The sequence below is a fragment of the Paenibacillus caseinilyticus genome, assembly GCF_027533645.1.
Classification (GTDB): domain Bacteria; phylum Bacillota; class Bacilli; order Paenibacillales; family NBRC-103111; genus Paenibacillus_G; species Paenibacillus_G caseinilyticus.
Genome location: NZ_JAQAGY010000001.1, coordinates 400,242 through 630,927 on the forward strand (window position 1 = coordinate 400,242; position 230,686 = coordinate 630,927).

Annotated in this window: 148 protein-coding genes, 1 tRNA gene and 1 pseudogene (2 of these 150 only partly in view); 30 read left to right on the plus strand and 120 right to left on the minus strand. The window is 55.3% G+C overall.

What is annotated here, in order from left to right:
- Window positions 1-1,006, plus strand: the 3' portion of a protein-coding gene (locus tag O9H32_RS01835; protein WP_319946915.1) for an NAD(P)-dependent alcohol dehydrogenase. Its footprint begins 20 nt before the window's first position; 1,006 of the gene's 1,026 nt are visible here — the last part of the coding sequence; its start codon lies beyond the left edge, outside the window; the stop codon is at window positions 1,004-1,006.
- Between the two features lie 101 nt (window positions 1,007-1,107).
- Entirely contained in the window at window positions 1,108-1,521 is a 414-nt protein-coding gene (locus tag O9H32_RS01840) for a nuclear transport factor 2 family protein (protein WP_269864019.1), read from the plus strand.
- Window positions 1,522-1,597: 76 nt separating this feature from the next.
- Here O9H32_RS01840 and O9H32_RS01845 read toward each other — a convergent pair whose 3' ends face one another.
- Window positions 1,598-2,026, minus strand: a complete 429-nt coding sequence (locus tag O9H32_RS01845; RefSeq protein ID WP_269864020.1) for an SRPBCC family protein — start codon at window positions 2,024-2,026, stop codon at window positions 1,598-1,600.
- A gap of 202 nt (window positions 2,027-2,228) precedes the next feature.
- Here O9H32_RS01845 and O9H32_RS01850 point away from each other — a divergent pair, with 202 nt between their 5' ends.
- Window positions 2,229-2,765: a GNAT family N-acetyltransferase gene (locus O9H32_RS01850; RefSeq protein WP_269864021.1), complete on the plus strand. Its 537-nt coding sequence runs from the start codon at window positions 2,229-2,231 to the stop codon at window positions 2,763-2,765.
- 97 nt (window positions 2,766-2,862) lie between these two features.
- Here O9H32_RS01850 and O9H32_RS01855 read toward each other — a convergent pair whose 3' ends face one another.
- Entirely contained in the window at window positions 2,863-4,860 is a 1,998-nt protein-coding gene (locus tag O9H32_RS01855; RefSeq protein ID WP_269864022.1) for a methyl-accepting chemotaxis protein, read from the minus strand.
- Between the two features lie 602 nt (window positions 4,861-5,462).
- Here O9H32_RS01855 and O9H32_RS01860 point away from each other — a divergent pair.
- A complete protein-coding gene (locus O9H32_RS01860) occupies window positions 5,463-5,915 on the plus strand; it encodes a helix-turn-helix domain-containing protein (protein WP_269864023.1) in 453 nt (150 codons plus the stop codon).
- Between the two features lie 13 nt (window positions 5,916-5,928).
- Here O9H32_RS01860 and O9H32_RS01865 read toward each other — a convergent pair whose 3' ends face one another.
- Complete coding sequence (locus O9H32_RS01865; RefSeq protein ID WP_269864024.1) at window positions 5,929-6,792, minus strand: formylglycine-generating enzyme family protein; 864 nt, start codon at window positions 6,790-6,792, stop codon at window positions 5,929-5,931.
- 120 nt (window positions 6,793-6,912) lie between these two features.
- Window positions 6,913-7,548 carry a glycoside hydrolase family 11 protein gene (locus tag O9H32_RS01870; RefSeq protein ID WP_269864025.1) on the minus strand — a complete coding sequence of 212 codons (636 nt, stop codon included), beginning with the start codon at window positions 7,546-7,548 and terminating at the stop codon, window positions 6,913-6,915.
- A 305-nt stretch (window positions 7,549-7,853) separates the two neighbouring features.
- On the opposite strand from O9H32_RS01870, the gene O9H32_RS01875 reads away from it, so the two are divergent.
- Window positions 7,854-8,162, plus strand: coding sequence for a hypothetical protein (locus O9H32_RS01875; protein ID WP_269864026.1), 309 nt, complete (start codon window positions 7,854-7,856; stop codon window positions 8,160-8,162).
- A 148-nt stretch (window positions 8,163-8,310) separates the two neighbouring features.
- Here the strand turns inward: O9H32_RS01875 and O9H32_RS01880 are convergent, their stop codons facing one another.
- From O9H32_RS01880 to O9H32_RS01970, 19 genes are all read right to left on the minus strand, one after another.
- Window positions 8,311-9,465, minus strand: a complete 1,155-nt coding sequence (locus O9H32_RS01880; RefSeq protein WP_269864027.1) for a response regulator transcription factor — start codon at window positions 9,463-9,465, stop codon at window positions 8,311-8,313.
- Entirely contained in the window at window positions 9,462-11,303 is a 1,842-nt protein-coding gene (locus tag O9H32_RS01885; protein WP_269864310.1) for a cache domain-containing sensor histidine kinase, read from the minus strand. Before O9H32_RS01885 ends, O9H32_RS01880 begins: the two co-directional genes overlap by 4 nt.
- A gap of 316 nt (window positions 11,304-11,619) precedes the next feature.
- Window positions 11,620-11,796 (minus strand): hypothetical protein, encoded by a 177-nt coding sequence (locus tag O9H32_RS01890; RefSeq protein WP_269864028.1) that lies wholly within the window; start codon window positions 11,794-11,796, stop codon window positions 11,620-11,622.
- A 167-nt stretch (window positions 11,797-11,963) separates the two neighbouring features.
- Window positions 11,964-12,239, minus strand: coding sequence for an NAD(P)-dependent oxidoreductase (locus O9H32_RS01895; RefSeq protein WP_269864029.1), 276 nt, complete (start codon window positions 12,237-12,239; stop codon window positions 11,964-11,966).
- Window positions 12,240-12,274: 35 nt separating this feature from the next.
- The gene (locus O9H32_RS01900; protein WP_269864030.1) at window positions 12,275-14,194 is read right to left on the minus strand and encodes a PAS domain S-box protein; all 1,920 of its coding nucleotides are present in this window, start codon (window positions 14,192-14,194) and stop codon (window positions 12,275-12,277) included.
- A 331-nt stretch (window positions 14,195-14,525) separates the two neighbouring features.
- Complete coding sequence (locus O9H32_RS01905; protein ID WP_269864031.1) at window positions 14,526-15,506, minus strand: cation diffusion facilitator family transporter; 981 nt, start codon at window positions 15,504-15,506, stop codon at window positions 14,526-14,528.
- Window positions 15,507-15,730: 224 nt separating this feature from the next.
- The gene (locus tag O9H32_RS01910) at window positions 15,731-17,827 is read right to left on the minus strand and encodes a fibronectin type III domain-containing protein (RefSeq protein ID WP_269864032.1); all 2,097 of its coding nucleotides are present in this window, start codon (window positions 17,825-17,827) and stop codon (window positions 15,731-15,733) included.
- Between the two features lie 101 nt (window positions 17,828-17,928).
- Window positions 17,929-20,400: a fibronectin type III domain-containing protein gene (locus O9H32_RS01915; RefSeq protein WP_269864033.1), complete on the minus strand. Its 2,472-nt coding sequence runs from the start codon at window positions 20,398-20,400 to the stop codon at window positions 17,929-17,931.
- 89 nt (window positions 20,401-20,489) lie between these two features.
- Window positions 20,490-21,365 carry a carbohydrate ABC transporter permease gene (locus tag O9H32_RS01920; RefSeq protein WP_269864034.1) on the minus strand — a complete coding sequence of 292 codons (876 nt, stop codon included), beginning with the start codon at window positions 21,363-21,365 and terminating at the stop codon, window positions 20,490-20,492.
- A 14-nt stretch (window positions 21,366-21,379) separates the two neighbouring features.
- On the minus strand, window positions 21,380-22,312 hold the full coding sequence (locus O9H32_RS01925) for an ABC transporter permease (RefSeq protein ID WP_319946916.1): 933 nt from the start codon (window positions 22,310-22,312) through the stop codon (window positions 21,380-21,382).
- Window position 22,313: 1 nt separating this feature from the next.
- Complete coding sequence (locus tag O9H32_RS01930; protein ID WP_269864036.1) at window positions 22,314-23,825, minus strand: ABC transporter substrate-binding protein; 1,512 nt, start codon at window positions 23,823-23,825, stop codon at window positions 22,314-22,316.
- A gap of 222 nt (window positions 23,826-24,047) precedes the next feature.
- The gene (locus tag O9H32_RS01935) at window positions 24,048-26,312 is read right to left on the minus strand and encodes an AraC family transcriptional regulator (protein ID WP_269864037.1); all 2,265 of its coding nucleotides are present in this window, start codon (window positions 26,310-26,312) and stop codon (window positions 24,048-24,050) included.
- A 340-nt stretch (window positions 26,313-26,652) separates the two neighbouring features.
- Window positions 26,653-28,227, minus strand: a complete 1,575-nt coding sequence (locus O9H32_RS01940) for a type 2 periplasmic-binding domain-containing protein (protein ID WP_269864038.1) — start codon at window positions 28,225-28,227, stop codon at window positions 26,653-26,655.
- Between the two features lie 69 nt (window positions 28,228-28,296).
- Window positions 28,297-29,133, minus strand: coding sequence for a carbohydrate ABC transporter permease (locus O9H32_RS01945; protein WP_269864039.1), 837 nt, complete (start codon window positions 29,131-29,133; stop codon window positions 28,297-28,299).
- Between the two features lie 49 nt (window positions 29,134-29,182).
- Window positions 29,183-30,079, minus strand: coding sequence for an ABC transporter permease (locus tag O9H32_RS01950; protein WP_269864040.1), 897 nt, complete (start codon window positions 30,077-30,079; stop codon window positions 29,183-29,185).
- Window positions 30,080-30,326: 247 nt separating this feature from the next.
- Complete coding sequence (locus O9H32_RS01955; protein WP_269864041.1) at window positions 30,327-32,597, minus strand: helix-turn-helix domain-containing protein; 2,271 nt, start codon at window positions 32,595-32,597, stop codon at window positions 30,327-30,329.
- Between the two features lie 181 nt (window positions 32,598-32,778).
- A complete protein-coding gene (locus O9H32_RS01960; RefSeq protein WP_269864042.1) occupies window positions 32,779-35,520 on the minus strand; it encodes a Calx-beta domain-containing protein in 2,742 nt (913 codons plus the stop codon).
- 167 nt (window positions 35,521-35,687) lie between these two features.
- Window positions 35,688-37,388, minus strand: coding sequence for a right-handed parallel beta-helix repeat-containing protein (locus O9H32_RS01965; RefSeq protein WP_269864043.1), 1,701 nt, complete (start codon window positions 37,386-37,388; stop codon window positions 35,688-35,690).
- A 169-nt stretch (window positions 37,389-37,557) separates the two neighbouring features.
- Window positions 37,558-40,320: a fibronectin type III domain-containing protein gene (locus O9H32_RS01970; protein ID WP_269864044.1), complete on the minus strand. Its 2,763-nt coding sequence runs from the start codon at window positions 40,318-40,320 to the stop codon at window positions 37,558-37,560.
- 303 nt (window positions 40,321-40,623) lie between these two features.
- On the opposite strand from O9H32_RS01970, the pseudogene O9H32_RS01975 reads away from it, so the two are divergent.
- A pseudogene (locus tag O9H32_RS01975) lies at window positions 40,624-43,780 on the plus strand (alpha-mannosidase).
- A gap of 316 nt (window positions 43,781-44,096) precedes the next feature.
- Here the strand turns inward: O9H32_RS01975 and O9H32_RS01980 are convergent.
- The 6 genes from O9H32_RS01980 to O9H32_RS02005 form a co-directional block, all read right to left on the minus strand.
- A complete protein-coding gene (locus tag O9H32_RS01980; RefSeq protein ID WP_269864045.1) occupies window positions 44,097-45,224 on the minus strand; it encodes an MBL fold metallo-hydrolase in 1,128 nt (375 codons plus the stop codon).
- A 73-nt stretch (window positions 45,225-45,297) separates the two neighbouring features.
- Window positions 45,298-45,873 (minus strand): sulfurtransferase TusA family protein, encoded by a 576-nt coding sequence (locus tag O9H32_RS01985; RefSeq protein ID WP_269864046.1) that lies wholly within the window; start codon window positions 45,871-45,873, stop codon window positions 45,298-45,300.
- Between the two features lie 29 nt (window positions 45,874-45,902).
- Window positions 45,903-46,382, minus strand: coding sequence for a DsrE/DsrF/DrsH-like family protein (locus O9H32_RS01990; RefSeq protein ID WP_269864047.1), 480 nt, complete (start codon window positions 46,380-46,382; stop codon window positions 45,903-45,905).
- Between the two features lie 28 nt (window positions 46,383-46,410).
- The gene (locus O9H32_RS01995; protein WP_269864313.1) at window positions 46,411-46,638 is read right to left on the minus strand and encodes a sulfurtransferase TusA family protein; all 228 of its coding nucleotides are present in this window, start codon (window positions 46,636-46,638) and stop codon (window positions 46,411-46,413) included.
- A 353-nt stretch (window positions 46,639-46,991) separates the two neighbouring features.
- Complete coding sequence (locus O9H32_RS02000) at window positions 46,992-47,255, minus strand: metal-sensitive transcriptional regulator (protein ID WP_269864048.1); 264 nt, start codon at window positions 47,253-47,255, stop codon at window positions 46,992-46,994.
- Between the two features lie 38 nt (window positions 47,256-47,293).
- The gene (locus O9H32_RS02005) at window positions 47,294-47,674 is read right to left on the minus strand and encodes a rhodanese-like domain-containing protein (protein ID WP_269864049.1); all 381 of its coding nucleotides are present in this window, start codon (window positions 47,672-47,674) and stop codon (window positions 47,294-47,296) included.
- 295 nt (window positions 47,675-47,969) lie between these two features.
- On the opposite strand from O9H32_RS02005, the gene O9H32_RS02010 reads away from it, so the two are divergent.
- Window positions 47,970-48,971, plus strand: coding sequence for a copper amine oxidase N-terminal domain-containing protein (locus O9H32_RS02010; protein ID WP_269864050.1), 1,002 nt, complete (start codon window positions 47,970-47,972; stop codon window positions 48,969-48,971).
- 45 nt (window positions 48,972-49,016) lie between these two features.
- On the opposite strand, the gene O9H32_RS02015 is transcribed toward O9H32_RS02010, so the two are convergent.
- From O9H32_RS02015 to O9H32_RS02045, 7 genes are read right to left on the minus strand one after another with little or no spacing between them, the layout of a single operon-like run.
- Complete coding sequence (locus O9H32_RS02015) at window positions 49,017-49,697, minus strand: DUF4956 domain-containing protein (protein ID WP_269864051.1); 681 nt, start codon at window positions 49,695-49,697, stop codon at window positions 49,017-49,019.
- 19 nt (window positions 49,698-49,716) lie between these two features.
- Complete coding sequence (locus O9H32_RS02020; RefSeq protein WP_269864052.1) at window positions 49,717-50,424, minus strand: polyphosphate polymerase domain-containing protein; 708 nt, start codon at window positions 50,422-50,424, stop codon at window positions 49,717-49,719.
- Between the two features lie 2 nt (window positions 50,425-50,426).
- The gene (gene pelG / locus O9H32_RS02025; protein ID WP_269864053.1) at window positions 50,427-53,534 is read right to left on the minus strand and encodes an exopolysaccharide Pel transporter PelG; all 3,108 of its coding nucleotides are present in this window, start codon (window positions 53,532-53,534) and stop codon (window positions 50,427-50,429) included.
- Window positions 53,510-54,970, minus strand: a complete 1,461-nt coding sequence (gene pelF / locus O9H32_RS02030; protein ID WP_269864054.1) for a GT4 family glycosyltransferase PelF — start codon at window positions 54,968-54,970, stop codon at window positions 53,510-53,512. Before pelF ends, pelG begins: the two co-directional genes overlap by 25 nt.
- Window positions 54,958-56,790 carry a DUF2194 domain-containing protein gene (locus O9H32_RS02035; protein ID WP_269864055.1) on the minus strand — a complete coding sequence of 611 codons (1,833 nt, stop codon included), beginning with the start codon at window positions 56,788-56,790 and terminating at the stop codon, window positions 54,958-54,960. Before O9H32_RS02035 ends, pelF begins: the two co-directional genes overlap by 13 nt.
- Complete coding sequence (locus O9H32_RS02040) at window positions 56,765-57,691, minus strand: hypothetical protein (RefSeq protein WP_269864056.1); 927 nt, start codon at window positions 57,689-57,691, stop codon at window positions 56,765-56,767. The genes O9H32_RS02035 and O9H32_RS02040 overlap by 26 nt, the downstream gene beginning before the upstream one ends.
- Entirely contained in the window at window positions 57,684-59,870 is a 2,187-nt protein-coding gene (locus tag O9H32_RS02045; protein ID WP_269864057.1) for an NAD-dependent epimerase/dehydratase family protein, read from the minus strand. Before O9H32_RS02045 ends, O9H32_RS02040 begins: the two co-directional genes overlap by 8 nt.
- A 206-nt stretch (window positions 59,871-60,076) precedes the next feature.
- Here O9H32_RS02045 and O9H32_RS02050 point away from each other — a divergent pair, with 206 nt between their 5' ends.
- A complete protein-coding gene (locus tag O9H32_RS02050) occupies window positions 60,077-61,450 on the plus strand; it encodes a DUF4832 domain-containing protein (protein WP_269864058.1) in 1,374 nt (457 codons plus the stop codon).
- Window positions 61,451-61,677: 227 nt separating this feature from the next.
- Window positions 61,678-63,015: a M20/M25/M40 family metallo-hydrolase gene (locus O9H32_RS02055; protein ID WP_269864059.1), complete on the plus strand. Its 1,338-nt coding sequence runs from the start codon at window positions 61,678-61,680 to the stop codon at window positions 63,013-63,015.
- A 205-nt stretch (window positions 63,016-63,220) separates the two neighbouring features.
- On the opposite strand, the gene O9H32_RS02060 is transcribed toward O9H32_RS02055, so the two are convergent.
- The 13 genes from O9H32_RS02060 to O9H32_RS02120 form a co-directional block, all read right to left on the minus strand.
- Window positions 63,221-69,661, minus strand: a complete 6,441-nt coding sequence (locus O9H32_RS02060; protein ID WP_269864060.1) for a non-ribosomal peptide synthetase — start codon at window positions 69,659-69,661, stop codon at window positions 63,221-63,223.
- An 85-nt stretch (window positions 69,662-69,746) separates the two neighbouring features.
- On the minus strand, window positions 69,747-89,057 hold the full coding sequence (locus O9H32_RS02065) for a non-ribosomal peptide synthase/polyketide synthase (protein WP_269864061.1): 19,311 nt from the start codon (window positions 89,055-89,057) through the stop codon (window positions 69,747-69,749).
- A complete protein-coding gene (locus O9H32_RS02070) occupies window positions 89,050-89,832 on the minus strand; it encodes a CPBP family intramembrane glutamic endopeptidase (protein ID WP_269864062.1) in 783 nt (260 codons plus the stop codon). Before O9H32_RS02070 ends, O9H32_RS02065 begins: the two co-directional genes overlap by 8 nt.
- Entirely contained in the window at window positions 89,829-90,659 is an 831-nt protein-coding gene (locus tag O9H32_RS02075) for a CPBP family glutamic-type intramembrane protease (RefSeq protein ID WP_269864063.1), read from the minus strand. Before O9H32_RS02075 ends, O9H32_RS02070 begins: the two co-directional genes overlap by 4 nt.
- Before the next feature lie 40 nt (window positions 90,660-90,699).
- Entirely contained in the window at window positions 90,700-91,533 is an 834-nt protein-coding gene (locus O9H32_RS02080; RefSeq protein WP_269864064.1) for a CPBP family intramembrane glutamic endopeptidase, read from the minus strand.
- A 17-nt stretch (window positions 91,534-91,550) separates the two neighbouring features.
- Window positions 91,551-103,634, minus strand: a complete 12,084-nt coding sequence (locus O9H32_RS02085) for a non-ribosomal peptide synthetase (protein ID WP_269864065.1) — start codon at window positions 103,632-103,634, stop codon at window positions 91,551-91,553.
- Window positions 103,635-105,587, minus strand: coding sequence for a cyclic peptide export ABC transporter (locus O9H32_RS02090; protein ID WP_269864066.1), 1,953 nt, complete (start codon window positions 105,585-105,587; stop codon window positions 103,635-103,637).
- Window positions 105,588-105,687: 100 nt separating this feature from the next.
- Entirely contained in the window at window positions 105,688-106,953 is a 1,266-nt protein-coding gene (gene fabD, locus O9H32_RS02095) for an ACP S-malonyltransferase (protein ID WP_319946917.1), read from the minus strand.
- Window positions 106,954-107,419: 466 nt separating this feature from the next.
- Window positions 107,420-110,107: a pyruvate, phosphate dikinase gene (ppdK, locus tag O9H32_RS02100; RefSeq protein ID WP_269864067.1), complete on the minus strand. Its 2,688-nt coding sequence runs from the start codon at window positions 110,105-110,107 to the stop codon at window positions 107,420-107,422.
- 361 nt (window positions 110,108-110,468) lie between these two features.
- On the minus strand, window positions 110,469-110,891 hold the full coding sequence (locus tag O9H32_RS02105) for a DUF3995 domain-containing protein (protein ID WP_269864068.1): 423 nt from the start codon (window positions 110,889-110,891) through the stop codon (window positions 110,469-110,471).
- A gap of 12 nt (window positions 110,892-110,903) precedes the next feature.
- The gene (locus O9H32_RS02110) at window positions 110,904-111,458 is read right to left on the minus strand and encodes a TetR/AcrR family transcriptional regulator (protein WP_269864069.1); all 555 of its coding nucleotides are present in this window, start codon (window positions 111,456-111,458) and stop codon (window positions 110,904-110,906) included.
- 157 nt (window positions 111,459-111,615) lie between these two features.
- Entirely contained in the window at window positions 111,616-112,635 is a 1,020-nt protein-coding gene (locus O9H32_RS02115) for a Gfo/Idh/MocA family protein (RefSeq protein ID WP_269864070.1), read from the minus strand.
- A gap of 3 nt (window positions 112,636-112,638) precedes the next feature.
- Window positions 112,639-113,481 carry a sugar phosphate isomerase/epimerase family protein gene (locus tag O9H32_RS02120; RefSeq protein WP_269864071.1) on the minus strand — a complete coding sequence of 281 codons (843 nt, stop codon included), beginning with the start codon at window positions 113,479-113,481 and terminating at the stop codon, window positions 112,639-112,641.
- A gap of 264 nt (window positions 113,482-113,745) precedes the next feature.
- Between O9H32_RS02120 and O9H32_RS32835 the strand changes: the two genes are divergently transcribed.
- From O9H32_RS32835 to O9H32_RS02130, 3 genes are all read left to right on the plus strand, one after another.
- The gene (locus O9H32_RS32835; protein ID WP_406627244.1) at window positions 113,746-113,889 is read left to right on the plus strand and encodes an AraC family ligand binding domain-containing protein; all 144 of its coding nucleotides are present in this window, start codon (window positions 113,746-113,748) and stop codon (window positions 113,887-113,889) included.
- Window positions 113,838-114,599: a helix-turn-helix transcriptional regulator gene (locus O9H32_RS02125; RefSeq protein ID WP_269864072.1), complete on the plus strand. Its 762-nt coding sequence runs from the start codon at window positions 113,838-113,840 to the stop codon at window positions 114,597-114,599. Before O9H32_RS32835 ends, O9H32_RS02125 begins: the two co-directional genes overlap by 52 nt.
- 816 nt (window positions 114,600-115,415) lie before the next feature.
- Window positions 115,416-116,405, plus strand: coding sequence for a hypothetical protein (locus tag O9H32_RS02130; RefSeq protein WP_269864073.1), 990 nt, complete (start codon window positions 115,416-115,418; stop codon window positions 116,403-116,405).
- Window positions 116,406-116,437: 32 nt separating this feature from the next.
- On the opposite strand, the gene O9H32_RS02135 is transcribed toward O9H32_RS02130, so the two are convergent.
- Window positions 116,438-117,220 (minus strand): DeoR/GlpR family DNA-binding transcription regulator, encoded by a 783-nt coding sequence (locus O9H32_RS02135; RefSeq protein WP_269864074.1) that lies wholly within the window; start codon window positions 117,218-117,220, stop codon window positions 116,438-116,440.
- 40 nt (window positions 117,221-117,260) lie between these two features.
- On the minus strand, window positions 117,261-118,259 hold the full coding sequence (locus O9H32_RS02140) for a PHP domain-containing protein (RefSeq protein ID WP_269864075.1): 999 nt from the start codon (window positions 118,257-118,259) through the stop codon (window positions 117,261-117,263).
- A gap of 215 nt (window positions 118,260-118,474) precedes the next feature.
- Between O9H32_RS02140 and O9H32_RS02145 the strand changes: the two genes are divergently transcribed.
- Together O9H32_RS02145 and O9H32_RS02150 are read left to right on the plus strand one after the other, a co-directional pair.
- Window positions 118,475-119,434, plus strand: coding sequence for a metallophosphoesterase family protein (locus O9H32_RS02145; RefSeq protein WP_269864076.1), 960 nt, complete (start codon window positions 118,475-118,477; stop codon window positions 119,432-119,434).
- 175 nt (window positions 119,435-119,609) lie between these two features.
- A complete protein-coding gene (locus O9H32_RS02150) occupies window positions 119,610-120,200 on the plus strand; it encodes a hypothetical protein (protein WP_269864077.1) in 591 nt (196 codons plus the stop codon).
- Window positions 120,201-120,358: 158 nt separating this feature from the next.
- On the opposite strand, the gene O9H32_RS02155 is transcribed toward O9H32_RS02150, so the two are convergent.
- From O9H32_RS02155 to O9H32_RS02200, 10 genes are all read right to left on the minus strand, one after another.
- On the minus strand, window positions 120,359-121,174 hold the full coding sequence (locus O9H32_RS02155; RefSeq protein WP_269864315.1) for an SPL family radical SAM protein: 816 nt from the start codon (window positions 121,172-121,174) through the stop codon (window positions 120,359-120,361).
- Window positions 121,175-121,179: 5 nt separating this feature from the next.
- Window positions 121,180-121,893 carry a 2OG-Fe(II) oxygenase gene (locus tag O9H32_RS02160; RefSeq protein ID WP_269864078.1) on the minus strand — a complete coding sequence of 238 codons (714 nt, stop codon included), beginning with the start codon at window positions 121,891-121,893 and terminating at the stop codon, window positions 121,180-121,182.
- Window positions 121,886-122,137: an MGMT family protein gene (locus O9H32_RS02165; protein ID WP_269864079.1), complete on the minus strand. Its 252-nt coding sequence runs from the start codon at window positions 122,135-122,137 to the stop codon at window positions 121,886-121,888. Before O9H32_RS02165 ends, O9H32_RS02160 begins: the two co-directional genes overlap by 8 nt.
- 493 nt (window positions 122,138-122,630) lie before the next feature.
- Window positions 122,631-125,528 (minus strand): alpha-L-rhamnosidase, encoded by a 2,898-nt coding sequence (locus O9H32_RS02170; RefSeq protein ID WP_269864080.1) that lies wholly within the window; start codon window positions 125,526-125,528, stop codon window positions 122,631-122,633.
- Between the two features lie 84 nt (window positions 125,529-125,612).
- Complete coding sequence (locus O9H32_RS02175) at window positions 125,613-126,443, minus strand: carbohydrate ABC transporter permease (RefSeq protein WP_269864081.1); 831 nt, start codon at window positions 126,441-126,443, stop codon at window positions 125,613-125,615.
- Window positions 126,440-127,306, minus strand: a complete 867-nt coding sequence (locus tag O9H32_RS02180; RefSeq protein WP_269864082.1) for a carbohydrate ABC transporter permease — start codon at window positions 127,304-127,306, stop codon at window positions 126,440-126,442. Before O9H32_RS02180 ends, O9H32_RS02175 begins: the two co-directional genes overlap by 4 nt.
- A 90-nt stretch (window positions 127,307-127,396) precedes the next feature.
- Window positions 127,397-128,731, minus strand: coding sequence for an ABC transporter substrate-binding protein (locus tag O9H32_RS02185; protein ID WP_269864084.1), 1,335 nt, complete (start codon window positions 128,729-128,731; stop codon window positions 127,397-127,399).
- A 189-nt stretch (window positions 128,732-128,920) separates the two neighbouring features.
- On the minus strand, window positions 128,921-130,429 hold the full coding sequence (locus tag O9H32_RS02190) for a response regulator transcription factor (protein WP_269864085.1): 1,509 nt from the start codon (window positions 130,427-130,429) through the stop codon (window positions 128,921-128,923).
- 58 nt (window positions 130,430-130,487) lie between these two features.
- Window positions 130,488-132,260 carry a sensor histidine kinase gene (locus tag O9H32_RS02195; protein ID WP_269864086.1) on the minus strand — a complete coding sequence of 591 codons (1,773 nt, stop codon included), beginning with the start codon at window positions 132,258-132,260 and terminating at the stop codon, window positions 130,488-130,490.
- Between the two features lie 275 nt (window positions 132,261-132,535).
- A complete protein-coding gene (locus tag O9H32_RS02200; protein ID WP_269864087.1) occupies window positions 132,536-132,946 on the minus strand; it encodes a VOC family protein in 411 nt (136 codons plus the stop codon).
- Between the two features lie 167 nt (window positions 132,947-133,113).
- On the opposite strand from O9H32_RS02200, the gene O9H32_RS02205 reads away from it, so the two are divergent.
- Both O9H32_RS02205 and O9H32_RS02210 read left to right on the plus strand, forming a co-directional pair.
- Window positions 133,114-133,404 carry an ArsR/SmtB family transcription factor gene (locus O9H32_RS02205; protein ID WP_269864088.1) on the plus strand — a complete coding sequence of 97 codons (291 nt, stop codon included), beginning with the start codon at window positions 133,114-133,116 and terminating at the stop codon, window positions 133,402-133,404.
- A 72-nt stretch (window positions 133,405-133,476) separates the two neighbouring features.
- The gene (locus tag O9H32_RS02210; RefSeq protein ID WP_269864089.1) at window positions 133,477-134,661 is read left to right on the plus strand and encodes an MFS transporter; all 1,185 of its coding nucleotides are present in this window, start codon (window positions 133,477-133,479) and stop codon (window positions 134,659-134,661) included.
- Between the two features lie 15 nt (window positions 134,662-134,676).
- Here the strand turns inward: O9H32_RS02210 and O9H32_RS02215 are convergent, their stop codons facing one another.
- The 6 genes from O9H32_RS02215 to O9H32_RS02240 all read right to left on the minus strand — a co-directional run bounded on the left by O9H32_RS02215 (window position 134,677) and on the right by O9H32_RS02240 (window position 142,410).
- Entirely contained in the window at window positions 134,677-135,375 is a 699-nt protein-coding gene (locus O9H32_RS02215; RefSeq protein WP_269864090.1) for a formylglycine-generating enzyme family protein, read from the minus strand.
- Window positions 135,376-135,744, minus strand: coding sequence for a DUF4180 domain-containing protein (locus O9H32_RS02220; protein WP_269864091.1), 369 nt, complete (start codon window positions 135,742-135,744; stop codon window positions 135,376-135,378).
- A 33-nt stretch (window positions 135,745-135,777) separates the two neighbouring features.
- Window positions 135,778-136,431, minus strand: a complete 654-nt coding sequence (locus O9H32_RS02225; RefSeq protein ID WP_269864093.1) for a TetR/AcrR family transcriptional regulator — start codon at window positions 136,429-136,431, stop codon at window positions 135,778-135,780.
- A 219-nt stretch (window positions 136,432-136,650) separates the two neighbouring features.
- The gene (locus tag O9H32_RS02230; RefSeq protein ID WP_269864316.1) at window positions 136,651-138,615 is read right to left on the minus strand and encodes an S-layer homology domain-containing protein; all 1,965 of its coding nucleotides are present in this window, start codon (window positions 138,613-138,615) and stop codon (window positions 136,651-136,653) included.
- 80 nt (window positions 138,616-138,695) lie between these two features.
- A complete protein-coding gene (locus tag O9H32_RS02235; protein WP_269864094.1) occupies window positions 138,696-141,077 on the minus strand; it encodes a lectin-like protein in 2,382 nt (793 codons plus the stop codon).
- A gap of 544 nt (window positions 141,078-141,621) precedes the next feature.
- Window positions 141,622-142,410 (minus strand): lytic polysaccharide monooxygenase, encoded by a 789-nt coding sequence (locus O9H32_RS02240; protein ID WP_269864095.1) that lies wholly within the window; start codon window positions 142,408-142,410, stop codon window positions 141,622-141,624.
- A gap of 396 nt (window positions 142,411-142,806) precedes the next feature.
- On the opposite strand from O9H32_RS02240, the gene O9H32_RS02245 reads away from it, so the two are divergent.
- Together O9H32_RS02245 and O9H32_RS02250 are read left to right on the plus strand one after the other, a co-directional pair.
- Window positions 142,807-143,796 carry a hypothetical protein gene (locus tag O9H32_RS02245; protein WP_269864097.1) on the plus strand — a complete coding sequence of 330 codons (990 nt, stop codon included), beginning with the start codon at window positions 142,807-142,809 and terminating at the stop codon, window positions 143,794-143,796.
- Between the two features lie 29 nt (window positions 143,797-143,825).
- Window positions 143,826-144,344: a DoxX family membrane protein gene (locus O9H32_RS02250; RefSeq protein WP_269864098.1), complete on the plus strand. Its 519-nt coding sequence runs from the start codon at window positions 143,826-143,828 to the stop codon at window positions 144,342-144,344.
- 108 nt (window positions 144,345-144,452) lie between these two features.
- On the opposite strand, the gene O9H32_RS02255 is transcribed toward O9H32_RS02250, so the two are convergent.
- The 15 genes from O9H32_RS02255 to O9H32_RS02325 form a co-directional block, all read right to left on the minus strand.
- Window positions 144,453-146,423, minus strand: coding sequence for a methyl-accepting chemotaxis protein (locus O9H32_RS02255; RefSeq protein ID WP_269864100.1), 1,971 nt, complete (start codon window positions 146,421-146,423; stop codon window positions 144,453-144,455).
- 81 nt (window positions 146,424-146,504) lie between these two features.
- On the minus strand, window positions 146,505-147,767 hold the full coding sequence (locus O9H32_RS02260; RefSeq protein ID WP_269864101.1) for an ABC transporter substrate-binding protein: 1,263 nt from the start codon (window positions 147,765-147,767) through the stop codon (window positions 146,505-146,507).
- Between the two features lie 248 nt (window positions 147,768-148,015).
- A complete protein-coding gene (locus O9H32_RS02265) occupies window positions 148,016-150,265 on the minus strand; it encodes a carbohydrate-binding protein (RefSeq protein ID WP_269864102.1) in 2,250 nt (749 codons plus the stop codon).
- A 346-nt stretch (window positions 150,266-150,611) separates the two neighbouring features.
- Complete coding sequence (locus tag O9H32_RS02270; RefSeq protein WP_269864104.1) at window positions 150,612-152,045, minus strand: ABC transporter substrate-binding protein; 1,434 nt, start codon at window positions 152,043-152,045, stop codon at window positions 150,612-150,614.
- 225 nt (window positions 152,046-152,270) lie between these two features.
- The gene (locus O9H32_RS02275) at window positions 152,271-153,143 is read right to left on the minus strand and encodes a carbohydrate ABC transporter permease (protein ID WP_269864106.1); all 873 of its coding nucleotides are present in this window, start codon (window positions 153,141-153,143) and stop codon (window positions 152,271-152,273) included.
- Window positions 153,144-153,153: 10 nt separating this feature from the next.
- The gene (locus tag O9H32_RS02280) at window positions 153,154-154,113 is read right to left on the minus strand and encodes an ABC transporter permease (protein ID WP_269864108.1); all 960 of its coding nucleotides are present in this window, start codon (window positions 154,111-154,113) and stop codon (window positions 153,154-153,156) included.
- Between the two features lie 211 nt (window positions 154,114-154,324).
- On the minus strand, window positions 154,325-155,950 hold the full coding sequence (locus tag O9H32_RS02285) for a helix-turn-helix domain-containing protein (RefSeq protein WP_269864110.1): 1,626 nt from the start codon (window positions 155,948-155,950) through the stop codon (window positions 154,325-154,327).
- Between the two features lie 6 nt (window positions 155,951-155,956).
- A complete protein-coding gene (locus O9H32_RS02290; protein WP_269864112.1) occupies window positions 155,957-157,720 on the minus strand; it encodes a sensor histidine kinase in 1,764 nt (587 codons plus the stop codon).
- 169 nt (window positions 157,721-157,889) lie between these two features.
- Window positions 157,890-160,688, minus strand: a complete 2,799-nt coding sequence (locus O9H32_RS02295) for a glycoside hydrolase family 66 protein (protein ID WP_269864114.1) — start codon at window positions 160,686-160,688, stop codon at window positions 157,890-157,892.
- Between the two features lie 264 nt (window positions 160,689-160,952).
- The gene (locus O9H32_RS02300) at window positions 160,953-161,870 is read right to left on the minus strand and encodes a helix-turn-helix transcriptional regulator (RefSeq protein ID WP_269864115.1); all 918 of its coding nucleotides are present in this window, start codon (window positions 161,868-161,870) and stop codon (window positions 160,953-160,955) included.
- Window positions 161,871-162,180: 310 nt separating this feature from the next.
- The gene (locus tag O9H32_RS02305; RefSeq protein ID WP_269864117.1) at window positions 162,181-168,879 is read right to left on the minus strand and encodes a glycoside hydrolase family 66 protein; all 6,699 of its coding nucleotides are present in this window, start codon (window positions 168,877-168,879) and stop codon (window positions 162,181-162,183) included.
- Window positions 168,880-169,055: 176 nt separating this feature from the next.
- Window positions 169,056-170,738 (minus strand): glycoside hydrolase family 13 protein, encoded by a 1,683-nt coding sequence (locus O9H32_RS02310; protein ID WP_269864118.1) that lies wholly within the window; start codon window positions 170,736-170,738, stop codon window positions 169,056-169,058.
- Window positions 170,739-170,758: 20 nt separating this feature from the next.
- Window positions 170,759-171,778, minus strand: a complete 1,020-nt coding sequence (locus O9H32_RS02315; protein ID WP_269864119.1) for a LacI family DNA-binding transcriptional regulator — start codon at window positions 171,776-171,778, stop codon at window positions 170,759-170,761.
- A 160-nt stretch (window positions 171,779-171,938) separates the two neighbouring features.
- Window positions 171,939-173,564: a response regulator gene (locus O9H32_RS02320; protein ID WP_269864121.1), complete on the minus strand. Its 1,626-nt coding sequence runs from the start codon at window positions 173,562-173,564 to the stop codon at window positions 171,939-171,941.
- 1 nt (window position 173,565) lies between these two features.
- Window positions 173,566-175,401: a sensor histidine kinase gene (locus O9H32_RS02325; protein ID WP_269864122.1), complete on the minus strand. Its 1,836-nt coding sequence runs from the start codon at window positions 175,399-175,401 to the stop codon at window positions 173,566-173,568.
- Between the two features lie 138 nt (window positions 175,402-175,539).
- Here O9H32_RS02325 and O9H32_RS02330 point away from each other — a divergent pair, with 138 nt between their 5' ends.
- The 5 genes from O9H32_RS02330 (at window position 175,540) to O9H32_RS02350 (ending at window position 183,290) form a co-directional block, all read left to right on the plus strand.
- Entirely contained in the window at window positions 175,540-176,430 is an 891-nt protein-coding gene (locus O9H32_RS02330; protein WP_269864124.1) for a carbohydrate ABC transporter permease, read from the plus strand.
- On the plus strand, window positions 176,430-177,269 hold the full coding sequence (locus O9H32_RS02335; RefSeq protein WP_269864126.1) for a carbohydrate ABC transporter permease: 840 nt from the start codon (window positions 176,430-176,432) through the stop codon (window positions 177,267-177,269). Before O9H32_RS02330 ends, O9H32_RS02335 begins: the two co-directional genes overlap by 1 nt.
- A gap of 123 nt (window positions 177,270-177,392) precedes the next feature.
- A complete protein-coding gene (locus O9H32_RS02340; RefSeq protein ID WP_269864128.1) occupies window positions 177,393-178,676 on the plus strand; it encodes an ABC transporter substrate-binding protein in 1,284 nt (427 codons plus the stop codon).
- A 34-nt stretch (window positions 178,677-178,710) separates the two neighbouring features.
- Complete coding sequence (locus O9H32_RS02345) at window positions 178,711-180,072, plus strand: PepSY-associated TM helix domain-containing protein (protein ID WP_269864130.1); 1,362 nt, start codon at window positions 178,711-178,713, stop codon at window positions 180,070-180,072.
- Window positions 180,073-180,317: 245 nt separating this feature from the next.
- Window positions 180,318-183,290 carry an EAL domain-containing protein gene (locus O9H32_RS02350; protein WP_269864132.1) on the plus strand — a complete coding sequence of 991 codons (2,973 nt, stop codon included), beginning with the start codon at window positions 180,318-180,320 and terminating at the stop codon, window positions 183,288-183,290.
- 439 nt (window positions 183,291-183,729) lie between these two features.
- On the opposite strand, the gene O9H32_RS02355 is transcribed toward O9H32_RS02350, so the two are convergent.
- The 6 genes from O9H32_RS02355 to nrdR form a co-directional block, all read right to left on the minus strand.
- A complete protein-coding gene (locus tag O9H32_RS02355; protein WP_269864134.1) occupies window positions 183,730-184,728 on the minus strand; it encodes an alpha/beta fold hydrolase in 999 nt (332 codons plus the stop codon).
- Window positions 184,725-185,288: a MarR family winged helix-turn-helix transcriptional regulator gene (locus O9H32_RS02360; RefSeq protein ID WP_269864135.1), complete on the minus strand. Its 564-nt coding sequence runs from the start codon at window positions 185,286-185,288 to the stop codon at window positions 184,725-184,727. Before O9H32_RS02360 ends, O9H32_RS02355 begins: the two co-directional genes overlap by 4 nt.
- An 86-nt stretch (window positions 185,289-185,374) precedes the next feature.
- Window positions 185,375-186,571 (minus strand): MFS transporter, encoded by a 1,197-nt coding sequence (locus O9H32_RS02365; RefSeq protein WP_269864136.1) that lies wholly within the window; start codon window positions 186,569-186,571, stop codon window positions 185,375-185,377.
- A gap of 71 nt (window positions 186,572-186,642) precedes the next feature.
- Entirely contained in the window at window positions 186,643-187,209 is a 567-nt protein-coding gene (locus O9H32_RS02370; RefSeq protein WP_269864138.1) for a MarR family winged helix-turn-helix transcriptional regulator, read from the minus strand.
- 251 nt (window positions 187,210-187,460) lie between these two features.
- Window positions 187,461-187,533, minus strand: a tRNA-Ala gene (locus tag O9H32_RS02375).
- A 108-nt stretch (window positions 187,534-187,641) separates the two neighbouring features.
- Window positions 187,642-188,124: a transcriptional regulator NrdR gene (gene nrdR / locus O9H32_RS02380; RefSeq protein ID WP_269864140.1), complete on the minus strand. Its 483-nt coding sequence runs from the start codon at window positions 188,122-188,124 to the stop codon at window positions 187,642-187,644.
- A gap of 99 nt (window positions 188,125-188,223) precedes the next feature.
- On the opposite strand from nrdR, the gene O9H32_RS02385 reads away from it, so the two are divergent.
- Window positions 188,224-188,448: an alpha/beta-type small acid-soluble spore protein gene (locus O9H32_RS02385; RefSeq protein ID WP_014369103.1), complete on the plus strand. Its 225-nt coding sequence runs from the start codon at window positions 188,224-188,226 to the stop codon at window positions 188,446-188,448.
- A 131-nt stretch (window positions 188,449-188,579) separates the two neighbouring features.
- Here the strand turns inward: O9H32_RS02385 and O9H32_RS02390 are convergent, their stop codons facing one another.
- The 5 genes from O9H32_RS02390 to polA all read right to left on the minus strand — a co-directional run bounded on the left by O9H32_RS02390 (window position 188,580) and on the right by polA (window position 194,188).
- Window positions 188,580-189,140, minus strand: coding sequence for a lytic transglycosylase domain-containing protein (locus tag O9H32_RS02390; protein WP_269864143.1), 561 nt, complete (start codon window positions 189,138-189,140; stop codon window positions 188,580-188,582).
- Window positions 189,137-189,733 (minus strand): dephospho-CoA kinase, encoded by a 597-nt coding sequence (gene coaE / locus O9H32_RS02395; RefSeq protein WP_269864145.1) that lies wholly within the window; start codon window positions 189,731-189,733, stop codon window positions 189,137-189,139. The genes O9H32_RS02390 and coaE overlap by 4 nt, the downstream gene beginning before the upstream one ends.
- Window positions 189,734-189,802: 69 nt before the next feature.
- Entirely contained in the window at window positions 189,803-190,483 is a 681-nt protein-coding gene (gene ytaF, locus O9H32_RS02400; protein ID WP_269864147.1) for a sporulation membrane protein YtaF, read from the minus strand.
- A 147-nt stretch (window positions 190,484-190,630) separates the two neighbouring features.
- Entirely contained in the window at window positions 190,631-191,473 is an 843-nt protein-coding gene (gene mutM, locus O9H32_RS02405) for a DNA-formamidopyrimidine glycosylase (RefSeq protein ID WP_269864149.1), read from the minus strand.
- 18 nt (window positions 191,474-191,491) lie between these two features.
- The gene (gene polA / locus O9H32_RS02410; protein ID WP_406627240.1) at window positions 191,492-194,188 is read right to left on the minus strand and encodes a DNA polymerase I; all 2,697 of its coding nucleotides are present in this window, start codon (window positions 194,186-194,188) and stop codon (window positions 191,492-191,494) included.
- 211 nt (window positions 194,189-194,399) lie between these two features.
- Between polA and O9H32_RS02415 the strand changes: the two genes are divergently transcribed.
- On the plus strand, window positions 194,400-195,164 hold the full coding sequence (locus O9H32_RS02415) for an HAD family hydrolase (protein WP_269864153.1): 765 nt from the start codon (window positions 194,400-194,402) through the stop codon (window positions 195,162-195,164).
- 71 nt (window positions 195,165-195,235) lie between these two features.
- Here O9H32_RS02415 and phoU read toward each other — a convergent pair whose 3' ends face one another.
- The 5 genes from phoU to O9H32_RS02440 all read right to left on the minus strand — a co-directional run bounded on the left by phoU (window position 195,236) and on the right by O9H32_RS02440 (window position 199,629).
- Complete coding sequence (gene phoU, locus O9H32_RS02420; protein ID WP_269864155.1) at window positions 195,236-195,895, minus strand: phosphate signaling complex protein PhoU; 660 nt, start codon at window positions 195,893-195,895, stop codon at window positions 195,236-195,238.
- Between the two features lie 37 nt (window positions 195,896-195,932).
- On the minus strand, window positions 195,933-196,706 hold the full coding sequence (pstB, locus tag O9H32_RS02425) for a phosphate ABC transporter ATP-binding protein PstB (RefSeq protein WP_269864157.1): 774 nt from the start codon (window positions 196,704-196,706) through the stop codon (window positions 195,933-195,935).
- 1 nt (window position 196,707) lies between these two features.
- Complete coding sequence (pstA, locus tag O9H32_RS02430) at window positions 196,708-197,565, minus strand: phosphate ABC transporter permease PstA (protein WP_269864159.1); 858 nt, start codon at window positions 197,563-197,565, stop codon at window positions 196,708-196,710.
- Window positions 197,562-198,500: a phosphate ABC transporter permease subunit PstC gene (gene pstC, locus O9H32_RS02435; RefSeq protein WP_269864161.1), complete on the minus strand. Its 939-nt coding sequence runs from the start codon at window positions 198,498-198,500 to the stop codon at window positions 197,562-197,564. Before pstC ends, pstA begins: the two co-directional genes overlap by 4 nt.
- 211 nt (window positions 198,501-198,711) lie before the next feature.
- Window positions 198,712-199,629, minus strand: a complete 918-nt coding sequence (locus O9H32_RS02440; RefSeq protein ID WP_269864163.1) for a phosphate ABC transporter substrate-binding protein — start codon at window positions 199,627-199,629, stop codon at window positions 198,712-198,714.
- 330 nt (window positions 199,630-199,959) lie between these two features.
- On the opposite strand from O9H32_RS02440, the gene O9H32_RS02445 reads away from it, so the two are divergent.
- Window positions 199,960-201,162, plus strand: a complete 1,203-nt coding sequence (locus O9H32_RS02445) for a pectate lyase family protein (protein WP_269864164.1) — start codon at window positions 199,960-199,962, stop codon at window positions 201,160-201,162.
- A gap of 110 nt (window positions 201,163-201,272) precedes the next feature.
- On the opposite strand, the gene O9H32_RS02450 is transcribed toward O9H32_RS02445, so the two are convergent.
- The 6 genes from O9H32_RS02450 to O9H32_RS02475 all read right to left on the minus strand — a co-directional run bounded on the left by O9H32_RS02450 (window position 201,273) and on the right by O9H32_RS02475 (window position 208,882).
- A complete protein-coding gene (locus O9H32_RS02450; RefSeq protein ID WP_269864166.1) occupies window positions 201,273-202,355 on the minus strand; it encodes a Gfo/Idh/MocA family protein in 1,083 nt (360 codons plus the stop codon).
- Between the two features lie 161 nt (window positions 202,356-202,516).
- Entirely contained in the window at window positions 202,517-203,506 is a 990-nt protein-coding gene (locus O9H32_RS02455) for a Gfo/Idh/MocA family protein (RefSeq protein WP_269864169.1), read from the minus strand.
- A gap of 118 nt (window positions 203,507-203,624) precedes the next feature.
- Window positions 203,625-204,347 (minus strand): response regulator transcription factor, encoded by a 723-nt coding sequence (locus O9H32_RS02460; RefSeq protein ID WP_269864170.1) that lies wholly within the window; start codon window positions 204,345-204,347, stop codon window positions 203,625-203,627.
- A gap of 103 nt (window positions 204,348-204,450) precedes the next feature.
- Window positions 204,451-206,253, minus strand: coding sequence for a two-component system histidine kinase PnpS (gene pnpS, locus O9H32_RS02465; RefSeq protein ID WP_269864172.1), 1,803 nt, complete (start codon window positions 206,251-206,253; stop codon window positions 204,451-204,453).
- Window positions 206,254-206,338: 85 nt separating this feature from the next.
- Window positions 206,339-207,331 (minus strand): bile acid:sodium symporter family protein, encoded by a 993-nt coding sequence (locus O9H32_RS02470; protein WP_269864174.1) that lies wholly within the window; start codon window positions 207,329-207,331, stop codon window positions 206,339-206,341.
- A gap of 12 nt (window positions 207,332-207,343) precedes the next feature.
- Window positions 207,344-208,882, minus strand: a complete 1,539-nt coding sequence (locus O9H32_RS02475; RefSeq protein ID WP_269864176.1) for a fumarate hydratase — start codon at window positions 208,880-208,882, stop codon at window positions 207,344-207,346.
- A gap of 232 nt (window positions 208,883-209,114) precedes the next feature.
- Here O9H32_RS02475 and yfbR point away from each other — a divergent pair, with 232 nt between their 5' ends.
- Complete coding sequence (yfbR, locus tag O9H32_RS02480; protein WP_269864178.1) at window positions 209,115-209,714, plus strand: 5'-deoxynucleotidase; 600 nt, start codon at window positions 209,115-209,117, stop codon at window positions 209,712-209,714.
- 208 nt (window positions 209,715-209,922) lie between these two features.
- Here yfbR and O9H32_RS02485 read toward each other — a convergent pair whose 3' ends face one another.
- From O9H32_RS02485 to citZ, 8 genes are all read right to left on the minus strand, one after another.
- Complete coding sequence (locus tag O9H32_RS02485; protein ID WP_269864180.1) at window positions 209,923-210,348, minus strand: hypothetical protein; 426 nt, start codon at window positions 210,346-210,348, stop codon at window positions 209,923-209,925.
- A gap of 195 nt (window positions 210,349-210,543) precedes the next feature.
- On the minus strand, window positions 210,544-210,726 hold the full coding sequence (locus O9H32_RS32840; RefSeq protein ID WP_406627245.1) for a copper amine oxidase N-terminal domain-containing protein: 183 nt from the start codon (window positions 210,724-210,726) through the stop codon (window positions 210,544-210,546).
- Between the two features lie 9 nt (window positions 210,727-210,735).
- The gene (locus O9H32_RS02490) at window positions 210,736-210,999 is read right to left on the minus strand and encodes an RCC1 domain-containing protein (RefSeq protein WP_269864182.1); all 264 of its coding nucleotides are present in this window, start codon (window positions 210,997-210,999) and stop codon (window positions 210,736-210,738) included.
- Between the two features lie 83 nt (window positions 211,000-211,082).
- Complete coding sequence (locus O9H32_RS02495) at window positions 211,083-211,820, minus strand: alpha/beta fold hydrolase (protein ID WP_269864183.1); 738 nt, start codon at window positions 211,818-211,820, stop codon at window positions 211,083-211,085.
- A gap of 148 nt (window positions 211,821-211,968) precedes the next feature.
- Window positions 211,969-212,910 carry a malate dehydrogenase gene (gene mdh / locus O9H32_RS02500; RefSeq protein WP_269864184.1) on the minus strand — a complete coding sequence of 314 codons (942 nt, stop codon included), beginning with the start codon at window positions 212,908-212,910 and terminating at the stop codon, window positions 211,969-211,971.
- Between the two features lie 61 nt (window positions 212,911-212,971).
- Window positions 212,972-213,364, minus strand: a complete 393-nt coding sequence (locus O9H32_RS02505) for a hypothetical protein (RefSeq protein ID WP_269864185.1) — start codon at window positions 213,362-213,364, stop codon at window positions 212,972-212,974.
- A gap of 134 nt (window positions 213,365-213,498) precedes the next feature.
- Window positions 213,499-214,794 (minus strand): NADP-dependent isocitrate dehydrogenase, encoded by a 1,296-nt coding sequence (gene icd / locus O9H32_RS02510; protein WP_269864186.1) that lies wholly within the window; start codon window positions 214,792-214,794, stop codon window positions 213,499-213,501.
- Between the two features lie 233 nt (window positions 214,795-215,027).
- The gene (citZ, locus tag O9H32_RS02515; protein ID WP_269864188.1) at window positions 215,028-216,140 is read right to left on the minus strand and encodes a citrate synthase; all 1,113 of its coding nucleotides are present in this window, start codon (window positions 216,138-216,140) and stop codon (window positions 215,028-215,030) included.
- 470 nt (window positions 216,141-216,610) lie between these two features.
- On the opposite strand from citZ, the gene O9H32_RS02520 reads away from it, so the two are divergent.
- The gene (locus tag O9H32_RS02520; protein WP_269864189.1) at window positions 216,611-218,152 is read left to right on the plus strand and encodes a Ppx/GppA phosphatase family protein; all 1,542 of its coding nucleotides are present in this window, start codon (window positions 216,611-216,613) and stop codon (window positions 218,150-218,152) included.
- On the opposite strand, the gene ppk1 is transcribed toward O9H32_RS02520, so the two are convergent.
- From ppk1 to O9H32_RS02560, 8 genes are all read right to left on the minus strand, one after another.
- Window positions 218,118-220,217 (minus strand): polyphosphate kinase 1, encoded by a 2,100-nt coding sequence (gene ppk1 / locus O9H32_RS02525; protein ID WP_269864191.1) that lies wholly within the window; start codon window positions 220,215-220,217, stop codon window positions 218,118-218,120. The two genes, O9H32_RS02520 and ppk1, sit on opposite strands and share 35 nt — an antisense overlap.
- Window positions 220,218-220,366: 149 nt before the next feature.
- A complete protein-coding gene (locus O9H32_RS02530; RefSeq protein ID WP_406627246.1) occupies window positions 220,367-220,729 on the minus strand; it encodes an acyl-CoA thioesterase in 363 nt (120 codons plus the stop codon).
- A gap of 356 nt (window positions 220,730-221,085) precedes the next feature.
- On the minus strand, window positions 221,086-222,843 hold the full coding sequence (gene pyk / locus O9H32_RS02535; RefSeq protein ID WP_269864195.1) for a pyruvate kinase: 1,758 nt from the start codon (window positions 222,841-222,843) through the stop codon (window positions 221,086-221,088).
- Window positions 222,836-223,816, minus strand: a complete 981-nt coding sequence (locus O9H32_RS02540; protein ID WP_269864197.1) for an acetyl-CoA carboxylase carboxyl transferase subunit alpha — start codon at window positions 223,814-223,816, stop codon at window positions 222,836-222,838. The genes pyk and O9H32_RS02540 overlap by 8 nt, the downstream gene beginning before the upstream one ends.
- Window positions 223,806-224,732: an acetyl-CoA carboxylase, carboxyltransferase subunit beta gene (gene accD, locus O9H32_RS02545; RefSeq protein ID WP_269864199.1), complete on the minus strand. Its 927-nt coding sequence runs from the start codon at window positions 224,730-224,732 to the stop codon at window positions 223,806-223,808. Before accD ends, O9H32_RS02540 begins: the two co-directional genes overlap by 11 nt.
- 53 nt (window positions 224,733-224,785) lie before the next feature.
- Window positions 224,786-224,977 carry a glutamate decarboxylase gene (locus O9H32_RS02550; RefSeq protein WP_269864201.1) on the minus strand — a complete coding sequence of 64 codons (192 nt, stop codon included), beginning with the start codon at window positions 224,975-224,977 and terminating at the stop codon, window positions 224,786-224,788.
- 231 nt (window positions 224,978-225,208) lie between these two features.
- Window positions 225,209-225,703, minus strand: coding sequence for a phosphatidylglycerophosphatase A family protein (locus O9H32_RS02555; RefSeq protein ID WP_269864203.1), 495 nt, complete (start codon window positions 225,701-225,703; stop codon window positions 225,209-225,211).
- 241 nt (window positions 225,704-225,944) lie between these two features.
- The gene (locus O9H32_RS02560; protein ID WP_269864205.1) at window positions 225,945-229,745 is read right to left on the minus strand and encodes a DNA polymerase III subunit alpha; all 3,801 of its coding nucleotides are present in this window, start codon (window positions 229,743-229,745) and stop codon (window positions 225,945-225,947) included.
- Between the two features lie 266 nt (window positions 229,746-230,011).
- On the opposite strand from O9H32_RS02560, the gene O9H32_RS02565 reads away from it, so the two are divergent.
- Together O9H32_RS02565 and O9H32_RS02570 are read left to right on the plus strand one after the other, a co-directional pair.
- Window positions 230,012-230,344: a YtrH family sporulation protein gene (locus tag O9H32_RS02565; RefSeq protein ID WP_269864207.1), complete on the plus strand. Its 333-nt coding sequence runs from the start codon at window positions 230,012-230,014 to the stop codon at window positions 230,342-230,344.
- A protein-coding gene (locus tag O9H32_RS02570) for a hypothetical protein (protein ID WP_269864209.1) crosses the window boundary here: on the plus strand, window positions 230,341-230,686 show its 5' portion. Its footprint extends 164 nt past the window's final position; only the first 346 of its 510 coding nucleotides appear in the window; it begins with the start codon at window positions 230,341-230,343; its stop codon lies off the right edge, out of view. Before O9H32_RS02565 ends, O9H32_RS02570 begins: the two co-directional genes overlap by 4 nt.

Consider the following 230,686-nt stretch of genomic DNA (forward strand, 5'->3'; position numbering starts at 1 on the left):
TGCTGGCTTCCCCAGCGAACGGGGCACGAACAAGATGATGGCGATGGTCTATGATACCTACGGAATGCCAGAAGTCCTCCGAATCGAAGAGGTGGAGATCCCTGCGCCGAGGGACCATGAAGTGTTGATTGAGGTACATGCGGCATCGGTTAATTCCTGGGATTGGGATCTCCTTCGCGGGAAGCCGTTCATAACCCGCCTTGGCGGGCTTCGTCAACCCCGCCATAGAATTCTTGGCGCGGACATCGCGGGGCGGGTCATCGCGGTAGGATTGACTGTCCAACGATTTCGACCAGGGGATGAGGTGTTCGGTGACCTGTCCGGTTGTGGCTGGGGCGGATTCGCGGAGTATGTATGTGCCGGCGAGGAGGCCTTGACTCCAAAGCCGGCCGGGCTGAGCTTCGCACAGGCGGCGGCAATCCCTCAAGCGGCCGTTCTAGCCTTGCAGGGCATGCGTATGAAAGGAGATCTCCAAAAAGGGCAGCGCGTTCTTATTAATGGAGCTGGCGGCGGAGTTGGGACGTTTGCAATCCAATATGCCAAATTGCACGGAGCGGAAGTGACCGGTGTAGATAGCGCCGGGAAACTGGATATGCTGCGCGCTATAGGGGCGGATTTTGTATTGGATTATACGCAAGAGGACTTCACCAGAAGGGGACATACCTACGATTTGATCCTCGATGTCGTCGGGAACCGCCCCGTTTTTGCGGTGAAGCGCGCACTAGCGCCAGAAGGTACGTATGTCATGGTCGGCGGCCCCACTCCCCGGATTCTCATGACGTTGTTGGCGGCACCGTTGTCTGCCCGGTTAGAAAGGAAGAAATTGGCGGTGCTCGTCCATAAACCAAGCCACGGGGATCAACTGGTCTGGAAGGAGCTTGTCGAGTCAGGCCAAGTTCTCCCTGTTATTGATCGTCAGTATCCGTTAAGCGACGCGGCTCAGGCGCTTCGTCATATGGGAGAAGGCCATACTAAAGGGAAGCTTGTCATCCTTATTAAGAATTAAGCAAGTTGTCTTTGCATTGAAGTAACAGGCAGAATGATGGTAAAATGTTACTATTGGATTGTATAAAGCATACGCCTATTCCGGGAGGAGATTAGTAGAACATGCAAAGTGCCCAACAGGTGCTAACAAGTTATTTTCAAGCACTAGGAAGCAAACAGATTGATAAAGTAATCGAATTGGTTCATGATGAAGCGAATTTTGTTATCCTTAAAAAAGAAACCTCTGATAAAATCCCTTTATATGGTACATACCATGGCAAAGAAGGTGTTAGAACATATTTAAAATTATTAGAAGAATCAGAACAAATAGAGCGGTTTGTCCTGCACAAACTCATCGGTAATCAGGAAGCGGCGTGTGCATGGGGGAATTTCCGCATCAAGGTCCACATAACGGGGAAAGTGTTCGAGAGTGATTGGGCCATCATTTGCGAAGTCGAACAAGAGAAGATAAAGTTTTTTCAAATCTTCGAAGATACGGCCGCGCTAGAAGAAGCCTTTGATGTAAGCAATCGTTGATATCATAAGGGACCACACAGCAATATGCTTAAAATACACAAGGCAGCCGACCCTACTGGTCGGCTGCCTTAACACATTAACGGGCTGTATTGAGATCGTCTTTTTGTACTTCAGCCTCGATTGTTTTTTTCATAACCTCTGCTCCGCGGTCTACACGCACTTGAATTTCTTTTGCCAATTGTTCGGGAAGGAAATCGGTTATCCAAACCAGCTTGCTACCGTTATTGTCATTGGGAAACACCTGGAAGGTAGCATGGTGATGAAGAAGAGGCATCCGCCCTTCTTTTACCGCGTATGCCATTCGACGCTCCTCTTCATCAATGGAAACGATAAACTCGCGAGCAAAGCCGCCCTGGAATAAAAGGGTTCTTTCGTGTCCATTCATCACCGTATTCTCGGTATAGCCTGGGACCAGACGATAATGGACTGCACCTACGTCTCTGACTGCATCCCACACTTGATCAGGCGAAGCATCGATCCATATTTCCTTCCTAATTGTTGGCAAAAGATCACTCTCCTTAAGCTCATTATATTGGGGATCCTGAACAGTAGCAACTGAATTCACCGCGTCGTTGAGCCGATGAATTACAGCCCGGAACACTCAGGTTCTGCTATTATTGAATAGTAGGGATACGAGCTCACTAGATACGCCGGTAGATCATGACGAAATGCTCGTCCCGCGAACTATAATTATTGGAGTGGGAGACATGGCAAAGCAGATGAACGCGCCGCATGTTAAGATCGCACCTTGGTCCGATGCCGATCTTCAATTACTGCGACTTCTGAATGCCCCTGAGATGGTGGACCACCTTGGAGGTCCGGAAACCGAGGAGCAGCTTCGAGTTCGTCATAAGCGGTATCTTGAAATCGCCGGGCGGGGAACCGGCCGCATGTTCAGCATTCTCTTGCTTCCCGAATGCGAAACTGCCGGAAGCGTCGGGTACTGGGATCGCATGTGGCAAGATGAGAATGTCTATGAGATTGGATGGAGCGTCCTGCCGCCATACCAGGGCAGAGGCATAGCGACAGCCGCTGTCGCTGAGGCGATCGCCAGTGCCGGCACGGAACAAAAGCATAGCTCTATTCATGCGTACCCGTCGATTAACAACCCGGCATCCAACGCGGTATGTCGAAAGCTGAACTTCTCGCTGAAGAGTCAGTGCGAATTCGAATACCCGCCCGGGAACATGATGCGGTGCAACGACTGGCGCCTAGAGATCGGCGCGAGGACGCAGCAGACCTAGGCCTCCACCGAGATAGAAATTTCGATCTGATGATCTGAACGGTACGGAGACATAACTAAGCGACCGCCCCCAGGCTAGGAAGCGGTCGCCGTTTAAATTATTTGATTTTAAAGACACTAATCATCTCGAGGAGCTCGGCTGCCATATCGCTGAGTGCTTGCGAGGAATCCGTTACCTCATCCATCGAGAACTTCTGCTCAGTGGAAGTCTGGGAAACCCCTTTTAATTGCTCCATGGCCGCTTGGGTAATTCGCAGCATGTCGGACATGGCCGCGGCTACTTCCTCCGTACCGACCGAAAGCTGTTTGGAAGCAGTGGATACGCCATGAATCTGATCGTTCACCGTCTGTACGGAGTGAGTTATCTCAGCGAACACGTCCCCGACTTTCGTCACTTGAACGACGCCTTCATCCATCTTGCGGACTCCATCGCCGACGGACACAGCTACCGTACGGGTTTTATCGGCGATGCTGTTGACAAGGACCGTGATCCGCTCCGTCTCCGTCTGGGTCTGCTCGGCCAGTTTTTTCACTTCACTTGCAACCACAGCGAATCCCTTGCCATGTTCTCCGGCCCGGGCTGCCTCGATGGAAGCATTCAATGACAACAGGTTCGTCTGTTCCGCAATACCGCGGATGACGTCAATGATCTCCCCAATGGCCATCGACTGCTCTTCCAGCGTATGGACCGCTTTTGCCGTATCCGCGACCGTGACACTAACCAGGTTCATCTGTTGAATAGCGGATTGAACTTCCCGGTGACCCCGCTCCACATCGCTTACTACTCTGCTCACGGAATCCGTCACACTAGCCGCCGACTCCACGATCTGCTCAATGCCGGACGCCATTTCATCCATGGTAGCTGTACTGGAGACAGCACTGCTGTACTGTTTCTCGGAACCGGATGCCAGCTGCTCCACGGAACGGGATACCTGGTCCGAAGAAGCGGCGGTCTGGAGGGCTGTCGCAGTCAATTCTTCCGATGAAGCAGCAACAATGCCGGAGGTCTCGGAGATTTTGCCAATCAAGGTACAGAAGGAATCCAACATACTGTTAATATTCAGTTTGAGACTCTCGATCTCATCCTTCCCGCGCACAGGCAGCCGGCCTGTCAAGCTTCCTGCAGTAACCTCTTTCATCAAGGTAGTGATGTTCAATAAGGGCTTAAGAACAACACGCGCGACCCCCAGGGATATGAGCGTAACCATGACACCTGCAGCGACGATCATGAGAATGACATGGCTGCGCACTTGGTTCACAGCGGCGAATATTTCATTCTCCGGAGCTACGATTACAAGCTTCCATCCTGTGCTGTCTATCGTATGGTAGACGGCGTCATAGCTCTCTTGATCGTTCTCCGTATACTTAAATTCTCCATCCGTCCCGTTTGCAAGCTGGCTGAACTGGGAAGCGGAATCAGCCGGCAGGAATTCGCTCGGCTCTTTGTTGATTTTGTCCGCATCTTTGTGGATGAGATACTTGCCGGCGGAAGAAAGCATATAGCCGTAGCCATGGCCTCCGACTTCAATTTTTTCGACCATCTTGATCAGATCCGAGGGATTCAAGATCGTCTGTATCATTCCTTTGTCTTCTCCCTGTGGATTCAAGACCGGCACGCTTATGATAATGACTTGTTCTCCGGATGCGGCTGAGATGAGGATATCAGATATCGTAGACTTCTTCGCAGACTTCATGCTTTGATACGAATCCAGCTTCGAGAGATCCGCACTTGCGTCCTGCGTGTCATAAAAAATCCCGTTGACATCTACATACGCATAGCTCTCCACGTCGGCATCTGCCGGAACCAGCGTCTTCAATACGGGTACGATCTGTGACGGATCGCCGGATGTAAATCCCGGATTCGCTTCGATCACCCGTTCGACCTTCGACACTTTCTCGGCTATCCAATCGTTCATATAATCCGCATTGGACTTGGCAAGGTTCTTCTGGCTCTCAATGGTTCCCGACTCCAATGCACCTGTAGCTATAGACATCATCAGAATGCTCGTTACCAGCAGGGGCAGCATCGAGACAAGCAGCAGCAGCGTAATAATTTTGCCGCGGATGGATGATCCGAATCTAATGTATTTTTTCATGGTGTTCTCCTTTAGTTATGGGTATAAGTATTTATTTCGGCAAAAGGAGAGCGGAGATATGCCAACAGATTCTGGAATCCGTGCAACATGATGCGAATAAGAAGGCGGGGGTTGGAAAAAATATAAAAAGCTCGGACTATGTCCGAGCTGCATGTTAGGAGTGTGACCTGTTCAATCGATTACCTGAAGAGTGTCCAGCATGCCTGCCGCCATTCGATATGCTCTCATCCATAGCCATTGGAAGATAAAAGAGAATTCGCACCTTGATTCTCTTGTCCACTTCAGATGTAATCTGTACTGGGCAGCTAAAAGGGATGTCTCACGGCATCCCTTTTTCCTTTTGGATAAGGAGGGGGTACCTTCCCGTCGCGCGGCGAACTGGTCCCTGCTTATTGCGCTAACGTTACCCGTTCGGCAGAGCTTGAGCGGCGCCCCCTTGCCGTCTCAACAGGGAGAGAGCCCGAGCCATTCAATGGTTAGGGCGATGTCTCGGAATTAGGCGCAACCCTAGGTTGCGGAGTGCTGCAACTGATCCGTTCTTTACTTTTACGCCGGGATCATCAAATAATGATGATATACAATTCAGAAAGGGTTGCTGCTGAATGTTCTTTGCGGAAAAGCTAAATACGGAGAGAAAAAAGATGGGCTGGTCACAAGAAGAATTAGCCGCCAAGCTTTTTGTTAGTCGACAGTCTATTTCGAAATGGGAAAATGGCCAGAACTATCCCAGTATTGAAATCATCATTAACTTAAGCGACCTCTTTGGCGTAACGATTGATGAATTATTAAGAAGTGACGAGGAGTTGACCAAGAAAGTGATTAAAGATAGCAAAAAACTGGCGTATCCCAAGTTGAAATTGTTATTTGATGTATTGTTTCTAGCCGGCGTTGCTTTGTTACTCCTGAAGCTGGGCGTTCTTCTCCTGAACAAAACAACTTCACTGGAGATTCCTCTTCTCGGCGGCTCGTTTATATGGAATTTCGGGTCACTCATCTTAATGGTGGGAGCCGGGTTGGGTTCCGGGATCCTCAAAGAAAAATATAAAAAAGACTAATCGGACGCTTGATTTACTCACTGCGGCTCACGCGAAAACCTTGATCAGGGCCAAACCCACTCGCCTCGAACTTGCCCCGAAAAGATATTTCGCTGTTGCTGACGTCGCCCATCCAACCGCCGCCCTTCACAACCCGCCAATTACCGCTATGACTATCCAGGTCTCCGTACCAGTTCCAGCACCATTCCCTTACATTACCAGACATATCGTAAATTCCTAACTCGTTAGGTTTCTGGAGACCGATAGATTTTGTCTTGTTTTTGTTGTTCTCAATGGCAGGCCAGCTCCAGTCTCCCGATAAATATGTATTCCCTGCGTTTTTCCAATACCATGATACTTCGTCTGCATTATTGCTTCCGCTGTATGTGTAACTTTTGCTCATCTGGCCTCCACCTGCAGCATATTCCCACTCCGCTTCAGTTGGCAGCCGGTATCCATTAGCTCCCGCATGGATCGTTACAGTCCATTTTATCGTATCAATATCCCCCTTATTATTCGGATCTTTTGTATGTTTGTCTGTATTGTAATATGGCTTTAAGCCCTCTTTAATACTCCTTTTATTGCAATACTCAACAACGTCATACCAACTTACCATTTCAACTGGCAGCCGGTCGCCTTTGAATGCGGAGGGATTACTTCCCATTACCTCGATCCATTCCTTTTGAGTTACCTCATATTTACCAATATAAAAGTCCGGTAGGGTTTCCGTTTTTCCATAGTAGTTGGACTTTGTGTTCATCGAAGTTCCGCCTTTGACGAATACCAGGTTATCATTCTTTGCGGCCTTTATACTCCTATCGGGCTTGGCTTGCGAACAGGCGGTGACAGGAACCAGAACCATCATAGCTATAACAAGTACATTGAATCGCTTTCTCATAGATATATCTCCTCTACAAGGAACGGAAATATAGTTGACGGATAGAACGAAGGCCGCCGGCTGTGAGACCGGCAGCTCTAAGCCATATCCTTATTTAAGAGACTTTCTCAAGTTGACCTGTTACCACACTGTTACGTTAGAACTCCCGCTGCTTTGATATCCCTCTGTCGCTAAGACCTGGTAAGACCAACTGCTCCCCAGGTTCATTCCTTTACTCTTCCATGCGTTAACGTGGTTGCCAAAAGTGATGGTGGCGTTGTTCCCGGTCGGTCTCTTCGACTGCCGGACACTCCAGAATTGTTGGAACGTTTGTGTGCCGTCGATGGAAGGTTGGTTGTACCGCATCGTCGTATAGATGTCATAGGTGCCCCCATCGCTGGTCACGGTGCCTTTATGCGTGCCAGTTGGCCTATAAGTACCCCAGCTATCTACGACGTAATATTCGATGAGTGAGTTTCTTGTCCACCCGTAGAGAGTCAAATACCCATTGCCGGACGGCGCGAAGACGCCCGCATTGTAGTTTACTACCCGATTGGGTGATCCGGTTGTCCAGCCCTTTCCGACAACAAAATTCCCTGTATCTTTCCAGGTAACGCTATAATTACCTCCCGATCCGTTGACAGCGTTCACCATACCACCGCCATCGGTCCAATTCTGCCAATAGTCTGTCGCCGCATGGGATGGTGCTGCGAACAAGCCAAAACTCATTGAAGCTGCAAGAACGGTCGTCAACAATTTAGAATTAAACTTAAACATAAAATACCTCCATCATGTTTTTTTGTCATGATTTACCTGCCGAGTACTTGCCAGTTGTTTCTTTTGCAGTACACGCCTGTTCCTATTTTTTTATTCCGTGTACTTTTGCCGCCTCCTTTCAAGGAAAATTATAGAATGAAAGCGCATCCACAACAACTTAACAAACTATAGATTAGTACCGGTATATTTAACTTACTTGCAACATCTCCGGTAGATATCCTTCCTTTGCTTCGCCCCCGGCAGCTTGTTATGATAAGAACAGCGTAGATGTAATAGACTTGAGTAAACACAACGGGAGGATCTTCATGAGCAGGCTTTATCGGATTTCAAGAGCTTTGCAGGAAAATAGCGGCTCGGCACAAGCGATATCTTTGGAGGAGTGCACTCAGTATTTTGCATCGAAACCTGATTTTTCTTATTCCTCCGTGTTTACAGTGACAGGATCTACCAGCATGTCCATTGAGGGGGATTTTTTCATGTGGAGCTGCGGCGATACGAAGATCCCGTTCCGGCATTTTCAGGGCGATATTTATGTATCCGGCACCAATGATGCCGTGATCCCCATCATGATGGAGGTCGCAGGCGAATTGGGAGCGGATGTGTTCGAAGGGTAGCCAGCCGATCATGAGCAGCCGGCCCAAGGGCCGGCTGTCTGACGCCAAAGAAGTCTGTGACGAGACAGCATAACCGATAAGGAGCTGTCGAGGCGCAAGACTTCTTTGGGTTATATGGGAATCCGATCCGAGCTGTCCATCGCGGCGGCTACGGTGCCGGCTGCCCCGATGCCCGGTACCCTTTCGGCGCTACGCCGAAATGCTTCTTGAACGCCTTGCTAAAATGGCTTTCGTCCGCATATCCGGTAGCCTCGGCAATCCGCCCGTTCTTCCAGTCCGTCTCCCCGAGGAGCTGTGCCGCCTTGCCGAGCCTCAGTCGGGTCACATAAGACCAGTAGTTCTCACCGAACTCCTGCTTGAACGTGCGGCTCAGCTGGAACTTGTCGATGCCGTAGAGATCCGCTACCGTCTGCAGACACAGGTCGCCGTCCAAGTGCCGTTCGATATGCAGGCGGATGTCCTGCAGCTTGTCCGCCGTCCGCGGGGCAGCGCCATCCCCGCAGGCCTTGCTCCCTTCCCGCGCGCGCAGGGCCGCCTCCCGGCTCTCCGCAAGGAGCTGCGCCAGCTCCCTCACGTCCCGGGCAGTCCGGCTGATCCCTGCGGCGGATGCACCGCGCCCCTCTCCCAGCGATGCTCGGAGGCCGGCGCACTGCTCATCTCCATCCATCTCCGCGGGCAGACCCACGAAGTAATGCCGCTCCCCATCGCTGTGCCCGGACGGGAGCGGCACAACCGTGACCCGCTCCGGCAGAGAAGGGTATCCGCTGGGGGAAGCGCTCTCATATTCAGCTTCGCCGATCACCGTCACGATCGCGAAGCACGCAATCTCCAGCGTCCGGAAGGCCCGGGCCACTCCATCCAGCCGCCACTCCGGCAGCCTGGCGGCGCAGCTCAGCTGCACCAGCTCCCGCTCCAGCAGGGCCCCCCTCTCCGAGCGGACCTCAGCGATGAGCTCCCGGAGGGCCGCCTCCAACAGCTGCGTATCCACCGGCTTCAGGAGATACTGCGATACGCTGAGCTTCAGTGCCTCCCTCGCATAGTCGAACTGGTCATATGCGCTCAGGATCACCGCCTTGGGCTTATGCACCTGGGACTGGATGCGGCGCAGCGCCTCGATCCCGTTCACTCCCGGCATCCGGATATCCATCAGGAGCAGGTCGGGCTCCGCCGACGCTGCAAGCCCTGCAGCCTGCTCCCCGTCGAAGGCGCTCTGTACTTCGGTAATGCCGAGCGCCCCCCAGTCGATCATCTTGTGCAAAAACTGGTGCAGCGACATCTGATCGTCCGCGATCAGCAGCTTCATGACACGCACTCTCCCTTCTCGTGCACTGGGCCGGCCCCTCCCGGCAGCAGGACATGAATGCGCGTTCCGCCGCCGGAGGTGCTCCGCACCCGCAGGCCGTACTCCGGCCCGCAGCTCAGCTTGATCCGCCGGTCCACATTGCGCATCCCGATGCTCCCGGATTCCATCTCCTCTTCGCTGAGCTGCTGTCCTACCCAGCGCCTTCTCTCCCAAGACATGCCGCAGCCGTTGTCCGTGATCGTGACGAGTATGCCCTTCTTCACTGCCGCCACACGGATGTGGATCTCGGCATCTACCGGATTCTCCCGGAAGCCGTGGAGGATCGCATTCTCCACAAGCGGCTGCAGGATCAGCTTGATCGTGCGGCCTTCGAGCAGCGCCGGATCCTCGATATGGCTGACGAACCGGATCCGGTTATCGTACTTTTTGGCAAGAATGAACAGGTAATCCCGGACATTCTCCAGCTCCTCCTGCAGCGTCACGGTACCGGGCGAACGCTGCATAGAATACCGGAGCAGAGAGCTCAGCGCGAGGATGATCCGGTTGGAATCGGCCGCACTGCCGCACACGATCTCCGTCTGCAGAAGCTGCAGCGTATTGAACAGGAAATGGGGCTGGATCTGAGACTGAAGCGTCTTCCACCGGGCTTCCTGAAGCGCGATCTGGGAGCTGTAATTCATCTTCACGAGCTGCTCGATCCGTCCGACAAGCTCCTTGAACTTCTGCCCGATGAGGTTGAGTTCGAGGTACTTGTAATTCTTGGGCACGACATACAGGCTGTCCTCCCCTAGGCTGTCGAGCGTATGCAGCAGCCGGCTGAACGGCCGGGAGAGACGGACCGTGAGGAGGATGGAGACCAGCGCGTTGAGCAGCAGGCATCCGTAGAGGATGCCGGTCAGCTTCGCCCGCAGGGGATCCGCCTGCCCCCGGATCTCCGACATCGGGACCGTGGACAGCAGCCGGAGACCGTCGACCCCCGTCGGCTGGTAGATGACGAGCTGCTCCTTCCCGTCGATCTCGCTGAAGAAGCTGCCCGACTCGCCCTGCTCGATGCGCCCGATCTCCGGGAAGTCCAGCGTGCGGCCTATTGCCCCGCTGTCCTTGTGGACAATCACCGTCCGGTTCGCGTCGACCATGAAGATCTGTTCGCCGTTCCCATACGAGCTCCGCTCGAACAGGCCGTTGATCTTCTTGAGGTCCAGGTTCGCGATGACCGCCCCGACCGGTTCCCTGCCTCCGTCGGCCAGCGGAAGCGCAATGGACAGCACGGACGTGTTGGCTCTCGACAGCGCGCTGCTGACGTAGTAGTTCTGCGTATGCAGTCCAAGCGTGACGAACCCGCTCCCCTGCGGGGCAGAGAGGGCGGCCTTGAACCAAGGCTGATCCCCGAATGGATAGTCCCAGCGCAGCGACTTGCGGCCGTCGAGGTTGTTGACGTACCCGTTCCTGCCCAGGATGAGGATATCGCTGACCAGCGATTGGAACGAGGACACGCCGAAAGCCAGATCGGAGATATTGCGCTCATGCAGAAGCTTCTCTTCCACCGGGAGCCGGTCACCCGCCCGGAGCATCTGCACGACCGAAGGATGACCCGCGAACCCGGCCAGTGTCCGCTTCGCTTCCTCGAGATTGAACCGGAACCCGAGCGCCGCCTGCTCCATGACCCGGTAGCTGGCCTTCGTGACCTCCTCCGTCAAGGTGGCGGACGAATCCCGGATCGATACGGCACCGAGCAGGAAAAGCAGCAGCAGGTTGAGGCCCAGGTAGGAGAAGAGTACATGGCGGATCATGGTCTTACGCAGCAGGGGCCGGAGCAGGGCTGCGATGCGGTCCTCCATGTGCACGGGTGATCCCCCCTTCGCTACAGAAACGGGCTTGAAGCTGCACCTTCAAGCCGGACCTGTTCTGTGTTTTACGACATTTTACAACATTAACAAAAACATTAATTTATTGTATATTTATTAATGAATGTACTTCTTTTTTGCCTTACGGTCAACACCACACCGCCCCCTGCGGTTCGCTGTTGGCCCCGCGAGAAATCCCGGCTTCCCCAAAAGAAAAACCGCCTCTTGGAAGAGACGGCTGACGGACAATTGTCCCATGAGGATATGACAAGGAAGGCATGACGGAGACCTGCTCGGGGCGTTCCTCTCCCTAGTGCCCTGCCATATGCTCCTCTCCACTTCCCACGAGAAGCATGAATCCGGCAAGAACGAGCACCATGAGCAGCAGGGCATAGCCTACCCACCGCAGACTCCTCCCGTTCCCTGTACGCCGGAGGAATATTACTCCAGCTGCCGTCACGAATGCAAGTACGACCCCAGCTCCCATGGCTTTGTCTCCTTTCTGCCGCCGTCTGCCGTACAATGGAGTCAACCCGACGGGTCAGACTTTGGCGGGTGCCGGATCGCGGCAGTTCCCGCGGCGGCGCTAGGTGATGCTGTTGATGTCCAGGCTCTCGAGGACAGGGCTCGGGTATCCCGTTGCCGCTACCTTGATCATCGCGCGTAAGTTACGGACGTGTAGCCCTCCTCGCTCATGCCCGCAGAGGAGACACCGAGACAGAACAGGCAGGCATCCCAGCCTGCCAGCTGCGCCTCGATGGCCGTCAGATCGAAGAGATCCGGGTGCACCAGCTCCTGCAGCTTCGGGTGTACCGTGCCCGCGGCGCTGCGGCCTACGGCAAGCACGGCCGATACGCCGGGGTCAAGCAGGCATTCCCTCAGTACGCTTTGGCCGACCATCCCGGTCGCCCCGAATAACAATACCTTCACTGTGCCCGCCTCCGTGTGCGTATCCATGTGTAACGTTAAGCTTGGTTCCTGGAAGCCAGGAACTTATCCAGGATGCCGGAGACCGAGTCCATGCTGATCGGTTTGCTGATATATTCATCCATCCCCGCCGCCAGATACTTCTCGCGGTCGCCCTTGATCGCATGCGCCGTGACCGCCACAATATGGGGAGGCGTCTTCACCGAGATCATGTCTTTGATGGCCTTCGTGGCCTCCAATCCGTTCATGAGAGGCATCTGAACATCCATGAAAATAACATCATACGGATGACGGATCACCGCATCCACGGCTTCCGCTCCGTTGCTGACGACCGTAGCGTTATAGCCGAGCTTCTCGAGCATCTTGTGCAGGACAATCCGGTTCACATCATTATCTTCCGCAATCAGAATCTTCAGCATATTCTCGTGCGACCTGCCCTCGGGATTTGCCGTCTCATAAGACACGGTTTCCGGATGAGTCCGGAAGCCCGCTTGGAATACGAACACGGAGCCCGGGTGGTCGGTACAGGGTTCATACCAGATTTCACCGCCCATAAGCTGGATCAGCTTCCTGCAGATCGACAGCCCAAGCCCCGTGCCTTCAGCATTGCGCGTCATAAAATGATCCACCTGATAGAACGGTTCAAACAGATGGGCCACCTTCTCCTGCGGTACGCCGAGCCCCGTGTCACGGATCTCGAATTGAAGACAGACCTTCTCGGAGGCGGACGATACCCGTTCCACCGAGATCGCAACGGCTCCATTAGGGGTGTACTTAATCGCGTTGCTTAGCAGGTTCATCAGCACCTGCTTCAGCTTCATAACATCGCCGAGAACCATATAAGGGACTTTAGGAGAAATGGACGTTGAGATCTCCAAATTTTTCTGCAGCGCCTTGGGCAGAATAAGGCTGATCGTCTCGGACAGGATCGCCCGGATGTTGCAAGGCTCCTCGATTAATTCGGACTTGCCGGACTCGAGCTTGGAGAAGTCCAGAATATCATTGATAATGGTCAGCAGCGTATTGCCGCTGTTCTTGATGATCTGAACGTAATCGCTCTGCTCCGCATCCAGGCTTGTCTCCAGGAGCAGATCCGTCATGCCGATCACACCGTTCATCGGCGTACGGATCTCATGGCTCATCATCGCGAGGAATTCGCTCTTCGCTTTATTCGTCTTCTCCGCAGCCTCCTTCTCGATCAGCAGCCGCTTCTGTTCCGTCATATCCTTCGCAATCAGATAGAAGCCCACATTGTTGTTATGTATAATGATGGGCGCCAGCGTGGCCAGCACTTCGATTCCATGACCGTCCTTATGCTGCAGGAATTTGATCGATTGCTCTACAGCGCTGTAATCCATGGACTCCGTCAGGAGTTCCGTCAGATCCGCATTGCCGATCAAGTCGGAGATACGGGTCCCGATGAGCTCTTCGATCGCGAATCCGGTCAGCTGCTTCGCCATCAGATTGCCGTTAATGATTTTCCCGTCGAGTCCGAACGAGATAATGGCATCATGATTATATTTTTTTAATGAGGTATACCGCTCGATGCTCTCCTGCAGCTTGATCTCTGCCAGTTTGCTTTGCGTAATGTCGATCATTTGCTGCATGAAGAACAGGGGGCTGCCGCTGCTTTCATCTCGTATTACCGACACATGCAGAGAAGTCCATACGGTATACCCCTCTTTGTGTACATACTTTTTATCCACCTGAAAAGAAGACGTGCGGCCTTCCAGCAGGTCGCTTATCCCCTGTACGATATGGCCGTCATCCGGTTCAAGCTCCACGTCGGCTGTAGTAAGCGTCCTCAATTCTTCTGCCGTATAACCAAGTATCCGGCAGACCGCAGGATTCACGCTCACCCACCTCTGGTCCAATGTCACCAGAGCGATCCCCATCGGGGCATTTTTATATACGTGCTCGAATAAGAACTGTTGGTCCATTGACTCGATACCGTTCATCCTCTGCACCTCCCATTCACCTGTACCAGCCAGGAGCCATTCATGTTGTATGTCAGATCAATTCCCAAGTAGAAGCCCTGCGGGCGCTTGTAATGAAGACGCTTCGCCTCTCTGTCCTATCCGAGGCTTACTTCCTGTTTATTATAAAAGAAGGCTCCCGATAGGACAACTTCGAATCGGAGTGAAAACGGCCGTTATAACCAAATCCAGAGGGATTTTCCTGTATTGACCACAAAAAAAACAAAGAGACTGCGGCCGGCAGTCCCTTTGCGCTCCATCTGTTCTACCCTTTGGCCTTGAGCTCGCAGGACGTCTCCTCCTGCTTGGGGGATCACACGGGAACCCAGTCCCGTACCCCGTTGTCTTCCAAAATCCCGAGCGTCACGTCCGCGATGTCCGGGTCCTGCAGCAGTTTGTCCCGTACTTTGAACTTGATATCGTCCGCATCGGCAAGCGATAGGCCGGGCTTCAGTTCAATGAGCCCTTCCACGTGGTAATAACGCCCCTCTTGCAGAATGCGCATCTGGTAGATGTCCGTAACGAGCCGTTCGGACAAAATGAGGGCGGCCACCTTATCTTCGACTTCCTTCGGTGCCGCGACACCGATCAACCCCACCATATTGTCATAACCGACGCGGAAGGCTACACCAACCATCAGAAACCCGATGAGAATCGTGACCACGCCGTCCAGCGCATAGAAAGCGGTCAGCGAAACGGCGATCACGGCCATCATGGCGAGCAGTGCGCCGGTAACAGCTACCAGGTCTTCATAAAATACCAGCCGGGTAGGCGGTGCCGCCCGTCCGACGTGCCGGAAGGCGGCGGAGACCACCCCGAAGCCTTGGGCTTCGACCCGGGCTTCATGGGTAATTTCTTTCATCGCTTTGACGAGAATGGCGCCGTCGATCACCAGATTGATGAACAATACGGCAACGTTGAGCCAGATTCCGCCGCTGGTTTCCACGGGGTGCTGGATCAGATGCCAACCCTCGCGGATGGTCTCGTATGCCATGACGGTCACCACGATGACGGCAATCATGCAGAAGATGTGGATGACGCGGCCAAAGCCGGTCGGAAATTGGCGGGTAGGCTTCTTCTCGGATAATACGCTTCCCACAAAAACAAATCCTTGGTTAATCGCATCCGCCAAGGAGTGCATCGCCGAAGCAAACATGGCGCCGCTGCCGCTCATCGATGCAGCCACCGCTTTGATGCCTGCAATCACGGCATTGCCGGTCATGGCCACAGCCGATGACTTGTTTCCTTTCTTGACGAGCTCGAGCCAGCTTTGCTTTCCGGGTGCGGATTCCATCGGTTCCTCCAATAAGTATGTATAGTTATTCCCTACTTTGCCACTCCTGCCCATTGTTTATTCGGACGACCGGACAGTTAACCATGTTGTACGGGAATGCCTGTACTTAGGTTTCAATACCATTGGAGCTGTTCCGCTTCTCAAGCCGAGCCCTGCAAGACAAAAAGACTGCCAAAGTGTTACTCGGCAGCCTTCTTGCAGATCGTTCCGTTCCTGATTCACGCTTATTTCACACCCGACGATACCTGGTTCGCCACCTGCTGCACATCCTTGCCGTCCACCTGCCCGTTGTGATCCAGGTCGAACCTCGGATCATAGCCCGGCTGGCCCTGCTTCGTGCCATGGTGCTGCGAGATCAGCACGAGGTCGCTCAGCCCGATCTGGCCGTCGCCGTCAAAATCGGCTTGGTTCACCGATACCCTCAGCACGACCGGAGCCGTTGTGGCGGCCGTCCTGCCCTGGCTGTCCGCCGTGCGCGAGCCGGACTCCAGCACAATCTCCCCGCTGCCTTGCTTGAGCACGGTGAACTTCAGCGTCACGAGGCCGGTGCTGCCGCTCTTGCCCGGCACTTCTCCCAGCAGAGCGCCCGAGATCCGCGCGGCGTTCGCAGAGATTACCTTGCCAAGGACCGCCCCCGTGCCTTCCTTGCCGAACTCCTGGTTCAGGTAGACGCCATTCAACTTCAGCAGGCTGCCATCGTACTTCAGGCTCAGCAGGAAGCCGTACAGGTCGGCAGCCTGGTCGGCGCGGATCTGCACTTCCGCTACCGAGCCCACGTTCAGCACGCCGGGTTTGAGCTGCATCGCCAGGGCGGAGGAGACAGACACCGCAGCCGTTGTAGTCACCGTCGCCTGCGGGTTGTTCGTGCTGAGGTTGCCGGCCGCATCCTCGGCGGCTACCGAGAACTGGTAAGCTGTCTCCGGCGTGAGCCCGGATGCGGTATAGCTGTACGTTCCGCCAGCCAAGGTATCGATAAGCTCGCTGCCCCGGTAGATGCGGTACCCGGTTACGCCCGTCTCATCATGGGCCGGCTGCCACGAGAAGGAGACACTGTCGTACGTGACCCCGCCCACGGAGAGCGCCGTCCCCTCGTTCCAGACCGGAGCGGCCGTATCGACGCCGTCCTGCTCGACGTATTGGTACAGCTTGCCGCCCATTGCTTTATACAGCTGCCCGTCGCGGAAGAAGAACTGGGCCCCCGAGATATCGGAGTCAATCGCTGCCGGCTCGGAGTTCACGGTATAGTGATATAACGCGGTCTCATTATGGTAGTACACCTCTCCATCGGAAGCCAGATGTACAAGATCCCCCCAAGGGCCGGGAATCACATATTCCGTACCCGCCGGATCTTGGACACGGCCTGTCCGGTCTCCCTCATCATCCAGCTTGCCCCAGGCAATCCAGCCGTTGTTCACCTGGTAATCGAGATATTTCTCCGTAATTGCGCCTTTGGACTCCTCGCTGTCCGTGTAAGCCCGGCTGAGTTCGGTGATTGCAGCGCCGTCGAATTTATTGATTCCGCCGCTTTCTTCCTGATAGAGGGTCACCGTACCGTCGCTTAACGCCGCCAGCATCTCTCCCCTCCCTGGCTCCCATCCGATGATCTTGCTCGGTTCGCCGGTCAATGGATCTACCTTGTCGATCCCGCCCCCCCAAGCGATGACAGCCTTGCCGTCCGGTGTCATATCTGCCGAGATCGGCGAATCATAAGGGAGCGAATGCGCTGCACCGGTTACCGTATTCAGATATTGGGCAAGGCCATAGGAACCGTCAGCATTATTGTAAGTATAAATTGCATGAGGACCTTTGACAGCTACCCAGTAACCTTGGGTACCCGGAGCATTCAGCTGAGTAAGTCCCCCATCCTTCCATAGATAGATGTTCAGGATGATCTTCGAGTTCTCATACTTGCGTGTGCTGAAGACCGCTCCATTCGGTGTCAAGCGCATATCGCTAAGGCTGAAGCTCGCATCCTTGAAAATCTGCGTATCCGCCCCGGTTGATCTCGAGCGGATCTGCAGCGTGCTGTCCTCCGCCAAGTACAACACGCGCTCCGCGTCCGCATCCTGAATCTTCCCCGGCACCTCGGCAACCGGCTTGATGAGGGGAACTGCCGCGGGCCCATACACGCTCGCGCTCACCACTCCCGCGCCATAGACACTCTCGTTTACCGACTGCGAGCCATAGACACTGTCCAGCACCGCCATGCTCTTCGTTCCGAAAGCCACGGGGGGCTCATATGTACCTGTTACGGCCGCCTGGGCGCTCACTGGGATCAGCAGTGTCATACCGCATACCCATCCGATGATTCTCTTTTTCATATGGTTTCTCCACCTGTCCTTATCCGTGATACAGATTTGTAATAATCATACAGCACTGTCCTTCCTACCATTCGACACAAATCCAGGTTCACCTTCCATTATTAGGTGACTATTTTGTAAAAAATGCTCGAATGGAGGGTTGTACATAGACTTAGCCTGGCCTTCACCACCGGAACGACCGCCTCAGCCGCTCCAGCGATAAGCCCGCTCTGCTCATCAGCGCAGCTTAAGTTCCTGCTTCTGCTATGCAGGAGGGAGAATCTTGATCTGCAGCTGGCCCGGGAGCTGATGCCCTTGCCCGGATCCAGCAGCCGGCCCTGCAAATTCAGCAGGCCCGGTGCGGGAATGTCCCGGCGCAGCACGGCGGTGACATTCTCCTTGCCGAAGCTGGAGGAGAGGTTGGCATAGACGAGCTTCAGACGGGCCGGATCATACTTCAGCTGGAGCAGGAACCGGTTCAGCTCCTTCAGGCGATCGGCTTGAACCAGAAGGTCGACGGACGAGCCGACACCGGTATAAGCCGACTTATGGATAAGCTGCACCGCGGGAGCCACGCTCCTGGCTGTTGTGGTCACGGTAAGGGCGAGCCGCTTGGCGGAGGAATGGCCCGCCGCATCCTCTGCAGCCACTTCGAAGGTATACGTGGTTCCAGGCGCTAAACCTTCCACCGTATAGGTGGTCGGTTGGCCATGGAGGACTGTGCCCAGCGGCTGTCCGTCCCGGTAGAGGGAGTACGCCGTCACGCCGACATTGTCCGCGGCTTCGGGCCACTTCAATGTGACGGTGTCGTAGGTCATTCCCGTAACGGTCAGCCCGCTGCCCTCGGGCCAGGCAGGCGGATCCACATCCTCCGTCCCGGACGCAGTAGGTACCTCCGCCAGGTTGGAAGGGGTCCGGTTGCCGGCCGCATCCTCGGCCTCGACGAAGTACATGTAGTATCTGTCCGGCTGGAGTCCATCGACCTGGAAGGTATGCCGGCTGGAGTCAAGGCTGGTCACAAGACTCATCTCTCCCGTGTCCAAGTCCACCGAATAGAGATGGTAGCGGGTGACCCCGACATTATCCGTGGCCGGGATCCAGTGCAGCACGGCGCTGCTCCCAGTGATGTCGGTTGCGGTCACCGCATCCTCGGCCCAGGCGGGCTTCTCATCGTCGATCTCTACAGAGGAGGCCTGCATAAGGGCTGTCTCCCAGCCTTTATACCAGGTCCCCCCCAGCTGCCTGACGAGGCCCTGCGAGTTCGAGAGCCGCAGGGCAGCCGCATCCCCCGGCTGGTAGACGAACAGGTCATTCCCCCGTTCGATGGCCGCCGCTCCATTCGGCTGAAGACCATGCAGCCTTGCGGCACCGCCGTAGGAGCCCGTGATCTTCTTCTCGCTCCCTTCCGGTGAGCGCAGGAACATCTGGCGTACGCCGTCCGCGTCCTTGTTGTAGGCCGCCCAGCCGCCGGCCACGCCGTAATCCTTGCCTGCTTGCATCACATACGCCGCATCTGTATCAGGCGCCTTCACCTCGGTGGTTATGCCGTCCCGGACCATCAGCAGGCGGCTCCCGCCTTCGCGGAACAGCACGGTGTCCCCATCCGAGACCGGCTCGCCGTAAGGGGCAGCAGCCTCAGCCAGCGTCTCGGTGGAACCGTCCAAGAGATAACGGTAGATGCCGTGGTTTGTACCGGAGCCTGCGGCGTACACGAAGGACCCCCCGGGCTCGGCTGCGGCCGAAGTGACGCCATAGGTCACCGCGGCAACCGTGGCGCCGGTGAGGGTGTCAATTCGGTACGTTGTGTTCTCGCGAAGGGAAGGGAATACAGCATAGTGATCACTCAGGGACAGCAGACTGTCTCCTGTGGAATCTTCGTAAGTGACACCTGTAGAGACCAAGCCTTGAGGAGTCCACACGCCGATCTTCCGCTCGTTCACATCCGTTCGTTTGGTTTGATAAGCGAATAGGACGCCGGAAGGTGTGAGATGTGCGGCATAGGATGGGAGATCTCCCCCGTCATCATGCACAAGGGTGTCTTCGCCGGTTAGGCGGTCCTTCAACCGAAGGTTCCCCAGGGCATCCTGGTATACGATACGGTGCTCGTCAAAATCAAGGATCGAGCCTTCTACCTTCTCCACGGAATGGAGCCGTTTGCTCGCTTCGACATAGAAGCGGCGCAGGGCAGAGCCGCGGTCATTATCCGACCAGTCCTTCAGATACACCAATGCATACAGCATTCGACCGTCGAATCTCGATACATTGACGTCCTCTTGAATGGAATTGCCTACCTTACCCGCGTGGACCACATCCTCCCCCCGCTCATCCTGGGAGATGACAACCTTGTCCGCTTCCCCGTCCTGCACCTCAAGGCGGAAAGGCAGCACGCCTCCCGTGATAACCTCCCCTGGAGAAGGGGTCATTCGGGTGATGATGGGAGGATTAGGAACAGAATCACGCTGCTGCCCGGCCCAGTCCACCGTGCGGACCGGGCTGGAGACGGCAGCAGGGAGGTGATCCGCAGCTTGGGCACTGAGCGGCAGCATCGAACACAGCAGGAAGCTGCAGGTCCATTTTCTGAATCCCTTTTTCATCTTCTCACACATCCTCGACTCGGTATGATACATCAGTAAGTGTGCATAGCTCCCCGCATTCTTCGGCAAGCCCCCTTTCCCAGATCTCCCTACCCTTTGACCGCGCCAACCGTCATGCCTTTGATGAAGTAGCGCTGCAGGAACGGATACAAGAAAATGATCGGTCCAATCGTTATACATACCGTCGATAGCTGCACGCCCGCCGCCGTCACGGGAATGTTGACACTCGAGTTCAGGTACTCCAGATTCTGCGAACTCGATACGATTCTTCTCAGCATCATCTGCAGCGGGTGATTCTGCGGATTATCGATAAACATCAGCGCGTTGAACCAGTCGTTCCAGTAGGCTAGCGCATAGAACAACGTGATCGTGGCAATGACAGGCATGGAGATCGGCCATACGATCCGGAAGAAGATATACAGCTCATGGGCTCCGTCCATGGTCGCCGCTTCATTCAGCTCGAAGGGAAGCGTACGAAAGTAGGAGGTCATCAAGAAGGCATTGAATGCGGAGAACAAGTGCGGCAGGATCAGGGCGAGCAGCGAATCCCTCAGGCCCAGCCAATTGGAGACGAGCAGGTAATAACCCACCAGTCCGGGGGCGAACAGCATCGTGAAATAAATGTAGAAGGAAAGAACATTCCTGTACTTCACCTTGGGATGAGCGGCCACATAAGAGAACATGGAGGTCAAGAGCACGGCACCGGCAGTACCCGCCCCGGTTACAAAGATAGACACAAAGGCGCTTCGGTACACCTGGCTGCTCTGGAACAGGAAGCGGTAGGAATCCAGCGTAAATTCCGTGGGGAACATCTGAAAACCTCTGACAATCAGATGCTCCGCTGTGAACGATCCGATATACACAAGCCAGAAGGGAATAAAGCACAACAGGGCAAACAGTCCGATGAAGGCATAAGCGGCGGCGGACAGGGCCCACTCCGATGCAGCCCGGTGTTTCACAACCATGCTGGTGCACCTCGCTAGAATAATTTGGAGTCGTGGTCCATCCGGCGGACCATCCCATTGAAGAGCAGAATGGTGATGAACCCCATGACCGACTGGAATAAGGCGACCGCCGCCGCGTTGCTGTAGCTGTTCATGTTGGAGACATCCCTCAATGACCGGTACGTGTACGTATCGATGACATCCGTAGCCTTGAAGAGCAGCGAATTGTCTCCAATAATGCCATAGATCAGTCCAAAATCACCGTAGAATATGCGTCCCAGCGCCAGGAGGGTCAGTACGATCAGGGTCGGCCTGAGCAGCGGCAGGGTAATATGCCAGATCTGCTGCCATCGCTTGGCGCCGTCGATCCGTGCGCTTTCGTAATATTCTTCAGAGAACCCCGTGATGGCCGCCAAATAAATAATGGACCCCCAGCCCGCTCCCTTCCATACGAAGATGACCGTTAACAGCCATGGCCACACCGAAGGGGTCTGAAACCAATCGACCGCCTCCAAGCCCGCATCTCTCAGCACTCCATTGATCATGCCGTCCTGGCCGTTAAAGAAATGCAGGACCATCAGGTTGATGACGATGATGGAAATAAAATGCGGCAAAATCACCAGGGATTGAGCTATCTTCTTAAAAAACGCCTGTCTGATTTCATTCAGGAGCAGGGCAATCAGTAAAGAGCACACCGTGCCTGCCGTGATGAACAAGAGATTCAGATACACCGTGTTCAATGTAACCGCCAGCCAGTCTGGACCCGTGAAAAAAAACTTGATATTGTCAAGGCCCACCCACCGGCTTCCCCAGAGTCCCTTCACGGGCATAAACTGCTTAAACGCGAGCAGATGGGCGGACATCGGGACATACGAGAAAATAAATACGTACACGATGACCGGAAGCGCCATGGCATACAGCCACTTGTTCTTCCGAAGCTCCAGGATCATCCTCATGTTCGCGCTCACCTTATTTCTTTTTGCCTGCCAGATAGGCGTCCAGCTGCTTTTGATACTCGGTCTGGATTTTCTTCATGTTGTCGTACGCTTTATCCTTGAACCTCGCGAGCCCCTCTGTCGGCTCCTGCACCCCCATAAGGACCGGCTCAAATAACTCTTTGCTCGTATTGCTCAGCTGCGCGATCTCATTGGATACCGGGCTTGGATCGAAGGTGAATCCGGCGAGAATATCGGTGGTAAAGTTATTGGGATCCCGCTCCCACTTATTCAGCTTGATGACGTCTTCGGCCATGCTCGCGTCAATCCGGTCCAGCTTGGAGTTCCATCCCCATGCGAATGGAATGCCGGCATACGGATTTTCTTTGAGGGGTTTATACAGCCCCTCTCCTGCCTCTTCCCAGTTCTTCCCTTTGATCCCGTAGGCCAGCAGGTCATAATTGTCCTTCTGATTCAGCCAATTCACGAGCTGAACGGCCTGTTCCTTATTCTTGCTGACCACAGGGACCGCGATATAGTTGCCTGCTTTGAACGTCGAGCTCAGCTTCATGCTGGGATCGTACAGACTGAACGCCTCCGCACTGGCTCCGGGGACGGACTTTTCCAGGGCGGTACGGGTGGTTAGATTGACGCCAAAATCAAAAAAGGTCGTGACCGCGGCCTTCCCTTTGGCAAACTCGCCATTTTTAAGCAGGAGGGCATCCTTCGCAAAAATCCCATCTTGGTAGAGCTTGTGATTCTGCTCCAGGTTCTTCATGATCATCGGGTCCATATCATCAAAAATGTTATAAACCTTGCCGTCATTCCCTTTGGTGTACAGTCCCGCATAATTGAGTACAGGAGCCAGATTAGCCAACGGATCCAGCATGCTTGCCAGCCGCATACCGACATGCTCCGAACCGTTAGGAATGAACGGCGTAATCTCGGGGGCCTTCTCCTTCACGGTGTACATGAACTGGATCAGCTCGTCATAACTCTTGATCGGCGGAACACCCAATTTCTCCCGAATGTCCTTGCGGATCACGAAGGTCCAGGGGCGAATGAAATTCACTTCCAGCGGAACGGCATACAATTTTCCGTTCACCTTGTTGGCTTCGATCAGCTGCGGCGAGCGGGTACTCAAGATGTCGGAGCCGTATGTCTCGATAAGCTCATCGAGCGGCTCGTAGAGGCCGGCAGCGATATTCTGCACCGGGTTATTGTCCCAGATCAAGTCGTAGTCTTCCGCAGAAGACAAGGCGACCTGCCGTTTCTGGAGAATATCCGCCCATGGAATAAACACCACATTTAGCTTGACGTGCAGGGAATCCGCCAGACGTTTCTCCAGCTCTCCCTTCACTTCACTCCAGTTCGCAGGCGGATCTCCGGGGAACATGATTTTGAGGGTAACCCCATTCGCCTTCGCGGAGGCTTCCGGTTTGCCTGGTTCGGATGGCTCTGTCCCTTTGGAATTACATCCAGCGAGTGATCCTGCGAGTGTAAGCGACATCGCCAGCCATAAGGTACCGTAACTTCTGAATCTCATCCTTGTCACTCCTCCCGATTTCACGGCAAGCGGAGCAGAACGCTTAGCGCTTTGCTTTCCGGTCTGATACGTCAACTGTGCCGCTTGCCCTGCTTCGTGTTTGTATCATAAGCGGATGGCTCAGCTCCCGTATAGTCCGGTTTCTACCGATCGGTACGATTTGCAACGAATGCAGACCATACACCATGGGCTGCGGCAGAATACGTATAGTACCCTGTATGCTTATGGTGTTTTTTCCATACGGTATTGGTTGGGCGTCATCCCGGTTGCCCGTTTGAAGGTCGAGAAGAAGGTGCTTTTCGTTTGAAATCCGGACTGTTCCGTAATTTCCGCTACCGTCCAATCCGTTGTCGTCAGCAGCTTGATGGCATGCTCGATCCGCTGGCTGGCAATAAAATCGGACAACGAGTAGTGAAAATGTTCTTTGAATATTTGTCTCGCATAGTTCACTGACATGGATACGTGGCCGGCAATATCATCCACCGAGAGCAACGGATCGTGAAGATGGTTGCGCACATATTCGATCATCTCGGCTGCGACCTCTTCCTTCCGGGTGGAGGTATTCTTGCTGCGGTGACGCTCTAAGATCCCCATCATCTCCCGGTACAGCCAGGCTTTCACTTCGGCCAGGGTGGCAAATTGCTCTAAGAACGAATGGATGCTCTTCATCCCATGAAAGGAGGTATGATTCTTGAAATTTTTCATGATCGAATAGATGATGTGCGTAAGCTGCAGCTTGCACTCCTCATAGCTTAGAGCCTGCATATGCAGGGTGAGCTGGTCAAAGTATCCCTCGAGCGCCTTCTCATTCTTGAGCTGAATGGATTGAATCACCTGCTTCAGCAAGGCTTCGTCGAGATCATGGTCTTGGCCCCGCTCATACCGCTCCAGATCCTCCGGGGTGAACACCCGGTCTTCATCATGAATGAATCTCATTAGCGTTAACTCGTACAATCGGTTATAAATAATCGGCAAGTTTTCCTCCACATCGAGTACTGAGCTCAGGGCAGCCTGCACGTCCAGCTGAAGCCATCTCCGGATATGAACCCGCACGTCCTCCACTGCCGCGATAGCTTGTGCCATGCCGCCCTCCGAAGCCGGCGAGGATAGGAGCGCCACAATGTGATCCGAGCCGAAGTCAACCGTTTCCGCTGCATACCCATGATTGGCCAAGACCTCGGCCATAATGTTCCCCATGGAGTAGCGCAATAACTTTCGCGAAGCGAAGTCATGCTGCTCATCGAAGCGGCCGTACGATTCCAGACGGATGATCGCCATGCGGAACCATCCCGTGCTGAGGATGGGGGTCTTCCTTCGAATAAACTCCCCGATCGGCTTGGAGGACTTCGAGCTCAGAATCCACTGGCGCAAGAAATCCGCTTTGACCAGGGCTTTGCTGCTCTTGATCGATAGATCCAACTGTTCGATCCTCTCCACAAGCGAATGGAACCCGGAATGAATCAACGCCATCTCATTGCCGGCATGCCTAGTCTCTGTCATCGAATGCTCCGGGCCGAGCTTGTTTTGGATCTGATTAGCCAAGTCGCTGAGCGGCTTCCAGCTCCGGTAGGACTGCCAGAACAAATACAATAGCAGCGTAAGCAGGAGGATGACGGAAGAACCGATAATCTCGATGCGGATCTTCGTTACCTTGGCTTGCCATACGGAGATCGGCGATAGATGGTACACCTTCCACCCTTCTATAGGCAGCTGCTCCGTCTGAATGGACCAGATCTCCCGGCCGGATTTCCACTCTCCGTTCTGCTGCGCCGCGTCTTTATTCGCCTCCCTGAGTTCTTTCGTTAACTCCGGATCCGTATTTCCCAAGATGAACTCCCGGTTCTTGCCTTCGATATAAATTTTGTTCTGGTCTTCCTCCGAGATCTGCAGCATGTTCTCATTCAACAATGATTTACTGAACAAGATCGCGACAAATCCCTGAAAGTTATGATGTGGACCCGCTGCCGGTACGACAAGGGCCAGGAACGATTCGCCCTGCACCTCATGGTTAACATACTGCAGATACGGCGTTTTTTGATCCTTAATGAAGTTCAGCATCGGCTGGTCATAGAAGTCCCGCGTCGAATAAATGCTTGATTCCGAGGTGTAAATTTGGTCCAGTTGGAGGTTGATTAAATAAATGCGTTGAATGAACGGCTCGCTGCTCATGAACTCCCTTACGCTTCCAGCCGCTTTATTCAACGCCAGTGGAGAACGATCTTTCTGCCCCATGTTCAACCAGGGCGAGATACTCTCATCCGAATAGACTCTCAATGCAAACTGGCGTAATTTCTGCAAAGTAAATTCCGAGGTTTGAATGACTTGTCTCATCTTCTCTTGATTCGCCTTATCGGTCTCGTCCATAGCGGTTCGAACGAACTGCCGGGTGAGGAACACAGTGAACACCAGGGTAAGCAGGCTCACGGCGATGCAGGAATACAAAAAGATGTTTAAATACATCCTCTTCGGCTTGATTCGGCTCCACATGGCACGCCCTTCTTTCTAGAGGTTTGCAAGAAGAACATTAGGCCAGGATGCCGGCATTGTCCAGTATGAATCTTACCGTAAAGGTATGAATTTTACTTCTCGAATTTTACTTCTTTTTCCCGGGCGGTTCTCCCTGGACCATAAAAAAAGAAAGCCGAATTTATGGCTTTCAAACAAAATTTGAAGCCACCATGGGAGACGCTTAGGCAGCCGCAGACATTATGCCCACCCCATGTACCGCGTATATCTATCCTTATCGACGGGGCATCGTCTGCAGCGCGCCTCCCTTTTTGAGGGCGATGCCTTGATCCTACCCCCAGTAGTGATTTCATTTCAATGATCACTTTTTGATTTGCTTATACAGATCGTTAGCTTCCTGTTCTAAGACCTCTCCACCCGCCTCGTTCCATTTCTTCACGAAATCCTCAAAGGAGGACAAGGGCTTCTCTCCCATAATGATGCGGGCATAGGTTTCGACCTTCAGCTTCTGCAGATCCGCCCAATATTTCCCGGCCGAAGGGAGTACGTCCGGTTTGCCGAATAGATCGAACACAGGGAAGTTATACATCTGATAATTCGCAAGCTGCTGCTTATTGACAAATTTCCTGTATAAGTCCGGTACGGGTTGGGCTCCCCAGAGAGTAGTGGCGTAATACTCCGACAATCCCTCGGCATGCTTCTTGGCCTTATCCTCGTATGGAGACAGCGTCCTCATACCGCCCTCGAACTTCAGTGAAGCATCCTCATATTCCCAGTGCTTGCCCTGCGCGCCGAACGCCAGATCCACAAAGGTCTGCTCGTCATTTTGCAGCGTCTCTATCATCGCAAGAATTTTGGATAACTTTTCCGGGTCCTTCTCCAGTTGCTTCCCAAAAGCCCAGATGTTCCCTCCGCCGCCCCAAGCCCATGCCCCCTGCTGCCCCCTTGGTCCTGTGGGGGGAGGTCCGAAGATTACCTTTCCGTCCGGATGGCTTTGCTTAATGGAAGAGACGGGGCTGCTTGGATTGGCTTCATCAACCCAAGCTATACTTGCGGAGTCATTCAGCGCATATTTGCCGGCGATGAACTTCGGCAATAGATCCGCTCCTGTAATGAAGTCCGGGTCGATATACCCCGCCTTATACCACTCGGCAAGCTGGGCCAGCGCCTCCTTCGCTTCCGGCTGCGTTGCGCCGTTGACCACCCTGCCGTCCTTCACCATCCACTGCATCGGCATCACGCCATAAGCGCCGAACACGGAATGGAACGTGTTGTACCACGAATTGCCGCCCGTGCTCATCCCGTAGACTCCGATCTTCTTCAGTGCAGCGAAGGTTTGGGTGAATTCGCCGATCGTCTCCGGAACCTTCGTCACACCCGCCTTCTCCAACAGATCCTGGCGCCAGAGCTGTTTTGCCGTGAATTGACCCGTCCAATAAAACGTGGGCAGACCATAGTTTTTCCCCTGAAAACGGGTATAGGCCCAGGCTTGCGGGGCAAAGCTGTCCATGGCGGCCTTGGTCTTAGGCATGTTCTTTTGGATGTCCGGCAGTGTCACTTCCGCGAGCAATCCTTGCGATGCGAATTTAAACAGCGTGCTCGGGTCCTTAATGAAGATGACATCCGGAATATCGCCGCCGGCAATGGACAATTGCTGTTTCTGGACGGATTCCTCCCATGTCTGCGGATAGCCCGTCAGTTTCACTTGAAACTTATCCTCCATGTACTTTTGCCCATAGCTGCCCTCCTCCACCATAGCAGGGTACTGCATCCATTTGATTTCTGCCGGATGGTTCGCCATTCCCGTTGTAGACGGAGAGGCCTTATCGCCTGGATTGTTATCTTGCGAGCACCCTGTCAGTACGGTGGACAAAGCAAGTATCGCTGCAAGCGTTGGCGTCTTCCATGCCGATGCGCCTTCATAGTTCTTCCACATGTTGATTCCCCCTGACCATCGTTGTGCTTTTTGAAGTTTACTAGAGCCGTATGACTCCAGAAGTTGGAGCTAACCTTTCACCGAGCCAAGCAGAATGCCTTGGGCAAAATAGTTTTGAACAAAGGGATACGCAAGCAGAATCGGCATGGATACGGCCATGATCATCGCCGCCTCCAGATTTTTCGGTGTGACCAGCAGCGGATCAAGCATCGTCATGTCGCTGGCCGTTGTCGCCGATTCATCCAAGATATTCCGCCGAAGAAACAACGATAGAACCTGCTTTTTTACATCGCTGATATAGATCATGGCATCGAACCAAGCGTTCCAGTGATGGACGGCGGCCCACAGGCAGACCACCGCTAGAATGGGAGCGGACAGCGGCAGAACAATACGGACATAAATACCGTATTCCCCGGCACCGTCGATACGGGCAGATTCAGCAATCTCGCCCGGAATCGCTTCAAAAAAGTTCCGAACGACAATCACTTGAAATCCGGATATGGCACAGGGCAGCACGAGTGCCCATACCGAATCCATCAACCCGAGCTGCTTGACCAGCAGGTAGCTTGGGATCACCCCTCCATTGAACAACATGCTGAACACCATAAGCTTCATAAAGAATGACCGGTGCGGAAACGTCCTTCTAGCTAGAGGGTAGGCGGTCAGCGTCGTTACCAAAACCGTAATGGCAACCCCAAGTACGGTTCGGAGAGCGGTAAAAACATAAGAATCCAACAGATGCGGCAAAGAGAGCACTTTTTCGTAAATTCTGAAGGTCGGATGAAACGGAAATAGCTGCAGCCCGATCAGATGGACCTCTTGAGGAGGGCTTATGGACAATCCGAACACGTAGAGAAACGGATATAGCGTAAGGCAGCCGAGCAGGGAAAGCAGCAGCTTATTCACCCAATCGAAACCAACTTCAGCAGCAGACCTCTTCATTCGCATCCCCCGCCTACCAGAGTCCTTGTTCTTTATCGTACAGCTTCACGGTCCAGTTCCCGATGAGTACCAGCGTTAATCCGACCAGCGAGGAGAATATGCCGGCTGCCGCCCCCAGTTCGTAGTCCATGGCAAGCAAACGCCGCAGAACGTAAGTATCCAAGATGTCTGCAATGTCGGAGGTAGTCGGTGTAGTCAGGTTATAGATCTGATCGAAGCCCACCAAGAGAAACTGGCCGATATAGAGCAGCAGCATAATCACAATAGTCGGCATAAGGCCCGGCACGCTAATGTGCCAGATCCGCCGCCACCTGCTTGCGCCGTCCGCTTTGGCAGCTTCATACAGTGTGGGGTCGATCGACCCCAGAGCAGCAATATAGATGATGGAGCCCCAGCCGACGGTCTGCCATATGGCGGAACCGACAAAGAGGAGATAAAAAGAATCCTCTTCCATCAGCCAATTGCGGGCAGGACCGCCAAACAAGGCAAGCACTTGGTTGAACGCGCCGTCGTGACTGAAGAGCGTAAACATGATCCCGCTAAGAATAACCCAGGAGAAGAAATGGGGCAGGTACGACACGGTTTGAACGAGCCGACGAAACAAACCTTCCTTGACCTCGTTAAGCATAAGCGCCAGCAGAATCGGAGCGGGAAATACAAATACAAGCCGGAGCACGGCTAGGGTCAGTGTATTGCGCAGCGCATTCATGAAGCCTTCACCTGAGAAGAGACGAACAAAATGGTCTAATCCGGCCCAAGGGCTCTCCCAGATCCCATCCATCATACGGTAGTGTTTGAACGCAATCAGTATGCCGTACATCGGTACATAATGAAACAGCAGGAATAAGAGAAAACCGGGAAGGAAGAGGACAATCAATGACTTATGCTCCACATAACTGCGGCAGGCCATCTTCCACCTCTGGTGCGCGTTTATCTTGGGAAGTCTCTGTAACTGGGATCCGTTGGCTTGGTTCATGGGATCACCTCGAATAGGATATGATCTGTTGCTTCCTCATCCTACCGCTTACAGCCATTCCGTTCCTATAATCGGTTTTTGCAGGCCTACCTTCTTGACTTCTATGATCATAATCCGTTTTTACATCAACGCAGCCCGAAAAAAACCACCCGTCGTCCTGAACGGACGCGGGCAGTTGATGTCACTGATTTTGTTTCTGGCGGTACTCTCCGGGCGTCATTCCCTCCAGCTTCTTGAACACCCGGATCAACTGCTGTGAGTTGCTATATCCTACAGACTCCGCAATCTGGGCGATGGTGAGTTCCGTCTGCACCAAATGCTCCTTGACCCGGTTGACCCGGTACTGCGTAACGTATTGAATGAAATTCTCCCCCATGTGCGACTTAAACAGCTTGCTCAGCTGATAGGAGTTCACCTGCAGCAAATCCGCGGTCAACTGAAGGGACAGGTCCTCGGCGTATCTCTCCTCGATAATCGCAAGTGCCCGTTTGATCATCTCCTGTGAACGCCTGTTCTTAACCGAATGCATGGCCTCTATGGCCGGCAGCAGCAGGTTATGTTCGAACCATTCCCGCACACGGGGGCCGTTGTCGATGAAGTGCAGTTCCTCGTATAGGTTCCGCTCCCGAAACACAACATCGGCTATATGATATTCCTGAAGCAGCCGCATAACCGAGACAAGAAGCTGCAGATGAAACGTCTTCTGAAGTCCCTGAGGCATGCTGCCCCTATGGATCGCTTGGAAGAAATCGTGCAGCTCCCGGCTCGCTTGCTCCGCCTGTCCTTCACGAACCGCCTCCAGCAGCTGCTGTTCAATCTCGGCAGGATAAGAGACCGATGCCGCGGGCAGCGTCTCGGATGCGGCGGAAAGCACCGTATTCCCAGCACGATACCACTGTGCACGCAAGGACTGTTGGGCCTCATGATACGAGATGGACAAAGCCTCGAACGTGTCAGCCCTCTTGCTGACCATAATCGTGACGGTTTTTTTCGAGAACCTATGAACCGCTTCCCGTATCGCATCGGCCGCCTGGGTCAAAGCTTCAGGCTTCCAGTCTTCCGGATAATTCAATATGATGGCCACCTGTTTATTGGTCATTACGGTCTCGGCGATGCAGCGGTCCTTTAGAATTTCATCGGCCATATGGGATACGGCGGATAGGAACAGCTCCCTCTCGTTCTCGGCAAACCCGGCGCTCTCCGGCCACTCATCCATCTCTACAAGCAATAGATGATAGCAAGAATGCCGGAATACGCTCATTTCCTGCCGCGTCCTGTGGGATAATCGCTCCAGCGATTTGGAGTGGCCGAGCAGCGTGGACAGAAGATAATGGCTGCGGAGCAAGGGCAGGTGCTCCTGCCACTGCTCACGGATTTCTTCAACTTCATCCAACAGATGCGTGATTTGACTCTCGATATGCATCAACGGATCTCTCTGAGACCGGTGAGCCTTCTGTCCCGCGCTGCGGTCCGGCCCTGCCGACCGAAAGAGCAAATCACCTATTCGTTGTATTCCCTTCTGCCAGCGCGACACGCTAAAGAAGGCGGTAATCAGCGCCAATACCGAGAGTACAAGCGTCGTCGTGACTACGATGGTTCTCAGCACATTCACATTTTTGGCAGGCACGTCCGCCGGGACCAGCATAACATAGGTCCATCCGTGTTTGACTGACTGGTCTGTCGTAACAAATACGTCGCGGCCGCTGCTGAGGCGCCATGTTCTTGTCCTGTTGACGGGAGCTTCCGGCTGCCCCGTTGTCCACGAAAGCAATCGATCCGAGTCGTCCTCCGTGAGGTTCTCCATCGAGCCGGTTCGAGTGATAAGTCCGCCGTCTTTGGAGAACACATAAAGAGCCCCTTCCGTTCCGAGGGGAAACGACCGGATCAGATCGGCGATAAAATTTGCTTTGACATTGACGACGAGTGCCGCTTTCGGTTCGTTATAGAACAGAGGCAGCAGCCTCACGTAGGTTAGCACGTTCCGCTCCCCACTCCCGCCACTGGGCAGACGTCTAGGGCCGATCCAATAATGCTGCTTGCGCATCTCGGCCGCTTCCGTCAGACCGGGTATCCAGCCCGTATCGGTAAAGGCCCCTAGCCAATGGACCCTGTCCTCTTCACGCAGTGACGTGACCACCTCCGGAGTGAGTACCACCTGCTGCTTCAGATGATAGAGATAGGCCGAGTCGACCACATGCTGCGAATTCACGAACTGGGATAAATCGTCCCGCAGGGTATTCGTCAGGCTGAGGGAGAGAAGCGAAGGGCTTTCTTGAATATTCATATACTCCATGGAATTCGATTGGAGAGAGAACTGGCCGGAGAACTGCTCCACCTGCTGCAGGATGAGGTCCACTTGATCTTTCAATTGGCTGATGGAAGAGCGGGAGGCCCGGTCGATCTCTTCATTTACAATCTTTGTTCCCATCACATACATCAACGTGCCGAACACAAGGACGGGAACCGTGGAAAACAAGAGAGCGTACACCAGCCACTTTTGCTTGTAGAAACGGTTGCGAAGCTGTAAACGGCGAATGATATGCGATCCCCCTTACTCTGGTATCGCTCTCTATCTTCCACTTTTTCCCCTGTCCTGTAAATCATTAATTTTGCGGAAGCGGTCTGCCGCCCATTCAACGAATGGTATACGTATGAGTCGTCTTATAGCCCATAATCGCATTGACCGGTCTACTCAATGTAACGATTATGGTTTCCCCCGGGTCTGCCATGGTGTCCGCAAGTACAGTGAGCGGAATATTTTGGGGGCTGCCATCCCGAAGAGTCAAGGTCCCCGCCGCCAGTTGGTAATCCGTTCCCCTCGTCGCCGTGCCGCCGCATACCTCATAGTCAACTGTAACCGGCTGGGAGCTTGGGGAGCTTAAGTATACGGCAAGACTCACGGTACCGCTGCTTTCGTCCCCGCTGGACTCCGTCTGATAGAACTCGACGGTTGGGCTGTTGGCGTTAACCTTCGTGTCTACCGAGTTCAGCGCATTATCCGCTGCGATAAGTCCCCTTGTATAATTATCGTAAGTAAGCCCGGCGGGACTGTTCTGCACGGCATTACGCTCGATATGAACCGCTTCCCCGACAGTATTCCGTTCAAATGCTTTGCCGCCATAACGGAATGCATACAGGCCGCTGACGTTCGGAGCTTCGGAATAATCCTTGGCAGGCGTCTCGCAGGCTTTTGGCTTCACCCCATAGATTTTATTGTCCTTAATATCCGTCCCGTATGCTAAATTACCGTTAATGCTGCTTTGACTGTATCCATTTCTGTCATACCGCAGACCAATACTGCCTACTTTCGAATAAGGCGATACGCCAGTTACCGTATTCCATTCCAGCCTGTCAAAGAAGGACAAGTCGAAGCGGGGCTCTTTATCTGTAGGAGCATAGACCGTGTTCACCATGATCCCTTCCGAATCAGTGGTGCTGTTTTTTTGCATGATCCCCCGGTAAGTATCGCCGTAGAACCAGAAGCCCTTCGCCGTATGGTTCGCCGTATTCCCGACGAAAGTCAAATACTTGAGCGGAAGGATCACGACAAATCGGCTCGTATGGTCCGGCAGCACCTTCCAATCATCCTTGACGGTGAGAATGCCGGTGACATGCCCGGGAATGGAGGAATGCGGCGCCCCCTTCTGGATGCTTTTCACCTCGTTTAACTGCCCCATGCCTTTGCCGTCGACAATCGCTACATGCCATTGATCCCATACATGGTTATCCAAGTCCCAGTCTTCGACAGAATCGGTTTTATCTGCGACCGCTACATTCAGCGTTTTTCCGTCCGCACTTTCAACGCTTCCCTGCATTTTGGTCCCGCCGCGGAACACTTCGCCGAGGATGGCTTCCCCATCATTCCACGCAAGCGGGGAGCCCATATTCTGGATGGTGTTTTTCTCCGCCAAAGCATACGTCTTGACGTACAGGCCGTGATTAACATGCGTTGGATGCCCAGTCAGTGTATTATTACGAATAACACTGTACTTGGCATAGGCTGTTGTAGAATCATTGGAATACTCGAACGTATTGTCTGACATATCCAGATACTCGCTGATATAGGAGGATTGGACCGTGCCATTGTTTCCCTTCAAGCTGTTGTTCTGGATGGCCACGTTCTCCTTTGCTCCAATGATGACCCCAATGCCGCGGTTTCCGGGAGTTTTCAAATCCTGATCATCGATGCTCGCATTCAATACAACTTCTTTAACAAAAATATCTCTTGCCACACGCTCATTAGAGTAAGTGGTTCGCGTTTTTGTCGAGTTAAGAACCTGATTATGATCACCGAATTGGATAAAGATGTCCGGGTTTTTCGTATTGGGAAGTACGCTGATCGAAATACGGGCTATCCCGATTCGGCCTGCCGTCGTCCCGTCCGGTTTCTTATGGTTCGAGATCATCACGCCTCCCCCGCTGCCGCCATATACCAGCTTAGTGCTCTCCGTTTCGTTCGGGGTTTGCCCGATCAGGGTTACGCCGGAGGGGATATTCAGCGTACTGTTCAGACGATATGTACCGTAAGGCAAATAAAGCTGGCCTCCACCATCCAACGCTATCTTGCACATTCTTTGCTGAAGAGCCGACACCACATCCGTATTCCCATTATTATCGATCTGGGTCATCCCGCTAAAGTCGGTCAGCGCATTGTACTTCTGGCTCCAATTGAACTCTTGGGCCCACCAAAGCCCCAGATTTAACGGGTCATTAGCCTCATTCGTACCCTCGATCACTTCCAGCGTCTGGTCCGGCAGCCGGCTCCATTGTTCCCCATCGTGGCTGACCTCAACTTGGTATACGGCCGGCGGTGTGTTGACCGGCACCGTGAAGACAATCTGGTAGTTGCCGAAAGAGAGGATGGAAGGCTTAATGAAGGTTGTTCCGTTAACCAGCCGTACTTTGGTAAGACCGCTTCCGCCGAACTCGCTTGTGACGAAGTTACGGCCGATCAGCCGGATGGGCTGCCCGGCCCATAATTTGTTCTGGCTGATCCAGAGGGGGGCGGGCGCGTTGATATTCACGGGGCTGCTCCAGCTTACCGTATTGAAGCTGTTGCTTGCTTTAACGGACCAGACGCCTGGAGAGAGCGTACTTGGCACCTTGCATGTAACATAATGGCCCTGCGGGTCCACATATTCTATCGGACATACAGTGCTTTCGTTCATTCGAACCTGTGTCGTGCTGTCGAAGTATTCGCCATAGAGCGTAAGCGTGTAGCCAGGCTTCACGGCTTCCGACGCATGAATAATGATGGGCGCTCCGGTTGGCGCCGCAGCAGCGGAGTTCAACATCAACCCATTACCGGACAGGAATAGAAGCAGAACAATCAAGAACCGGGGGACCGCAGCATGGATTGTATTCTTTTTATTCATAAGACACCCTCCGTAACATACAGAATTGGTTAACCGTGACGAATGACTTTTTCCTCATGGCACATCTCATCCCTCTCCTTTGAATGCAATGATCCCATCCTAACCCGGGGGACATTTCATTTCCATGATCACTTTTTGTCGGAACTTAAGCCAAGATAGCGGCCAAGTTACACGATGGTGGAGTTGGACAAGGTATAGTTTTTCATAGGGACGGAAGCCCCGAGAGCCAGATTCATATTAGAGACGACATAGCTACTGTTATGAAGAGACATGGAGTAAGTTTGGGTAGGGGTTGTCTGGTCGTCGTTAAACAGATTGCCGGTAAGGATACAGCCGGTAACCACCGTAACTTGTACCCCGGCTTGGGTTTCGGGGGTGGAAGCCTTCTGCCCGTTATTGGTCAGCATATTATTGTTGATCATGACAGAATTGACTTTCCACACCAGGATCCCATTGAGACCGGCACTTTCAATGATATTCTGGTTAATGACAGCATTCTTACCGGTCTGAGCTCCCCCGGACAGGTGGATTCCATTTTTACCGGCACGCATAATCTTATTATGAATCGCTTTTATGCTCTCCGCTTTGAAACCTTCGACATAGATGCCTGACAGCTGTGCGTCCAGTACGGTATTCTCTGAGACGGTAATATGATTAACCAGTCTTTGTTTATCGGGAAAATCAGGAGTTGCCGTTTCAAAGACAGAAGCGACCACATAAATGCCATGTCCTCTGGCTTTTTCTACCGTGTTATTTTTCACCTCCACATATTCCATACCTTCGATGATGATCGCACTGGCCCCCAGATTGGGATCGGTCTGGGAATTGAACACCGTTTGGATAACATAATTGTTCAAAACAGAAACATGCCTGCAAAATTTCTGTACCCCATCCACAAGAATACCCGGCTGATAGTATCCCGCCCTGGGTTGTAAGGAATAACCGACAACCACATTCCCATCAATGATTCCATGATTCGCAAGACGCAAGGCGATACCGGCATTCGGAGCATTTTCCACATAATTATTCCGAATAATCGGATATTCATGAACAGGATGTTCGTAGGTTTGGAAAGCGCCAACTTCAATGCCGAAATCGGCAGCATGTAAACAAGCGTTGCCTTCAATCAGAACAAATTTACTTGCTTCGGTTACGTCCTTTGCCATTTGCGTTGCAAAAAATATGCAATTTTGATTTTCGGTCTTGTCGATATAATTATCCCTGATGGTAATATAAGAACAGTTTTGAAGGCCCAGAATTCCATTAGACGCCGAATCTAAAATAATGCAGTTGGATATCACTCCATGGCTTGACCTGAATACAACAATGCCCGAGTGAGTGGCATTGATGCTTTTTACCTGGTTCACTTCAAAATGCGTCGTTGTATTAAAAGAAATGTTATGTACACCCAGATCCCCTTTATTCTTTACGCTCGCTCTGGCCTCTTTTTGTCCATCTACGGTAAGTGAGGATATGCCTACGTGCGAAGATAAATAGGCTGATGTAATGACTACCTTCGTATTGATTGTGTTTGCGTCAATCATGGCGATGGCCCGAATAATGGTTCTATCGATCCCGGCCCCTATCAGATGGATCCCTGTCTTCAACACCAAATTCCGAACCAGATAAACTCCTTCGGGGACATATAAGCAGCCGGAAGGAGATTGATCGATTGCCTTTTGGATGGCTATCGTATCGTCCGTCAGCCCGTCCCCCACGGCTCCGTAAGACTTTACGTTCGCCCAAGTGCCGACTGGTTCACTAACTGCAGCGGCCCTGCCCTCCGAAGGACGAATGGCATTCCCCATGAGTAGAGCAGCAGTGAACGAACCTAAGATTTTCAGTGCCTTTCTGCGATCCGTTTTCATGTCTAAGCCTCCAAGTGTATTGATTTCATTATCACCTATGGATCCTAACCCCTATGTCCATTACGTTTCCATGATCACTTTTTGACCGGGCGGTTCGCCTTGGACCATAAAAAAAGAAAGCCGGAGATCCGGCTTTCAAAAAAGATGTGCAGCCTCCCATTGGAGGCATTTAGGCTCCCGCAGCCACTTTGCCCGCAATATACTGTACATCGGTCACATCGACGCGCGCATCGTTGTTCAGATCATACTGCGGGAGATAGCCGGGCTGGCCCTTGACCGTTCCGTGTGCCAGGGAGATGAGGACAAGATCGCTCAGCCCGATCACCCCGTCGTTATCGAGGTCCCCTCTGCCGATGTATACGGTCAAGGCCGCCGGCGGGGTGACCTGCCGTACGTTCCCCTTGCTGTCGGACAGCGAGGAGGAGGCCACCGTCACCTGGGCAGCGCCATTCTGCAGGGCAGTGAACTTCAGGGTAAGAAGCCCGCTGCTGCCGCTCTTACCCGGCACGTTCCCAAGTAAGGAACCGGTCAAGCCGACTGTCTCGGCCTGCAGGCCGGTGGAAGCCAGCACCGCTTCCGTCTTTTCCTTGCCGAACTCCTTGTGCAGCTGGACACTGTTCAGCTTCAACAGAGTGCGGTCATACTGCAGCTTGAGCAGGAAGGCGTACAGATCCTCCGCCTTCTCGGCTTTCACGCTAACCTCCACCGGGGATCCTTTGGCAGGGAAACCCGGCCCGAGGTGCAGCGATAAGACGCCCGCTTCCGGGTGTAGGCCATAGGCTGCGGTTGTGACCGACACGGCTGCGCCGGCGCTTGCATTCCCCGCTCCGTCCACGGCCCGGACTGCGAATTCATACCGCGTGTCAGGCGCCAATCCCGTTACGGCGTAGCTGTAGACATCCCCGCTGACCGTATCCAATAGTTCGCTGCTGCCGTAGATCCGGTAAGCCGTGACGCCCTCCTGGTCGAAGGCCGGCTGCCATACGAGGTTCAGCCGGTTGTACGTAACGTCCTGCACGGTGAGGACGCTGCCGCCGGAAGGCCATTCGGGCGCGGTCGTATCGCCCGCCGGATGCCCGGCCGTGGTTACCTGAACTTCAGGATTCTGCAGCGACCGGTTACCCGCCGCATCTTCCGCTTCGATGCGGAAGGCGTAGGCCGTTGCCGCTTCCAGCCCCGTCACCCGGTAACGGTTCACCGTTCCTTCGACGCTGCCGAGGAGCGCTGCGCCCTGGTACACATGGTACTCCTTCACCCCTGCCTGATCCACTGCCGGCTGCCACTGCAGTACGGCCGAATCATAAGTGACTTCCGAGACGGTCAGCGCATCGGCAGACGGCCAGAGGGGAGGTTCTTTATCCTCTGCACCTGTGCGGATCTCGAACACTGTACGCCCGAGCCCTCTATACCATTTGCCGTTCAGGTTGCGAATCTGCTGGGGATAGATTGACGAATCGATCACCTGCGGCTCCTCTCCGAAGCCGCGCACCAACGTCGCACCGTTATGAAATACGAGAAGCTCACCATTCGGCTGCAGATGGCCATTAAGATACTCGTCTTCGCGTTCGTAAGACTGGATCTGCTTCACTTCGTCCTGCGGAGAACGGAGGAATAGATGATAGCGGCCTTCTTCATATTGGGTGTAGGCGGTCCAGCCCCCGGCTGCCTTGTAATCCCCTACCGACGAATCCGTGAGACGCTTCAGCGCTCCCGCCTCATATGCGTACAGCAAGCCGTCTTTCTTGAATAATACCCGGCTGCCATCAGCCGATAGTTTCTCGGCCCTGTCCTGTCCGGCCAATACGACTTCTTCCGAGCCGTCCTGCTTGAATCTCTTGATAACGTCATTCTGGACCATCAGGAGATCGCCGTTGTCCTCCAGACCCGCGCTGCTGAACGTGCTCAGGCTGTAACGGCGGGTCTGACCGTTCTGCAGATTCATCCACACCCATTGATTACCGTACTCTCCGCTGCTGTACAGTACATAATTCCCTTTGGTGTAGACATCGCTTTCGATGGGGTCTGGAAGCACTTGAAGCCCGGTTCCATTCCAGAAGTAAGTTCTGTCGCCGTCATAGGGATCGACATTATGAAACAGCAGTCCTGCCGGCGTGAGGTAGAAGCCTCCCCCGTACCTGCTGTCGATCGGGGCATTCGGAATCTCCGTCTTCTGGCCGGTTGCCCTCGAGAATTGATACACTTTCCCACCCGAGCGGGCAATCGCTCTCGTCTCATCGTAAGCGACGATATCATAAGCCCCGGGATCTGTTATGGAGAATACCGGCTGCAGCCGGGGATTGTTATTCACGTACAGCTTAGACTGATACCATGCTGTTCTTTGACCCGTACTGTCCCACAGGTCGGCGTCCAGTTGAAGCTCGAGGAGACCGGTCCCCGGAATATCCACCCACTGGTCGATCGGGTCGCTTCCTTCCACACTCGCGATTTGGTTGCCGCGTGCATTCGTAATCATGGCCCGGATCCGCGAATCCTGCGTGCCGCCGAGAGAGGATATCCGCAGATGCAGCTTGCCGTCCGTAATGACGGACCGGTCTTGGGGTTCCATGACGTTCAACCGGTCATGCCAGAACGTGGCGGATGCCGTGGCGGTCCGGCCCTCCGAGTCTTCCGCTGTGACGGTCACGGTCTTCTCCCCGTAAGAAATGTTATCCAGCGGGATCTGCCCGCAGTACGGACCCTGATATTCGCAGACCTTCAGTTCGATCTCTACCGAATCCAGGCTGGCTTTGACAGACCGGATCGGCGAGGAAGATTGCACATAAGCCGTTACCGGAACATAGTTACCCGTCACATCAGACTGGTAGGAAGTGAGGCTGACATTCAGTTGAATCCCGTCGGCAGCATGCGCAGCCGCTGACAGCTGCAGGAACAGCAGTAAGGCGAGAAAGGGGAAAAACAGTCGTTTGGCCATCGATCAGGTCTCCTTTTCTTATGGATACATTATGTATCATCATAGACATGCAGGAACATCGGAATCTTCTGGCGAGTGAACCTTTTCCTCCTTCCCCATATGTTTACAACATTCTCCATTATTTCGTAATGATTATACGGTTGGCATCCCACCATCGTAAAGTCCGAATTCCAACGATCTACAGAATCCGTACTCTACTAGGATACCGGCACGAAAAAGCACGGGGCCGTCTACTCTATCACGAATCTTCTTATATAATGGAGGAGGTAAGAAACAGAAAGCTTGGAAAGGGGACGTTCACCTATGTTCTGGACCGTCGAAAAGCTGGAAGCCCGTATACGGGAGCTCGAGCCTTACCGTTACCGTGACATCACCCCGCTGTCCGGACTGCGCACGAAATCCGATGAGAATGGCGCCATTGGCGCTTACCCCAGCCCGGAGGGCAGCTGGCAGCCCGCTTCCCTAGGCGACCGCTGGTCGGGGCGCGGCGTGTACCGCTGGCTTGCCGCAGAAGCGGAAGTGCCGGCGGAGTGGGCGAGCGGAGGCGCCCTGCTCCGCTTCGACCTCGGCACCTCCGGCGGAGGCAATAACAGCGGCTTCGAGGCGCTGTTGTTCGTGGACGGCAGGCCGTATCAGGGCGTGGATACGAACCACGCCGAAGTATTCCTGCCTCCGGATGCGGCTGGCTCCTCCTTGCCGCTGCAGCTGCGGCTCTGGTCCGGGCTCGGCGGCTATCTGCCGAAGCAGGTGCAGGAGCACCGGCTGAACCGTGCCGAGCTGGCGCGGCTCGATGAGGCGGCGGACGACCTCTATTACACGGCGCTGGCGGCGCTGGAGACCGTGAAGGTGCTCGGTTCCGGGCAGCCGGAGCGCCACGATCTGCTGCAGGCGCTCGACCGCGCGTTCCTGCTCGTCGACTGGTCGAGTCCCGGCTCGGACGCCTTCTATGCGTCGCTCGGTGGGGCCCGGCTGTCGCTGCGGGAAGGCCTCGCCTCCGTACCGAAGCACCATCCCGTCACGGTCCGGTGCATCGGCCACACGCACATCGACGTCGCGTGGCTGTGGCAGCTGAAGCACACGCGGGAGAAGGCGGCCCGCTCGTTCTCCACCGTCCTGCGGCTCATGGAGCTCTACCCCGACTATGTCTTCCTGCAGACGATGCCGCAGCTCTATGCCTATATCCGGGAGGACTATCCCGAGATCTACTCGCAGATCAAGGAGCGTGTTGCCGAAGGCCGGTGGGAGGCCGGCGGCGCCATGTGGCTGGAGGCCGACTGCAACCTGACCTCAGGCGAGTCGCTCGTGCGCCAGCTTTTGTACGGCACGCGTTTTTTCAGGGAGGAATTCGGCGTGGAGTGCAGATACCTCTGGCTGCCCGACGTGTTCGGCTACAGCTGGGCGCTGCCGCAGATTCTGAAGAAATCCGGCATCGAGGCGTTCATGACGACGAAGATCTCGTGGAACCAGTATAACCGCATGCCGCACGATACGTTCTATTGGAGGGGCATCGACGGGACGGAGATCTTGACCCACTTCATCACGACGCCCGATCCCGGCAGTTCTGAAGGCGCTTTCTATTATACCTATAACGGCGGGATCACGCCCCAGTCGGTGACGGGGATCTGGGAGGCGTACCGGGACAAGTCCCTGAACCGGTCGCTGCTGCTCTCCTATGGATACGGGGACGGGGGCGGCGGAGTGAACCGCACGATGCTGGAGATGCGGCGCCGGTTGGCGGAGATGCCAGGGCTGCCCCAGGTCACTACAGGCCGGGCGGACGAGTATTTCGACGAGCTCCGGAAGACCGTAGACGATTCGGATCAATATGTTGCATACCTGGGATGGGGAGTTGTATCTGGAGCTGCACCGGGGTACGTACACGAGCCAGGCGTATAATAAAAAGATGAACCGCAAGCTCGAGCTGCGCCTGCGGGAAGCGGAGTGGCTGGGCGTGCTCGCCAGCGTCCGGGGCGGCTCCTGGTCGCACTATCCGGGGGCCGACATTCATGAGAGCTGGATCATCGTGCTCCGCAACCAGTTCCACGACATCATTCCGGGGTCGTCGATCCGCGAGGTATACGAGGACAGCACCGCCGAGTACGCGCATGCCGCGCGGCTGGCAGACGGGGCATGGTCCGCAGCCGCGGAGGCTGTGACCGCAGCGGATGCCGAAGGCCGCCGCTTCACGGTCTTCAACAGCGCCTCGTGGGAGCGCACCGAAGCCGTGGCGATGCCGTGTACGCCCGGCACGGCCGGTCCCGGTACGTGGCGGGACGCCGGCGGCACCGTGCTCAGCGCCCAGCCTGCCGCAGACGGCGGCTGGCTCGTGGAAGCGGCGGCGCTCCCTCCGCTCGGCTGCGCGGAGCTGCGGTTCGAGCCCGGTCCTGCCGCTGCGGCCGCCGCGGAGGAGGCCGCTTTCGTCTGGGGCGGCTCCTCCCTGCTCACGCCGCACTACGAGCTGCAGTGGAACGAAGCCGGCCAGCTCACGCGGCTGTACGACCGCGCCGCCGGACGCGAAGTGCTGGCTGCCGGAGCGCGCGGCAACGTGCTGCAGGCCTTCGAGGACAAGCCGAAGGGCCGGCACGAGGCGTGGGACATCGACATTTTCTATGGCGAGAAAATGGAGGAGATCACGGACTTCCGCGGGGCCGAGCTCCTCGAATGCGGAGCGCTGCGCGCCGTCGTCCGCTTCCGCTGGGCGTACAAGGATTCCACGGTCCTTCAGGACCTGACGGTGTACCGCGGCAGCCGGCGTATCGACTTCGTCACGCGGGCCGACTGGCATGAGCGGCGCCGCCTGCTCAAGGCCGCCTTCCCGGTAGCGGTCCGCTCCGTGGAAGCGACCTACGACATCCAGTTCGGCAATGTGAAGCGTCCGACGCATTGGAACACAAGCTGGGACTATGCCCGCTTCGAGACGGTCGGCCACCAGTGGGCCGACCTCTCGGAACGCGGCTTCGGAGTCTCCCTGCTTAACGACTGCAAGTACGGGTATGACATCAAGGACCATGTCATGCGGCTGACCCTGATCAAGTCCTCCCAGATTCCTGACGCCGAAGCCGATCAGGGAGAGCATCTTTTCACCTATGCCCTGCTGCCCCACGCCGGCGATTGGGTGGAAGGCGGCACCGTCCGGGAGGCCTGGGCGCTGAACAGCCCGCTGACCGTACAGCTGGGTGGGACTGGCAGCCTGGCCACGGCCGGGGCCTTCCTCGGCCTATCGGCCCCGAACGTCCTGGTGGACGCGGTGAAGAAAGCCGAGGACGGCGAAGCCGTCGTTCTGCGCCTGCACGAGTTCACCGGCGCCCGCAGTACCGTGGAACTGCTCCCCGGGTTCCCCGTGAAGGCTTGGCAGGAGTGCGACCTGCTCGAGCTCCCTGCCGAAGAGCGGAAGCCTGCAGGCAAGCTGGAGTTCCGCATCCAGCCCTACGAGATCAAGACGTTCCTGCTGTATGTGTAGCATCGGCAGCATGCCGGTACGGTAGAACGCGGCTGCACGCTGGGTGTCTAGGAACGTTACGTTCCATGCTGTAGGTCTAGGATTGGTTACCCGCTGTGGTTTCACGCTGTACGCCTAGGATCGGTTACCCGCTGTGGTTTCACCGCGTAAGCCAAGGAACATTACGTTCCATGCTGTAGGTCTACACCTATTTCCGCTGCAATACGGACAGGCTGCCTCGATCACCGCGGCAGCCTGTCCGTGCTTATCATTCAGCTGGTGAGGGAGGGCAAGCCTCGGCAAGGTGAACATCCCCCCACCTCTCCCCCAGCCGCCATCATCGTACCGCACACCGGTTAGGCCCGATCTCCATCTCCCGCTGCTCTGCCGCATCCGGCCTGAGCTTCCCCCTGTTCGTCTCGCGGATATCCAGGTAAGCATTCGGCTGCGGCGGCAGGTTCTCCGTGACCATTCGCCGGAATTCCGCCTCATCCTCGATGTTCAGCCCGTGGTTGCGTTCGAACAGCTCTCCGAGCCTTGCCGATACGCTTCCGTCCTCATGGAGCTCGTCCACGATCATGAAGTGGGCCGGCAGCACCATCAGCTCCGCAGACAGTTCCTTATACCGCTTGTACAAGGACTCTCTCAGATCGCCCGCCCAGTCCTCCGCCACCCCGGCGAGGTCCGGTCTTCCGATCGAATCGATGAAGAGGATGTCACCGGAGAGCAGGAACCTCCCGTCCACAATGAACGAGGTCGATCCGATCGTATGTCCCGGCGTATGCAGCGCATGAATCGCGATCGATGTCTCCCCGATGGCCAGGTTCTGCCCGTCATCCAGCGGACGATAGGCGAACTCGGCTTCCTCCGCATCCTTTGGGGGCAGCCAATAGGAAGCGCCGGCCTGTTCCGCGATCGTCCGGCCGCCGGAGATATGGTCGGCATGCAGGTGCGTATCGAATACATGCGTAATCTTGGCACCGTGGGCTTGGGCAAAGTCCGTATACACCTCGGTCATCCGTGCAGCATCAATTACTGCCGCTTCCCCGCCGGAGACGATCATGTAGGACAAGCAGCCCTTGCCTATCCGCACGAATTGATACAACTCGCCCCCGCCGCTGAGCTCCCCTATCTTGACCGGCCTCAGATGCTCGCTCCAGGCTTTCATGCCGCCTTTCAGGTAGGCTGCAGCGAAGCCCGCATCCGACAGCATCTCGGCTACCATCACCGACGAGCCTTCCTTGGCGCACACCACCAGAATTTCTTCGCCTGCCGGAAGCTGGGGTACAATCCCCTCGACCCCATCCAGCAGATCGAAGTACGGGACATGGAGGTAACGGAAGTGCTTCCCTTCGATCTTCCAATCGGCGAAGTCGGTGGCATTGCGGACATCCAGTACGAACAGCTCTTCCCGGCCGATCACTTTGGCTGCGGCTTCTTGCGTTGTCATGGCTCTTACTGCCATTCTATATACCCCCAGGAGTATTATTTTGGTCAAAAAAATAGGCTGTACCGTACGCTGCACCCTATGCTGCATCTCAGGACTGCGCTGCGTTAACCTGCTCCCCGGGCCACTCGCTCATGCCTGGCACCACATTGATCACCTGCGTGAACCCGGCTGCAGTCAATTGCTGCGCGGCCAGATCGCTCCGGCTGCCTGTACGGCAGACCACGTAGAGGGGATGCTCCCGGTTCAGTTCCCCGAGACGGGCTTCCAGCTCGCCGAGCGGGATCGACAGGGCACCTGGGATATGGCCGAAGCAGTATTCCGCCGACTCGCGGACATCGAGCACGGCCAGCGGTTCGCCAGCCCCCAGCATCGAGACGAGCTGTTCATTCGAAGCCACATGAGGGTGCCTCTTCTCCGGGAGACCTGCACCGCGGGATTTGCGAAGATAGTGCTTCAGTGTACCTCCCTCTTCCACGGTGCCCAGATACTGGTGTCCCGCACTTTCCGACCAAGCCCTGATATCCGCCGTCGATCCCTTGTCCGTCGCCTGCACTTCCATTACGCTGCCTGGGTGCAGGTCATTCATCGCCTTCTTAGTCCGGACAATCGGCATCGGGCAGGCGAGTCCCTTGGCATCCACCACGGCATTTGCTTTGATTATCATGTTGTTGCACTCCCTTCCTGAACCTTTCATTAGATGAACAAGTTCACGTTCCCGTTCTCGGCATCACCCAGATACGCGGCCACTCCCGCATACTCCAGCCCGTCCAGGAGTTCTTCCTCCTGAAGGCCGAGCAGGTCCATGGTCATCGTGCAGGCCACCAGCTTCACCCCCTGCTCCTGCGCCAGTCCGATCAGGTCCGGCAGCGGCATCGCGTTATGCTTTTGGATGACATGCTTGATCATCTGGTGGCCCATACCGGCGAAGTTCATCCGGGACAGTCCCATCCGGTCTGCGCCGCGCGGCATCATCCTGGCGAACATCCGCTCCAGGAATCCCTTCTTTACGGGTACGGGATGTTCCTTGCGGAAAGCATTGAGACCCCAGAAGGTGGAGAAGATCGTCACCTCGTGGTCGTAAGCGGCAGCGCCGTTAGCAATAATGAAAGCGGCCATCGCTTTATCGTAATCTCCGCTGAACAGGATAATCGTTGTTTTTTTCTTGTCGGTCATGATGTTCTCTCCTTGAAGTTCGAATGATTCAACCTTTTTGAATCCAAAATTTCAGGATGCCGTCTTCCTCCCGGTCTTGCAGCAGTTCATGTCCTCCGGACTTGGCCCAGGCGGCCAGATCGTTTTTGGCTCCTTTATCCGTGGCATGAATCTCCAGCACCTGTCCCGGGACCAGCTCTCCCATCGCTTTTTTGGTTCTGACGATCGGCATCGGACATGCTAAGCCTTTGGCGTCTACGAGTTTATCCGCATTCATCATTTGTGTATTCCTCCGTTTGTTGTTTGACAATGTATATTCAAGGCATTAGTTACCCATACCCCTATGGGTATACTAAAGGCAGACGCAGGGCTTGTCAATCCCCCGCGGCGGGGCATCCCTCAACTTGGAGACCCGGCCGCTCCCTGTGCCCAAGCCCTCCCCCCGCTGAAGGGCGGCCGGCAACAGATCCTGCTGCTGAATCCCTTTGACTGCGCGTTTGCTTCTCATCGGCGTTGCCGCCATACCTCACCGTCATATAGCAGAACAAGAGCCTGCATCATGACCGCCATCTTCCCAGATGCTTCCACGACGAGACTCCTTATTTTTACATAGTTGACGGGGGTGGTCTCTTATCTGCTCTTGATGAGCAGTTCAACGGCGTCGTGCACCATTTTCCCTGTGTCGTTCCCTTTTTCTTTCTCCTCGAGAATGCATTGCTCCAGATTAACCGCCACAATATAGGCCATGGCCTTGTCAGCCGCGCTGCGTACGGCCGAGAGCTGGGCTACGACATCCTTGCAGTCTTTGCCTTCTTCCATCATTTTGAGGACTCCCCGGATCTGTCCTTCCATCCTTTTGAGACGCTGGCGTACTTTATCGTCATAGGTGTGCATAGGCTGTGAACTTCCTCTCTTATACTCCTGCAGGTATATTATGTCCGATAACAAGGAGAAGGACAAGGACAAGCTCTGCTTCGCAGCGCATACAGTTCGCCGAATCCGTGCTTCTTCAGCACGCGGGCTGCCTTGATGCTCTTGCGCCGGCTGTCCGACAGGATCAGAACCGGCTCGCTGGACTTCAGCTCCTTATGCCAGACATACGGCAGACGGCCTAAGGAAATGTTCACCGCTCCGGATACGGGATTCTCCCGGTAATCCGATGCATCCCGGATATCGACCATCTTCAGGGTGGCGGCATAGGAAGGCATTCGGCGCATGGCCTCTTCATCCACGAATGCCAGCCCTCTCACCGGCATCCAGCTTCTCACCGCCCCCCAGATACAGATTACGAGCAGTGCGATCAGGATTGACATGATTCATCCTCCTAAGGCATCCCAGACAAGACCTGAGGATCTTGTTTGCGAGAGGCAAGTAGTATGGTAGGCGGCATCGTCCCTCGGTTACGCATACCCCTACAGGTATACTAAACCGCGAAGCCTTCATTGTCAACGCTTCACGCTTCTCATCTCCCCTTTACGTTTACATCCGTTCCAGTTTTTAGGCAGGGGCGCTCATTTTTTCGGGGATGTGGTATAATGGACGAACGTTTTACTCTCATAATAACCGATCCATAATACAACCAGACCTGCTGCCTAAAGGATGATACTCTTGCATTTACGCCAACTCACGATCCCGGTGCTCGCCGCCAGCCTGCTGCTGCTTGGGCTGCCTGCTTCCACCTATTCCGAAACCGGCTCCCTCACGGAGACCGTCCAATTCCCTCCAGCCGCGGCAGGGCTAGACGAACCACTCACGGTCTATCTCCGCGGAGCGGAATCGTTCCGAATCGCCTGGAGGCTGGGCGTCACGGACGCGTCCGGTCTGTATACAGCGGCGGACAGCACCGCCTATTATACCAGCGGCGGACAGCGCACCGCGGTCCTGCCGTCGGGGGCCCAGGTGCCAGTTCCCGCCAACCCGCCAGCCGCTGCTCCTGCCGTACCTTCCGATTCCGGCATGACGTTCAGCTTTCCTTCCGGATATCTGGCCTATAGGGACCATACCGGCTTGTCCTGGAGCTATGCGCTTCCCTCCGGCCGGACCGTCCGGCAGGAGAGCGTACAGGCGGACGGGGCCGGCCATGTATATTTCCAGGATGACGCCGGGGGCTGGTACTCTCTGGACCGCCTCGGACAGGAGAGGTATGTGCTGCTGGGCGGAGCAAGTCTGCGCGATACCAAGTGCCGTGTCGCCCCGTCCGGCGATGCCTTCTGCGCGTCTGCCCGTCTCGGGCTCTTCGGCATCCGCCCCCTAACACAAAATCCCCGCCTTCTCATCGATGGCAGGGAACAGTTCTATGCGGTAGCTCCGGAAGTGCGCAGCGGCGTGACGCTCGTTCCCCTGCGCGCGGTCTTCGAAGCGCTGCAGGCGAACGTTACGTGGCATGGGGAGAGCCGCACCATAGAGGCGGTTAAGGGGAACCGCCGGGTGATCTTGACGATCGGCAGTCCGCAGGCTTCCGTCAACGGGAAGGCCGCCGGGCTGGAGCAGCCGCCGGTGATCGAGAACGGTACGACGCTTGTTCCGCTCCGGTTCGTCAGCGAAGCGCTCGGCTCCCAGGTCATCTGGGAAGCGGCGACACGGACCATTCAGATTGTGAGTCTGCGATGATCATATCCACCTTATGTTAACCCGGTGATTCGTTACCGGGTTATTTTATTGCGCGTAATCGCCGGTATAATTGATCAGGGCAACGTCCTGTACGCCATCCAGACCGGCCAGCTCGCCTACGAACGCCGTGTTGTCGTCCTTCAGCCGCAGTTCCAGCGTCAATTCCGTGAAGTCTTTGCGCACGGTCTTGCTCTTCACCTGGTAAGCGATTTTGCGCAGAGCGGTTTTCACCTCTACAGCCGCTTGGTCGTTGTGGCGGATGATGAGGAGGTAAGGCTGCTCCCTGACTTTGCGGGAGGACAACCAGATGAGCACCAAGCCTACGCCAATCGAACCTAGCAGCGCGATGGGATACATCTTCGCGCCGGTCGCGATCCCCGCCGCTACAGCCCAGAACATATAGATAATGTCGAGCGGGTCTTTCACCGCGGTCCGGAAGCGCACGATGCTCAGAGCGCCGACCATCCCCAGCGAGAGAACGATGTTCGAGGAGATCGTCATGATCACAATCGTCGTCACCATCGTCATCAGCACGAAGGACACATTGTAATTGTAGCTGTATACCACCCCGCGGAACGTCCTGCGGTAGATATAGAAGATGAAGAAGCCGATGCCGAAGGAGATCAGCAGGCCGAGCAGGATATCGATATAAGATACGCTCCGGAACGCATCCACATGCAGCAGGCTTTTTTTGATGACATCTTGGAAATTGAGCGTATCGCCCATCTTCAGTTCCCCTTTGTACTTATAATTTGAAGTGACGCATGCCCGTCTCCCGGCAGATCACGTATTTCGATATCGCGGACCGCTGGTGCGCTTGAGGCTGCACGAGCACGCGGACCAGCTCCGGCAGGAACGCATTGAATTTGATCTCCATGATCGTCCTCGCCGCATCCAGCCCCTCGAGCAGGACCAGCCCTTCATCGAACATATCGTACGTGTTAATCCCGGCAGACAGCTTCTTGTCGAAGGTAATCCGCACATCGCTGGGTCCGTAGACATAAGCTTCCCGCTCATAATCCACGATGGCTGCCGGACGGAAGCCCCGTCCGAGCGCTTGATAGAAATCCTGCAGCAGCGCATCTTCCGCGTCCCGCAAGCAGGAAGCATCGCCCGCCAGGATGCGGTCGTACTGCGCTCTCTCCAGTCCGGCTGCTTCCTTGCAGACGTAGTCCCCGTACTTGCTCTTGCGCTCCAGCTTGATCGTCTTGTCGCTGCCGTCGTAGATCCGTATCCGGTACTTCTCGCGGCCGAAGACGCCGTTCACTTTGTCGTAGAGGGAATGGTCCTGCGGCCCGTCGAAGTACAGGCTGCGGATTCCATAGCCGTCCGGACTCCCGGAGTGGCCGTCGAGGCTTAGTACCCCCGACAGCCGGGTCCGCAGGGCGCTGTACTCGTGCGGGTGGATGTAGTATTTAAATTCATGCCGCAGGTGCTTTCCTTGAAAGTTCATCGCTACTCCACCTTCGCTTCTTTAACCCCGTTATAAGCCGTACCCTCTGTATCAAAATAAATATCAAACGGAATCTGCTCATGGCCGTGGCCGTCATGAATGACGACTTTCCAGTAGTAGGTTCCCGGTTCGATCCCGCCCACCGAGATCCGGCTTTCCTTCAAGCCCTTTTGTTCCTTCACGACTTGGGTGAAGGCGGGGTCGGCCGCCAGCGTCCAGTCATAGGTAAGGTCATCGCCCTGCAGATCAAATGACGGTTCCCATACAAAGACCCGCTGTCCCTTCTCGCTCGCAACCTCTCCCAAGAAGACCGGCTTCGGCTTCTCCAGGTCCGCCTTGAACCGTTCCATGGAGCGCAGCGGCACATCCGCGATCCGAGTGATCTCTTCTTCCGCCTGCTCGAGACGGATCGGCAGGAAGTTCTTGTCCGGCCCCTTTTGCATGAACGGCAGGGTGATCTTCCGGTAGTCTTCGATCTTCTTGCCGACCGTCTCCTTATTGAAGAGACCGTACAGCTCGTCCATCTTGTCCTTCAAGAGACGCACGTGCTCCTCGCTGCGGAAGTACCGGTTATGCAGCACGCTGCTCCAATAGTTGCTGATCCCGCTCCCGTACATTGCCGTACGGTCGACATTCCGGTAATGCTCCCACTCCCAGGCTCCGTCGTAATCCCAAGGAATGAAATACCACTTCTGCGAATTCAGCGGCGAATAGAGCAGGAAGTTGTGCGCTTCCGTATCCATGTTGTCCATGAGCAGGTTCGCGGCAAGCCAGGTAAGATAGTTCTCCCGGTCAAAATGCTTCTCGATGACTTCATCGATAGGAATCGCCATGTTGTTGACGTCATCGAGCATCGCAAGCAGCTTCGAATGGTCGTCGCTGCCCTTGATTTCAAGCTGCTGCTCAAAGAGCTGCTTGTTGTAAGCCGGATCGGTGGCAAGCTTCAGCGTCTCCGGGCTGCGCCGGAACTCGAACATGCTCGCTTTGTACAGCTGCCCGCCCGGATCAAGCCAGTGATTCTTCAGGAACAATTCGCCCGGCTGCTCGACGTGGGTGTATAACCCATAATCCTGGAAGCCCTTGGACGCTGCGCCTGAGGACAAATCCTTAACGTAGACGTGGGTGAACTGGGTCCGCAGGCTTGCCATATTCGGCAGCGTTTCGAGCAGGTCGAAACTCAGCTTGTTGCGGAACCTCACCGTATCGTACGGATGCTTGTTGAGATTCAGAATGCGCTGGTCATGCCACAGCCCCGCCTGGTCGTCCAAGCGGATTTTGTAGGAGCGCTGGGACTCGTAGCGGCTCGTATTGCCCCGCAGACTGATCTTCGCATTCGCTTCTGTCGTGCCGTAGCCGAACATCCCCGTCTGCGGCCCCTTCCCGTCCGGTCCGCCCTCCTGCAGCAGGACGCGCAAGGTGCCCTCCTCCATGGAGCTCTGGATCCGGTTCAGGGAGTACCAATTCAGCGAACGGTCTGCCGGCTTCGAGGAGCCAGGCATCACGGTCACATACAGATTGGCCACGGACAGATCGTCATCCCGTTCATACAGGTGCTTGTCTTCGCTGAGCGGCTCCGTCCCCGAAGCCGGCGCCGGCGCGGCGGCCGGCGATGACGCTGACGGTTCGGCCTCCGAGCTGCAGGCCGTCGTGCCCAGCAGCAAGACGAGCAGCAGCAGCGAAGCCATCACGGCCTTGAGCTTCCAAGCCTTGCGCGGCGCGGCTGACATGCCGGATACCAAGGGTTGTGCGCTGAACGTATGATAATCAATGTTCCGCACGTAATTCATTAACCGGGCCAGCGCCGCGGCCAGCGTAACGAACGAGGCGAGGAACATGCCGAAGCCGTGATTGCCGGCGCTCATGGTCCAGTAGGTGAGCGTTGCATTCAATCCAATGAATAAGCTGCTGATAACAAGGACTCCTTTGCGGTCATCATAGTAAAGCATGATCAGCATCACGATGAAGGCGATAATGAAGGCGTAATAACCCAGCACGAGAAGCAGGAATATATCGAGCTGCGCCATGGAGAAACCGATCAGCGGCAGCAGCTTGAAGCCCAGGGCCACCGACACGACGGTAAAGAGCAGTTGGACCTCCATCATGAAGCCGATCTCGCGCACCAGCGTCCGCTGCATGCTGATCTTGGCATTCTTGATCTCCTGCAGGGTACCGCCGTGAAGAACGCTCATATAATACTCACGGTATTTCTCGTAGAACGACGTTTCTACCGAGACCACGAAGGTGACCAGCGTAGGAACGACGGTCAGATAGGCATAGAACACCGGCAGGTCGTACAAGGGGGAGATCAGGAACTTCTCCGCCACCCGTGCCTGGTAGGGACCCAGCCAATAGACCATGCTGTGAATGTACACCCCGGCATAGAAGAAGGTACCGATCAGGAACAAGGACGGGTATTTGCGGAAATAGGACAGGAACTCGAACGACAGCCGGCTGCCTCCCCGGGGAAAGATCTGTTGAAAATGGACTGCGGACAGCAGCACCATCACCAAGAATCCGGCGTCGGCCATCAGGAGGGCCGCTGTGGCTCCCTTAAACGGGGTAAATCCAAGCACCAGCCAAGCCCCGGCCAGCGCCGCCGCGGTGCCGAACAGGAAGCTGCGTACAATGCGGCGGTAATCCTTAAGGGCGGTCAAGTAGACGGATTGCACCCAGATGACGCTGAGCAGGGAGAACAGCAGATAGGCCGCAAGCTTATACCCGTCGCCCACCGGCAGATCCCGAAGAAACAGCAAGGCGGCCAAGGATCCGGCAGGCAGTGCGACAGCTGCCGCGCCATAGGAGGAAGACAGCAGCGCATCGTATCGTTTGGCGAAGATGAGATCCGCTATATACCGGTTCAGGAGCATGGTCAATCCGCCCGTGAGCAGCACCGAGAAGACGAAGCCATACACCATCGTCGTCATGAACAGTTCCTTCTCGAGGAAGGATGCGCCGTTCCAGGACATCAGCTTCTGCATGGCTACCAGCAAGAACATGCAGAGCATCATGGGACCGATGGTCGTCAGCGTCGAGAAGACATAGGCTTTGGAGCTGTGAGCCAGCCCTTGTTCGCGAAACAGTTTCTTTAGTTCAAAGCCGACGCCGGCCATGCCCGCACCTCCTCATATGAAGCATACAGATCCCGGTAGCCATGAATGAATTGCTCCCGGGTATACAGGGTGCCCGCGCGGTTCAGCGCATTGCGTCCCATGGTCTCCCGCAGACTGCGGCTGCGGCCCAGACGCACCATCGCCGAAGCGAGCAGATCATAGTGCATGACCGGCACGACCGCACCCGCCGGTCCGAATCCGTCATCGGCCAGCAGCAGTTCGCGGCAGCTGCCGACGTCGGTCGTGATGCACGCTCTGGCCGAAGCCATGCCTTCGAGCACCGCCAGAGGCATGCCTTCGCTGATTGAGGAGAGGAGCAGCAGATCCATCCGGCCCAAGTACGTCTTGATCTGGACCTCTCCTGTGAAGATCACATCGGTTACTCCCAGGCTGTCCACCAGCTGAAGGCACTCGTGGTAATATTCTTCGTCCTCTTCCTGAGGCCCCATGATGTACAGCTCCGCTTGAGACAGCTCCCGTTTGACCAGAGCAAACGCCTGGATCATCGTCTTGATATCCTTGATCGGCACCACGCGCACGATAGCTCCGATCCGCAGCCTTCCATCCTCTGCCGGCTCCGTACGGGCGATCTCCGCATAGTCCTCAATACTGACGCCATTCGGGATGATCCGGATCTTCTCCGGGTCGCAGCCGAGCTCGATCTCGATCTCCTTGTTCCGCGTGAAGAGCGTAATCACCTCATCGGCATGCGCATACGTACAGCCGGAGAGCTGGTAGAAGTACTCGATCCACAGATCCTTGAAATACCCTTTGACCCAATCTGACTTGATGATCTCCTCCTCCCGTTCCCGGGAGTAGATCCCATGCTCGGTCAAGAGAAACGGCCGGCCGTACAGATGCTTCGCCAGAGACCCGATCATTCCGGCATACCCTGTGGATACGCTGTGGTATACATCCGCTTCCGGAATGTCATGCCGCAGCGCCAGGAACAAGGGGAGAATCATCGAGCGGACGGTCCAGAACAATTCGGTGAACGGAATCTGGGCATACTTGTCTTGAGCCAGCTCCACCAGCACATCGAAGTAATCCTTGCTCATCAGAAAGTCGGCGGCCGAGCGGAACTTCGAGGAGCGGAGCAGATCGAAGATCCCCGGCCAATCGGTCCGCAGATCTCCGCTGAGCAGCGAGAGAAGCGCCGCTTTCTGCTCCGCGTTCATCCGGTACCGGTGGCCGGACTCGCCGGTTTCCTCCAGATAAGCGTCAAGGAAGATCTCTTGGACCTGCACGACATTGGGCGGCAGCGTATATTTGAACTGACCCTGCTGCCTGCTCTGGGCGCCGATGCAGAAGATGACGAACTCGTGCTCCGGCATGTTGGTGATCAGCGAGTGAATCCAGCTGGATACCCCGCCGGTCACATAGGGGTACGAGCCCTCGGCGATTATACATATGCGCATCTCGTTCAGTTCCCCCATTCGATATGAAAGTCGGCAGCCTGCGCGTTGACCAGATATGTGTCTTCATCGATTCTGCGTACTTCGCATCCGCTCAGCTTTCCGATGGTCCGCTCTGTCCTGAGAATGAAGTAGGCTTCTTGGCGGAAAGGGGCGATCGTCCCGCTGAGCCCTTCTGCCCCGCGTGTCCATCCGACACGGCTGGTCAGCACGTTCTTCATATCTACGGCAGCTTCCGATGCCGTCATGGAGCGCAGCCACGGATGGGTCATCTTCACCCGGGCGAGCATCTCCGTGAACCGTTCGTAGAGCTGATCCCATGTCAGGTTATCGCTCCGCTCGGCATCCAGCAGGTCGTCGGGGTGAATGAAGTGGGAGAAGATGCCAAGCGAGGTCACCGCATTGGCCTCCGCCCAGCGGTCGAAAGCTCTCGGGAAGTAACCCGATGTAACCCGCGGCATCTCCAGAACGCCGTCCTCGGCGATCTCATATTCCTGGACATACGCTTTCCCGGAAGCATCCTCGCCGTACAAACTTGCGATGACGGCTAAGTCCGGCCATGCGCTCTTCAACGCTGCCCTTCCTTCCGGGCTGAGCACGTTGGACGGCGGCACATACGTGTGCATCGTATATTTGGGGAATGCGGTACCCGCGAACCGGAGGGCTTCTTCGATGGAAGCGCTCATGTCCCCTGTCGTATTCCATGGCTTATAGCCGTACTCCGCTGCAATCTCGGGACTGCGCTGCAGGGACTGATGATTGAAGCCGTGAAGGCCGAGTTCCCCGCCGCTCTTGATCACCTCGCGGCCGAAGGAGATCAGCCCCTTGCCGTCTTCGTCCACCGGGGAGCGGAAAGGCGCCGTAACCCGGTCGTTATAAGATTGGATCAGGACGGCGGTCAGCTTCGTGTCGTACATCCGGGCAGCCTTCAGAATATCCGGCCACCAGATCTCCTTCATGAACGACGGGATGTCCCGCCGGTACTTCTCATAGATTCCCGGGTTGGTGCCCTTCGGGATCGGTGCCGGAAAATCATCCAGGTACATCACCTTCGAGTTGAATACCGGATAGATGAAATCCGGCTGGAGCAGACTCAGGGAGCCCGTCAGCAGGCCGCGGTTGATTTTCTCCTGCAGCATGAGCCCGTTGAACACCATGAACTTGCCCTTGCCGTAAGGGTGCTCCCATAACAGCGGCACGCCTTCCGCGCTCTCCGCCAGAATCCGGCTCTTCCCGTCAAGCTCCAAGGCGCGGGCCGGATTACGCATGAATTCGTCGTCGATGGAGAGTCCTTGTTCGCCGATCAGGACATTCGAAGTGAGCACGATCCCCTGCACTTCCGCCGTTTCTCCGGTATTCACAATGCCGAGCTTGCGGTACAGCCGGAAGAAGACGTCGCTTTCTTCGGGCATGGAGGTGAAGAAGACCGATCCTCCCCCCTCCACATAGCTGGCCAGTGTATCCACGTCAGCCAAGAGCGTCAAATCGCTGGTCGTCACGAGAGCAGCCGAACAGCCTTGAGGCTGGAATTGGGCGGCATGGGCATCCTGGGACTTCCAGGGCTTCTTCATGCTTTGGAGCACATGCTCCAACTGGGCCCTGACTTTGGTGCTCTGTCCATCCTCGCTGTCAAAAGCAATACAGTAAGGAAGCTCGGGGGTACCCAGCGGCCCCGTCTCCGGGAGTGCTGCGGGCTGCATAATCTGCGCGGATACTTTCCCGTTCTGGGTGAATTGAAGCATATACGGAGACTGGGCCACCTGGAGAGCGAGCGCCAGCAGAAGAATAAAGGCAAGAATGAGATAGACGCTGCGCTTAAGTCGCACTTTTGAATCCGGCATCGGAACCTCCTTCCGCCCAAAAACGAACTACTCCGAGCGCCCTGCTCGTCAAACGGACAGGCGAACGCTTCAGTTCTTCCAGAGCTGACTTTAGTTGATCCATGGAACGCATCGTAAAATACACTTTAATCAAAGCAAGATAGGCTTCTTCATCGCGCGGAAAGCTCGTTATGAACAACCGTGCGGTATGCTCGGCCGTCTCGTATTGGCGGAGCTCCAAATCGGTGTTCACCTTCTCGCCGTAGGCTTCATACGCATCGGACGACAGCTCGAGCAGTTCTCCCAGCACCCGGGTATACGTATGCTTGTATTTGAGCAGGGTCCGCTCGTCGAGGAGGCCGCTCCGCATATAGTTCCTGAGAACATCGGCGTACGAGCGGAGCAGATGGGCATCCCCCTTATTCCGCTCATACTGTACCGACAGCTTCTGCAGGGACAGGGTCAGCTTCCGTTTGATTTCCATGATGGCACTGACCGCGTAGTGGGAGGTCTCCGTATCTTCATTGCCTACGGCCATGCGAAGCACTTCCAAATATTCCAGGGAATCCTGCTTGAGAAGATCGATGACGATTCTCCTCCGGGTCGTCGTGTCATTAACCAGCAGCGCTTCCTCGAGCGGGATCACGTTGATCTCCTTGACGGCCTCCGGCTTGTAAATGACTGTAGGGGAAGGGGCCTCCGAGTGAATCCGGTCCAGAGTGGCCATGAATTCAGCCGATTGTTCTTCCCGTGCCCGCAGCTGACGACCGGCTGGCCAGAACAACGGCAGGAGAAAGCCCGCAATGGGCAAGCCAACCGCGAGCGCCAGCCGGATCAAGAATTCATTGCGGTCATGACGGTGGCGGATGGCCAGCACTAGGGTGCACATAAGGAGGTAGAGCAGCAGGCCCCACTCAAACATAGACAGGCTCCTCCCCCTCCGCGATGCGGATATTGGGGCGGCTGATCTCCAGCCGCTGCCGAACCAGAGCGGCATCCTGCGGGTTGGTATTGCTGAGCAGCACGAGCAGCTCCCCTGTCTCCCCAAGACCGAGATAGTCCGTCTCCCGCAGGGAGCGGGCGATCCCCTCCACCGCTTCGTCGGCGACCTCTTTCGCGGCGCCTACGTTCAGCAGTACATAGTGGATGCCGTGCTTTTCCTGGGCCAGCTTCTTGGCAGCGAGGATCTCGGCGAAGACCGCAGGACTCAGCACCGGGGTTCCATCCACGTAACGTTGACTGCTCGTAGCCTCCACATAAGTCAGGGCACGGGAGAGGGCTGACGAGACCATGTTCGTTACAATCTGGAACAAATTCTGGTGGTACAGGGTGAATTCCTCAAAATCCAAGCCGTACAAGCCCACGATAGCGGCTACTTCTCCGTTAATGAGAACAGGCGCGGCCATGAGGGGCAGCCCCTCGCGGAGCTCCTTGTTGATGAAGAGAGAGCGGTGCGTGAAGATCATCTGCACCAGATCGGAATCTTCCGCTTTCACGGACCTTGGCACCTCATCCCCGCCCAGCGACCGAGCGGCCAGACGCAGGTAGGTGCGCTGCGGATTGACGGTATAGATCGCCACCGTCCGGGTCTTCAGCAGCGATTCCATCACACTGATCGTCGAGGTGAAGATCGCTTCGGGTTCGAGACTCTCCAGATCCTTGATGATGGAATAGATTTTGCCGAAGGAGTCGCTGTTGCTGCGGATCTGGTGCTGCAGCTCGTCCTTGATCTCCCGGGTTTCGTTGTACACTTCCGATAGAAACTCGAGCTTCTCCTCGGCACGCCGGAGCTGCCGCTTCTTCTCATCCATAGCATCGCTCTTGCGTTCGGTCGAGTAGCCGACGACCAGTCCCACGAACACATAGACGGCCACTTGGAAGAAGAAATCCGTATCATAGAGGAGGGATACCACTTCTCTGCCGCTGCCGAGCTGCCCGTACATATACAGCACAACCGACAGGGCGACGGACACCATCGATTGGCGTGTGCCATAGATAATGCCGAACACGATAATATAGACCATTCCAAAATCGATTACGCTGTAAAGCTCCGCTACCGGCGATAAGACCAGCCATGCAGTCAAGGCAAAGGCAGCCAGATTCTCGGCATAGGGCAGAAGCTTCCGGAGCAGCGGCGCCGTGCTCGACGGTTCGACCGATCCCACGGCTGACGGCCCCTGGGAGGCCGGCTTGTGATGCAGGAACCAGTCATACGTCTGCTGCAGCCCCTCCTCCAGCGTGTATTTGGGTACCCAGTCCAGAGCGCGGGCCAACCGGGTATTGTCAAGCGCTGAGCGCTGTACATCGCCGGTCCGGGGTTCACGGTAGACCGCCTCCGCACTCCCGTGCAGGCTGCGGATAGAGCCGATCAGGTCGTTGACACTGCTCTGCTTCCCGGTGGACAGGTTGTATACTCCCTGCAGGTCCGTAAGAGAGGCCCGGTAGATGGCACTCGCCACATCCTCCACATAGATGAAATCCCGGGTCTGGCTCCCGCTGCCGTTCACCGTGAGCTCCTTGCCCTCCAAAGCGGCGTTCATGAAGATGGAGACGACTCCCCCCTCTCCCGCGCTGCCCTGCCGGGGCCCGTATACATTGGAGATCCGGAGACTAAGCGTCTGAAGTCCGTACATGTCAGTCCATTTGTCACAATAGGTTTCGCCGACCCACTTGTTGAGGCCATAAGGCGTGATCGGGTCGCAAAGCTCCGACTCGGACAAGGGCAGCCGGCCGTTCATCCCGTATACCGCCGCTGTGGAAGCAAACATAAACTTGCCTGCGCCGTACTTGCGGGATAACGCCAGCATATTGGACAGCCCGAGCACGTTGGATTGGGTGTCCAGCCTGGGATTATCCAAGGATACGGCGGCGTCCGCCTGCGCGGCCAAGTGCACCACAAGATCAAACCGGTTGTTCCTGAATATCTCTTCGCACTTGCCGTCTTCCACCGACATGAGATAGGACTTGTGCTTGAACTCCACATTCCGCTTATCCCCGCTGGACAAATTGTCAATAATGGATACTTCGCAACCTTCTTGGAAAAACCGTTCTGCGACGAAGGAACCAATAAATCCATAGCCGCCTGTAATTAATACTCTCATAATGACCTCGCAGCCTGTAATTTTAATATGACATATTCTTCTTTTTTTCGAGAAAGTACGTAGTCAATCTTGCCTATAAGCACTAAGGATTGTACCGCACTATTAGGTATTTTGCACTAACTATTTGTGATTAGCAAGGCCTTTTGATATAGTATGTGAAAGATTTAACAGAAGGAGGCTCTACTTTTCGTATGAAAAAGGGGCTTATGGCAATAGGGATAGCGTTCCTGCTGGCGGCCGGCCTGCTGGGCTTGCGGGAGCTGCGGGCCCAAGAGTCCGTGAACCGGGTATCCTATGTTCCGCTGGAGACCCGCGGCGTACTCGACAACCCCTATACCGGCTTCGTCGCCGACGCCAAAGATGCGGAGATCAAGCTGCCGGCACGGCTGGCGCACGCCAATATGACATGGCGGCAGCTCGAGCCGGAGAAAGGGAAGTACGCCTGGGATGCAATTGAGCAGAGTATTCATCTCGATGTGTGGAAACAGAGGAATACGAAGATCATCCTGCGGGTTGTGCTTGACGTGCCCGGGGAAGACAGCCATAAAGACATCCCGGATTGGTTGTATGAAGAGACCGGGCGAAGCGGGGAAGCCTACGATACGCCGCTGGGACAAGGCTTCAGTCCCGACTATGCGAACCCGGTACTGATCGCCAACCACGAACGATTGATCCGCGCCCTAGGCGAACGGTATAATCACGACCCGGCCATTGCCGCTGTCCAACTGGGAAGCATTGGACATTGGGGGGAGTGGCATACTTGGAATGAAGAGGAAGGTCGCCTGCCCTACCCCGTCCATGAGATTACGGATCAATATGCGGAGCACTACCTCCGCTATTTTGATAACAAAACTCTGTTGATGCGCCGTCCTCACGAGATCGCGCGCGGGAGCGGGATGGGCTTGTTCAACGATGCTTTCGGCAAAGCAGATTCCACCGTAGGGGGCTTCCTGCGCTGGTATACCGAAGGCTATACTTCCTGGCTGACGGGAGAGCAGGAGCCGGCCATGCCCGACTTCTGGGTGAAGGCTCCAAGTGCCGGAGAGTTCGCCCAGGACGCCAAGTACCTGGATGATGCGCACATCGAAGCCACATTGAAGCAGGCCCAGCTGACCCATGTCAGCTGGATGGGGCCCAGCGTACCGCTGACCCTTGCCAAGGGCAGCTCACTGCCCGCCAATGCTCAGCGCTTCCTGACAACCATCGGGTACCGGTTCGTCATTACGCAGGAATCGCATGAAGCCAAGGTGCAAGCAGGCAGTCCGCTTCATGTCTCCTTGAACCTCAACAACCGGGGAGCCGCGCCGTTCTACTACCCGTGGCCGCTGGAGCTGTCGCTTGTCGATGCCGGCGGCAGGGTGATCACGGCCCAGAAGGGAACAGCCGACATTCGGGAGTGGCTCCCCGGCGATACGGCGGTGTCGGAGACGTTGAACGTTCCGGCCGGTACGGCTCCCGGAGTCTATACGGTGCATGTCGCCATCCTCGACCCGGATACCGTGCAGCCCGGCATCCGATTCGCTGTCGATGGCGCACGAGCCGACCTGCGCTATCCGCTGGGGCGGGTTACCGTGAAGTGACTTCTTCGAAATAACAACCCCAAAGAGCCCGGCTGCGGCATGCGCCGCACGGGCTCTTTGGGTTATCGTCTAAGTCATGTTTCATACGGAACCGGCGCGGTCCTCATCGTACTCTCCCCCCTATGCGGTGATGTTCTGCCAGCAGAAGACTCGGGGAACGATTGACCGGCTAGCTGGCCCCCACCTATTTATGATATAATTTGTGTAAACAAAGGAGTTATTTCCCTATGACTGAAAGGGTTTACATACCACATGAAGATCGCATATATGAACGGCCGGTCGACATCCTTCGTCAACTCATCCGTTTCGATACAACCAATCCTCCAGGAAATGAATACGCTTGCATCATGTATATCCGTCAGCTCTTAGAGCAGCAGCACATAGATTCCCAGATTTTTGCGCTTCATCCTGATCGCCCGAACCTGGTGGCCCGTCTCAAGGGCAGAGGGCAAGCGCCGCCGCTTCTTTTGTACGGCCATGTCGATGTAGTCGGGACAGCATCGCAGCAGTGGACGCATCCGCCGTTCGAGGGCCGGATTGTCGATGGTCAGGTTTGGGGACGCGGAGCGCTGGATATGAAAGGCGGCGTTGCCCAAATGCTCAGCGCGTTCATGCGGGCTAAAGCGGAACAAACGGACCTGCCGGGGGACGTTGTGCTGGCTATCGTTAGCGATGAAGAGGCCGGAGCGGAATACGGGGCTCAATTTTTGATCGACAAGCATGCCGGGCTGTTCCAAGACGTGCGCTATGCCATCGGGGAATTTGGCGGCTTTTCGATGCAGATGGGCAAGCAGCGCTTTTATCCGATCATGGTCGCCGAAAAGCAGCTATGCTGGTTTCGAACCGTATTTCATGGGGACGGGGGTCATGGCTCGCTGCCTGCTTACGGCGGAAGCATGACCAAGCTGGGCGTATTCTTGAATAAACTGTCCGGCAGCCGTCTGCCTGTTCATATCACGCCCGCGGCCAGGGAAATGATTCATGCCATGGGCAGCGCAATGCCATTTCCTGCGGGTCATCTGTTCAAGCAGGTGCTGAATCCCCGGCTGACGAATATGGTTCTGCATCAATTAGGCTCACGAAGGCATTCGATTGAGCCGCTGCTGCGACATACGGTCAATCCAACCATCGTCCATGGCGGGGAAAAGATCAATGTGACGCCCAGCGAAATCACTTTAGAGCTGGACGGCCGGCTGCTGCCGGGCTATCAGCCTGAGGACTTGTTCACCGAGCTGAACAGGTTAATGGGACAAACCTTGGAATATGAAATCATCCGCTACACTCCCGGCCCGCCCAAGCCAGACATGGGGTTGTTTCCGACGCTCCAGAACATACTGGTCGAAGAGGACCCTGAAGGAATTCCCGTACCTATGCTGCTTCCAGGGGGAACGGATGCCATGCATTTTTCCAAACTGGGCATTCAAACTTACGGTTTCTTGCCCATGCGGCTGCCTGAGGATATGAAGTTTACGGAATTGATCCATTCAGCAAACGAACGAATTCCGGTCGATGCGGTTCACTTTGGCGCCCGCGCGATTCATAAAGTACTGCAGCGTTTTAGTTGAGACAGGATGCGGCTGGGCAGCTATGCGGCTGGGCCATGAGCCCGCTAAGCGGCCGGCCAGCGTCAGAATTTGCTGCAGCACGTATACAAAAAGACTAAGGGCGGCCGCCCTTAGTCTTTTTGTTCAAATCCTAGAAATTTTTGTTCAAATACTAGAATGTATATCTCACCAGGCCTGGTTCTGTCTTCTTGTAAAATGGTCCGGCTTACAACATCATCTGTGGAGCTTTATACGTCTGGTCGACAATCTGATGAACGATCATTTTCAACACGCCAGCGTTCTCCCCGGCATGCTTGCGGCTGAACACGCTGTAGTGGTCACCGGTAAGGGGGTATGTCCAAAAGTTCTGTTCAGTGGATTCATTCCACGTAAGGACTTGATCGTTATGCGTGCCCGAGCCATCGGACTTCTCTGCGCTTAGTGCGTGAATGTTGGCCTGAACGGTTCCTGTATTCATGATCGTTGACACGTAGGTCCGATAAGAACGCATTATATTTTCGACATGCTCGCGGATGTAGTCATTATGGAGCAATTCCTTCTCCGGACCCTCTGCCGCTTCAAGCAGTATAGGCGCAGCCTCGCTTTCCGAAGCATACAACGGCGTTAAGGTCTGCCTGCGTATGGAATCCACGATGATGATATCCGATACATGACAGCCTCTTCTCTCCATCGCTTTGGCCACTTCGAACATCAAGTTCCCACCCAAAGAGTATCCTAGAAGCACATAAGGCGACTGGCCCTGGATTTGGATGATCGCATCCACATAGCCATCTATGAGCGCATCGCTGTCTTCGGAACCCGAATCACCAATAAAATCAGCCGCATACAGTATACAGTAGGATTCCAGTTCTTGTGCCAGCCCCATATAAGTTAACCCATAACCAAATACGGATGGAAAACAAAACACATTGAAATGTCCGTTTTCATTCAGTTTGATGAAGGGGTTGTCCTTCTTCCCGGAGAGGTCCTTTTCCCAAATGGCATAGGCCATCGCTTCAACAGTAGGATGTTGGAACACTTTCTGCAAAGAAATTTCAATGTGCAGCTCCCTGTACATTGTATGGACCAATCGCATAAGGCTTAACGAATGTCCGCCGATTTCGAAGAAGTTGTCCTTCACGCCGACGCGCGCAAGCCCCAGTACCTCCTGCCAAATGCGGACAAGCTGCGCTTCCATTGACGTGCGCGGAGCTTCATATTCAGTCTCCGCCCGCATGCTGCTGTCCGGATCAGGCAGCGCCCTGCGGTCGAGCTTTCCGTTCGACGTTAACGGCATTTTTTCCAGTTGAACAAAGAAAGTGGGAATCATATGCGCGGGAAGCGTGTGGGATAATGCTTCGCGCAGCGCTCTGGTCGTCAATGCTGTATCGGCAACAAAATAGGCGCACAAGGATAAAGTCGTCTCCCCGCCTCTATCCGCTCTCGCGATAACGGCCGCTTCGCGCACGGCGGGCACTTGCTCCAACCGCGCCTGCACTTCCCCAAGCTCGATCCGGTACCCCCGGATCTTCACCTGCTGGTCGATCCGCCCCAGGTATTCGATGTTCCCGTCCGGCTGCCATCTCGCCAGGTCACCGGTCCGGTACATCCGCTCGCCCGGCTTATACGGATTCGGCACGAACTTCTCACAGGTCAGCTCCGGGCGGTTCAAGTAGCCCCGGCCCACGTTCTCCCCGCCGATGTATAATTCGCCCCCGACTCCGATCGGCACCAGCCTCTGTTCCCGGTCCAGAATGTACACCGCCTGGTTCGCCAGCGGCTTTCCTATCGGGATAATTATTGCTGTGCCGGCATCCTCTTCGGCGCCAACCGTATAGGCTGTCGTATCCACGCAGCATTCGGTCGGACCGTATATATTCGTGATGGCCGGCCGGCAGCCGCCCGTCCAGCTGCCCCGCAGCGCATTCACGAGCTCCCCATGCAGCGCTTCTCCTCCAATGATGAACCGCTCTACGTTGATCGCCCCAAACCGATGCGCCGACTCCAGCAAGATGCGCAGATGCGCCGGCGTGCCGTCCGATACCTGAATCCGGTGCGCATTGTAGTACGCGGCCAGCCGCTCTCCGCTCATGCTGATCTCCCGGGGCACCACATACAGCGTATGGCCGAGCAGCAGGCTGGCGAACAGCTGCTTCACAGAGGCGTCGAACACATGCGGCGACAGCCAGGCGATCCGCTGCGGACCGTCGTGCCTGCTGTAGATCCGCTCAGCCAAGCCTGCCACCAAGTTGCCTACATTCCGGTGCTCGATCAGCACGCCTTTGGGCTGTCCCGTTGTCCCCGATGTATAGATGACATAGGCCAGATGATGGGAACCGGTCGTGCTGTCCGCATTGCTGCCGTCGCCTTCGCCGAGCAGTTCGGGGGTCAGTACGATACGCTGCACGCCGGCCGCTCCTGCCGGCAGGTCATGCTCCTTCGTCGTCAGCACCCACTCTGCGCCGCTATCCGCCAGCATATACAGCAGGCGTTCCTCCGGATACTCCGGATCCAGAGGGACATAGGCGCCGCCTGCTTTCAAGATCGCCATCATGCCGATGACCATCTCCAGCGAGCGCTCCATCAGGAGACCGACCCGGCAATCCGCCTGCACGCCGGCCTTCCGCAGCGTGCGCGCCACCCGGTTCGCCCGTTCGTTCAGCTCGCGGTACGTGAGCTGCCGGTCTTCATAGACGACCGCCGCCGCCTCCGGACTCCGCTCCGCCTGCTCCTCGAACAGCCGGTGGAGCGTCTTCTCCCGCGGATACTCCGCTTGCACGGCATGGAAGCCGTATAGAAGCTGCTCTTTCTCTTCAGCCGTTACGATCTCCAGCGACGCAATAGGGGCCCCGCGGTCTCCAATCACCGCATCGATCAGCCGTTCAAAATGCTTCGCCAGCCGCTCCACGGTCGCCGGCTTATACAGATCGCTCGCGTATCGGAGGCTGCAGGCGATGCCTCCCTCTTGCTCTGCCGCTTGGAACGTCAGGTCAAACTTCGCCGTCGCCTGCTCATGCGGATACGGTTTGAGCTGCAAGCCATCCACGTTCAGCTCGGCCTGCTCCGCATTCTGCACGATGAACATCGTATCGAACACGGCATTGCGGCTCATATCCCGCGCTGCCTGCACCTGTTCCACGAGTTCTTCGAACGGATACTCCTGGTGCTCATAAGCCCCCAGCATCGTTTCCTTGATTTCCTCCAGGTACGCCTCGAACGTCTTGGCTCCCGCCGGATAGCTGCGGATCGCAAGCGTCCCCACGAACATCCCGATCAGCGGCTGCAGGTCGGCATGCGTTCTTCCGGCGACCGGCGTACCGACAATGATATCCTCTTGTCCGGTATATTTATGCAGCAGCGCGGTGTAGAGTGCCAGCAGCACCATGTGCAGCGTCGTCCCGGTTTCGCTTGCAAGCTGCCGCAGGCGTTCGCTTCGCACCCCATCAATCGTGAACGGCAGGGCCTTCCCTTGGAAGCTTCGCACCGCAGGCCGCGCGTAATCGGTCGGCATGTCCAGCACGGGCAGTTCCCCGCTCATCTCCTTCAGCCAGTAGGCCTCCTGCCGGCGCCTCTGCTCGCTCTGCGCCCCGGACTGCTGCCATGCGGCGTAGTCCTTGTACTGAATGCGCAGCGGCGAGAGCTCTTCCCCGCCGTACAAGCGGGCGAATTCATCCACCAGGATGCCCATCGACACGCCATCGGAGATGATGTGGTGCATGTCGAACAGGAAGAGGTGCCTCTCCGGCGCCAGCTCGATCAGCCCGACGCGCAGCAGCGGCGGCTTCTCCAGATCAAACGCGCGGACGAACCGCCGCACGGCATCTTCCGCTTCCGCTACATCCGCTTGAAGATACTCCACCGCGAAATCCACTTCGCGGTGAACCCGCTGTACCGGTTCCCCATCCACCATCGGGAAGCCCGTTCGCAGCACCTCGTGACGCCGGATCAGCTTGCCGAACGCTCCCTCGAACCGTTCGCGGTCCAGCTCTCCCTCCAGCTGCAGCACTGCGGGCATATTGTAGCTCAGCTCCGCTCCTTCGAGCTGGTGCAGAATGTACAATCGCTTCTGGGCCGAAGAGACCAGGTAGTGCTCCTGCTCCGCGATAGGCGCAATCGCGCTGAACCTCTCCTGCTCCATCCCTGCGATCACCTCGGCAAGCTGCTCCACGGTAGGAAAGCGGAACACTTCGCGAAGCGGCACATTAACGTGCAGTTCCTTATGCAGCCGGCTTATCAAGGTTGTAGCGCGCAGCGAATGGCCGCCGATCTCGAAGAAGTGGTCCTTCACGCCGACGCGCGCAAGCCCCAACACTTCCTCCCAGATGCGGACCAGCTGCGCTTCCAGCGGCGTGCTTGGCGCAGCGTACTCGGCGCTTGTCCGCATGCTTCCTTCAGGCGCCGGCAGCGCTTTGCGGTCCACTTTGCCGTTCGGCGTCAGCGGCAGCCGCTCCAGCTGCACGAAGTACGACGGGATCATGTAGCCCGGCAGCTCCTTCAGCAGCGTACTCCTCAGCCCGCTGACGCTGAGCTCGTGATCGGCCGAGTAGTAGGCGCACAGCTGCTTCTGACCGCTTTGGTCCTCTCTGGCGATGACGACCGCCTCGCGCACAGCCGCTATTCCCGCGAGCCGGGATTGAATCTCGCCAAGCTCTATCCGGTAGCCTCTTACCTTAACCTGCTGGTCCATCCTGCCCAGATACATGACATTTCCGTCGGGCAGCCACTTGGCCAGATCGCCGGTACGATACATGATCCGGCTATCATCAAACGGATGCGCCGCGAACTTGCTGCGCGTAAGCTCGGGCTGATTGACGTACCCTCGGGCCAAGCCCCTGCCGGCAATGCATAATTCACCGGCGACGCCGGCAGGAACCGGCTGGTCGTCGCTCCCCAAAATATAAACCTCCGTATGATGCATCGGCTTGCCGATCGGTACAAAGCTGCCGCTTGGAGAGCCAGGCTTGTACGTATACATATTGGAGCAAATGGTCGCTTCGGTCGGACCGTAGCCGTTCACGATGACAATGGCCGGATTCAGGTCGACAAAACGCTCTAATGTACCATTTGTTATCGGCTCCACCCCAACCAGCATTTTGTCTAAACGCAGGCCGTCTTTGTTATGTTCAAGAAATTGCGCGACTTCATTGAGCAGGGTAGGCGGAATATAGGCAAAGGTTATTGCATCCTCCAGGATCACATCGGCAAGCAGCCGGGGGTCCAGTCCGTCCGGGTGCGGGAACAGCACTAAGGAGGCTCCGAACAGAAGCGGCGTGAACAGCTCGGCGACGCTAACATCGAAGGAGATGCTGGTTACGCTCAAGCAGCGGTCCCGTTCATCGAACGGCTGCGCGAAATGCATGCTCAGCGAGTAAGCAAACTGATGGAAGGCGCGATGAGGAATCATGACCCCCTTCGGTTTGCCGGTGGAGCCTGAGGTGTAGATGACATACATGAGGTCTTCCGGAGCTTCCGGGCACGCCAAATTGGCAGTATCCTCGGCATAGCTGGATACATCGTCCACATCCAGAATCGCTCCGGCAAACATCCAATCCGTCATATGCCCAGCCGTTGTAAGCAAAAGCCGGGCTCCGCTATCATCCAGCATATATTCGATCCGCTCCCGCGGAAGCGCCGGATCGATAGGCAGATAGGCTCCCCCTGCCTTGAGAACAGCCAGCAGCCCGATCATCATGGAGACGGTGCGCTCCGTCATCACGCCGACAATCACATCCCGGGTTACGCCTCTGCGCTTCAGTTCATGCGCCATCCGGTTTGCCTGTTCGTTAAGCTCCTTGTACGTCAAGGAATGGCTTCCGCATTGTACGGCGAGCTGATGGGGCACACGCTCGGCCTGCTGTTCAAAGCATCGATGGATCACCCTGGCTTCTTCTTGCAGATTGGGACGTCTGTCGTTCCATTCCACCAGCAATTGATGCTTCTCGGATGCGGATAGCATGTCCGCTTCACCGATCTCCAGATCAGGCTGATTGAGGACAACCGAGAGCAGCCGGACGTAATGATCGATCATTTTCGAGATATACTCATGGTCATATTTATGATCGTCGAAGCGGACACAAAGTTGAATTTCGTTATTCTCCGAAGCAAATCGAAAGACCGTATCGGTCAGCGCACTCTCTTCCGCATGCAGCGCATGAATGTTCTTGTAGGAGACGATCGTGTTGACAACCGGCAAACCGTTCGGATCGTATTCCATGCCCATGCGCTCAACCATTTGGCCAAACGGGAGACGCCGATGTTCGATCGCTTCTAATACGGAGGTTTTCACTGCTCCCACTAAAGACTTGAACGTGCTGTGGCGGCTCAGTTTATTTTTGATAACCAAAAGATCCAGAAGCGCCTCTCGCCCGTCGTCAAGCTCCGTGCTTGCCGGCATGCCCAACAGCGCATGCTCCTGCTGCGTATACTTGTAGAACAAACAATGGACCCCGGTCAATAACAGGATATACACCGCCATATCCATTCCATTGGCCATGGAGAAAATCCGATTTGAGACTTCCAGGGGAAGCTTCCATTGCAGTTCGCTTTTGCCGCCGCTCTGGCTCGAATCTGTCATGGAGGCCTTGCAATACGGCAGAACACTCATGCGGTCTTCGGCATCCAGCCTCTCGCTCCAATAGCTCTCTTCTTTGGCAAACACCGACTTCATGCCTGAACCTCCTCATCATTACCCTTACAAGCCCGGGATGTCGGAGGTGAACCTGTCAAACGCCCCGGGCTTATAAGCAAGTCAGTTAAAATGTAAATTCAATGGATGCTTGCAAGTGTTTGCTTTCTGCCGAATGGCTATCGAGCTTCATTTGGGTTAACAGGGCCTGCGGCTCCTCACTGATCTGGCGCAGCACAAGCAGGTAATCCTGCGCCATTTGGCTGATGATCCCCGCCTTGAACAATTGCGTGCAGTAGATCAGCGCCCCCCTTAGTCCGCCGCTTTCCTGAGATATAAAGCACGTGATGTCAAATTTGGCATCGAGCTCGAGATCTTGCATGTACGGCTCCAGGCTCAAATCGCCCGCATGCATCCCTCTGGTGCGATCTTCATTCTGCAGCGTAAACATCGTATCGAATAAGGGGTTGCGGCTTGCATCGCGCTTTACATCCAATCTTTCAACAAGCTCTTCAAACGGATAGTCCTGGTGCTCGAAAGCCCCCAGCGCCGTTTCCTTGATCTCATGCAGGAAGTCCAGGAACGATTTGCTGCCCGCAGGATAGCTGCGAATCGCGAGCGTGTTCACAAACATCCCGATGAGCGGTTCCAAATCGGCATGCGTTCTGCCGGATACCGGCGTTCCCACAATAATATCCTCTTGCCCGCTGTACTTGGCGAGCAATACCGCATAAGCCGAGAGCAGAACCATGTACAGCGTGCATTCTTGACTGGCCGCGAGCTGATTCAGCCGCTGCGCAAGCGTTGCGTCCATCTCGAATTCGATAGTCGCGCTCTCGAAATGGCGGACCGATGGTCTGGCAGAGTTGATCGGCAGCTGCAATACCGGCAATTCGCCTTTAAACACTTCCATCCAGTAGGCTTCCTGCCACTGCATTTGATCGCGATGCAGTTCAGACTGCTGCCACACGGCATAATCCTTGTACTGAATCCGAAGTGCGGGCAGCTCCTCGCCGCCGTACAATGCGATCCATTCATCGAACAAAATGCTTCTTGACAGGCCATCGGAGATCATGTGATGCATATCGAACACGCAAATATGACGTTCTGCCGCAAGCTCGATCAAGCCCACGCGCATAAGCGGCGGCTGGTGCAGTTCAAACTTACGGACGAAGCGCTGCACCGCTTCGGTCTCATCTTCGCCGGCCTGCCTATATTCCACAGCAAATGCCACTTCGCTGTGGATTCGCTGGATCATCTCGCCATCCGCCATCTCGAAGCCCGTTCGCAGCGTCTCATGACGTGCGATCAGCTTGCGGAACGCGTCTTCGAAGCGGTCGCGGTCCAGCTGCCCTTCAATGAGCATAGCTCCCGGCATGTTGTAGCTCGTTTCGAAGCCTTCAAGCTGCTGCAATATATACAGCCGCTTCTGTGCGGATGACAACGGGTAGTACGCCCTTTCTTCGGCCTTGGAAATGGAACGGAACGTCTGCTGCTCCAGCCTGCCGATCATTCGAGCCATTGCTTGGACCGTAGGGAATTGGAACACCTCACGAAGCGGCACATGGACCTGCAGCTCCTTATGCAGCCGGCTGACCAAGGTTGTCGCGCGCAAGGAATGGCCTCCGATCTCGAAGAAATTGTCCTTCACGCCGACGCGCGCAAGTCCCAGCACCTCCTGCCAGATGCGGACAAGCTGTGCTTCCAGCGGCGTGCTTGGCGCAGCGTACTCGGTGCCCGTCTGCATGGCTCCCTCTGGAGCCGGCAGCGCTTTGCGGTCCACTTTGCCGTTCGGCGTCAGCGGCAGCCGCTCCAGCTGCACAAAGTACGACGGGATCATGTAGCCCGGCAGCTCCTTCGCCAAGGCTTCGCGCAGGTCGCCTGCCGTCAGCAGCCGGTCCCCTGCGACATACGCGCACAGCTGCTTCTGACCGCTTCCGTCCTCTCTGGCAATGACGGCCGCTTCGCGTACGGCAGGGATCTGCTCCAGCCGCGTCGCCACTTCCCCAAGCTCGATCCGGTACCCCCGGATCTTCACCTGCTCGTCGATCCGCCCCAGGTATTCGATGTTCCCGTCCGGCTGCCATCTCGCCAGGTCGCCGGTCCGGTACATCCGCTCGCCCGGCTTATACGGATTCGGCACGAACTTCTCCGCGGTCAGCTCCGGCTGGTTCAAGTAGCCCCGGCCCACGTTCTCCCCGCCGATGTATAATTCGCCTCCGACTCCGATCGGCACCATGTTCTGCTCCCGGTCCAGAATGTACACCGCCTGGTTCGCCAGCGGTGTTCCTATCGGGATGATACCCGCTGTGCAGGCATCCTCGTCCCCGCCAACCGTATAGGCCGTCGTGTCCACGCAGCATTCGGTCGGACCGTATATATTCGTGATGGCCGGCCGGCAGCCGCCCGTCCAGCTGCTCCGCAGCGCATTCACCAGCTCCCCATGCAGCGCTTCTCCTCCAATGATGAACCGCTCTACGTTGATCGCCGCAAACCGATGCGCCGACTCCAGCAAGATGCGCAGGTGCGCCGGCGTGCCGTCCGATACCTGAATCCGGTGCGCGTTGTAGTACGCGGCCAACCGCTCTCCGCTCATGCTGATCTCCCGGGGCACCACGTACAGCGTATGGCCGAGCAGCAGGCTGGCGAACAGCTGCTTCACGGAGGCGTCGAACACATGCGGCGACAGCCAGGCGATCCGCTGCGGACCGTCGTGCCTGCTGTAGATCCGCTCAGCCAAGCCTGCCACCAAGTTGCCTACATTCCGGTGCTCGATCAGCACGCCTTTGGGCTGTCCCGTTGTTCCCGATGTATAGATGACATAGGCCAGATGATGGGAACCGGTCGTGCTGTCTGCATTGCTGCCGTCGCCGTCGCCGAGCAGTTCGGGGGTCAGTACGATACGCTGCACGCCGGCCGCTCCTGCCGGCAGATCATGCTCCTTCGTCGTCAGCACCCACTCTGCGCCGCTATCCGCCAGCATATACAGCAGGCGTTCCTCCGGATACTCCGGATCCAGAGGCACATAGGCGCCGCCTGCTTTCAAGATCGCCATGATGCCGACGACCATCTCCAGCGAGCGCTCCATCAGGAGGCCGACCCGGCAATCCGCCTGCACGCCGGCCTTCCGCAGCGTGCGCGCCACCCGGTTCGCCCGTTCGTTCAGCTCGCGGTACGTGAGCTGCCGGTCTTCATAGACGGCCGCCACCGCGTCCGGACTCTGTTCCGCCTGCTCCTCGAACAGCCGGTGGAGCGTCTTCTCCCGCGGATACTCCGCTTGCACGGCATGGAAGCCGTACAGAAGCTGCTCTTTCTCTTCCGCCGTTACGATCTCCAGCGACGCTATAGAGGCCCCGCGGTCTTCAATCACCGCATCGATCAGCCGTTCCAAATGCTTCGCCAGCCGCTGGATGCTCGCTTCGGTGAACAAGGAGGCGGCATACGCCATGCTGCATGCCAACCCTTCAGGCTCTTCCGACACGTTCAGGCTGAGGTCAAATTTGGCCGTCGTATGCTCGTTAGCATAGGGCTTCATCTGCAGCCCTTCCAGATCAATATGTCTGCTTTCCATGTTTTGCAGCGTCAGCATCGCGTCAAAGAGCGCACTGCGGCTTAAATCTCTACTCACCTGCACCTTCTCCACGAGTTCTTCGAACGGATACTCCTGGTGCTCATAAGCCCCCAGCATCGTTTCCTTGATTTCCTCCAGATACGCCTCGAACGTCTTGGCTCCCGCCGGATAGCTGCGGATCGCAAGCGTCCCCACGAACATCCCGATCAGCGGCTGCAGGTCGGCATGCGTTCTTCCGGCGACCGGCGTACCGACAATGATATCCTCTTGTCCGGTATATTTATGCAGCAGCGCCGTGTAGAGTGCCAGCAGCACCATATGCAGCGTCGTCCCGGTCTCGCTTGCAAGCTGCCGCAAGCGTTCGCTTCGCACCCCATCGATCGTAAACGGCAGCGCCTTCCCTTGGAAGCTTCGCACCGCAGGCCGCGCGTAATCGGTCGGCATGTCCAGCACGGGCAGTTCCCCGCTCATCTCCTTCAGCCAGTAGGCCTCCTGCCGGCGCCTCTGCTCGCTCTGCGTCCCGGACTGCTGCCATGCGGCGTAGTCCTTGTATTGAATGCGCAGCGGCGAGAGCTCTTCCCCGCCGTACAAGCGGGCGAATTCGTCCACCAGGATGCCCATCGACACGCCATCGGAGACGATATGGTGCATGTCGAACAGGAAGAGGTGCCGCTCCGGCGCCAGCTCGATCAACCCGACGCGCAGCAGCGGCGGCTTCTCCAGATCAAACGCGCGGACGAACCGCCGCACGGCGGCTTCCGCTTCCGTGTCATCCGCTTGAAGATACTCCACCGTGAAATCCACTTCGCGGTGAACCCGCTGCACCGGTTCCCCATCCACCATCGGGAAGCCCGTACGCAGCACCTCGTGACGCCGGATCAGCTTGCCGAACGCGCCCTCGAACCGTTCGCGGTCCAGCTCGCCCTCCAGCAGCAGCACCGCCGGCATGTTGTAGCTGAGCTCCGCTCCTTCGAGCTGGTGCAGAATGTACAATCGTTTCTGGGCCGAAGAGACCAGGTAGTGCTCCTGTTCCGCGACCTGGGCAATCGCGCTGAACCTCTCCTGCTCCATCCCTGCGATGACCCCGGCAAGCTGCTCCACGGTAGGGTAGCGGAACACCTCGCGAAGCGGCACATTGACCTGCAGCTCCTTATGCAGACGGCTTGTCATCGTCGTAGCGCGCAGCGAATGGCCGCCGATCTCGAAGAAGTGGTCCTTCACGCCGACGCGCGCAAGCCCCAGCACTTCCTGCCAGATGCGGACCAGCTGCTCTTCCAGCGGCGTGCTTGGCGCGGCGTATTCGGCGCTTGTCCCCATGCTTCCTTCAGGGGCCGGCAGCGCTTTGCGGTCGACTTTGCCGCTCGACGTCAGCGGCAGCCGCTCCAGCTGCACGAAGTACGACGGGATCATGTAGCCCGGCAGCTTCGGCAGCAGCGCTTCCCTCAGCCCGCTTGCGGTGAGAGGCTCGTCTGCGACCACATACGCGCACAGGCTGCTCTCCTCCGCTGCGTCCGTCCATATCGTGACGACCGCTTCCTTCACCTTCGCTGCGCTCAGCAGCTGCGTCTCCACCTCACCTAGCTCAATCCGATAGCCGCGGACTTTCACCTGATGGTCGATCCGTCCCAGGTATTCAATATTGCCGTCCGGCAGCCACCTGGCCAGATCCCCCGTCCGGTACATCCGCCCGCCCGGCAGGAACGGGTTCGGTACGAATTTCTCCTTTGTCAGCTCCGGCCGGTTCAAGTAGCCTCTGGCTACCCCGTCGCCGGATAGGCACAGCTCCCCGGCCACTCCGATCGGATTCAGGCGGTCGGCTCCGTCTACAATCCACGCGCCGACATTGCCCAGCGGCTTCCCGATCGGGATATTCGCCATGCCGCGCTCGTCCCGGCGGATGGAATACTTCGTCGCATAGATCGTCGCTTCCGTAGGCCCGTAGATATTCTCCAGCCTAGCGTTCAGACCGAGCTCGTTGTAGGCTTCCACCCATTTCGGCGGGAGCGCTTCCCCGGCGACCGCGATATATTTCAAGGTCTGCAGCCGGGCGACATCCAGCTCGTTCTCCACCAGGCGGCGGACGATGGCACTGAACATCGCAGGCACCAGGTTCAAATGAGTGATCGACTGTTCCTCGACGGCCTTCAGCAGACAAGCCGGATCTTTTTCTTGCCCGTGCGGCAAAATCACGAGCCTGCCTTCACCGAAAATCCAGCCGAACAACTCCGGCACGGAGACATCGAACGTGAAGGCGGTCTTCAGCAAATACGCATCGCCGGCCCCCATCGGGTACTCGCGCTCCAGTTGACTTAGGGTGTGCACGACGGATTGATGCTCCACCATGACCCCTTTTGGCCTGCCCGTCGATCCGGAGGTGTAGATGACATAGGCCAAGTGGCGGGCGTCTGCCGCCGGCTCCAGATTGGAGCCATCCTCGCAGTAGACTGCCTCATCGTCCAGCTCGACGATCAGGCCCGCGAACGCTGCGGCCCGGTCCCGCAATCGGCGCTGCAGCAGCACGATCCCTGCTCCCGAATCCTCCAGCATGTAGCCGATCCGCTCCTGCGGAAGATCCGGGTCGATCGGCACATAGGCGCCGCCCGCCTTCAAGATCGCCATGATGCCGACCACCATCTCCAGCGACCGTTCCGCCATAATGCCCACTGCCTGATCCGGCTGCACGCCGGCCTTCCGCAGCGTGCGCGCCAGCCGGTTCGCCCGTTCGTTCAGCTCGCGGTACGTCAGCTGCCGCCCTTCGCAGACGACTGCCGCCGCTTCCCCTCTCCGCTCCGCCTGCTCCTCGAACAGCCCGTGGAGCGTCATCTCCCGCGGATACTCCGCTGCCGTCGCATTAAACCCATGCACGATCTGCGCCGTCTCCTCAGCGGTCACCATCTGAAGCGACGCCAAGCTTGCCTGCGGATCTTCGATCACGGCGTCGATCAGCCGTTCAAAGTGTCCGGCCATCCGCTCCACGGTCGCCGGCTTATAGAGATCGCTCGCGTATCCGATACTGCATGCGATGCCTTCCTCCTGCTCCGCCGCCTCGAACGTCAGGTCAAATTTCGCCGGCTCCTGCTCATGCGGATACGATTTGAGCTGCAAGCCGTCCACGTTCAGCTCGGCCTGCTCCGCATTCTGCACGATGAACATCGTATCGAACACGGCATTGCGGCTCATATCCCGTGTAGGCTGCACCTGTTCCACGAGTTCTTCGAACGGATACTCCTGGTGCTCATACGCCCCCAGCATCGTTTCCTTGATTTCCTCCAGATACGCCTGGAAAGGCTTGGCTCCCGCCGGATAACTGCGGATCGCAAGCGTGCCCACGAACATCCCGATCAGCGGCTGCACGTCGGCATGCGTTCTTCCCGCGACCGGCGTACCGACAATGATATCCTCTTGTCTGGTATATTTATGCAGCAGCGCCGTGTAGAGCGCCAGCAGCACCATGTGCAGCGTCGTGCCGGTGTCGCTTGCAAGCTGCCGCAAGCCCTCGCTTCTCACCCCATCGATCGTGAACGGCAGCGCCTTCCCTTGGAAGCTTCGCACCGCCGGCCGCGCGTAATCGGTCGGCATGTCCAGAACGGGCAGTTCCCCGCTCATCTCCTTCAGCCAGTAGGCCTCCTGCCGGCGCCTCCGCTCGCTCTGCGCCCCGGACTGCTGCCATGCGGCATAGTCCTTGTACTGAATGCGCAGCGGCGCGGGCTCTTCCCCGCCGTACAAGCGGGCGAATTCGTCCACCAGGATGCCCATCGACACGCCATCGGAGATGATGTGGTGCATGTCGAACAGGAAGAGGTGCCGCTCTGGCGCCAGCTCGATCAGCCCGACGCGCAGCAGCGGCGGCTTCTCCAGATCAAACGCGCGGACGAACCGCCGCACGGCGGCTTCCGCTTCCGTTTCATCCGCTTGAAGATACTCCACCGCGAACGCTACTTCACGGTGAACCCTCTGCACCGGTTCCCCGTTCACCATCGGGAAGCCCGTACGCAGCACCTCGTGACGCCGGATCAGCTTGCCGAACGCGCCCTCGAACCGTTCGCGGTCCAGCTCTCCCTCCAACAGCAGCACCGACGGCATGTTGTAGCTCAGCTCCGCTCCTTCGAGCTGATGCAGAATGTACATTCGCTTCTGTGCCGAAGATACCAGGTAGTGCTCCTGCTCCGCGATCTGCACAATCGCGCTGAACCTCTCCTGCTCCATCCCTGCGATCACCTCGGCAAGCTGTTCCACGGTAGGGAAGCGGAACACCTCGCGCAGCGGCACATTCACTTGCAGATCTTTATGCAGCCGGTTCACCAAGGTTGTAGCGCGCAGCGAGTGGCCGCCGATTTCGAAGAAGTTGTCCTTCACCCCGACGCGTTCCAGCCCCAGCACCTCCTGCCAGATACGGACAAGCTGCGCTTCCAGCGGCGTGCTTGGCGGAGCGTACTCGGTGCCCGTCTGCATGCTTCCTTCAGGCGCCGGCAGCGCTTTGCGGTCCACCTTGCCGTTCGACGTCAGCGGCAGCCGCTCCAGCTGCACGAAGTACGACGGGATCATGTAGCCCGGCAGCTCCTTCAGCAGCGTTCTCCTCAGCTCGCTGACGCTGAGCTCGTGATCGGCCGAGTAGTAGGCGCACAGGTTGTTCTGACCGTTCGCATCTTCCCGCGCTATAACGGCCGCTTCCTGTACGGCTGCCGCTTTCAATAGCTGGGCTTCGACTTCTCCAAGCTCGATCCGGTAGCCGCGGATCTTCACCTGCTGATCGATCCGCCCCAAGTATTCCAGGTTCCCGTCCGGCAGCCACCGGGCCAAATCTCCGGTGCGGTACAGCTTTCCGCCGGATACGAGCGGATGGGTTACGAACTTCTCATCGGTCCATTCAGGACGGTTCCAGTAGCCTCCGGCAATGCCTTCTCCGGCAATGCCTATTTCTCCCGGCACCCCGACAGGCTGCAGTTGAAGGTCTTGATTCAATATATACACTTGTTTATTTGCCGTCGGTTTGCCGATCGGGACGACGGATGTCTCCTCATGCGTACAGCGGTAATAGGTTGAACATACGGTTCCTTCCGTAGGACCATAGGTGTTATACACCACAGCAGGGCGTAAATTAGAATAATATTCTCTTCTCAGCACATCCCCGCCGGAAATAAACACCCGTACCCGATGGTCGCTTGCCAGCACACTGTTCAGTTCATTGAGCAGCAGGGGGGAACAAGATACAACCGTCACCTGCTTCGCTGTTATGGCATCGGCCAATGCGCTGACGTTGATAACATCATCCTTGCTTACGATCACGATGCAGGCTCCAGCCAACAGTGCAGGGTACAGCTCCTCCACCGAAGTATCGAAAGAGATGGATGCTTGCTGCAATATGCGGTCCTTCGCCTCAATATGGAACTCTCTCATGAAGCTGTGCACATAGCTCCATACATTGTGGTTCGTAATCATGACGCCTTTGGGGGTTCCCGTGGTTCCCGACGTATACATGACATACATCAGGCTCGCAGGGTCATGAACGATCTCCAGATTCGAGCCGTTATCGCTGTATGCCTCCTCGTCGTCCATAAGCACCCATTGGCCCGCAAATGACAATCGCGCTTGCAAACTGCGCTTCGTCAGCAGCACCCGGGCTCCCGCATCCTCAAGCATGAATTGGATGCGTTCCTCTGGATAATCCGGATCGATTGGAACATACGCCGCACCTGATTTCAAAATAGCCAGCATTCCCGTGATCAACTCAGGCGACCGCTCGAGCATAATGCCTACAGGCTGGTTGGCCTGCACGCCTTGCGCACGCAATGTCCGCGCCAAACGGTTCGCCCGCTCGTTCAATTCCCCGTACGTCAGCTGCTGTTCATCGAATATGATAGCTGTAGCCCCGGGGGTGCGCTCCGCCTGTTCCTCGAACATCTCCTGAATGGTCCGCTCACGCGGGTAGTCCGCCGCTTCGGCATTGAAGGCATACCGGATCTGCGCCTTCTCCTCCGCCGTCAGCATATCCAGCGAAGAGATCGCAGACGAGGGATCGTCCGTAATCGCGCCGATCAATTGCTGATAATGGCCGGCCATACGCTCGATCGTCTCCTGCTTGTACAAGGAAGACGCATACTCGAAAATGCATTCCAAGCCCTGCTCCCCTTCGATGACGAACAGGCTGAGATCAAATTTGGAAACCGTATGCTGATTCGGATAAGTGGACAGATGAAGCCCATCGATCTGAATCTCCTTGTTCTCCGTATTCTGCAGAACAAGCAGCGTATCGAACAGCGGATTCCGGCTTACATCCCGGGCCAGCTTCAGGTTTTCCATCAAATCCTCAAACAGGTAGTCCTGATGCTCGTAAGCGCCCAGGGAGATCCCCTTGACTTCCTTCAGATAGGAGCTGAACGTCTTCTTCCTGACCGGATGGGTGCGGAGAGCCAGCGTATTGACGAACATCCCGATCAGCGGATGCACATCGCCGTGCGTTCTTCCCGCAATGGACGTCCCTACGATGATATCCTCCTGGCCGGAATACTTATGCAGCAGGATGGAATAAGAAGCCAGCAGCACCATATACAGTGTCGCCGCATGCTCAGCCGCAATGCGCTTCAGTTCCCTGCTCCTCTTCCCATCAATGGTGAACCGCACGACATTCCCCTCGTGCCTGCGGACCGCAGGACGCGCGTAATCCGTCGGCATTTCGAGGACAGGCAGCTCGCCGCTGAACATATCCAGCCAGTAGGCTTCCTGCTTTTTAATTTGAGCCTGATGCATGTCGGACTGCTGCCATGCGGCGTAGTCCTTGTACTGGATGCGAAGCGGTTCTAATGTATCGCCTCCGTACAAGCGCATAAACTCATCAATGAGAATCGCGAGTGAGGTTCCATCCGAAATAATATGGTGCATGTCAAACATCAGGATGTGGCGTTCCTCGGCAATTTCAATTAATCCTATGCGCAGGAGCGGCGGCTGTTCCAAATCAAACGGCCGGACGAAAGCATGCATCACCCCGTCAATCTCTTCCTCCGTGGCTTGGAAATACGCAACCGCAAAGTCCGCTGCACGGTGTACGCGCTGCAGCGCTTCACCGTTCACCATTTCAAACCCCGTGCGCAAGGTCTCATGACGCGCAATCAGCTTGCGGAACGTTTCCTCCATCCGCTCCCGGTCCACTGCTCCTTCGAGCTTCATCATGTAAGGCATATTGTAGCTTTGCTCGGCGCCTTCCATTTGCTGCAGAATGTACAATCTCTTCTGGACAGAGGACATCGGGTAAACATCTTTGACTTCGATTTGCGGAATGGCGCTGAAAGCTTCACCATCCAGGCCGCCCATCATTTCGGCCAGCTGTTCAATCGTCGGGAATTGGAACACGTCCCGCAGCGGCAGGCTGACATTCATTTCCTTGTATACCTTGCTTGTCATCGTCGTAGCGCGCAGCGAATGGCCGCCGATCTCGAAGAAGTTGTCCTTCACGCCGACGCGCGCAAGCCCCAGCACTTCCTGCCAGATGCGGACCAGCTGCTCTTCCAGCGGCGTGCTTGGCGCGGCGTATTCGGCGCTTGTCCCCATGCTTCCTTCAGGAGCCGGCAGCGCTTTGCGGTCGACTTTGCCGCTCGACGTCAGCGGCAGCCGCTCCAGCTGCACGAAGTACGACGGGATCATGTAGCCCGGCAGCTTCGACAGCAGCGCTTCCCTCAGCTCGCTTGCGGTCAGAGGCTCGTCTGCGACCACATACGCGCACAGGCTGCTCTCCTCCGCTGCGTCCGTCCATATCGTGACGACCGCTTCCTTCACCTTCGCTGCGCTCAGCAGCTGCGTCTCCACCTCGCCTAGCTCAATCCGATAGCCGCGGACTTTCACCTGATGGTCGATCCGTCCCAGGTATTCAATATTGCCATCCGGCAGCCACCTGGCCAGATCCCCCGTCCGGTACATCCGCCCGCCCGGCAGGAACGGGTTCGGTACGAATTTCTCCTTTGTCAGCTCCGGCCGGTTCAAGTAGCCTCTGGCTACCCCTTCGCCGGACAGGCACAGCTCCCCGGCCACCCCGATCGGATTCAGGCGGTCGGCTCCGTCTACAATCCACGCGCCGACATTGCCCAGCGGCTTCCCGATCGGGACATTCGCCATGCCGTTCTCTTCCCGGCGGATGGAATACTTCGTCGCATAGATCGTCGCTTCCGTTGGCCCGTAGATATTCTCCAGCCTCGCGTTCAGACCGAGCCGGTTGTAGGCGTCCACCCATTTCGGCGGGAGTGCTTCCCCGGCGACCGCGATATATTTCAGGGTCTGCAGCCGGGCGGCATCCAGCTCGTTCTCCACCAGGCGGCGGACGATGGCGCTGAACATCGCAGGCACCAGGTTCAAATGAGTGATCGACTGTTCCTCGACGGCCTTCAGCAGACAAGCCGGATCTTTTTCCTGTCCGTGCGGCAAAATCACGAGCCTGCCTTCACCGAAAAACCAGCCGAACAGCTCGGGCACGGATACATCGAACGTGAAGGCGGTCTTCAGCAAATACGCATCGCCGGTCCCCAGCGGGTACTCGCGTTCCAGTTGACTTAAGGTGTGCACGACGGATTGATGCTCCACCATGACCCCTTTTGGCTTGCCCGTCGATCCGGAAGTGTAGATGACATAGGCCAAGTGGCGGGCGCCTGCCGCCGGCTCCAGATTGGAGCCATCCGCGCAGTAGGCTGCCTCATCGTCGAGATCGACGATCAGGCCCGCGAACGCTGCGGCCCGGTCCCGCAAATGGCGCTGCAGCAGCACGATCCCCGCTCCCGAATCCTCCAGCATGTAGCCGATCCGCTCCTGCGGGAAATCCGGGTCCATCGGCACATAGGCGCCGCCCGCCTTCAAGATCGCCATGATGCCGACCACCATCTCCAGCGACCGTTCCGCCATAATGCCCACTGCCTGATCCGGCTGCACGCCGGCCTTCCGCAGCGTGCGCGCCAGCCGGTTCGCCCGTTCATTCAGCTCGCGGTACGTCAGCTGCCGCCCTTCGCAGACGACTGCCGCCGCTTCCCCTCTCCGCTCCGCCTGCTCCTCGAACAGCCCGTGGAGCGTCTTCTCCCGCGGATACTCCGCTGCCGTCGCATTAAACCCATGCACGATCTGCGCCGTCTCCTCAGCGGTCACCATCTGAAGCGACATAAGACTTGCCTGCGGATCTTCGATCACGGCGTCGATCAGCCGTTCAAAGTGTCCGGCCATCCGCTCCACGGTGCCGCGCTTGAACAGCCCCGATTTAAAGGCAATGCGGCATGCGATGCCTTCTTCAACCTGTGCAGCCTGGACGGAAATATCGAATTTCGCCGCCGTCTGCCCGTTCTTATAAGGTTTGACATCCAGTCCGTTGATGCTTGTGCCGCCCTGCTCCGCGTCCTGCCATATAAACATCGTGTCAAACACCGGATTGCGGCTCATATCGCGTGTCACCTGCAATTGCTCCACGAGCAGCTCAAACGGATAGCTGCGGTGCCGATCGGCACGTTCGACCGCTTCCTTCATTTCTCCCAAGAAGGCTGAGAATGTCTTGGCTCCAGCCGGGTAGCTGCGAATTGCCAGCGCGCCTTCGAACGGCCCGACCACGGACTGCAGAGCTTCGTTCTCCCGGCCCGCCGTAGGCGTTCCTACGATGATCTCTTCCTGCCCGGTGTATTTATGCAGCAGTGTGGTATAGACCGCGAGCAGCATCACAGCTGCCGATGTTCCATGCTCCGCAGCTATGCGGCTCAATTCCCCGCCCTTTTGAGCAGCAATCGTAAACGGCAGTGCCTCTCCCTCGAAGCTTTGCACCAACGGACGCGCATAATCGGTCGGCAGTTCGAGAACCGGAAGCTGCCCGCCAAGGGTGTCCAGCCAGAAGGCTTCCTGCTGCAGCATCTGCTCCTTCCGCTCGGCCGATTGCTCCGATACCGCATAATCTTTGTATTGAACCGATAGAGGCGACAGTTCCTCTCCACCGTACAGACGAATCAAGTCCCCCCATACCATATCCATGGAGGCTTCATCCGCGACGATAGGATGCAAATCAACGACGAGAATATGACGCTCCTTCGCAAGCTCGATCCATCCGGCCTGCAGTAATGGAGGTTTCTCCAAATCAAACGGCCGGGCAAAGCTGCGCACCATGTCGCCGGCTTCCTCTTCACTGGCCTGCATATACATGACCGCAAAATCGGCATCCCAGCGTACACGCTGCATCGGTTCCCCGTCAACCAGCTCAAAGCTGGTGCGAAGCGTCTCATGGCGTTCAATCAGCCGGCGGAATGCTTGTTCGAGCCGCTCACGGTCGAGCACGCCTTCTATAGTGACGGCTTTGCGTACGTTTGCCATTTGGGACAACATGCCCATTTGATGCAGGACATACATCCTTCTCTGAGCTTGAGATACCGGATAGTAGGCGTCCGCCAAAGAGATCGCATCGTAATTCATCTGCTCCATGCCGCTTATGGCTTGGGCAAGCTCTTCGACCGTAGGATACCGGAACACGTCCCACAGCGACAGCTTGACGTTCAGCTCCCGGGTCAGCTTGCCGACCAGCGTGGTGGCTCTGAGCGAATGTCCGCCGATTTCAAAGAAATTATCCTTGACGCTAACGTCCGGCGCGCCAAGCACCTCTTGCCAAATGCGGACCAATTGCGCTTCCAATGGATTGCGGGGAGCGACAAATTCCAGCCCCTTCCGCATACTCTCCTCCGGAGCCGGCAGCGCCTTGCGATTCACCTTTCCGTTCTGGGTAAGCGGCATCGACTCCAAGGGCACGAAGTAGGAAGGGATCATATAATCAGGCAGCCGCTGTGATAATGCCATTCTCAGCTCACCGGTCGAAGGCGAACCGTCGCAAACAAAGTATGCGCACAGCTGCTTCAGACCGTCCGCATCCTCCCGCGCAACCGCCGTCACCTCGCGCATTCCTTCCACCTTCAGCAGCTGCGCTTCGACTTCCCCAAGCTCAATGCGGTACCCGCGTATTTTGACCTGATGGTCAATCCGCCCGCCGTACTCGATATGCCCATCCGGCAGCCATCGCGCCAGGTCGCCTGTGCGGTACATCCGCTCGCCCGGCAGGAATGGATGATCAACGAACTTCTCCGCGGTCAGCTCCGGACGGTTGAAATAGCCGCGGGCCACCCCGGCTCCCGAGATGCACAGCTCCCCTACGACGCCAATGGGCTGCAGCTGGAAGGTGCTGTCCATAATCCAGGTTTGCATGTTGCCGAGCGGTTTGCCGATCGGCACGCTTGCTGCTCTCCCTATTCCTTCGCCAGTGGCGTAACGGGTCGCATAGACGGTCGTTTCGGTCGGCCCATAGATATTTTCGAGCCGGACATCCCATTGCAGCTTGTGATGTTCTTCCACCAGCTTGGCAGGCAGAGCCTCCCCGCAGGCAAAAACATATTTCAAACGACCGAATTGAGAGCAATCCATCTCTTGCAGCGCATTCAACACCGGACTATACATGGAAGGAACAAAATTCACATGGGTAATCTGCTCTTCCGCGATGACTTGAAGCAAAGCGGCGGGATCTTTCTCCAGACCCGGCTGTAAAATAACGAGCTTCCCTTGGCCGAAAAACCAGCCGAACAGCTCGGCTACGGAAACGTCGAAGGTATAGGTCGTCTTTAGGAGGAAGGCGTCCTCGGCCAAAAGCGGATATTCCCGCTCCAGCTGCGTGAGCAAGTTCACAACCGACCCGTGCTCCACCATAACGCCCTTAGGCATACCCGTCGACCCCGACGTATAAATCACATAAGCCAAATGTCCGGGTTCCGTGATCGGCTCCAGATTCGAATCGTCTTTGCTGTAGCTTTGTTCGTCGTCCAGCAGGAAAATATCCCCGGTAAAAGGCAACTCGGCACGTTCCAGCAGATGAGATTGGGCCAGGATCATCCGTGTCCCCGAATCCTCCAGCAGATAACGGATTCTGTCCGCCGGGTACTCCGGGTCGATGGGCACATACGCGCCGCCTGCTTTTAGAATCGCCATGATGCCGACCATCATATCCAGCGAACGCTCCGTCAGCATGCCGATCAATTGATCCGCCTGCACCCCGGCTTCCCGCAGCGTCCGAGCCAACCGGTTCGACCTCTCGTTCAGCTCCCTATACGTAAGCCTCCGATCCCCGAACACCAGTGCCACGGCATCGGGATGCCGCTCCGCCGACTCCTCGAACAGCCGATGTATCGTCTTATCCTCCGGATACTCCGCATGAATGGCGTTCCCGTTCCATTCCGCCCGTATGAGGTGCCGCTCTTCCTCGCCCAGTAAGGACATGTCGGCCAGCAGACCATTCGGCTGCCTGGTCAATTCAGCAAGCAATTGTACATAGTGCCCCATCATTCTCAGCACGGTGTCACGTTGATACAGATCGCTGCAATATTCCGCCACCAAGCGGATTTGCCCGTCTCGTTCCACTGCTTGAAGCAGCAAATCGAACTTGGCTGTCCGATGGTCGAAACGTCGGTGCGCACACTGGGCTTCGCCAAACGAAAGTGCCGGCATGTCCATATTCTGCATAATAAACATCGTATCGAATAAGGGATTGCGGCTGAAATCGTAGCGGCCGATCTCCTGCGCGATGTTCTCGAACGGATACTCCTGATGCCGGAACGCCTGCAGCGCATGGGCCTGCACCTCTTGGAGAAACTGGATAAACGTTTTATCGGGCTTCGGATAGTTACGCAGGGCCAGCGTGTTTACGAACATCCCCACGACGTGCTCGATCTGTTTGTGCGTTCTCCCTGCTGCCGGGGTTCCCACGATCACGTCTTCCCCGCCCGTATATTTGGCGAGCAGTATATTATAGGCAGCAAACAGAATCATGAATAACGTCGTTCCTTCAGATTGCGCCAGCTCGCGGAGCTTGCCCGCCAGCTCCCGCTCCACATAAACCTCCAGTGCTTCCCCTTTGGCGCTTTTTATTGCAGGGCGCGGATAATCCGACGGCAGTTCCAGAACAGGCAGCTCGCCTGAGAATTGCTCCAGCCAGTATTGCCGATGCTCGGCTGCTTTGGCCGGGAGGCTCATCTGCTGCCAAATCGCATAATCCTTGTATTGAATGCCCACAGGCTGTAAAGTCTCTCCCCGGTAGAGGCTCATCAGTTCACGGAACAAAATGCCTCCCGATGTTCCATCGGAGATGATATGGTGCATATCGAGAAACAGTACGTGCCTTTCCGCATGCACCGAGACGAGCGCTGCACGGAATAACGGGGCTTTTTTGAGATCAAAGGCCACGAACAGGCTTTCCAGCACACGCTCCACGTCATGCTCTTGACATTGAATCGTCTGCAGCTCGAAGGCGATGCTTTCATGAATCTGCTGCACGATTTCATCCCCGGACATCGCGAAGCTGGTCCGGAGCGACTCGTGACGGGCGATCAATTGCAGCAGCGCTTCCTTCAGCTTGCCGGTATCCACCGGACCATCCAGCCAGAGCGTTTCCGGCAGGTTATAGCTTTTATCCGCTGGAAGAGCCTCCTGTACGAGGTACATTCTCCGCTGTGCCGACGTTACAGGATAATACTCCTGCTCAGGCGCTTGCACAATGAACATTCGTTCATCGGTCGCTTCGAGGCCTCCTTCTTTATCTGCAATCAAGCGTGCAAAATCCGCCAGCCGCGCATGTTTGAAGAGGTCGGCCGCTTCCAGCTGCAAGCCCCGTGACTCATTGAGCTGATTGACCAGCTTCATGGCGAAGATGGAGTCTCCCCCCATTTCAAAGAAATGGGCGTTTACGTGCAGCTCGCGGTAGCCCAGCAGCCTTCCCCAAGCCTCGGCGAGCTCCTCCTCCTGATCCGTGAACGAACGGCCCTCATCCCCCGTAAGAACCACGCGGGAAGCTCCTTCTTCTTTGGGCAGCGCCAAGCCCTGTAAGCGCTGGCGCCAGCCGGCAACGGCAAGCTCCATTTCGGCCAACAAGTCGGCAGGCAGATCCTTATGCGCTTTAAGCTCCTCCATGGAGAGAAAATCAAACGATGCCTGCGGCTGCGCCTGCTCCTCCACCCAGCAATGGCGCTGTTCAAAAGGATAGCCGGGTATGGAAAGACGTCTGCAGCCTTCCGATGCGTAGAGCCTCGACCATTCCACATCGGCCCCCTGGACGTACAGCTCGGCAAGCTTGCCGAGTGAGGCGGCCGTATGCTCCTTGCCCTGCAGCTCATCGAGCAAAAGACTGCTCCCGCTGCCCGCCTTGGAAGCCTGATCGTCCGAAACATCCCGGGCGGTACCGACACCGTAATAGATCCCCTTAACGGCTTCCGTGCGCCACCTTCCCTCTTGAAGCCATGCCAGTTTGTCCATCAAGTCCTCTTGGCTCCCGGTCACAATGGCAAGCCGGCAGGCATAATGTCCCCGGCCCGTACTGGCCGTATAGCACAAATCGGATAAACTCCACGGGTCCTGCTCCTCCGCCCACTGCCGGTATGCGGCAATCGAACGCTCCAGCGCCGGCTCGCTCTCGGCCGAGAGGCATAATAGATGACTGCCCGCTGTGCTCTCATACGAGAGAGCCTCCGGGCCGGGCGCTTCCTCCAACACCAGATGGCAATTCGTTCCGCTCATGCCAAACGAACTGACGCCGCAGCGCCTTGGTCCCCCCTCGGTTTCCCAAGGACGAAGCGTGTCATTCACATAGACAGGCGATTGCACGAATGGAATTTTGCGGTTCGGCTCCTGAAAATGAAGCGAAGGCGGGATTTGCTTATGCCGCAAAGCGAGGATCGCCTTGAGCAGTCCCGTAATGCCGGCGGCATGATCCAAATGGCCGACATTCCCCTTCACCGAGCCGATGGCGCAAAATTGATTTTTGTTCGTAAACCGGCGGAACGCCCGCGTGATGCCGTCTACCTCGATCGGATCCCCCAGCGAAGTCCCCGTGCCGTGCGCTTCGATATACGTAACCGTCTCAGGGTCAATATCCGCATCCTGCCATGCGCGGGCGATGACCTCCGCTTGCGCCAGCGCATTGGGCGCTGTGAGCCCGACCGAGCTTCCATCTTGATTGATCGCGCTGCCCTTAATGACCCCATAGATCGAATCGCGGTCCTGCAGCGCCTTATGAAGCGGCTTCAACAGGATGGCTACCACGCCATCGCCGATTCCCGTGCCGTCCGCGGCATCATCGAACGGCCTGGCTCGGCCGCTGCTCGATTCAATCCCGATTTTTATGCCTTGGTCGAGCGGCAGCAGATTGATTTTGACACTGCCGGCAATCGCCGCATCGCACTCCCCGCTCCGAATCGATTGGCACGCCAGATGAATGGCGACCAGAGAGGAGGAGCAGGCCGTATCCACATTGATGCTCGGACCGCGCAGATCCAGCAAATAGGAGATGCGGCTGGCAATGATCGAGCTTAAATTGCCGGGGGCGGCCAGGGACAGCATGTCCGGATTGACCTGCTCAATCACACGCTTGTAATCGTGCAGCGCGTCCGCATTATACCCGATAAAGACGCCCGTCCTCGAACCGCTCAAGCTGCTGCCGCCATAGCCGGCGTCTTCCAAGGCGTGCCATGCCGTTTGGAGGAACAAGCGCTGGCTCGGATTCATCAGCTTGGCCTCGCTCGGAGACAAGCGGAAGAACGAATAATCGAACGAAGCGATATCGTCCAGATAAGCACCCTCATAGAAGGATACGGGCATGCGGTTCAGGCGCATGCTCCGCAAATAAGCTTCCATGTTCTTCCGGCGCTGCTCGGGGAACGGCGAGACCATATCTTTTCCTTGCCGGAGGTTTTCCCAAAACTGATGCAGAGAGCTTGATTTGGGCATTTGGGCAGAAACACCGACAATCGCAATTTCCCGGTTGGAAATATCCGAAATGTCCAGCTGTTCAGCTTCGGCGTGATCGTCTTCTTCCAACAAGTGAAGCTCAAACATGCATAACACTCCTTTTGCCTCTGGTTATCCGATACAGGCTTACTGTCAGTACTCCGGCAGCAAGGACAAGCAAGCTGCCTGCAGCTTGCAAATCCAGTTGTCCGATGCCAATCATGGTATAGAAGTATAATGTGCCGGTGCTGCATATATGCACGATCAGCGAGGGCCATGTGGAGCCGCTCCAATAGCGGACAAGTCCATATATGACAGCGCCGATCCCCGCAAAAATGCCGACGGACACATTCATGAAAACCGCACCGAACAGTACGGCTTGCAATAGAACCGAAAGCACGCCGCTCAGCCGCTCATGAAAAGCCTGGAACAGCAGGCCGCGAAACAGCCATTCCTCCATCAGCGAACCTACAACTACACTGCCGAGGATGACAGGGAACACCCCGCCGCCCTTGGTGACGTAACGAACGGTTCGGACGATTTGCGGAAAATACTGCTTGACCCACGGCATTTGTGCAAATACGGCAATAAACAAACCTAGCGAAATGCCAATGGCAACAAACAAGAGGAGATTCGACCGGTTCCAGGGTTTGCAGCCTACCGCTTCTAAAAAGGGCTGCTTCTGCAGACGCACCATAACCATATACACCAGCACGACCAGCACATTGGCGACGACTGAGATCATGACAGGGTTACGATCAAAATAAGCTTGCAGTCCGGGTGACGGCGCATGCGAGGACAGCGCCTCGTTCGTCGACATGAAGATCAGGACATAGATGATCAAATACAGCAGCGCCCTGACGAAAGGAGCGGCGGTTCTCATACAACCAGCTCCATGCTGCCTTCTTGGTCCGCGCCCAGTCCGGCGCCCCTCGAAGCCGCGCTCCGGCTGTGTCTCCACGCAGCATACAAGCCCGCTCCTATGACAAGCGTGAAAGCGGCCATAGATCCTCCGAGGAGGTAACCGTTAGTAATGGGAAGATGCAAATTCCAGATGATATACTGGCTGAGCTGACAAGCGATTTGCGCCAAAACTGCCGCCCATATGGAATCAAACCACACATACAGCAAGGCGAATATGACGGCTCCAAGGAAGCCGTACAGCGTATAGCTGACTTTCCCGTAAAAAAACAGACATCCATAAGCAATACCCTGTAAAGTGACGGCCACCGCCAGCGGCGTTACTCTGCGGAATTGATTCAGAAGCAAGCCTCTGAACAGGGTTTCTTTAAATATGTTTCCTAAAATAAGGAAGACTAGGAACACATACCAATCCGCGCGGTTCAGGTAATTGAATAACTTCCCGAATTGAGGATAATTCGTGATGATAAATGGCAGTTTGGAAAACGCCGCTGTAAATAATCCGGCTGCAAGACCGACCATAAGCGAAATAAGGACCGGCTTCTTGGCAATTTTCCGGTATCTCGCTTCCTGGAACAGATTTTTTTTGAACACATATCTCATCAGCAGATAAAACAAGGGAAGACCGATAATGTCGTTCACGTTGATAAACATCAGTGTATTCCGTTTGAACCAGGCATTATCTACGTAAACATATTCCATATAAAAGTAGTAGGCGGTAAAGATCCACCCAAAATAAATACCTACAATCAACAGCACGTGCGCTGCAACAGATCCTATTTTTTTCATACTTCCTCCTTGAAATGGGGTTTGTGGAACAGCTTTGTTATTATGCAGCTTTCGTGCTTATTGGGGCTGTCAGGTCGTCCTCACGTTTCCAAACCACCCATGCCCCGGCCATAAGGCCGATCAGACTTGCAATGGTAATCGCATATAAGGCCGGCTGCCCGATGGAGCTTATCATTTCGTAAAGTCCCCAGTACTTGGCCGCATAAATCAAGCTCATCGCTGTCACCTGCATGATGATCGGCGCCCAGAGCGAATTCATTCGCACGTAAAGCAATGCATAGATAATACCTGAGCCCACAGAGATGACGGAAATGATCAAGCTGGGCTGAAAGTAGGCATATATCGCGGCTTGAAGCAGCAATGCGGCCCACAGCGGCATTGCGCTGCGCAGTTGATTGAACACTAATCCGCGGAATAACACTTCTTCAAACACGGGCGCCATAATCCCGGCGCCGATCAGAACAAAAAGGAATGAATCGGTCTCCATCATGTCGGTTACCATCTGGGGGATGGAAGGGAACGTCTTCGCCAGAAACGTGATATCAATGAGTCCGATGCTGAACAGACATCCCAGAATCCCCATGCCCACTAGAAAGATTACCTGGCGGGGCGCAAGCTTATGAAACCGGCAGACGGCAGCGAGCGAGAGCTGCTTGTCCTTCCGTACAGCGGCTTTTGCGCGCAGCAGGACCGTGTACACAATCAGTATAAAGGTACATATGATGCCTAGATGCATGCCCGGGTTATGGGACAGGAAGCTCTTGTAGCCATGCAGCGCAGGCAGCTTGTATACAAAAGCGTGTACCTTCGCCGCCGCTTGAATCAAACCGAGAAACACAGCGATATTCACGAGCATCCAACCTATTTTTTTCATCAACCTGTCTCCCCGTTTCAGGACTGTTTGCTTGCCGCCGACTCCTTATGCGCCGCCGCTGCGGCTCTGCTGTATTGTTCAATCACGTTATGCAGCAGCTTTACATAGCCTTGCACCCAACCCTTGAGCTTTTCTTTATTCACCTTTCTCGCATGGAATGCCATTCGTCCATAGCAATTGTCGCTGCGCGGTTCAAAAGCGAGCACCATATCGAACACGTCAAGCAGTTCCTGATTGACCTTCAGCTCCGAAAGCGGGCCCCAGTACAGCAAAGGGAACAGCGTTGTGGCCGTGGATTGGCTTTGCGCCCTGCTCACCTGGCGAACAAGAAACGTAGGCGCGTTCATGTCTTCCGATTGTCGGATCGTTTGAAGCAGGTCGCTGAATTGAAGCACGCTTGTAAAATCAACCTCAAGCGGTCTGATGTGCCCCCCCGCATTCATGAATGGCAGCTCCAGCTTGTTCTGCCGGGACGTTTGCCGCCAGTGCAAAAAGAATGCGGCTAGGGCAAGCTCCCCTGGATTCACCTGCTCCTGCCGGCCAACCTCCTGCAGTTGACGCCAAAGCATGCCATCGAGCCTGAATTCAAATGACCCTTCCCAGTTCATCGTGTATTGGGCGGCTGCATAATCGGACGGGACGGGAACGCCTCCCCACACCCAGCTGTGACCGGACTGTCCGGCGGCATCCAGATGCTCGGCCAGCTTGGCTATCGTCGGATAGCTGAATAAATCCGTAATGGGAACATTGCTGCCGAGAAGCTGCTCCAGCTTCTGATGGACGCGAATCAGCAGTAAAGAGTCGCCTCCGATATCAAAGAAGTTGTCGTGCACACTAATTTGCGCTCGCCCTAACAGCTCCTTCCACACTTCGCTGATCATGAGCTCATTGCGGTTGCGCGCTTCCACGTATGGAGATCCCGTCGCCATCGCATAATCAGGTTCGGGCAGCCGCTTCCGGTCGGTTTTGCCGCTCGCGGTCAGAGGCAGCTCCGGCAATCGTACGAACGCCGACGGAATCATATACTCCGGCAGGCGCTTGGCCAAATGCCGCCTTATGTCCGCAACCGCAAGCTCCTCCGAGCTGATGATATAGGCGCATAAGTAAGGGGAGCCTTGGCGGTCTTCCCGTTTGATGACGACAGCTTCCTTCAAGGCGGGATGAAGAAGCAGCTCGCTCTCAATCTCCCCGCATTCCACACGATACCCTCTAATTTTCACCTGATGGTCCATGCGGCCCAAATATTCAATATTGCCGTCAGGCAGCCATTTCACCAAATCCCCGGTGCGGTACATGACCGTCCCCGGATGAAATGGATTGGGCACGAACCGCTGCGCCGTTAAGTCGGCGCGGTTCAAATAGCCTCTGGCAACGCCTGCCCCGGCAATGCAGAGCTCTCCCGGCACCCCGTACGGCTGGCACTGCATCGCCTCGTTTACGACGAACAATTGAATGTTATCGATCGGTTTGCCGATAGGAACGCTCCCTGTGGATTCAAACGCGTCGCAGTCGTAATAGCTTACATCCACCGTCGCTTCGGTCGGCCCGTACAGATTAATGAGCTTCGTCCGCCCGGACCTGCTGAAGATCCCGCGGAACCGGCTGACCATATCCGGCGTTAACGCTTCCCCGCTGGCAAACACATGCGTCAAGAGGTGCTCCGGCTCTCCGGCATTTTTATTTGCCACATAATCCAGGAACACATGCAGCATGGACGGGACAAAATGCATGGTCGTTATTTTCTTTTCTGCCAGGGTGTCCAGAATCAATTGCGGATTCTTCTCGCCTTCCGGCTCCAGGAGGCATACGCCCGCTCCGGCAAAGCTCCACCAGAACAGCTCCCATACGGACACGTCAAACGTAAACGGCGTCTTCTGCAAAATGATGTCGTGCGGCTGCAACGGATACTGCTTTTGCATCCAGCCGATTCGATTGATGACGGAGTGATGCTCCACCATCACCCCTTTCGGTTGTCCTGTCGAACCGGAAGTGTAGATCACATAGGCGATATTCTTCGAATGATGCAGCTTAGGCAGGTCGTCCGCCGGCTGCGAAGACCAATCCAATTGGTCGATATCGATGGTCGGAATGTCAAATGTCAGCGTCTCCTCATCGGCCGGCGACTGAACGAGCAGCAGCTTCGCAAGCGAATCCTTCAGCACGAACTCCACTCTCTCGGCCGGCATCTGCACAGCGATCGGGACATACCCTGCCCCGGCTTTAAGAACCGCATACAGGCTGACCAGCATCTCCAAGGAACGGTCCATGCGGACGGCAATGAGGTCCTCGCTCCCGATGCCTGCGCTCCGCAGAACATGCGCCAGCTGATTGGCCTTCGCATTCAACTCCTCATAGGACAGGGCCTGATCTCGGAACACAGCCGCAATACGCTTCGGTTCCTGCCGTGCTCTCTCTTCGAGGTAGGATTCAATCGTCATCCGGTCTGCATAGGCAACCGGCTGAGGATTGAGCGTCATCAGCATCGCCTGCTCCTCCTGCTGCGACTGCAATCTTAGCCCCGAAAGCGTTACTTCCGGATCGGCCGCAACCGATTCAAGCAAATACCGGTATTGATTCATCATCCGCTTGATCGACTCGGGAGCATATAAGCGCGTTGCATACTCCACGCGGACATGGATCCCATCCTCATGCGGAACAAGCTCGAAGGTCATATCCAGCTTGGAGACGGGGTGTTCGACCGCATAGGGAGTAAAGCTGAGCGCTTCTGCGTCCACCTGCGGAATCCCCATATTCTGCATGACAAACAGCACGTCAAAGATCGGATTCCGGCTTGTATCTCTGGGCACATCAAGCAGGGTGACGCATTGTTCGAACGGAAGCTGGTCATGCGCAAATGCCTGCAGCATGCGCTGCTTCATGTCTTCCATAAAACGGCGGAACTGCCAATTGCCATCCGGGTTGCTGCGGATCGGAAGCGTATTGACGAACATGCCGACTAACGGCTCCGTGTCCGGATGAAACCTTCCGCTTACCGGCGTGCCAACGATAAGGTCGTTCTGTCCCGTCAATTTGTACAGAAGAACATGAAACACGGAGAATAGCAGCATATAAGGCGTTACTTCACATGCCTGGGCCAATTGATTCACCCGCTCCGCCAATTCCCGTGGGAACATCTCCCGGATCGAATCGCCCTCAAAGCTCTGCCATGCGGGACGGGGCATGTCGGCAGGCAAGTTCAGCAGCGGCAGCTCTCCGGCGAGCGTTTCCCGCCAGAACTGTTCCTGCTTCTCCCGCTCCCCGCTTTCCAACCAGCCCTGCTGCCATACTGCCGCATCCTTATATTGGGCGGCCAGAGGCGTAAGCGATTCGCCTTGATACAGCTTCACGAATTCCTGCGCGAGAACTACCGTCGATACGCCGTCGGAGACGATATGATGCATATCCAGCAGCAGAACATGCTTATGCTCCCCGGTCTGAACCAACGCTGCGCGAAGAAGCGGGGCCGCCGTCAAGTCAAACGGGCGGATGAACGCTTGAACCAGGGCAGGCAGCTCGTCTTCGTCCGCTTGCCGGCGCTCCAGATTCAGCGGGACCTCATCGCGAATCCGCTGGGCAGGCACGCCATCATGCCACTCAAAGCTCGTTCGCAGGGGCTCGTGCCTGTCCACAAGCGATTGCAGCGCAGCATGCAATCTTTGGACATCCAATGCGCCTTCGATGCGCATGGCAAAGGGCAGATTGTACACCGTCTGGCCGGCGTCCACATGATGCAGGATAAATAAGCGGTTTTGCGCCAAAGAGAGCGGGTACACTTCTTGCTGTCCGGCACGGGGCAGCGGCTGCCACAATTGGCTTGCGGCTCCTTCCACCAGCTTGGCCATCTGCTCCAAGACCGGTGCTTGGAACACGTCCTGCAGCGTGAATTGCACATGGAAATGCTGTTCGATTCTGCCGCTGAGCTGCGCCGCCCTTAACGAGTGGCCGCCCATAACGAAGAAGTTACTGTCAATGGCAAGCTGCTGATCGCCGAGCACCTCCTGCCACAAACCGGCAAGACGCTTCTCCGTTTCGGTCCGGGGGGCCGTACCGTTCTCCCGCTTGTCCAGCTGCGGTTTCGGCAGGCTTCTTCGATCCACTTTCCCATTGCTGCTAAGCGGTATTCGGGCCAGGGTCACGATGACAGCCGGCACCATATACTGCGGCAGCGACCGGTGCAAGCTCAGTTTGACTTCTTCTTCGTCAATAGGGGAATCCACCGCGACATAAGCGCATAACACCTGCTCGCCGAGACCGTCCGGGACGGCGGCGACCACCGCCTCGCGGATCGCCTCGTGCTTCAATAAGGCTTGCTCGACCTCGCCGCATTCGATTCGAATGCCTCTGATCTTCACTTGGGTATCCATTCTGCCCCAATAGACGAGATTGCCGTCAGGCAGCCACGATGCCCGGTCGCCGGTCAGATACATCTTCTCCCCCGGCACAAAGGGGTTCGGCACGAATTTCTCGTTCGTCAGCTCCTCGCGCTGCCAATAGCCTCTGGCCAGACCTGCGCCCGAGATGCATAATTCGCCATGAACGCCAATCGGCTGCAGCTGATGCATCGAATTGACAACGTACAATTGAAGATTGTCAATGGGCCTGCCGATCGGAACCGCAGCGCCCGCATCCGGCCCGCAATCATAGTAGCTGACGTCGACGGCAGCTTCCGTCGGGCCATATAGATTGACCAGCTTGGCCGAAGAATGGCCGGCGCACAATGCGGCGAACTGCTGCACTTGATGGGGCTTCAGCGCCTCTCCGCTGGTGAACACATAGTGGAGTCCGGATAAATCGGCTGTCTGCTGCGGCTGTCTGGCGTATTCCATGAAGACATGCAGCATGGAAGGGACGAAGTGCATGACCGATATACGGTGCTCCCTGATCGCCCTCAGCATACGTTGCGGCTCTTTCTCTCCGCCCGGTTCAAGCAGGTAGACCGACGCCCCGACCATGCCCCACCAGAACAACTCCCACACCGAGACATCAAAAGAAATAGGCGTTTTCTGCAGGATGACATCCTCGCCGGTCAGCGGGTACTTGCGCTGCATCCATAACAGCCGGTTGACAATGGCCCGGTGCTCGACCATGACGCCTTTGGGGTTGCCTGTGGAGCCCGAGGTATAAATCACGTAGGCCAGATCATCGGGCCCGCTGCCTGCAGGCAGATTGTCCGGCCCCATATGACTGTAGGCCGATTCATCGTCCAGGTCGATAAGCGTGTACGCTTGACCAAGCAGCGCTTTCCACTTGCTCTGCACCGCTATAACCGCAGCCCGGCTATCCGCCAATAGATACGATATCCGCTCCTCAGGCAGTGTAGGGTCAATGGGCAAATAAGCGCCGCCCGCCTTTAGGATAGCCATGATGCCTACCATCATCGATAGCGACCGTTCGGCAACAATCGGAACAACCGTATCACGCTGCACGCCGCTTTCCCGTAATATCCGCGCCAGCCGGTTCGCTTTCTCATTAAGCTGCCTGTAAGTAAGGCTGCCTTCGGACGAAGCAACCGCTTGACGGTCCGGCGTCATCGCCGCCTGCTTTTCAAAGTATACATGCAGCGTTAGGCTTGTCGGATGCGGATAGCGGGTATCGTTAAATGTGTGCAGAATCAGCTCCGTCTCGTCCTCCGAAATCAAGGAGAAAGCGGCGCAGTCCGACTGCGGATGCTCCGTTATTTGCTCCAGCACGTGCAGGAAATGTCCGGCCAGCCGCTCCATGCTTTCCGAACGGAACAGCTTCGTATTATATTCCAGAGCGGCGTTTAATTGCCCGGAACCACTCTGGTAGATGTCCAGCTTGAAATCCAGCTTGGCCGTCTTGGTATGCAGAACTTCCGGGGTCAAGCTGCAGTCCTCGCCGTGCAGGCGGACGTCGGCATCCATCTGATTATGCAGGATGAGCATCGTGTCGAATAACGGATTGCGCGAGCCGTCAACCGGCAGCGCCGTGTCCATCCATGCCGTGGAGGAAGTATCCTGATGCTCATAAGCCTGCAGCAGCCTATGCTGCACGAGACGGACATGCTCGGTGAACGCAAGCTCCTCGTCGACCTTGATAAAGACGGGCAAGAATTGGTTGAACATCCCTCCCATGCGTTCCACATCGGGATGAGTTCTTCCGGCAGACAGCGATCCGATGACCATCTCCTGTTGGTCCGTATATAGATAAAGCAGCAGCGAGTAAGCGGCGAACAGAACGCTGTTCAGGGTCAACCCCCGCTGCTCAGCAAAGCCATGCAGCCGCCCGGATAAGTCCGCAGGGATGGCAAAGGAAAGGGTCTCGCCTGCAAAGGTCCTTCGATCTCCCCGTGGATAATCCGCAGGCATGTCCAGTACGGGGATCGCGCCTGCAAGCTGTTCCTGCCAATAGGCATCGTTGGCGCGCATCCAGTCTGAGCTCTCCTGCCCCCGGAGCCACACCGCATAGTCTTTATATTGAAGCGGAAGCGGCTCTAGCTCTTTGCCCTGCATGAGCATCATGAACTCTTCCAGCAGCTCTTTGATCGAGATGCCATCGGATACAATATGGTGCACACTGACAAACAAATAGGAAGGTCCCCGCCGTTCCGTCGCATATTGGACACGGATCAGCGGCGCCTGCGTTACATCGAAGGGCTGCGTGAATGCCGCAAAAGCCGCCTCAAGCTCCCCCTCGTTAAAGGTAGTTTCCGCCACATGGAACGGTACTTGCGTCCATACGTTCTGCCATACCTCGCTGCCGGAACGGTGGAAGGACGTACGAAGGGGCTCATGCCTGGCGATGAGCTGCCGGAATGCCCCCTCAACCGACTCCCGTTCCAGCTTCCCTTCAATCCGCAGAGCAAGCGGGATTTGATAGGCAACTCCCACCTCGGCGAATTGCTCCAGAATAAACATTTTGTGCTGGGCGGGAGTGAGCGGATACTGCTCCTGGTAAGGAGCAGGCTGAATCGCCTCGAACGTGCGGCCGGTCGTCGACTGTTCAATCCATTCCGCTTGCCTGTACAGCTCGGGCTGCTCAAACACGAGCGCAATCGGCATCTTCACATGAAACTGTTTGCCCACCTGCGACACGATGGCGGCGGCTTTCAGGGAGTGGCCGCCAGCTTCGAAGAAATTGTCGTACCTCCCTACGTCACCGACCTGCAGCACCTGCTTCCAGATCTCGCCCAGGCGCAGCTCCGTTTCAGTCGCCAAAGGTTCGCGATCGCCGGCATGAATTCGCTGCGGCTCAGGCAGCGCGGACTTGTCGATTTTACCGTTCGGGGTAAGCGGCAGCTTGTCCAGCTGGATAATGGACGCAGGCACCATGAACGCAGGCAGCTGCCGCTTGAGCTCATACCGTAGTTCCTCGGTTGAGATGGGATGGGCCGCCACCACATAAGCGCAAAGAATCTGCTCCCCCCCTCTGGCCACAGCCGCAACCACAGCCTCCTCAATCCCCGGGCAGGCAGCGAGCTTATGCTCGATCTCGCCAAGCTCGATGCGGAAGCCCCTGATTTTCACTTGGGTATCGATTCGATCCATGAACTCCAGATTGCCATCCCCAAGCCAGCGGACCAAATCGCCCGTCTTATAAAGCCTTCGCTCCTCTTGGAAAGGATGCGCGATAAACGCCGCTTCCGATTGCTCCGGCAGGTTCAAATACCCGCGCGCGAGACCATCTCCGGAGATGTACAGCTCACCCGGGACTCCCCGCGGTACAAGCCTGGCATCCGCATCAAGCACATACACTTCGGTATTGCTGATCGGCTTGCCGATCGGAATGGTTGCCTGACCGTCGCTCAGCGCATCGATCGGATAGAAAGTGGCAAACACGGTGGACTCGGTCGGGCCGTAGACATGGATCAGGCGATTGGGCCCCAAAGCTTGCAACGCTTTTCGGATATGAGTAACCGAAGCCCTCTCTCCGCCGAACAACATATGCCGAACCCCGGCCAACCCCTCCACATTCTCATCGACCATTGCATTAAAGAGCGCCGTGGTCGCAAAAAACAGGCTGATCTTGTTTTCTTGAATGACTTCCAGCAAGCGGGCCGTATGGATCACATCGTCAGCGGAAAGCAGAACCAGTCTCGCGCCATTTAGCAGCGCCCCGTAAATATCGAAGGTCGATCCGTCAAAGGCATAATTCGATAACTGCAGCAGTGTATCGTCCGGTGTGATATGGATGTAGTTGACGTTCTTTACAACCCTCGCCACATTATAATGGGTGGTCTGAATGCCCTTCGGCCTTCCCGTCGATCCTGAGGTATACATGATGTAGGCCATATCCGATGAGACGGCAGCAGCCTGCGGAGCATACTCGGGCAGATCGGCTTCCCGCGCCCGCAGTTCCTGCACCTGTACGAGCCGGATGTCAGCCGCAAGATACTGAAGAATATCGCTGCAGCTTTCAAAGTAGGCGCTCTGCGTCAGAACCGTGCTTGCTCCCGCGTCTTCTAAAATATACTGAATTCGTTCCGACGGATAATTCGGATCAATAGGCACATACGCGCAGCCGGCTTTGAGTACGGCCAATAGGGCGGTAATCATCTCAAAGGAACGATCCAGCACGATCGCTACCGGAGCCTTGGAAGCTGCGCCATGATCGATGAGCCAATGGGCCCATTGGTTAGCCTGTTTATTCAGCTCCCCGTAGGTAAGGCTGTGTCCGTCCTTAACAAGGGCGACAGCCTGCGGATTCGCAGCCGCTTGAAGCTCGAAGAGCTCGTGCAAAGTCAGATGTTTGGGATAGGAGGATGCCGTCTCGTTGTAGGTGTGAAGCAATTGATGAACTTCGTGCCGTTCCATTAGCTCAAGGCCGGTCAGGACTTGATGGGAATGGGCAGCCGCTTGTTGAAGCAAGTGCACATAATGTCTTGCCAGCTGCTTCGCCGTTTCCGGTGTAAACAGATCCAGCGCATACTCCAGTGAAACTTCAATACCGCCATCCGTGCTGTAGCACTCCCACGTAAGATCGACCTTTGAAGTTCCTGTGGTGATCGGCACGGGAGTAAAAAGAAGCTCTGCCGTTTGGAGCTGAGGCAGCTCCATGTTCTGCAGCGTGAACATCGTATCGAATAACGGGCTGCGTCCGGGATCCCAGGCGGCGCTTGCAAGCTCCAAAATTTCCTCATATGGAACTTCCTGATGGTCAACAGCCTCAAGCACCTGGGTATGAACGCTGCGCAGCGCCGCCAAGAACGCCGCCTCTGTATCCAAACTGAGTCGGAGCGGCAATGTATTGACGAACATTCCCGCCACCGGAGCCATCTCGACGCGCGTTCTGCCCGAAACCGCTGTGCCGATCACGAATTCCCGCTGACCGCTGTACCTGCCAAGCAGCGTACAGTAGCCCGTGAGCAGCAGGGCATATAAGGTAACGCCGGTTTGCTGAGCCAAGCGCTGCAGCTCTGCCGTCAACTCCCGGTCGATTGTAAACCGATGCAGGCCTCCGCGATAGCTTGGGTGCAGCGGACGCGCAAAGTCTGCTGTGAGTTCAAGCTTGGGGATGCCCTGCTTGAATACGTCCCGCCAGTAGTCTCGCTGCTTTTGCATAGAGGCATCGTGTTTGCGGTTTTCTTGCCATACGACAATATCCTTGAACTGTACGGGAAGGGCCCGCAGCTCCTTGTTCTCGTAAAGGGCTATGAATTCTTTCATCAAGATGCCCATCGAGGTTCCATCGGTAATGAGGTGGTGCATATCGAACAGCATCCTATGACGGAATTCCCCGGTGCGCAGCAATTCGATGCGGAATAAGGGGGCCTCCAAATGCGGAAAAGGCCGTATAAATGCTGCCATATGGCTGTCCAGCGTTTCTTCCGCCCAGCCGGCGGCATCTAGATAACTGATGGGCAGCGGCACCTCGGGCAGGATGCGCTGCATCCATTGTCCATCGATCATCTCGAACTTGGTGCGCAGCGCTTCATGGCGCTCCATCAGCGTGTGCCAGACGCGCGCGAACAAACCGAAGTCCAACGCGCCCTGGATGTCCATGGCTTGCGGCAAGTGATAGTTCAACAGTTCAGGATTCATTTGCTGTAGAATATAGAGCCGTTTCTGTGCAGAAGATGCCGGGTAATACTCACTTTCAGGAACCGGCTTAATAGCCTCCGCACCTACGGCAGCGGATGCCTGCTCCTGCAGCTGCCGCAAGCGCACGGCAAGCTCTCTTGCCGTCGGGTACCGGAAAAGCTCGCTGGGTGTAAGCGTGAGGCCGAATGAGGTTTGAATCTCAGCCGCTGCATAGGCTGCCTTTAACGAGTCCCCCCCTTTCTCCAGGAAGTGATCGTCCACGCCGAGCTTTTCGCTTCCGAGCGTTTTACGCCAAATGTCCAGTATACGCTGCTCATCGGCTGTCAGCGGCTCCATCGCTGCTGCGGCTTGATCCCTGTCCCCGCTTTCCGCCGAGTCCCGTTCCAGCCGTTCCAGCAGCGCTATCGTTTCGGCATACTCGCCGTTGTTCATCCGCTCAGCAAAAGCATAACGCTGAATTTTGCCGGAGGTCGTTTTGAAGATATGCTTGACCGGCACGATCAGATTCACATTCAAGCCGGTGTGACGGTTTAACAGCTGCTGCAATTCGCGCTTCATGGGCAAAAACAGCTCGAGCTTCTTGCTCCGGAACTGGACGAACAGAGCAATCTCATCCTGCTTTCGCACAGGATCCTGCACAGCGCATACCGCAGCCTTGCCGAGCTCCGCTCCCTTTACCCGGCTTGCGATGTACTCCAAATCATGCGGATACACATTCTGCCCGTTCACGAAAATGATATCCTTCATCCGGCCTGTAACAAACAACCGCCCGTTCCGCACAAACCCCAAATCGCCGGTATTCAGCCACCCCTCCCCGGAGATCAAGGAGGCGTTCGCTTCAGGCTGCTGATAATAGCCCCGCGTTACATTGCCGCCCCTGATATGAATGAGTCCAATGTGCTCGCTTTGCACTTCTTCGCCGTTGGGATCGCATAATTTAATCTCACAGTCTTCGACAGGATACCCCAAATCCACGACAGATATGGCTTCATCGCTGCTTCCGGTACCGGTATCCTGCGCCATCTTGATCTTATGCCCCAGCTTCAGATGATTGCGGTCCAGACGCAATGCCTGCAGCGGTTCATCCGCCGGGCTGAACGTAACGGCCAGGCTCGCTTCCGCTAAGCCGTACACGGGGAATATACTTTTCTCCTGCAAACCGTATGGTTCTAACAGCTCTGTGAACGCTCTGCTGATTTGCTCCGAGATCGGCTCCGCACCGTTAAAAATCAGGCGGACGCACGATAAATCCAGCCCCTCGGCCTGTTCAGGCTTAAAGTGCTTCAAGACATGCGCATAGCCGAAATTCGGCGAAGACAAGCAAGTAATCTTGTGCCGGGAAGCCAGCTGCAGCCACATCATCGGATTCATGACAAACATCGATGAGGGCATCTGCCATTGATGAAAACCGGCATACATCGGCGTCAAATGGAATCCGATCAGTCCCATATCGTGCGTAAGGGGCAGCCAGCTTAACGAAGAATCCAATTCGGTCGCATGGGAACCGCTTACAATGGCACGCATATTGCAAATCAGGTTATCATGCGTTAATACGACGCCTTTCGGATCGCCCGTCGAACCGGAAGAGAACTGAATAAACGCCGTATCACAGCCCTGCGCCTCATGCAGCTGTCCTAAGCCGGCTTTATGATCGCTGCTCCTAAGCTGCTCGATCGGCAGCACCCTGCCCTGCATTTTCTCCATCGTATCGACATCGCCCTGGTCCCGGCAATACGTTAAGTACGCTTGCCCGAATTCTTCCGTACAGAGCAAATAAGGACTCTCCAGAATAGCGCAGATTTGGGTCACCTTGAGACGAATTTCTTCCGTATGACCTGCCATGACAGGGACAGGGATGATTCCGCCCAGCAAGCAGGCCCAGAAGGAAACGATAAACGACTCGTTATCCTCCAGTTGAAAAACAACGTGATCCTTGGCGCCGACGCCTATTTCCTGCATGGCCCCTAATCGTTCTTGGGCTTGCATAAACAGCTCGTCATAGGAAAGATACCGCTCCCGCTTCGGCTCTGCAAATGTGATTCCAGCCGCCAGATGCCGGCGTTCCGCCAGCAGTTGAGGCAAAGTGCTTACGCTCTTCAATCAAGACCCCACCTTATTGTAATTGGAATATTTCTCTATTCTCCCAAGCTCCATATGAATGAACGTATCGGCTGTTTGAAAGTAACGGTCATCGTGCGTAATGCAAATGATGCAAGTCCCCTTTCTCCTCATATCCGGCAGCAGCACTTCATAGAAGAATTGGCGGTACTGCGGATCCTGATCTGCCGCCCATTCGTCCAGCAAACAAAAAGGGCGCTCCTCCAGCATGCACTGCATCAGGGCTAATCTCTTGCGCTGTCCTGTCGATAGCTGTGTGGTCGTGAACCGCCCAGCCTGCAATTCGACTTTATTTTTCAACCCGAACAGCGTTAAATAGTTTTCGATTTCATGGTGTTTTTCCTCCGAGTCAATCCCGTACAGGCGATCAAACAAATGATACTCGCCAAACACCGCAGAGAAATGCTGACTCAGCTCTTCCGCACCTACACTTCGCCCGTTCAGCACAATCTCACCTGAAACCGGCACATACAAGCCCGTTATTAACTTGGCTAAGGTGGACTTTCCGCTGCCATTCCCGCCAGTAATAAAGACGATTTCCCCCGATTCAAACCGGCAGTTGATCGGACCGACCGTGAAGCTCTCTCCATCCGCATTTTGATAAGAAAAGATGACATCCATCAGTTCGAGCGTGTGTGCAGACCATGCGCTTTCTTCACCCGCAGCCGTTTGCGATTCATAGATTTCCATCGCTCCCATTTGTTTCTCCATCTGCTTGAGACGGTTCCAGCTTATGCGAAAACGCATAAACTCCGGAACACTATTCAGAATAAAAGAAACGTGGCCTGTTAAATAAAGGAATATAAATACATACTCCCTCAGCATCGTATTCGGGCTGTCCGGAAGAAAGAAGGGAAACAAAAATACAACAGCGCCGATTACCATCACAAATAACAGCTCGCCGACGAGGATGACATGCGAATACATGAGACTGCTTTTCACCCTTTTCGTCATGTAAGCGTACGTGTAACTTTTCAAGTCCTCCGCAAATTGCTGCTTTTTCAGCCAATGAAGCGTCAGCTCGCGGAAGCCTTTAACGAGATCATGAATGAACTTAAAGAAAATATGCTGGACGCTCCGCGTTTCTTCCGTAAGCTGGTTCCCCTTCCGCGCGACAACAAAATAAAGCGCAGAGCTTGCGAGTATGATCGCAAACGAAAACAAGAAACCGTATATATTAATCCAGCCCAAATACACAAAACCGAAAAAGACAATGACGATACTCGTAAACGCACTCACAAATAAATTCACAAAATTGCTGATCGTCTCCACATCATTATTGATGCACGTCAGGATCTTATCGCCGCCGATAGCTTCCACATTCTGATACCGGGAGTGAAGCAGCTTGTGAATCATATCCATCCGTTTCTCATAAACAATTAAATTCGAGAGCCGGACCATCTGGGAACGGATATACCGTTGACTGACAAAGTAGATGCCGATCGTTACCGCAAAGCAAACAAAAAACTCGTACCTGGCATCACGGTCAACAGCCAGGGCCTGATTAATAACGAAGATCATGAACGTATACGCCAGTCCGCTTCCCAGGCTTAGCAGAACAAGAGGCGCATAGGTTACCTTAGGTTCAAGCGGAAACAGGTAATGAACCAACCAATTCAATAAAAATAAGAAGATGGCGAAAGCGCTTACGACCATGGCCGTTATGACCTGATCGGACAGCGTCATGACATAAGTTTGCCATACATCATGCTGCGCTAAAAAAGTGAAGCCAAACAAACCTAAGCCAAGGAGTACAACAGCCATAATAAGCAAATTCCGAATTTGATTACTTGCTATTTTTGTCAAGCCTCTCCTTGTTTCATAGATTTGCAGGAATGTCTTCGATACGATATATAATCCTGTCCCCCCCATTAAAAAAGCTAAACCTAGAATCACAATTCCCGTCTGCGCAAATCCGACTTCCGCCCCCGTCATATGGTCACTGTACACCCTCTTCATACATAGTAAATGCTCCTGCAAATCCGAATGGTTTACGGGCGCCGACTCAGCTTTGCTGCCAAAATGTGCAGCAAGTTTATATTCCCGCTTCCATGAGCATTACCGTATCGTTGGTCTCCTGATGTAACTGACGAAATCTCTCCTGCTGCTCGCCCTCGGGCGTTTGTTTTGTCAAAAAGACCGAACGCAGCATGTCCAAGGCATACCGTTTCTGCTCCAAGGTCGGACTTTCGCCCCGTTCATTAATTTCTTGCAGCATCGTCTGGACACGTCGATAAGGGATAATAACGCCTTCTTCATACTTTTCTTCATTCCTATTATGGTTCTTGGTGCAGACGGCAATGGCTAGACAGCGCGATACGAAACAAGGGCGCGGAACCACCCGAAACAGCGCTTCAATGGACCTGGCATCCTCTTCCTTGTCATAAGAGTAGCTGTGCACTTCGGGAAATGTATGTCTCATCATATTGCGCAGCACATGAGAAGGTCCGAATTCTACAGCGGTGTCCACACCTCGCCCGATCAAAAAGCTCATGGTGTCACTCCACTGAACCGGACTCACCATCTGTGCCGTTAAATGGTGGACGATATCTTCCGAACCGGAATAGGGTAAGCCATTAAGATTAGAAATAACGGGGAATTTTAACTCGAGGAATGATAGACTGCGTAATTCTGCCTCAAGCTCTTGTGCCGCCTCGTTCATAAGCGGGCAGTGAAAAGGCGCGCTTACGTTCAGCCTGAATGCGCTTGCACCCAATTGCCTGAGCTTAGACTCCGCGTTCTCTACTGCTCTTATTGTCCCTGAAATTACAGTTTGATTCGGCGTGTTATAATTCGATACGGTAACATCTTGGGCCTCTGGAGCAATCTCTTCACAGACGGCTTTCACCTTTAACGGGTCCACGTTAGAAATAACCGACATAGCCCCCGATCCTTGAACAACCGCCTTCTGCATGAACGTTCCCCGTTTATGCACAAGACTTACGGCGTCTGACAAAGCGATAGCCCCTGCACACGTCAAGGCAGTGATTTCGCCAAGACTGTGTCCGGCCATGTAATGAGGGCGGGCCCCTACTTCCTGCATAAACACCCGGTATGCGGCAACACTGTGGGTTAGAATGGCAGGCTGCGTATAAGCCGTTTTTTGAATTTCCTCAGCCGGCCCCTCGAAGCACAAAGAAGCCAAATCGAAGCCAAGTACTTCATTCGCTTCCTCAAAGGTTTGTTTTGCTATTGGGAATTGATCGAATAACCCTCTACCCATCCCAACGTACTGCGACCCCTGTCCCGGGAAAAGAAAGGCAATTTTCTCCAGATAAACCAGTCCCCCTGTTCTTACCAGCCTGCCGGGCGATCATGACCTGCGACCGACCCCTATCTAGTGCTTGGTACAATTTTTACCAAAGTCATTATAGCACATAAATTGTCTTGTAAGCGTATTTACAGTAAAAAAACATAGAAAGATGTCAAATAGTTTATATTATTGTTTTTTGTATGAAATTATCATATATTCATATTTTGACCGTACCTAAGAGATGGAGAAACAGACTGCTTAGACGATACAGACTTCTTTTATCAGTATTGATGAGCTGTCCTGCTCTTTGCATACCATCTAATATAGCGCCATTGCATGAAAAAATAAACATATTTGTAAATTTAGATTCTCCCCCGCTAGAGGGACTTTTCTTACCGGGTTCTGCAGTTGGGATTCTTAGTGTAGAATTTCACGCCAAAAACCGGCTGCTCTCTGCAGCCGGTTCACTTGGTACGTTGATTTGTAATGGCCTGCCTGATTCTGACAGATTCCCCTAAGCCGTCTGCACTCTCTCCCGCTCATCCGCCTGGGACGCCTGCCGCTCTGCGGAGGCGATCTGCGCCTGCGCGGCGGCAATGCGGGCCAGCGGCACCCGGTACGGGGAGCAGCTGACATAGTCCAGCCCCGCTTCGTGGCAGAAGAAGATCGAGTCCTTATCCCCGCCGTGCTCTCCGCAGACGCCGGTCTTGAGGTCCGGCTTCACGGAGCGCCCCTTGTCCACGGCCCAGAGGATCAGCTCGCCGACTCCCTCTTCGTCCAGCACCTGGAACGGATTCTCCGGCAGCAGCTTGTGGTCGACATAGTGGGTCAGGAACTTGCCCTCGGCGTCGTCGCGGCTGTAGCCGAACGTCATCTGGGTCAGGTCGTTCGTCCCGAAGGAGAAGAAGTCCGCGTGCTTTGCGATCTGTGCCGCCGTGATGGCGGCCCGCGGCACCTCGATCATCGTGCCGACGCGGTAGTCCACCTGCGGCAGCCGCTCGCCGAGCACCCGGGCGGCCGTCCGGTCGACGAGCTCGCGCATGCGCTTCAGCTCATTCGCGTGACCGACGAGCGGAATCATGACCTCGGGAAGCACTTCGACTCCTTCCGCAAGGCAGGTCAGCACCGCCAGGAACAAGGCCTCGACCTGCATCTCGTAGATCTCCTCGAAGAGAATGCCGAGACGGCAGCCCCGCGTGCCAAGCATCGGATTCATCTCGTGGAGATTCCGCACCTTGCGCAGCAGCTTGTCGACCTTATCCTTCTCCGCTTTGTCGGAGGAAGGATCGAAGGTGAGGCGGGCCTGCTGGAGGATCAGCTGCTCGAGTCCCGGCAGGAACTCGTGCAGCGGCGGATCCAGCAGCCGGACCGTGACCGGAAGGCCGGCCATCGAGCGGAAGATCCCCTCGAAGTCCTCCTGCTGCATCGGCAGCAACCTGCCGAGGGCCGCACGGCGGGCCTCTCCGTCCTCGGCCAGGATCATCTCCTGGACGACAGGCACCCGCTCTGCGGACATGAACATATGCTCTGTCCGGCAGAGGCCGATGCCTTCGGCGCCGAGCTCTCTAGCCTTCGCCGCATCCTCCGGCGTATCGGCGTTCGTGAGCACCTTCAGGCGGCGGATCTCGTCGGCCCATGCGAGCAGCGTGGACAGCTCCGCCGAGATCTCGGGCTCCTGAAGAAGCAGCTGCCCGAGAATGACCCGGCCGGTCGCGCCGTCGATGGAGACCCAGTCTCCCTCGTTCACCCGCGTCTGGCCGATCGTGAAGCCCCCGTCTCCGATGCGAAGCGCTTCGCAGCCGCAGACGCACGGCTTGCCCATGCCGCGGGCGACCACTGCCGCATGGCTGGTCATGCCGCCCCGCGTGGTGAGTATGCCGGCAGCGGCCAGCACGCCGTGTATGTCCTCCGGTGTCGTCTCCGCCCGGACGAGCAGCACCTGACGGCCGGCTCTCGCCCACTCCTCTGCCGTGTCGGCATCGAAGACGACTTGGCCCGTAGCGGCACCCGGCGAAGCCGGCAGTCCGGTCGCCAGCACGTTCAGCTCCTGGCCCTCGTCTATGGATCGATGCAGCAGCTGGTCCAGGTGGCTCACTTCGATACGCCCGATCGCCTCTGCCTTGGAGATCACGCCCTCCTCCACGAGATCCGCCGCAATCTTCACGGCCGCCTGGGCCGTCCTTTTGCCGCTGCGCGTCTGCAGAATGTAGAGCTTGCCGTTCTCGATCGTGAATTCAATATCCTGCATATCCCGGTAATGCCCTTCGAGCCTGCTCGCCACTTCCCCGATCTGTCTGTGCAGCTCCGCCTGCTCCTCCCCGAGACCCGCGATCGGCTGCGGCGTCCGGATGCCCGCTACGACGTCCTCCCCCTGCGCGTTCATCAGATACTCGCCGTACAGTACCTTCTCGCCTGTAGAAGGATTGCGGGTGAACAGCACGCCCGTCCCGCTCGCAGGCCCCAGATTGCCGAATACCATCGACTGGATATTGACGGCCGTGCCCTGATGATCCGGAATGCGGTTCAGCTTCCGGTATACGATCGCCCTGGGGTTGTTCCAGGAGCGGAAGACCGCTTCGATCGCCATCTGCAGCTGGTCGTACACCCCTTGCGGGAACGCCACGCCCGCCTTCTTCTTGATGATCCGCTGGTACGCCGCGCACAGCTCTGCCAGACTCTCCGCACTAAGCTCGCTGTCTTCGCGGCAGCCCTGCTCGCTCTTGCAGAGCCGCAGCTCCCGCTCGAAGTGGTAGAGTTCGATCTCGAACACGACACTGCCGAACATCTGCAGCAGCCGCCGGTAGCAATCATACGCGAATCTGGGATTGCCCGCAGCGGCCGCTAGGCCCTTCACCGTCTCATCATTGAGCCCGAGATTGAGAATCGTGTCCATCATGCCCGGCATGGAATGGACCGCCCCCGAGCGGACCGATACCAGCAGCGGCGCCTCCGCCCGGCCGAAGCCTTGCCCCTTAAGGCCCTCGATGGCCGCCATGGCGGAAGCGACTTCATCCATGAGCCCTTCGGGCAGCTGATTCCCCGCGGCAAAATAGTCCCGGCAAGCTTCCGTTGTCACCGTGAAGCCCGGGGGCACCGGAAGCCCCGCCCTTGTCATCTCCGCCAGATTGGCTCCCTTTCCCCCAAGCAGGGTTTTCATGCCCGCATGGCCTTCCGTGAAGAACAGCAGTCTCTGTTTTCTCATCCGTCCGTCTCCTCCGCTCTTTCGCGTCTTCTATTATGACGCAATTATTATATTTAGTATGTACTATATGAGTCATAATATCTAATATTGGTTTTATTTTCAATAAATTATAATGAAATAAAGCGATTATTTTAGATTTTATGTTCATTATTCCGTCATATTTATTGAATAAGAGTGCGCGAAGGCAGAGCCCGCGAGCGAAGCGTCCCGGAAGACCCAGAGATGCAAATCAGCAAGAAGACTTTCGTATCATCCTCCGCAGCCGGATAATGGCAAATATGCACTGAACCAGGTATACGTAAACTAGTATAGAACAAGGGTAGGCCGCTAACCGGCCTACCCTTTCTTGCTGCATCCTTATCTATCTCATCCGCATCAGGGCGAACAGAGCGCCTCCGAGCAGCAAACAAAGCGGCGAATAGACCATACTGTCCCACTTGGCAAAGGGGGTCCCTTTCTTCCGCTTGAACACGCCGACCCACTTCCAATCCCCAAGGCCCCTTAAGATAAAAACGACCGATAGAAGCCAGCCGCCCCAAGTCAAAAGAGGATCGGAATAAAGGAGCCGGATGCTTCCGCCCAGTTCAAGAGCCAACCAGGCGGCGAAAGCAAGAAGGGCCGCGACAACCGCCACAGAGAGAGGCCTGGGACGAAACAGAGGTCCCTGCTCCGTGCTCGGGATGACAGCCCCATGTCCCATCCTGCCGCCGAATAACCAGTACAGATGCACACCGCTCAGAAGAAACAATACCCCGCTTACCGCCCCTGCCAGCACCTCAGACATAACCCCTCCTCCTCAGGACACTACGAATTCTTCCCAGATCATCTTCACGTGATATAGCAGATCTTCTTCGGATATCGTTTCATTCTTGTGCCGCTCATACCACCCCAAATAATAATGATAGAGCAGCCGTGACCTGCGGGCGGCTTTCTCTGCCGGCAGCCCCTTTTGCCTGAGCAGCCCGCTCATGTGATCCAGCCTCAACGTTTCGACCTCATCCAGGAATCGCCGGCAGGCCTCGTCGGTTAGGGACAGCTGGCGCAGGTAGAATAGAAAATCACCGTGTCCGGTGGAGGAGAACATATGCTTCAGCAGCGAAACGATGCGTTCGTCTGGAAGCGAATCCGGGGAAGTAGAGTCGATCACTTGGTTCGTCGCCCTCTCCTTCCATTCTTCAACGACCCGCTTCAGCAGCGTAGTCCGATCTTTAAAATACCAATAAAAGCTGCTTTTGCTGCAGCCCAAGGCCCCCGCCATTTTTTCGATGACAAGCGCCCCCTCTCCCCCCTGGGCAAACCGTTCCACGCCTGCCTGAATCCACTGCGCTTCGGTTGCAATCACTTTAGGCATTCGTGTCCACCCCCTATTGTACGGTATCGTCTAGAAAGGTTCAGATTCAGGGTACCACAAGACGAAGCTGTTGTAAATGTATCCCACCCAAAAGAAAAATGCGTCCCGGGGGCTAACCCAAGACGCCATCCGATCCTATAGTCGATGTCCTCATGCGCTACTCCACCTCAACCCACGCGCCGCCCCGGTCTGCGGAAGCCAGCTCCGCTTCGACGATCTCGATGGTCCCTTTGACCTCCGAGCCCGCAGCTCTCGCCACAGGTTCTCCGCGCAGCAGCGTCTCCACGAAGTATTGAAGCTCCAGGTAGTACCCCATCTCGGGCGACAGCTCCGCCGTGAAACCCTTGGCGCCTTGGGGGTTCACCTGTACGGCATCGTTCCGGAATACGAGATTGCCCCCCTCCAAGTTCACCCGGTAGCTCATCTCGAAGCCAAAATCCCCTCCCAGGGTCCAGTCAGCCCCCGCATGGATCACTTTGCCATCATCGTACGCATAGTTCGTGGATACGGTGTCGTATCCGCTGCCCGGCACGACATTCTTGCCGAGACACGAGACAGCCCGGGGCTTGCCGAACAGCCAATGGATCGCATCGGTATCATGCACATGCATATCCATCAGCGCCCCGCCGCTCTTCTCCTTCTGCATCAGCCAGGGGCCCCAGGTCGGCGTAGCGCCTCCGCGGAAGAAAGACCCGCTGATGACCTCCCCGTAGACCCGGCTGTCGATCACTTCCTTCAGATAGACGTATGCCGGCCAGAAGCGCAGGCACTGCCCGACGAGAAGCTGCCTGCCGCAGTGTTCCGCCGCGCGGACCATCTCCTCGCACTCGCCGGCATGCATCGCCATAGGCTTCTCGCAGAGCACATGCAGCCCTTTCTCCAGGCACTGGACGGAGACCTCGGCATGCAGATATGTCGGAAGCGTAATGTCCACGGCATCCAATTCCTCCAGCTCCAGCATGTCCGTGATGCTGGAATACCGCGCGAAGCGCCCCAAGTCAATCTCTTCCCCTGCCGTTCCGATATTGCCGGCGGTCCCTTGGCCCTGCAGCTTCTCCGGGTCCGCGTCGCAGACGGCAGCCACCCGAATATCGAGTCCCTCCGCCTCTAGCCGCAGGTAATTCTCCAAGTGGGTTCTTCCCATGAAGCCGAGTCCGATCAGTCCGATCTTCAGCATGACTTAGTTCCTCCCCAAGATGGCGTTCATGGAAGCCGAAGTGTTGTATAGGATCTGGGCCGGGTGGTGCGTGTAAGGAGGAATCATCTCTGCTATGACGTAGTCCGTATAGCCGACCTCCCCCAGCGCGGCGACGACGGCCGGATAGTCCACATCGCCGGCGAGCAGGTCGACGAAGCCGTGCAGTCCCCCGGCAGCCCGGCGGTAATCCTTGAAGTGCACCTTCTTGATGCGCCGGTTCAAGATGGAGATCCAATGCTCCGGGTACCCGGAAGCAAGCACGTTCCCCACATCGAGATAGGAGCCGACATAGCCGGAGCCGATCTTATCGATGAAGTCCCGCAGCTCCAGCGGCGACAGCAGGAACTTGTTCCACACATTCTCGATGCCGATGGAGATCCTGTGGGCCTCCGCTTCCTTCGCCAGCCGGGAGAACGCCTCCAGGGCGTAGTCATAAGCCCGGTCGTAAGGTACGACTTCGGCGCCTGGTATAAAGTCCACCCCCACAGCGCCGGGAACGACGAGGATGGTGTCCACGCCGATCACCGCCGCCGCCTCCAGCTGCTTGCGGACGATATCCCTGGCTTTGCCGAGCACTTCGGCCCGTGAGCTCGTCAGCGGGTAATCCCAGTACAGCCCGCTGGCCAGGCTCGTCAGTTCGATGCCTTCGTCATCCGCCCGCCGGCGCAGCTCCCGGATCTCCTGCTCCGGGCTCTCCAGGCTAAGCTCGCCCTTCTCGGCAAGTGCCAGTTCGATGCCCTCGAACCCGGCGTCCTTCGCGGTACGCATCGACTCCCTGAGGGACATGCCGCCGGGGAATGACCAGATATTGATTCCCTTTTTCATGAGACTCGCCTCCCTTGGTAGTCTAATTATAAGGAAGGAAGCACGCGGTGCCTTTATCCAAAAAGCCGTTTCTTTTGTATTTTAGACTCGCTTTTAGATCAACTCAACTTCACTTCCAACATCACTTTCACCTTCCCATGGATTCACCCAAGCTTAGCTTCCGTATGCTACAATCAATACCAAGGATACGCTTACCGGAAAGGGATGACGGCGATGTAGTTTCCCCGGACGCGGCTCAGCGAGGCCGTCCGCATAGAACACCTGATCTCGTTCCATTACTTCGAATACGCCCAAGGCTTCGTCTTCTCCGGAGAGCAGCATGACTTCTGGGAGCTGCTCTATGTGACAAGGGGACGGTGGAGGTTCAGGCCGACGACCGGACGCTGGAACTGCGGCAGGGGCAGATGATCTTCCACAAGCCGGATGAATTCCATTCGGTCCGCGTGCAGAAGCACCACAAACCGCCCAATCTTATCGTCATCGCGTTCGAATGCGCCTCCCCGGCTATGGCTTACTTCAGGGACCGGACGATGTCTGTCACGGACCGCGAACGCGATCTGTTCTCCCTGCTGCTCACGGAGGGGACCCGCGCCTTCCTGCCGCCGTGGGGTGATCCCGCAGTGCATACGCTAGTGCTCCGGCCCGAAGCTCCGTTCGGCAGCGAACAGGCGATGAAGGCCTACCTCGAGCTGCTGCTCATCTCGCTGATCCGGCTTGGCAGCCGCAGTGACGGAACAACGCGGGCGCCCGCCAAGCTCTCCTCTCTCCAGAAGGAGAACGCGGAGAAGCAGCTCATCTCGTCTATCATGGACTACATGGGGCGCCGGATCGCGGAGCCCTTGTCGCTCGACCAGCTCTGCCGGGAGTTCCACCTTGGCAAGAGCCGGCTCAAGGAGCTGTTCCAGTCGCAGCTGGGCGTGAGCGTGCTCGAGCACTTCAAGCGCATGAAGGCGGAAGAAGCCAAATCCCTGATCCGCGAGGAGCGCTATAACTTCACCCAAATCGCCGAGAAGCTGGGGTATGCTAGCATCCATTACTTCTCGCGGGATTTCAAGAAGATGACCGGCATGCCGCCCTCCGAGTATGCCCGCACCGTCAAGGCGCGGTCGCCGGGTTGAAGCGCCTGCTTAGCCGACAGACGACGTGCGGCGAACAGCGCCCGCCGGGAGTGGAGCTCTGCGCAGCAGCGGACACGTATAAGAGCCGGACGCCATCCAAGACGGCAGTCCGGCTCTTGGCTATCGCTCCTGGCCGGCGCCCCCCGGTCTATTTCAGGTTGTCCTCGTCCATACACCCCCGGTCTACTTCAGGTTGCCCTCGTCCATACACCCCCGGTCTACTTCAGGTTGCCCTCGTCCATACCCCCCGCTCTCCCTGTCCATGTTAATCCCCGAAGATAGCCCTCCTCTCTATCTCCTGCTCCCCGGTATTTTGGCAGGATGCCGAGAAGCCTGACCCCTGATCCCTCTCAATCGTATGTTTCAATTTATTTTCATGCGAGAAAATAATTTTCGTTTTGAGTTGCATTATTTTCATTCAGGAAGCATTCCTTCGGGCAAGCAACAGAATATTCCGCTGAATTATTACGAAATACACCAAAAATCAACAAATTTTTATTATTCTTAGTGGAGTAATCGATTTTATTTCCATTATTTGTATTGATTAATAACAATTCATTAGATATGATTTTATATATAACAATAAGAAATTCATGTAAAAACACGAAAATGTTATATGAAAATGAAAGCGCCCTATTGTTCATATTCGTTCATTTTGTTTCATTTGCTCATGTCGTTGATTGCCCCAATTTCCGGCCCTGACTCGCCCGCCCTGCTGCCTTGCTCCCAACTACATGCGCTCAATGACCGGACTGCTAACTTCTGGGGCAGAAGGCAGCGCCCTGCCATCCTGTGACAAAAGAGGTGCTTACCCATATGACTCCGTTGCTTCAGACCTGGAACATCCTGTATACCCATGTCAAATGGTTCACGGCGGACACCAACTGGCAGCCGCAGCCGCTCGCCAAAGTGATTACGCCCGCGTTCTGGCTCTGGCTGGTCGTCACGTTGGCCGCTTTGCTCCTCTCCGCCATCCTGAACGATTCCATCGCCCGCCTCGGCGCAGTCCGCCGGGTTCACCGCCTGCTGAACCGGCTCCGGCCTTATCTTATGCTCATCCTGCGTGTGGGTCTCGGCATCGCACTGCTCCTCCAACTCGCCACCGGCACATTCTTGGCCCCTTCGTTTGCCGTTCACACTTGGTGGGTTTATGCCCTGCTGATCGTTGCATTCCTTGGACTCTTGCACCTTAGGGGGCTTGCAGTCAGTGGAACCGCCTTAGCTCTGCTGTATATGTATGCGCTTTCAAAATTCGGCGTGTTTCATCTGCTCGACTACCTGTTCTACATCGGCATCATCTACTACCTGTTCACGGCCAACAGCCGCTGGAGCGCTACAGGGCTGCCCGTACTCTATGCCTGTACAGGCTTGTCTCTCGCTTGGCTGGCAATGGAGAAGATGACGCTGGCGAAGCTCGCTTGTTCTCTAATGCATGAGTACGGTCTTCCTACCCTGGGATTCACGGTCGAGGACTTCGTGCTGATCTCCGCCTTCATTGAGCTCGGCTTGGCCTGGGCCTTCATCGTAGGCCTGATGAACCGGTTCACGGCGCTGCTGCTCACCGGCCTCTTCCTTACCACTACCACCGTGTTCGGATTCACCGAGATTGTCGGACATACGGCCGTGCACACGCTGCTGCTCATGTTCCTGATCGATGGCAGCGAGGGGAGCCGCACCCTATACCGGCTTCATGACTCCCCCGTCCTGCGCTGTATGTTCGTGGTCGTGAACTTCTGTATCCTGCTCTTCGGCCTGATGTCCCTCTACATCTGGATGGGCCAGCCCGGTGCCGCACTGGCTGCCTGAGGGCCATGCCAGGACCGGACCGCTCCCCCGGCTCAGCCGGCGGCGGACCCGGCCACGAGCACTTCCACTCCCCGCTCCGCGAACAGGGAGCGCCACTCGGGAGAGAGGGCCCCATCCGTGACGAAGATCGAAGCGGCGTCCAGGGGACAGACATGGGCCAGCATCGATTTGCCGAGCTTCGAATGATCCGCCAGAATGATCCGCTCCTGGGACCGCTCCATCATTTTGCGCGAGATGCTCGCCTCGTGGAGATCGTAGTCCGTAATGCCATCCACGCTCGACACGCCGCCGGCCGAGATGAAGGTTTTGTTGACTTTGAGCTGCCCCAGCATGTTCTCCGCAAGCGGCCCGTTCGCCGTCTGCTGGCCCCGGTTCACTTCCCCGCCGATGAACAGGATCCGCCCCGGGAACACCTCCAGCGCCAGAGTAAGCACCGGTACCGAGTGGGTCACCAGCGTAACGCCCGTCCGGGCGGAGAGGTGCCTGACCATCTCAAGCGGCGTTGTCCCGTTGCCGAGCATGATGTTGTCCCCGTCTTCAACTAGCGATGCGGCGAGTCTACCGATCGCCTGCTTCTCGTTCAGATGCAGCAGCTTCTTCTGTTCGAAGGGCGGTTCCGGCGCATTCGACCGTGCCAATACGGCGCCCCCGTAGACCTTCTTCAATACCCCTTCTTGATCGAGGCGCTCCAGATCCCGGCGGATCGTCTCCATCGAGACGCCAAGCTCCTCCGCAAGCAGGGGCACTTTGACCTGCTCGTGCTTCGTCAAGTCCTCTACAATTTTCCTGCGCCGCTCTTCATATGAAAGAGACACGTCTATCCACCGCCAGTCGAGTTAGTAAAAAGCAGCATGGCTATCTAAGCGGTACGGCGATGCGCTGCCGCTCCTTGAAGTACACGATCTCCCTGTATCCCGTCCGCTCCAGCAGGTCGCCCGCTTCATCCAGCATGGTGCCGATATCGTCGGGATAATGGGAATCCGAACTGAGGGTAACCGGCACGCCGTGACGATGCAGCACATCCAAGAACGCCGGACTCGGGCAGGCCTCCTTCACCGGATACCGGTAAGCGAGCCCCGTGTTGATCTCCGTCGCCACGTCCGCCGCCTTCAGTGCTCGTGCCGTCTCTTCGTACATGGGCATCAGCAGTTCCTCGGCCAGCCGGTAGCCGAACACCTTCAGGTTGTCCAGATGGGCGATGATATCGAACAAACCGGAGGCCGCTGCGGATTGAACGCACCCGAAGAGCTGCCGGTATAACGCGAGCAGATCCTTCTCCCGGAAGAGCTCCTGCGTATCCGGATTATCGAAGCCCCAGCCGTCCAAAAAGTGCACGGAGCCTATGACGTAATCCAGCTCGTAGGCCGCCAGCAGCTCTTGGAGCTCGTCTTCCCCTCCGGGAAAATAATCCGCCTCCAGCCCCAAGGAGACCGGATGCCCGTCGCGCTGCGCTTTCTTCACGGCTTCAATGAAGGGCTCGATCGACCCGATGCCTACGCGGTCCAGCCACTCCCTCTGCCGCCGGCCAAGCGGCGTGTCATCCACGATCATATGCTTCTCGTAATACGGCCGGAATTCGGCGAACCGGTATCCGTGATCCAGCATGCCAAACCGCTCGATGCCTCGTTGCCGCCCCAGCTCAAAGTAATGCCCGAGCCAGCTCTCATGGAAGCAGCCCTTCGCGAGTCTCTCCTGCAGCAGCCGGGCCATGTGCTCCGCCCAAGCCAGCGTATGGGGCTCCGCCTTCCCTCCGTCCCGCCCGCCGTATACATTCTCCAGCGCCCGTACGGTCCGGTGCAGCCATCCGGCCGAATAAGGCCCCTCTTCCAGGTGCAAATGAAAATCCACTTTCATAATCAACGCTCCCTCCCTTTAGGTGCCCTTGTTGGATCTTGTGGTTTTATGTGACTTCGTTACTTTTATCCTATAGGGAATCCCTTCTGCTTGTCAATAAATCATGGATAATCCGTGTTGACAACCCCTTATCGGCATTATACTATTAGCACAAAACCACAATGAACAGTCAAAAAACCACATCATTCAACCTAGCTGCCTGGGGAGGCTATGTAATGAAAAGGAAACTCTCCTTTCGGGAAGACGGTACCTTCACCGTTACCCAGTTCACGGATGTTCACTGGAAAGACGGCGGCGAACCGGATCAGCGCTCCTTCGCTTTGATGGAATCCGTATTGGATGCGGAGCATCCGGATCTCGTCGTCTTCACGGGAGACATCATCTACACCGGAACCGTCGCTCCCGGAGAGACCGAGTGCAGGGATCCCGCACAGGCCTTCCGGGATGCGGTAAGTGCTGTCGAAGCCCGGGGCATCCCCTGGGCAGCCGTCTTCGGCAACCACGATACCGAGAACCGGATCTCGAGGGATGAGCTTATGGACGTCATCCTGGAGCACAGGCATACGGTCACCGAACGGGGACGGAGCGGCCTTCCCGGTACCGGCAATTACCGGCTGACCGTACTGGACCAGGAAGGCACCCCGGCGGCCAGCCTGTATTTCTTCGACACAGGGGAGATGTGCCCTTTCCCCGGCGTGAAAGGATACGACTGGCTGAAGCACGACCAAGTCGCCTGGTACATGGAAGATTCGCGGACATTGTCCCAGGCATTCCATGGCCGCCCCGTGCCTTCTCTGGCCTTCTTTCATATTCCGCTGCCTGAATATAAGGAGGTCTGGAACCTCGGGGGCTGCAGCGGCAGCAAGAACGAAGAGGTCTGCTGCTCCACGGTCAATGCCGGGATGTTCGGCGCCATGCTCGAGCGGGGCACGATGCTTGGCACGTTCGCCGGCCACGACCATATCAACGATTACTGCGGGGATCTGCACGGAATCAAGCTTTGTTACGGCCGGGCCACGGGCTACAATACCTACGGCCAAGAGGGATTCCCCCGCGGTGCCCGGATGATCCGCCTGCATGCGGGTGCCCTCTCCTTCGATACCTGGGTCCGGCTGGACGACGGCCGGGTGATCTCGTATATGGATGAAGGAGCAGCAGATTCCATACTGTCTTGATGGGATCTCTGGTACAGCCCAAAGAACCTGTCACTTCTGTGACGGGTTCTTTGGGCTGTATAGATAAGTAGCTAATGGAACATCTCCCCCCAATAGGCCACCTTTAATCGATTCAAGGATACTGCAACATCTTACTATTTTTATTACGTCCAATGTTGCAGGGAGGCGATAAAAATTGAGGAAATATTTCATTGGATTCCTGTTCGGTGTAACCGTTTCATTCTCAGCTGCTGCGTATGCTTCTGAAACTCTGCAAGTTCTAAAATCCAATGTAACACTAATGTATAAAGACAAGGATATTGATCTCAAACAAGAAGGATTCGAAGTATTCAATTACAATGGAAATAATTATGTTTCCCTAAGAGTTATTGCTGAAACATTAAAACTACCCATTTGGTTTGATGAATTTAGAAATGAGATCGTGCTGGGCAGCTTTCGATTGGATGACACGCTCGAATTGACTGAATTATTGAACAATAATTTTGAAGGTATTCAGTCCATTGCAGTACAGTACGGAGATGGCTCAAAAATTGAAGTGAAAGATCAAAATGAAATTCATACAATTGCTGAGAAGCTTAAACAGGTTAAATTAAAGATTTCGGAAAATCAAGAACCGACGTTTGGGTATCTGTATAGCTTAACCATAAAAACAAAAGACGCAGAGATCGTATATCCAAGCAATTTACATATTAATGGAGACCTATTTCGAGCTAACTCCCAGACGAAGGAACTGGATTCACTGGTGATGTCGCTGAAGCTCCAATGAGTTGTCAGCGCTCGCAGCCTGAACTTTGATTTACTTCGACCGTTCCTTAGCGCCCAGATTCTCAAGCTTCCAGAAGGGGATCCCGTCTTGGTTATAAACCAATCAGACCTGTCTCCCCTCCTGGAAGGCTTCCTACGCTATCCTGGCATCTTCCCCCACTACGGGGCGAACCCCTCCTGGCTCACATACAGCTGATCCTCGCGAAACACCTGCCGGAGCCGGTCGTACACCATCTGGTGCGCAGAAGGTTCCATCCACGCCTCCAATCCCAATTCCTCGTAGATGGCCCGGACTCCTAACTTGGCCGTTCGCCTGCCTCCACTGCCGTCTCCCATATAATAATCGTCTATGCACACCCGGTCGACCAAGTCGGCCAATATCCCGGCGAACCTCTCGCTGCTCGGCAGGAGGGGTGCCAGCGCAGCTTGTGCCGGCACACCCGCGTCAGCGAGCAGCTGCAGCGTCTTGAGCCTGGCCGGAATCGGCGGGGCCTTGGGCGTGAACCGTCTGCGGATCTCCTCCAGGTCGGTCTCCACGGTCAGGCTGACGCGCACCCTGTCCTTCAGGAGCACCAAGAGATCGATATCCCTTCGGACCAGCGGACTGCGGGTCTGTACGAGGAGAAAATCCGGCGGTTCCTCCGCCATCACCTCCAGCAGGCACCTCGTTACCTTCTCCTTCACCTCGGCCGGCTGGTAAGGATCGGTAGAAGAGGACATGAAGATCGTTACCTTCCCCTTGGCTTTGGCCCTTCGAAGCTCTTTGCGGAGCAGCTCCGCAGCCCCCTGCTTGACGTCCACCCAGGAACCCCAAGCCCCCTCACGGAACAGGGCGACCGGCATCCGCCGCACATAACAGTAGGAACAGGCGAAGGAACAGCCGGTATAAGGATTCAGGGAATGCGTGTAGTCCGCAAGAAAGCCGGTTCCTTTGTTCAACAGCGACTTCGGGGATTTGTATAATAGCTCGCTCATCGTCGTCACTTGGCGTCATGGAATATGATTCCGAGACTGTACCTCCTTCCCGAGTTGATCGTGCTGACCCCATGCCGGAGCGTCGTCTTGTAATAGCCCCGGGTGCCGGATACAGGCCTGTGATTCGTGGGAAAAATGAGGGCGTCGCCCTGCGCCAAGGAGATCACCTGTCCCCTGCTTTGTGCTCTCGGACGCTGCTCCACGAGCAGAAATTCTCCTCCGGTATAGTCTTCCTCCTTCGAATTCAAGGCGACCACCACCTGAAAAGGAAAGTACACTTCCCCGTATAAATCCTGGTGCAGGCAGTTGTATCCTCCTGCTTCGTACTTTAGGATCAAGGGGGTGGGGCGCTGCTGTCCCTGCCTATGGCATTCTTCCAGGAATTCGTCCAAGGCCGCCGGATACCGGGGCTCCTGACCGAGCTGCGCCAGCCACCGGTTCGCCGCCTCCGCCAGCCCGGGATAGAGCCCGTGGCGCAGCTGCCCCAGCACATCCGGCAGGGGGTGCGCATAATATTTGTACTCGCCGGCGCCGAAGCGGTATCTGGCCATATCGATGGTGCTGCGGAAGCGGCCCTCCTCATCATAGGTGCCAATAAGGTCTCTGCATTGGTCCGTATCCAGCAGAGCAGGCAGCACCGCGTACCCCTGCCCATCCAGCATGTCATGCAGCGAAGGCCAGTCCAATCCGCTCAGGCGTTCAGCTGCAGCGTTAGGCATGGGGCACAACCTCTCCGCCGCTTACCTCTTTCTGTCCAAGCACCAGCAGCTGTGCCTTCATGGCGGGCCCGCCCCGGTAGCCGGCGAATGCCCCGTTCTCACGCATCACGCGCCTACAGTTCCCGGTGATCCTTATCGGATCGGCTCCGATTACCGCCCCCACCGCGCACACGCACGCAGACTTTGGGTGAAAGTTCCCCGTCCATAAGATGGTTTTGACGGTCTTGTTGGCTGTTCTTTCCACTCGATAACACCTCCGCAGGTGGATATTGTCTTGCCGGAATTCCGTCACCGTCAGCCCGGTCACCTCTCCCCCAAGTATACCCTCTCTTGACGCCTCGTGTACCCACCGGCGAATAGAATAGCAAGATACCGACAACGGTCCTGCGCACTTTCCGAACCTGTTCGAGGCGCACAGCCGGGATATCCCGCGCCCGCCGGCCAACCCTGCTCGCAGCCCCATGCTGAAGCGGCGGTTCTGGAACATCTCGAATACAAGGGGCTGGTAGGAGACCTGAAACCGGCCCGCTGTCTTATGTATGATAGTCGTGCTGATTATCGAGGCAATAGTGAACGATATCGACCTCTCATCCCACGTTGTAGAGCGATTCTTGGTCATAGCTGTATGGGGAGCTTATCAGATCCCGTCTGCTTCTTCCTATTCACGCATGGGGGGCTGCTGCCGGAAACCCTGCATGTCTTGGCTGTTACAGCCGCCCCACCTCCCGCTTGAGACCTTACTTGCCTAGCTCGGCCAAGACCGCTTCAACCTGCCCCCGCGACACGCTCGCCATCGCATTCTCGGTGAGCTGCTTCAGGCTGTAATTCTTGACGAAGTTCAGCGCCGGGCTGCCGAACAACTGAGGCATGTGCTTCTTCATCACTTCAGCGGCCGTAACATCGTCCAGCAGCTCCTGAAGCTTGCTCTCTGCGGTATAGGTCACTTGGAACAATCCCGCAGCCGGGTAGCGGAACCGGTACGTCCCCGAGCCTACAGTCAGACGAACCCCCTGCCCCGTCTCGGCAGCCGATTCCACTCCCTCCGCAGATGCGGCATCGCTCTGGCCTTCCTTCAGGCCGGAGAGGGCAGCGCACTTCAGGACGACTTCCGCCGTCGTGTTCGCCGGAACCTCCAGGAACACCTCGATTTCCTCCCCGTTCACGCGCCAGCCCGATTCGATCCGCCCGTACATCGACTTGTGCGCTGCTCTGGCATGCGTGAGATTCCGGCCGCCGAACAGCGGCTCGATACGAATCCGCTTGTAAGCCGGAACGGAAGTATCCATATCGAGGCCGGCTACCTTCCGGTACATCCACTCCCCGATCGCACCGTAGGCATAGTGGTTGAAGGAGTTCATGTCATCGCTCCAGAACGAGCCGTCCGGCTTAATGCTGTCCCAGTGCTCCCAGATCGTCGTCGCGCCCTTGGAGACGGAATACAGCCAGCCCGGATAGCTTTCCTGCAGGAGCAGCTTCACGGCGGTATCGTGGCAGCCGCTGTTCGAGAGGGCGAAGCACAGGTAAGGCGTGCCCACGAAGCCCGTCGACAGGTGGTATCCGTTCTCCGCGATGAGGTCGTTCAGATCCTTCGCCACCCGCGCCTTCACGCGGTCGTCTACGAGCTCGAACATCAACGCCAGCACATGTGCCGTCTGCGTCGGCGAAGCGATCCGGCCCGTGGCCGTGACGAACTCCTCGCGGAACGCGCGGACGATGCCTTCGTGCAGCTCCCCGTACCGGCGAGCATCTTCCTCATGCCCAAGTACGGCAGCCGAATCCCGGAGCAGACGCGTCGAATGCGCGTAATAAGCCGTGGCCACCAGTGCCGTCGGGGTTGACCCGATGTAGCTGTTCTCCTTGGCATCGAGTGCAAGCCAGTCGCCGAAGTGGAAGCCGGTGTTCCATAGGTATTCGCTCTCGCCCTGGGCCCGGATATACTCGACCCAGGCCTTCATGCTGTCATACTGCTCAGCCAGCAGGCGGCGGTCGTCGTAGTGCCGGTACACGGTCCACGGGCAGATCACCGCGGCATCGCCCCAGGCGGCCGAGCTGGCGCCGCCGACCACATCGGGGACGACGAACGGCACGCCGCCGTCCGGCAGCTGCTCCGCCTTCAGGTCACGCAGCCACTTCGTGAAGAAAGGACCGCCCTGGTAGTTGAACAGCGCCGTGCCGATGAACACCTGGGCATCGCCGGTCCAACCGAGCCGCTCGTCGCGCTGCGGGCAGTCGGTCGGCACATCGAGGAAGTTGCCCCGCTGGCCCCACTGGATGTTCCGCTGGAGCTGGTTCACGAGCTCATTCGAGCATTCGAACTCGCCCGCCGGCTCCATATCGGAGTGCATCACCTCGCCGGTGAACGCCTCCAGCGGCAGCCCGTTCTCCTGTCCGGGGAAGCCTTCCACCTGGACATAGCGGAATCCCATGAACGAGAAATGCGGCGCGTAGCTCTCCGTCCCTCCGCCGCCCTGGCATAAGTATTCTACCGTCTGCTTCGCCGGGCGCAGATTGCCGAAGTAGATGTTACCGTCCTTATCGAGCACCTCAGCATGGCGCAGCACAATCCGCGTGCCTGCCGGTGCCGTGACCTCGAAGCGCATGCGGCCGACCATGTTCTGGCCCATGTCGAGCACATGGTCGCCGGCCGGCGTGACGAAGGCGGATACGGGACGCAGACGCTCCGTCACCCGCACAGGCGTATTCTCCTGCGCGACCAGGGTGTGAAGCGGCAGGTCCAGCTCCTCCACCGGCCTCCAGTCGCCGCTGTCTGCAGCAGGCTCCGCCGCGCTCCATCCCGCAGGCTCCAGCCGGGCGTCATACGTCTCGCCATGATAGATCGTCGAGTACCGAATGCCGCCTAGCGCGGCCTGCCACGCCTTATCGGTCGCGATCACCTCTTCCCTGCCGTCTTTGTACCGCACATACAGCTGCAGCAGCGCCGCCCGGCGGTCGCCGTACTTGAAGTTCTTGCCCTCGAAACCCATCCCGCTCTTATACCAGCCGTCCCCGAGCCGGATGCCCGCCGCGTTGCTCCCCGGCTGCAGCAGCTCCGTGACGTCATACGTCTGGTACTGGAGCCGGTTCAGGTAGCTGGTCCAGCCCGGCGCGAGCTCCTCATCCGAGACCCGCTCGCCGTTCACATAGAGCTCATACACGCCCGCCGCCGTCGCATAGATCCAGGCGGAAGCGATCTCCCCGCCAAGCTCGAAGCCCCGGCGCAGCAGGAACGCCGCTTCCTCCTGCGGGTCGATGCCGCCCGCTTCCGGCGTGATCCACTTCGCGGTCCACTCCTCCTCCCGGAGCAGCCCCATCTCCCACCATGCCGCGGCACTCCACTCCGACTCGCGGCCGTGGTTGTCCCATACCTTCACACGGTAATAGTACCTGGTGCGGCTCTGCAGTTCAGGGCCGGCATACGCCACCTGAATGGACTGGTCCGACTCCGTACGGCCCGAGTCCCAGAGCGGTTCATCGAAGCGGTCCTCGCCGGCGGCCACCACGATCCGGCAGGCGCGCTGGAGCGTCCCCCGGCGGTCCGAGCTCAGCTCCCAGCTGAGCCGCGGCTGTGCGGCAGAGAGGCCGAGCGGATTCGTACGATACTCGCATGTTACACGTTCAACGGTTAAGGCTCCCATGGGTTTGCACACTCCATTATGATTGGATTGGTATACATTCTCCGGTCCCGATTACAGATAATCCGATGCCATCACACGCTGTCCCTATCCTTTGACGGACCCGGCGGTCATTCCTGCGACGATCTTTTTGTTGAAGAAGATAAAGAGCAGCAGCGGCGGCAGCGTAATCAACAGAATATTCGTGAAGAGCAGGTTCCACTGCGTGACGTACTGACTCGAGAAATTATAGAGCGTAAGCTGTACGGTTGCATTCTTGGAGCCCGGGAAAAAGTATAGCGGGTTCGTGAAGTCGTTGAAGATCCCTACGGAAGAAGTCACGATGATCGTTGCGGTAACCGGCTGCAGCAGCGGGAGAATGATCCGGAAGAACAGCGATGCTCCGCTGCATCCATCCACAATCGCCGCCTCATCGATCTCCCGCGGGATGGCGGACATGAAGCCTTTGTAGAGCAGCACGCAGAACGGGAATCCCAGCGCCACCTCGACCAGGACAAGCCCGGTCATCGTCTTGAACAAGCCGACGCTGTCCAGCACCCAGATCGTAGGCACGATCGCCGGGGGAATGATAAGCCCCGACAGAACGAGGAAGTTGATCCACGGCGTGGCCTTGTCGGTCCGGCGCTGCATGACATAGCCGGACATCGCGCAGACGATCACGAGCACAAGGATCGACAGCACGGTCAGGACCGCAGAGTTGTAGAACGCCCGCAGCAGCATATAATCCCGCGCCTCGACGACCTGCTTGATGTTGTCCCACAGATGAATCGAAGATGGCCAGGCCAGATTCAGCAGGGACGACTCCTTCGTATTCTTCATGGCGTTGACGATGATGAAGTAGAACGGAATCCAGAACAGGACGACGGTCATGCCGACGGCTGCGAACTCCCCGCCCCACCTCCTTATCCCTCTGTTCATAGCTCGGCCTCCTTCCGGTTCAGGTACATGTAGAGCGGGAAGGCAAACATCGTGACGAAGAGGAACAGGATCACGTTGCCGGCCGTAGCCAGTCCGTAGAAGCCTCCCTGGTACTGCTTGTAGATGATCGAAGCGATGAGGTCCGTCGAGAAGCCCGGGCCGCCCTTGGTCATCGCCCACACGAGATCGAACGAACGCAGGCCCCCGATGAAGGAGAGGATAATGACGGAGTTGGTGGCCGGCCGGCTCAGTGGCACGATGATGCTCCAGAACTTATGCCATGCGCCGCCGCCGTCGATTTGCAGCGCTTCATAATACTCCTCAGGGATCGAGAGAATCCCGGCGATATAGATCACGGTGGCGAAGCCTACGCCCTTCCACACATCCACGAGCGCTACCGAGATCAGCGCCAGATCCGGATTGCCGAGCCAATCGGGCCCGGCGATACCGAGCTTCGCCAGCGTCGTGTTGATGAGCCCCTGCGTCGGGTGCATCATCATGCTGAACGCCAGACCGACCGCAATCGTACTGACCAACGTTGGGAAGAAGATGACCGACCGCAGGTAGCCCTTGGTTCTGATTTTGGATGTCAGGAAGACGCCGAGCAGCAGACCGAGCACTACCTTGAGCACGCAGGTGACCACGGCGTAGAGCAGGGTGTTCTTGAATCCGATCCGCAGCGAAGGCTCTTCGAAGAAGGTGATGAAGTTCTCGAGCCCGATGAACTTCCACTCGATCAGCGACCAGCGGGTGAGGCTGAAGAAGAACGACATGAGGGTCGGCACCAGAAAGATGGCGATATAGACCAGGGCTGCAGGCAGCAGAAAATAGTAGGAATACGTGCGTTTGAATATCGTGGTCATTCGTCTCTCCACTCCAATCCTTCAGGAGGCGGACCGGCCCGTACAGCGGGTACCCCCGGGCCGGCTCTCCCGGTCATCATCGGCAGCGGCTTACCAGCCCTGCAGGCCGAGCTGCTTCGCCTGCTTCTCCACATCCTTGTCGTAGAGCTGCGCACCTTCCTTAGCGGGCTTGAAGCCCGCTCCTACCTCGGTTGTTATCTGCGGGAGGCTCGGTCCCTTGACCGGGGAGACGAACTCCAGCGCCGGCGCCGTCTTACCCGTGTCAAAGTAAGGCATCATATCCTTGACTACCTGGGGTACATTGTCCGGAAGCTTCGCGCCCTTGACCAGCAGCGGGCCCGTCGGCTTCGACACCTTCATCAGCGCTTCGAGGCCTTCGACGGACGAGGTGAATTCGACGAACTTCTTCGCTTCCTCGATATGCTTGCCCTCCTTGTAGATGTACGCCCCGTTCGATACCCATACCGTCAGGCCGTTGACATCTGCGCTGTCCCCAGGCTGGGCGAAGATGCCGATATCGCCGATATACTCCGGGTAGTTCTGTTCAATCACCGGAATCGCAAAGGTGAGCATCGGGTAGTGAGCCCCCTTGCCTTCGGCGAGCAGCTTCACGCCGGCATCATAGGTCGTGGCGAGGAAATCCTTGTTGAAGTATCCCTTCTTCCCAATCTCCTCGAGCTTCTCGAAGCTTCTCAGTACCGCCGGCGTATCCGCGAACTTCGCTTTGTTCGCCGTATAGTCGTCCGCGAACTTCGGAGCCTGCGCCTGGACGTTATAATAATCCGCCAGGACGACGATCTGGGTCGTCCAGTCATCCTTGAAGGAGCCGATGACCGGCGTGATGCCCGCCCCCTTGATTTTCTCATTGTTCGCCATGAGCTCCGCCCACGTCTTCGGCACGGTCAGCCCCAGTTGTGCATATACCTTCTTGTTGTACAACCAGCCCCCGCCCATCGTGGAGCCAATCGGCCCCGCAAACATTTTGTTATTGAACGTAACCGTTGGCTTGAAGGATTCCACCACATGGTTCATGAACGGTTCATTCGTCAAATCCAAGAGGTTCTGCTCCGGATTAAGCGCTTGCATGAGTGAGCCGGCATTATACCAGAACACGTCCGTCATATCGCCGGTTGCCAGACGCGTCTTCACGAGATTGTCGCCTTCGCCGCCGCCAGGACGCGTCTCATGCTCGACTTTGATGTTCGGATATTTAGCCTGGAATGCTTCGATGACCCCTTTGGCCTGGTTGACGGAATCCTGAGAGTTGTCGGTCAGCAGGGAGATCGTTACTTTTTTACCCTCCCCCGGAGAGGGTGCACCGCCGGCCGCTTCCTCGTTGTCCACGGCGCCGCCGCAGCCTGCAAGTACCCCTGCAGCCAATGCCGCCGCCGACAGCACCGATATCATCTTCTTCTTTTGTCTCATCCGCTTCATCCCCCTCGATCCTATTTGAGTTTCGTTCCCATGCTGGAGCGTTTTCCCCTGTGCTTCTTATTGTAGCCCGTTGTCTTGCTATCCGGCAGTGGGTCATAATTTGGTTTAGCGTCCGTTTTTTTTGGGAGCGTTATCATACAAAAGGGCATCTCTACAGAACGGGAAAATAAAAGAAGCCTCCTACGCAGGAGGCGCAGGAAGCCCGGAAGCATCCTTATACTGGCCCGGCGTCACACCGGTATATCTTTTGAACACCTCCGAAAAATGGCGGTAGGTGTGATAGCCGACCTTCCGGCTGACCTCCTGGACCTTCAGGCCCTGCAGCAGCAAGGACTTCGCCAGCTCCATGCGGTACCGGGTCAGGAACTTGATGTATGACTCTCCCATCTCTTCCTTGAAGAGCACGCTGAAGTAGGTCGGGTTCATGCCGACGTGCTCCGCCACTTCCTGCAGCGTCACATCCCGGGTCCCGTTGCGCTCGATGTACTCCCGCGCACGGGATACGGATGCATGCTTCGTGTCCTCACGGGCATGCATGCTCCCATCGGCGATTCGCTCCATCTGGCTGCGGAACCAGGCGGCCATCTCCCACTTCCCCGCCATCTCGCGGAACTCGGAGTGCGGCCTGAAGCCCCCCCACAGACCGGACGAAGCCTCGCCTGCGTTCTTCTTGGATTCCTCTGCAGCCAGGTAGATCAGCTTCAGCATCTCGTGTTCGGCCACATCCAGATCCAGCTTGCCGGCCTGGATCCAGCGCAGGAAGCTCTCGGCCTGCTCCATGAAGCCCGCCCGGTTGCCGGAACGCAGACTGAGGATGACCGCCTCCTCCCGCTCGGACAGACCCTCGGGCGCCGTGATCCGATCGCCGAGATCCTCGAAGCGGATCATCCCGTTCTCCCCCAGGAAGCGGGCCGACTGCAGCGCACGGGAGGCTTCCTGGTAGCTCTCCGCGGCTTCCGCTGGCCGCGTGTAAGTCCGGCCGCAGCCGACCGCCGTGCCTGCCTGCTCCGACTCGCTTAAGAGCCGGTCCCACAGCTCCTGCCCGGGAGGGAGAAAATGGAAGAGCGCAAGAAGGCGCTCCTGCCCGTGCCGGATAGAGACGCACCGGTAGGCCGGATGGTCCGGGCAGGCGAACGCATCCGATGCCGCGGCCAGAACGGTGACGGCGGCCACTTCACGAGCATGCGGGCCGAAGCATTCCCTCCACCGGCCTTCCGCCTCTTCCCCGGTCAGGAGCAGCTCCAGCACCGCCTTCTCCAGCAGTTCCCTGGAGCTCTCCTCGACGATCCGCTTCATCGCATCCCGTTCTTTCTGCTCGCTGACGCGGCCAAGGACTTTGTGAATCGCCCTCTCGATGCTCTGGATCGTAATCGGCTTCTCCAGATAGTCCACAACCCCCAGGTCGATCGCACGCTTCACGTATTCGAATTCGTTGAAGCCGCTGAATACGATGCAGTACGTCTCAGGCGCTTCCCGCATGACGGCCTCGATCAGCTGCAGACCGTCCATCCCCGGCATGCGGATATCCGTGAAGATCAGATGGGGCCGTTGTTCCCTGAAGAGAGACAGCGCGGCCAGCCCGTCGCTTGCGGTACCGGCCAGCTCGATGCCGAGGCCCGTCCAATCGATCATCGCCTGAAGGCCTTGAAGTACGATATATTCATCATCAAATACGGCCGCTTTCAACACGGAAGCTCCCCCTATCTGGTCTGCGACAGTTCTAGTCCCAATCTATGGCTCAATCTGACTAATGGCCTGGTTTAAAACGAGTCTGACTTGGTCTAAAACGAATCTCGATACGGGTCCCTTCATTCACCTTACTGAGGACGGTTAACGAGCTGCTCGGGCCGTACGACAGCTGCAGCCGCTCCCTGACATTGCGCAGGCCGTAGCCCTGCTCGGTCACTCCGATATCCGCCATGCCCACCCCGTCATCCTCTACGGTGAACAGCAGATAGTCCCCGTCTTGGATACCCGTCAGCCGGATGCCTCCCTCTCCCAGCTTGGGCTCCAGCCCGTGATAGATCGCATTCTCCACCAGCGGCTGAAGAAGCAGCTTCATGACCTCCATCCCCATCACCGAACGATCCACTTCTACCGTATAATGAAAGCGGTTAGCATATCTCAGGTTCTGAATCGTCATATAATGTTCGATATGCTTCAGTTCTTTGTATACCGGAATCATCTCCTGGCCCTTGTTCAAGCTGAGCTTGAAGCTCTCGGACAGAGACACCGCCATCTGGGCGATGTCGTGATTCTTCTGGAGGACGGCCATCCAATAGATGGAGTCGAGCGTGTTATAAAGAAAATGGGGCTTGATCTGTGCCTGGAGCGCTCTCAGCTCGGCTTCCCTCTCTTTCAGTTCGGACTGCACGATGCGTTCGGCGAGCTCCTTGTTCTCCGAGGCCACCCGCTTGAACGTCTCCCCGATCGCCCCCACCTCGTCATTGTCAAAAGTCTCCGCCAAGCAGCTGCGTGTGCCGATAGTCCACTCCAGCATCATCTTCTTGATCTGAAGCAGCGGCCGGGTAATGCTGCCGGAGATCAGGATCGACATGATAATGGCAATGAGAGCCATACAACTGGCGATCAGCGTCGTATACAGGCCGATCCGGTCGGACTTCCGGAGAAGCTCCTCCGTCCGGATGAGGTGAAGGAAGGTCCAGCTCGTCGTCTGGTTCTCATACCGGGAAACGAGATATCCATTCTCCTTCAGAACGCCCAGCGCCGCGTTCATATCCGGTAAAGGGGGGAACTCGCCCGGAGGAAGCGCATTATTGAAGACCGCATGGACTTGATCCTGCGCGGGAGCCAGCGCCATGAACCCGCCGAATTCGTTGGTCGCATTGAAGACCTTGCCGAAGATGGAATTCGACACGTTCACGATCAGATAGCCGATCGGCTCGCCGCTCGGACTCTGGGCATCACGGAAGAGCTTCACGGTGGAGAACGTATTCTTCGCTTCCCCGAACACATCGTATCCGAGGAAGACGACTCCCCCCTGCGCGCGCTCCGCACTCCGGAACCAAGGGGATTGCCGGATCAACTCGGGCTTGCCCCCCTGCTCATAGATTCCGGCATCATCCGAACGTCCCGAACAGAAGATCTTAAAGTCCATATTCATGAGACAGATCGAGCTGACGAACCTCGTGTCGAACAGATTGTGGCTGATCACCTTCTGCAGACGGTTGGCGCTGGATTCCTTCATATCCGTCTGCTCATAGTTCGGCCGCGTCCCGCTTTCGATCAGCTCCTGGCGGATCTCGTCGTTCACAACAATGGCGCGGTTCAAGTTCACAATATTGCGGAACAGCAGATCGGCCACCTCGCTGGAGGTTTCCAGGTGCTCCACGATCGTCTGTGTATTCGTTTCCATCAGCGCATCCTTTGCACTGTTGAAGGAAAGATAGCCGAGAATGAACAAGGGAGGCAGCGAGACCAGCAGCATAGCGGCAAGGAACCTTCTTCGGAGCTTCCGGAAGCGGATGTGGTCAATGAGGGAACGAAGCCCTGATTTCATGATGTACCTCCAAGCGGATCGGCACGGGGCTGGACCGGTTGTTTATTATTCATTATAGCGCTTTCTTCTCCGGCGGCAATCCAATCCTTCTGCGGGGGCCCGGATCCATGTGGCCATCCAGTGCCATAAGGGAGAATAAGATAACAGCCCCTGGGACATGACCGCACGCTTAGTCATATCCCAGGGGCTGTTATGGTCTCCGATGCGAGGTGCTCAGGTAGGGGGGCTCTCGGCTGCCCCCAAGCTTCACGCGGCCTCCATGGATCCTGTGTCACTCACTGGGCATCCAGGTCCGGCTGCATATACAGCACATTCCACCGATGACCATCCACATCAGCGAAACAGGCGCCGTACATTCCTCCTTGGCCTTGAGGCATGCTGTACACCGTTCCGCCTGCCTGCACTGCCTTATTTACGATCTCCTCTACCTGCGCTTTACTGCTTGCGTCAATCGAGAACAAGACCTCTGCCGCTTGAGAGGGATCTGCTACTTCACTTTTCGTGAATGCTTTGAACGTGGACTCGGGGAACAGCATCACCAGAACGCCTTTGTCGCCTACGACTAACCCCGCCATGTGTTCACTATCGAGGTGCCGCGGATGAAATGCAAATCCAAGCGCACTGAAGAATGCCTTCGACTTCGCCAAATCTTTTACCGGCAGATTAATCCAAAATTCTTTGGCCATAAGGGCAGGTCTCCTTCACGATAAGATAGATGTTACCAATCCTGCCTCCATCGTAGCACAACAAGGGAGCCGCCGTTTCTTCCGGATTGCTTTGCTTCTACATCGGGGAATCGGGTGGGTTTTTGCCAAAGACTTGATTTGTGGCGAAATCTTAGTACAATAGTTGTATGACTACTCAAAAAACAACCCCTGATGAACTGCGAGTCAAAATATTTAAGGCATTAGCGGATGAAACCAGATTAGACATCATACGAGGTCTGTACACCAGCAAGAAGGAGATGAATTGTGGAGAAATAGGGGACATTCGCGATACGACGAAATCGAATACTTCGTATCACTTGCGTGCTTTAAAGGAGGCGAAATTAATCAAGGTACGAAAAGAAGCCCAAGCGAAGTATACCTGTATCGATGTAGAGACTTTTCAAACTTACTTACCTGGATTTCTGGATACGCTGTAGAAGGAAATCTCTTTTTTTGTTCATTAGTTCAATTGTTTTTGAACTTCAAAACTAATTGAAAGGGTGAATTCCATGTTTCGATTAACGTCCTTATTCTTCCTCGTCATGTTTGTGATCGGCACGGATACGTTTTTGATTTCTCCGCTCCTCCCCACGCTTCAATCTTTGTTTCAGATCCCGACCGAACATGCCGGTTGGATGGTTGGAGCCTATGCTTTAGGTTATGCCCTGTTTGCGCTGATTGCCGGACCGCTTTCCGATGGTTGGGACCGCAAAAAGGTCATGCTTTCCGGCATGGTCTGCTTCTCCCTCTCCACGATGCTATGCGGCTTTGCCACAGGTTTCTGGTCGATGTTCCTCTTCCGTTTTTTAGCAGGAGTCAGCGCGGCCTTCACGGCGCCTCAAGTCTGGGCATCGATCCCCGCACTGTTTCCAGCGCCCAGAATCGCCAAAGTATCAGGAATCGTCATGGCAGGCTTGGCTGCTTCCCAAGCGTTCGGCATCCCAATAGGAAGTTATCTTGCCTCAACCCATTGGTCTTATCCATTTTTTACAATCGGAACCTTCGCATTGTTGGTAGCGGTGTTCATCTTCTATGCTTTACCCGAAATGAAAGCGAATCAAGAAGGCCCGCAACCCAAGACTCCGATTTTCAGCAGATACCTCCCGCTTTTGAAGAGTCGAGTGGCGAGAAGGGCCTTCCTCGCTCATTTCTTATTTCAATGTGGATTCTTTGCGGCTTTTTCTTTCATCGGAAAATGGGTGACGGATCGCTTTCACCTCTCCATTGATGAAGCGGGGTACGTGATGTTTTTTCTTGGTCTCGGGAATATCGTGGGGAGCTTCGGCGGTGCCTATGTGATCAACACCATAAACCGTTTCAATACGCTGGTTGCGGGCTTTCTTGTCTCTATCGCCTGTTTTATGGTTGTGCCTCACATGCCATCCCTTGCGGCTTTCGAAAGTGTTTACTTTTTCATCTTCGTTAACATGGGAATCGCTTTTCCACTCCTATTGGGGCTGCTGAATTCATTGGATCCGACCATCCGAGGCACGATCTCCAGCTTGGCCAATTCGATGATGTACGCTGCTACAACGCTTGGCTCTTGGATCGCAGGACTGATGTACGCGACCTTTAACGGTTTTTCCGCCGTGGGCATATTTGCGGCCATTTGCTTTGCCGGTTCGTTGTTATCTTTTATATTTAGCGGTATTTTGACCGGTCACACAAAAACTCCCCTGCCCCCCCAAAAATAACCGACGCGATCCGCCTTACAACGACCTGGCGAGACGAAAGCCGAGATCATCGATGCGAAATGTTGGATGACTGCGGCGGCGGCACGTCGCCCCGCAGCCCCTGGCTTCTTCGGCCCAGCTGCCGCCGCGGAAAACCCGGTAAGAGCCGTACACTTGCACATCGTACAGATCCCAGCACCACTCCCAGACATTGCCCAGCATATCGTAGAGCCCCCACGCATTCGGCCGCTTGAGGCCTACCTCATGTGCCCTGCCCCCAGCGTTCTCCTGATACCATGCGATCTCATCGAGCTCGCCATACCGGTATCCGCCCGTTCCGGCTTTACAGGCATACTGCCATTCCGCTTCCGTAGGTAGACGGTAGCCATCCGCGTCCCGGTTCCAAGCAACGCTCTCGCCATCCTGACTTACCAAATAGCATTCCTGCAGACCCGAACGCTGAGACAGCCTATTGCAGAAGGAGACCGCCTCATGCCATGAGACTTCCGTGACCGGAACCTGAGGCTCGCCGGGAGTTCCGGCGGTCATGGACATGACCGAGCAGTATAACTCCCTTGTTACAGGAACGGGTGCAAGCCAAAAGGAGTTCACCGGGACCGTCCATGTCCTCTGGATCCGGTCGTCCCTTAATGGAACCTCACCTGCCGGAATGTTCACCATGGCATAGGGCCCATCACTGCGCTGTGCCTTGGACACTGCCTTCCCATGTCCCATCTACTTCAACCTGCTTAACTTTTCAATCGCCTGCTCTTCGGTCGGCAGGAAGAAGATATCGCTGCCGCGGTTGCATTCATAGATGAAATCCTTCAAACTTCCGCTGGAATATACAGAAAAATCCCCAACAATCGCAATCTTCACGTGATAATTAATGTATTTCTGAAGAATGTCGCCTGCCAGGCGTGTTTTCAGATCGAAGAAGCTTTCGCTCAACAGGGATTTGTGAATCACGATCCGATCGGAGTCCGCTTCATATCGTACGGTCGCCATAAGATCCAAGGCCGACTGCACATCCTCTATAACCACCCCGCTGGCGCTCACGACTGCGATATTTACTCCACCCGCTTCAACCTTCGCTATATTCATACCGATCCTCCTAAGTAAGCATTTTGTATAAACTTAACTACTCATGTACTTGCTGACATAATCCTCACCAATGTACCGGTTATCTTTATCCTTCGCCGGCGGAATGTTCGCAACCCGGAAGAAGCCCAGGCCTACCACCATCGCCAGCAGCCCATATGCCGCGCTATGGGCATCCTCTACAGACAGTTGTCCCATCCTGTTCCCGTAATCAAAAATCTTGGCTATGCCTTGAAGATCGGCCCGATAGCTCTCCGATATGACCTCCTGCAGATTGCGGTCCAGCGCGGCCCTAGAGAAAAACTGCAGGAAGAGCCTGCCTTGATCTTCATAGGGGATGAACATGTTCTGAACGCCATCCAGCGGCGAAACATTGATCTTCTTCCCCGAGTCATCACGGGATGGCGGCAGGATATGCCTTAGCGTGACGTCCAGCATCTCCGGTGCTGTCATGGTGGCATCCAATTCAGATTCTATCCTCTGGCCATAATAAGCCATGAACGACTTCAAGGCTTCGACCGTCAGATGATCCTTGTTCTTGTAATAATAAGTGACGACTCCCTTGGAGCAGCCTGCATACTCGGCAACCTTATCCAGCGTCATGCCATCTATCCCATGAAGGCTGATGCACGTTAACGCGGCATTGATGACTTCGGCTCGCCGCCTCGGTTCCATTCCTACTTTGGGCACGATTGATTTCACCTGACTCATTTTTATTTATACCGAACAGTCGGAATAAATAAATTTTATACCATGGTTTCCCATATTGTCAATTGGAGGAGTCTCTGTATTCGAAGGCATCTGGCAGTTTACTGGTCCACCTGTCCATGATGATACATCGAAAGGCCACCCCATATGGAATGGGATGGCCTGGTTTGTTATATTCTCTTTCCACATTGCGGGGGTAAATCACCGGATAAATTCAACAAACTCCAGAAAACGCTGGATAATTACCACCGATTCTGCGCGTGTTGCATTACCTTTCGGTTTAAAAGAATGGTCTGGGTATCCTTCAATTAAGCCGATGTTGGCCATCATCCGAGCTTGCTCCCTAAAGAAAGCACTGATCTCAACATAATCAGTAAATTTATAGAGGGATTGCTCATCCTGCGCAGAAGGAAGTGATCCGAGGTCCAGGTATGGGAACTCCCGGTTGAGGAGCCGAACCATCATGGCCGTCATCTCTTCCCGATTAATAGGCTTCCCTGGAGCAAACGTGTGATCATCATAGCCTTCGATGATGCCATGAAGCTTAGCGCTTTGCACCACCTCATAATACCAATGCGAGGAATTCACATCCTGGAAATAAGGCGGTTCCTCTGCATCCAGCGGCAGGTCCAACGTCCGCAGCAGCAGCGCGGCAAATTCAGCCCGGGTGACCTGATCATCAGGAATAAAGTCCTTATCGTTTCTACCGAAGACAATCATTTTGGACGCCAAACGTTCCACCGACTGCTGCCCCCAGTGTCCCTTACTGTCCAGAAATCCTTTGACATACTCCGCTACCCCATAGATTCCTCCATTCCTCAGCAGGAGCAGTTCCATCTCATTCTCTTTCAGGCTGCGTCTGTAGGGGGCGTAGTTTACACTTCCATCGGACTTGTAGACCAGACCTGTAACCTTTTCTATGTCCCGGGATGCCGGATAGAGCTTGCGAGTAATAAACTGCCCTTTTTGAATGGAAGGTATGATCTTTTTCCCGCCGCTCATGGTATAGACCGTGAATTGATAGAAGTTATCGCGAATATGAAATCCTTGGGCCGATTCCAGCGCGGACAACTCTCGCTCCGATGGGCCCGTCAAACTGTTGACCTGGTAGGTTACAGATGCTTCACTAGAAGCTGTGGATACCGAGACCTGTTCAAATGGAGTGCTTCCAGAGGGCATCTCATAGGTCTGATCCACATACTCGAAAATGAACTGAATGTTCCTGGCCTGATAGTTGCGGACCAAGGATTGTGGGATGTGGATAAGATATATCCTGGCTGGCAAAACTACATCAAAAATGATTTCTTTATCACCGCTGTTCAGCAGTTCATCCAGGGAACTGTCCAATATCGATGGACCAAGACGGGCCTCGATGGTTTGATTCGCCTCATCCAGGCATCCGTCGATTACGATGCGATTGAGAACCCGTGTGATCTTGCATGCATTTCCTATGATGCCGCCTGCACTAGTCCCCATGCCGCCGCTACCACCGCCGCCACCCGTACTTCGAATGTTCGTCACTTGGTAGCTGGCGATTCCCGACATATTGCCCGCGGTATCCATGCTCCGGGCATCCAGCGTACCATTCGCAGCGAAAACCACCGGGCCGGTGTATGCTGCCCATGCTCCGCCGTTAACCCGGATCTCCCGGATGGCCCCATCCGCTGGGTAGTTCACCGTTACCGTGACACTACTGCTCGTTGGTGCTGTATTGTCCGCCGTAAACGTGGCGTCTGCCGGAGGCGTCTGATCGATGTTCGACACCGTATAGGACTCAGTGGGGGACTGATTGCCTAGCGCGTCCGTCCCTCTCGCCTCCAGTGTTCCGTTCCCGCTGAGTTCCACCGGACCTGTGTAAGGAATCCAGGGGCCGTCGTCTATGCGGTATTCCTGTACCACAGCATCAGCTGGAAAGCTGATAGTCACAGTAACAGGACCATTCGTCGGTTCGTCAGTGTCGGCTGAAATGGTAATTCCGGTTGGAGCATCCCCGTCAATATTCGTAACTTGGTAGCTAGTAATGTCCGATATATTGCCGGCAGTATCCGTGCTTCTGGCCTCCAATGTTCCATTCTCTCCGAAGACCACCGGTCCGTTGTACGGTTCCCAGGGGCCACCATTAATACGTATTTCCTGGACAGCTGCATCTACGGGGTAGCTCACCATCACCGTAACACTGCCGCTCGTTGGATCGGTCGTGTCGGCCGTAATAGTGGCGTCTGCCGGAGAGGTTTTGTCAATGTTCGTTACCGCGTAGGACTGATGGTAGACTCGTTGCCCAAAGCGTCTTCCCCTCTCGCCTCGAGCGTCCCGTTACTGGTGAACTCCACCTCATTCGTGTAAGGCGTCCAAGGGCCTCCGTTTACGCGATATTCTTGTACTACGGCATCGGCTGGGAAGTTAATGGCAACTGTGACATTCTCGTTCGTCGGGAGTGTGGTATTCGCCGAGAAAATAATTCCCGCTGGAGCATCCACATCGATATTGGTCACCTGGTAGCTCGTGACTTCTGACATATTACCCGCGGCCTCCGCACTCCGGGCTTCCAGAGTCCCGTTAGCCGTAAAAACGACCGGACCGGTATACGGTTCCCATAGCCCGCCATTGATACGTATCTCCTTAACATCTGCATCTAACGGGTAGCTCACTGTCACAGAGACGCTGCTGCTTGTGGGAGCCGTAATGTCGGCCATAAATCCGGCGTCTCCAGGGGCTGTACGGTCAATGTTCGTAACAGCATAAGAAACGGGTGCGGATTGGTTGCCCAAAGCATCAGCCCCTCTAGCCTCCAGTGTTCCATTGGTGTTAAATATGATCGGCCCTGTATAGAGCGTCCAAGCACCGCCATCTATGCGGTACTCCTGTACAGCAGCATCAACCGGGTAATTGATCGTAACCGTGACATCACCATTGGTTGGATCTATTGTATCGGCCGAGATGGCGATGCCGACAGGAGCAGTTTTGTCGATATTGGTCACTTCATAATTTGAAACTCCAGACATATTGCCAGCGGTATCCGTACTCCGGGCATCCAGCGTACCATTGTCGTTAAGTATGACTGGGCCGGTATAGGCACTCCAAGGGCCTCCATTTACACTAATTTCCCGGATGATTCCATTGGCCGGATAATTGACCGTAACCGTGACACTCGTGTTCGTGGGTGCTGCTTTACTCGCCGTAAATCCTGCGTCTGCAGGTGCCGTCTTGTCAATGTTCGTCACCGCATAGGACTCGATGGCAGACTGGTTGTTCAAGGCGTCGGCACCTCTGGCCTCCAGCATCCCGTTGCTGCCAAAGACCACCGGCCCGGAGTATGGCAGCCAGGCGCCGCCATTCATGCGATATTCCTGGACTACGGCGTCTGCCGGAAAGCTCACTGTCACCGTCACATTGCCGTTCGTTGGTGCCGTTACATCAGCCGAGATACTGATTCCGGCTGGGGCGTCTCCGTCAATATTCGTCACCGCAAAACTCGTGACTCCCGACATATTGCCGGCTGCATCCGTACTCCGGGCATCCAGCGTTCCGTTCGCTGCAAACACGACGGGACCGGCATAGGCTTCCCATGCTCCACCATTGATACTGATTTCACGAACCACACCGTCCCCCGGGTAATTCACGGTCACTGTGACACTGCTGCTCGTAGGAGCTGTTATATTCGCTGTAAAACTGGCGTTCGCTGGGGGATTCTTATCAATGTTCGTCACCGCGTAGGAGACAATGTTGGACTGGTTGCCCAGGGCATCCGACCCTCTTGCATCCAAGGTTCCATTATTGGTAAATTCCACCGGATTCGTATAGACTGTCCAAGGCCCCCCGTCTACGCGGTATTCCCGAACAACCGCGTCTACCGGGAAGCTAACGGTTACCGTTACATTACCTTTCGTTGGAGCTGTCGTATCCGCAGATATGGCAATTCCTGCAGGTGGCGTATTATCCAGTACGAGTGTTACCCCATCGGAAATCGACAGCACTGGATCACCCGACATGCCGCCGTACTCTACAATGTATTCATTTTTCGTCAAAGAAGCAGAATAGTCGTTCCAGTAAGCCGCGAAACTATTGTTCCCATACAAATACGCAAAATGCTCCGCATTTCCATAGGTGTCATTATTGCTGGGTTCATTGGTATACCAGTTTTCATAGCCGCCATTGACGGTGGTTCCATTCGCCCCGCCCTGCCAAAACTGTATTCCCGTTTCCGGCCCCGCTGCCCAGATCCAATTCCCTTCGCTCAAAGCGTCGGTTGCGCCGATCCAGCCGCCGCTGGTCACTTTGGCAGAGATAAAGTCATTCTCTGCCTGCGAAGTAATGGCGGTCAAATACCCGGTCATGCCAAAATAGGTGCGTGCAGCGGCATCCAATCTGGATTGATTCCACGTTTTCGGAGCACCTTGAACCAATTCGTAATAATGATAGACTCCGTTGCTGTCCTTGAGCCGCCGGGCATCACCGAGCGTATAGGTAAGGACCCGGTTCTCCGAACTCGGAGAGGAAGAAGTATTGTTATACTTAACAGATCTCAATGCCTCCTGGTATTGAGAGATGGTGGCACTTCCTGTCAGTTTAAGCACACCCTGTGTGCTGTCAAATACCCCCGTAATCCCATGAATCGTCGAGTAGATCAACTGATCTTCCCCGTTATGATATCCTTGATCAATGACTACATTGGCCCCCGTAAGATTAGCGCTTCCACTCAAGATAAGATCGGGTGCAGGGGCAAGAGGCGTCTGATTTTTGTAACTTCGGCTATCCTCATCTATGCTTAGAGTCGGCGGCGGGTCAACAGCATGGACTACGGAAGTGGCTGGGGATAGAACTGACTGGCAGATGACCGAAAGGATGAGCAGCGGCCGTAATAGGCTCTTCATCCGTCCCTTTGGGGCATCGGTTAAGTATTGTGGTTTGGATTTGATAAGATGACCTCCTCTTGCTGCGGCAGCCTCTGACTCTGGCATCCAGCGCAGTGATCATTGGCAGCACATTGCCAAACTGTTATTAAACAGATAAGGATTTTATATATAATCGGCATTTTCTGACGCGGTATGAAGTGTAAATTAATACATTCAGCATACTTGAGTCCTCCTATACTCATGATAAAAAGCCCTTATTCGCATCCATTTGCGAATAAAGGGCTTTTATTTGGGTCTTTCTGTTACTTGAACCTTTGTGTTACTGCTTTTCCCATACCCCGTATTGTCCTGTAGTTCCAGGTGCTTGACCTTGCGTATACCATTTGGCTTTCCACGTGCTGCCGTTATAAGAGACGAGATCCCCGTAGTTATATACCTTGGTTAAACTCCAAGCTGCAGCAGTCCCCGTACTCGGGTCTGTTGTGCCGCCTGTGCCCGGATCGGTTGTACCGCCTCCGGTTCCTGGCGTTGTTTGACCGTCAAAGTTACCGTCAATCAGAGAGTAGAAGGTGTTGCCTGTGTAGTCAACCTGCCACAGGGCAAGGATGACATGGTATCCTGTACGCGCCGGGATCGTGCAGCCATGGGTAGGATTGCCTGGTGATTTCCCCTTATCATCTACCGAGCAGAAAGGAGTAAGGTCGAAGGAGTCCCGAGTGAGCGGCTGATTAGGGTTCCATCCTGGCTTCGTGATGTAGTACTTATAGTTGTCCGAGATATGCTGTGCAGGAATGGTCCATTTGAACTCATGGAATCCAGACGACATGCCGTGCTTGTACCAGCGCGTGCTTGTCTGCTCGTCAAGCACTTCGTACGGACGACCTGCACTTCCGAACTTCCCGTCAGGTGCGCCGGACTGAGGGAACGTTCCTGGATGCTCCGTATCGGCCGGGATGGCATTTGCGCAGTTCAGATTGATTCCCTTCACGCACAGATCTCCACGGGAGCCCTCAACATAGCCATGAGCCGAAGCACCGTCGGCTGCCAGGAGCGAACCGGCTGCCGACAGGAACATGATTCCTGCGCCGATCAGCAGTTTGTTCATCATAGGAATTCTTCTTTTTCCCTCTGCGAGGGGGGCATGAGTTAATTGTCTAACGGACATTATTGTACGCCTCCTAATGTATTGAATTTGTTGATGTGTCGGTCTTCAGTTGTTTAATGCATGAATCCAAGAATAACGAAGAATTAGGCCTATTCGTGTATGTGCTACCACCTCCTCGAAAACATATTACCACTGAAGTTCCATAATTTGGGTGGATGATTTGCGCTAAAAAAGTGGACATTTTTACATAAGGAATCGGATCCAAACAGGTAAAAATGTCCACTTTTATTGAGAGTTTAGTACACCGACAAGATTCGGGTAGGATGGTAACATTTGGGGGAGGCCTGTTCGTTCAACAGCTTCACATCTATAAGAAGCAAAGAAGGTGCTGCGTCCAAAATGAATACTCAGTTTATGAAATGGGAGGGCATGTACACGCATGTGAAATGGTTCACGGAAGTTCACGATCTACATCCACAGCCGATATCCGAGGTGATTACGTCCACCTTTTTATTCTGGTTGGGCATTACCCTTCTGGTCCTGCTGTTCATCTCTATCTTCAATGAACAGCTGGAGCAAGTGTCGATGGTTCATAGGGTTCACCGGATCTTGAACGCTCTGAGAGGCTATCAGCTGACGATATTCCGTTTAGGACTGGGAATCGGCCTGCTGCTGCAGTTGAGCACGGGTGCTTACCTTGTGCCTACCTTTGAGTCTGATACGGGCTGGGTCTATGCCCTGTTGGGCACAGCCATAGCCGGCCTGCTGCATCGAAGGCTGCTGCCTGTGAGCGGAGCTGCGCTCTCGATCCTGTGTCTGCATGCGCTCTCTCGTTATGGGTTGTTCTACTCTCTGGATTACATGTACTATGCCGGAGTGATCTACTATTTGTTCGCTGCGAACAGCAGCTGGAAGCATACGGCTGTTCCTGTGCTGTATTCATGCACTGGAATGTCCCTTGCCTGGCTCTCCATGGAGAAAATGACCATGGCCTCCCTCGCCTGTTCGCTGATGCACGAATATGGACTGCCGACGATCGGCTTTACCGTCGAGGATTTTGTACTGATCTCTGCTTTTGTTGAGCTGGGGTTGGCTTGGGCTTTTATCGTTGGACTGATGAACCGCTTTACAGCACTGATAGTGAGCGGAATCTTCCTGTCCACCTCGACGGTTTTCGGATTTACAGAGGTTGTCGGCCATACGGTCATGCACACCATTTTTCTTATTTTTCTGATTGAAGGCAGAGAGAAGTCCAGTACACTGTACCTTTTCCACCAAACACCAGGAATGCGCAGCATGTTCGTCATCGTCAATTTCTGTATACTCCTGTTCAGTCTGATGGCGATCTATGTATGGATGGGGCAGCCAGGGAACGGTTTTACCGTGTAAACCAAATATGTAAAGGAGCTGGCATTCATTTGAACACGTTCGAGCGGTTTATCAAACGAAGTACAACAGTTGCCATACTGCTGACACTAATCCGATTTTATTTGGGATGGAAATGGTTGACCTCCGGTTGGGGAAAAATAACCGGTTCCAAGGCCTTCGATGCTTCAAGCTTCTTAAAAAATGCTATTGCCAACTCCACTGGCGCCAAACCGACTGTGCAAGGCTGGTGGGGCAGCTTTATCGAAGCCGTGGCTCTCCCTAATATCAAGGTCATTAATGTACTGATTCCATGGGGAGAATTTCTGGTCGGCCTCGCGCTGCTCCTCGGCATTTTCACCGTATTTGCGGCATGGATGGGAGCACTTATGAACTTTTCCTTCTTCTTGTCCGGTTCCATCAGTACGATTCCCCAGATGCTGCTATGCTCCTTCATCCTGATTTATGCGGGCCAGCATGCAGGCCGAATCGGGATCGATTATCTGCTGTACCGTTACCGGCGTAAGGCTCAAGGGTCAGTAGGACCGGAGCAGCCTGCTGCGCCAGGTTAACGGAGAGCAGGCTCTATGGCCCCCTTTTTATTCAAGTAATCCTCCACGGGTGAGCCATCAGATCTAGCGACAAAAGAGCCAAGGATCAAATCCCTGGCTCTCCAATCCTTAACTCTGCTTTTTAAAGTTTTGAATCGATTCATTCATTGCTTGCGCTTTGCCGTTGAGCTGCTCCGAGCCCTTCATGATGTGATTCATCATTATGGTCTGTTCCTCCACAATGGCGGAAATCTCCTCAATTGCAGCAGCCGTTTGCTGGGTAATGGCCATTACGCTCTCAATAGCATCTTCGGTTTGAGCTGTCTGCTTATTATTGTCCTCGATCTTCTTGCCCAAGGACTCGAACTCGGAAATGGTCTTATCCAGAGATCCAATAATATGGATGAACACATTCTCCGTTTCATTGACATAGAATTCCTGCTTCTCAAAAATGCTCTGTCCCTGATTGACATTATCGATCATGCTGGCCGTCTGCACGTCAATGGAAGCAGCCATCTCATGAATCTTCTTGGTCGATTGATTGGTCATTTCAGCGAGCTTTTTGACTTCATTGGCCACGACCGCAAAGCCACGGCCGCTCTCCCCTGCGCGTGCTGCCTCAATCGCCGCATTCAGCGCCAGCAGGTTGGTCTGGGCACTAATTTCAGAGATGATCTCAACGAATTGTGTGATATTCTTGACCTTTTCATCCACTGAATGCGCGTCCATGCTTATTTTTTTGGTCATCTCCAGAGACATGTTATTCTGCTCTTTGAGCGCACCGATGGAGGCAAACTTCTCGTTACAGAAGCTTTGAATGCCTGTCGAGATCTCGCTAACGTCTCTGAGCTTGTCCTTGATCTCATTCAACTGTTCAACCAGGAGCTTCATGGAGCTGTTCATGCTGCCGGCATCCTCTGCTTGACGGCTCGTACCTACAGCCAGCTCACTAACGGTATCGCTGATTTGATTGCTGCTTTCTGCCGATGCGGTGATCAACTCATTGATTTCATTGGAATTGTGCAGTACGGAAGATGACACATCCTCCGAGTCGCGAATGAGCTGATCGATTGTGCTAACCATGCTATTAAAACCTGCATTGAGTTCAGCGATCTCCTGCTTCACCTTACCGTCAGGAATTCGCATAAAATCACCATTACGAACGCCATTCATATGAGAAATCAGAAGCTCGATAGGTCTAGAAATCAGTGATTTGGTGACATACAGCGCCAGTCCCAGAGAAAGGGCAAGGAGCACGAGGCCTATGATAATCGAGGCATTCCGCAGGATTCCCATATCCTTCAGTAAATAATCGAGGCTTACCTCCGAAGCCAGCTTCCAGCCATTGTTCAGGGTCATGAAGCTGATCATCATGTCGCCGCTCCTTAGCAGCCCACTGTCATTATTCATCATCTGTTCAAGAGAGAAAGCATTATCAGCGGACTTCCCCACAGCATCTCCATGATTATGGACCACGTACTGACCTGCCGGATTTAGCAGATACACATTCCCTTGATCCCCTATATCGACACCTTTGGTGACTTCCAAATATTTATCTACGCTCATTTCTACAACCATTACACCTGCGGTATTGCGGCTGCTGGAATAGGTGACTTTACGAGTAACATATACCTTGTCGAAATTCCCGTCCACTCCAGTGCTCCAGATGGCTTCTCCTTTGCTCTCCAGTGCCTTCTTGAACCATTCACTGCTTGTAAATGTTCCTTTGGCAAGTGATACGGCGGGGTTATCCTGCCCACGCCCGGAAAAGAAATAGTCGCCATTTTTACCATAAACTCGAATGGATTGGATGGTATCGCTGGAGAGCACAGCGGACAGCAGCGTGTTCTTTATATCTGTCGTCCGTTTTAACTCTTTTTCCGTGTCGTTTTCCGGACGGTCCAAGCTGTTAATAATGGTTTTGTTTTTAAGCAGCGCCATCATGGTGTCTTCAACCAGTTGATTCTCCACATCCGTATTTTTCCCTACCTGATCAATTAGCTGCTCTGAATAATTTCCCACTTTATCTTCAATAATACTTTGAGAGAGCGTATAGGATGTTCCGGTTACGAGCACCAACGGAACGATTACGATACCCATGAACCAGTACGTTAAAGATTGTTTAATCGAACGCGGGACAATGGAAGTCGGTTTGAACGATTGAAATTTTGACACTGCAAATCACCTCTTTACACTTTTATTTACAATCGTCTTCTGGATTTCGGAGAGCATCTGCTCTTTGCTGATCTTGCCTAACATAAACTGCTGTGCAGACTTGGTAATCTCGGCTGTCGCTCCGTCAGGGAGAAGCTGCCAATACCACCCTCTCGTTTTTCCGTCCTTCGCATAGTCCTGAACTGAGGAAGCAATTGAACCCAAATCTTCCGTTTTGTAAGCAATATTTTTGAAAGCCGGGATATACTTGAGCTCCTTGACGAGGAAATCTTTGCCTACTTCAGAAGACAGCAACCAGTTTATAAGTTTCTCTGCTTCCTCTTTGTGTTTGGATTCCTTGTTGATCAACCAATAATTCGGAACACCCGTAAAGATATAGTCCCGGTTCTCGTTATCTACCGGCATTGGCAGTACGCCCACCTGCAGGTTGGGGTTGATTTGAGAAATATTCAGCTGCGTCCAGTTCCCCTGCTGCATCATGGCTGTCTTGCCTTCGGCAAAATTGGTTACCTGTGAGTTATAATCCGTTGTAAGTGCATTTTTGCTATACTTCATTGTCAGGCTGAGCAGGTCAGCCCAGCCCAACATGACCTTATCCTGTGTGAAATCAATCTCGCCTTTTCTCGCCTTTTCTATGAACTCACTTGGATTCGGTTGACTCGCCAGTGCCGCATTAAATGTATGCAGTCCGATTACCCACCACTCCGCATAACCGTTCGAGAACGGAGTAATACCTTTGCTCTGCAGCTGCTCTGCGGCGGCTTCTAGTTCCTTTTGTGTAGTCGGCAGCTTTTCGATCCCGGCCTGTTTGAACAATTCCTTATTATACAGAAATCCGTAGGCCTCTAGAGCGATAGGCGTACCATATACGCGGCCATCTTTGGATACACCCTCGGTAACTCCACTTATCGCATTTTTTATCCATTCTTTATCCGTAATATCAAGCGCCACATCATTCCATGCTTGAAAGTTACCATAGCCTTCAACGGAGAAAATATCCGGTCCGTCATTCAATGCGAATTTGGAGTAGAGTTCTTCGTCATAATCCACTCCACCACCCAGATTTTCAAACTGCAGGTCAATCTCGGGGTGTTCCTTCTCATAGAGACTTTCCAAAGTCTTCATCTTCCCGGCAACTTCTGCCTTTCGGTCGAACACCCGAAGAACTATTTTATCTTGAGGCTCCTTGACGGCATGCAAGACTTCGTTGGATGCGGCCGAACAACCGGACAGCAGCACGGGAAGCAGCAGTAAAGCATATTTCTTCATAATGACTTCATCTCCTCTACCTATCTGGTTATTCAGCTCTATCTATTTTAATATCGTCAACTAATTGAACATTTGTGATCCTTTGTTATGCAAAAAAGGAGAGCGCCTCGGTATGATGGGGCTGTCCACGGGTTCAAAACCCAACACCATCAAGGAGGCGCTCTTCTATGAAGTTTCAGCAATCTGACGCACAAAATCAAACGGATTGAACGAATTACTGTACAGCTGTCTGTACAGCCAGCATTCTCTTAGTTCCTAACCAATACCACGTCATCGATCTGCAGGTTCACGTCCCCTTGATCCCCTTTAATATAGAAACCAACATCGAGCTGCCCATTGGTCACATTTATGTTTGCCGTGTAGAGTTGATACTCCGCCCCATGCTTGACGTCCACATAAACCGGTTCGCCCCCGTAGCCTGACACCTCCATCCGGCTGATGGCAGGGATCCCTGTATTTTGCTTGATCCAAGCTCTGACGGCATATGTTCCATTAGGTAATCCGGTTTTCGTCTGATGCACCCTCTGCTGGTAGGCTGTATTACTCCAGAACCATAGCTTCCGGTTCCCGCTGTGCACATCATTCCCATCGACGCCGTACTTGGCGGACTGGCCTTCTGGATGCCATTCCTGCCAGCCAGTAATATTCCCGCTCTCAAACCCGGGGTTGCTGAAGGTCAGCACAGGGTCTGGGGTGATGCCTCCCTCTGAGAACTTGATCCAGTTCAGGTTGAAGTTCATACTGACCGCCTTGATCCGTACAGCATGCTCTCCGGCCGGCAGGGTTACCGTGTTGGACACCGTCGCATAGCTCTGCCATCCGCCGGTCTCGGGTACACTTACCGTAGTCAGCACGTTGTTGTCCAGCAGCACGTCGAATTTACCAGTGCCGTTGATGCTGGCCACCCGGGATTCGAGCTTGTAGGTTCCCGCTGTCTTGACATTGACCTTATATTCCATGAAATCGCCCGTATCGATGTGGCCCACGTTTTGTCCGCCTTCCCCGCAGTTCTCCACCTCGATGCCGGACATCGCATCATACTGCTCCGCCTCGATTAATCCTGGCACAGCTTTGGATACGGGAGCGGTGCCGCCAGGTGTAATTTTCAGCACTCTGACATCATGCTCCCCGAGGTTCACACTGTACGAATTCATGCTGCCCAGCTCCTTGTGGGTCCACAGGTCGCGCACCGTTGCATTTCCGGATATGCCGAGGTCCGCTGCAAAATTAATACTCTTGGTAACAGCGTCGCTGTCCCGGTTGAACAAGCCTACAATCCAGCTTCCGTCCGGCAGTCTGCCTTTCCATTTCATACTCTCCGGGTTGGTAGGATCGGTACTGAAAGGCTTGGCCGCGAAGCCCTGTTTGTTCAACGCCAGCAGCTCCGTATTTTGATACACCCAAGCCGAACCGCCGATGGTATCGTATTGGTCTGCGATAAGCAGCGGGGCACCCGAGAGTACTACTGCGGACACGGCGGACTTCCTCTCCTCGTCCCGGGACATATTATGAATGCGCAGGAAATCCGCGTCGAGGATCATCTTCCCTTTGCCGGCGACCTTAGACCAGTAGATCAATCCGTCAAAAGCATTATGGTACTGCGACCAATAGGGAAAGTGCGTTCCCCTGTCCATGTCGCTGAACCGTCCCCAATCCCCTTGGCCCACATCTTCATTCACCCGAATCCAGTCGCCATACTTCAGTTCAATCTCCCCATCGTTATGCAGATGCGGCATCACGAGACTGAGCTCCATCTCATCTCCGCAAGCTTCGGCCATCCATTGGAGTGCCAGCTCATAATTCGCTCTACCGTGAGCCTTGCCCACCTGACGCCCCTTGTCGATGCCATCCTCATACCAGGAGAGAAAATCGACTCTCAGCACTTTGGCCCCTGCGTTTTTAAAATAGTTCACATAGCCCTTCACGTACTGCTCAGCGCCCGGCTTCGTTACATCCAGCCAGTACAGGGATGTAGGCTGCCCCCCATTGAACCGGTCATCGGCATGCACCAGACTCTCCACCGGGATATCCGTACCGACTACCTTGTAACTGGAATTGCCAACTACCGTGGGGCTGACCCAGAGAGGGTTATAATACACACCCAGCTTCATCCCCTTCCCTTTCAAGTAATCGCCCCAATACTTCCAATCATGCGTCCAGCTGTCGTTGTGCGAGAGGATATATCCATTCGGATTGACTTTGGTAGCGCCTTCAACCCAACCGTCCGTAATGGCGGTATCATAGCCGTATGATTTGAAGTTGTCCGCGAGCCAGTCGATATTCCGCTTCCAGCGGTCCTCCGGCATAGATGTATTGTTGGCGAATTGATGCTCATAGGTGCTCCAGGCCAGTGGGCCAGTTCCCTTTTGGGTGAACACACTGTCTCTGGCCATAGCGGATGCGGCGAAGAGCAGACTCATGGAAATGGCTGCTGCCGTTATACCAAAAATTTTACGGTGACTCTTCTGTTTGGAGCGCTTGCCGGATGAATGGTTCAACAATGATTTCCCCTCCTGCATGGAATGAAGTAAACTTGCGGTAGTATATCTACGCCGAGCTGCAATCGTTTACACAAAAAACGTACCACCTCCTCGTCCTTTACGCTAACGGCACTGCCGTAGTTGTATCTTAGCATCCCCTCGTCATGAAAGCGGTAGATAAACTCATCAAAAAAGGTGCACTTTTCAGCCTGTATGAAGAAAAAAAGAGAGACTCCCTTAAAGGCAGCCCCACTGCTGAAGTAACGATTCCGATGTTTAGGCACGATTCCCCATTGGAATTCACTTCTCCTCTCATTACAAATGTACAGGGCTGCCTGGGGAGCAGCCCTGTACTGACTTTACTTTATTTCCCGTTCGCCTGGCGCCACTCATCGAGCTGCTTTTGCATTTCAGCCACAACCTTGTCAACACCAGCTGCCTTCAGCTTGGCAATCAGCTTTGGAACCTCTACATCCGGGTTCAGGGTACCGGAATTAATACCTGGATCGTACTGCTTTCGTACATTTTCAATCGATACCAATTCGCTCTTCACCGGCTCGGAGTTGAATACGAAGCCAAGGATCGGAGACGGATCGGCAGATACTTTTTTGTTGAACTCTGCGTAGTTGTCATATTTCTTCGGATCTTCTCCTACACGGGTGTAGTTCAGCATTTGGTTGCCGATCTGCCACTGCACATCATGATAGAAGCCTACATTATCCGTCGTTTTTCCTTCTGGAAGCTCCACTTGTCCATCCTTGAGAACATAATGAGTACCTTCGATACCGTAGTTGAAGAGGGACAGCAGCTTCGCATCCTTGTAGAAGAGGTTGATCAGCATCATGGCACGTTCCGGGTCCTTGGATGTCTTCGAGATCGCCTGCATGGTTCCCGCCAGTTTATTGGATCTGAGCGGATCCGTATGCAGCGGAATTTGGATAACACCCATGCCTACCTGCTTAGAGCGGGAAGGCATCAGGGACGCATTCTCATTGTCCTTGATAATTTCCATGTCAGCCCCAGCGATCGCAAAGGCGGACTTTGTCTTCAGCCTGGCCCATCCGTCGATATTGGTTTGAATCGATGTGGAAGCGTCCTTATTGATGTAGCCCAGGTTGAACCACTTATGGGTCAGGCGAGCCATCTCCATATACTCATCGGTTTCATACATCGTGACTACTTTGAAGTCTTTCTTGCTGAGCTGAATGCCGACCGGCTCAACAGGCATTTCCATTTTGCCGGATTTAAACAGAGTTTCGAGTGGAAGGGGGACGCCAACTATGGGTGTCACACCCGGCTCGTTCTCCTTGATCGTCTTGAGCAGCGGCTCGAGATCTTCAAGCTTCTTGCTCTTGGCCAGGGCATTGAGGTCCATGTTATACTTCTCTGCCAGATCCTTGCGTACTACGATTCCCTGCATGCCGCCGAGCTCCTGATGCGTATGAATGCCGTACAGCTTGCCATTGCGCATGGCACCGCTGTGGAAATCCTTCTCCACCTTCTCAATGTCCTCGCCATGCTTCTTGAGCAGATCATCCAGCGGAAGCAGCGCTCCTCGGTTCACCTGACTGTCATAGCCGAGCCATGCTGCGGTGAAGAGCGTATCGAACTTCTCACTGGAGGCGAACATCAGGTTCGTCTTGTCTCCCCAAGCCCCCCAGTCAATCGGATTCAGCTTCACCGTCATATTGAGCTGCGGGTATGCTGCCTTGAGATGCTGGTTCATGGCTTCCTGCACTTTGGCCAGATCTCTCTGGGTACCATCAGGGTACACCATCACGACTTCATAAGGCTTCAATCCAGAGGAATTCGCAGTGCCGGACCCATTGTCAGCCGGCTTCGTCCCTCCATCACCGGATCCGCCGCCGGAGCACGCACTGAATATCATTGCGGATGCAACCAAGGTAGAGAGAAGAACTGTAAGCCCCTTTTTTCTGTTTCTCATTGCTGAGACCTCCCCTGTTTTTTCAGGTATAATCTGAATGAAAATCATGCTTATATACTAAACCGGACGATGCCGGAATTAGCCTTTTACCGCGCCAATCGTAAGTCCCTTGACAAAATATTTTTGCAAGAACGGAAACACCACAATCATCGGACCGATCGCAATGATCGCCATCGCCATCCGGATCGATTCCAGCGGAGGCTGGGCCGCAATATCCCCCTGCGCGTGACTCGCTATCCGGGCTAGGAATTGAATGTTGAGCAGCGTCTTGTTCAGCAGATACTGCATGCTGTACAAATCGGGATTATTAATGAAGACCAGGCTCGTGAACCATTCATTCCAATAAGAGATGGTTACGAACAGGCCGATGGTAGCCATAACCGGCAGGGAGAGCGGCAGGATCATGCTGAAATAAGTTCTGAATTCGCCCGCGCCATCGATCTGGGCTGACTCGATCAATGATGGCGGAATGCTGTTCATGAAGAAGGTGCGCATGATCAGTACGTTGAAGCCGCTTAACAAGCCGGGTAATATCAAGGCCCATAGGGTGTCCTGTACATGCAGCATCCGGGTGTATACCAGATACCAGGGAAGCAGTCCCCCGCTGAACAGCATCGTCAGGAATACGTAGAAGGTGATCGCTTTCTTGAGCGGGAAATCTGTTCTCGAGATGGCGTAGGCCAGCATCGATGTAATGGCCAGGGAGACAACCACTCCTACAACCGTAACGGTGATGGATACGCCGTATGCCTTCAGGATTGGCGTGGCATCCTGCATCAGATATTGATAGGCGGCAAAATCGAACTTTTGGGGCCAAAAGGAGTAGCCATTGCGCAGCAGTGTAGCTTCCTCAGTCAGCGAAACCACAAACACCAACCAAAAAGGAATCAGGCATAAGATACTCGCAGCCATGAGGATGATGTGAATCATTGGATTGGTTCTCTGTGTCATGCTCTCACTCCTAGAACAGCGCATTTTCTTGGCTGAATTTACGAACCACTGCATTGACCGATACGACAAGAATAAAGCCTACAACCGACTGCAGCAGACCTGCTGCCGATGCCAACCCCGTGTCTCCCGTAACCAGCAGCGCATTATACACATAGGTGTCGATAACATCCGTTGTCGGTTTTAGCGCCCCAGCTGCTAACGTTGCCTGATAGAAGAGCCCAAAGTCTGCATTGAAGATGCGGCCGATAGCTAGCAGTGTCATGATAATGATAACCGGAGAAATCAGCGGCACCGTGATACGCGTCATCTGCTGCCATCTGCTGGCTCCGTCAATTCGCGCGGCTTCATAGTATTCGGGATCGATGCCCACGATGGCTGCCAGATAAACGACAGTGAGGTAACCGACGGACTTCCAGGTGTTCACCAGTGTCAAGATATAAGGCCAATATTCAGGTGCCCCGTACCAGGAGATTCCAACCTTGCCTGAGGGCTCCAGGAAGAATTTATTGACAAATCCGAGCTCGGGATTGAGGAATCCGAATACTACATAGCCTACGATGACCATCGATACGAAGTAGGGCAGCAGCATGGAGCTTTGGTAGAACTTCGTGAGATACTTGTTCTTCACTTCATTCAAGAAAATGGCGAACAGTACCGCCAGCACCGTGTTGATCACGATAAAGGTGAGATTATACAGCACCGTGTTTCGAATAATGGTGTAGGCATCGCTCGTCGCGAACAGGAATTTAAAGTTATCAAGCCCTACCCAATCGCTCTCCCATATGCCCTTGGTATAGTTTAGATTCTTGAAAGCAACAAATATACCAAACATGGGTAAATAATTGTTTACTAACAAGAACAGGATGCCTGGTAAGGCTAATGCTGTCAGTGCCCGATACTTCCAAAGCTTATGAAATGAGCTCTTGCGCTGTACTTTTTGCACCGGCTTCACTACTGCAATGTCTGCCATGTTCTCGCCTGCCCTTTCTTGTTCGTCTCTGATACTCTTAGTTTACGATAGAACGACATCTGCCACCCACTGTTTTTGTGACCCAAACCTAGTCCTTTTGTGACCTGGGCGGGGTATTCAGGTTGAATTGTGCCTTTGGGAGAAGCGCCGGGACGGGAACACGAAAAAAAGCCACGGCATAGGCTGCCGCAGCACCATTCTATTCAAGAGATCACTGTTTCCGATAATCCTGTGGATTCATTCCGTATACTTTCTTGAAGGCTTTGGAAAAATAAGAAAAATTCACATATCCAAGACTTTGCGCCACCGCGCTTACCGTAAGATCCGTATTCTTCAGCAATTCCTTGGCCCGCTGCATCTTGGAATCAATGAGAAAATCGATGATGTTCTTGCCTGTCTTACGGCGGAAAAGTCTCGATAAATAAGCCGGGTTCAGCTCCACATAAGCTGCCACATCTTCCCTGGAAATATCCTCTTCCACATGCTCCCGCATATACTGCATGGCCCGCCCGATGACCAGATCATCCTCGATTCGGACGAACACGGCATCCATAACAGCACCTGTCAGCTGAATGGCCCAGTTCTGCAGTTGGGCAAGACTGCGGATCTTCGCTGAGGTCCACAGGGAAAAGTTCGGAATCTGGTTCGCCGTCAGCCCCTTAACCTGCATGAAATGATAAATAATCTGCAGGATGTCATGGTAACAGCTCTCGATAAGTACGGCATCCACCTGTTGCGATGCTTCAAGCCGGCGGACCGTCTGCCGGATCACCTCTGTCAGCTTCTCCCGATTCCCGTTCATCAGATACTCACTCCAACCGGAGATTTTGAGTCCCGCCGTTGCCTCTGGGGAGCTCACTTCCTCCGACGCTTCCGCGGCTTGGCCTCGATGTCCGGGCAGCAAAACCGTCGTCTGGGAGGAGGTCACATTAGCCCGTTCCATACCCTGCAGCTCTTCACACTGAGCATTCAGCTCCTCAAAAGAAGCATATTGACCGATATAGCACGATAACCGGCAGAAGAAATACTGGGCCGAAGCCTGAATAAACCTTTCTGCTGCGGCCCTCCATTCTGCCGGGTCATAAGGCGGTATAACGGAGGGCACCGCAGCGTAGACCATCACGAAGAGCAGACCGTTTTTGTCCAGAATCACATGACCGCGCCTTCCTTCAAGGAACAGCTCCTCCGCAGCCTTCTTCACTGCGTACTCCATAATCTCCTTGTCCCTCTCACCCAAGGCACGCAGCCACTCTTCAACGGAGATGAGAATCGGCATAACTTTGTGCTCAACCGACAGCGGAAGCTGCGCGTCCTCCAGGGCCCGTGCCAAGAAATCTCCGAAGGTCAGGATCCGCCGGGATAGAAAGTCTCCCCAGAAGCGTTCTGCCAGAATCGGCTGCTGCTTATCCCACAACGATTTGTATTTGCTATACATGTCATTGTAGTGCTTCTGCTCTGCCTTATCCTCGACCGCACGCAGCATCGTTTCTACAATCGAGAACAGCTCTTTCTCATCCACGGGCTTCAACAGATAATCGAAGCTGCCGAGCTGCACCGCCTGCTTGGCAAAGGCAAACTCCGAATGGCAGGTGAGAAAGACGGATTCCGTATGGGGCGAATTCGCCTTAACCCAAGCCACCAGCTCCAGTCCGTTTTCATCAGGCATTTCGATATCGCAGATCATCACATCGATCCGGGAAGAGAGCAGGATGGCCCTCGCCTCCCGCGCATGGTATGCAACATATACCTGCTCAATGCCCAAGTTTCCCCAGTCCCCGCAGCGGCTAATACCGTCGGCAGCGAATTTTTCATCATCCACAATCAATAGCGAGTACATGCCCCATCACCCTTTCCCTTCCATATGAACTGGCATCGTGATTTCCACCCGGGCTCCATGAGGCTCCACATTCTCGAACAGGATACCGGAGTGTGCGGAGCCGTAGCGCATCCGCAGTCTGCTCTTGACATTCCAAATCCCAATATGGCGGTCTTCCTGCTCCGGAGCATAATCATCCGACTGCAGGCTCTCCAGCTGTTCCGCCTGAAAGCCCCGGCCATTATCCTTAACTTCTACGCACAGCTGCGCTCCTCCCTGACCCTCGTTCCGCCACACGCGGACCTGCAGCTGAAACGGTTCATTCTCCTGCACGCTGTAGCCGTGAATCATCGCATTTTCAACCAGGGGCTGTATCATTAGTGACGGGATCGGTATATCTTTCTGCTCCTCCGGCAGATGGATCTCAAACTCGAAGGTATCCTGAAATCTCATTTTCTGGATCTCGAGGTAATTGCGGATATGAGACAGCTCATGGCCGATCGTAATGGTGTCGCTGTGCGCGGTCATGGAGAAACGGAAATACTGCACGAGATGACGGACGGTCTTCTTAACAAGATCATTATGCTTCATATCGGCCAATTGGAAAATAACATTCATGGTATTGAGAAAAAAATGCGGATTGATCTGGGACTGCAAATGCTTGAGTTCGGCCCGCTGGGCCCGAAGCCGCTCTTCATACACATCGATCTTCAGATGGGTAATCTCTTCCACCATGCTGTTAAAGCTCTGGTGAATGATGGAGAAGTCAGCCGACTTGGTGTCTGGCAGCCGGGAGCTCATGTCGCCTTGTTTGATTCGGCGGATGACGCTGAGAAGCTGCTGTATGGGCAGCAGAAGCAGCCTGCGGATCAGCAGCATGCAGAGCAAGAGCAGGAACACCACCACGATCGGCAGGAAATTGACTGCGGTCCGGAAATACTGCAGTCCGCGCAGCAGTTCATATTCAGGCAGGACAACGGCCAGACTGAGCTCTGACGTTTGGGAATGCCGGTTAATGACGAGCAGTTTTTCCTCCCCAGATGAAACCGTGAACGGCTTGCTCTCCAGCAGTCCTTCACTCGGCAGCTCATGTACGAGCCTATTCCCATCATCTGTACCCGACAGCACCCGCCCTTCCCGGGATAAAAATAACACCTCTCCACTCTCCCCGAGGTTCATGCTCTGCAGAGGTCTTTTCAGCGAATCCACATGAATCAGCGCACCTAGGTACAGCTTGTTCTCCCTCTCGTCTCCGCTCAAGCGCAGCAGGTAAGGCTGCCCGTCGATATCGATCAGCTTCCAATGATAGAGATAATCTTTCAGCAGGCTCTCCCGCTTCAGCAGGTGCGGCAGGTCCGTAGAGACCCTTTCCTTGTAGAGAGCCGAGACATTCTGAATTTCTGTGGTTATGAACAAATCGTCCTGAACCGAGTAGACGAAGAACATATCGACACTGCGGAAATACGCTTGGTAGGCGCGGTTGAGATCCATGAGACCGATCTGGGTGAAGTAAAACTCGGAGTCCGACAAGCTTCCCCTACCCAGCTTGAGGAAATTCTCATTGCGTGTCGTAATGTAATACATGTTGGTTCCCGTATCTTCGAGACTCTTATCCAGCATCTGAATATTCGTATCCACCAGATTCTGATAGGAGGCGGAGACCTGCGAGAGGACAATATTTTTGGCATAATTGCTTACGCCGATCAAGGCCAACAGCAGGGGGACGCTGACAGCGGCAAAGATCATAATCAATCGGAACCCCAGCGACTGGGCATGCTTCATGTATTTCATCGACCTCCATATCTTGGCTGCCTGTACCCCGATACACCATGATAAGTTTATCATACAATACTCACTTCGCCATTAGAAGCGGACAGACATGTCCTTCATTTGGAAGCCGGCATAACAAAGAGGACGAACGGTCGAAACCGTCGTCCCCAAGCAGCGCAGGCAAACCAATTTATTTTTTAACGATCTCCACACTATCAATCTGCAGGTTCGTATTGCCTGGAGCCGCTTGATAGAAGGCAATGTTCAGCGTTCCATTGGTGACGTTCGCCGTGCCGCTGATCTTGACGTAGCTGTCACCATGAGGAACATTGGCATACACTGCGTTTCCGCCGAAGCCCGTAAGCTCCAACCGGCTGAGTGAAGGTGTTCCTGTGTTCTGCTTGACCATAGCCGTTACCGTATACGTGCCGTTCGCAAGACCAGTCAGGCTCTGGTCAATCTTCTGCTGATAACTGCTGTTCCCCCAGAAGTAAGCTTTGAAGCTGCCGCTGTTCGCATCGGCCCCATCTACTCCGGCACTCGTGCCTGTTACTCTCCAGCCATTCAGATTGCCGCTTTCAAATCCGCCATTGGTTAAGGCAACAGGCGTAGTGCCAACGCCTGAGTCCCCACCGGTATCTCCGCCGCCGGTATCTCCGCCTGCGGTACCTCCTGCAACCAGTTCAATGCTGTCGATCTGCAGGTTTGTATTGCCCGGAGCTTGCTGATAGAAACTGATCGTCAGCGTTCCATTGGTAACCGCTGCCGTACCGCTGATTTTGGCGTACCCATCGCCATGCGGGATCGCCTTCGTAACGGTAGTTCCGCCGAAGCCGGACAGCTCCAATCTGGAGACCGTTGGTGTACCATTGCTCTGCTTCACCATCGCGTTAACCGTATACGTCTTGTTCTCCAGCTTGGTGACCGTCTGGGACAGCTTGCCTGTATAGGCATCCGGGCTCCACATCCAGAACTTGCTGCCGCTTAATGCATCATTGGTGTCTACACCGTGGCTGCCTGTACCTGTGAAAGTCCAACCGGTTTCTCCGGATTCGAATCCGCCGTTAACCAGTGTACCTGTTGGTGTAGGGACTTGTCCTCCGTCATCATCATTGGGAGTAACATCCGGACTCATGTAGATCATGTTCCAGTACTCCAGGGAAGGAACGGTGAATTTGATGAAATTCCCGTTGCCGTCGCTGCCTTTGGTGAACGGCAGCTTCTGCGAGCGATTGTCTCTCGCGTCCGGGGAAGCTACCCAGAGGGAGTTGACCTCATTGCTCGGGTAGTATTTCACTTCGTAGTTGGAGATGGTCGTCGGTTTTTCTTTTTGACCGTCATTGGCTCTCCAATCATTGCGGCTAACGCCCAGCAGGTTGATCATTTGAATGATTTCATACTTGCTGTCCTTCTTGCCATAGGCCCAGATCTTGTTCGTATCGCCATTTGGACTGCTCGCATATCCTGGCGTTTCGATGCGGTTTGAGGTTTCTGTCTGACCGTCACGCAGCAGGTTTTCGTAAGCTACGATAAAGTCATACAGCTTGGACTCGCGGTACTGGAGGTCTGCCGACATCACCAGATTCTGTGCCGGGAAGTACTCGTTGCTGAGCATGTTGCCGTTATCGCCGAGCTCCAGACGGGAACCGCCCGCTGCATATACGGCAGCATCCGTCAGCAGGACTGCAGAGGTATTGAACTCACGCCCCGGATTCGCTTTGCCATAGTCATAGCTCATATATGCCGGTACGACGAGCGATTTGCCTCCGCTTTCTCTTCTGGACTGCTCCACTTCTTTTCTCAGAGAAGCGTAAGTGTCATAGAGCTGACCCTCGCTGTCTCTGTCCCATGGCCACATTTCCGAATAGATGACATCTACGTTCGCTTTGTTAACGTTCTCTATTCCTTGTGCGCCAACTGGATTGAATGACAGGTATTTGCTGCCTATCGAGGCTTTGGCTGCATTCAGGAACTCCGTATACGTATCCTTGACGTACAGCGTCTGACCATCTGAGGTTTTCATCTTGCCCCACTCGCCTACGGTATCTCCGTGCCAACCATCAAATTCAAACGACTGGAATACTTTTTGCTGCTGGGCAAAAATATAATTCTGCCATTCCTTATTTCTCATATTGAAGAAGTATAGATGTGTAATCCCCGTTGGTGTGGAATCAGCCATCTTGAAGGAGAATTGCCCGGTTCCCCTTGGATTGTCATCGGCATAGTAGAGAGCCCAGTCCTGCTTCACTCCATCCTTATCGTAGCCATTTGTAGCCGCATACACCATGTTGTAGGCCATATTAACCATGCCTGCTGATTTGGCCTTCGAAATGTAGTTGCGGATTGTATTGCCATAGATGAGCCGGCCGGACCAGTCATTCCATATATCCAGGTTATCGCCGATAGGCTTATGGTGGCGGTATTTCCAGTCATAATACTGCAGGGCATTGATGTGATAGTTTTTCAGTTTGTCGACCCGACCCGCGGTGTCTACATTTTCTCTGAAATCCCATACGTAACCATAGCGAGGGAACTTTACCCATGAGGACGATACATCCACACCAACGGTGTCGGAGTCCAGCAGCTTGCCTGCCGCATCGCGGATATACACTTCGAGCAGATAGCCTTTGAAGTCATTGCCTGGTGCTTTCCAATCCACTGCCAGCATGAGATCCGAGTTGTTCTTCAGATCAAGAGCTCTGGTGATTGTCGACCCGACCTGCTGACCCAGATGCTTGGCCTTTACTTCCACCTTGCCGCCCGTAACATCCAGACCGAGTCTGTTCTTGATATCAATCCGCAGCTGGACGGTAGAGTTGGGGCTGTACATGGACTTGTCCGTAGTAACGTCATAGAGCATTTTACCTGTGCTTGCAGCAAATACGCTGCTGGTAAGCGGACTGCTAGGCAGGAAGGCTCCGGCGTTCGACAAGAGCATAGCGCCAGCCATCACTGCGGCAAATTTGCGTCTTACATGAATTTTTTTCACAATTACACTCACCTTTACCATAGGAGATATTCGGTTATGCTGCTTATTGGGGCTGCTGCTTAGTGAACTTACTGCTCTTCCTGATTATTGGCGGTCTATCATCTCCTCTCCTTGTTCTAATCATATCAAGTCCCAATGGAAAACAGGTGCATTATTGTCCTCAAAAGGTGCATTTTTGTATGCCCCTAGAAAATAAACACCCCCTCTCCTATAACGACCGCTGCCTTCAAGGCTTACTTCGGCCTGCAGCGACATCAGCATCAATCACTGACTTCCGGATTCCCTGCCGCTTGGCTGCTGCTCACGGTATTCCTGCGGCGTCTGTCCGGTCATTTTTTTGAACAGCCTGCTGAAATATTTCACATCATTGAAGCCTGATTCCTCAGCGACTTCATAAATTTTATATTCATTCTGCAGCAGCAGCCGCTTGGCCTCCGTGATTCGCAGCTCATGGATATAATCAATGAAGGAGCTTCCGGTATGTTTTTTGAAGAGGATCGAGAAATAGCTGCGGCTTAAATGCACATGATCGGCAACTTCCTGTAAATGAATCTCTTCCTTGTACCTTTGCTTCATGTAATCGACTGCTTTTTCTATTAATGTCCAAGTTGCCCCCGGGTTCAGCTTTCCCAAATCCGCAAGCACCGTCATGAGCAGCTCTTCCAGCTGGTCCAGTGTCTCCATTTGCCGAATCCTCTCGATTAGCTCAGGCAGCGCTGCTGTACTGCCCTGCGTATACATGAAAGAGGACATGATCTGGCTTGCCTCCATCTTGACGCGCTCCGCACTCTTAATCTCCCCTCGCCATTGCTTCATCTTTACCTCTATCACTTCCGCCATATTAGCTCCCGAATATTTGGATTTTGCCTGCTCGGCGGCCGTCTCTTTGCTGCGGCTTCCATCCAGCTCGAATACTCGGCCGATTCCTCTGAAAAAGCGCTTTTGAATGACCTGACGGCTCGCAGCATATCCAGTAGCAAGCTGCTCACGTCCCCGAATGATCGTGTAGCCCAGTGAGCAATTCACCCGCAGGCGCGCTTCCACGCGCTGATGAAAACGGTGAACGAGCGACATTTCCCCTTCCTGCAATGGGAATACAGCAAAGATGGCTTCTCCCCCTATAGCAGCGGCAACTCCATCCTGGAATTCAGTGTAGAATAAGCCCGAGAGCTCCTCAAACATCAGATCAAGATACGCTTGACCATGCGACTCCCTCCATTCATCCCTGCGGTCAATCAGGATGTGCATACAGACACAACGGCCCGACAGCCAGCGAAGTTCCTGCAGCTCCGCAGTGCCTGGCCGGCTTACATAACGCTTCAGCTCCTGTTCGTATCTCTTTCTCCTCACCATGACACCGTGGCCTAGGAAATCATAAGTCTGCAGTCCGAGTCTCTCCTGTGTCTTCATCAAAGATTCCTCCTCTATCATGGTTCAGCAAAGGAAAAAAAGCGCGACAAGCCAACTTTCGTGCGGCCTGTCGCGCTCAACATTACATCTTGCTCTGCTGCAGCAGTCTATATATGACTGCTGACACTTCGGCTCTCATGGATCGTTTCTGAGGAGCAAACATGCCATCTTCTCTTCCTTCCATAAGACCTGCCTCCGTTACAGCCCTAACCGCTTTGGCAGCCCAATCCGAAATGCTTCCGCTGTCAGCGAACTCCAGCGAGACACGATGTGAATCATGCTCCTTATGGCCCGGGGTTGAATGAAGTACGCGGGACACAATGACGGCCATTTCTTCTCTTGTAATGGGGGCATGGGGCATAAACAGCTCGCTCGTACGCCCCGTAACCCATCCCTGCTGACCTGCTGCTGCGACCGCATCCGCATACCAGGTATCAGCCGCAACATCCTGGAACCCAGCTGCTGTCTGTGCTTTTAAGCCAAAAGCTCTTGCCAGCATCGTTACAAACTCTGCCCGTGTTGTGGTGCCGTTTGGTTCAAAGCTGTTGTTGCTTCGACCCTGCACTACTTGTCTGGAGGCCAGAACTTCGATTGGGCGGTGTGCCCAGTGTAGGGCACCCACATCCTGGAACCCCTGCTTCCAAATCAATGGAGCATAGGTGCTGAAATGATGCAGCGGAACGGTGAGAACACGCGCAGCTTCATCATATTTCCCGCCTGCATATTCCCAGTTCTTGGCCAGTTCATTGTAGTAATAAAGACCAATTAGTTCCTCATCTACATCATTCCGTTCAATTCCGATTTCCAGCTGAACCGGCTGCTCGAACGGGGCATCCAGTTTCTTGAACGCCTGTCCATTTTGCAGTCCGATCTCGAACTGCATGACACCGCCAGCCTGGATCGCAGTCAATCCCATGACTCCCTTCAGGATAGCGAGTGCAGCATCCTTGGCCGCCGTGGAGACTTCACCCACGTGAATGGTGATCCCGTCCCCTGGCGTTTTGGAGAGCGTACGGAGTTGTTTGAACAGCTCCGCTGGAAGGATCAGCTTCACGCCTTCCTTGACAAGCTCTACACTACCCGTTCCGACCAACTCATCCGCATTCAACGGCAGCCGGACTGTATTCTCATCTTTCTTCAGCTTCACTACACTGCTGCCATCCTTGGTGATCGAGGCCAGGCTTACGGCTACTTCAGCCCCCGGCTTGGCAGGAGTGGACGGAACTGGCGAACCCGATGAACCTGTACCTGTGCCAGGTTCTGTATCATTATCGGATCCTGAGTCAGACCCCCCCGTATCTGATCCTGGGTCAGTACCGTCTGTATCCGTTCCTGGGTCAGTACCGTCTGTATCCGTTCCTGGGTCAGTACCGCCTGAATCCGGCGCTGTCCCTGTCGGTGCCTTGCTTACAAACACCATGTTCCAATACTCGAGCGTCGGCATTTCAAACACAATCTTAGTGCCGTCCCAAGTGTATGGCAGCACCTCAAACATACCGCCTGCACGATCGGGGGATGCGCCGAACACTTTCAGATTTGGCGCCTGACTTTGCGTTACCCCTACCTCGTAAGCGACTTTCAGCTTCTCAGCATGGACTGGCTCTGCAGCCGCATTGCGCCAGTTGGAGTCGTTGCCCAGCAAATTGACAAAATTCAGAACATCATAAGATCCAAATCCGGCTTTACCTTTCGTTTTCCTTGCTACGGCGAGCAGCGCATCCTCTTTGCCATCCTTGCTCGTGGTAACCGTCTGGCCTTCTGCGTCCGTTACCGAGATGATCGCATTCTTATCTTCCACACTGTCGAACAGCAGATTCTCGTAAGCCGCATAGAACTTATAGTAATCCTTGAGCGATTCTTTGAGAGAAGTCTTCATCTTCTTGCTTCGGTTCGGATAGTATTCATGAGCCAGCATGTTCGGACCTTCCTCGAACGATTCCGCCGTGCCCAGCTCAATATGCGTGGCCCCGAAGGCTCCGAGCACCGCGTCCATCAGGCGAACGGAGGGTTCATTGAAGAATCCGATCGTCATGCTCCGCAGATCAATCGTTCCGTGGCTGTCTTCTCCATGCTTCAAGGTAACTTTGTGCTTCCCTGCAGCCAGGTAAGGAACAATATAGTATATATCTTCGTCAAATGTCGTCCGGCTGCCTGTGGATCTGAAACCAAGCTCCGTAACCTTTTCTCCGTCAATGTACAGATCCTTGGAAGCCACAGCGCCTGCATTGGCATAGGTGAAGATCAGGGAAGTTTCTCCCGCCTGTTCGATGTCCACATCGAAGGTCACTTCATCGCCTGCATGCCCAAAATTCAGCAGCAGATCTTTGTAGAGCGTCATGGCAGGTGTGGCATCCGCTTTTTCCCCGTCAATACGGATGGAGCCCACCTGGAGATAATCCAGATCGATACCGTAATCGTCATGTCCATCAAGCTGCAGCGTGATGATATTGCTTCCCTGCTGGAGCTGAACGCCAGGAGTCACAAGGGTGGACCAGTCAGCTCCATTGACGAACGCCAGCTCCTCTACCCGCTGTCCATTCACATAGAGATTGCGGACCGCATCTTGTCCCGACACGGCATTATTCCTATAGGTCCATGTCAAATCCTGTGCTCCTGCTTCATTGAGCTTCACCTCGAAGTGCAGGAAATCGTTCTCATCGTCGAAGCCCGACGCAAAACCCTGCGTGAACCGGACTCCTTCGGCGCCGCCAGAGAATACCGCAGCCTCCGCTTCATACTCCCGGTCGCCTACGACTACACTGTCCAGGTTGATATACTGACGGTCAGAGGCTACCACCAGCTCAAGCGTGTGCTCACCTGGTGTCAGTGCAGCCGCTAGGGATCTCTCGGCCATACCTCCGGACCAACCGCCAGGGGTTTGGCCGAACGTCACGTCATCTGCGGCCTGTACTCCGTCTACGAACAGATCGAACTTCGGATTGTTATCTGTCCTGTAACGGAATATCACCTGCTCAACAGCTTCGGCAGCATTCACCTGGAAGGTTACCTTCTGGCCGACGAGACCATGGTTATCGGTTCGGCCAAGCTCTGTTGTAATACTGCCGGTTTTAGCCACGACTGGCTGCCATACGGTCTTGCCAGACTCGGCTTCAAAAGTCACATTGCCCATTTCAAAGGAGTCGATGGCGAGCCCTGAGCCTGCCTCGGTCGCCTGCTCCATCTGGATCATGAGCGAGTGCGTCAGCTGTCCGCCCGGGACATACACATCCGGAATCGTGAGCTTCGTCCAATCGCTGCTTGCCCCAAACTCAAAAGTGCCCAGCTTTTTACCGTTGAGATAAATTGCTCTCTTCGAGACTTCTCCCGGATTCCGGTAATTCACCACGAGATCGTGTGTCTGATTACCCGTTATGGCACTCAGCTCAAGTGTGAGGGAATCTCCCTTTTGCCCAAAGCTGTCGATATAGCCTACAGTTGACCATTTCGTCTCAACTACCGCACTGCCTCCCCGTACAACGGATGGGGCTTCCGCTTCCGTAACAACCTCATCCAGTGTGAGGTTATCGATGACAATCGACTCGTCACTGCTGCTCTTCTGGAATAATCTCAGCACATTCGTACCCGCTGCAAAGCTGACCGGCACGGACATCTGGCTCCAGGTATTGCTTGTATTCGAGAACATGATGTTCTGTGAAACGCCGTTCACCTGCAGGGTATACTCGAGTGCCGCATTCGACCGGTACGCGATATGCAGAGGGGCGTGACCCGCATCCGTACGGTTTACATTCAGCTGGATGAAGTCCCCGCTGTCGCCGAAGCCAGCCGTGGACTGTGCCGTCTTCCCCACACCATGTGTGCGGGTTTCCGGAGCCTCGGATTCCAGCTTGCGTCCTGCGGACAATGCGTGGAGATTCAGCCACGTATTCGCATTCTCCGAACGCACGTTTACGGAATGATACCCTGGCGTCAGATGAACGGTCTGTTCGACCATTCCCCACCAGCCATCGTACCAGTTATTCGCAGGCAGGCTGATCTGAGTATCCGTTCCGTCAATGGTCAAGGGTGCTGTCTGGGCATTCCCGGTACGATACCATAAGCCCAGGTTGTAGTCACCCTCTGCTGCCGCATAGACCTGGAAGGTCACCGAATTGCCTGCAGCTCCGTTGAAGTCATCTGTCTTGGCCTCTGCGTCAGTGGAGGCATTGACCTTCACGCCGCCGTTCAGCTTCACACGCGGTGTACCGTTCACAGCTCTCTGATCATTGACCAGGATCATCTCGCTGCCGGTCAGAATTCCGTCTAGGTTCAGGTACTGTCCATTCGTTGTCAGGGACAGTTTGACTTGGTTCGTTCCTGCGTTCACTGGAACCAGGATCTTCTTCCAGCTCCAGTACGTGTTACCTGCTTCGCCTTCCCAGCCGCCGGTCGGAGTGAATGTCACTTCTTCGGGAAGCTGGGTGCCATTCACGGTTACGGCTGCCTTCGGCGTATTCTGTGAAGCATATTGGAACACAATCTCCTGCATACCCGCCGTACCCGACACAACATCAAATTCAATGGAGTCCGGTGCCCGGTTCAAGTTCTTCACATAGGAGGCATCCATCACTCCCGGATGGACTTGAATCTGTGCTTCCCGGCTCGGCTTCCAGCCGAAGAGGGCTTTTTCCGCCTCATACCGGGTATCGCCAACCTGCAGGTAGTTTACATTCATGCCGGTATCCGGCGCGCCGCCCACTCGCAGCGTCACTTTATTCGTGCCCGCCTTGAGCGGCAGTGTCATCGGTTTGCTGTTTTTGAAGGTTTCCCACCCGCCGGTCGCCGGGAAGGACGCGCCCTGCGAGACTAGCTCGTCATTCACCAGAACATCCCGCTGCACAGCAGCCGCTGCTATGCCGTAGCTGACAGAGACCGGATAGCTGCCATCGGCAGGTGCCTGAACATCGAAGGTAATGTAGTCGCCGTCCGTTTCAAAGAAGAACACGTTGCCGAAGCGGTCCACCCGGCAGCTCACCAGCTCGGCGTACTCCGCCTCATACTCCTTGACCCCTCCTTGGCCAGCGACCTCAAGGGAGTCGACGTTGAGCCACAAGCCTGTGGAATTCAGCTGCAGCACGATCTGGTTGCTGCCCGCCTTCAAATCCGCCTTGATCGTCTTCTGAGCACGGGGATTGCCCCATCCCGTATTCTCATCAAACAGAATGGACGACACCGCTTCCGTACCGTTAACCGTCACTCTTCCGTCCGGACTCCCGCCTGCGTTGGCGTGTCCATACTTCAGGGTCAGATCGTAGGTACCCGCCGCATCCGCTTGTACGGTCCAGACTATCTTGTCTTCATTCTTGATTCCAAAATCGCCGACCCAGCCGGCTATGGAGTTGATTCGGGATTGAAACTCCACCGTCTTGGGAAGTCCTTCTACATTGGACACTGCGTAGTTGTCGCCGGCGGCCTGTTTATAGTTCATATAGCCGGCGATGACCATAGCCTTGCCGCCATTTTTGGATTGGGTATCTTCAATGACGCCTTTCACATCCTGATAGTTGTCCCGGTTCGTCCAGATTTCGCTGTAATCAAAATCCGTTTTGGTACCCGGACTTGGTACATCCGCGTATTCCTGGCTCCCTCCAACCATATTAAAAGTCACATGGCTCTTCGTTGGATCGTTCTGAACCAGAGAATCCTTAACGGAGTTAATCAGTGAATCGTAATCCTTGGAGTAGTAGCGCTCCTGACCATCATAGCTGTACAGGAAGTCATTGTCATTGGCGCCCCATTGATCCAGATGAATGCCATCGAACTTAAAATCATTCACCGAGCGGTTATATTCCTTGTTAATGTAAGCCTGCCATCCCGGATGACCCGGATCCTGCATATAGAGTCCCGTGTTCACCCAGTCAAAGTAAAATCCGTTCTGATACTTGATCGGATCCGGGTTCGGAAATTGGGTATTCTTGTTATATAGCCCCCACTCCTTCTTGACTCCATAATCCTCATAATGCTCACGAGCCGCATAGTTCATCTGGTAGGCCATAGCAGCCGATCCATACTTCTGCGAGGCCTCTATCTGCTGCTTCACGGCCTGGGGATAGATAGGTCTGCCCAGCAGATCCAGATAGGAGGTGTTCTCATCCACTGGAGCCGTAACAAAATTCCCCTGTGCATCCCGTACCGGCTTCACTCTGCCGTCCCCATCCTTATAAGTCTCGGAGTACACCGACACGTCGTGCCTCCACATCCAATCATAGAACTGGTAGCCATTCAGGAAGTAATCCTGAGAGAGCTGCTTGATCTTCGCTTCGCTCTCGGCTGACGTTTCCTTCGGGAATTCGGTTGTGTATCCGTATCTCGGGAAGTGCGTCCAATCACTGGAGACATCGAGGGCCGATGTCTGGAAGGCTTGAGGCTTGCCCTCAATGTAGGCCTTCACCAGATAGCCTCTGAAGTCGTCCGCCGGAGGCTGCCAGTTCACCGTCAGGGTAGAATCCTGGCTCCGAAGCACCGTCACCGTTCTGGAGACCGCTCCCATAAGCTTCTCTGCCGAGTAAAACTCAACAATAAGCTTGCCGCTCCAGTCTTGGCTTTGATCAAAACCGATGGTGAACTGAACTTCTTCACCGGGCGCATAACGCGCCTTGCCGACCGTTACCTTACTGATAGGAGCAGCAGGGACCGCAGCTGTATCTCCGGCCAGAGCCGAGAGGGTAACTGTCTGTTCGCTTTGCGGCTGTGCGGCAAGAGCTGCAGCCGGAACCAGAGCGGATTGCACCAATAATACCGCTGCCGCAGCCTGGGAAATCATCTTTCTCTTGGTGTTTTTCATCAATGGACCCCAATTCTCTTAAGATAATTTCAATGATTCATAGGTAACCGTTTTCATGTTTGTGAAAAATAGATTTGGCGGCTCACTCTAGGAAGGAAACAGGAACGAGACAAAACCTAAGAAGGAATCCTGCATAACGTAACCGGTTACGTTATGCAGGTGGCTAACCTATAAATTTATGATTGCAGCTTGTACACCCGTGCCTCATAAGGACGGAGGGAGATTTCACGAATATCCTCATTCTCATCGACTGGATAGTTGCTGATCAGCAGTGACTTGGAAGCATACTGGACGGAATCCTCCAACAGGAAGTGTGCCTCCTCCGAGAAGAAGTTCAAAACCACGAGCAGTTGTTCATTCCCCCGCGTCCGGATGTAAGCGAAAATGTGTTTATCCTCTTCCATTAACGGACGATAGTTGGAGTAACCGGTTACGTTGTGCTCCTTACGAAGTCCGATCAATTTCCGATAATAATGGAAAATCGAATTCGGATCGTTCACTGCCTGTTCGGCATTAATGTGGGTGTAATTTGGATTCACAGCAATCCATGGCGTTCCTGTCGTAAAACCACCGTGAGCGGATGCATTCCACTGCATAGGTGTCCGGCCATTGTCTCTGCCCTTGATGTAGATGGAATTCATGATGGACGCCTCGTCCTTGCCTGCCGCGCGATACTCCTGGTACATATTCAGTGTCTCGATATCCTTGTAATCCTTGATGGAGTCAAACTTTACATTGGTCATGCCGAGCTCTTCGCCCTGATAGATGTACGGCGTTCCCTGCAGGGTATGCAGCAGTGTCGCCAGCATCTTAGCCGACTCCGAATGATACGTCGTATCGTTACCAAACCTTGAGAGCATGCGCGGCTGGTCATGGTTATTCAGGTATAGGGAATTCCAGCCCTTGTCCTGCAGCTCAACCTGCCACTTCTGAATGATCCGCTTGATATCGCTCAGCTTCCACGGCCTGCAGTCCCACTTGCCATGTTCGCCTGAATCTACCTCCATGAGCTCGAAATGGAACACCATGTTGAGCTCATTGCGTTCTTCTCCGACATACATCGCTGCTTCCTCCGGCGTAACACCAATAGCTTCACCGACGGTCATAATATCGTATTTGGAGAGCACTTCCCTGTTCATTTCCTGCAGGTATTCATGCACACGCGGCCCATTCATGAAGTATTCTCCACCGAAGCGATAATTCTCCGTGTCGCCCGGTACAACCGGCGGAAGCTCCGGCACCTTGGAGATCAGGTTGATCACATCCATGCGGAAGCCATCAATTCCCTTGTCGAGCCACCACGTCATCATGTCGTAAATCTCCTGGCGCAGCTTCGGATTCTCCCAGTTGAGATCCGGCTGTTTTTTCGAGAACAGATGCAGGAAATACTCGTTGGTATTCTCGTCATACTGCCAGGCTGAGCCGCTGAAGAACGAGCCCCAGTCATTCGGTGCATGTCCGTTTTCACCCGAACGCCAGATATAGTAATCCCGGTACGGATTGTCCTTGGATTTGCGCGACTCCACAAACCAAGCATGCTCATCGGAGCTGTGATTCACTACAAGGTCCATGATCAGCTTCATACCACGATCATGCAGCCCCTGCAGGAGCCCTTCCCAATCCGACAGCGTCCCAAAATCCTTCATAATGCTCTGATAATGGCTGATATCATATCCATTGTCGTCATTTGGCGACTCGTACACTGGGCACAGCCATACTACATCTACTCCAAGCTCCTTCAAATAATCCAGCTTCGAAATAATACCCTGCAGATCTCCGATGCCATCTCCGTTGCTGTCCATGAAGCTGCGCGGATAAATCTGATACACCACACTGTCTTTCCACCATTGCTTGGTCATGTAATAAATCTCCTATCCATCTATATTGATCTGTTAGCCACAACAGCTTTAACAGTGTGCCTCTCCACAATCTCATGCTCTACGATCGTGTTCTCCACAGGACCACTCTCTTCAATCATCGTAATCAGCTTCTCCGAAGCAAGCATTCCGAGCTCGAAGAGGGGCTGCCGGACGGTCGTCAGTGACGGGATGACCATTTGCGACATCTTAAGATTGTCATACCCGATAATGGACAGCTTGTCCGGTACAGAGATTCCTTGCCGCAGGGCATAATTCAAGGCACCAATGGCCATTCCATCGCTTGCAGCAAAGACAGCCGTAATATTGCCTGCGCTTTCCAGCAGCGATTTCATAGCATCTGAACCGCTTTCAAAGTGGAAATCACCGTATGCGACTCGATCTTCACGATATGCAATCCTATGATCCAACAGGGCTTGGCGGTAACCCTCTATTCGAGGCAAGCCAGCAATGGGATCTCCCTTCGTGCCGCTGATCATGGCGATCTCCCGGTGGCCTTGATGGATTAAATAGCAGGTGGCATCGTAAGCGGCCTTCCTGTCGTCGACCTTGACGTACGGAATGCCCGGATGATGAGTCTCCGAGGCAATGAGCACCATCGGCACATTCATAGCTTCCAGAGCAGCGATATATTCATCCTTGAGCTTCTCGCTGGCAAAGAGAATACCATCCACCTGCTTCTCCCGTAATACCTGCAAATATTTCAGTGTACGGTCACCGTCGGCAGCCGTATTGCATACGAGCACGCTGTAGCCTTGATCGTGGGCAAAATCTTCAATTCCCTGCAGCACGGCGGAAGCAAACTCGTCGGATACGGCGGGGAACATCACGCCCAGCGTCTGTGTTCGCTTGTTGGACAGTGAGCGTGCGATGGCGTTGGGCTGGTAGCCCATTTCCTCTATTGCATTCAGTACCTTCTGCTTGGTCTTGTCCGAGTAGCCGGTCAGACCATTGAGCACTCTGGATACGGTGGCTACAGAAACGTTGGATTGCTTAGCCACATCTCGAATCGTCGGAATCATACGTTTACCTCATTCTCGCCATTCTCTTAGGCCGCCTATCTTTGATAGATCAACGTAACCGGTTACTCTGAATCCATAGAATTTAATTAAGGCCATTACGTAACCGGTTAACCCAAGTATACTTAGAGCAAATAGAGCTGTCAATCCTGCATTTATGATATCAATCCTTTCTATGTTCCCCCGCTCCTGCTCCCTTATTCCGAAACTCCCTCGGCGTAGTTCCCGTCAACTTTTTGAATACCCGGCTGAAATATTTGTCATCCTGAAATCCCACCCACTCCGCAATTTGGGATATCCGTATGGACGGATTAACGAGCAGATTCTTTGCCTTCTCAATACGGATTCGGGATAGATATTCCGTCAGGTTTTCGCTGGTCACCTGCTTGAACTTTCTCGATACATTGCCTTTGCTGAGGAAAAATCGCTCTGCCATATCCTGCAGGGTGATCTCGTCTTTGTAATTCAAATCCAAATATTGCTTGATCTCGTGCACGAGACGGTCATCCCTCTTTTGTATAAAGCTCCAGCGGTCCATCAGCGTTCTCAACGCCGCCCGTACCCTCTCCTTCCACAGACCTAGCGAGAAATTACCCGAGGAATCAAACGGAGGCGTAATAACCGCCCTTTCCTGAGATGCGGCATCGCTATCGAGCAGCTCCGTCCTCCAGTCATCCAGCAGTCCGCTCAACTCCTCCATCCATCCCTCAAGCACACTCTCCGTAATGATCTGCTCCGCATTCAATTTCCCTTCCCATTCCCGCAGAACCGCTTCCAGCTTCTCCGCATCTCTCGACAGGATCGCGAACGTAAGCTTCTCCTTCACCGGCTTAAGCGATAACACGGCTCGCTCCTCCGTCATACCTTCCCGCCATTCGTGCACCCTCTGGTTCATTTGCAGCAAATTCCGCTGTCTTAGCGCCAATCTGGCTTCTTCGAACGAAGGTCTAAGTCCTCCCGGAAAAGGCTGAACGGAGCCAAGTCCCATATGAAACTGCACGCCGTAGGTCTGTTCAAAAGCCCGGTTGATTTCATGTGCGAGTTCCCCGGCCCGGTTAACCCTCCCCCACAGCACCAGCACCATATCGAGTCCTGTATTCAAATACCGGAACGCATAACCATCCCTGCCGCCCTTCAGAATCTCATTGCATACATTGGTCATAATAAAAGAAAGCAGGGAAAGATCTCCATTCAGACGGTCTTTCAACCGCGAATCCAGCTGACGCATGGAAATAACGGCGATCCTGCATTCCCGGCAGTTCCGCCGGATCCCGAATTCCTCCATCAGGGAGGAGGCCGCATCCGCATCATTCCGGGCGCCCGACATTATGTCAGAGAACACCTTATCCCAATACAGCGGCCGCAGAATATTCAGCTGCACATTCTGGTCCAGCTGTCGGCAGCGCTCCTCCTGCTCCTGCCGCCATAGTGTTGTCGCCCGGTCCATGGCCGAGATGAGCTGTGACCGGTTCAACGGTTTCAAGAGGTAATCTACCCCGCGGTACAGAATAGCATGTTTCACATATTGGAACTCGCTGTGTCCGCTAATCACTATGGTTTTGGCACCCGGGGCGTGTTCATGAATCCACTCCAATAGACCTGCACCATCCATCAGCGGCATGCTCATGTCTGTAACAATAATGGCCGGCTGCTCTGATCGAATCAGATCCTGGGCCTCCAGACCGTTGCCTGCTTCCAGCACCGTCTGAATGCCATAGCTGTCCCATGGGATCAGATAGCGTACGGCTTCACGGACGGGCTTCTCATCATCCACGATTAATGCTTTCATCTCATTTCTCCCTCGTTTGAATTGCATGGCGTCCAGGCGACAGCGGAATTAGGAGCGTAAACGTTAGACCCGAGCCGGCCCCCGGATGAATGGTGACAGCGGCTTCATCGCCGAAATAGAGCCGGAGTCTTGCCATCACATTGTGAAGACCTATATTTTCGCTCACTAGGCTCCCCTTCCTCGAGAGTGCCTCTTCGAGTTCTGCTATGCGCTTTGCCGGCTGTCCTTTTCCGTTATCGGAGACGGACAGCAGCAGGCAGTCCTCCCTATCCATTCTGCTGTGTATGACGATGCATCCGCCTTCCGTACCCTCCTCGAACCCATGCTTGAATATGTTCTCCACGATCGGCTGCAAGATCATCTTCGGAATGAGGATGGACAGTGTTACTGGATCCACATTCCATTGAATCTGCAGATCCTCTCCGAACCGCTCCTTTTGCAGGGCCAGGTAATTCTCCACATGCTCGACCTCGCTGCGCAGAGGCACCTCCGTGCTCCCCGCAGTCATCGCATAGTGCATGATGCTGCCGAGGGAATAGATCAGATCATATACCTTCACAGCATCATACCTCAGTGACATTGTCCCGATCGTCTGCAGTGCATTATACAGAAAGTGCGGATTGATCTGAGCCTGCAGCGCCCGCAGCTGATTCGTTTTATTGGCAATCTCCAGCTGGTATTCCTTAACAATGAGATGATGGATTGTCTGCGTCATTTCGTTGATCTTGCGCGTGAGCAGCCCTATTTCATCCTCCCTCTCCACATCCACATGCGCATCAAGCTGGCCGGTCTTCACCTTTTGTGTGAAGGAGATCAGCTTTTTGATCGGCGAGGTGAAGCGAATAGAGATCAGCACAGCGGCAATGATCCCGACAATGAGAAACAGCACACCTATAGCCGCATTGATTCCGGCAATGACGGTAGTGTCCCCGTACAACTGATCATAAGGAATCATCTTCACGACCGCTCCGGTCAGCAGGGGGCCCGTCATCCGCTCAAACATCACAATTCCATCAAACGACGCATCTTTCCAGACGAAATGCCCGCTTCCGGACACTCCTGCTATTCGGCCCCAATCCACCCGGATCTGCCTGCCTGTAAGCTCCGGATCAGAGGAATACAGGGCTAGCCCCTCATCATTCACGATGAAGAGCTGCTCCTTGCGGGGATCATACATGGACCTCGCCAGCTGCTCCACTCTGGACAACCTCAGATCAAACGATAAATAAGCCATCGCCTCGTCGCTCGGCGCACGAAGGACAGGATAATGCAGAGAGAATACCTCGGTCGTGCCGAGTTTCAGGTTCGGAATGCTCGACTGCAGTCCATAGCGGTGGGCCGGATGGGTCACCTCAAGCCAAGGTTTGTTCTCTGCCTCGGCCGGGATTCGTGGGCTCTGGCTTATTTCCCTGCGAAAAAAACCCTGCAGCAGAGCGCTCGACTGACCGCTGGCTTTGATATACAAATGAATTTGATAAATATCAGGGTTACTCTGATACATAGTATGCAGCTGGCTGGCAATCGCATCCCGGTGGTGGGAGAGTCCCTCTCCTGTAATGATATCGCTTCCGTATTTGGTGTTTAAAATGGTGGTGTAAAGGGAGTTTGGCAGATTAATGCCGCTGTAGATCGACAGTGCCATCCGGTGGAAGCTCGAGAGGTAATTCGTCAGATTGTCCTTGCCGAGGGCAAGAATACGGGTATTCTCCTCGATTGAGTTCTCCCTGACCGATTCCTTGGTGTAGAGATAGGATATACCGATAGATACCGCGGTCGGCAGCACGGCTGCCATAAGCGTCAGTACCATCAACTTGGTTCGTATGCTCTTTCCAAACATGGGCAACACCGCCTTTTTTCCACACATTCTAGCAAAGGGCGGCATGATATTCCACCTTTATCGGCATGATTGTGAGTTTTTGGCTTCCCGGCAGCGCTGTATAATGGCTTCTGAATACATCGAAAAGGAGAACCTCATATGAAGAAAGCATCATATTTTCAAAGAGACTGGGGCCCTCAGCTTGTGTTTATGGGACCTGCTCTGCTCTTTTTTATGATCATTGTGATCGCTCCTTTTCTGCTCGGATTTTATTATTCTTTCACCGAGTGGAACGGCCTGGATCTGGATAAGGCGGTCTGGAACGGCACAGCCAACTGGGAGCGAATCTTTACGAAGGATGACAAGTTTTGGGAGTCTTTCGGCTTTACCCTCCGCTTTACGGTCATCTCTGTCATCCTCGCCAATATACTGGGCCTTTCTCTTGCCCTGCTCCTCATGAAGCAGCTCAAGACACGCCGTCTGCTGCGCACCCTGTTTTTCATGCCGAATGTGATCGGAGGCATTCTCCTCGGTTATATTTGGCAGTTCATCTTCACCAAAGGCTTCAGTACCATCGGGGAGCTGTCCGGCATTTCCTTCTTCCAGTTAACCTGGCTGGGTACAGCCGAAACTGCATTTTGGGGACTGGTCATCGTATTCGTATGGCAAACCGCGGGCTACATGATGGTAATCTATATCGCTTCTCTCTCCGGTCTGCCCAAAGATTTGATTGAAGCCGCCCAGATTGACGGTGCGCGCCCCGTTCAGCTGCTGTGGAATATATACCTGCCACTCATTATGCCAGCCATCACGATCTGCCTATTCCTGACGACCTCCAATGCTTTCCGGATGTTCGACCTGAACCTGTCCCTGACCCGCGGGGGTCCCGGTACCTCCACCCAGTCGCTCGCTTATAACATCTACGCCGAAGCACTGATCAATAACCGCTTTGGACTTGGAACGGCCAAGGCGCTCATCTTCTTCGCAGCCGTCTCCCTCATCACCATCACCCAGGTTTGGCTTACCAAACGTAAGGAGGTTTCAGCCTAATGCGCAGCAGCGAGATCTACACAGCACGCACCTTCTCTCTTGAAATCATTGCCGTTCTGCTCGGCATGATTTTTCTTGCCCCCTTCTATCTCGTTGTGGTCAACTCGGTCAAATCCCTCAGGGAAATTCTGCTGGATTCAGCCTCCCTGCCCGTCACCTACGCTTGGTCCAATTATTTCGAAGTGTGGAAAGTCATTGATTTTCCGGTTGCTTTCTGGAACTCCCTGCAGATTACGGTGCTCAGCGTCTTTTTCATCGTCTTCCTGAGCTCCATGGCGGCTTACCGAATTGTCCGCAGACCCACACGCTTCAATCTATTCATGTTCATCCTGCTGATCTCGGCCATGATCATCCCCTTCCAGTCCATTATGCTTCAGCTGGTCCGGGTGACCGCTCTGCTGCAGCTGCGTGGTGAACTGTACGGCATCGTCGCTTGTTATATCGGGTTTGGCATGCCGCTGTCCGTCTTTTTATTCCATGGGTTCATCAAGTCCGTACCCGTTGAACTTGAGGAAGCCGCCACGGTCGACGGCTCCAATCCTTATGGCGTATACTTCAGGATCGTCTTTCCGCTGCTGAAGCCAATCATGGTTACCGTGATGATTCTGAACACACTCTGGATTTGGAATGATTATCTGCTGCCTGTCCTGATGATCGGCAGCAGCAAGGAACTGACGACCCTCCCGCTCGCCGTCACCAAATTTTTTGGCCAATATACGCGCAAGTGGGATCTGGCTCTCGCCGGACTCGTCATGGCCATTACCCCCATTCTGCTCTTCTTCCTGGTGCTGCAGAAATACATAGTCGAAGGTGTGACCGCAGGCTCGCTCAAGGGCTGAGTGTGGAGAGGGATCGTAAGAATGTCCACCTTTTTCAGCATAATCGTAAGTGTTGCCCCCCGGGCGCGTTATATACAATGAGAACTGCAGCATCACCGTATACATAAACAGGGAGGTCTTTTCATGAAAAAGTTAACAGCAGCATTCGTCAGCACAGCCATGCTCACTGCCATTCTGGCAGGCTGCGCAGGCGGTCCCAGCAGCGCAGGCACATCCAAGCCTGCGGACACAGCAGTGAGCACTGCGGGCAAAAAAGCGGTTACCATCAAAATGTTCCAGTTCAAGGTGGAAATTGCCGAGGCCCTGCACAAGCTGGCTGAAGAGTACAAGAAAGAAACCGGGGTAACCGTTGAGATCGAAACGCACGGCGGGGGGGAAGATTACAACGCGCTCCTCAAGGCGGAGATCGCCTCGGGCTCCGAACCGGAGATTTTTAACAACGGCGGCTTTGTCGGTCTCGAGCCTTATATGGACCGGGCGGAAGATCTCACGAATGAGCCTTGGGCCAAGGATCTGGTAGAAATCTCCAAACGTCCCACGACAGTGAACGGCAAGCTGTACGGCATGCCCATGAACATAGAAGGCTACGGACTGATCTATAACAAGGAGCTCTTTGCGAAAGCCGGCATTACGGCCGAGCCGAAAACCTTTGCCGAGCTGAAGGAAGCTGCTGAGAAACTGAAGGCCGCTGGAATTACACCCTTCATGGCAACCAATGAATGGTGGAGCCTGGGTCTTCATACGGTCAACATCGCTCTCGCCAACCAGCCGGATCCGCAACAATTCATCAGTGATCTCTCTGCAGGACAAACGACCATCAAGGGGAATCCCGTCTTCGTCAAATGGCTGGATTTCGTGGATCTCCTCTTCGCGAACTCGCAAAAAGACAAAACCACCACAGACTATACGAGCCAAATCACCCATTTTGCCTCAGGCAAAGCGGCCATGATGCTGCAGGGGAACTGGACGCAGGGTGATGTGAACAAGGTGAATCCGAACATGAAGCTAGGTGTTCTCCCGCTGCCAATCGATGACAAGGAGGGCTCCGTGATGGTTGGCGTTGCCTCCAACTATATCGTCAACAAAAAGTCCAAGCATCCGGAAGAAGCCAAGGCGTTCCTGAACTGGCTCGTCACCTCGGAAACCGGGAAGAATTTCGTTGCCAAAGAGTTCAAATTCATCCCGGCGGTGAACACCGTAAAAGCGACGGCGGAGGACATCGGTCAAATCGCAGTTGAAATTCAGAACAAGGCCGGCAGCGCTAAGGGTTGGAATTGGGATCTATTCCCAGATGGAGTAACCCAAGGTCTGGGTGCAGCGATGCAGGAGTATATGGGCGGGGGGATCAACCGCGAACAGCTCCTGGAGAAATTGGACAAAGCCGTACAGGACATTGTGAAAAAGTAATTCAAAATGCCTCCTTGAAGGAGAGTGAACAGAGATGGCTCATGCGACACCAAGCAGTCCCGGATCAGGCGAAAAGCTCTACCGCACCCTTTGGAGATGGCATTTCTATGCGGGAATCATCTTCGCTCCTCTCCTGATTCTCCTGGCTGTCACAGGGGCGATCTACCTGTTCAAAGCGGAGTATGAAGAAGCGGTGTACCATTCTTATTACCATGTCGTATCCTCCGCGAACCCTCTTCCAGCAGCCCGCCAGCTTGAGATGATACAGAGTCAGTACCCGTCCGCAACCATCAGCAAGTTCAAACCTGCCCAACAGGTCTCCCGTTCCAGCGAGTTCACCATCAGTACACCGGATGGCACGAAGATCGTCTTCTTGAATCCGTATACGGGTGATGTTCTGGGAGAGTTGGATGAAAATAGCAAGCTGATGAATATCGTAAAAAAACTCCACAGCGGAACAATCGCCGGCCCAGCAGGCAACTGGATGATCGAGCTGGCCGCCTGCTGGGCCGTCATTCTGATTGTCACCGGCTTATACTTGTGGTGGCCCAGAGGACAGCGGCGGTCGGTCTTCGGCACGCTGCTCCCCCGGCTGAGTCAGGGCCGCCGAATCTTCTGGCGGGATCTGCACGCCGTCCCTGCCTTCTGGCTCTCGGGGGCGGTGCTGATTCTCGTATTCACGGGCCTCCCCTGGTCTGCTGTATGGGGTGAGGGACTGAATCGGATTGCCGCTGCGACGAATACCGGCTCTCCTCCAGCCCTCTATGGAGCGAAGCCAAAATCCACGGTACCCACCCGTGACATAGCTCCAGAGGTTCCTTGGGCGGCTGAGCTGATGCCTGTGACTGAATCAGTAAAGGCATCGGCTAGTCCGCGACTGCCGCTGGATCAGGTCATGCAAATTGCGAATGAACAGAACGTGCGTGACCCTTATGTTATCACCTTCCCCAAGGGAGAAACCGGAATATACGTTGTCACCGCTGTTCCCGTCAGACCCGAGAATCAGGTTACACTCCATATCGATCAGTATAACGGTAAGATTCTGTCCAACCTGCGGTTTGCAGACTATGGAGCGACGGCCAAGGTCATCTCTGTCGGGGTTGCGCTTCACGAAGGTCGTTATTTTGGGCTCACGAACCAGATCGTTGGTCTGATCGCTTGTATTGGAATGGCAGGCATAGCGTTCAGCGGGGTGCTGATGTGGTGGCGCCGCAGGCCAGCCGGCAAACTAGGAGCGCCTTCCAGAACTCCCAATGCCAAGCTGATGAAGGGTACGGCCGCATTGGTTATCGCTTTTGGCCTATTCCTTCCTCTGGCGGGCGTATCTATTCTCATCTTCCTGCTGCTCGATCGGCTTGTCATTCGCTTTCTTCCCACCTATTCGCATAGTGCTTAAAATTAACGCGGACCGTCCTTTAAGGAAGGTCCGCGTTGACTTTTTAACATCATGAGATGTCGGAAGCGCTCCACGGCGAGTGATATCTCATTCAAAGCGGTCGCCTAGCATAATCCAAACAGGTTCTGCAAGACTGCCGCTTGGGTATGGATGTGGCTGTATATGTTAGATACAAATGGTAAAAACTACCCCTTGTGAACCGAGTAAAGAACGAACTTACTTGATATCCAGAGGTGTCAAGCACGATGAAAAAAACGATTGGTGTATTAACTCCGCTGACTGACGGGTTCTATTTCAATGGCATGTTGCAGGGAATTCACCAGGCGGCTCTTGAGCGCAATACGGAAATCGTCTATTTTCAGACTTATGACTCCACCCATACGAGCCAGTATCACAGCTTCCTCGGAACGGATTATATCGATGGATGGATTGTTCTGCTGAACGCTGTGACGGAGAGCGGTTATATAAAAAAACTGGAAGCGATGGGCAGGCCGATTGTCTGCACACCGTATGCCGGGGGGTTCACAAAGTGTACCACCTTCACTGTCGACAATGAGCAGGGCGGCTACGATGCGGCAAAGCATCTGCTCCAGCACGGACACAGGGATATCGCCCTGGTATACAGCTCTTCCAATGAGGAGAGTATCCTGCGATACCGCGGGTATCTCAGAGCCTTAGGAGAACATGGGATCGCACCGCGTCCTGAGTTCTTATTCGATGTGCCGAATCTGTGGGAAAAGTACGGTGCAGCAGCGGCTGACCACATGCAGGAAAGAGGAATGCCTTTCTCGGCTGTCGTCGTCTGTTCGGATGTCACATCGATTGGCATGCTGGAAGTCTTCATAAAGCTCGGCATCCGCGTACCTGAAGATCTCGCCTTGGTCAGCTTTGATAATACCGATTATGCCCGCAGGTTCTCCCTGTCCTCCGTAGCGCAGCCGCTGTATACGCGGGGCCAGCGAATGCTGGAGGAAGTGCTGCAGCAGACAGAGTCTCCTATCCTAGGCCGTCCAATCCTTGTTACTCCTATGGAGCTCGTATGCAGACACTCCTGTGGATGTGAGGTCAGCCAGCAGCAGGAGGGCATGGAAGAGCTGTATAACAGTGGTATGGAAATCATTGAATATTTATCCGGAGCCATCCAGCGGAATCACGATATCGGCAGGAATCTGATTAAATCGGATGCTGAAACGATCCGGAGCTTATTCTGGCTCTCTTATACCTCTTACACTTGGGGCTGTCTGGCCCTCTGGACAGCAGACAAGCAGTTGAAGATCGACAGCATTTATACTACCAAAGCCCAAGCTGTACTGCAGGCTGGCCAGCTATTTGACGAGGCCGCATTCCCTCCTCCCGGGCTGCAGGATATCTTGCTTGACGATGAATGCTTGACCGTGCACACGATCCGGACGGAAGAAAGAAATCTGGGATTTATCGTGCTCATGGGCGATATATTTGACAAGCAGCGCTCCAGCAAGCTTGGTCCCCTCATCCACTCCATCACCCATACCATGGACCTGGTAGCCTATGCCTTGGAACGCGAAGTGCTGTACGAGGAAGCACGAGAGCGTGAGAACCGGCTCGAGATTGTATCTTCAACTACGAATGATGGAATATTCGACTGGGACCTCACGACGCATCTCATGAAGTGGAATCGGAAGATCAACCACATTCTGGATCATGAAGGTCTGATCATGCACGAGGACGAATTCGCCCTGCGCGTTCATCCGGATGACCTGCCCGGGCTCCTCCAGTCACTGGAGCTTCACTATACAGCGGGCATCCCGTTTCAGAGTGAATTTCGCATGCGCAAAAATCAGGACGAGTGGATCTGGATCCATGCGGCCGGAGAGGCTGTTCGTAATAAGGATCGACATCCAGTCCGAATGATCGGTTCGATCGTAGATATTACTTCCCGTAAAAAGCAGGAAGAGGAAATTCATCACATCGCCTACCACGATGCGCTCACTTCCCTGCCCAACCGCCGTTTCGTTTATGACCGCATAGCCGAAGAACTCACACGCGGAACATCCCGGTTCGCTATTATTCTGCTGGACCTGGATCGGTTCAAACTCGTTAATGATACGCTGGGCCATGCCGCAGGAGATGAGCTGCTGCGCCGTGTGGCCAGCCAACTGCAGTCCTGCGTCTCCCCCCGGGATGTAGTCGCCAGACTCGGCGGCGACGAATTCCTCCTGATGTGCCCGATACAGGGAGATCCCCTGTATGCAGAGACCATGGCGGGTACCATACTCCATGCGCTCAATGCCCAGATGATTATCGAAGGGCACCAAGTGCTGGTTACACCGAGTATCGGCATCAGCTTCTATCCGGACCACGGGAGGGATCGCGATACACTCATCAAGCATGCGGATATCGCCATGTATCAGGCCAAAGAGAAGGGGAAAAACCGTTTTTGCCTTTATACGCCTGGCATGAATACCGAATCATTACAGAAATTCACCATGGAGACCGGACTGCGCGGCGCCCTTGAAGCCGGTGAATTCACACTGCATTATCAGCCCCAGATCGATCTTACCACAGAAAAAATGGTTGGAATGGAGGCTTTACTCCGCTGGACCTCGCCGATATTTGGGAATGTTCCTCCGGATTCATTCATTCCTATTGCCGAAGAAACCGGCCTGATCATCCCTATCAGCCGCTGGATATTCCGTCAGGCCTGTCTGGATGGCTTGCAGCTTGTAAGGGAAGGGCTTCCCCCGCTTGTGGTGTCGGTCAACATCTCAGCGGTCCACCTCTCGGAATATTACTTTTCGGACGATGTCCAGGGTGCACTCGCCGAGACCGGCCTCCCTCCGCAGCTCCTATGCCTCGAGATTACCGAGCGGGCTGCCATACAGAAGCTCGAACAGTCCGTACAGCAGCTCCAAGCGCTTCGGGAGCGTGGTGTCAGAATCGCCCTGGATGATTTTGGAGTTGGCCACTCTTCTCTATCTTTAATCAAGAAGCTGCCGCTCGACATGATCAAGATCGACCGTATGTTCATCCGGGATATCCCGCGAAGCGAAATCAGTACGGCCATCCTGGGCACTATTTTGGCATTGATTGAAGATCTGAAGCTGCACAGCTGCATTGAAGGCATCGAAACACCGGAGCAGTATCGTTATATGCGTGAGCAGGCACGCCAGCTGGCACAGGGCTATCATATCTGCAGGCCCGTACCTTGGAAGGAGCTGAGGAGGCTGCTTCGAGGGTAACTCAAATTAGTGCGGCGAAGCAATCGCCGCCTAACATTTTCTCGTAGAATCTGCAGGCGGTGTTTACAAAGTACACGCTACACCGACTTGCTAGGCTTCCGCCCAGTGACACGTACGCCCTCGTCTTTGAAACGTTAGACATCACGCCATTTCTCAAAATAGTCTCCCAAAAGAGCATCTACGGAAAGCCGACGGAGCTAAATTATGCTGCGATGCGGGTCTCCTTGTTCGTCAGGGTTATGGAGCGAATTCCCACAATGAAAGATCTCATTAGACGATTAGCCTGAGGTATAGATCTTCTGTATTTCAAGAAACGCGTAACCGTTTGATCCATCAGGCGTTTCAAGAAGGTATTATTGAAGCGACGGCTGTTGCTATGGATGACAGTACAGCGAAAACAAAAAAAGACCCCTCAGGGTCTATGTTGAAATACTAGAATTTAAAGCCGGCGAAGCCGTTTATCTGGCAGAACTCGCTTCTTCCAGCTCATGAATGTGATGTAAGGCCTCATAGAACAGATCGGCTGATCCATCATGGCCATATGTCCTGCACCTGGAATAATGAATATCTCTTTATGAGGAGCCTCAATCTCATCAAAGTATTGCTGCGCAATGATATATGGCGCCTGCCAATCATTTTCGCCCGAAATATAATAGATCGGCACTTGATATGCTGTGCTTTCCGCGCGAAGGTCGAAACTTCCTAAAAATCGATGCAAATGGGCATTGGCCTTGAAAATCTGCCGAAATGCGAGAATATCCGAAAACCGGAAAAGCGGGCTCTTGAACACCGTGATCCATATCCCAAGATCGATCTTCACAGCCAATTGATATTTTCCTTGAAGCTTTCTGACTTTTCTACACTTTTTCAAAAACTCGGGGTTAAACACGATTTGATCCCCGGGATATTCACCGATGGACTCAAGCTTTTTCAAGGATCTTTGGTCACCGGCCTGCACAATCTTTTCTTTGACTTTATTATATCCGATCTGCTCATTCTCAAGCATATTCACTACCTGCCCGACACCGATATAGCAGGCTGCATCTTCAGGGTGCTTACGGATGTACAAGGAACCCAGAACACTCCCCCACGAATGGCCGAGAATCACAATCCGCCGCTTGCTGTATTTCCCCTTCAAATATTGCACGACTTCATACAGATCCTGCAGCATCAACTCTATCGTAGGATACTGATCCGGATTACGGGTCAGTGTCTTCCCTGCTCCCCGCTGATCCCAATGCACGACCGTATACATCTCCTCCCATTTTGCCTGAAACGCTCTCGTGAATAAAGACTCCACCGAACCGGGGCCTCCATGCAAAAACAGCAAGACGGGGTTATCATGACGTGTTCCCAAATGATATAAGAATTGATGGATTCCATTAATGGGAACATACTCCTCAAGATAGATTGGCCTCCTGCCTTCCTTCTTTTTCATTGGCCGGCCCCGCCTTTAGATTGCTGTCTTCGACGTTCGAATTCTTTCAACACTCTGGCCTTGATTTCGTCTTGATTGTCCACCGGCTCCAGGTTTCCTTCCTCTTCGAACCCATCCTGTTCCTCACCGTCAAAACGGTACATTTTCTTCAGCAGATTCCAGAGCTGCTCGAGCTCGGCCGTAGAGAAGTCGCTGAAGAGATCCGCAAAAAAATAAATCCCTTTCTCGGCGGCATCCACCATGACTTGCTGGCCTGACACTGTAATCCGGACATTGACGGCGCGTTTATCCTTCGGGCTGGGCGTAATCAGAAGGTATCCCTTCTTCTCCAAGATATCGATGATCTGCTTGATGCTCTGTTTGGTTGTACCCAATTTTCTGCTGATATTGTTCAGTGTCGTTTCATCTGGCTGCAAGTGTGCGATGGCCACCATCGTCATATATTGTCTTGATGTCAGATTCTCTAGATAGGCATCACCCTTGATCTGGATCTTATTGGCAAGGGAGAACAAAGTGGCGTACGTCTGCTGCATCAAAAATAATTCCCGGTACACATCCATGGCGATATTCCTGACTCCTTTCTAGATAGACAGTATACGGTCTAATGAAAGGATACCAGGCACCGGAAATAAAGTCAATATACTGTCTATGTCCCTTTTGTACTCGAACTTCCAAGGGAAGACTCATTCCGAATCAGAATAGCGGCCAGCAGGCCGGTACCGAGGACGATGGCAAGCAGTAAAAAAGTAAGCGTATAACTCCCCCATTCCATAAAACGGATCGATAGTATGGGTCCAATACTTGTTCCCGCAAATAGAATAAAGGTGTACACCGAAACCGCGATTCCCCTCGATGTGCCGCCCAGCTGACCGATAAGCGAGATCAGGGACGGTACGGATACCGCAATGCCGGCAACAAAAAACACGCTTTTCACTATCACCAGAGCCAAGCTGGAACCGAAGCCAAGAGAAGCCAAACCTGCAATCGCCACGCCTAATCCCCAGCGGAGCACGGTACGTACGCCAAACCGCTGCACGAGCCTGCCTGCGAACGGTGAAATGAGCATGCCTATAACACCCACGGATCGAATATAAAGAATGCCCTGTGCGCTAAGCCCAAAGTCAGGCCCTGCTAAATAATTGCCTAAAACCGTATACATGCTAACAAAGGACATCAGCAGCACCAAAGCGATAACATAGCTTAACACCAGGTTCTTTTGCTTGAAGAGAGATGGAATCTTTTGAATGGAATCCCACAAATTCGTCGTGTTCGGCCGGCTCTCCTCTTTGGGCAAACCCGTTATCACCAGAAGCAAGGTCACTGTGTACACTACGGCAAGCATGACAAATACAGCATTCCAGCTGTACTGGTGGCTGACTAGACTACTGATCACCTGGCCAACAATCCCTGCTACCAAAAATCCTGTGCTAATAAAGCCGATTGCGGTTACCCGTTTTTCCGCAGGAAACATTTCAACGGCATAAGCGAGCGCGACCGGCGAAAAGGTGGCAGCGGCAGCGCCTTGCAAACTTCTTAGAATAACGATGCCTATAAAATTATCAATTCCAATGCCCAGCAGCAAAGAAAGGAGAGCCAAAGCGATCAATCCGATAACAATGACAAGTTTACGTCCATAGGCTTCAGACAAGGGCCCGTAAATTAGACAACCTATAGCAAACCCAACCGAAAATCCGCTGCCGGATGCCGCAGCTTGTGTTAATGAGATACCGAAAATATCCGCAAACACCGTCGTAAGGGGAATCGTGACATATAAGCTTGACATTACGGCCAATCCAGACCAGCAAAGAATGACGGTCATTAGAGAATAATTTTTGGGGGACATGATGCACCTCTTTCTACATTTATGATTGCTCTCATTATAGTTAGATAATCTAATTATATGCCCAAAAAATTTTATCGCCCCACCCCCAATTTGTTTTCGATACTGGCGTTCAATTTTACCAATAGTTTATCCAATAGTATTACTTCCTCTTGATCTAAATCATCCATGATGGAGGAGCACGCAGACCAGAACACGGGCAATACCTTATTCAACAGTTCCTGGCCTTCCGGCGTAATCTTGACATGAACCATGCGACGGTCGACTTCACTTTGTTCACGGACAATGAAATTGCGCTTTTCCAGCCAATCCAGCAGTGCCGTAACCGAAGCCCGCCTAATCCCCAATCTGTCTGCAAGCGAGGATGGAGCAATACCTTCTCTGCTTTCATGAAGTTTAAGCAGCAGCAGCAGGTCCAGCTTGCTCTCGGTAATACCGAATGGCGATAACTCCAAATCGATTGTATCCAAAACGTTATCGCCGAACCACAGCATTAATAGTCCCAACCGAGTAAAGGCGATGCTCGTCTCTTTCCCCGCGGTATTTGCCATGAGGTCCAAATAAGGCTGAATACCAAGCTTGGGCAGTGGGTCCAAGGTATAATCCTTGTTGTTTTTTCTTCTCACGATCTCACCTGACATATAATTAGATTATCTAACTATAGTTAATGTAACAGATTTCGTGGGTTAACGCAATAGCGGCCTAGTTTGGTCGATTATGACGAGACCGCAAGATAAACGGCTTAGCCGTCCTTTAAGGACGATACGCGTGTATGATGTATGAGGTATATTAGATTACAGGATTGAGCCCTCGCGAGCGAGATATAGATTCTTTGTATGAAAAAAACAAAAACCCCTTACATATCAAGGAGTTTTTGCATTTATAATTTGTATGGAGCCTAGGGGGATCGAACCCCTGACCTCATCGCTGCCAGCGATGCGCTCTCCCAGCTGAGCTAAGGCCCCGTGTACTTCTTGCACGCTCACTCACTTGCTTTGTTCGCGGCGACAAGAATGATAATACCACAGAGGTTCAAAGCTTGTCAACAATCTTTCAGGAATTTATTTTGGAGGCTACAGTTTGAGGTTGTCGCCGCCGACCTGATGCTTGGAGAGCAGCTCGTTGAGCTCCTTCATGAACATGTTAATGTCCTTGAACTGCCGGTACACGGAGGCAAACCGGATATAAGCCACCTCATCGACGGGATACAGCTCGCTCATCACGATCTCCCCGATCTCCCGGCTGTCGACTTCGGCATGGGCGGTATTGCGCACCTGCTTCTCGACTTCGGAGACGATCATCTCCAGCCGCTCTACCGATACGGGGCGCTTCTCGCAGGCCCGAATCAAGCCGCGCAGCATCTTCTCCCTTGAGAATTCCTCTCGGGATCCGTCCTTCTTGATCACGATTAGCGGCGTCTCTTCCACCATCTCGAAGGTCGTGAACCGCTTCTGGCACTTCTCGCACTCCCTGCGGCGGCGGATGGACTTGTTCTCGTTGGCCGCACGCGAATCCAGTACCTTGGTGCCGATGTAGTCACAATAAGGGCATTTCATCGCTATAGCTTCCTTTCGGTAATTACCACAAGCTTCCGCTCATGAACTTCGGGCAATCGCCGCATAATACTGTTACCAACGACAAGGAGGTGAACAGACATGGGTGCAGGACAATCCCGCAGCAGCAATGTATTGGTAGTACCTCAAGCAAACGCAGCGTTGGATCAACTGAAATACGAAGTAGCCCAGGAATTGGGTATCGCCATTCCGCAAGACGGTTACTACGGTAACATGGCTACTCGTGATACTGGTGCTATCGGTGGTCATATTACACGCCGCCTGGTACAAATCGCTGAGCAATCGCTTGCCGGTCAATTCAAATAATAACACGTTTTAGAGAATAAGCAAGGAGTATCGGACGCTTCCCGGAAGCCTGTCCGGTACTCCTTTCCCTTATAACACGCCTCCTCGGAACCTTACAATGGATAGGCCGGTTCCAGCAGGCGGGCATGCGCTTACTCTCCATACAGCTTCTGATATTTGTGATAATAGTACAATACACGCTGTACATAATGACGGGTCTCCCCGTAAGGAATGCTCTCCACATGGTCCCATGTGCCGTCCCATTCCTTCTGTTCCAGCCACCGGCTGACCTTGCCGTGCCCGGCATTATACCCGGCCACTACGGCGACCATATTGCCGCCGAACTGCTTCTTCATCCAGCTCAGGTACCATGCCCCCAGCTCAATGCTGACCTGCGGCTCGCTCAACCGCTTTTTATAGCCGTCCGGCAGTGAAGCTTTGTCCACAATCCAATCCGACGTATCCGGCATGAGCTGCATTAAGCCATAAGCGCCCTTATTGGACTGCTCGTCCACTTTGTAATTGGACTCCACCCGGATGACCGCGGCCAGCAGGTAGGGATCCAGTTCGTATTTGCTTGCATTTTGGCGTATTTCCTCCTGATAGCGGATCGGATAGATCATCCGGCCCACAAAGGAGCTGCTGAGAAACAAGAAGAGAACAAAGGTGATCAGCAGGAGAGCAAAGACCCTCTTTTTTCGCCAAAAGGTCATGAGAGTCCCCTCTCATTCCAGAACCGGTCCACTTGCTGCCCAGTCTCTTCCATCGTGCCCGAATTGTCGATAAGGATATCGGCCAGCCGCCGCTTCTCCTCAATGTCCCACTGCGCCTGCAGCCTGCGCTGCGCGGCCTCTTCACTGGCGCCGTCCCGCAGCATCAAGCGCTGGAGCTGGACCGCCCTAGGCACGTAGACGACCATAACTTGCTCGTACTGCTCCTGAAGCCCCGACTCGTACAGCAGCGGCACGTCTATCACGACGAGCTTGTCCGGATGCTGCGCCTCAAGAGACTGCATTCTCTCCCGCATGGCGGCGCGGATTGGCGGATGCATCAGCCCGTCCAAGTCCTTCAGCGCCTCCGGATTGCCAAAGACCCGCTCGCCGAGCATCTTACGGTGCAGCGAGCCGTCCGGCAGCAGCAGATCTTCCCCGAAGCGCGCAATGACCCGGGCGAGCACCGGAGTACCCGGCTCCACCACTTCCCGGGCAATCCGGTCCGCATCGATCAGCAGCGCTCCGCGGCGGACGAGCATGCCCGCCACCGTGCTTTTTCCGCAGGCGATTCCCCCGGTTAATCCGATGTTCATGCGCATTCCCCTATGTTCATGAAGTATGAAGATTCTTATGAATACTACAGCGCGGCGTATCTGAACAGCTCACAACAATTTCATGATTCCCATCACGATCAAAACAAATCCGGGCAGCACCGCAAGTTTGCGGACCCAAGGCAGACCCGCATACCGGTAGCCGATACGGAGTCCTACCGCCAGGAAGGTACCGCTGGCCACGGCAATCACCGCAGCCGTGAGCCAAGGCGTGAATCCAAGCAGAGCCGCCCCCACGCCCGCCCCGAACGCATCGAGCGACAGGGCCACGCCCAGCAGCGTCGCCTCGTAGGCCGAGATGTTGCCCGAGCGGTCCACGTCCGCCGCCTGCGGCGTCCGCAGAATCTGAATGACCAGACCGAACCGCTTCAGTTCGATATACACGATCTCCTTGGCCGTAGTCGGCGCCGCGGCAGGGACGGCCGGCTCTTCTTCCCCCTCGTCATCGCCATCCTCTTCCCCGCGCTGCCGCAGCATCTGCACGAGGGCCCAGATGCCAATCCCTATCAGAATGACGGCCCCGATCATCCGGGCCCCGGCTGGATCCACGAAATTACGGAGTAGAACACCGATGCCCATCGACACATAGATGATGCCTCCGGAGCAGGCGGCGATGATCGCAATCGACAGCAGGGGAATACGGATACGGCGCAGGCCGTAAGTTACGCCCACGCCGAAGCCGTCCAATGAAACGGCGAGCGCAAGCAGCAGCAGTGAGATACCAGGCAGCATACGTGATCCTCCCTCAAGGGAAATGACGCCTGAGGGGCTGTGGAATCAAGCCCGTAACCCATTGACGTCTCCCCCTACTATATGGGAGAACTGGGCGGGATGTGCATCATGGCCGCCGCCCCTTTCCCTGCTGCCGGATGACCGGCTCTACTTGCGCCTGCTCTTCAGCGGCTGGCACTTCGGACAAAAGTGCGTGCCCCGGCCGCCGACGACGGTCTTCTCAATGGGATGCCCGCATACCGGACAAGGCTCGTTCTTGCGGCCATACACCCGGAAACTGTGCTGGAACATCCCCATCTCCCCCTGGCCGTTCACGAACGACTTGATCGATGAGCCGCCGGCTTCCACCGCATCCTGCAGCGTCCGGATGATGGCCTCGTGCAGGCGGGCGGTCTCCGCCTTCGTCAGCGTGTCCGATTCCCGCTCAGGATGAATCCCGGCCAGGAACAGGGACTCATCCACATAAATATTCCCGATGCCGACGATGTATTCCTGATTGAGCAGCAGCGGCTTGATCTTCGTCTTCCTTCCGGCGATCCGGCTGCGGAACGCTTCGAGGGTGAACGCTTCGTCCAGCGGCTCCAGCCCCAGCTTCTTCAGCGGCTTCTCCATGAGATCCTGCCCGCGCTCGTACACATGCATCGTGCCGAACTGGCGCACATCCTTATAACGCAGCTCCGTACCGTCCGTAAAATGAAAGACCACATGCGTATGGAGCTCCATGGGCTCGTCCGCTTCGTAGACGCCATAACGCCCTTCCATCCGCAGATGGGAGACCAGCGTGAAGCGGCCCGTATGGATGCGCAGGAACTTGCCCCGGCGCTCTACCGTCTGAATCGTTTCGCCCTCGAGCAGGGCTTTGAACGCCTCGATATCGTCCGGATGCTGGATAATCCGCCCCAGATGGACCGAGACTTTCTCAATGGTCTTGCCGGCCACGAGGACATTCAGCGTCCGGCGGACCGTTTCTACCTCCGGCAGTTCCGGCATGGTGTCTTCCCCTCCCTGCTACTTCGCTTCGTACCAATTCTCCCCCGAGTCGACGTCCACTTTCAGCGGAACATCCAGCTTCAGGGCATTCTCCATGACGTCAGCGACCATGCTCTTCATGGTCTCAAGCTCTTCCTCCGGCACCTCGAGTACCAGTTCGTCATGCACCTGGAGCAGCAGGCGGCTCTTCACGCCTTCGCGCTGCATCCGCTCTTCGAGCTGGACCATCGCCAGCTTGATGATGTCCGCTGCCGTACCCTGGATCGGCGTATTCATCGCCGTACGCTCTGCGAAGGAGCGGAGGTTGAAGTTCGACGCCTTGATCTCCGGCAGATACCGGCGCCGCTGAAGCAGCGTCGTCACGTAGCCGTCGTCGCGCGCTTTTTTCACGATGTCATCCATATACCGGCGCACGCCCCCGAACACGGCAAAATACTGCTCGATGAACTTCGCCGCATCCTTCCGGGTAATGTTCAAGTTCTGAGATAAGCCGTAATCGCTAATGCCGTAGACAATGCCGAAGTTCACGGCCTTGGCCTGGCGCCGCATGTTGGCGTCCACGGCATCTTCCGTGACCCCAAAGACGTCCATCGCCGTCTTCGTGTGCACGTCCATGTCCTCGCGGAATGCTTGCATCAGTCCTTCATCCTGCGAGATATGCGCCAGCACTCGCAGCTCGATCTGCGAGTAGTCGGCCGTCAAGATGCGCCAGCCCGGCTGAGACGGCACGAAAACCTTGCGGATCTTGCGCCCCTCCTCGAGCCGGATCGGGATGTTCTGCAGGTTCGGGTACTGGGAGCTGAGCCGCCCGGTGGCCGCGATCGTCTGCCGGTAGTAGGTGTGCACCTTGCCTGTGTCCTGGCGCACCTCTTTGAGCAGTCCTTCGACGTAAGTCGATTGGAGCTTGGCCAGTGTGCGGTAGTTCAGGATATGGCCGACCACCGGATGATACGGCTCCAGCTTCTCGAGCACTTCGGCATCCGTGGAATAACCGGTCTTCGTCTTCTTGCTCACCGGCAGGCCCAGCTTCTCGAACAGCACCTCGCCGAGCTGCTTCGGGGAGTTGATATTGAACTCCGTACCGGCCGAATCGTAGATCGCCGCCATGATGCCCTCGAGCCGCCCGGAGAGCTCCGCCCCGTACGCCTTCAGCTCCTCGACATCGACCTTGATGCCCTTGCGCTCCATCTCGGCGAGCACCGTAGCCAGAGGCAGCTCGAGCTCGTGGAAGAGCTTCTCCATCTCGCTCTTCTCCAGCTCCTCCTGCAGCTTCACCGTCAGGCGGTGCACCGCCGCCGCCTTGTCGCACAAGAAATCGCTGACGGCGCCGTCCGACGGGAGCTTGAATTTGGCCCCCTTGCCGAACACTTCCTCATCGTTCTTCAGGGCCGGCATGCCGTAGCGCGAGGTCAGTCCGCTGAGCGTCAGCGTCGATTCCGTCGGATCGAGCAGATACCCGGCGAGCAGCACGTCGAAGTTCACGCCGCGCAGCTCTACACCCTGCCACGAGAGGGCGACAGCCGCCTTGTGGATGTCGTAGATCGAGACCGACTTCTCTGCGGACTCGAGCCAGCTCCGCACGTCCTTGGCCGCTTCTTCCTTCAGAAGCCGGAACGGGACATAATAAGCCGTCGGCGCCTCTTCGGCTGCCGGCTCCGCCGCTTCCCCTTCCGCCAGGAAAGCCACGCCCACCACTTCCCCGATGTGGGGGTTCTCCCCTACGACTTCCACATGCAGCGCCTTCACCCGCGGCAGAGCCTCCGCCAGTGCCGGGAGCGTGCTCTCGTCTACGAGGACGGATTCCACGGCTACCGCAGCCTGAGCGCCTTCGCCTTCCGTACCGAGACCTGCGCCCGACAGGCCCAGCCGCTCAATAATCTGTTTGAATTCGAGCTTTCGCAGCATCTCTGCCAAGGCGTCGTTGTCATACCCGCCATAGGCCAGCTCGTCCCATGTCATATCGAGGGGAACTTCGCGGTAGATCGTCGCCAGATCCTTGCTCATCTTCGCATCGTCCACGTGGCCGGACACCTTCTCTCCGAGCTTCCCTTTGATCGAGGAAGCGTTCTCGAGCACGTTCTCGAGCGACCCATATTCGTAAAGCAGCTTCAGCGCCGTCTTCTCTCCGACTCCGGGGATGCCGGGAATGTTGTCGGAAGCGTCGCCCATCAGCCCCTTGAGATCGATGATCTGCAGCGGCTTCAGGCCGTATTTCTCGCCGATATAGGCAGGGTCGTGCAGTTCCACCTCGGAGATGCCCTTGCGCGACAAGGCGATGGACACACGGTCCGAGGCCAGCTGCAGCATATCCTTGTCCCCCGTCACCACGAGGACGTCCATATCGTCCTTCTCGTCGGCGATCCGCGTCAGCGTCCCGATAATATCGTCCGCTTCGTAGCCTTCGAGCTGGAACTGCTTGATGCCGAAGCTCTGCAGCAGCTCCTTCAGCACGGGGAACTGCTCGGAGAGCTCGCCCGGTGTTTTCTCCCGTCCGCCTTTGTAATCCGCGTAATTGCTATGTCGGAACGTCGCCTTCCCCGCGTCGAACGCTACGAGAAAATGCGTCGGTTTCTCGTCTTGGATGAGCTTCAGCAGCATCGTCGTGAAACCCAGGATCGCATTCGTGTGCAATCCCTTTGAATTGCTAAGAAGCGGCAGCGCAAAGAACGCGCGGTAGGCAATGTTATTGCCGTCGATCAGCACCAATTTGGACAAAAGAAAGCACCCCATTCATGAAACTCTGCTCCTTACATGATAGCATAGGACGACGTAATAAAAAAACATAGCGGATCTTCCGCAACAGAGGGGGTGGGCGCCGTCCCCCCCGCATAAACATAGGAAAAAGACTCTCTTGAGGAGCCGCTCGGCTGCCCCATGAGTGGAGCAACGAAGTCGCTTCCGGGCAAGCGAAGATCGGAGGGACTCCATGAAGGAAGCATCGCGGATGAACGGCAAGACGGCGGTATGCTTCGATGTCAACCAAACACTCGTACAGCAAGGCTTAAGCTTCGAACAATGCTTCCGGCACATATGGGAGGACTATACCGCGAGGTGGCTGCAGGAAGAGGCCCCCCGCCAGGAAGACCTCTGGGCCGAATATATTACGAGGTGGCAGCAGCGCAAAAAAGTGCGGACCACCTTCAAGCAGCTCGATGAGCTGCAGCAGCAATGCCTCCGGGAAGCGCTGCTGCAGTTCGGCGTCCCCGTCTCCGCGGGCTTTGCCCGCAGCTTCATGGAAGAGCTGCGCGGGCTTCAGGTAGGCGCCAAGACGCTGATGCCCCGGACGGCCGAGACGCTGGAGAAGCTGGCGCAGTCGCACCGTCTGGCCATTATCTCCAACTCCCCCCGCAGCGAGGTGCTGCTAATGCTCGGCCGCTTTGGCCTCTCCGGGTATTTTCCGCAGGAGCACATCTTCACAGCTGCCAGGCCGGCCGACAAGAAGCCCGCCCCCGCCCTGTTTCGGGCTGCCCTTCATTCGCTGGGCGTCACGGCGAGGCAGGCGGTCATGGTCGGCAACTCCTGGAAGCACGATGTCTGCGGAGCGGTCAAGGCCGGCATGGATGCCGTGTGGCTGAACGGCGCCGCCCTCACCACCGCTTCCGGCTCCCGGGCCATTGCGGAGCAGCGGCTCGGCAAGCGCCGGGTCGTGCTCATCCGGGAGCTCGACCAGCTGGAGGATGTACTGCTGTAAGGACGGCAATACCCCAAAAGCCTGCGGATCTCCGAAGAGAATCCGCAGGCTTTTGGGGCTTCTGCAAACCATCACATATTGAGATCCTTGCGTTTGCCGGTCACCATGAAGATGACGCCTTCCCCGATGTTCGTCGAATGGTCGGCGACCCGCTCCAGGAAGTGGGCGGCGAGCATGAGCTGGGAAAGCTGGCGGTTCCTCGCCAGATCATCGCCCATGAGCGCAATCACGTCGTTGATCACGACGCTGTAGAGCTTATCCACTTCGTCATCCTTCTCGGCCAGGGAAGCGGCCCGGTGTACATTGCGCTCGGTGTAAGCGAGCAGGCTCTCCCGCAGCATCGCCTTGGTCATCTGGGCCATCCGCGGAATATCCTCCAGCGGCTTCACCAGCTCCTGCCCGTTCAGCCGGATCGTAATCTTCGCGATATCGACGGCATGGTCGGCGATCCGCTCGAGGTCCGTAGCGATCTTCAGCGCCATGGAGATGATCCGCAGATCGCTCGCCATCGGCTGCTGCAGCGCAATCAGGCGCATGGAGTCCTCTTCGATCCGTGCCGTCATTTCGTCGATCGCATCGTCCTGCTTGATCGTCTGGATCGCCAGATTCTCATCCAGCTTCGACAGCGACTCTACCGCTTGATGAATCAGATGCTCCACTTGAATCCCCATGGTTAGCAGATCCTGCTGCAGGTTGTCTAAGGACTGGTGAAAATTCACCCGGTTGTCCACTCGCAACGCTCCTTTGTATCATGAAAATGGGTGGGACTTAGCCGAAACGTCCCGTAATGTAGTCCTCCGTCCGCTGATCCGATGGCGTGGTGAAAATCTTATCCGTCTTGTCGGTCTCGACGAGGATCCCGTTCAGGAAGAAAGATGTATAGTCAGAGATCCGCGCCGCCTGCTGCATGTTATGCGTGACGATGATGATCGTATACTTCTCCTTGAGTTCCTGGGTGAGCTCTTCCACCTTCAGCGTCGAGATCGGATCGAGCGCGGACGTCGGTTCGTCCATGAGCAGGACGTCCGGCTCCACGGCAAGCAGGCGCGCGATGCAGAGGCGCTGCTGCTGCCCGCCGGAGAGGCCGAGGGCCGACTTGTTCAGCCGGTCCTTGACCTCGTCCCACAGGGCCGCTTGCCTCAGGCTGCGTTCCACGATGCCGTCGAGCACGGACTTTTTCTTCGTGCCGTGAATACGGGGACCATACGCTATGTTATCGTAGATGCTCATCGGGAACGGGTTCGGACGCTGGAAGACCATCCCGACCTTCTTGCGCAGGGAGACGACGTCCGTATCTTCGTCGTATATGTTCTGGCCGTCCACATAGATTTTGCCGGTGATGCGCACATTGTCGATCAGGTCGTTCATCCGGTTCAGCGTCCGGAGGAAGGTGGACTTGCCGCACCCCGAGGGTCCGATCAGCGCCTGGATATGGTTGCTGCCGATATCGAGCTCGATATTCTGGAGCGCTTGATTGTCGCCGTAATAAAGGTTTAACTGTTCCACCTTGATTTTGTTTTTCGTAGGGGCTGCAACGGCCATGTTATTTCCCTCCGGACAATTTTTTCTGTAGGATTCGGCTCGGTATGCCGATCAGCAGGTTAAAGGCGAGAACGACCAGGAGCAGCAGCGCGGCGCTTCCCTGCGCAATCTGCCTGGCATCCGGCACAATGGCCTCCGACTGCACATACCAAAGATGAGTAGCAAGCGTCTCCCCCATCGCAAGGGGATTGAAGTCCGGGAGAATCCGGGATACGGACAACCCGGCGGTATAGATCAGGATAGCGGATTCGCCGAGTGCGCGTCCCGCTACGAGTGTTATGCCGGTAATCAAGCTCGGCATGGCGGTAGGAAGCAGCACCTTGCGGATCGCCTGCCAGCGGGTAGACCCCAGAGCGAGCGAAGCCTCCCAGTACGATTCCGGAACGGAGCGGATCGATTCTTCGGTGACCCGCACGAGGACCGGCAGGTTCAGCAGGGACAAGGTCGCTGCGCCGCCGATAATCGAATACTTGAGGCCGAACCAGTTCACGAAGAGCAGGAAGCCGAAGAGGCCGAAGACAATCGACGGGACGGAGGACAGAGCTTCCACCGATACGCGGATGAAGTCCGTGAAGGTGCTCTTCTTGGCATACACCGCCAAGTAAATGCCGGCGCCTACCCCGATAGGCAGGGAGAACAAGAGCGACAGGAACAGAATGTAGAAGGAGTTGAAGAGCTGCGGTCCGACACCGCCCCCCTCGCTGATCTCCGAAGGCCGCCCGGTGATGAAATTCCAGCTCAGCATCGGCAGTCCGTCTCCCAGGATCCGGATGAGGAACCAGGCCAGTATGCCGATGATCAGAAACCCCGACGCCCAGAAGAAGCCCGTAGCGATACGGTCTGTGGTCTTGCTCGTCATTTCACTTCACTCCTCTTCGCTACGATGCGGATTACAAGAATCAGGGCCAGCGAGATCAGCAGAAGCACCAGAGCCATGAGGAACAGCGCATTGTTCCAGGTGCTTCCATAGTTCGTGTTCCCCATATCTTTGACGATCGCCGTGGTCAGGACCGTCGCCGAGTCGAGCAGCGACTTCGGCATCTGCGGCGAGTTCCCGATGACCATGAACACGGCCATCGTCTCGCCGATCGCCCGGCCCATGCCGAGGATGATGCCGGTCAGAATGCCGGGACGCGCCGCAGGCAGCAGCACGCGCCAGATCGTCTGCCAGCGGGTGGCGCCGAGCGCCAGGGAAGCCTCTTCGAGACGGCCGGGCAGCGCTCGGATGGCGTCTTCGGAGATGGACAGAATCGTCGGCAGGATCATGATGGCGAGGATAATGGCCGCAGGCAGAATCCCGTAGCCGAACCCCTCGTTGAACTTGCCCAGGAAGGGCACAATGACCGTGAGGCCGATGAAGCCGTATACGACAGACGGAATGCCCACGAACAGATCCGTAGCCGCCCGAAGAATTTCACGCAGCCATTTCGGCGCGATTTTGGCAGAGAAGACCGCTCCCGACAGGGCCAGCGGCACCGAGAGTACCACAGAGAGGAAAGTCAGCAGCAGCGTGCTGTACAGAAACGAGAAAGCACCGAATTTGTTGTTGGAGGGTGTCCAGTCGGTCGAGAAGAAGAATTCCAGCGGCGTAACCCCCGTGAAGGTCTTCACTCCCTGCCATCCTACGAACAGCATGATCGAAAATATGATAACCGACACCAATGTCGCGCTGCCGACGAACACGACCTTCATGATCCGGTCGCTCCGGTTCTGGGCTTTGGTCCAACCGTTATTGTTGTTGCCCCTCCGCTCCCGCTGCGTTCTCTCGGCTAACTGGTCGGCGAATGAATTCATTTGCCTGATACCCCCTGATTTGAATAGTTCAAGTCACGTTCGCACGTTCATCGTCTCTATCATCATAGTGGACAAATGTAAGGACAAAACGTTAAAAATGTTAAGCTAATGTAAAAAGTGTTTTTTTCGGCGTCGATTCGACAATATTTTTTGAATATTTAACATCAAAAAGACAACGGCCCAAACGGCCGTTGTCTTTCTTCATAAATTCTTATTTTTTAAGCAGGTCGGCCGGAAGGAACTTCAGCTCTTCGACCTTCTTGCCTTGGAATTCAGGGCTCATGATGTAGTCGATGAACGCTTTGGTCGCGCCAGTCGCTTCACCTTTGGTATACATATGCTCGATACCGTACAGCGGGTATTTGCCGCCTTTGATGTTGTCTTTGCTGAACTCCACGCCTTCAAATTTCAGGGCTTTGATCGGATCTTTGACGTAAGGCGTATCGACATAACCGATCGCGCCCGGAGTTTGTCCGACCGTCGTAGCCATCGCGCCGCTGGATTCCTGTGTCACGCCGTCCTTCGTGAACTCCTTGCCCTCCAGGACGATCTTCTTCACGAGAGCGCGGGAGCCGGAGGCATCCGGACGGTGAACGATAACGATGTTCTTGTCGGGACCGCCAACTTCCTTCCAGTTCTTGATCTTGCCTGTGAAGATGTCCGCAGCTTGCGCCTTCGTCAGGTTATCCACCGTGACGTCTTTGTTCACGATGATCGCGAATGGAGCTATGGCCACGACATGGTCTACCAGACCTTTGTCTTTATATTCATCGCCCGCTTCGATATCGGAGTTCCCGATGTTGGAAGTGCCGTCGGCCACGTCCTTGAGGCCTTTGCCGGAACCGCCTGCCGTAGGGTTCACCGTTACCTTCGGGTTGTTCTTCATGAACTCGTCAGCTGCCGCTTTGACCAGCGGGAGCAGAGCGGAGGAACCGGAAGCCGTTACCGTGCCTTCAACCTTCTCTGTATTTGCAGGTTGCTCTTTAGGCTTATCGGCCGGTGCTGCAGCTCCATTGCTCGGAGAGCCGTTAGTCGGCTCCGTTTTCTGGCCGCACGCGGCAAGGACCCCTACGGATAACACCATAATCATGGCCACATTCAAACTTTTCTTCGACAGCTGCTTCAACATTTCAGCATGTCCTCCCTTTTCCTGTTTAAGTTTACTAGGTCATCTTACCAAGGCAATGTAAAGTGTATATCCACGATAAGTTAACGCAATGTAAAACTTTGTCTCCTTAAGCATTTGCGCGGCAGGATAGGCATCTCCGGAGGGAAAATGCAGCAAGTTAAAAACTGTATATATCATGTAATCGGTTTCAGTTGTAAAATTTGAGCAGCAGGACATGCCCCAACAATCGGGGCCTGCCCCGTACCATCCGAGAGCAAAGGAGGAATATCCGATTACAGAAGCTGCTTGGCAGCGCGAGTCCATTCCAAGCCCATGTAGGAGGTAATGAATTTGAGATTACTACTGAAGCTGAGATTACTATTGAACTGGAGATTGCAACGTATCATTCCAGCTGTGCTGGCTGCACTCTCCGTGACGCTTGCTTCCGTGTCCACCCCCATTCCGCTCATCGCTCTTCCGCAGGCGGAAGCGGCTGTCTACACCGGAGGCTATTCCACCGCGACCGGCTCTACGGATACAGCGGTAACCGTTACCAACCTTACCGAGCTCAAAAATGCTTTCAATGCCGGCAAGCATCATATCATTATTTCGGGTAATATTTATGGCGGATCGTCCTTGACCACCTTGACCTTTGCCAGCACAAGCTGGAACAATGTGACGATCGAGGGAGCCGGCGGCGGCGGAGCCGTGCTGCAGAACATCCAGCTGAAATTCAGCGGGGAGCAGCTGGCCGCCGGGACGAATATCCAGAATGTCGTGATCAAGAACATCACCTTCTACGGCAATATTTCCGATCTGCAGAAGATGAGCGGCGCAGCTACCCAGCCAGGGGGCGCAGGCACCAATTATCTGGGAGTCTCCTTCCGGCGCACCACCAATGTCTGGGTAGACCACTGCACCTTCTATAACATTAGCGACGATCTCATGAGCGTCTCCTTGGCATCCGACAATGTGACTATTTCATACTGCCACTTCTACTTTACGTCCAGCTGGCTGAATATGAACCCGAACCCGATCTGGAACTGGGTCGGCACGAATCAGGATCTGGCGTCCGAGCGGCTCGCCATGGTGATCGGCGCCAATTACAGCGACTCCTACACGTATGGCGGCGGGAAGCTGCATGTGACCATGCACCACAACTGGTTCGGACCGAACCTGAAGGGGCGTCCGCTGATGCGCGGTTTCGTGCATCTCTACAACAACTACTTTGACAACAGCACGACTCCTTCCGGAACGAATGCCGCCGGTTACTCGCAGACCCAATACAATGCGAACCAGATCGGCAGCGGCAGCGTGATTTATTCGGAAGGCAACTATTTCTACAAAACGAACCAAAGCAATCAGATCGGCCTCGACGATTCGACACACAAGGCTTATTCCTTCTATGAACGAAACAATACGTATAATGCAGCCACCGGCACATCGGCGGCAGGGGCTTACTATCCGTCTGCGCTGCCGTTCTCTTACAGTTACTCGCCGATTGCTTCCGGCAATGTGCCGGCAGTTGTCCAGGCCAATGCCGGTCCGAAGTAAGCACTGGACTGTTAAGCCGGACCCATCTTAGACATAGCTTAGCCACTCCCCTATAGAACAAAGAAGCCATACCTCACAGGGTATGGCTTCTTTGTTCTATAGCGGGCGACCTAATCGAAATAAACGGCTTTGCCGGTTCTCGAAGATTCATAGATCGCCTCGAGAATCTCGGAGACGACACACGCCTGCTCCGGCGTAACGACAGGCTCCGAGTCGTTCTCGATGGCCTGCAGCCACAGCTTCGCTTCCAGATCGGCCGGGTTCTCCGTGCTGCCGTCGTAGAAGTCCACGCCGCGCGCATCGAGCTCGATGTGGTTCGTGAACAGCTTGCTGTGCTTCTCGCCGTTGATGCGCAGGCCGTCTTCCATGTCTGCGCCGCCCTCGGTACCGCACAGCGTCGTCTTGGCTTCGCCCGTCTTCACGAGGTTGATCGCCCAGCTCGACTCCAGCATGATCGTGGCGCCGTTCTGCATCGTGATCATACCGACGGCGGAATCCTCCACGGTGAATTTCTCGGGATCCCAGGATCCCCACGCATTCGCCGCGTCGGCCTTCCCGGAGAGCTTATGGAACGCTGTACCGAGCACGGCTTTCGGCTTGTAGTTATCCATCATCCAGAGCGTCAAGTCGAGCGCATGGGTTCCGATATCGATGAGCGGGCCTCCGCCCTGCTTCTCTTCGTCGAGGAACACGCCCCAGGTCGGCACGGCGCGGCGGCGGATCGCATGCGCTTTGCCGTAATAGATCTCGCCGAGGTCGCCATCGGCACATACGCGCTTCAGGTACTGGCTGTCCGAGCGGAAGCGGTTCTGGTAGCCGATCGTCAGCTTCTTGCCGGAAGCTTTGGCCGCTTCCACCATCCGGCGCGCATCCGCAGCGGTCTTCGCCATCGGCTTCTCGCACATCACATGCTTGCCGGACTCCAGCGCCAGGATCGAGATGTCCGCATGGGAGTCGTTGGGCGTACACACATGGACGACATCCAGCGAACCGTCCGCCAGAAGCTCCCGGTAATCCGTATATACTTTGGCGTCCTCTGTGCCGAACGCGTTCTTCGCTTCTTGAGCCCGCTCTTCCACGATATCGCAGAACGCGACCATCTGGGCGTTAGCCTGGTTCTTGAGCGCCGGCATATGCTTGCCGTTCGCGATACCGCCGCATCCGATAATTCCGATTCGATATACCTTGGACATAGTAAAAGTTCCTCCCTAGAATCACATCTATCTCATAGTTATTCCTGCTTCGTCCTCTGCTGCTACATTCAGTATAGACAAGCCCGCACCGAAAAACTATGACAGATCTGGCGTTCCTTATATGCGATTGTGCCGTAGCATCATTCTAGCATTCAAGGTCCTTATCCTAGGAAGCTACGCCTTCCGGTCTCCGCCGCCTCCCTGAGCGCATCCATCGCTGCTGCCTGACGCAGCGCCTCCAGTCCGCCGTCTCCGGGGGCAGCTTCCCCTTCCCGCGTCCGGAGCACTCCATCCGCGAAGGCTTCAGCCTGCAGCCGAAACGGGGTGATCCGATCGGTCGTCCATGCCAGCTCCCCTCCGGGGTGCCGGCATGTGACGGTTAGCTGGTCGGGCGACGCCTGGAAGATGACCGCCAGGCGGCCCTCCGTACCCAGCAGCTCGAACGAGGAGCCATGGGGCATATCGAGGGCAGCGTCGAACTGCGCGGTCTTCCCCTCCGGAAAGAGCAGCGTGCCGCAGAACCGCCGGTCCACTCCGTGACGTTCATCCTGCACCCACACGGCATCGGCCGCCAGCGGCTCTACTCCCGTGAAGCTTCTCGCCCAGTGGACGAGATAGCAGCCGATATCATATAACGCGCCGCCGCCCCAAGCTTGATTCCAGCGTGTGCTTTCTTCGAACGCCCGGAAGGAGAAATGTCCTCGAAACCGTACCCACTCCCCAATCGCGCCCCCATCTAGGAGCTGCTTTATTTCACGGATGCCGGGATAGAACGGCCAGATGAACGCCTCTCGCACCCGTACCCCGCTGGCCCCCGCAGCCTCGGTGATGCGTCGGGTTTGTTCCGCATTCAAAGCGAACGGCTTCTCAAGCAGCACATGCTTGCCCGCCCGGCAGGCCTCCACCGCCCACTCTTCATGCAGATGGTTGAGCAGCGCGATGTAGACAGCCTCAATGTCCGGATCCTCCAGCAGCTCACGGTACGAATCATACGCCCGGGGCACACCGTACTGCTCGGCCAAGGCTTTCCCCCGGCCCGCTTCCCGCCCGGCCACGCCCAGCCACTGCCCGTTGCCGGAAGCGAGAAGGCCTTGACCTGCTTTATTCACAATCCAGCCTGTTCCCAGCACGCCCCATTTGATCTTGTTCATCTTCTCCACCCTCTCGACAAATTTCCCGGGAAATCCTTGCCTGCGAACCCTGCACAACCACACCCGAATTCCGGATAGCAAAAAGAGGCCTTCTTCAAGACCTCCCCTGCTTCCTCTATTACTTCTTCGCGGCTCCCGTTGAAGCCACCAGCTTGTAGCCTACGCCTCGGATCGATTCGATCTGTACCGACTGCTGGTTCATCTCGAGCTTCTTGCGGAGGGAGCTGACGTGCACGTCGACCGTCCGCTGCCCCCCGATGTAATCGAAGCCCCATACGATATTCATGAGATCATCCCGGGTCACGACGACGCCCGGACGCTGTACGAGATATAGTAACACTTCGAATTCCTTCGGGCGAAGCGGAATCGACTCCCCGCCAAGCAGCACCTCGTACTTCTCGGGATAAATATACAAGTCTCCGGCAGAGATGACCTTCTCTCCCGTGCCTGCTTTCTCCTGTGTTCCGTCATCGGCCAAGGTTCGTCTCAGCACGGCGGATACGCGGGCGAGCAGCTCCGCCACACCGAACGGCTTCGTAATGTAGTCATCGGCTCCGTATTTCAGTCCCTGGACCACTTCCTCTTCGGCATTGCGAGCCGTGAGAATGATCACCGGCGTCTTGTTGCCCTTCTGCCGGAGCTTGGACAGGATCTCGAAGCCGTTCATGCCCGGCAGCATGATATCCAGTACGATGAGATCAAAGTACTGCTGCAGCGCCGCCTGCAGACCTTCACTCCCGTGGTCGACCACCTTCGTCTCGTAGCCTTCTTGAGTCAGATTGTACGACAGCAGCCTGGCTAAGGTAGGCTCGTCCTCGATAACAAGTATTTTTTGCGGCATGGGAATCCCCCAACATAAGTTCAATTCTTAGTTAAAGCTTAACACAGCCAGCGTACCTTGACAATTTATTTACAGGCAAGATTCGACAAATACCTGCCGGCCGCTAGTTGTGAATGAGCGGCATTTCGAAAATAAACTTCGTCCCGACACCCACTTCGCTCTCCACACGAATCGTCCCCTTATGCAGTTCGACCAAATGCTTCACGATCGACAGACCGAGCCCCGTACCGCCTGAGCTCCGCGAACGCGCCTTATCCACCCGGTAGAAGCGTTCGAAAATCCGCGGCAGATCCTTCTTCGGGATCCCGATCCCCGTATCCGCGATAGTGAAGCGGACCTTATCGGATTCCGTCACTTCCTTGCCGCAGACGAGCTGCTCGATCTTCATGCGCACCTTGCCGCCTTCCGGCGTATAGCTGATGCCGTTCGAGAGCAGGTTGATCAGAATTTGGCGCAGCCGGTCCTCATCGGCCTCCATATAGAAGTCGCTGTCGGCCTGGAGCTCGAGTTCGATGCCCTTCTTCTTCGCTTCCGTATTCATCACATGCACGCAGTCCTCCACGAATGTCTTCAGATGCACCGGGGAGAACTGGAGCGGAATCCGCTTCGATTCGATCTTGGAGAGCTCGAGGATGTCTCCGATCAGGCGGTTCAAGCGTTCGCTCTCGTCGAAGATGATCTGCAGGAACGACCGGGCCGTTTCCTTATCGTTCAGCGCGCCGGCAAGCAGCGTCTCCGCGAAGCCTTTGACCGCCGCAATCGGCGTCTTGAGCTCATGCGAGACATTCGCCACGAATTCACTGCGCATCCGCTCCAGCCGCCGGACCGCCGTAATATCATGGAGCACGATCAGGAGGCCTTCCCACTCTCCGCCCGCTTCGGCGATCGGGTTCAGGTTGATCTCCAGGATCCGTTCCTTCGGATAGTAGAAGATGACTTCGTCCCGGATATGGTCCCTTACATCAATACACTCCTGGATGAGCTGGGTGAATTCATACTGCTGCTTCGCCTGGTTGAACGACTTGCCCAAGAGCTCCTTCGCCGAGAAACCGAGGATCTCTTCCGCAGAACGGTTGAGCAGCGCAATCTTGCCGTCCCGGTCGATCATGATGACACCGCTGGTCATGCTCTCGAGCACGCTCTTCAACCGGTTCTCATCCTCGGAGATCCGGTTCATCTGCAGCTCCAGCGAGTCGGCCATCCGGTTGATCGCATGGCCGAGCTGACCGATCTCATCGCGCTTGTTCACCTGGACCCGGTACTTGTAGTTCATGTCGGTGATCTGCCGGGCGACGCTCGTAATGAGCTCGATCGGCCGGGTCACGCTGTAGGCTACACGGTAAGAGATCAGGCCGGCGATAGCGAACACGGCGAGCAGCATGATGCTTAGCACGAACCATACCTTGCGGATGGAGCCCTCGACATCCTCGAGACTCATCGCCAGACGGAGGAAGCCGGCGATGTTCCCGCCCTCCAGGACCGGTACCGCGACATACAGCATATTCCTTCCCACCGTGGAGCTGTAGCGGATGGAACTGCCCGAACCTTTGCTCGCCGAAGCTTCTTTGATTTCCTCCCGTTCCAGGTGATTCTCCATGACGGCCGGATCATGGTCGGAATCGCCCATCACTTTGCCGTCGCTGCGGATGAAGGTCAGACGGGCATCCGCCGACTCCTTGAGCATCGCCGCCTGATCGGAGTAGAAGCGGAACAGCTCGTCATCCCCGCCCTGCCGATGCCAATCGGTCGTTGCTTTGATGAGCCCAAGCTCCCGCTCCATGTTCACGGTTAGAGCCTCGATATACGACTGCTGCAGCATCCGGGCCATGAACAGGCCGGCCGTGAGCACCGAAGCCCCGATCAGGATAATAAAAATAAGGGTTAAACGCGCACGGAACTTTTTCATAACAACATTTCTTCCCCCCAGAAATTCAGCCGGCTGTTCGCTTCTTCCCTAGAGGAGAAACGGGTTAACGCAGACGTTTTACTCTTTATCGTAAGGGTTCCGCCGCGGGGACACCAGTTATTTTTTTGTAAAGGCCCGATTGTTCAAACCGCAGCATGCACCAGCGGTTCACGGATGCCATCGGCTGCTGGATCAGGATGGAGAGAACGACCGGCACGGCTGTCAACGGTTCGAAGTAGGCCAGCGCAAGCACCAGGCCAAGCGAGATGTTGCGCATGCCGGACGAGTAGGTCACCGCTACGATGATCTCGGGTCTCCGCAGCCAGAGCGAACCCAGGAAGCCGAGCGCGTAGGAGACAGCCACAAGCAGGACGACCAGCGGAACGACCGTCAGCATGTCTCCCTTCATCTTCATGACGTAAGGCTGGATGACGGCCGCATTGATCATCACCACGACTACCATCGCCAGCTTGGAGGTCGGCCCGCAGACAGGCGCGGACCAGCCCTTGAATCTCCCTTTGGACAGTTCGTTGACCAGCACGCCAAGGATCGTAGGGACTACAATAATCTGAACGAGATCCATCATCACTTGGGTATGGTCGAACGCGATCGACGTACCGAAGAAAGCTTCGATCGCCGCCGGAATCACCAGCGGGCTCAGCGCCGAGTCGATCACGATCATGGCCAGCGTCAGGGGCACATGCCCCTTCGACAACCCTACCCAGATCACGGAGGACACGCCGAGCGGGATGACGGAGAACATCACGAACCCGACGACATACGGCGACCCTTCCCCGAAGGCGGCGGTGCCGATCAGGTAGCCGATGACCGGGGCGATTACGTGACAGAGTCCGAAGGTCAACAGCATCGGTCCCGGGAGCCGGAACGCCCCGCGGATCTGACCCCAGGAGCAGCCGGTCGCCATGACAAAGGTGAGATAGCCGAACAAGTAAGGCACCCATGCGGACGATCCTTGGAAGGCAGCAGATAAAAGAAGCCCAAGTATCATCGATACCGGGACAATGAGAGATAAGTATTTTTCTATAATGGCATTCAGCCGCAGGCCTCTATCTCGCATAGGGGACCGGCCTTAGGAGAAGACCGGTTCTTTGAACTGGGCCAGCTTCTCGCGGGAATCCTGCTCGACTTCGGCATGCAGGGAGTTGCCGTGGGAATCCATGGTTACGATGGCAGCGAACCCTTCGGTCTGCAGGTGCCACATCGCTTCCGGAATACCGAACTCCATGAAGTCCACGCCTTCGACCTTCTTGAAGCACTGCGCATAATACTGCGCTGCACCGCCGATGGCATTCAGATACACCGCACCGTGCTCCTGGAGCGCCTTCAATGTCTTCGCGCCCATACCGCCCTTGCCGATGACCGCGCGGATACCGAACTTCTTGATGATGTCGCCTTGGTAAGGCTCCTCCCGGATCGAGGTCGTCGGACCGGCCGCCTTCACGACCCACCCGCCCTGCTCGTCCTTCGCCATTACGGGTCCGCAGTGATAGATCACGGCGCCGTTCAGGTCGATCGGGGACTCGTGGTCCATCAGATGCTTATGCAGCGCATCGCGGCCCGTATGCATCGGTCCGTTGATGATGACCACATCGCCCACCTTCAGCTGGCGGATCTGCTCCTCGGACACCGGCGTCTGCAGCACGACTTCGCGGCGTTCGCCTGCGGCGGCAGCTGCTGCAGCCGGCTCGTCCTTCTCCATCGGCACGGCCTCGCCCTTCGTGTACGACCACGACGTGATCTCGCCGCTGTTCGCGTCGATGAGCACGCCTTGACGGCGGAACGCCCAGCAGTTGTACGCGACGGAGACGAAGAAGGAAGCCGGCAGGCGGTTCATGACGCCAACCTTGCAGCCGAGCAGGCTCACCTGTCCGCCGAAGCCCATCGTCCCGATCCCGAGCTTGTTCGCGTTCTCCATCACATACTCTTCGAGCTTGCGCAGCTCCGGATGCGGGTTCACGTCGTCCGCCGCACGGAACAGCTGGTGCTTCGCGAGCTCGTAGCCTGTCGTACGGTCGCCACCGATGCCCACGCCGATGAAGCCCGCACTGCAGCCTTGGCCCTGCGCCTGGTAGACCGCGTGCAGGATGCACTTACGGATGCCGTCGAGGTCACGGCCCGCTTTGCCGAGTCCTTCGAGCTCTGTCGGCAGGCTGTACTGGATGTTCTTGTTCTCGCAGCCGCCGCCCTTCAAGATCAGCTTCGCTTCGATCTCCGGGCGCTCCCACTGCTCGAAGTGGATGACCGGCGTACCCGGTCCGATGTTATCCCCGCTGTTCGCCCCCGTCAGGGAATCGACGGAGTTCGTCCGGAGTTTGCTGTCTTTGGTCGCCTGGGCCACGGCGGCGATGATCGCTTTCTTCATCTCGATCTGGTTCGCGCCCACCGGACAGTGCACGATGAACGTCGGCATCCCCGTATCCTGGCAGATCGGCGAGACATTGCACTCGGCCATCCGGATATTGTCCGCAATCGTGGAGAGAGACAGCGCCGATCGCGTGCCTGCATCCTCCTGCTCGCGGGCAGCCTGAATCGCCTGACGGACATCGGCCGGCAGGTTGGTGCTTGTTTCGACAATCAGTTTATACATACTGTCTTGAAAGTGCTGCATGGATCAGGGAACCCCTTTCGGTCAACCGGATAATATGTAAAATGAGAAGTCCAAACGCATATTTCCATCATATCACATTCCGGCGTGAGGGGGCAGACCCTTTTGCGCTGCACGAATTTGGGGCGGGCAAACCGGAGGCGAATCGTGTATAATGCGTTAGGTACAATGCTGCAGGGAAGGCGTTCCCGCTGCTTCGGTAACCGCCACTACGCAGCGAAACAGATTAGATGGGATGATACGAATGGAAACCGAAAGCCACTTTTTTGCCTATCTGTACCGCCTCCGCTTCATCGAGCGGTGGAGCCTGATGCGCAACACCATGAAAGAAAATGTAGCCGAGCACTCCTTCCACGTGTCGCTGTTGACACATGTGCTGTGCACGATCGCCAATGAAATCTACGGCCGGCAGGTGCCCACGGACCGGATCGTGTCGATGGCTCTGTTCCACGACAGCACGGAAGTGTTCACCGGCGATATTCCGACCCCGGTCAAACACCATAACCCCAAAATTCTGAGCAACTTCCGGGAGATCGAGCATCTGGCCGCCGAGCGACTGCTCGATATGGTGCCGGAGCCGCTCCGCCGGGTGTATGAACCGCTGATCGACCCGAAGAAGACGACGGAAGACGCGGAGCTCAAAAAATACATTAAGGCGGCCGATTCTCTCGACGCCTACCTGAAATGCGTAACTGAACTGTCCGCCGGCAACCGGGAATTCGCCGTAGCCAAGAAGCAGATCGAACATACGCTGCAGGAGATGGCCATGCCGGAAGTCGATTATTTCCTGAAGCATCTGGCACCGAGCCTGGAGAAGACGTTAGACGAGCTGTAAGCCGGGGATTCCCGGCTTTTTTTGCATTGTCACCCTCCGCTTCCGGTATCCGCCTCTCTATCAGGGCGCAATAAAAAGAACCGGCGTCGTCAGTGACCGGTCCTTCTTCGTGGGGAATGCAGCTTGTTACATGAAGTGCCAACGGGCAGCAGCAGCTCGCTGCCGTCCGGATCTACAGGGTGCTGGGCAGCCCTCTGCGCTCCGCAACCTAGAAGAAATTCGGGAAGAGCATCAGCGTAAGAACCAGGAAATACAGAATACCGGCAACGGAGCTCAGGGTACGGATCGCACCGATCTGCGCCTTGATGGAGCTGCCGTTCGCATCGCTCAGCGCTTTGCGCATTTTGCCGCCGAGAATGCCGCTTACCGCACCGATACCCAGCAGCAGCACAATCGCCAGAATCCACCAAATCGCAGGATAGTTGCCTTTGCCAACCAGGTACCCGCCGGAGATGAAGGAAATGATCAGCGCGAGCTGGCCCGCGCGGTTCAGCGAGAACAGGACGGACAGGAAGCCGTGCTGCGCGCTCCCGTTCGAAAGCGCTTCAACTCGCGCAGCCAAGAACGGCAAAGCCAGATAGAAGCCCATAAGTGCAGCCCCCAGAACATGAAGATACAGAAATACTTGTGCCATAACGAACAAAATCCTCCCTTGTCTTCCAACCAAAATATCAATCTACTGCGAACCGTGTTGATGGAGAACACATTAAGTATACCGGAGGGAAAGCCTCCTAAGCAACCGGGAAGCCCCTGCGGTAGAGGGAGTTGTGACGGGCCGGTGAAGCTGGAGCCATCGTAAGGCAGTGTCCACGCGGGCCCTGGTAAATCCTTACTCCGTTTTAAGAATTACCGATTTAGTAGTATCGTTCCAGGCCACTTTAGCCCCAAGTGATTCCGCAATAAAACGGACAGGTACAAGTGATGAACCATTCACAACTACCGGTTTAGCATCAAGAGGTACCTCTAGATCATTCAAATATGCTTTTTCACTTCCTATTGTAAGCTTTATGATGGAGTCTCCTTATACCCAAAGTGTTCCATCTTCTTTTAGGGCAGAAACCGCATAGCTCGTTGAAGAAGCTGAAATCTTCTTTATATGCGTTAATCCCTTTACTTGATTATGGAGTGATTCAATTCTAACAGGGCTGGTTTTGTTTTTATTTGTACCGTCACCTAATTGCCCACCTTCTTTATGTCCCCATGCCCAAACGCTTCCATCCTTCTTTAGTGCATAATAGCTGCCGGTACTTACGGCAATGGATTGGATATCGGAGAGACCTTCCACTTGTTTCGATTTCGATGCAGCAGCCGACCAAACACAGTATGATGGGGCACATTCCTCAGGACGTTGTGACCGCTGCCATTACATCAGGGCTCCCTCTTCAGCGGCCCCCAAGCCCGCAGGGCCTCCACTGTGCGCTCCCATTGCTCTTCCGCCGGGATCGCCGCCTCCCCGTCTCCCCTCTGCGGACCATAGCTTCCGAACCGGGCGTGGTTCCCTCCGTCGACCGATAGATAGACGGCATCCGGCGGAACATACGCCCTGCCGGCTTGCATCCGCTCCGCATTCACCACCCGGTCGTTCGTTCCGGTCAAAGATAACACCGGAAGCCCGGCGTCCCGTAAGTTTCCTCCCTCATCCGCATACGCCGCCAACAAAAAGACGCCGCGGACTTCTTGCGGGTGCGATGCCGCGAATCTGGCAGCCATCGAACCGCCGAGCGAATGGCCCCCGATCACAACATCCGCCTGTGGCTCCCGCTGTAGGAGCTCTTCAGCCCGGTCTTCTCCGAACACCGCCAGATTCAGCGGCATTCTCGCGATAGATACCGGGTATCCTTTCTCTGCCAAGCGGGAAGCCAGCGGCGCATAACTCTGCGGCTGGACCAAGCCGCCGGGATATAGAATGATCCGGGCCGGCGGCTTGGACCCGGCCGGCCTTCCGGACGCCTGCGGCTCAAAATGCAGCCAATGCGCTTCCTGCTTCACCTCGACGGCCGTACTGCCGTTCATGGCGTAACGGGCCTGCTCATCCGCTCCATACGGGCGAAGATAGACAACCCCCGCCGCGGCCAACCCGAGCAGTACAAGAGTCAGACAGGACAACGCAAACCGCCATGTACGTCGGTTGGATCGGGCCCTTGATTTGGATCTCGCTTCCACTTCCTATCGTCCCCTTCTCCCTATATTCTAATAGTCCAAAAAAACCAGCCCCCGGCACGATGCCGAAGACTGGTTGCGGAGAGGTAACGATTCAGCCGGTTACCACTTTGATCACGTTGCGGACGGAGTCAGCCGACTTGTCCAGAGCGGCTTTCTCTTCCGGCAGCAGCTCGAGTTCGAATATCTTCTCGATGCCGTCGCCGCCGAGCAGCGTAGGCACGCCCATGAACAGGTTGTCGTAGCCATACTCGCCTTGGAGCAGAGCGATCGAAGGAATGATGCGCTTCTTGTCCTTCAGGATCGCTTCCGTCATTTGGACGAGCGATGCAGCCGGCGCATAGTAGGCGGAACCGTTGCCGAGCAGGTTGACGATCTCGCCGCCGCCTGTACGCGTACGCTTCACGATCGCGTCGATACGGTCAGCCGGGATCAGCTTCTCAATCGGAATACCGCCTACATTGGAGTAACGAACGAGCGGAACCATGTCGTCGCCGTGGCCGCCAAGGACGAACCCGCGCACGTCTTCTACCGATACATTCAGCTCTTGCGCGATGAATGTACAGTAACGCGCCGTATCAAGCACGCCGGATTGGCCGATTACGCGGTTCTTCGGGAAGCCCAGCGTTTCGAAGGCCACATAAGTCATCGCATCTACCGGGTTGGAGAGGATGATGACGATCGACTGCGGAGACGTTCTCTTGATGTTCTCACAAACGGATTTCACGATGCCTGCGTTCGTGTTCACGAGATCGTCGCGGCTCATGCCCGGCTTACGGGCGATACCAGCCGTGATGATGACGATATCGGAATTCGCGGAATCGTCGTAAGAAGACGTACCTACGATCTTCGCATCAAAACCTTGAACCGGGGAAGCTTCGAGCATATCGAGCGCTTTACCTTTAGTCGGGTTCTCAAGCTGCGGGATGTCGAGGAGCACTACGTCACCGAGTTCTTTTTGTGCAAGCATCAGGGCAGTCGTTGCGCCGGTGAAGCCCGCGCCCACAACCGTAATCTTCTTACGTTGGATAGCCATGAGAATTACCTCCTATGGAATGTAGTGGTTTGTTCTTTGCTTTCCAGATCCGCGAAGCCGACTATCTCTTCCGCTCTTCCGGGTCGGCACAGCCGCCCGCTTCTTCCCGCTCGCACTTCCCAGGCCGGCGAAGCCCGCCTGCTCTCTCCGCACTACCCGCTCTTCTCCAGGTCGGCGAAGCCGCCTGCTGTCCCCGCTCTTCCCAGGTCGGCGAAGCCGCCTGCTGTTGCAGAGTGTGCCCGAGGGGGAGCCGCTTTGCGCCAGCAAAGTCGCTTCCCCTCACACATGCCCTGCGCCGCATGGAAGCGTGTCCCCGGCGTGCTTGGCGACAGCTCAAGCCGCCCGGGGACAGACGCGATCCACGTTCCCCCGTCCCATCGAAGCAGCCCGCACGCATGGAAGCGTGTCTCGAACGAACCCCGACAGCGGCCGGAAGGCCGATGACGGGGTTCATTCGAGAGGAACGCGTTCCCAGCACCCTCACTCCATGGGAGCGACACCTGCCGCACGTACCGACAGCCGTTCGTGGTCCAGGGGGCGAAATCCCTGGGGCCTCCCTCTGGAGGGAGGTTTGGAGGGAGGATTCACTTAAAAATTGGCAATAATTTGATCAGCAAACGCCGAGCACTTCACTTCTGTCGCGCCTTCCATCAGACGGGCGAAGTCATAAGTAACGGTTTTGTTGTTGATCGCCGTTTCCATGCCTTTGTAGATCAGCTCAGCCGCTTCCAGCCAGCCGAGGTGCTCAAGAAGCATTACGCCGGACAGGATAACGGAACCCGGGTTAACGACGTCCAGACCTGCATACTTAGGAGCTGTACCGTGCGTAGCTTCAAAGATCGCGTGTCCGGTAACATAGTTGATGTTGGCGCCTGGTGCGATGCCGATACCGCCTACTTGAGCAGCCAGAGCGTCGGACAGGTAGTCCCCGTTCAGGTTCAGCGTAGCGATAACGTCGAAGTCGGTTGGGCGAGTCAGAACTTGCTGCAGCGCGATGTCGGCGATAGCATCTTTTACGATGATTTTGCCTTCGGCTTCAGCAGCTTTTTGAGCGGCGTTCGCTGCGTCTGTACCTTGCTCTTCTTTAATACGGTCATATTGTGCCCAAGTGAAGGTTTTGTCGCCGAACTCTTCCTCAGCAAGCTCGTAGCCCCAGTTTTTGAAGGCACCTTCCGTGAACTTCATGATGTTGCCTTTGTGTACGAGGGTAACGGTTTTGCGGTTATGCTCGATTGCATATTCGATAGCCGCGCGAACCAGACGCTTCGAACCTTCGGAGGAAACCGGCTTCACGCCGATACCCGACGTTTCAGGGAAGCGGATTTTCTTAACGCCCATTTCATTTTGAAGGAATTCGAGAACTTTTTTGACTTCATCGGAGCCTGCAGCCCACTCGATACCGGCATAGATGTCTTCTGTGTTCTCACGGAAGATGACCATGTCTACGAGCTCAGGACGTTTTACCGGGGAAGGCACGCCTTTGAAGTAACGAACCGGACGGGAGCAGACATACAGGTCAAGCTCTTGACGCAGGGCTACGTTCAGGGAACGGATACCGCCGCCGATTGGCGTTGTCAGAGGTCCTTTGATCGCTACGATGTATTCGCGGATGGCTGTCAGCGTATCGGCAGGCAGCCAGTTGTTGAATTGGTTGAAGGCTTTCTCGCCGGCGAACACTTCATACCATGCGATTTTCTTCTCGCCCTTGTATGCTTTCTCTACCGCTGCATCCAGCACGCGCTTGGAAGCCGCCCAGATGTCAGGGCCTGTACCGTCGCCTTCGATGAAAGGAATGATCGGGTTGTTAGGCACGTTGAGTTTGCCGTTCGTAATTGTGATGCGTTCGCCTTCTGTAGGAAGTGCATATTGTTCGAATTGAGCCATGATTGGTATTGCCTCCTCGAGTAATTTGGAGCCGGTTTGCACGGGCCCTTGGGTATAAATAAAAGTTCATCTATTATGTTGAGCATGAGGTCAGCTGCTGTAACTATGTAGACGTTCTTTCTGCTGCCTTCACACTCAAAAAGACACGGGAGCTGCGGCGGCCGGCTCCCTTCTTGCGGAAGAGATCACGGCCGTACCGCAGCAGCCCGTTCATAAGCTGCGTTATATTCCGATTAGCGCTGTTCGATCGGAATGAAGGCTTGGTGGGACGGACCCGTGTACTCGGCCCGCGGACGGATCAGACGGTTGTTCTCGTATTGTTCGAGAATGTGCGCTGTCCAACCGGACGTACGGGAGATCGCGAAGATCGGCGTGAACAGGTCGCGCGGAATCTCGAGCGACGTATAGACGGATGCGGAGTAGAAGTCCACATTCGGCTTCAGGCCCTTCTGGCCTGTCACGAGTTCTTCGATCTGGATGGACATGTCGTACCAGTTCATGTTGTTCGTGATCTTGCCGAGCTCCTCAGACATCTTCATGAGATGCTTCGCACGCGGGTCGCCGTTCTTGTAGACACGGTGGCCGAAGCCCATAATTTTTTCTTTGTTCGCCAGCTTCTCATTGATGTAAGCCGTTACGTTGGAAGCCGTACCGATCTCTTCGAGCATCGCCATAACCGCTTCGTTCGCTCCGCCGTGCAGAGGACCTTTGAGGGCGCCGATAGCCGAAGTAACGCCGGAGTAGATATCGGACAGCGTAGCAACTGTAACGCGTGCCGCGAAAGTAGAAGCGTTCAACTCGTGATCCGCATGGAGGACCAGCGCTTTGTCCAAAGCTTCAATTGCAATTTTCTCCGGATTTTTGCCTGTCAGCATGTACAGGAAGTTTTCCGCGAGGGATACGCCGGATTTAGGCGCAATGGGTTCTTGGCCTTGACGAATGCGGGCAAAAGCAGCCACGATCGTTGGCAGCTGCGCCTGCAGCTTGATCGCTTTGCGCAGATTCGATTCAGGTGTCATATCGTTAGCTTCCGCATCGTACAGTGCCAACGAGGAGATGGCCGTACGGAGGGCAGCCATAGAATTCACGTCTTTAGGGTACAGCTTGATTCCATCGAGCACTTCAGTCGGTACCACCGCACTGCTGCTCAGATCCTGGATCAATTGGTTCAGCTCGGAGCGATTAGGCAGTTTACCATACCAGAGCAAATACACGACTTCTTCGAACGTAGCGTTCTCCGCGAGGTCGTCAATATTGATGCCGCGGTAGGTGAGCACACCGTCAATAATGGAGCTGATGGAAGACGTTGTTGCTACGATTCCTTCCAAACCTTTGGTGGCAGTCAAGTTAATCTCTCCTTTGGCGTTCAATTTCACATAACTCTACTATAAAGGATTTACCAACCGATGTGAACAAATTTAGACATAAAAGTTCATTATCAGCACGATAGGAAAACCTTTTAACAAATATCTAGTGTCCGTTTTCCTGCGATACGTCTGCGGTCAGTTCCCACCGGAAACCCTCATTTCCCCTTATCACCATACCCTATGACGGGCCTTTTCACAACTTTACGGATTTGCCACGGCACTCGCGGCTCCTTTTTCGCCTTACTACCGAAACCGTTCCTTCTCGTTCGCAATGGAAATGTTGCTCTCTCCCCCATTCCAGGTTTCCCCGTACGATTCCTTCATGCAAAAGCTCCCAATAGAAGCATTTCTTATCCCCCGCCTAATTATTCGGAAAGTTTGGACAGGCTCCAAAACGGTGTTAAAATAAGGGGGATATTTCACCCACACCCATTACAGGAGGCTGAGGCATGAGCAACTCCAGGAGAATCGGCATCATCGACATCGGATCGAACTCCATCCGGCTGGCGATCTATGAGCTGGAAGCCGGCGGTGCGTACCGGGTAATCAGCGAATTCAAAGAATCGGCGAGGCTCAGCCAAAAGATCGGTCCCGACGGCGCGCTCCCTCCTGAAGAGATACAGGAACTGGCCCGGATTCTCTCCCACTTCAAACGGATCTGCCGCTCCCATGAGGTGAGCGAGTGCCGCATTGCGGCGACCGCGGCGGTCCGCAATGCTACCAATACGGAGCAAATTCAGGAGATTCTGGCGAAGGAAACCGGCTGGACGATCGAAATCCTGTCCGGCCAGGACGAGGCCCGCCTCGGCTTCCTCGGCATGATCCTTACCATGGATATTACAGATGGCTATCTGATCGACATCGGCGGCGGGAGTACGGAGATCTCCCTGTTCCGCGACCGGAAGCTCGTGAACAGCGTCTCCTTCCCGTTCGGCGCCGTCAACACTACGCGCAAATTCGCCCCGGGCGGCGACTTCGGGGAGGCGCAGCTCAAAGCGATCCGCGAGATGACCAGTGAAGCCTTGTCGCGCGAGCCCTGGATCGCCTCCACTCCCGGCCTTCCGCTCGTCGGCCTCGGAGGGGGCGTCCGGACCCTCTGCAAGATCAATCAACGGCGCCGGCGTTATTCCTTGCAGCAAACGCACAATTACCACCTGCCCGCTTCCGATATCGACGAGCTCGTCTCCATCCTGCCGGGCTTGCCCGCGGAGAAGCGCAAAAAGGTCGATGGGCTGTCCAAGGACCGGTTCGATATCATTGTACCCGGCATGATCATCCTGCAGACGGTATTCCAGGCCGTCAGGGGCTCGCATTATATCATCAGCGGCGCCGGGCTGCGCGACGGACTCTTCTTCGAGACATTCTGTCCGGCCGCCAGCGCCGACCAGCCGATCGCCGAGATGAGCTCCGATAACCTGCTCGCCCTGCATTCCACCGCCCCGGAGGCCCATATCCAGCGTGTATGCCGGACGGTGCTGAAGCTCTATGACGCGCTGGCGGAAGGAGGCACCCACCGGTACTCGCCGAGGCTGCGGATGTGCCTGCACATCGCGGCCAAATTATACCGGATCGGCGCCTCCCTCCAGTATTACCAATATCCGAAGCATTCGTTCCACATCATCGCCCAGACCCGGATCGACGGCCTCAGCCACCGGGAGATTCTCCTGTGCGCTGCCATCGCTTCGTACAAAACAAAAAGCCGGACCCTGCAGGCGGTCCAGCCTTATAAAGATATTCTGAAAGAGTCCGACGTCGACCTTATCGCCAAGCTCGGTACGCTGCTGCAGCTGGCGGTCGCCCTGGATGTAAGCGAGACCCAGGCGATTGACGTCACGGCTGCCTTCTCCGAGAATACGTCGCTTCACCTGCGGCTCCTGACGCTCCACGACCCCTCGGCGGAATACAGAGAGGTCGAAGCACTTCAGAAGGATTTCAAAAAAGTATGGGGCCTGCAGCTTAAAATTCACGAGCCTTCGTTTTCCACGAACTGATCCTCATCGCCTCAAACTGGCTTCGGAGCGCAGGTTCTCCCTCCGCCGGAGCCACCCGTCCATACATGCCGTTGGACTGCAGCTGACGCGCCTTGACGTTATCGTCGAGGTTCAGCTGCAGGATACGGATCAGCGACTGTTGAATCCCCTTATCGAAAGCCGGGCACATGAGCTCCACCCTGCGGGTCAGGTTCCGGGTCATCCAATCGGCGCTCGCTAAGTAAATTTCCTCGTCCCCCCCATTCTCGAAATAGAAAATTCTCGAATGTTCCAGGAAGCGGTCTACGACGCTGCGGACCGTAATGTTCTCGCTGAGTCCCGGCACACCCGGGCGTAAGCAGCATACGCCGCGGATGATGAGATCAATCTTGACGCCCGCTTGGGAAGCGGCATACAATTCATCGACCATCTGCTGGTTGGACAGCGAGTTGAATTTCGCGATAATATGCGCCGGTTTCCCTTCGTTTGCGTTGCGTGCTTCCCGGCGGATCTTCTCGATGAGTTTATCCATAAGATCCGTAGGCGCCACACCGAAGGCCTTCCAGTTATGCGGGGCCGAATAGCCGGTCACCTCATTGAACAGGGCCGACGCATCCTCCCCGATGATTTTATCGGAAGTGAACAACCCCACATCCGTATACAGCTTCGCCGTATTGTCGTTGTAATTCCCAGTGCCCACGTGCACATAGCGGCGGAGGCCATCCGGCTCCTGGCGGACCACCAGGGTGATTTTGGCATGCGTCTTGAGTCCGACCAGCCCGTACACGACATGGCACCCCGACTGCTCCAGCTTCCGCGCCCACGCGATATTCCTCTCTTCATCGAATCGCGCCTTCAGTTCGACGACGACGGTAACCTGCTTGCCGGATTCCGCGGCCCGGGCCAGCCCTTGGATGAGCGGCGAATTGCCGCTGACGCGGTAAAGCGTCATCTTGATCGCGAGCACCTGCGGGTCGTCGGCGGCCTGGGTGACAAAGTCCGTCATGGCGTCGAAGGACTCATACGGGTGATACACCAGAACATCCTGCTGCCGGAGCTTCTGGAACAGATCGTCCTCATTCTCCAGCTCCGCAGGATATACGGGTTTGATAGGAGGATAGCGAAGGTGATCGTATCCCTGCAGGGAACCCGACAATTTCATGAAGAAGGTAAGATCGAGCGGTCCGTCGATCTCGAAGATATTATCCGAGATTTCGAATTCCTCAATAAGCTGCTGCAGGGCATAAGGATGAATCCCCCGCTGCACCTCGAGCCGGACCGGAGCCCCCCAGCGGCGGCGGCGCAGCTGAATCTCGATCTCCTCCAGCAGATCCTCGGCTCCTTCCTCGTTCAATGTGAGATCCGCATTGCGCGTGAGCCGGAAACCGTGCACGGACACCGGCGTATAACCGCTGAAGAGGGTATGGATGTGATGTTCGATTAAGGTCTCGAGCAATATGTATTCGTGCTTCTTGCTGTTCGTACGGCAGGGAACTTCGTGGAACCGGTTCAGGTTGGAAGGCACCTGCAGAATCGCAAAGTACGGCTCCTCTTCGGGGTCTTCCCCTTCTTTCATCAACACGACGGCCAAATATAGAGATTGCGTATGGACCAGCGGAAAAGGCCGCGCCTGATCGACTGCCATCGGCGTCAATACGGGGAATACGATCTCATGGTAATATTCATCCATGGCTTTGCGCTGCGTAGCATTGAGTTCATCATAACTGGTCAGAAGAATCCCTTCCCGGGCCAGCTGCCTCATAATCTCCCGGTGGGTCCTGTACAATTCGGCCACCATCTTCGCCGACCGTTTCATCACGCGCTTGAACAGCCCTGCCGGCGTATAGCCTGTGAAGTCTTTTTTGGTATAGCCTGCTTTGATCTGGTCCACGATCCCGGCAACCCGGACACTCATAAACTCATCCAAATTCGATGAAACGATAGACAGAAACTTGACTCTCTCCAGCAGCGGCGTAGTAGGATCCTGTGCTTCCTCCAGCACGCGCCAGTTGAATTCCACCCAGCTCAAATCTCGGTTCAAATAATGGTTGGCGGCAGCCGCCTCACGAGCAGCAGTTTCCTTCATAGTGACCCAAACCTCCATGGCAATTCGCGGTATTCTATCCTTTTTTTCAACTCTTTTCATCGTAATTCGACATTGTTAAGAGAACATCGGGGTTTTGTAAATTTTATGTAAAGAAAGACAAACTTCAGACATGATTTATTTAAAAATTCTTAACAATACGTAGAAGTCCTGATGAGTTCGTATAAATCCGGCGCTTCCTTATCAATACGCGTCGGCCGCCAGTCCCGGTTAACCCATACATGCTTCGTCTCCCCGGTAACAAGCAGCTCTTCTCCGCGCTTGATCTCGCAGGCAAACGTGAGGCGCAGATTCGAGTATGCGCTGACCCGCACCCGGATGGTAATCCAGTCGTCATACTTGGCGGGAAGACGGAACTTGAGCTCCGCATCCGTCAAGGGCAGCAGCAGTCCTCTGTCTTCCAGCGCATGATAGGGCATGCCCAGACTTCGGATCATCTCCGTGCGTCCAATCTCGAACCAGGTGAGATAATTGGCGTGATACACTACGCCCATTTGATCGGTTTCTTCGTACCGTACGCGGACTTCATAGGTAAACCACGGCAGCTGGTCTGCCTTTTCTGTTCCCAACTTCTCCAGACCTTCTTTCGTTTGTTTCTGTTGTAAGTCCTAGCCAGGCCGCCTCCCGCTTCCCCAGGCGGCACCCGTCCTCTATTACCCGTACACGGTTGAAGCGTACCTCTTCCCCAGGCAAGAATATGAGGCTTTACCTTATTTTAATGGATAAAGCAGGAAAGTAGCAAAAACAAATGGGACTCCCGTCCCTGATTTACATTTCCTTTACATGAATATGACGGGACAAAAAGAAAAGCGAAACCGGAATCAGTTTCGCTTATGGAACAGCTATGGGATTACAGAACGCGGGCGCGGCCGGAGTAGATGACGCCCACTTCCGGATACAAGGTCACTTCCGCATTGTCTTTGAGAATCTCAAGCGCATTCTCGACGCCGACGATGACCGGCTTGCTCAGGGAGATGCCTACCACCGCCGCGTGGGAAGTGATCCCGCCGGTTTCGGTAATGACGGCTGCCGCTTTCTCGAACGCAGGCATATAGTCCTTGTCCGTCGTCAGGGTGACGAGGATGCAGCCCTCGGATGTCTTGGCGACGGCTTCTTCGGCCGTACGGGCCGTTACAACCTTGCCTGTAGCGATTTGGGTGCCGATGCCTTGGCCCTTGGCAATCATCTCGCCGATCTGATGAACCTTGATGAGGTTCGTAGTTCCGGAGCGGCCTACCGGTACGCCTGCTGTAATGATAACGAGATCGCCGAGGGAAACCAGACCCGCTTTGAGGCTCGTGTCTACCGCGTGCTCGAACAGCTGGTCCGTAGACGTGCACATTTCGCCTTTGATCGGTACCACGCCCCATACGAGGGACAGACGGCGCAGCACTCTCTCATCCGGCGTCACGGCAATGATCGGCGCCTTCGGACGGTACTTGGACACCATGCGGGCCGTATAGCCGCTCTCGGTAGCCGTCAGGATCGCCTTCGCGTCCAGATCCAGCGCGGAGTTCGCCACAGCTTGGGAGATCGCTTCCGTGACCGTCGTCTGCTGGGCGTTGCTCTGGCGGATGAAGATCTCGCGGTGCTCGAGAGCCGACTCGGCACGCTCGGCGATACGGGCCATCGTCTGCACGGACTCTACCGGGTATTTGCCGGCAGCCGTCTCACCGGACAGCATGACCGCATCGGTGCCGTCGAAAATGGCATTCGCCACGTCGCTCGCTTCCGCACGGGTCGGACGCGGGTTGCGCTGCATGGAATCGAGCATCATCGTAGCCGTAATAACCGGCTTGCCCGCCTGGTTACACTTCTTGATCATCGCCTTCTGCACGATCGGCACATCTTCGGCCGGAATCTCCACGCCGAGGTCGCCGCGCGCTACCATCAGACCGTCGGACACTTCAAGAATCTCGTCGAGGTTCTCTACGCCTTCCTGGTTCTCGATCTTCGAGATGATCTGGATGTGTTTGGCATTGTGGCGCTCCAGGATCTCGCGGATTTCGATCACGTCGCTCGCCTTCCGGACGAACGAGGCTGCGATGAAGTCCACGCCCTGCTGGATACCGAAGATGATGTCATTGGCATCCTTATCGGTAATGCCCGGCAGGTTGATCTTCACGCCCGGCACGTTAACGCCCTTCTTGCCGCCGAGCAGACCGCCGTTCTTGATGCGGCAGACGATGTCCGTTCCGCGGATGTCTTCGACTGTCAAGCCGATCAGACCGTCATCGATCAGGATCGTGGAACCGATGCGCACATCTTTGTACAGATCTCTGTAAGTAATGTACACGCGCTCGGCATCGCCGATGATTTCTTCTGTCGTCAGGGTGATCAGGTTGTCCTGTACGAGCTCGACTTTCTGATCGTCCTTCAGTTTGCCTGTGCGAATTTCCGGACCTTTGGTATCGAGCAGAATCGCAACGCTCTTGCCGAGCTCCTGGCAGGCTTCACGGACATTCTTGATCCGGTTGCCGTGCTCTTCGAAGTCCCCGTGGGAGAAATTGAGACGGGCTACATTCATCCCAGCATTGATGAGTTTCTTGAACATGTCGAGCGATTCGCTGACGGGTCCGATCGTACAGACAATTTTGGTTTTACGCATGATTAGGGTTACCCTCCTGAATGGTTGTGAATCGGCCTATGTTTCTGAACTTGTTGTAACGGTCTTCCATTAACTCTTGCTCCGACAGGGCCATGAGCTCCTGCAGCGCGCTCCAGAGCGTCGCCTTGATGGATTCCGCCTGTGCGCCCAGGTCCCGGTGGGCTCCGCCCTTGGGTTCCGTAATAATGCCGTCGATGACCCCGAGCTTTAAGATTTCATCCGCGGTAATCTTCATGGCCTCGGCCGCTTCCATGGACTTGGACGCGTCTTTGTACAGAATGGAAGCCGCGCCCTCCGGCGAAATGACGGAGTAGATCGCGTTCTCCAGCATGAAGACCCGGTTGCCAACGCCCAGAGCCAAGGCTCCGCCGCTGCCGCCCTCCCCGATGACGACACAAAGGATCGGCACGCGCATGGCCGCCATCTCCATCAGATTCCGGGCGATCGCTTCGCCCTGGCCGCGTTCTTCTGCCGCATTGCCGGGGAACGCGCCTTTGGTATCGATGAAGGTGATGATCGGACGCCGGAACTTGTCCGCCTGCTTCATCAGACGAAGCGCTTTACGGAAGCCCTCCGGGTGCGGGCAGCCAAAATGCCTAGCAATGTTATCCTTAGTATCTTTCCCTTTTTGGTGGCCGACAACCGTCACCGGGATTCCGTTGAAACGGGCAATACCGCCTACGATGGCGAGGTCGTCCCCATACAGGCGGTCTCCGTGGAGTTCCATGAAATCGGTAAAGAGGTGTTGGATATAATCCAGTGTCGTCGGCCGCTGCGGATGGCGGGCCACCTGCATCTTGTGCTTGGTGGACATGCCGGCATACAGCTCCGACTCCAGCTGATGCAGCCGCTGCTCCAGACGCGCAATCTCATCGGAGAAATCGATTTGCTTATCGCTGCTGAACTTGCGGAGCTCTTCGATTTTGGCCCGAAGCTCCACAAGCGGCTGCTCAAAGGGCATTTCACTTGCCATGAACGATTTCCTCCTTTGGGGTGTGCATGCCAAGAAGACGGGTCAGCGTGCTGCGCAGCTCCTTGCGGTGGGACACGACGTCCACCTGCCCGTGCTTGAGGTTAAACTCCGATGTCTGGAAGTTGTCCGGCAGCTTCTGTTTGATCGTCTGCTCGATGACCCGGCGTCCCGTGAATCCGAACGCAGCTCCGGGCTCGGCCACAATATAATCTCCAAGCATAGCGAAGCTGGCGGACACCCCGCCGAACGTCGGATCGGTAATGACCGACACATACAGCCCGCCCTGCTCGTTCAGCCTGGCAATGGCTGCAGAGGTCTTCGCCATCTGCATGAGACTGAGGATGCTCTCCTGCATTCTGGCGCCGCCGGAAGTCGAGAAGATGATCAAGGGAAGCCCTTTCTCCATGGCCTTCTCCACGGCATTGGCTACTTTCTCGCCGACTACGGAACCGAGCGATCCGCCCATGAAGTCGAAGCTCATAACGGCCACAACCACCGGATAGCCTCCGATGCTGCCTTCGCCCGTGATGACCGCATCCTGCATGCCGGTGGACTCCACCGCTTTTGCATACTTCTTGCCGTAATCCGGGAAACCGAGCGGATCTTCCGATGACATCTCCGCATCATACTCTACGAACATGCCTTCGTCCATCGTCATCTGGATGCGTTCCACCGCACTCAGCTTGTAATGGTAGTCACAGGACGTGCAGACCTTCAGGTTTTTGTCGAGCTCCTTGTTGTACTGAATCGTCCCGCACCTCGGGCATTTGTTCATAAGGCCTTCGGGGATTTCCCGCCGCGGCCTCTCTTCCGGAATATCAATAGCTCCATCCATTACCCGGTTCTGGGCAGGCCTGTCCGTCGTAGGGACGGTGGCGTATTTTCTCTTCTTCTGAAACAAGTCTTTAAATTGCACGACTACACCTCGCTTGCGGTTTGCTTCTCATTCCCTTGACACACCGCTTATCCTTAAGATCTATGCAGAATAGAGTTCAGTACCTCTTGAACTTCTTCCAGTTCACCTTCGGGAACGACGATCTCGAATTGGTTCTTCGTCATGTTGATTGCTCGCACTTGTACAAGAAAGCCCTCATCCGTTAGTCTTTGCTTGATCTTGTCAGCAATTTTGGCGGTCGGAGCGATATAGATTACCGTCCACATGAAAAAAGACCCTCCCCCGGGATAAACGAATTCGCCAACAAGCTCAAGGTCAGGCGCGTTTATCTAGGTGATCCAGGGGCCGCTAGAACGCACCCGCCGCACATGCTGCCTGGATCACGAACATAATGGAATAATGATATCATAACTCCACTTTTTCCCGCAACCGAGGGGGGTCTTTCGGCAGGTGCTCATTTCCTTTGACAATCAGCGTTTTTTCGGCAAAATCAGACCTCACCCGCCGCCTCCCCGAACATCCAGATCGTCCTGCTGGCGGTGGGCAATCCGCGCCGACGCTGCGGCGGCAAGCCCTGCGACCAGGTCATCAAGGAACACATGGATGCCTGTCGAATGATCGTTGAGCTCCCGAATAATCCCGATTTTTTTCTTATCCAAATAGCCGAAGCTAGTGAGTCCGATCATTCCGTAGACGTGCACGATGCCGAGCGCGAGCGTCTCGTCCACACCGTACAGGGAGGCGTCCGTCTCCAGGAGCCCCTGCAGCGGCTGCGGCAGCAGCTTCTTCTCCGCAAGCTCATCGAGCGCAATCCCCGTATAGAGCACGTACTGTACTTCGCGTTTTTGGAGAACCGTCAGAACGCTGTCGACGCAGGCCTGCTTGGACAAGGCCGGGTTGTAGGGCAGCTGGAGCTGGTGAACGATCTCGGCGATGCTGTCTATCGTGACGCCACGCTTCTCCAAGCATTCGATAATGGGTTCTTTGGTCATTAAAAACGCCTCCTCCGGGTTCCATTCGCAACACGCGCAGCGCCATCCACCGGCTGCTTGCACCGGTTCTTCGTACGGGTTACTAAATGTATGCGGAGAAGGCAGGGGTTATTTCCGAATTTACTTAAATAACAACATCCGATGGAGCCCCCACGACCGCGACGAATTTACAAAAACAATAAACTAGTCCAGGACCACAGACGGCAGACCTAAGCGCATCGCCGCAAAACCGTAAGAACGCTTATTTGACTCGGACGCTTTCTTGGCCAAGCAGCTCTTCGATGCGTCCGAACAGTTCGGGCGACGGCTTCACCTGATATTGGTCGCTGAGGCCGAGCGTCTTCTGGCTCTGCTCGTAGTACAGCACCACCGGGAGGGGACCGCCGTGTTCGGTAATGAGCCGCTTGAGCTCGGCGAGGACTGCCGGCTCTTCATGCTTCGGCGAGATGCGCACGTATACGCGCTGCACCGCCGCCGTACGGGCAGCCGCTGCCGGGGCGCCGCCTGACGGCCGGGATGCCGGCGGCGGGGCGGCCCGCCGGCCGGGCGCCGGCCCGCCCGCTGCGGCGGACGCGGGCTGCGCGCTCCGGACGGCGCTCCCGCCCGGGGCCGCCTGCGCGGCATCGCCTGCGGGAGCGGGCGGGCCCGGACGGGCGCCAGCGCCGCGGGAGGCCGCAGGCGCCGCTCCGGCACGCCCGCCGGCCTGGGGCGCTCCGCCCGCCGGCCGGCCTGTGCCCGCGCCCCGGCCATACCCGCCGGGCGCCGGCTTCACGGCCTTCTGCTCAAGCTGCGGATCGTCCAGCGCGACCACCTGGTCCGCGAGCAGCTTGAAGTCTTCGTCGCCGAGCTGCAGCTTCGCCAAGACGAGTACCGGGCGGCCCTTCTGGACGACCGGAGCGCACCGCTTCCACACTTCGGGGAAGAGGACGACTTCGGCCTTGCCGACCCGGTCCTCGAGTTCCATGAAGGCCATCGGCAGGCCTTTCTTCGTTACGATCGTCTTGCTGCTGATGACCAGCCCCGACACCTTGACGTCGCTGCCGTCGGAGTACTGGGGCAGCTGCGCCAGCGAATCGGGCTCGAGCCTGCGCAGCACCTCCTCGAAGTCGTCAAGGGGACTGCCCGAGATGTATAGACCGAGCAGCTCCCGCTCGAGCTCGAGCTTCTGCGTCATGGAATAAGGCGCCACCACGGGATATTCCACCTCCCAGGACACTTCCTCCACGAACCCGTCGAGCACGAGCTGCAGGTCATCGCGGTCCTTGCGCCACTTGACGGCGGCGTCCACCGCGTCTTCCAGCATGGCCAGCAACTGGGAACGGTGTCCCGGCAGCGAGTCCAGCGCGCCCGCCTGGACGAGCGACTCCAGCACCCGCTTGTTGCACACCCGAAGGTCGACCCGCCGGCAGAAGTCGATCAGACTCTGGTACGGGCCGGACTGCCGCTCCTTGATGATCGACTCGATCGCATTCGTGCCGACGTTCTTGATCGCGGCGAGGCCGAAGCGGATGGATCCGCAGCCGGAGTCTGCGGCCGGAGGCGAATCCGGGTCCGCCGGTCCGCCGCCGGCGGTCTCCCTGCCGGAGCCCACAGGCGTGAAGAGCACGCCGCTCTGATTGACGTCCGGCCCGAGCACGGCGATGCCCATCTTGCGGCAGTCGTCCGAATACTCGGCGACCTTGTGATGGCTGCCCGTCACGGCCGCCAGCATCGAAGCCATGAAGTCGACCGGGTAGTGCGCCTTGAGGTAGGCCGTCTGGAACGCAAGCACGCCATAGGCCGTCGCATGAGCCCGCGGGAAGCCGTAATCGGCGAAGCGCACGATCATGTCGTACACCTTATTCGCCTCGTCCTCGCTGTAGCCTTGGCCCCGGCTGCCTTCCACGAAGTGGGCGCGCTCCTCATCGAGCACCTCCCGCTTCTTCTTCGACACCGCCCGGCGCAGCAGGTCCGCTTCGCCAAGCGAGAAGCCCGCCATGAGAGAGGCGATCTGCATGATCTGCTCCTGGTAGACGATAATCCCGTACGTATCCTTCAGGATCGGCTCCAGCACCGGATGGGGATATTCCACTTCAAGCTGGCCGTGCTTGCACTGGATATACTTCGGGATAAACTCCATCGGACCCGGCCGGTACAAGGCCAGCACGGAGATGATGTCTTCGAACCCCGTCGGCCGCAGATCCTTCAGCACCCGGCGCATGCCCGGCGACTCGAGCTGGAACACGCCGGTCGTATCGCCCCGTCCGAGCATCTCATAGGTGTGCGGATCCTCCATCGACACCGTTTTCCAATCGATGGTCCGCCCCGTCCGCTCCCGGATCCACTCGAGGGAACGCTCGATGATCGACAGGGTGCGCAGCCCGAGGAAGTCCATCTTGAGCAGGCCGATCGACTCCAGGTGCTCCATCGGATACTGGGTGAGCGCCGTCTGCTCCCCCCCCTCTTGCAGGGGCACATACTGCGTCAGCGGCTCCCGCGAGATAATGACGCCCGCGGCGTGCGTAGAGGCGTGACGCGGCATGCCTTCCACCTTCATCGCCATCTCGAGCAGCTCCGCCGTCTTCGGCTGCTTATCCGCCAGCGCCTTCAGCTCCGGCGAGGCGCGCAGCGCAGCCTCGAGCGTCATGCCGAGCTGGCCGGGAATGAGCTTCGCCGCTTTGTCCACGTCGTTATACGGCAGGTTCAGCGCCCGGCCCACGTCCCGCACCGCCGCCTTGGCGGCCATCGTACCGAAGGTGATGATCTGCGCGACACGGTCGCGGCCGTATTTGCGCACGACATAGTCGATCACCTCGTCACGGCGCAGGTCGCTGAAGTCGATATCGATATCGGGCATCGACACCCGGTCCGGATTCAGGAACCGCTCGAAGAGCAGGTTGTACCGGATCGGATCGACGTCGGTGATCTTCAGCACGTAAGCGACAAGGCTCCCCGCCGACGAGCCCCGGCCCGGTCCCGTCACGATCCCTTCCTCATGGGCGAAGCGGATGAAGTCCCACACGATCAGAAAATAATCCGAATACCCCATCCGCTCAATCACGCCGAGCTCGTATTGGAGCCGTTCTTCCACTCCCCTGCGCCAGGCTTCGTCCTCCCACTCTTCGAGCGCCGCGTAGCGCTCCTGCAGGCCGGCCCGGCACAGCTGGGCGAGGTAGTCCCCGGCATGCAGCCCTTCGGGTATGGGATCGAACTGCGGCAGGATCGAGCGGCCGAACTCCAGCTCCAGCTCGCAGCGCTCCGCAATGACCCGCGTATTCTCTATCGCTTCCGGCACATGCGGGAACAGCCTCCCCATCTCCTCCGCACTCTTCAAGAAGAGCTGGGACGAATGGATGCGCAGCCGGTCTTCGTCCTCGACCGTCTTGCCCGTACCGATGCAGATGAGAACATCCTGCATCGCATGATCCGGCTCATATACGTAATGCACGTCGTTCGTAGCCACCAGCGGAATGCCGCTCTCGCGTCCGAGCCGGATCAGATCCTGGTTCACTTTCTTCTGCTCGGTGAGGCCGTGGTCCTGCAGCTCCAGGAAGAAGTCCTCCCCGAAGATATCCCGGTACCGCTCTGCCGCCGCTTTGGCCTCGTCGTACCTGCCGTGCAGCAAATGCTGCGACACTTCGCTCCCGAGGCAGGCGCTCGTGCAGATCAAGCCCTCGCTGTACCTGCGCAGGTGCTCGGGATCGATGCGCGGCTTGTAATGATAGCCCTCGAGATGCGCCACCGACACCAGCTTCATTAGATTCCGGTAACCCTGCTCATTCTTCGCGAGCAGGATCAGGTGGTAGATCGGCTGGTCCTGGCGCGAGCCCTTCTGCTTCAGGGAACCGGAGGTATAATACACCTCGCAGCCGATAATCGGCCGGATTCCCCGCTCCCTGCACGCTTTGTAGAACGGGATCGCCCCATACATGACCCCGTGATCCGTCAATGCCAAAGAAGTCATGCCGAGGTCCGCCGCCCGGGAAACCAGCGTTTCTATCCGCGCGGCGCCGTCCAGCAGACTGTATTCGCTGTGCACATGCAAATGGACAAACTCGCCCATCCGGGCCGCCTCCTCACGTTCTTATCTGTCTTATGATTATTCTAGCACAAGGCGAACACGTGTGCCATATGTATCGGGCGGCCCGGATTGCGAGTCATGTCCAGGGGATTGCGGCATATACTTCTTACCATCAATGCAATGGACATCCGGCGGCTGCACCTGCGCGGGGGACGAGCCGGCCGCTCGCTCCACGGGGAGCAGGGACCAAGACCGCCGGTTGGAAGCAGGGAACCCCCGCCCCTGCAAGAAGAAAGGGTGACACGATCATGGCGTCCTTTTTGACCAAGTGTTTGCTGGATTTCTTCGTCGCCTTCGGGGTGGTGCTCGGCGGGACGATGCTCGCCGGCATCTGCGCGGTGATCACGCTGGACCCGCCGGTCCACCGCATGGAGACGGTAGCGGAGCAGATCAAGATCTGGGCCATGGTGGCCGCCATCGGAGGCACCATCGATCCGATCCGGGCCATCGAGACCCATTTTCACGACGGGCACATCTCGCCGGCGATCCAGCAGATCCTGTATATCGTCTGCGCTTTCGTGGGAGCGCATATGGGCACCACGCTGATTAAGTGGATCTGCGGCCATGGAGGGGCGTCGTGAAGGTTCCCCCTCCCGGCTTTTTCGTCGCCTATATGCGTACGACCGGCCTCCTGGTGTCGGGTATGATCATCGGGGCCGCCCTGTTCCTCAGCATCTACAATCAGCGGCTGAACCAGGTTATCGTCGATAACCGGCAGCTCCACGCGCAGAAGGATGAACTTGAGGGAGAGATCGCCGATCTCAAAAAAACCAAAAATCAGCAGACCACGATCAACAAGCTGAACGTCTTCGTCGTTTCGGACGAAGGAACCCCCTTCGACACGCTGACGGAGAGCGAGCTGCGCAAGCGGATCAACGGCGATCTGAAGAAAGTAGTGATCGGACGCAAAATTTCCGACTTCG

Coding starts and splice junctions, on each gene's coding strand:
- O9H32_RS01840 (WP_269864019.1), top strand. CDS start 1,108: ATGCAAAGTGCCCAACAGGTGCTAACAAGTTATTTTCAAGCACTAGGA.
- O9H32_RS01850 (WP_269864021.1), top strand. CDS start 2,229: ATGGCAAAGCAGATGAACGCGCCGCATGTTAAGATCGCACCTTGGTCC.
- O9H32_RS01855 (WP_269864022.1), bottom strand. CDS start 4,860: ATGAAAAAATACATTAGATTCGGATCATCCATCCGCGGCAAAATTATT.
- O9H32_RS01860 (WP_269864023.1), top strand. CDS start 5,463: ATGTTCTTTGCGGAAAAGCTAAATACGGAGAGAAAAAAGATGGGCTGG.
- O9H32_RS01865 (WP_269864024.1), bottom strand. CDS start 6,792: ATGAGAAAGCGATTCAATGTACTTGTTATAGCTATGATGGTTCTGGTT.
- O9H32_RS01870 (WP_269864025.1), bottom strand. CDS start 7,548: ATGTTTAAGTTTAATTCTAAATTGTTGACGACCGTTCTTGCAGCTTCA.
- O9H32_RS01875 (WP_269864026.1), top strand. CDS start 7,854: ATGAGCAGGCTTTATCGGATTTCAAGAGCTTTGCAGGAAAATAGCGGC.
- O9H32_RS01880 (WP_269864027.1), bottom strand. CDS start 9,465: ATGAAGCTGCTGATCGCGGACGATCAGATGTCGCTGCACCAGTTTTTG.
- O9H32_RS01885 (WP_269864310.1), bottom strand. CDS start 11,303: ATGGAGGACCGCATCGCAGCCCTGCTCCGGCCCCTGCTGCGTAAGACC.
- O9H32_RS01890 (WP_269864028.1), bottom strand. CDS start 11,796: ATGGGAGCTGGGGTCGTACTTGCATTCGTGACGGCAGCTGGAGTAATA.
- O9H32_RS01900 (WP_269864030.1), bottom strand. CDS start 14,194: ATGAACGGTATCGAGTCAATGGACCAACAGTTCTTATTCGAGCACGTA.
- O9H32_RS01905 (WP_269864031.1), bottom strand. CDS start 15,506: ATGGAATCCGCACCCGGAAAGCAAAGCTGGCTCGAGCTCGTCAAGAAA.
- O9H32_RS01910 (WP_269864032.1), bottom strand. CDS start 17,827: ATGAAAAAGAGAATCATCGGATGGGTATGCGGTATGACACTGCTGATC.
- O9H32_RS01915 (WP_269864033.1), bottom strand. CDS start 20,400: ATGAAAAAGGGATTCAGAAAATGGACCTGCAGCTTCCTGCTGTGTTCG.
- O9H32_RS01920 (WP_269864034.1), bottom strand. CDS start 21,365: ATGGTTGTGAAACACCGGGCTGCATCGGAGTGGGCCCTGTCCGCCGCC.
- O9H32_RS01930 (WP_269864036.1), bottom strand. CDS start 23,825: ATGAGATTCAGAAGTTACGGTACCTTATGGCTGGCGATGTCGCTTACA.
- O9H32_RS01935 (WP_269864037.1), bottom strand. CDS start 26,312: ATGTGGAGCCGAATCAAGCCGAAGAGGATGTATTTAAACATCTTTTTG.
- O9H32_RS01940 (WP_269864038.1), bottom strand. CDS start 28,227: ATGTGGAAGAACTATGAAGGCGCATCGGCATGGAAGACGCCAACGCTT.
- O9H32_RS01950 (WP_269864040.1), bottom strand. CDS start 30,079: ATGGCCTGCCGCAGTTATGTGGAGCATAAGTCATTGATTGTCCTCTTC.
- O9H32_RS01960 (WP_269864042.1), bottom strand. CDS start 35,520: ATGAATAAAAAGAATACAATCCATGCTGCGGTCCCCCGGTTCTTGATT.
- O9H32_RS01965 (WP_269864043.1), bottom strand. CDS start 37,388: ATGAAAACGGATCGCAGAAAGGCACTGAAAATCTTAGGTTCGTTCACT.
- O9H32_RS01970 (WP_269864044.1), bottom strand. CDS start 40,320: ATGGCCAAACGACTGTTTTTCCCCTTTCTCGCCTTACTGCTGTTCCTG.
- O9H32_RS01980 (WP_269864045.1), bottom strand. CDS start 45,224: ATGGCAGTAAGAGCCATGACAACGCAAGAAGCCGCAGCCAAAGTGATC.
- O9H32_RS01985 (WP_269864046.1), bottom strand. CDS start 45,873: ATGATAATCAAAGCAAATGCCGTGGTGGATGCCAAGGGACTCGCCTGC.
- O9H32_RS01990 (WP_269864047.1), bottom strand. CDS start 46,382: ATGACCGACAAGAAAAAAACAACGATTATCCTGTTCAGCGGAGATTAC.
- O9H32_RS01995 (WP_269864313.1), bottom strand. CDS start 46,638: ATGAATGCGGATAAACTCGTAGACGCCAAAGGCTTAGCATGTCCGATG.
- O9H32_RS02000 (WP_269864048.1), bottom strand. CDS start 47,255: ATGCACACCTATGACGATAAAGTACGCCAGCGTCTCAAAAGGATGGAA.
- O9H32_RS02005 (WP_269864049.1), bottom strand. CDS start 47,674: ATGTCAATCCTGATCGCACTGCTCGTAATCTGTATCTGGGGGGCGGTG.
- O9H32_RS02015 (WP_269864051.1), bottom strand. CDS start 49,697: ATGGGCGATACGCTCAATTTCCAAGATGTCATCAAAAAAAGCCTGCTG.
- O9H32_RS02020 (WP_269864052.1), bottom strand. CDS start 50,424: ATGAACTTTCAAGGAAAGCACCTGCGGCATGAATTTAAATACTACATC.
- pelG (WP_269864053.1), bottom strand. CDS start 53,534: ATGGCCGGCGTCGGCTTTGAACTAAAGAAACTGTTTCGCGAACAAGGG.
- pelF (WP_269864054.1), bottom strand. CDS start 54,970: ATGGGGGAACTGAACGAGATGCGCATATGTATAATCGCCGAGGGCTCG.
- O9H32_RS02035 (WP_269864055.1), bottom strand. CDS start 56,790: ATGCCGGATTCAAAAGTGCGACTTAAGCGCAGCGTCTATCTCATTCTT.
- O9H32_RS02040 (WP_269864056.1), bottom strand. CDS start 57,691: ATGTTTGAGTGGGGCCTGCTGCTCTACCTCCTTATGTGCACCCTAGTG.
- O9H32_RS02045 (WP_269864057.1), bottom strand. CDS start 59,870: ATGAGAGTATTAATTACAGGCGGCTATGGATTTATTGGTTCCTTCGTC.
- O9H32_RS02050 (WP_269864058.1), top strand. CDS start 60,077: ATGGCAATAGGGATAGCGTTCCTGCTGGCGGCCGGCCTGCTGGGCTTG.
- O9H32_RS02055 (WP_269864059.1), top strand. CDS start 61,678: ATGACTGAAAGGGTTTACATACCACATGAAGATCGCATATATGAACGG.
- O9H32_RS02060 (WP_269864060.1), bottom strand. CDS start 69,661: ATGAAGTCGGTGTTTGCCAAAGAAGAGAGCTATTGGAGCGAGAGGCTG.
- O9H32_RS02065 (WP_269864061.1), bottom strand. CDS start 89,057: ATGTTTGAGCTTCACTTGTTGGAAGAAGACGATCACGCCGAAGCTGAA.
- O9H32_RS02070 (WP_269864062.1), bottom strand. CDS start 89,832: ATGAGAACCGCCGCTCCTTTCGTCAGGGCGCTGCTGTATTTGATCATC.
- O9H32_RS02075 (WP_269864063.1), bottom strand. CDS start 90,659: ATGAAAAAAATAGGATCTGTTGCAGCGCACGTGCTGTTGATTGTAGGT.
- O9H32_RS02080 (WP_269864064.1), bottom strand. CDS start 91,533: ATGAAAAAAATAGGTTGGATGCTCGTGAATATCGCTGTGTTTCTCGGT.
- O9H32_RS02090 (WP_269864066.1), bottom strand. CDS start 105,587: ATGACGGGGGCGGAAGTCGGATTTGCGCAGACGGGAATTGTGATTCTA.
- ppdK (WP_269864067.1), bottom strand. CDS start 110,107: ATGAGAAAACAGAGACTGCTGTTCTTCACGGAAGGCCATGCGGGCATG.
- O9H32_RS02105 (WP_269864068.1), bottom strand. CDS start 110,891: ATGTCTGAGGTGCTGGCAGGGGCGGTAAGCGGGGTATTGTTTCTTCTG.
- O9H32_RS02110 (WP_269864069.1), bottom strand. CDS start 111,458: ATGCCTAAAGTGATTGCAACCGAAGCGCAGTGGATTCAGGCAGGCGTG.
- O9H32_RS02115 (WP_269864070.1), bottom strand. CDS start 112,635: ATGCTGAAGATCGGACTGATCGGACTCGGCTTCATGGGAAGAACCCAC.
- O9H32_RS02120 (WP_269864071.1), bottom strand. CDS start 113,481: ATGAAAAAGGGAATCAATATCTGGTCATTCCCCGGCGGCATGTCCCTC.
- O9H32_RS02130 (WP_269864073.1), top strand. CDS start 115,416: ATGACTCCGTTGCTTCAGACCTGGAACATCCTGTATACCCATGTCAAA.
- O9H32_RS02140 (WP_269864075.1), bottom strand. CDS start 118,259: ATGAAAGTGGATTTTCATTTGCACCTGGAAGAGGGGCCTTATTCGGCC.
- O9H32_RS02145 (WP_269864076.1), top strand. CDS start 118,475: ATGAAAAGGAAACTCTCCTTTCGGGAAGACGGTACCTTCACCGTTACC.
- O9H32_RS02155 (WP_269864315.1), bottom strand. CDS start 121,174: ATGAGCGAGCTATTATACAAATCCCCGAAGTCGCTGTTGAACAAAGGA.
- O9H32_RS02160 (WP_269864078.1), bottom strand. CDS start 121,893: ATGCCTAACGCTGCAGCTGAACGCCTGAGCGGATTGGACTGGCCTTCG.
- O9H32_RS02170 (WP_269864080.1), bottom strand. CDS start 125,528: ATGGGAGCCTTAACCGTTGAACGTGTAACATGCGAGTATCGTACGAAT.
- O9H32_RS02175 (WP_269864081.1), bottom strand. CDS start 126,443: ATGAACAGAGGGATAAGGAGGTGGGGCGGGGAGTTCGCAGCCGTCGGC.
- O9H32_RS02180 (WP_269864082.1), bottom strand. CDS start 127,306: ATGACCACGATATTCAAACGCACGTATTCCTACTATTTTCTGCTGCCT.
- O9H32_RS02185 (WP_269864084.1), bottom strand. CDS start 128,731: ATGAGACAAAAGAAGAAGATGATATCGGTGCTGTCGGCGGCGGCATTG.
- O9H32_RS02195 (WP_269864086.1), bottom strand. CDS start 132,260: ATGAAATCAGGGCTTCGTTCCCTCATTGACCACATCCGCTTCCGGAAG.
- O9H32_RS02200 (WP_269864087.1), bottom strand. CDS start 132,946: ATGGCCAAAGAATTTTGGATTAATCTGCCGGTAAAAGATTTGGCGAAG.
- O9H32_RS02205 (WP_269864088.1), top strand. CDS start 133,114: ATGACTACTCAAAAAACAACCCCTGATGAACTGCGAGTCAAAATATTT.
- O9H32_RS02210 (WP_269864089.1), top strand. CDS start 133,477: ATGTTTCGATTAACGTCCTTATTCTTCCTCGTCATGTTTGTGATCGGC.
- O9H32_RS02215 (WP_269864090.1), bottom strand. CDS start 135,375: ATGGGACATGGGAAGGCAGTGTCCAAGGCACAGCGCAGTGATGGGCCC.
- O9H32_RS02220 (WP_269864091.1), bottom strand. CDS start 135,744: ATGAATATAGCGAAGGTTGAAGCGGGTGGAGTAAATATCGCAGTCGTG.
- O9H32_RS02230 (WP_269864316.1), bottom strand. CDS start 138,615: ATGGTGAGCTACCCCGTAGATGCAGCTGTCCAGGAAATACGTATTAAT.
- O9H32_RS02240 (WP_269864095.1), bottom strand. CDS start 142,410: ATGATGAACAAACTGCTGATCGGCGCAGGAATCATGTTCCTGTCGGCA.
- O9H32_RS02245 (WP_269864097.1), top strand. CDS start 142,807: ATGAATACTCAGTTTATGAAATGGGAGGGCATGTACACGCATGTGAAA.
- O9H32_RS02255 (WP_269864100.1), bottom strand. CDS start 146,423: ATGGGTATCGTAATCGTTCCGTTGGTGCTCGTAACCGGAACATCCTAT.
- O9H32_RS02260 (WP_269864101.1), bottom strand. CDS start 147,767: ATGAAGAAATATGCTTTACTGCTGCTTCCCGTGCTGCTGTCCGGTTGT.
- O9H32_RS02275 (WP_269864106.1), bottom strand. CDS start 153,143: ATGACACAGAGAACCAATCCAATGATTCACATCATCCTCATGGCTGCG.
- O9H32_RS02280 (WP_269864108.1), bottom strand. CDS start 154,113: ATGGCAGACATTGCAGTAGTGAAGCCGGTGCAAAAAGTACAGCGCAAG.
- O9H32_RS02285 (WP_269864110.1), bottom strand. CDS start 155,950: ATGTACTCGCTATTGATTGTGGATGATGAAAAATTCGCTGCCGACGGT.
- O9H32_RS02290 (WP_269864112.1), bottom strand. CDS start 157,720: ATGAAATACATGAAGCATGCCCAGTCGCTGGGGTTCCGATTGATTATG.
- O9H32_RS02300 (WP_269864115.1), bottom strand. CDS start 161,870: ATGTTTGAGGAGCTCTCGGGCTTATTCTACACTGAATTCCAGGATGGA.
- O9H32_RS02305 (WP_269864117.1), bottom strand. CDS start 168,879: ATGAAAAACACCAAGAGAAAGATGATTTCCCAGGCTGCGGCAGCGGTA.
- O9H32_RS02310 (WP_269864118.1), bottom strand. CDS start 170,738: ATGACCAAGCAATGGTGGAAAGACAGTGTGGTGTATCAGATTTATCCG.
- O9H32_RS02315 (WP_269864119.1), bottom strand. CDS start 171,778: ATGATTCCGACGATTCGAGATGTGGCTAAGCAATCCAACGTTTCTGTA.
- O9H32_RS02320 (WP_269864121.1), bottom strand. CDS start 173,564: ATGAAAGCATTAATCGTGGATGATGAGAAGCCCGTCCGTGAAGCCGTA.
- O9H32_RS02325 (WP_269864122.1), bottom strand. CDS start 175,401: ATGTTTGGAAAGAGCATACGAACCAAGTTGATGGTACTGACGCTTATG.
- O9H32_RS02330 (WP_269864124.1), top strand. CDS start 175,540: ATGAAGAAAGCATCATATTTTCAAAGAGACTGGGGCCCTCAGCTTGTG.
- O9H32_RS02335 (WP_269864126.1), top strand. CDS start 176,430: ATGCGCAGCAGCGAGATCTACACAGCACGCACCTTCTCTCTTGAAATC.
- O9H32_RS02340 (WP_269864128.1), top strand. CDS start 177,393: ATGAAAAAGTTAACAGCAGCATTCGTCAGCACAGCCATGCTCACTGCC.
- O9H32_RS02345 (WP_269864130.1), top strand. CDS start 178,711: ATGGCTCATGCGACACCAAGCAGTCCCGGATCAGGCGAAAAGCTCTAC.
- O9H32_RS02350 (WP_269864132.1), top strand. CDS start 180,318: ATGAAAAAAACGATTGGTGTATTAACTCCGCTGACTGACGGGTTCTAT.
- O9H32_RS02355 (WP_269864134.1), bottom strand. CDS start 184,728: ATGAAAAAGAAGGAAGGCAGGAGGCCAATCTATCTTGAGGAGTATGTT.
- O9H32_RS02360 (WP_269864135.1), bottom strand. CDS start 185,288: ATGGATGTGTACCGGGAATTATTTTTGATGCAGCAGACGTACGCCACT.
- O9H32_RS02365 (WP_269864136.1), bottom strand. CDS start 186,571: ATGTCCCCCAAAAATTATTCTCTAATGACCGTCATTCTTTGCTGGTCT.
- O9H32_RS02370 (WP_269864138.1), bottom strand. CDS start 187,209: ATGTCAGGTGAGATCGTGAGAAGAAAAAACAACAAGGATTATACCTTG.
- nrdR (WP_269864140.1), bottom strand. CDS start 188,124: ATGAAATGCCCTTATTGTGACTACATCGGCACCAAGGTACTGGATTCG.
- O9H32_RS02385 (WP_014369103.1), top strand. CDS start 188,224: ATGGGTGCAGGACAATCCCGCAGCAGCAATGTATTGGTAGTACCTCAA.
- O9H32_RS02390 (WP_269864143.1), bottom strand. CDS start 189,140: ATGACCTTTTGGCGAAAAAAGAGGGTCTTTGCTCTCCTGCTGATCACC.
- coaE (WP_269864145.1), bottom strand. CDS start 189,733: ATGAACATCGGATTAACCGGGGGAATCGCCTGCGGAAAAAGCACGGTG.
- ytaF (WP_269864147.1), bottom strand. CDS start 190,483: ATGCTGCCTGGTATCTCACTGCTGCTGCTTGCGCTCGCCGTTTCATTG.
- mutM (WP_269864149.1), bottom strand. CDS start 191,473: ATGCCGGAACTGCCGGAGGTAGAAACGGTCCGCCGGACGCTGAATGTC.
- O9H32_RS02415 (WP_269864153.1), top strand. CDS start 194,400: ATGAAGGAAGCATCGCGGATGAACGGCAAGACGGCGGTATGCTTCGAT.
- pstB (WP_269864157.1), bottom strand. CDS start 196,706: ATGGCCGTTGCAGCCCCTACGAAAAACAAAATCAAGGTGGAACAGTTA.
- pstA (WP_269864159.1), bottom strand. CDS start 197,565: ATGACGAGCAAGACCACAGACCGTATCGCTACGGGCTTCTTCTGGGCG.
- pstC (WP_269864161.1), bottom strand. CDS start 198,500: ATGAATTCATTCGCCGACCAGTTAGCCGAGAGAACGCAGCGGGAGCGG.
- O9H32_RS02440 (WP_269864163.1), bottom strand. CDS start 199,629: ATGTTGAAGCAGCTGTCGAAGAAAAGTTTGAATGTGGCCATGATTATG.
- O9H32_RS02450 (WP_269864166.1), bottom strand. CDS start 202,355: ATGTCCAAGGTATATCGAATCGGAATTATCGGATGCGGCGGTATCGCG.
- O9H32_RS02455 (WP_269864169.1), bottom strand. CDS start 203,506: ATGAACAAGATCAAATGGGGCGTGCTGGGAACAGGCTGGATTGTGAAT.
- O9H32_RS02460 (WP_269864170.1), bottom strand. CDS start 204,347: ATGCCGCAAAAAATACTTGTTATCGAGGACGAGCCTACCTTAGCCAGG.
- pnpS (WP_269864172.1), bottom strand. CDS start 206,253: ATGAAAAAGTTCCGTGCGCGTTTAACCCTTATTTTTATTATCCTGATC.
- O9H32_RS02470 (WP_269864174.1), bottom strand. CDS start 207,331: ATGCGAGATAGAGGCCTGCGGCTGAATGCCATTATAGAAAAATACTTA.
- O9H32_RS02475 (WP_269864176.1), bottom strand. CDS start 208,882: ATGCAGCACTTTCAAGACAGTATGTATAAACTGATTGTCGAAACAAGC.
- yfbR (WP_269864178.1), top strand. CDS start 209,115: ATGATACGAATGGAAACCGAAAGCCACTTTTTTGCCTATCTGTACCGC.
- O9H32_RS02485 (WP_269864180.1), bottom strand. CDS start 210,348: ATGGCACAAGTATTTCTGTATCTTCATGTTCTGGGGGCTGCACTTATG.
- mdh (WP_269864184.1), bottom strand. CDS start 212,910: ATGGCTATCCAACGTAAGAAGATTACGGTTGTGGGCGCGGGCTTCACC.
- O9H32_RS02505 (WP_269864185.1), bottom strand. CDS start 213,364: ATGAACCCCGTCATCGGCCTTCCGGCCGCTGTCGGGGTTCGTTCGAGA.
- icd (WP_269864186.1), bottom strand. CDS start 214,794: ATGGCTCAATTCGAACAATATGCACTTCCTACAGAAGGCGAACGCATC.
- O9H32_RS02520 (WP_269864189.1), top strand. CDS start 216,611: ATGAGCAACTCCAGGAGAATCGGCATCATCGACATCGGATCGAACTCC.
- ppk1 (WP_269864191.1), bottom strand. CDS start 220,217: ATGAAGGAAACTGCTGCTCGTGAGGCGGCTGCCGCCAACCATTATTTG.
- O9H32_RS02530 (WP_406627246.1), bottom strand. CDS start 220,729: ATGGGCGTAGTGTATCACGCCAATTATCTCACCTGGTTCGAGATTGGA.
- pyk (WP_269864195.1), bottom strand. CDS start 222,843: ATGCGTAAAACCAAAATTGTCTGTACGATCGGACCCGTCAGCGAATCG.
- O9H32_RS02540 (WP_269864197.1), bottom strand. CDS start 223,816: ATGGCAAGTGAAATGCCCTTTGAGCAGCCGCTTGTGGAGCTTCGGGCC.
- O9H32_RS02550 (WP_269864201.1), bottom strand. CDS start 224,977: ATGTGGACGGTAATCTATATCGCTCCGACCGCCAAAATTGCTGACAAG.
- O9H32_RS02555 (WP_269864203.1), bottom strand. CDS start 225,703: ATGACCAAAGAACCCATTATCGAATGCTTGGAGAAGCGTGGCGTCACG.
- O9H32_RS02560 (WP_269864205.1), bottom strand. CDS start 229,745: ATGGGCGAGTTTGTCCATTTGCATGTGCACAGCGAATACAGTCTGCTG.
- O9H32_RS02565 (WP_269864207.1), top strand. CDS start 230,012: ATGGCGTCCTTTTTGACCAAGTGTTTGCTGGATTTCTTCGTCGCCTTC.